General features: G+C 67.1%; 198 protein-coding genes, 5 tRNA genes and 1 riboswitch (2 of these 204 running past the window's edge). Of the genes, 75 read left to right on the forward strand and 128 right to left on the reverse strand.

Annotated features, from left to right (window positions below):
• Window positions 1-1,068: the 5' portion of a carboxyl transferase domain-containing protein gene (locus ACIQC0_RS00540; RefSeq protein WP_400532176.1), read on the reverse strand. 540 nt of this gene lie to the left of the window's left edge; the window shows 1,068 of its 1,608 coding nt (coding positions 1-1,068); the start codon lies at window positions 1,066-1,068; the stop codon falls past the left edge of the window.
• A gap of 202 nt (window positions 1,069-1,270) precedes the next feature.
• On the opposite strand from ACIQC0_RS00540, the gene ACIQC0_RS00545 reads away from it, so the two are divergent.
• Entirely contained in the window at window positions 1,271-1,900 is a 630-nt protein-coding gene (locus ACIQC0_RS00545) for a TetR/AcrR family transcriptional regulator (protein WP_400532581.1), read from the forward strand.
• 129 nt (window positions 1,901-2,029) lie between these two features.
• On the opposite strand, the gene ACIQC0_RS00550 is transcribed toward ACIQC0_RS00545, so the two are convergent.
• From ACIQC0_RS00550 to pdhA, 3 genes are read right to left on the reverse strand one after another with little or no spacing between them, the layout of a single operon-like run.
• Entirely contained in the window at window positions 2,030-3,418 is a 1,389-nt protein-coding gene (locus ACIQC0_RS00550) for a dihydrolipoamide acetyltransferase family protein (protein WP_400532177.1), read from the reverse strand.
• Window positions 3,419-3,426: 8 nt separating this feature from the next.
• The gene (locus ACIQC0_RS00555) at window positions 3,427-4,437 is read right to left on the reverse strand and encodes an alpha-ketoacid dehydrogenase subunit beta (RefSeq protein ID WP_377215459.1); all 1,011 of its coding nucleotides are present in this window, start codon (window positions 4,435-4,437) and stop codon (window positions 3,427-3,429) included.
• Window positions 4,437-5,606 (reverse strand): pyruvate dehydrogenase (acetyl-transferring) E1 component subunit alpha, encoded by a 1,170-nt coding sequence (pdhA, locus tag ACIQC0_RS00560; RefSeq protein WP_400532178.1) that lies wholly within the window; start codon window positions 5,604-5,606, stop codon window positions 4,437-4,439. Before pdhA ends, ACIQC0_RS00555 begins: the two co-directional genes overlap by 1 nt.
• A gap of 195 nt (window positions 5,607-5,801) precedes the next feature.
• Here pdhA and ACIQC0_RS00565 point away from each other — a divergent pair, with 195 nt between their 5' ends.
• Both ACIQC0_RS00565 and ACIQC0_RS00570 read left to right on the forward strand, forming a co-directional pair.
• Window positions 5,802-6,275 carry an Lrp/AsnC family transcriptional regulator gene (locus ACIQC0_RS00565; protein ID WP_400532179.1) on the forward strand — a complete coding sequence of 158 codons (474 nt, stop codon included), beginning with the start codon at window positions 5,802-5,804 and terminating at the stop codon, window positions 6,273-6,275.
• A gap of 147 nt (window positions 6,276-6,422) precedes the next feature.
• Window positions 6,423-7,022 (forward strand): hypothetical protein, encoded by a 600-nt coding sequence (locus ACIQC0_RS00570; RefSeq protein WP_400532180.1) that lies wholly within the window; start codon window positions 6,423-6,425, stop codon window positions 7,020-7,022.
• Between the two features lie 134 nt (window positions 7,023-7,156).
• Here the strand turns inward: ACIQC0_RS00570 and ACIQC0_RS00575 are convergent, their stop codons facing one another.
• Together ACIQC0_RS00575 and ACIQC0_RS00580 are read right to left on the reverse strand one after the other, a co-directional pair.
• Entirely contained in the window at window positions 7,157-8,773 is a 1,617-nt protein-coding gene (locus tag ACIQC0_RS00575; protein WP_377215455.1) for a cation acetate symporter, read from the reverse strand.
• Window positions 8,770-9,150, reverse strand: a complete 381-nt coding sequence (locus ACIQC0_RS00580; protein WP_377215454.1) for a DUF485 domain-containing protein — start codon at window positions 9,148-9,150, stop codon at window positions 8,770-8,772. Before ACIQC0_RS00580 ends, ACIQC0_RS00575 begins: the two co-directional genes overlap by 4 nt.
• A gap of 182 nt (window positions 9,151-9,332) precedes the next feature.
• Between ACIQC0_RS00580 and ACIQC0_RS00585 the strand changes: the two genes are divergently transcribed.
• The 4 genes from ACIQC0_RS00585 to ACIQC0_RS00600 are packed head-to-tail and all read left to right on the forward strand — an operon-like array spanning window position 9,333 to window position 13,109.
• Window positions 9,333-10,535: a sensor histidine kinase gene (locus ACIQC0_RS00585; RefSeq protein WP_400532181.1), complete on the forward strand. Its 1,203-nt coding sequence runs from the start codon at window positions 9,333-9,335 to the stop codon at window positions 10,533-10,535.
• Between the two features lie 36 nt (window positions 10,536-10,571).
• Complete coding sequence (locus tag ACIQC0_RS00590; RefSeq protein WP_377215452.1) at window positions 10,572-11,288, forward strand: LytR/AlgR family response regulator transcription factor; 717 nt, start codon at window positions 10,572-10,574, stop codon at window positions 11,286-11,288.
• Window positions 11,285-11,635: a hypothetical protein gene (locus ACIQC0_RS00595; protein ID WP_400532182.1), complete on the forward strand. Its 351-nt coding sequence runs from the start codon at window positions 11,285-11,287 to the stop codon at window positions 11,633-11,635. Before ACIQC0_RS00590 ends, ACIQC0_RS00595 begins: the two co-directional genes overlap by 4 nt.
• A 7-nt stretch (window positions 11,636-11,642) precedes the next feature.
• Window positions 11,643-13,109 carry a cation acetate symporter gene (locus tag ACIQC0_RS00600; RefSeq protein ID WP_400532183.1) on the forward strand — a complete coding sequence of 489 codons (1,467 nt, stop codon included), beginning with the start codon at window positions 11,643-11,645 and terminating at the stop codon, window positions 13,107-13,109.
• 20 nt (window positions 13,110-13,129) lie between these two features.
• On the opposite strand, the gene ACIQC0_RS00605 is transcribed toward ACIQC0_RS00600, so the two are convergent.
• The 6 genes from ACIQC0_RS00605 to rpsB all read right to left on the reverse strand — a co-directional run bounded on the left by ACIQC0_RS00605 (window position 13,130) and on the right by rpsB (window position 18,083).
• Window positions 13,130-13,714 carry a DivIVA domain-containing protein gene (locus ACIQC0_RS00605; protein ID WP_377215449.1) on the reverse strand — a complete coding sequence of 195 codons (585 nt, stop codon included), beginning with the start codon at window positions 13,712-13,714 and terminating at the stop codon, window positions 13,130-13,132.
• 75 nt (window positions 13,715-13,789) lie between these two features.
• Window positions 13,790-14,713, reverse strand: coding sequence for a phosphatidate cytidylyltransferase (locus ACIQC0_RS00610; RefSeq protein WP_400532184.1), 924 nt, complete (start codon window positions 14,711-14,713; stop codon window positions 13,790-13,792).
• The gene (frr, locus tag ACIQC0_RS00615; protein ID WP_400532185.1) at window positions 14,713-15,270 is read right to left on the reverse strand and encodes a ribosome recycling factor; all 558 of its coding nucleotides are present in this window, start codon (window positions 15,268-15,270) and stop codon (window positions 14,713-14,715) included. The genes ACIQC0_RS00610 and frr overlap by 1 nt, the downstream gene beginning before the upstream one ends.
• 127 nt (window positions 15,271-15,397) lie before the next feature.
• Window positions 15,398-16,135, reverse strand: coding sequence for a UMP kinase (pyrH, locus tag ACIQC0_RS00620; RefSeq protein ID WP_377215446.1), 738 nt, complete (start codon window positions 16,133-16,135; stop codon window positions 15,398-15,400).
• A gap of 129 nt (window positions 16,136-16,264) precedes the next feature.
• Entirely contained in the window at window positions 16,265-17,101 is an 837-nt protein-coding gene (tsf, locus tag ACIQC0_RS00625; protein WP_377215445.1) for a translation elongation factor Ts, read from the reverse strand.
• A gap of 130 nt (window positions 17,102-17,231) precedes the next feature.
• Window positions 17,232-18,083 carry a 30S ribosomal protein S2 gene (gene rpsB, locus ACIQC0_RS00630; protein ID WP_377215444.1) on the reverse strand — a complete coding sequence of 284 codons (852 nt, stop codon included), beginning with the start codon at window positions 18,081-18,083 and terminating at the stop codon, window positions 17,232-17,234.
• 471 nt (window positions 18,084-18,554) lie between these two features.
• Here rpsB and ACIQC0_RS00635 point away from each other — a divergent pair, with 471 nt between their 5' ends.
• Window positions 18,555-19,058: a M23 family metallopeptidase gene (locus ACIQC0_RS00635; RefSeq protein WP_377215443.1), complete on the forward strand. Its 504-nt coding sequence runs from the start codon at window positions 18,555-18,557 to the stop codon at window positions 19,056-19,058.
• On the opposite strand, the gene ACIQC0_RS00640 is transcribed toward ACIQC0_RS00635, so the two are convergent.
• From ACIQC0_RS00640 to ACIQC0_RS00665, 6 genes are all read right to left on the reverse strand, one after another.
• Complete coding sequence (locus tag ACIQC0_RS00640) at window positions 19,055-20,263, reverse strand: acyl-CoA dehydrogenase family protein (RefSeq protein ID WP_400532186.1); 1,209 nt, start codon at window positions 20,261-20,263, stop codon at window positions 19,055-19,057. The genes ACIQC0_RS00635 and ACIQC0_RS00640 overlap by 4 nt on opposite strands.
• A gap of 122 nt (window positions 20,264-20,385) precedes the next feature.
• Window positions 20,386-20,459: transfer RNA gene (locus ACIQC0_RS00645), tRNA-Ile, on the reverse strand.
• A gap of 79 nt (window positions 20,460-20,538) precedes the next feature.
• A complete protein-coding gene (locus ACIQC0_RS00650; protein ID WP_377215441.1) occupies window positions 20,539-21,735 on the reverse strand; it encodes a glycosyltransferase in 1,197 nt (398 codons plus the stop codon).
• Window positions 21,736-21,828: 93 nt separating this feature from the next.
• The gene (locus ACIQC0_RS00655) at window positions 21,829-22,737 is read right to left on the reverse strand and encodes a DMT family transporter (RefSeq protein ID WP_377215440.1); all 909 of its coding nucleotides are present in this window, start codon (window positions 22,735-22,737) and stop codon (window positions 21,829-21,831) included.
• The gene (locus ACIQC0_RS00660; protein WP_400532187.1) at window positions 22,737-23,360 is read right to left on the reverse strand and encodes a CDP-alcohol phosphatidyltransferase family protein; all 624 of its coding nucleotides are present in this window, start codon (window positions 23,358-23,360) and stop codon (window positions 22,737-22,739) included. The genes ACIQC0_RS00655 and ACIQC0_RS00660 overlap by 1 nt, the downstream gene beginning before the upstream one ends.
• A 76-nt stretch (window positions 23,361-23,436) precedes the next feature.
• Entirely contained in the window at window positions 23,437-24,288 is an 852-nt protein-coding gene (locus ACIQC0_RS00665; RefSeq protein WP_400532188.1) for a phage holin family protein, read from the reverse strand.
• A gap of 178 nt (window positions 24,289-24,466) precedes the next feature.
• Between ACIQC0_RS00665 and ACIQC0_RS00670 the strand changes: the two genes are divergently transcribed.
• The 3 genes from ACIQC0_RS00670 (at window position 24,467) to ACIQC0_RS00680 (ending at window position 26,413) form a co-directional block, all read left to right on the forward strand.
• Window positions 24,467-25,690 (forward strand): multidrug effflux MFS transporter, encoded by a 1,224-nt coding sequence (locus ACIQC0_RS00670; protein WP_400532189.1) that lies wholly within the window; start codon window positions 24,467-24,469, stop codon window positions 25,688-25,690.
• A 28-nt stretch (window positions 25,691-25,718) separates the two neighbouring features.
• Window positions 25,719-25,934: a hypothetical protein gene (locus ACIQC0_RS00675; protein WP_377215436.1), complete on the forward strand. Its 216-nt coding sequence runs from the start codon at window positions 25,719-25,721 to the stop codon at window positions 25,932-25,934.
• A 71-nt stretch (window positions 25,935-26,005) separates the two neighbouring features.
• Window positions 26,006-26,413 carry a hypothetical protein gene (locus ACIQC0_RS00680; protein ID WP_377215435.1) on the forward strand — a complete coding sequence of 136 codons (408 nt, stop codon included), beginning with the start codon at window positions 26,006-26,008 and terminating at the stop codon, window positions 26,411-26,413.
• A gap of 54 nt (window positions 26,414-26,467) precedes the next feature.
• On the opposite strand, the gene ACIQC0_RS00685 is transcribed toward ACIQC0_RS00680, so the two are convergent.
• From ACIQC0_RS00685 to ACIQC0_RS00710, 6 genes are all read right to left on the reverse strand, one after another.
• A tRNA-Asn gene (locus ACIQC0_RS00685) sits at window positions 26,468-26,540 on the reverse strand.
• A 146-nt stretch (window positions 26,541-26,686) separates the two neighbouring features.
• Window positions 26,687-26,759 (reverse strand) — tRNA-Asn (locus ACIQC0_RS00690).
• 82 nt (window positions 26,760-26,841) lie between these two features.
• A complete protein-coding gene (dnaG, locus tag ACIQC0_RS00695) occupies window positions 26,842-28,755 on the reverse strand; it encodes a DNA primase (protein WP_400532190.1) in 1,914 nt (637 codons plus the stop codon).
• A 52-nt stretch (window positions 28,756-28,807) separates the two neighbouring features.
• A complete protein-coding gene (locus ACIQC0_RS00700; protein ID WP_400532191.1) occupies window positions 28,808-30,109 on the reverse strand; it encodes a deoxyguanosinetriphosphate triphosphohydrolase in 1,302 nt (433 codons plus the stop codon).
• On the reverse strand, window positions 30,102-31,283 hold the full coding sequence (dusB, locus tag ACIQC0_RS00705) for a tRNA dihydrouridine synthase DusB (RefSeq protein ID WP_377215432.1): 1,182 nt from the start codon (window positions 31,281-31,283) through the stop codon (window positions 30,102-30,104). The genes ACIQC0_RS00700 and dusB overlap by 8 nt, the downstream gene beginning before the upstream one ends.
• A 61-nt stretch (window positions 31,284-31,344) precedes the next feature.
• Window positions 31,345-32,778 (reverse strand): YibE/F family protein, encoded by a 1,434-nt coding sequence (locus tag ACIQC0_RS00710; RefSeq protein ID WP_400532192.1) that lies wholly within the window; start codon window positions 32,776-32,778, stop codon window positions 31,345-31,347.
• A 97-nt stretch (window positions 32,779-32,875) separates the two neighbouring features.
• On the opposite strand from ACIQC0_RS00710, the gene ACIQC0_RS00715 reads away from it, so the two are divergent.
• Together ACIQC0_RS00715 and ACIQC0_RS00720 are read left to right on the forward strand one after the other, a co-directional pair.
• Entirely contained in the window at window positions 32,876-33,583 is a 708-nt protein-coding gene (locus ACIQC0_RS00715) for an alpha/beta hydrolase (protein ID WP_400532193.1), read from the forward strand.
• On the forward strand, window positions 33,580-34,395 hold the full coding sequence (locus ACIQC0_RS00720; RefSeq protein ID WP_377215430.1) for a DUF1295 domain-containing protein: 816 nt from the start codon (window positions 33,580-33,582) through the stop codon (window positions 34,393-34,395). The genes ACIQC0_RS00715 and ACIQC0_RS00720 overlap by 4 nt, the downstream gene beginning before the upstream one ends.
• A gap of 94 nt (window positions 34,396-34,489) precedes the next feature.
• Here the strand turns inward: ACIQC0_RS00720 and ACIQC0_RS00725 are convergent, their stop codons facing one another.
• From ACIQC0_RS00725 to ACIQC0_RS00735, 3 genes are all read right to left on the reverse strand, one after another.
• Window positions 34,490-35,542: a GNAT family N-acetyltransferase gene (locus ACIQC0_RS00725; RefSeq protein WP_400532194.1), complete on the reverse strand. Its 1,053-nt coding sequence runs from the start codon at window positions 35,540-35,542 to the stop codon at window positions 34,490-34,492.
• Between the two features lie 2 nt (window positions 35,543-35,544).
• Window positions 35,545-36,930, reverse strand: coding sequence for a glycine--tRNA ligase (locus tag ACIQC0_RS00730; protein ID WP_400532195.1), 1,386 nt, complete (start codon window positions 36,928-36,930; stop codon window positions 35,545-35,547).
• A gap of 136 nt (window positions 36,931-37,066) precedes the next feature.
• The gene (locus ACIQC0_RS00735; protein WP_400532196.1) at window positions 37,067-38,077 is read right to left on the reverse strand and encodes a DMT family transporter; all 1,011 of its coding nucleotides are present in this window, start codon (window positions 38,075-38,077) and stop codon (window positions 37,067-37,069) included.
• A 32-nt stretch (window positions 38,078-38,109) separates the two neighbouring features.
• Between ACIQC0_RS00735 and ACIQC0_RS00740 the strand changes: the two genes are divergently transcribed.
• The gene (locus ACIQC0_RS00740) at window positions 38,110-38,343 is read left to right on the forward strand and encodes an RNA-binding S4 domain-containing protein (RefSeq protein WP_400532197.1); all 234 of its coding nucleotides are present in this window, start codon (window positions 38,110-38,112) and stop codon (window positions 38,341-38,343) included.
• Window positions 38,344-38,411: 68 nt separating this feature from the next.
• Here ACIQC0_RS00740 and ACIQC0_RS00745 read toward each other — a convergent pair whose 3' ends face one another.
• Window positions 38,412-39,062, reverse strand: a complete 651-nt coding sequence (locus ACIQC0_RS00745) for an alpha/beta hydrolase (RefSeq protein WP_377215426.1) — start codon at window positions 39,060-39,062, stop codon at window positions 38,412-38,414.
• A gap of 157 nt (window positions 39,063-39,219) precedes the next feature.
• Here ACIQC0_RS00745 and ACIQC0_RS00750 point away from each other — a divergent pair, with 157 nt between their 5' ends.
• Entirely contained in the window at window positions 39,220-40,074 is an 855-nt protein-coding gene (locus ACIQC0_RS00750) for an SGNH/GDSL hydrolase family protein (RefSeq protein WP_400532583.1), read from the forward strand.
• 32 nt (window positions 40,075-40,106) lie between these two features.
• Window positions 40,107-40,592, forward strand: coding sequence for a hypothetical protein (locus ACIQC0_RS00755; protein ID WP_400532198.1), 486 nt, complete (start codon window positions 40,107-40,109; stop codon window positions 40,590-40,592).
• Window positions 40,593-40,627: 35 nt separating this feature from the next.
• Here ACIQC0_RS00755 and ACIQC0_RS00760 read toward each other — a convergent pair whose 3' ends face one another.
• Entirely contained in the window at window positions 40,628-42,112 is a 1,485-nt protein-coding gene (locus ACIQC0_RS00760; RefSeq protein ID WP_400532199.1) for a CoA-acylating methylmalonate-semialdehyde dehydrogenase, read from the reverse strand.
• A gap of 32 nt (window positions 42,113-42,144) precedes the next feature.
• Complete coding sequence (mmsB, locus tag ACIQC0_RS00765) at window positions 42,145-43,074, reverse strand: 3-hydroxyisobutyrate dehydrogenase (protein WP_377215423.1); 930 nt, start codon at window positions 43,072-43,074, stop codon at window positions 42,145-42,147.
• A gap of 139 nt (window positions 43,075-43,213) precedes the next feature.
• Here mmsB and ACIQC0_RS00770 point away from each other — a divergent pair, with 139 nt between their 5' ends.
• On the forward strand, window positions 43,214-44,113 hold the full coding sequence (locus ACIQC0_RS00770; RefSeq protein ID WP_400532200.1) for a LysR family transcriptional regulator: 900 nt from the start codon (window positions 43,214-43,216) through the stop codon (window positions 44,111-44,113).
• Between the two features lie 30 nt (window positions 44,114-44,143).
• Here the strand turns inward: ACIQC0_RS00770 and ACIQC0_RS00775 are convergent, their stop codons facing one another.
• From ACIQC0_RS00775 to ACIQC0_RS00785, 3 genes are all read right to left on the reverse strand, one after another.
• Window positions 44,144-45,262: a zinc-dependent alcohol dehydrogenase family protein gene (locus tag ACIQC0_RS00775; protein WP_400532201.1), complete on the reverse strand. Its 1,119-nt coding sequence runs from the start codon at window positions 45,260-45,262 to the stop codon at window positions 44,144-44,146.
• 110 nt (window positions 45,263-45,372) lie between these two features.
• On the reverse strand, window positions 45,373-46,755 hold the full coding sequence (locus tag ACIQC0_RS00780; RefSeq protein ID WP_377215420.1) for an MFS transporter: 1,383 nt from the start codon (window positions 46,753-46,755) through the stop codon (window positions 45,373-45,375).
• 181 nt (window positions 46,756-46,936) lie between these two features.
• Entirely contained in the window at window positions 46,937-48,052 is a 1,116-nt protein-coding gene (locus tag ACIQC0_RS00785) for a homoserine O-acetyltransferase (protein ID WP_400532202.1), read from the reverse strand.
• Between the two features lie 13 nt (window positions 48,053-48,065).
• A riboswitch (SAM riboswitch) is annotated at window positions 48,066-48,181 on the reverse strand.
• Between the two features lie 173 nt (window positions 48,182-48,354).
• Here ACIQC0_RS00785 and ACIQC0_RS00790 point away from each other — a divergent pair.
• Window positions 48,355-48,993 carry a VOC family protein gene (locus ACIQC0_RS00790; RefSeq protein WP_377215418.1) on the forward strand — a complete coding sequence of 213 codons (639 nt, stop codon included), beginning with the start codon at window positions 48,355-48,357 and terminating at the stop codon, window positions 48,991-48,993.
• A gap of 87 nt (window positions 48,994-49,080) precedes the next feature.
• Here ACIQC0_RS00790 and ACIQC0_RS00795 read toward each other — a convergent pair whose 3' ends face one another.
• The 6 genes from ACIQC0_RS00795 to tdh are packed head-to-tail and all read right to left on the reverse strand — an operon-like array spanning window position 49,081 to window position 55,309.
• Window positions 49,081-49,860 carry a CPBP family intramembrane glutamic endopeptidase gene (locus ACIQC0_RS00795; protein WP_400532203.1) on the reverse strand — a complete coding sequence of 260 codons (780 nt, stop codon included), beginning with the start codon at window positions 49,858-49,860 and terminating at the stop codon, window positions 49,081-49,083.
• A gap of 1 nt (window position 49,861) precedes the next feature.
• Window positions 49,862-50,650, reverse strand: a complete 789-nt coding sequence (locus ACIQC0_RS00800; RefSeq protein WP_377215416.1) for a DeoR/GlpR family DNA-binding transcription regulator — start codon at window positions 50,648-50,650, stop codon at window positions 49,862-49,864.
• Window positions 50,651-50,693: 43 nt separating this feature from the next.
• A complete protein-coding gene (hutI, locus tag ACIQC0_RS00805; RefSeq protein ID WP_400532204.1) occupies window positions 50,694-51,905 on the reverse strand; it encodes an imidazolonepropionase in 1,212 nt (403 codons plus the stop codon).
• 12 nt (window positions 51,906-51,917) lie between these two features.
• Window positions 51,918-53,018 carry an NAD(P)/FAD-dependent oxidoreductase gene (locus ACIQC0_RS00810; protein WP_400532205.1) on the reverse strand — a complete coding sequence of 367 codons (1,101 nt, stop codon included), beginning with the start codon at window positions 53,016-53,018 and terminating at the stop codon, window positions 51,918-51,920.
• 38 nt (window positions 53,019-53,056) lie between these two features.
• Window positions 53,057-54,253, reverse strand: a complete 1,197-nt coding sequence (locus ACIQC0_RS00815; RefSeq protein WP_377215413.1) for a glycine C-acetyltransferase — start codon at window positions 54,251-54,253, stop codon at window positions 53,057-53,059.
• A gap of 9 nt (window positions 54,254-54,262) precedes the next feature.
• Window positions 54,263-55,309 carry an L-threonine 3-dehydrogenase gene (tdh, locus tag ACIQC0_RS00820; RefSeq protein ID WP_400532206.1) on the reverse strand — a complete coding sequence of 349 codons (1,047 nt, stop codon included), beginning with the start codon at window positions 55,307-55,309 and terminating at the stop codon, window positions 54,263-54,265.
• Between the two features lie 133 nt (window positions 55,310-55,442).
• Between tdh and ACIQC0_RS00825 the strand changes: the two genes are divergently transcribed.
• Window positions 55,443-56,354 (forward strand): LysR family transcriptional regulator, encoded by a 912-nt coding sequence (locus tag ACIQC0_RS00825; protein ID WP_400532207.1) that lies wholly within the window; start codon window positions 55,443-55,445, stop codon window positions 56,352-56,354.
• Here the strand turns inward: ACIQC0_RS00825 and ACIQC0_RS00830 are convergent.
• From ACIQC0_RS00830 to ACIQC0_RS00895, 14 genes are all read right to left on the reverse strand, one after another.
• The gene (locus ACIQC0_RS00830; protein ID WP_400532208.1) at window positions 56,351-56,965 is read right to left on the reverse strand and encodes a hypothetical protein; all 615 of its coding nucleotides are present in this window, start codon (window positions 56,963-56,965) and stop codon (window positions 56,351-56,353) included. The genes ACIQC0_RS00825 and ACIQC0_RS00830 overlap by 4 nt on opposite strands.
• 208 nt (window positions 56,966-57,173) lie before the next feature.
• The gene (gene gatB, locus ACIQC0_RS00835; protein ID WP_400532209.1) at window positions 57,174-58,682 is read right to left on the reverse strand and encodes an Asp-tRNA(Asn)/Glu-tRNA(Gln) amidotransferase subunit GatB; all 1,509 of its coding nucleotides are present in this window, start codon (window positions 58,680-58,682) and stop codon (window positions 57,174-57,176) included.
• Window positions 58,682-60,253: an Asp-tRNA(Asn)/Glu-tRNA(Gln) amidotransferase subunit GatA gene (gene gatA, locus ACIQC0_RS00840; protein ID WP_400532210.1), complete on the reverse strand. Its 1,572-nt coding sequence runs from the start codon at window positions 60,251-60,253 to the stop codon at window positions 58,682-58,684. Before gatA ends, gatB begins: the two co-directional genes overlap by 1 nt.
• A gap of 2 nt (window positions 60,254-60,255) precedes the next feature.
• The gene (gene gatC / locus ACIQC0_RS00845; RefSeq protein WP_377215407.1) at window positions 60,256-60,552 is read right to left on the reverse strand and encodes an Asp-tRNA(Asn)/Glu-tRNA(Gln) amidotransferase subunit GatC; all 297 of its coding nucleotides are present in this window, start codon (window positions 60,550-60,552) and stop codon (window positions 60,256-60,258) included.
• A 72-nt stretch (window positions 60,553-60,624) separates the two neighbouring features.
• Window positions 60,625-61,002 (reverse strand): RidA family protein, encoded by a 378-nt coding sequence (locus ACIQC0_RS00850; RefSeq protein WP_400532211.1) that lies wholly within the window; start codon window positions 61,000-61,002, stop codon window positions 60,625-60,627.
• 38 nt (window positions 61,003-61,040) lie between these two features.
• Window positions 61,041-61,553 carry a GNAT family N-acetyltransferase gene (locus tag ACIQC0_RS00855; protein ID WP_400532212.1) on the reverse strand — a complete coding sequence of 171 codons (513 nt, stop codon included), beginning with the start codon at window positions 61,551-61,553 and terminating at the stop codon, window positions 61,041-61,043.
• Window positions 61,554-61,634: 81 nt separating this feature from the next.
• Window positions 61,635-62,444 carry an inositol monophosphatase family protein gene (locus ACIQC0_RS00860; protein ID WP_400532213.1) on the reverse strand — a complete coding sequence of 270 codons (810 nt, stop codon included), beginning with the start codon at window positions 62,442-62,444 and terminating at the stop codon, window positions 61,635-61,637.
• Entirely contained in the window at window positions 62,441-64,705 is a 2,265-nt protein-coding gene (gene ligA / locus ACIQC0_RS00865) for an NAD-dependent DNA ligase LigA (RefSeq protein ID WP_400532585.1), read from the reverse strand. Before ligA ends, ACIQC0_RS00860 begins: the two co-directional genes overlap by 4 nt.
• A 60-nt stretch (window positions 64,706-64,765) precedes the next feature.
• Window positions 64,766-65,320 carry a hypothetical protein gene (locus ACIQC0_RS00870; protein ID WP_400532214.1) on the reverse strand — a complete coding sequence of 185 codons (555 nt, stop codon included), beginning with the start codon at window positions 65,318-65,320 and terminating at the stop codon, window positions 64,766-64,768.
• Between the two features lie 85 nt (window positions 65,321-65,405).
• On the reverse strand, window positions 65,406-66,182 hold the full coding sequence (locus ACIQC0_RS00875) for a PP2C family protein-serine/threonine phosphatase (protein WP_400532215.1): 777 nt from the start codon (window positions 66,180-66,182) through the stop codon (window positions 65,406-65,408).
• A 31-nt stretch (window positions 66,183-66,213) separates the two neighbouring features.
• A complete protein-coding gene (locus tag ACIQC0_RS00880) occupies window positions 66,214-67,308 on the reverse strand; it encodes an adenylate/guanylate cyclase domain-containing protein (protein ID WP_377215401.1) in 1,095 nt (364 codons plus the stop codon).
• Window positions 67,305-67,931: a PH domain-containing protein gene (locus ACIQC0_RS00885; RefSeq protein ID WP_400532216.1), complete on the reverse strand. Its 627-nt coding sequence runs from the start codon at window positions 67,929-67,931 to the stop codon at window positions 67,305-67,307. Before ACIQC0_RS00885 ends, ACIQC0_RS00880 begins: the two co-directional genes overlap by 4 nt.
• The gene (locus tag ACIQC0_RS00890; RefSeq protein WP_400532217.1) at window positions 67,924-68,829 is read right to left on the reverse strand and encodes a biotin--[acetyl-CoA-carboxylase] ligase; all 906 of its coding nucleotides are present in this window, start codon (window positions 68,827-68,829) and stop codon (window positions 67,924-67,926) included. The genes ACIQC0_RS00885 and ACIQC0_RS00890 overlap by 8 nt, the downstream gene beginning before the upstream one ends.
• A gap of 75 nt (window positions 68,830-68,904) precedes the next feature.
• The gene (locus ACIQC0_RS00895) at window positions 68,905-69,789 is read right to left on the reverse strand and encodes an SDR family oxidoreductase (RefSeq protein ID WP_400532218.1); all 885 of its coding nucleotides are present in this window, start codon (window positions 69,787-69,789) and stop codon (window positions 68,905-68,907) included.
• A gap of 223 nt (window positions 69,790-70,012) precedes the next feature.
• Between ACIQC0_RS00895 and ACIQC0_RS00900 the strand changes: the two genes are divergently transcribed.
• From ACIQC0_RS00900 to ACIQC0_RS00915, 4 genes are all read left to right on the forward strand, one after another.
• On the forward strand, window positions 70,013-71,596 hold the full coding sequence (locus tag ACIQC0_RS00900; RefSeq protein ID WP_400532219.1) for an acyl-CoA carboxylase subunit beta: 1,584 nt from the start codon (window positions 70,013-70,015) through the stop codon (window positions 71,594-71,596).
• A complete protein-coding gene (locus ACIQC0_RS00905; protein WP_400532220.1) occupies window positions 71,593-71,850 on the forward strand; it encodes an acyl-CoA carboxylase subunit epsilon in 258 nt (85 codons plus the stop codon). The genes ACIQC0_RS00900 and ACIQC0_RS00905 overlap by 4 nt, the downstream gene beginning before the upstream one ends.
• A 21-nt stretch (window positions 71,851-71,871) precedes the next feature.
• Complete coding sequence (locus ACIQC0_RS00910) at window positions 71,872-73,548, forward strand: DUF885 domain-containing protein (RefSeq protein ID WP_400532221.1); 1,677 nt, start codon at window positions 71,872-71,874, stop codon at window positions 73,546-73,548.
• Between the two features lie 178 nt (window positions 73,549-73,726).
• Window positions 73,727-75,139 carry a dicarboxylate/amino acid:cation symporter gene (locus ACIQC0_RS00915; RefSeq protein ID WP_377215394.1) on the forward strand — a complete coding sequence of 471 codons (1,413 nt, stop codon included), beginning with the start codon at window positions 73,727-73,729 and terminating at the stop codon, window positions 75,137-75,139.
• Window positions 75,140-75,212: 73 nt separating this feature from the next.
• Here the strand turns inward: ACIQC0_RS00915 and ACIQC0_RS00920 are convergent, their stop codons facing one another.
• Window positions 75,213-75,776, reverse strand: coding sequence for a hypothetical protein (locus ACIQC0_RS00920; RefSeq protein ID WP_400532222.1), 564 nt, complete (start codon window positions 75,774-75,776; stop codon window positions 75,213-75,215).
• Window positions 75,777-75,968: 192 nt separating this feature from the next.
• Here ACIQC0_RS00920 and ACIQC0_RS00925 point away from each other — a divergent pair, with 192 nt between their 5' ends.
• The 6 genes from ACIQC0_RS00925 (at window position 75,969) to ACIQC0_RS00950 (ending at window position 82,986) form a co-directional block, all read left to right on the forward strand.
• On the forward strand, window positions 75,969-76,622 hold the full coding sequence (locus ACIQC0_RS00925; protein WP_400532587.1) for a TetR/AcrR family transcriptional regulator: 654 nt from the start codon (window positions 75,969-75,971) through the stop codon (window positions 76,620-76,622).
• 16 nt (window positions 76,623-76,638) lie between these two features.
• On the forward strand, window positions 76,639-79,158 hold the full coding sequence (locus tag ACIQC0_RS00930; RefSeq protein ID WP_400532223.1) for an MMPL family transporter: 2,520 nt from the start codon (window positions 76,639-76,641) through the stop codon (window positions 79,156-79,158).
• Between the two features lie 9 nt (window positions 79,159-79,167).
• A complete protein-coding gene (locus ACIQC0_RS00935; RefSeq protein WP_400532224.1) occupies window positions 79,168-79,827 on the forward strand; it encodes a Maf family protein in 660 nt (219 codons plus the stop codon).
• 130 nt (window positions 79,828-79,957) lie between these two features.
• Window positions 79,958-81,769 carry an acetyl/propionyl/methylcrotonyl-CoA carboxylase subunit alpha gene (locus ACIQC0_RS00940; RefSeq protein WP_400532225.1) on the forward strand — a complete coding sequence of 604 codons (1,812 nt, stop codon included), beginning with the start codon at window positions 79,958-79,960 and terminating at the stop codon, window positions 81,767-81,769.
• 16 nt (window positions 81,770-81,785) lie between these two features.
• A complete protein-coding gene (locus ACIQC0_RS00945; RefSeq protein ID WP_377215388.1) occupies window positions 81,786-82,223 on the forward strand; it encodes a YybH family protein in 438 nt (145 codons plus the stop codon).
• A 31-nt stretch (window positions 82,224-82,254) separates the two neighbouring features.
• On the forward strand, window positions 82,255-82,986 hold the full coding sequence (locus ACIQC0_RS00950; RefSeq protein WP_400532226.1) for a glutamine amidotransferase: 732 nt from the start codon (window positions 82,255-82,257) through the stop codon (window positions 82,984-82,986).
• 122 nt (window positions 82,987-83,108) lie between these two features.
• On the opposite strand, the gene ACIQC0_RS00955 is transcribed toward ACIQC0_RS00950, so the two are convergent.
• Window positions 83,109-84,521 carry an MFS transporter gene (locus ACIQC0_RS00955; RefSeq protein WP_377215386.1) on the reverse strand — a complete coding sequence of 471 codons (1,413 nt, stop codon included), beginning with the start codon at window positions 84,519-84,521 and terminating at the stop codon, window positions 83,109-83,111.
• A 297-nt stretch (window positions 84,522-84,818) separates the two neighbouring features.
• Here ACIQC0_RS00955 and ACIQC0_RS00960 point away from each other — a divergent pair, with 297 nt between their 5' ends.
• From ACIQC0_RS00960 to ACIQC0_RS00970, 3 genes are read left to right on the forward strand one after another with little or no spacing between them, the layout of a single operon-like run.
• Window positions 84,819-86,246, forward strand: coding sequence for an MFS transporter (locus ACIQC0_RS00960; RefSeq protein ID WP_377215385.1), 1,428 nt, complete (start codon window positions 84,819-84,821; stop codon window positions 86,244-86,246).
• Window position 86,247: 1 nt separating this feature from the next.
• On the forward strand, window positions 86,248-88,473 hold the full coding sequence (locus ACIQC0_RS00965; protein WP_400532227.1) for a molybdopterin oxidoreductase family protein: 2,226 nt from the start codon (window positions 86,248-86,250) through the stop codon (window positions 88,471-88,473).
• Window positions 88,470-90,029 (forward strand): FAD-dependent oxidoreductase, encoded by a 1,560-nt coding sequence (locus ACIQC0_RS00970; protein ID WP_400532228.1) that lies wholly within the window; start codon window positions 88,470-88,472, stop codon window positions 90,027-90,029. Before ACIQC0_RS00965 ends, ACIQC0_RS00970 begins: the two co-directional genes overlap by 4 nt.
• Before the next feature lie 16 nt (window positions 90,030-90,045).
• Here ACIQC0_RS00970 and ACIQC0_RS00975 read toward each other — a convergent pair whose 3' ends face one another.
• Complete coding sequence (locus tag ACIQC0_RS00975) at window positions 90,046-91,158, reverse strand: hypothetical protein (protein WP_400532229.1); 1,113 nt, start codon at window positions 91,156-91,158, stop codon at window positions 90,046-90,048.
• A 252-nt stretch (window positions 91,159-91,410) separates the two neighbouring features.
• Between ACIQC0_RS00975 and ACIQC0_RS00980 the strand changes: the two genes are divergently transcribed.
• Window positions 91,411-91,710, forward strand: a complete 300-nt coding sequence (locus ACIQC0_RS00980) for a hypothetical protein (protein ID WP_400532230.1) — start codon at window positions 91,411-91,413, stop codon at window positions 91,708-91,710.
• Window positions 91,711-91,784: 74 nt separating this feature from the next.
• Here ACIQC0_RS00980 and ACIQC0_RS00985 read toward each other — a convergent pair whose 3' ends face one another.
• Window positions 91,785-93,200, reverse strand: a complete 1,416-nt coding sequence (locus ACIQC0_RS00985) for an NAD(P)H-quinone dehydrogenase (protein ID WP_377215380.1) — start codon at window positions 93,198-93,200, stop codon at window positions 91,785-91,787.
• A gap of 93 nt (window positions 93,201-93,293) precedes the next feature.
• Here ACIQC0_RS00985 and ACIQC0_RS00990 point away from each other — a divergent pair, with 93 nt between their 5' ends.
• Window positions 93,294-94,112 (forward strand): purine-nucleoside phosphorylase, encoded by an 819-nt coding sequence (locus tag ACIQC0_RS00990; RefSeq protein ID WP_377215379.1) that lies wholly within the window; start codon window positions 93,294-93,296, stop codon window positions 94,110-94,112.
• Between the two features lie 39 nt (window positions 94,113-94,151).
• Here the strand turns inward: ACIQC0_RS00990 and ACIQC0_RS00995 are convergent, their stop codons facing one another.
• Both ACIQC0_RS00995 and ACIQC0_RS01000 read right to left on the reverse strand, forming a co-directional pair.
• Entirely contained in the window at window positions 94,152-94,919 is a 768-nt protein-coding gene (locus tag ACIQC0_RS00995; RefSeq protein ID WP_377215378.1) for a FadR/GntR family transcriptional regulator, read from the reverse strand.
• A 130-nt stretch (window positions 94,920-95,049) separates the two neighbouring features.
• Window positions 95,050-96,852: an L-lactate permease gene (locus ACIQC0_RS01000; protein ID WP_377215377.1), complete on the reverse strand. Its 1,803-nt coding sequence runs from the start codon at window positions 96,850-96,852 to the stop codon at window positions 95,050-95,052.
• A gap of 185 nt (window positions 96,853-97,037) precedes the next feature.
• Here ACIQC0_RS01000 and ACIQC0_RS01005 point away from each other — a divergent pair, with 185 nt between their 5' ends.
• On the forward strand, window positions 97,038-98,813 hold the full coding sequence (locus tag ACIQC0_RS01005) for a phospho-sugar mutase (RefSeq protein WP_400532231.1): 1,776 nt from the start codon (window positions 97,038-97,040) through the stop codon (window positions 98,811-98,813).
• Here ACIQC0_RS01005 and nirD read toward each other — a convergent pair.
• Window positions 98,810-99,187, reverse strand: a complete 378-nt coding sequence (gene nirD, locus ACIQC0_RS01010) for a nitrite reductase small subunit NirD (RefSeq protein ID WP_377215375.1) — start codon at window positions 99,185-99,187, stop codon at window positions 98,810-98,812. The genes ACIQC0_RS01005 and nirD overlap by 4 nt on opposite strands.
• A 280-nt stretch (window positions 99,188-99,467) precedes the next feature.
• On the opposite strand from nirD, the gene nirB reads away from it, so the two are divergent.
• From nirB to ACIQC0_RS01040, 6 genes are all read left to right on the forward strand, one after another.
• A complete protein-coding gene (nirB, locus tag ACIQC0_RS01015) occupies window positions 99,468-102,110 on the forward strand; it encodes a nitrite reductase large subunit NirB (RefSeq protein WP_377215374.1) in 2,643 nt (880 codons plus the stop codon).
• A gap of 2 nt (window positions 102,111-102,112) precedes the next feature.
• Entirely contained in the window at window positions 102,113-103,147 is a 1,035-nt protein-coding gene (cobA, locus tag ACIQC0_RS01020; RefSeq protein ID WP_377215373.1) for a uroporphyrinogen-III C-methyltransferase, read from the forward strand.
• A gap of 14 nt (window positions 103,148-103,161) precedes the next feature.
• The gene (locus ACIQC0_RS01025) at window positions 103,162-104,346 is read left to right on the forward strand and encodes a uroporphyrinogen-III synthase (RefSeq protein ID WP_377215372.1); all 1,185 of its coding nucleotides are present in this window, start codon (window positions 103,162-103,164) and stop codon (window positions 104,344-104,346) included.
• Between the two features lie 201 nt (window positions 104,347-104,547).
• Entirely contained in the window at window positions 104,548-105,369 is an 822-nt protein-coding gene (locus tag ACIQC0_RS01030) for an FAD-dependent oxidoreductase (RefSeq protein ID WP_400532232.1), read from the forward strand.
• Between the two features lie 189 nt (window positions 105,370-105,558).
• The gene (deoC, locus tag ACIQC0_RS01035; RefSeq protein WP_377215370.1) at window positions 105,559-106,272 is read left to right on the forward strand and encodes a deoxyribose-phosphate aldolase; all 714 of its coding nucleotides are present in this window, start codon (window positions 105,559-105,561) and stop codon (window positions 106,270-106,272) included.
• Window positions 106,273-106,326: 54 nt separating this feature from the next.
• Window positions 106,327-106,584, forward strand: a complete 258-nt coding sequence (locus ACIQC0_RS01040) for a hypothetical protein (protein ID WP_377215369.1) — start codon at window positions 106,327-106,329, stop codon at window positions 106,582-106,584.
• Between the two features lie 71 nt (window positions 106,585-106,655).
• Here ACIQC0_RS01040 and ACIQC0_RS01045 read toward each other — a convergent pair whose 3' ends face one another.
• Complete coding sequence (locus ACIQC0_RS01045) at window positions 106,656-107,471, reverse strand: metal-dependent hydrolase (protein WP_377215368.1); 816 nt, start codon at window positions 107,469-107,471, stop codon at window positions 106,656-106,658.
• A gap of 5 nt (window positions 107,472-107,476) precedes the next feature.
• Window positions 107,477-111,169 carry a transcription-repair coupling factor gene (gene mfd / locus ACIQC0_RS01050; RefSeq protein ID WP_377215367.1) on the reverse strand — a complete coding sequence of 1,231 codons (3,693 nt, stop codon included), beginning with the start codon at window positions 111,167-111,169 and terminating at the stop codon, window positions 107,477-107,479.
• Window positions 111,170-111,458: 289 nt separating this feature from the next.
• Here mfd and ACIQC0_RS01055 point away from each other — a divergent pair, with 289 nt between their 5' ends.
• The 4 genes from ACIQC0_RS01055 (at window position 111,459) to ACIQC0_RS01070 (ending at window position 115,171) form a co-directional block, all read left to right on the forward strand.
• On the forward strand, window positions 111,459-112,964 hold the full coding sequence (locus tag ACIQC0_RS01055; protein WP_377215366.1) for an SDR family oxidoreductase: 1,506 nt from the start codon (window positions 111,459-111,461) through the stop codon (window positions 112,962-112,964).
• A gap of 44 nt (window positions 112,965-113,008) precedes the next feature.
• Complete coding sequence (locus ACIQC0_RS01060) at window positions 113,009-113,506, forward strand: DUF2505 domain-containing protein (protein WP_377215365.1); 498 nt, start codon at window positions 113,009-113,011, stop codon at window positions 113,504-113,506.
• Between the two features lie 4 nt (window positions 113,507-113,510).
• The gene (locus ACIQC0_RS01065; RefSeq protein ID WP_377215364.1) at window positions 113,511-113,732 is read left to right on the forward strand and encodes an SCO4848 family membrane protein; all 222 of its coding nucleotides are present in this window, start codon (window positions 113,511-113,513) and stop codon (window positions 113,730-113,732) included.
• A 125-nt stretch (window positions 113,733-113,857) separates the two neighbouring features.
• Complete coding sequence (locus ACIQC0_RS01070; protein WP_377215363.1) at window positions 113,858-115,171, forward strand: UDP-glucose dehydrogenase family protein; 1,314 nt, start codon at window positions 113,858-113,860, stop codon at window positions 115,169-115,171.
• A gap of 6 nt (window positions 115,172-115,177) precedes the next feature.
• Here ACIQC0_RS01070 and ACIQC0_RS01075 read toward each other — a convergent pair whose 3' ends face one another.
• The 3 genes from ACIQC0_RS01075 to ACIQC0_RS01085 are packed head-to-tail and all read right to left on the reverse strand — an operon-like array spanning window position 115,178 to window position 119,552.
• Window positions 115,178-116,755 carry a glycerophosphodiester phosphodiesterase family protein gene (locus tag ACIQC0_RS01075; protein ID WP_377215362.1) on the reverse strand — a complete coding sequence of 526 codons (1,578 nt, stop codon included), beginning with the start codon at window positions 116,753-116,755 and terminating at the stop codon, window positions 115,178-115,180.
• Window positions 116,752-118,071, reverse strand: coding sequence for a hypothetical protein (locus ACIQC0_RS01080; protein WP_377215361.1), 1,320 nt, complete (start codon window positions 118,069-118,071; stop codon window positions 116,752-116,754). The genes ACIQC0_RS01075 and ACIQC0_RS01080 overlap by 4 nt, the downstream gene beginning before the upstream one ends.
• Entirely contained in the window at window positions 118,071-119,552 is a 1,482-nt protein-coding gene (locus tag ACIQC0_RS01085; protein WP_400532233.1) for a polysaccharide biosynthesis tyrosine autokinase, read from the reverse strand. Before ACIQC0_RS01085 ends, ACIQC0_RS01080 begins: the two co-directional genes overlap by 1 nt.
• A 218-nt stretch (window positions 119,553-119,770) precedes the next feature.
• Between ACIQC0_RS01085 and ACIQC0_RS01090 the strand changes: the two genes are divergently transcribed.
• The 5 genes from ACIQC0_RS01090 to ACIQC0_RS01110 all read left to right on the forward strand — a co-directional run bounded on the left by ACIQC0_RS01090 (window position 119,771) and on the right by ACIQC0_RS01110 (window position 126,313).
• Complete coding sequence (locus ACIQC0_RS01090) at window positions 119,771-121,000, forward strand: glycosyltransferase (protein WP_400532234.1); 1,230 nt, start codon at window positions 119,771-119,773, stop codon at window positions 120,998-121,000.
• Window positions 120,997-122,538, forward strand: coding sequence for a lipopolysaccharide biosynthesis protein (locus ACIQC0_RS01095; RefSeq protein ID WP_400532235.1), 1,542 nt, complete (start codon window positions 120,997-120,999; stop codon window positions 122,536-122,538). Before ACIQC0_RS01090 ends, ACIQC0_RS01095 begins: the two co-directional genes overlap by 4 nt.
• The gene (locus ACIQC0_RS01100) at window positions 122,531-123,511 is read left to right on the forward strand and encodes a glycosyltransferase family 2 protein (RefSeq protein ID WP_400532236.1); all 981 of its coding nucleotides are present in this window, start codon (window positions 122,531-122,533) and stop codon (window positions 123,509-123,511) included. Before ACIQC0_RS01095 ends, ACIQC0_RS01100 begins: the two co-directional genes overlap by 8 nt.
• 399 nt (window positions 123,512-123,910) lie before the next feature.
• Entirely contained in the window at window positions 123,911-125,179 is a 1,269-nt protein-coding gene (locus ACIQC0_RS01105) for a hypothetical protein (RefSeq protein ID WP_400532237.1), read from the forward strand.
• Window positions 125,180-125,275: 96 nt separating this feature from the next.
• Window positions 125,276-126,313: a hypothetical protein gene (locus ACIQC0_RS01110; protein ID WP_377215355.1), complete on the forward strand. Its 1,038-nt coding sequence runs from the start codon at window positions 125,276-125,278 to the stop codon at window positions 126,311-126,313.
• Window positions 126,314-126,406: 93 nt separating this feature from the next.
• Here ACIQC0_RS01110 and ACIQC0_RS01115 read toward each other — a convergent pair whose 3' ends face one another.
• From ACIQC0_RS01115 to ACIQC0_RS01190, 16 genes are all read right to left on the reverse strand, one after another.
• On the reverse strand, window positions 126,407-129,226 hold the full coding sequence (locus tag ACIQC0_RS01115; protein ID WP_400532238.1) for a PKD domain-containing protein: 2,820 nt from the start codon (window positions 129,224-129,226) through the stop codon (window positions 126,407-126,409).
• A gap of 11 nt (window positions 129,227-129,237) precedes the next feature.
• A complete protein-coding gene (locus ACIQC0_RS01120) occupies window positions 129,238-133,521 on the reverse strand; it encodes a PKD domain-containing protein (protein ID WP_400532239.1) in 4,284 nt (1,427 codons plus the stop codon).
• A 242-nt stretch (window positions 133,522-133,763) separates the two neighbouring features.
• Window positions 133,764-134,684 (reverse strand): hypothetical protein, encoded by a 921-nt coding sequence (locus tag ACIQC0_RS01125; protein ID WP_400532240.1) that lies wholly within the window; start codon window positions 134,682-134,684, stop codon window positions 133,764-133,766.
• A 2-nt stretch (window positions 134,685-134,686) separates the two neighbouring features.
• On the reverse strand, window positions 134,687-135,331 hold the full coding sequence (locus tag ACIQC0_RS01130) for a hypothetical protein (RefSeq protein ID WP_400532241.1): 645 nt from the start codon (window positions 135,329-135,331) through the stop codon (window positions 134,687-134,689).
• A 143-nt stretch (window positions 135,332-135,474) separates the two neighbouring features.
• A complete protein-coding gene (locus ACIQC0_RS01135; RefSeq protein WP_400532242.1) occupies window positions 135,475-136,326 on the reverse strand; it encodes a CDP-alcohol phosphatidyltransferase family protein in 852 nt (283 codons plus the stop codon).
• Entirely contained in the window at window positions 136,323-137,489 is a 1,167-nt protein-coding gene (locus ACIQC0_RS01140; RefSeq protein WP_377215349.1) for a DUF1972 domain-containing protein, read from the reverse strand. The genes ACIQC0_RS01135 and ACIQC0_RS01140 overlap by 4 nt, the downstream gene beginning before the upstream one ends.
• A complete protein-coding gene (locus tag ACIQC0_RS01145; RefSeq protein ID WP_377215348.1) occupies window positions 137,486-137,947 on the reverse strand; it encodes an adenylyltransferase/cytidyltransferase family protein in 462 nt (153 codons plus the stop codon). Before ACIQC0_RS01145 ends, ACIQC0_RS01140 begins: the two co-directional genes overlap by 4 nt.
• Before the next feature lie 384 nt (window positions 137,948-138,331).
• Complete coding sequence (sufU, locus tag ACIQC0_RS01150; protein ID WP_377215347.1) at window positions 138,332-138,781, reverse strand: Fe-S cluster assembly sulfur transfer protein SufU; 450 nt, start codon at window positions 138,779-138,781, stop codon at window positions 138,332-138,334.
• Window positions 138,782-138,805: 24 nt separating this feature from the next.
• Window positions 138,806-140,131, reverse strand: a complete 1,326-nt coding sequence (locus ACIQC0_RS01155) for a SufS family cysteine desulfurase (RefSeq protein WP_377215346.1) — start codon at window positions 140,129-140,131, stop codon at window positions 138,806-138,808.
• 326 nt (window positions 140,132-140,457) lie between these two features.
• Complete coding sequence (locus ACIQC0_RS01160; protein WP_377215345.1) at window positions 140,458-143,067, reverse strand: LuxR C-terminal-related transcriptional regulator; 2,610 nt, start codon at window positions 143,065-143,067, stop codon at window positions 140,458-140,460.
• A 31-nt stretch (window positions 143,068-143,098) separates the two neighbouring features.
• Window positions 143,099-145,831 carry a LuxR C-terminal-related transcriptional regulator gene (locus ACIQC0_RS01165; protein WP_400532243.1) on the reverse strand — a complete coding sequence of 911 codons (2,733 nt, stop codon included), beginning with the start codon at window positions 145,829-145,831 and terminating at the stop codon, window positions 143,099-143,101.
• A 123-nt stretch (window positions 145,832-145,954) separates the two neighbouring features.
• Entirely contained in the window at window positions 145,955-146,542 is a 588-nt protein-coding gene (pth, locus tag ACIQC0_RS01170) for an aminoacyl-tRNA hydrolase (protein WP_400532244.1), read from the reverse strand.
• A gap of 90 nt (window positions 146,543-146,632) precedes the next feature.
• Window positions 146,633-147,259, reverse strand: a complete 627-nt coding sequence (locus ACIQC0_RS01175; RefSeq protein WP_377215342.1) for a 50S ribosomal protein L25/general stress protein Ctc — start codon at window positions 147,257-147,259, stop codon at window positions 146,633-146,635.
• 245 nt (window positions 147,260-147,504) lie between these two features.
• Complete coding sequence (locus ACIQC0_RS01180) at window positions 147,505-148,485, reverse strand: ribose-phosphate diphosphokinase (RefSeq protein WP_377215341.1); 981 nt, start codon at window positions 148,483-148,485, stop codon at window positions 147,505-147,507.
• A gap of 2 nt (window positions 148,486-148,487) precedes the next feature.
• Window positions 148,488-149,966, reverse strand: a complete 1,479-nt coding sequence (gene glmU, locus ACIQC0_RS01185) for a bifunctional UDP-N-acetylglucosamine diphosphorylase/glucosamine-1-phosphate N-acetyltransferase GlmU (RefSeq protein ID WP_400532245.1) — start codon at window positions 149,964-149,966, stop codon at window positions 148,488-148,490.
• 99 nt (window positions 149,967-150,065) lie between these two features.
• Window positions 150,066-150,137: transfer RNA gene (locus tag ACIQC0_RS01190), tRNA-Gln, on the reverse strand.
• A gap of 177 nt (window positions 150,138-150,314) precedes the next feature.
• Between ACIQC0_RS01190 and ACIQC0_RS01195 the strand changes: the two genes are divergently transcribed.
• Window positions 150,315-150,914 carry a TetR/AcrR family transcriptional regulator gene (locus ACIQC0_RS01195; protein ID WP_377215513.1) on the forward strand — a complete coding sequence of 200 codons (600 nt, stop codon included), beginning with the start codon at window positions 150,315-150,317 and terminating at the stop codon, window positions 150,912-150,914.
• A gap of 37 nt (window positions 150,915-150,951) precedes the next feature.
• On the opposite strand, the gene ACIQC0_RS01200 is transcribed toward ACIQC0_RS01195, so the two are convergent.
• The 5 genes from ACIQC0_RS01200 to ACIQC0_RS01220 form a co-directional block, all read right to left on the reverse strand.
• Entirely contained in the window at window positions 150,952-152,781 is a 1,830-nt protein-coding gene (locus tag ACIQC0_RS01200) for an ABC-F family ATP-binding cassette domain-containing protein (protein WP_400532246.1), read from the reverse strand.
• Between the two features lie 34 nt (window positions 152,782-152,815).
• The gene (locus tag ACIQC0_RS01205; RefSeq protein WP_400532247.1) at window positions 152,816-153,778 is read right to left on the reverse strand and encodes a 4-(cytidine 5'-diphospho)-2-C-methyl-D-erythritol kinase; all 963 of its coding nucleotides are present in this window, start codon (window positions 153,776-153,778) and stop codon (window positions 152,816-152,818) included.
• Entirely contained in the window at window positions 153,775-154,647 is an 873-nt protein-coding gene (gene rsmA, locus ACIQC0_RS01210; protein WP_400532248.1) for a 16S rRNA (adenine(1518)-N(6)/adenine(1519)-N(6))-dimethyltransferase RsmA, read from the reverse strand. Before rsmA ends, ACIQC0_RS01205 begins: the two co-directional genes overlap by 4 nt.
• A gap of 113 nt (window positions 154,648-154,760) precedes the next feature.
• Complete coding sequence (locus ACIQC0_RS01215) at window positions 154,761-155,939, reverse strand: transglycosylase family protein (RefSeq protein ID WP_377215336.1); 1,179 nt, start codon at window positions 155,937-155,939, stop codon at window positions 154,761-154,763.
• Between the two features lie 258 nt (window positions 155,940-156,197).
• A complete protein-coding gene (locus tag ACIQC0_RS01220) occupies window positions 156,198-157,106 on the reverse strand; it encodes a TatD family hydrolase (protein ID WP_400532249.1) in 909 nt (302 codons plus the stop codon).
• 161 nt (window positions 157,107-157,267) lie between these two features.
• On the opposite strand from ACIQC0_RS01220, the gene ACIQC0_RS01225 reads away from it, so the two are divergent.
• Genes ACIQC0_RS01225 through ACIQC0_RS01235 form a run of 3 tightly spaced genes read left to right on the forward strand, consistent with a single transcriptional unit; the run spans window position 157,268 to window position 162,245 of the window.
• Entirely contained in the window at window positions 157,268-158,356 is a 1,089-nt protein-coding gene (locus tag ACIQC0_RS01225) for an AAA family ATPase (RefSeq protein WP_377215334.1), read from the forward strand.
• Between the two features lie 8 nt (window positions 158,357-158,364).
• Complete coding sequence (locus ACIQC0_RS01230; RefSeq protein WP_400532250.1) at window positions 158,365-159,756, forward strand: DUF58 domain-containing protein; 1,392 nt, start codon at window positions 158,365-158,367, stop codon at window positions 159,754-159,756.
• Window positions 159,753-162,245 (forward strand): DUF3488 and DUF4129 domain-containing transglutaminase family protein, encoded by a 2,493-nt coding sequence (locus tag ACIQC0_RS01235; RefSeq protein ID WP_400532251.1) that lies wholly within the window; start codon window positions 159,753-159,755, stop codon window positions 162,243-162,245. The genes ACIQC0_RS01230 and ACIQC0_RS01235 overlap by 4 nt, the downstream gene beginning before the upstream one ends.
• On the opposite strand, the gene ACIQC0_RS01240 is transcribed toward ACIQC0_RS01235, so the two are convergent.
• Together ACIQC0_RS01240 and rsmI are read right to left on the reverse strand one after the other, a co-directional pair.
• A complete protein-coding gene (locus tag ACIQC0_RS01240; protein ID WP_377215331.1) occupies window positions 162,233-163,732 on the reverse strand; it encodes an NAD-dependent succinate-semialdehyde dehydrogenase in 1,500 nt (499 codons plus the stop codon). The genes ACIQC0_RS01235 and ACIQC0_RS01240 overlap by 13 nt on opposite strands.
• A gap of 183 nt (window positions 163,733-163,915) precedes the next feature.
• Window positions 163,916-164,791 carry a 16S rRNA (cytidine(1402)-2'-O)-methyltransferase gene (gene rsmI / locus ACIQC0_RS01245; protein WP_400532252.1) on the reverse strand — a complete coding sequence of 292 codons (876 nt, stop codon included), beginning with the start codon at window positions 164,789-164,791 and terminating at the stop codon, window positions 163,916-163,918.
• A 47-nt stretch (window positions 164,792-164,838) separates the two neighbouring features.
• Here rsmI and ACIQC0_RS01250 point away from each other — a divergent pair, with 47 nt between their 5' ends.
• Together ACIQC0_RS01250 and ACIQC0_RS01255 are read left to right on the forward strand one after the other, a co-directional pair.
• Entirely contained in the window at window positions 164,839-166,494 is a 1,656-nt protein-coding gene (locus ACIQC0_RS01250) for a dolichyl-phosphate-mannose--protein mannosyltransferase (RefSeq protein WP_400532253.1), read from the forward strand.
• Window positions 166,495-166,555: 61 nt separating this feature from the next.
• Window positions 166,556-168,385, forward strand: a complete 1,830-nt coding sequence (locus ACIQC0_RS01255) for an AMP-dependent synthetase/ligase (protein ID WP_377215328.1) — start codon at window positions 166,556-166,558, stop codon at window positions 168,383-168,385.
• On the opposite strand, the gene ACIQC0_RS01260 is transcribed toward ACIQC0_RS01255, so the two are convergent.
• The 5 genes from ACIQC0_RS01260 to ACIQC0_RS01280 all read right to left on the reverse strand — a co-directional run bounded on the left by ACIQC0_RS01260 (window position 168,382) and on the right by ACIQC0_RS01280 (window position 173,344).
• Window positions 168,382-169,575, reverse strand: a complete 1,194-nt coding sequence (locus ACIQC0_RS01260) for a TIGR01906 family membrane protein (RefSeq protein ID WP_400532254.1) — start codon at window positions 169,573-169,575, stop codon at window positions 168,382-168,384. The genes ACIQC0_RS01255 and ACIQC0_RS01260 overlap by 4 nt on opposite strands.
• 151 nt (window positions 169,576-169,726) lie before the next feature.
• Complete coding sequence (locus ACIQC0_RS01265) at window positions 169,727-170,962, reverse strand: Ig-like domain-containing protein (RefSeq protein ID WP_377215326.1); 1,236 nt, start codon at window positions 170,960-170,962, stop codon at window positions 169,727-169,729.
• Between the two features lie 63 nt (window positions 170,963-171,025).
• On the reverse strand, window positions 171,026-172,492 hold the full coding sequence (gene ahcY, locus ACIQC0_RS01270) for an adenosylhomocysteinase (protein WP_400532255.1): 1,467 nt from the start codon (window positions 172,490-172,492) through the stop codon (window positions 171,026-171,028).
• A gap of 126 nt (window positions 172,493-172,618) precedes the next feature.
• The gene (locus ACIQC0_RS01275; RefSeq protein WP_400532256.1) at window positions 172,619-172,876 is read right to left on the reverse strand and encodes a Trm112 family protein; all 258 of its coding nucleotides are present in this window, start codon (window positions 172,874-172,876) and stop codon (window positions 172,619-172,621) included.
• 78 nt (window positions 172,877-172,954) lie between these two features.
• Entirely contained in the window at window positions 172,955-173,344 is a 390-nt protein-coding gene (locus ACIQC0_RS01280; RefSeq protein ID WP_400532257.1) for a DUF3499 domain-containing protein, read from the reverse strand.
• 117 nt (window positions 173,345-173,461) lie between these two features.
• On the opposite strand from ACIQC0_RS01280, the gene ACIQC0_RS01285 reads away from it, so the two are divergent.
• The gene (locus ACIQC0_RS01285; RefSeq protein ID WP_377215322.1) at window positions 173,462-173,974 is read left to right on the forward strand and encodes a metallopeptidase family protein; all 513 of its coding nucleotides are present in this window, start codon (window positions 173,462-173,464) and stop codon (window positions 173,972-173,974) included.
• A 32-nt stretch (window positions 173,975-174,006) separates the two neighbouring features.
• Here the strand turns inward: ACIQC0_RS01285 and ACIQC0_RS01290 are convergent, their stop codons facing one another.
• Genes ACIQC0_RS01290 through ACIQC0_RS01300 form a run of 3 tightly spaced genes read right to left on the reverse strand, consistent with a single transcriptional unit; the run spans window position 174,007 to window position 179,574 of the window.
• On the reverse strand, window positions 174,007-175,668 hold the full coding sequence (locus ACIQC0_RS01290) for a DUF5719 family protein (RefSeq protein WP_400532258.1): 1,662 nt from the start codon (window positions 175,666-175,668) through the stop codon (window positions 174,007-174,009).
• Complete coding sequence (locus ACIQC0_RS01295) at window positions 175,661-179,014, reverse strand: glycosyltransferase (RefSeq protein ID WP_400532259.1); 3,354 nt, start codon at window positions 179,012-179,014, stop codon at window positions 175,661-175,663. Before ACIQC0_RS01295 ends, ACIQC0_RS01290 begins: the two co-directional genes overlap by 8 nt.
• Before the next feature lie 29 nt (window positions 179,015-179,043).
• Window positions 179,044-179,574: a WhiB family transcriptional regulator gene (locus tag ACIQC0_RS01300; RefSeq protein ID WP_377215319.1), complete on the reverse strand. Its 531-nt coding sequence runs from the start codon at window positions 179,572-179,574 to the stop codon at window positions 179,044-179,046.
• Window positions 179,575-179,876: 302 nt separating this feature from the next.
• Here ACIQC0_RS01300 and ACIQC0_RS01305 point away from each other — a divergent pair, with 302 nt between their 5' ends.
• A complete protein-coding gene (locus ACIQC0_RS01305; RefSeq protein WP_400532260.1) occupies window positions 179,877-180,575 on the forward strand; it encodes a TIGR03089 family protein in 699 nt (232 codons plus the stop codon).
• A 16-nt stretch (window positions 180,576-180,591) separates the two neighbouring features.
• On the opposite strand, the gene ACIQC0_RS01310 is transcribed toward ACIQC0_RS01305, so the two are convergent.
• On the reverse strand, window positions 180,592-181,140 hold the full coding sequence (locus ACIQC0_RS01310; protein ID WP_377215317.1) for a GtrA family protein: 549 nt from the start codon (window positions 181,138-181,140) through the stop codon (window positions 180,592-180,594).
• A gap of 172 nt (window positions 181,141-181,312) precedes the next feature.
• Between ACIQC0_RS01310 and ACIQC0_RS01315 the strand changes: the two genes are divergently transcribed.
• From ACIQC0_RS01315 to manA, 4 genes are read left to right on the forward strand one after another with little or no spacing between them, the layout of a single operon-like run.
• Window positions 181,313-182,509: a 5-(carboxyamino)imidazole ribonucleotide synthase gene (locus tag ACIQC0_RS01315; protein ID WP_400532261.1), complete on the forward strand. Its 1,197-nt coding sequence runs from the start codon at window positions 181,313-181,315 to the stop codon at window positions 182,507-182,509.
• Window positions 182,506-183,081, forward strand: coding sequence for a 5-(carboxyamino)imidazole ribonucleotide mutase (gene purE, locus ACIQC0_RS01320; RefSeq protein WP_377215315.1), 576 nt, complete (start codon window positions 182,506-182,508; stop codon window positions 183,079-183,081). Before ACIQC0_RS01315 ends, purE begins: the two co-directional genes overlap by 4 nt.
• 10 nt (window positions 183,082-183,091) lie before the next feature.
• Window positions 183,092-184,756 (forward strand): LCP family protein, encoded by a 1,665-nt coding sequence (locus ACIQC0_RS01325; RefSeq protein ID WP_400532262.1) that lies wholly within the window; start codon window positions 183,092-183,094, stop codon window positions 184,754-184,756.
• A 32-nt stretch (window positions 184,757-184,788) separates the two neighbouring features.
• On the forward strand, window positions 184,789-186,051 hold the full coding sequence (gene manA / locus ACIQC0_RS01330; protein WP_400532263.1) for a mannose-6-phosphate isomerase, class I: 1,263 nt from the start codon (window positions 184,789-184,791) through the stop codon (window positions 186,049-186,051).
• A gap of 13 nt (window positions 186,052-186,064) precedes the next feature.
• Here manA and ACIQC0_RS01335 read toward each other — a convergent pair whose 3' ends face one another.
• Together ACIQC0_RS01335 and glpX are read right to left on the reverse strand one after the other, a co-directional pair.
• Window positions 186,065-187,099: a lipid II:glycine glycyltransferase FemX gene (locus ACIQC0_RS01335; RefSeq protein ID WP_377215312.1), complete on the reverse strand. Its 1,035-nt coding sequence runs from the start codon at window positions 187,097-187,099 to the stop codon at window positions 186,065-186,067.
• Between the two features lie 100 nt (window positions 187,100-187,199).
• Window positions 187,200-188,222 carry a class II fructose-bisphosphatase gene (gene glpX / locus ACIQC0_RS01340; protein ID WP_377215512.1) on the reverse strand — a complete coding sequence of 341 codons (1,023 nt, stop codon included), beginning with the start codon at window positions 188,220-188,222 and terminating at the stop codon, window positions 187,200-187,202.
• A 250-nt stretch (window positions 188,223-188,472) separates the two neighbouring features.
• Here glpX and ACIQC0_RS01345 point away from each other — a divergent pair, with 250 nt between their 5' ends.
• The 3 genes from ACIQC0_RS01345 (at window position 188,473) to ACIQC0_RS01355 (ending at window position 191,259) form a co-directional block, all read left to right on the forward strand.
• Window positions 188,473-189,120, forward strand: a complete 648-nt coding sequence (locus ACIQC0_RS01345) for a DUF4245 domain-containing protein (RefSeq protein ID WP_377215311.1) — start codon at window positions 188,473-188,475, stop codon at window positions 189,118-189,120.
• Window positions 189,121-189,130: 10 nt separating this feature from the next.
• Entirely contained in the window at window positions 189,131-189,745 is a 615-nt protein-coding gene (locus tag ACIQC0_RS01350; RefSeq protein WP_377215310.1) for a carbonic anhydrase, read from the forward strand.
• A gap of 86 nt (window positions 189,746-189,831) precedes the next feature.
• Window positions 189,832-191,259 carry a class II fumarate hydratase gene (locus tag ACIQC0_RS01355; RefSeq protein WP_400532264.1) on the forward strand — a complete coding sequence of 476 codons (1,428 nt, stop codon included), beginning with the start codon at window positions 189,832-189,834 and terminating at the stop codon, window positions 191,257-191,259.
• 98 nt (window positions 191,260-191,357) lie between these two features.
• Here ACIQC0_RS01355 and ACIQC0_RS01360 read toward each other — a convergent pair whose 3' ends face one another.
• Entirely contained in the window at window positions 191,358-191,879 is a 522-nt protein-coding gene (locus ACIQC0_RS01360) for a prepilin peptidase (protein ID WP_377215308.1), read from the reverse strand.
• Window positions 191,880-191,997: 118 nt separating this feature from the next.
• Here ACIQC0_RS01360 and ACIQC0_RS01365 point away from each other — a divergent pair, with 118 nt between their 5' ends.
• Window positions 191,998-192,645, forward strand: coding sequence for a GNAT family N-acetyltransferase (locus ACIQC0_RS01365; RefSeq protein WP_400532265.1), 648 nt, complete (start codon window positions 191,998-192,000; stop codon window positions 192,643-192,645).
• Here ACIQC0_RS01365 and ACIQC0_RS01370 read toward each other — a convergent pair.
• Both ACIQC0_RS01370 and ACIQC0_RS01375 read right to left on the reverse strand, forming a co-directional pair.
• A complete protein-coding gene (locus ACIQC0_RS01370; protein ID WP_377215306.1) occupies window positions 192,642-194,057 on the reverse strand; it encodes a PhoH family protein in 1,416 nt (471 codons plus the stop codon). The two genes, ACIQC0_RS01365 and ACIQC0_RS01370, sit on opposite strands and share 4 nt — an antisense overlap.
• A gap of 254 nt (window positions 194,058-194,311) precedes the next feature.
• Window positions 194,312-195,073, reverse strand: a complete 762-nt coding sequence (locus tag ACIQC0_RS01375) for an isoprenyl transferase (protein WP_377215511.1) — start codon at window positions 195,071-195,073, stop codon at window positions 194,312-194,314.
• A 253-nt stretch (window positions 195,074-195,326) separates the two neighbouring features.
• On the opposite strand from ACIQC0_RS01375, the gene ACIQC0_RS01380 reads away from it, so the two are divergent.
• Window positions 195,327-195,968, forward strand: coding sequence for a hemolysin III family protein (locus ACIQC0_RS01380; RefSeq protein WP_400532591.1), 642 nt, complete (start codon window positions 195,327-195,329; stop codon window positions 195,966-195,968).
• Window positions 195,969-195,996: 28 nt separating this feature from the next.
• Here ACIQC0_RS01380 and ACIQC0_RS01385 read toward each other — a convergent pair whose 3' ends face one another.
• Window positions 195,997-196,344 carry a hypothetical protein gene (locus ACIQC0_RS01385; RefSeq protein ID WP_400532266.1) on the reverse strand — a complete coding sequence of 116 codons (348 nt, stop codon included), beginning with the start codon at window positions 196,342-196,344 and terminating at the stop codon, window positions 195,997-195,999.
• 94 nt (window positions 196,345-196,438) lie between these two features.
• The gene (gene mca / locus ACIQC0_RS01390; protein WP_400532267.1) at window positions 196,439-197,344 is read right to left on the reverse strand and encodes a mycothiol conjugate amidase Mca; all 906 of its coding nucleotides are present in this window, start codon (window positions 197,342-197,344) and stop codon (window positions 196,439-196,441) included.
• A 114-nt stretch (window positions 197,345-197,458) separates the two neighbouring features.
• On the opposite strand from mca, the gene ACIQC0_RS01395 reads away from it, so the two are divergent.
• Window positions 197,459-197,926 carry a DUF4307 domain-containing protein gene (locus ACIQC0_RS01395; RefSeq protein WP_400532268.1) on the forward strand — a complete coding sequence of 156 codons (468 nt, stop codon included), beginning with the start codon at window positions 197,459-197,461 and terminating at the stop codon, window positions 197,924-197,926.
• A gap of 142 nt (window positions 197,927-198,068) precedes the next feature.
• Window positions 198,069-198,563: a transcription elongation factor GreA gene (gene greA / locus ACIQC0_RS01400; RefSeq protein WP_377215302.1), complete on the forward strand. Its 495-nt coding sequence runs from the start codon at window positions 198,069-198,071 to the stop codon at window positions 198,561-198,563.
• A gap of 57 nt (window positions 198,564-198,620) precedes the next feature.
• Here greA and ACIQC0_RS01405 read toward each other — a convergent pair whose 3' ends face one another.
• From ACIQC0_RS01405 to ACIQC0_RS01420, 4 genes are all read right to left on the reverse strand, one after another.
• Complete coding sequence (locus ACIQC0_RS01405; protein ID WP_400532269.1) at window positions 198,621-199,277, reverse strand: rhomboid family intramembrane serine protease; 657 nt, start codon at window positions 199,275-199,277, stop codon at window positions 198,621-198,623.
• A 6-nt stretch (window positions 199,278-199,283) separates the two neighbouring features.
• A complete protein-coding gene (gene ilvA, locus ACIQC0_RS01410) occupies window positions 199,284-200,522 on the reverse strand; it encodes a threonine ammonia-lyase (RefSeq protein ID WP_377215300.1) in 1,239 nt (412 codons plus the stop codon).
• A gap of 134 nt (window positions 200,523-200,656) precedes the next feature.
• The gene (locus tag ACIQC0_RS01415; protein WP_400532270.1) at window positions 200,657-201,880 is read right to left on the reverse strand and encodes an AI-2E family transporter; all 1,224 of its coding nucleotides are present in this window, start codon (window positions 201,878-201,880) and stop codon (window positions 200,657-200,659) included.
• A 39-nt stretch (window positions 201,881-201,919) separates the two neighbouring features.
• Entirely contained in the window at window positions 201,920-202,870 is a 951-nt protein-coding gene (locus tag ACIQC0_RS01420) for an aldose 1-epimerase family protein (RefSeq protein ID WP_400532271.1), read from the reverse strand.
• Window positions 202,871-202,968: 98 nt separating this feature from the next.
• Between ACIQC0_RS01420 and galT the strand changes: the two genes are divergently transcribed.
• Window positions 202,969-204,204: a galactose-1-phosphate uridylyltransferase gene (gene galT / locus ACIQC0_RS01425; RefSeq protein ID WP_400532272.1), complete on the forward strand. Its 1,236-nt coding sequence runs from the start codon at window positions 202,969-202,971 to the stop codon at window positions 204,202-204,204.
• Window positions 204,201-205,364 (forward strand): galactokinase, encoded by a 1,164-nt coding sequence (gene galK / locus ACIQC0_RS01430; protein WP_400532273.1) that lies wholly within the window; start codon window positions 204,201-204,203, stop codon window positions 205,362-205,364. The genes galT and galK overlap by 4 nt, the downstream gene beginning before the upstream one ends.
• Window positions 205,365-205,444: 80 nt before the next feature.
• Here the strand turns inward: galK and ACIQC0_RS01435 are convergent, their stop codons facing one another.
• Window positions 205,445-206,383: a Bax inhibitor-1/YccA family protein gene (locus tag ACIQC0_RS01435; protein WP_400532274.1), complete on the reverse strand. Its 939-nt coding sequence runs from the start codon at window positions 206,381-206,383 to the stop codon at window positions 205,445-205,447.
• Window positions 206,384-206,818: 435 nt separating this feature from the next.
• On the opposite strand from ACIQC0_RS01435, the gene ACIQC0_RS01440 reads away from it, so the two are divergent.
• The 4 genes from ACIQC0_RS01440 to ACIQC0_RS01455 are packed head-to-tail and all read left to right on the forward strand — an operon-like array spanning window position 206,819 to window position 210,944.
• On the forward strand, window positions 206,819-208,114 hold the full coding sequence (locus ACIQC0_RS01440; protein ID WP_400532275.1) for a branched-chain amino acid ABC transporter permease: 1,296 nt from the start codon (window positions 206,819-206,821) through the stop codon (window positions 208,112-208,114).
• Window positions 208,115-208,123: 9 nt separating this feature from the next.
• On the forward strand, window positions 208,124-209,092 hold the full coding sequence (locus ACIQC0_RS01445) for a branched-chain amino acid ABC transporter permease (RefSeq protein ID WP_377215293.1): 969 nt from the start codon (window positions 208,124-208,126) through the stop codon (window positions 209,090-209,092).
• Window positions 209,089-210,174 carry an ABC transporter ATP-binding protein gene (locus ACIQC0_RS01450; RefSeq protein ID WP_377215292.1) on the forward strand — a complete coding sequence of 362 codons (1,086 nt, stop codon included), beginning with the start codon at window positions 209,089-209,091 and terminating at the stop codon, window positions 210,172-210,174. Before ACIQC0_RS01445 ends, ACIQC0_RS01450 begins: the two co-directional genes overlap by 4 nt.
• Window positions 210,171-210,944 (forward strand): ABC transporter ATP-binding protein, encoded by a 774-nt coding sequence (locus ACIQC0_RS01455; protein WP_377215291.1) that lies wholly within the window; start codon window positions 210,171-210,173, stop codon window positions 210,942-210,944. The genes ACIQC0_RS01450 and ACIQC0_RS01455 overlap by 4 nt, the downstream gene beginning before the upstream one ends.
• A 239-nt stretch (window positions 210,945-211,183) precedes the next feature.
• On the opposite strand, the gene ACIQC0_RS01460 is transcribed toward ACIQC0_RS01455, so the two are convergent.
• From ACIQC0_RS01460 to ACIQC0_RS01550, 19 genes are all read right to left on the reverse strand, one after another.
• Window positions 211,184-212,539 (reverse strand): ABC transporter substrate-binding protein, encoded by a 1,356-nt coding sequence (locus tag ACIQC0_RS01460; RefSeq protein ID WP_400532276.1) that lies wholly within the window; start codon window positions 212,537-212,539, stop codon window positions 211,184-211,186.
• A gap of 216 nt (window positions 212,540-212,755) precedes the next feature.
• Window positions 212,756-212,829 (reverse strand) — tRNA-Leu (locus ACIQC0_RS01465).
• A gap of 39 nt (window positions 212,830-212,868) precedes the next feature.
• On the reverse strand, window positions 212,869-213,288 hold the full coding sequence (locus ACIQC0_RS01470; protein WP_400532277.1) for an ACT domain-containing protein: 420 nt from the start codon (window positions 213,286-213,288) through the stop codon (window positions 212,869-212,871).
• A gap of 112 nt (window positions 213,289-213,400) precedes the next feature.
• Complete coding sequence (locus tag ACIQC0_RS01475) at window positions 213,401-214,849, reverse strand: NAD(P)/FAD-dependent oxidoreductase (protein WP_400532278.1); 1,449 nt, start codon at window positions 214,847-214,849, stop codon at window positions 213,401-213,403.
• A gap of 72 nt (window positions 214,850-214,921) precedes the next feature.
• The gene (locus ACIQC0_RS01480; protein ID WP_400532279.1) at window positions 214,922-216,304 is read right to left on the reverse strand and encodes a S8 family serine peptidase; all 1,383 of its coding nucleotides are present in this window, start codon (window positions 216,302-216,304) and stop codon (window positions 214,922-214,924) included.
• Window positions 216,305-216,307: 3 nt separating this feature from the next.
• Window positions 216,308-217,255, reverse strand: coding sequence for an exopolyphosphatase (locus tag ACIQC0_RS01485; protein WP_400532280.1), 948 nt, complete (start codon window positions 217,253-217,255; stop codon window positions 216,308-216,310).
• On the reverse strand, window positions 217,252-217,923 hold the full coding sequence (locus ACIQC0_RS01490) for a DUF501 domain-containing protein (RefSeq protein WP_400532281.1): 672 nt from the start codon (window positions 217,921-217,923) through the stop codon (window positions 217,252-217,254). The genes ACIQC0_RS01485 and ACIQC0_RS01490 overlap by 4 nt, the downstream gene beginning before the upstream one ends.
• 28 nt (window positions 217,924-217,951) lie before the next feature.
• A complete protein-coding gene (locus ACIQC0_RS01495; protein ID WP_400532282.1) occupies window positions 217,952-218,539 on the reverse strand; it encodes a septum formation initiator family protein in 588 nt (195 codons plus the stop codon).
• An 86-nt stretch (window positions 218,540-218,625) separates the two neighbouring features.
• Window positions 218,626-219,906: a phosphopyruvate hydratase gene (eno, locus tag ACIQC0_RS01500; protein WP_400532283.1), complete on the reverse strand. Its 1,281-nt coding sequence runs from the start codon at window positions 219,904-219,906 to the stop codon at window positions 218,626-218,628.
• Window positions 219,907-220,026: 120 nt separating this feature from the next.
• A complete protein-coding gene (locus tag ACIQC0_RS01505; RefSeq protein WP_400532593.1) occupies window positions 220,027-220,614 on the reverse strand; it encodes a MazG nucleotide pyrophosphohydrolase domain-containing protein in 588 nt (195 codons plus the stop codon).
• A gap of 58 nt (window positions 220,615-220,672) precedes the next feature.
• Window positions 220,673-221,824: an adenosine deaminase gene (locus tag ACIQC0_RS01510; protein ID WP_377215283.1), complete on the reverse strand. Its 1,152-nt coding sequence runs from the start codon at window positions 221,822-221,824 to the stop codon at window positions 220,673-220,675.
• Window positions 221,825-221,863: 39 nt separating this feature from the next.
• Window positions 221,864-222,586 (reverse strand): DedA family protein, encoded by a 723-nt coding sequence (locus ACIQC0_RS01515; protein WP_377215282.1) that lies wholly within the window; start codon window positions 222,584-222,586, stop codon window positions 221,864-221,866.
• 78 nt (window positions 222,587-222,664) lie between these two features.
• Window positions 222,665-223,294, reverse strand: a complete 630-nt coding sequence (locus ACIQC0_RS01520; RefSeq protein WP_377215281.1) for a DedA family protein — start codon at window positions 223,292-223,294, stop codon at window positions 222,665-222,667.
• Between the two features lie 7 nt (window positions 223,295-223,301).
• Window positions 223,302-224,618 carry a thymidine phosphorylase gene (locus ACIQC0_RS01525; protein ID WP_377215280.1) on the reverse strand — a complete coding sequence of 439 codons (1,317 nt, stop codon included), beginning with the start codon at window positions 224,616-224,618 and terminating at the stop codon, window positions 223,302-223,304.
• On the reverse strand, window positions 224,615-225,025 hold the full coding sequence (locus ACIQC0_RS01530; protein ID WP_377215279.1) for a cytidine deaminase: 411 nt from the start codon (window positions 225,023-225,025) through the stop codon (window positions 224,615-224,617). The genes ACIQC0_RS01525 and ACIQC0_RS01530 overlap by 4 nt, the downstream gene beginning before the upstream one ends.
• A 5-nt stretch (window positions 225,026-225,030) precedes the next feature.
• On the reverse strand, window positions 225,031-226,350 hold the full coding sequence (locus ACIQC0_RS01535) for an ABC transporter permease (RefSeq protein WP_377215278.1): 1,320 nt from the start codon (window positions 226,348-226,350) through the stop codon (window positions 225,031-225,033).
• Window positions 226,347-227,720: an ABC transporter permease gene (locus ACIQC0_RS01540; RefSeq protein WP_377215277.1), complete on the reverse strand. Its 1,374-nt coding sequence runs from the start codon at window positions 227,718-227,720 to the stop codon at window positions 226,347-226,349. The genes ACIQC0_RS01535 and ACIQC0_RS01540 overlap by 4 nt, the downstream gene beginning before the upstream one ends.
• Entirely contained in the window at window positions 227,713-229,275 is a 1,563-nt protein-coding gene (locus tag ACIQC0_RS01545) for an ABC transporter ATP-binding protein (protein ID WP_377215276.1), read from the reverse strand. The genes ACIQC0_RS01540 and ACIQC0_RS01545 overlap by 8 nt, the downstream gene beginning before the upstream one ends.
• A 180-nt stretch (window positions 229,276-229,455) precedes the next feature.
• Window positions 229,456-229,836 carry the 3' end of a BMP family protein gene (locus tag ACIQC0_RS01550; RefSeq protein ID WP_377215508.1) on the reverse strand. It continues 690 nt past the right edge of the window, so the window shows 381 of its 1,071 coding nt (coding positions 691-1,071); its start codon lies beyond the right edge, outside the window — the gene reads right to left on this strand; it ends in the stop codon at window positions 229,456-229,458.

Raw genomic sequence — 229,836 nt, forward strand, 5'->3', positions numbered from 1 at the left:
GCCCTTGAGCGAGGACTCGCCGAAGAGCACGCCGTTGTTGGCCACGATGCCCACCGGGTGCCCATGGATCCGGGCGAAACCGGTGACCAGGGTGGTGCCGTATTCCTTCTTGAACTCGTGGAACCGGCTGCCGTCCACCAGGCGGGCGATGACCTCGTGCACGTCATAGGGGGCATTGACGTCCGTGGGCACGGCGCCGTAGAGCCCGGCCGGATCCTCGGCGGGTTCGACGGCGGGCTGCACCTCCCAGGCGGGCGGGGGCGGTGGCGGCAGGGTGGCAACGATGTCGCGGATGATCTGGAGCGCGTGCTCGTCATTTTCCGCGAGGTGGTCCGTCACACCGGAAACGCGCGAGTGCACTTCGCCGCCGCCCAGTTCCTCTGCGGTGACGATCTCCCCGATGGCGGCCTTCACCAGCGGCGGCCCGCCCAGGAAGATGGTGCCCTGGTTGCGGACAATGACGGTCTCATCGCTCATGGCCGGCACATACGCGCCTCCGGCCGTGCAGGACCCCATCACGGAGGCGATCTGCGGAATCTTCGCCGCCGACATCCTCGCCTGGTTGAAGAAGATGCGGCCGAAATGCTCCTTGTCCGGGAAGACCTCGTCCTGCTTGGGCAGGAATGCCCCGCCGGAGTCCACCAGGTAGATGCAGGGCAGCCGGTTTTCCAGCGCGATCTCCTGGGCCCGCAGGTGCTTCTTCACCGTCATGGGGTAGTACGTGCCGCCTTTGACGGTGGCGTCGTTGGAGATGACCAGGACGTGGCGGCCGTGGACCAGCCCGATGCCCGCAATCACGCCGGCGCCGGGAGCTTCGTCGTCGTACATCCCGTTGGCTGCCAGGGGGGAGATCTCCAGGAACGGGCTGCCGTCGTCCAGGAGTTGGTCGATGCGCTCCCGGGGCAGCAGCTTGCCGCGGGCCACGTGCCTCTGCCGGGATTTCTCCGGCCCGCCCAGTGCTGCGTCCGCAAGTCGTTTGCGCAGGTCAGCCACAAGCTCAAGCTGCGCCTGGCGGTTGGCCGCAAACGCCTCACTGGCTGGGTCAAGCCGGCTGAGAAGGGTCTCCATCGACGCGTTCCGTTTCTCTTCCATTCCGGGCCGGGAATGCCAACTCGGTTAGTGTTCAATAACTGAAATTCAGGTTAGTCTCTATTAACTGTGATGTCCAACACAGGCGGGGCCTTGCTAGGCTTTGCGGGTCCAAGGAGGAGAAGTGCCCACCAGCAGCAGCGGCGCTGTCCAGCGCAGCACCACCACGGAGCGCAGCCCCGTGACGCAACGCAGCCCCGTCACGCAGCGCAGCCCCGTCACGCAGCGCAGCCAGGCGAAGGAAAGCCGCCGACGGGCGCTCCTGGCCGCTGCCGCTTCCCTGTTTGCGGCGAACGGCTTCAACCGGGTCTCGCTCGAGGACCTGGGCTCGGCGGCCGGTGTGAGCGGCCCGGCGGTCTACCGGCATTTCTCCGGCAAGCAGGCCGTCTTGGCGGATCTGCTCACCACGGTCAGCCAGGACCTCCTGGAAGGCGGCCGGCGCGTCGTGGCGGACAACCCTGACCCGGCCGTTGCCCTGCGGCGCCTGGTGGAATTCCAGGTGGACTTTGCCTTGGGGAAGCCGGACGTGATCCGGGTCCAGGACCGGGACCTGAGCAACTTGTCGGAGCAGGACCAGTCGGCGGTGCGGACGCTGCAGCGCAGTTACGTCGAGGTCTGGGTGGAGGTGCTGGCACTGATCCATCCGGGCACGGATGCATCCGAGCTTCGCATGCGGGCACACGCCACGTTCGGCTTAATTAACTCCACGCCACACTCGGTGCGCAGCCACGGCCGCAAGATGGCCTCGCGGACCGCCCGGCCGCTGCTGGAAACCATGGCCCTGGCCGCCCTGACGGTCCCCGCCGACTGATCCCCGCCGCCACAACGGGCCCCGTGGCGGCGGGCCCCCCAATCATCCCGCCGCCACAACCGGCCCCTGGCACGCATAACCGGCCCCTGGCACCACCGCCCAAGCGGGCCGGGGCCGGTCGTGCGCATGTCAGACCATGGTGAGGACCATGCCCGGCTCGGCCATGATCGCCCCGACGTCCGCGAGGAACCGGGAGGCCTGCTCGCCGTCCACGAGCCGATGGTCGAAGGACAGGCTCAGAGTGAGCACCTGCCGCAGCGCCACTTCGCCCTGGTACTCCCACGGCATATTCCGCACCGCACCCAGGGCGAGGATTGCCGCTTCGCCCGGGTTGAGGATGGGCGTGCCGGCGTCGATCCCGAAGACGCCGATATTGGTAATCGAGATCGTGCCTCCGGAAAGATCCGCGGGAGCGGTCTTGCCGGCGCGGGCCGTTTCCGTGAGTTCCGTGATCGCGCCCGCAAGGTCCCGCAGCGACAGCCTGTCGGCGTCCTTGACGTTCGGCACGGTGAGCCCGCGCGGGGTGGCCGCGGCGATACCCAGGTTCACGTAGTTGAACGTCACGATCTCCTGGCTGGCCTCATCCCAGCGCGAGTTGAGTGACGGATTCCGCTTTAGGGCAATCAGCACCGCCTTGGCCGCAAGCGTCATCGGCGTGACGCGGCAGCCCTGGAATTCCCGGCTGGCCTTGAGCTTTGCCAGCAGTTCCATGGCGGGTGTGACGTCCACGGTGAGGAACTCTGTGGCGTGCGGGGCCGTAAAAGCGCTCTGGACCATGGCGGCCGCAGTGAACTTCCGGACGCCCTTGATCGGAGTGCGGACCTCGCGCGGCCCGCCGGAGGCACTTCCAGCTGTGGCGCCGGTTCCCTGCTGCCCGGTTCCCTGCGTTCGGGCATCCTGTGCGCCGTCGGCGTAGGCCTGGACATCCTCGCGGGTGATGAGCCGGTCCGGGCCGGTCGCCGTGACATCGGCCAGGTCGACGCCCAGGTCCTTGGCCAGCTTCCGCACCGGCGGCGTGGAGCGCGGGCGTTCACCGGAACCGGCAGGCGCCACGGCTGAATCGGGAGTGGAGTCTACGGAAGCAGGCGCAGCAGCCGGCGCAGGCGCCGCCGACGCGGTCGCAGCAGAAGGAGCCACTGCCGTGAAGTTCCGGGGCCGCCGTGCGGGACGGCCGGAGCTTTCGACGACGGCGCCGTACCCCACCAGGTTGGGTTCCCGTTTTCCGATGGCCCCTGCAGCGTCGCCCCCTTCCGCGCCGGAAGGTGCGCTGCCGCCGTCGTCCGCTACTTCAAAGGTGACGATGGGCTTTCCCACCTCCACCACTGTTCCCGGTTCCTCGTGAAGCGCCTTGATGACTCCGGCAAAAGGAGAGGGCAGCTCCACCACGGCCTTGGCCGTCTCCACCTCGGCGATGACCTGGTTGAGCGTGACGGTGTCCCCCACCCCGACCTTCCAGCTCAGGATTTCAGATTCGGTGAGGCCCTCACCCAGGTCCGGAAGCCGGAATTCCTTGATCATGGTGGCGCTCATCCTTCCAGCCCGCTCAGGGAGTTGGGCCGGCCCAAGGCACGGTCCACACCGTCCAGGATGCGGTCAAGGCCCGGCAAGTGGTGCATCTCCACCTTTGAATAGGGATAGGGAACATCGAACCCGGTCACGCGCACCGGCGCGGATTCCAGGTAGTAGAAGCAGCGTTCGGTGATGCTGGCAGCCACTTCCGCGCCCACGCCGCCGGACTGCCCGGCCTCGTGGGTGATGACCATGCGCCCGGTCTTCCGCACGGAGGCAACCACTGTGTCGTAGTCCACGGGGGCCAGCGAGCGCAGGTCGATGACCTCGATGGAGATACCCTCGTCCGCTGCCGCAGCGGCAACGTCCATGCACGTCTTGACCAGGGGCCCGTATGCCACGAGGGTAACGTCGGTGCCCTGGGTGAGGATGCGCGCCTTGTCCATGGGGAATGCCGAACGCGGGTCGACGGACTCGTCCACCTCGCCCTTGTCGTGGTAGCGGCGCTTGGGCTCAAAGTAGAGGACGGGGTCGTCGCAGGCGATGGCCTGCTGGATGACGGTGTGGGCGTCCTGCGGGTTGGATACCGTGACCACGCGCAGCCCGGAGGTGTGCGTGAAGTAGGCCTCCGGGGATTCGGAGTGGTGCTCGGGCGAGCCGATGCCGCCGCCGAACGGAACCCGGATGGTGATGGGCATCTTGACGGCGCCGCGGGTGCGGTAGTGCAGCTTGGCCACCTGGCTGACGATCTGGTCGAAGGCCGGATAGATGAAGCCGTCGAACTGGATTTCCACCACCGGCCGGTAACCGCGATAGGCCAAGCCAACGGCGGTACCCACAATGCCGGACTCGGCCAGAGGCGTATCCACCACCCGGTGCTTGCCGAAGTCCTTCTGCAGGCCATCGGTCACCCGGAACACGCCGCCGAGCGTGCCGATGTCCTCGCCGAGGAGAACCACCTTGGGATCATTTTCCAGCGACTTGCGCAGCCCGGTATTGATGGCACGGGCAAAGGTCATCTGCGTCATCAGCGTGCACCTTCCTGGGAAGCGGCGCCTGCGGGATCACCGAAGGACGCGAGGTAACGGGCGTAGTGGTCCTGCTGCCGGTCCAGCCAGGAGTTGGGCGTGCTGTAGACGTGCTTGAAGACATCCAGGGGCTCAGGGTCCGGCATGGAGATGCAGCCCGAGCGCATTTCCTTGGCCACGGCGTCAGCCTTGCCCTTGACCCGCTGTTCCAGGTCGTCGGTGAGGAGGCCCTTGCGGTCCAGCAGGGCGGCAACACGGGCGATGGGGTCCTTGGCGGCCCAGTCCTCGAGCTCGTTGGGGTCGCGGTAGCGGGTGGGGTCATCCGCCGTCGTGTGCGGTCCCATGCGGTAGCTCACGGCCTCGATGAAGGTGGGGCCGCCGCCGCGGCGGGCCCGGTCCAGTGCTACCCGCGTGGCGGCCATCACGGCCAGGACATCGTTTCCATCCACGCGGAGGCTGGGAATGCCGAAGCCGGTGGCCCTGTCTGCCAGCTGGATGTGGGACTGCAGGCGCACTGGCTCGGAAATGGCCCAGTGGTTGTTGGTACAGAAGAACACGACGGGAACCTGATAGCTGGCAGCAAAGACCATCGCCTCGTTGACGTCGCCTTCACTGGTGGCGCCATCGCCGAAGTAGGTGATGGCCACTGAGTCGGCGCCGTCGTTCTGGATGCCCATGGCATATCCGGTGGCGTGCAGCGTCTGGGCGCCGATGATGATCTGCGGAGTGGCCATGTTCACCGTGGCCGGGTCCCAGCCGGAAGACGCATTGCCGCGCCATACCCGCACCAGGTCGGTGAGGTCCACGCCGCGGCAGTAGGCCACGCCGTTTTCCCGGTAGCTGGAGAAAATATAGTCGTCCTCCCGGAGCGCCCGGGCTGAGCCAACCTGTGCTGCCTCCTGGCCGAGCAGCGGCGGCCACAGGGCGAGCTCACCCTGGCGCTGCAGCGCGGTGGCTTCGACATCGATCCGCCGGATGACGGTGAGGTCCTCATACAGCGAACACAGCTGTTCGTCGGACACGTCCTTGACCCAGAAATCAAATTCGGGATGGCTGATCCGCTCCCCCGCGGGGGTGATCAGCTGGACGAGGTTCTGCCCTGCTCCTTGGGTACTCCGGGCGCCGTTCCGGGATCCTGCCCCGATGTGGCCCGCTTCGTCTGTAGACACGATAGCCCGCAACCTTCTTACGTCGTTGACCTGCGGCTGGAGGAGCTTGTGGCCCCGGCCAGCGCCTGCCTTCCGGGCGCCGTTGCCCCGGATACTGTGACCCTACTCACAATGCTCAGGGGGCACAACCACTTTGAAATTCCTTGAGCATAATGCTCTGTCCGGACACTCCGCACCGTGCTAACGTTGCGCATTATGCAAGCTTTGGATGGCACTGACACCCGCCTGCTGTCTGCCCTCGCGCAGGACCCCCGCAGGACGGTGGTGGCACTTGCCCAGACGCTGGGACTTTCCCGGAACACCGTCCAGGCGCGCATGGCCCAACTGGAGAAGAAGCACGTCTTCCTTTCCTTCGAGCGGCGCATCAATCCGGCGTCCCTGGGGTACCCCCTGATGGCGTTCATTTCCGTCCACGTCCAGCAGCAGAAGCTGGGCGAACTGGCCGGCAAGCTTGCGGACATTCCGGAGATTCTGGAGGGCTACGGCCTGACCGGGTCCGCGGACCTGCTGCTGCGCGTGGTGGCCCTGGATGCCGAGGACCTGTTCCGGATTAACGGCAAGATCTTGGCGTGCGACGGCGTCGACCGCACCGATACGGCACTGGCGATGGGCGAACTCATTCCCTTCCGGGTCCAGCCCTTGCTCGAGCGCGGATCCGCCGGGGCGTGACCGGAAGCGGCCGGCTTCCGGTTCCCACTTCCGGCGCAACGAAAGTACGGACCGGGCGGCGCGCCCGATAGGCTGGTGCCCGTTATTGCGCGGATCCAGTGCGCGCGTCCAGGCGGTGCCTCCGCACCACGTCCGGAAAGGCTTCCCTTGAGCGGTCCCCAGGAACCTTACCCGTCCCAGCAGCCGCGCCTGCCGCACGGCCTGCCGCCCGTCCCGGACAGAGAGCCGCAGCAGTCACCCGGACAGGATGACGACGGCGGCGTGCAGCCGGGCGGGCGGCGCAAGGCCCGCGCCGCGGCCCGTGCAGAGGGCCGCGTCCCGGGCAGGCCCCGGCCCATGGTCCTGCTGGCCGGCGCCGGCGGACTCGTGCTCCTGCTGGTCCTTGGCATCATCATCGCCGTCAACGTCACAGGCAGCACCAGCAACCAGGCCCGTGGCCTGGCGAAAGACTTCACGGATCTGGTGATCGCCGGCGACACCGCCAAGGCCTACCGCGAATACCTGGACCCCGCACTCCAGGAGCAGCTGTCCAAGGAACAGTTCATGGCCGGTATCGGCACCCTGAAGCTGACCCAAAGCTGCGAACCGGCCTTCAACGACTTCACGGTAGACAACGATGGCGGCACCAGGCGTGCTGATGTCACTGGCCTGATCACCTGCGGGGACAGGAAGACCGATCTGTCCTACCGTTTCGAGGGTGCCGACCAGCTCAAGATGACAAGCATCACCCTGCGCCCGGCGGGCTAGCACCGAGGCTTTCCTGAAGCACGAAGCCCCTGCGCCTTGAACGGGAGTCCAAGGCGCAGGGGCTTCGTGGTGTGCGGACCGGACCCCTTGCGGTGCCCTTCAGGTGCAGTGCACCCGGCCCGGCAACGGCCGGATCAGTGATCCACCGCCTTCTCGGCGCCGACGCCGGTCAGCGACCGCACCTCCATTTCGGCCTGCTTGGCGCTGTCTTCCCGGTTCTTGTCCAGGGTCGTTCCCAGCCAACCAAGGAAGAACGCCAGCGGGATGGAGACGATACCCGGGTTGCTGAGCGGGAAGAACGCAAAGTCGGCGCTCGGAATCATGGACTTCTCCGTGCCCGAAACCACCGGGGAGAACATGATCAGGATGATTGCCGAGGCGAGGCCGCCATACATGCTCCACACCGCACCCTGTGTGGTGAACTTCCGCCAAAACAGGGAGTACACGATGGTGGGCAGGTTTGCCGAGGCAGCCACCGCGAAGGCGAGTGCCACCAGGAAGGCGACGTTCTGGCCGTTGGCGAGGATACCGCCAAGGATGGCCAGGACTCCGATGACCACGACGGTGCGCCGGGCCACCTTGACCTCCGTCTCGGCGTCGGCCTTTCCCTTGGAGATGACGCTGGCGTAGATGTCATGGGCGAAGGACGCCGCCGCGGTGATGGTCAGGCCGGCCACCACGGCGAGGATGGTGGCGAATGCCACCGCCGAGATGAAGCCGAGCAGGAGCGGGCCGCCCAGGTAGAAGGCCAAGAGCGGGGCAGCGGAGTTGACGCCGCCGGGCGCGGACTTGATGGTCTCGGCACCCACCAGGGCAGCGGCGCCGTAGCCCAGCACCAGGGTGAACAGGTAGAACAGGCCAATCAGCCAGATGGACCACACCACGGACTTGCGGGCCTCTTTGGCCGTGGGCACGGTGTAGAAGCGCATCAGGACGTGCGGCAGGGCTGCGGTGCCCAGGACCAGGGCCAGGCCCAGGGACATGAAGTCGAGTTTGGACGTCTCGGACTTGCCGTATTGCAGGCCCGGGTTAAGCACGGCGGGATTGTTGGCCGTGTCCACTGCGGCGCCGAGCAGGCTGGAGAGGTTGAAGCCGTAGATGGCCAGCACCCACAGGGTCATTACGGCGGCACCGGCAATCAGCAGGATGGCCTTGATGATCTGCACCCAGGTGGTGCCCTTCATGCCGCCGATCAGGACGTACATGATCATGAGGGCGCCGACGACGATGATCACCAGGGCCTGTCCGCCCCAGTCGCTGATGCCGAGCAGCAGCGAGATGAGGCTGCCGGCGCCGGCCATCTGGGCGAGGAGGTAGAAGAAGCAGACGGCCAGGGTGGACAGTGCCGCAGCGATCCGGACCGGGCGCTGCTTCAGCCGGAAGGAGAGCACGTCCGCCATGGTGAACTTGCCCGTATTGCGGAGAAGTTCCGCCACCAGGAGCAGGGCCACCAGCCAGGCAACCAGGAAGCCAATGGAGTACATGAAGCCGTCATAGCCGTTGATGGCGATGGCGCCGGTGATGCCCAGGAAGGAAGCCGCGGACAGGTAGTCGCCGGCGATGGCGGTGCCGTTCTGGGAACCGGTAAATGACCGGCCGGCCGCGTAGTAGTCGGCGGCAGTCTTGTTGTTCCGGCTGGCCCGGAACACAATGACCATGGTGACGGCCACGAAGAGGCCGAAGATGCCCATGTTCAGCAGCGTGGTGTCCTTCAGGGCGGACACGTCCACCGCCGTGGCGATTCCGATCATTTGTTTACTCCGCCCACTGGGTTGCCGTGCTTATCAAATTCGTGCCCTTCGATTTCGTGGCGGATCTCCGCCGCGATCGGGTCCAGCCGCCGGTTGGAGTAGCTCACGTACCAGCCGGTGATCGCAAAGGTGGAGACGAACTGGAGCAGGCCCAGGATCAGGCCGATGTTGATGTTCCCCCAGACCTTGGTGGACATGAAGTCCACGGCGTAGTCCGCGAGCAGGACGTACGCGAAGTACCACAGCAGGAATGCCGCGGCCATGGGAAAGACAAAGCTGCGGTGACGTTTGCGCAGTTCCTGGAACCGCTCCGTCGATTGGACCTCTTCAAAGTCCACGGACGCCGCTGCGTCCGGAGTGTGGGCGTCGTGACCCATCATTCCTCCTCATTGAGACTTGCCTGGACACACCGGGCGGCAGGGCCCCGCAAGGCGTACCGGCGCTGTGACTCCCATCACTCTGCTGTGTGGGGCGGGGAACATTCCAGCCCCCGCGGTGGTGCGGTCGCTCAACGGCCCCGATGCTGCGACAAGCGGCAGCCGCCGCTACGCTGGGCACCATGCCCGACTCCCCCCTCCTGACCGCCGCGGCGGTGGCCGTCATCGCCCTGGCCGTTGCCGCCGTCGTCGGCGTGGGACTGAAAGTACTCCGCTCCTTCCGCGAGCTGGGCACCGACGCCGAGCGGGCCACCTACCACACGCTGCACGCCGCGTCCCAGGCGGGACAGCACCTGCGGCGCGGGCTCAATCCGGCCGGAGCGGCCAAGGCCAGCCGGCAGCTGAGGGCCCTGCTGGGCTGCGAGGCCCTGGCGATCACGGACACGGCCGGGGTGCTGGCCTGGGACGGCGCCGCCGAGGACCTGAAGCCGCGCCTGATGGATCTCGCTGCGGGGGTCCTGTCTGGTGGCCACACGGCGGTGCTGCGCGCCGGCAGTCCGTCCGGGCCGGACGCGGTTGACGCTACCGGAGGCCCCCTGGCAGCGGTCATTGCGCCCGTGCGTGCCGGCACCCGGGTAGTGGGTGCGGTGGCGGCCTTTGCGCCCACGGCCGGCGCCGGCCTGGTCCGGGCCACCACCGAAGTGGCGGACTGGGTGGCGGCGCAGGTGGAACTGGCTGAGCTGGACGCTTCGCGCACCCTCCTGATGGAAGCCGAAGTCCGGGCCCTCCGCGCCCAGATCAGCCCGCACTTCATCTACAACTCGTTGAACGCGATTGCGTCCTTCATCAATACGGACCCCGCCCGGGCGCGCGAACTGGTGGTCGAATTCGCCGACTTCACCCGCTATTCCTTCCGGCGGCACGGCGACTTCACCACACTGGCCGAGGAGCTGCGCTGCATCGACCGGTACCTGCTGCTGGAGCGTGCGCGGTTCGGCGAGCGCGTCCAGGTAAGCCTCCGCGTGGCGCCGGAGGTCCTCAGCACGGTCATCCCGTTCCTGAGCCTGCAGCCGCTGGTAGAAAACGCCGTGCGGCACGGCCTGGAGGCCAAGGAGGGCCCCGGCCACATCAGCATCACGGCCAACGACGCCGGCGCCTTCGCCGAGGTGACCATCGAGGACGACGGCGTGGGCATGGACCCGGCGCAGCTCCAAGCCGTCCTGGCCGGGCACGCGGACGGCGACCATGTGGGACTGCGCAATGTGGACGCCCGGCTGCGGCAGGTTTACGGCAACGACCACGGCCTGGTCATCGAAACCGCCCCCGGCGAGGGCACGCTCATCACCATGCGGGTGCCCAAGTCCCAGCCGGGGCACGATGCCTGAGGCCGCTTTGGCGGACGCGTTGGCTAACCTAGGAACATGATCAATGTCCTCGTCGTCGACGATGAGCTTCCCGCCGTCGAAGAGCTCGCGTTCCTGCTGGGCCGGGACGAACGGGTGGGGAAGGTCTTGCGGGCAACCTCCGGCAGCGAAGCGCTGAAGGCACTGGCCGCCGGCGGCGTGGACGCAGTCTTCCTGGACATCCACATGCCCGCCCTCTCCGGCCTGGACATCGCCCGTGCCATCGCCGGGAGCAGTAACCCGCCGGCGGTGGTCTTCGTCACCGCGGACGAGGACCACGCGCTGGACGCCTTCGAACTGGCCGCGGTGGACTACCTCCTCAAGCCGGTGCGCGCGGAGCGACTGGCGCGCTCGGTGGCGCGGATCAGTGAAATGCACGACGGCGCCGCCGCACCGGAGATGATCACAGTTGACCAGGGCGGGACCACCAAAATGATCAGGCGCGACGACGTCACGTACGTCCAGGCGCAGGGAGACTACGCGCGGCTCCACACGACGGACGCCAGCTATCTGATCCGGGTGCCCCTGGCCGACCTGGAGCAGCAGTGGGCCGAGGCCGGCTTCATCCGCACGCACCGTTCGTACCTGGTGGCGCTGAAGCACGTGACGTCGATGAAGCTCGCCGCGGACGGTCCCAGCGTCACGGTGGCAGGTGCGGGGCTTCCCATCAGCCGGCGGCACCTGCCCCTGGTCCGGGAGAAGCTCGAGACGACCCGGATCAGGCCGCAGTCATGACCCGGGTCCGCGTCACCGCGCCGCGCACCGCGGTGCAGCCGGCCAAGGAAAGCCGCGAGGCCGCACTCGACTCCGAGGTGGGCCAACTGTTCGTCCGCTCGCTGATCCGGTCCCAGCTCCGGCTGGCCCTGGTGGTGGCCAGCGGGTTCCTGCTGATCCTGGGGGCATTCCCGCTCCTGCTCGCCGCCGCGCCGGGCCTGGCCGGGACGCGGATTGCCGGTATCCCCTTCAGCTGGCTGCTGCTGGGCGCCGGCATCTACCCGGTCATAGGCCTCAGTGCCTGGCTGTTCATCCGGTCCGCGGCCCGCAACGAGGCACGCTACCGCGACCTCGCCGAAGACCGGTGAGGCCGGCATGAACCCGGCAGTGGCGCTCGCCGCCGTGGCCGTGGTGGTCCTGGCCACCGCCGCCATCGGTTTCTACGGGCTGCGGATCTCCCGCACCACCGGCGACTTCTACGTTGCCTCCCGGACCGTGCGGCCCTGGTGGAACGCCTCGGCCATCGGCGGTGAGTACCTGTCCGCGGCCAGTTTCCTGGGCGTCGCCGGGCTCATCCTGCTGTCCGGGACCGACGCGTTGTGGTTTCCGGTGGGCTATACGGCGGGATACCTCATGCTGCTGCTGTTCGTGGCGGCCCCGCTGCGGCGCTCCGGGGCTTACACGATTCCGGACTTTACCGAGGCACGGCTGGACTCCCTTGCCGTGCGGCGGGTGACCAGCATGGTGGTGGTGCTGGTGGGCTGGCTGTACATCGTCCCGCAGCTGCACGGAGCAGCGCTGACCATCAGGATCACCACGGGGCTGCCGTCCTGGGCAGGCTCCGTTGCGGTGGTCGTGGTGGTGTGCCTGACGGTGGTTGCGGGAGGGATGCGTTCCATTACGTTCGTCCAGGCGTTCCAGTACTGGCTGAAGCTCACGGCGCTGGCCGTCCCCATCGTGTTCATGGTCTTCGTGCTGGCCGGCAACGGAACTCCGGCGCTGTCCGGGCCGGACGTCAACCCCACCAACGCCCTGCCGGCGGGCATGTACCAGAACATCTCACTGTTGGTGGCCCTGTTGTTCGGCACCCTGGGGCTCCCCCACGTGCTGGTCCGCTTCTACACGAACCCGGACGGCCAGTCGGCCCGGCGGACCACCCTGATCGTGCTGGGCCTGCTGTCAGTGTTCTACCTCTTTCCCACGGCCTATGGTTTCGTGGGCCGGGTGTTCGCTCCGGACCTTGCGCGGTCCGGGCAGGCGGACGCCATGGTGCTGCTGCTGCCCGGCCGGCTGGTGGGCGGGACCGCCGGGGACCTGCTGTCCGCCCTGGTGGTGGCCGGCGCCTTTGCGGCTTTCCTGTCCACCACCTCCGGGCTGGTGGTGTCGCTGGCCGGCGTCATCAGCCAGGATGCGCTGGGCGGCGGAGTCGGCGGCTTCCGCCTGGCCGCTGTGGTGTCAGCGGTGGTGCCGCTGGGCTTTGCGTTCATGACGGATTCGTTTGCGCTGGCCGGCAGCGTGGGGCTGGTGTTTGCGTTCACCGCCTCCACCGTCTGCCCGGTGCTGCTGCTGGGGATCTGGTGGCGGGGCCTGACCGACGCCGGCGCCATCGCAGGGATGCTGACCGGCGGCCTGTTGTGCGGCGGCGCGCTGGTGGCGGGTGCCCTTGCCGGGGCGCACAATATCCCCGGCTGGCTGGCCCAGCCTGCAGCGTGGACCGTGCCGGCCGCGTTCGGGGTCATGGTGCTGGTGTCCCGGGCCACTTCCCGGCGGGTGCCGCGCACCGTCCAGCGGGTCATGACGCGGCTGCATACTCCGGAGCGGCCCCTGGCCACCGAGCGCTGAGCTGCGGCTTCGCCGGCTTGTTAGTCGATGGCGGCCATCAGTTCGACCACGCGGTCCAGGAACGCGTCCACCTGGGCTTCTTCGTAGCCTTCGCGGCCCACGGCGGGACGGAAAACGGCACGGCGCACGCTGTCCACGCTGAGCGGCTTGTCCTTCTCCAGGTAGCCGATGAGCTCCCGGCACAGCCGGTCCACGTCGGCGGTGTTGTAGCTGCGGGCCTTTTTCCGGGACGGCCGGCGGAAGCGTTCGCCGTCGGGCCGGTGCAGGCGGCCCCGCAGGGTTCCGGACAATTGGCCGATCTCGCGCAGCCACGCTTCCTCGCCGCGGGCCGCGATGAGGTCATCCCGCTCCCTGCGGGCAAAGGCATCCTCCAGCCGGTCCAGGGCTGCATCCACGCGCGATGCGGAGTAGCCGCCCTTCACCGGGTCAAAGGAGACACTGCGGACATCCCCGCTGGTGACCGGATGGGTCGCCGCTTCCGGGGTCTCCAGGGACACGCGCGCACGGGCCAGGAACTGGTCCACCTGCTTGGCGTTGTAGCCGTAGTCGCTCCGTCCCACGCGCTCAAAGGACGCGGGAATCTGCCGGTGTTGGTCCAATGCCACTGTGTTTTCCTTCAATGTTCTTCTGCCGGATCGCTTGCACCATTCTAGGTGCCGCGGACGCGCCCGGGATGGATGTCAGGCGCCCGCTGCCAGCCCGAACAGGATGAACGCCACGGGGGCAGCGAAGACGATCGAATCGAGCCGGTCCATCACGCCGCCGTGGCCGGGAAGGATGGAGCTCATGTCCTTGATGCCGAGTTCGCGCTTGACCATGGATTCGGCCAGGTCCCCGGCTGTGGCGGCGGCTACCAGGGCAACTGCCAGTACCACTCCGACCCACCACGGCTTATCCAGGACGAAAACGCTGGCCAGCACGCCCACCACCGCAGCCCCGCCCACGGATCCGGCGAAGCCTTCCCAGGATTTCTTGGGGCTGATCTTCGGCGCCATGGGATGTTTGCCCAGGGAGGCCCCCACCAGGTAGCCGAACGTGTCGTTGGCAACCACCAGGAGGAGCATGACGGCAACCTGCAGCGCTCCTTCAGGCACCGTGCCGCCGGGCCAGAGGCCCAGCGGCGACGCTCCGATGCCGGCGTGGAGCGGCAGTGCGGCGAAACTGATGAAGAAGGGCACCCAGCCCAGGGCAAAAACACCCGCGAAGATGCTGTTGGCCGAGCCCGCCGCCCCCTCGATGGAGCGCCACAGCAGCACGGCTACGGAACTCAGCAGCAGGGCGAAGAGCAGGCTCTCGATCCCACCGAGATAGGCCGCGAACGGCATGGCCACGGTGCCGGTCATCACGGGAATGATGGGCAGCCTGGTGCCGTTGGCTTCCAGTGCGCGGAAGATCTCCCACACGCCGAACACGGCGAAGGTGGTGGTGACCGCCACGAATCCGAGCGGAAGGAACAGCAGGCCGCCCAGCACGCCGAACAGCATGGTCAGCCCCACCACCACCGCGGCGGGCAGGTTGCGTCCCGCTTTGGGGGTGGGGTTGGCCCTGGGCCGCTTCCCCCGTGTACGCGGACCCTGTGCGGGGGCCTGTTCTGCCTGGCCCATCAGACTTCGAGCAGCTCAGCTTCCTTGCGCTTTAGCAGCTCGTCGATGCCGTCCACGTGGGCCTTGGTCAGGTTGTCCAGTTCCTTCTCCGCCCGGGTGCCCTCGTCCTCGCCCGCTTCGCCGTCCTTGACCAGCTTGTCCAGGGTTTCCTTGGCCTTACGGCGGATATTGCGGATGGAGACCTTGGCGTCCTCGCCCTTGGTCTTGACGATCTTGACGTACTCCTTGCGGCGCTCCTTGGTCAGTTCCGGAATGGTGATCCGGATGACGTTGCCGTCGTTGGACGGATTTGCCCCCACCTCGGAATCGCTCAGGGCACGCTCGATGTCCCGCAAGGCGGTCTTGTCGAACGGCGTGATCAGGATGGTGCGGGCATCCGGGATGGCAAAGGAAGCAAGCTGCTGCAGCGGGGTGGGCGATCCGTAATACTCCACCAGCACCTTGTTGTAGAGGCCGGGGTTGGCGCGGCCGGTACGGACGGAAGCGAAGTCTTCCTTGGCTACCTCGACTGCCTTGTCCATCTTTTCTTCGGCTTCGAGCAAGGTTTCTTCGATCACGGTCTCTCCTGACGGTTCTGGTGCAGTCCGGGGCGCCGGTTTGATGCACAAGGTGGTTCTCTGTAGCTGCTTCCGTCCCCGGCGCAGGGCCGGGGACGAAACTGTCCTGCAAACATCCTAGCCGCAGCTAGGCTGTGACCAGCGTGCCCAGCTTCTCGCCGAGGATGGCGCGGGTGACGTTGCCCTCGCCCTCCATGCCGAACACCACCATGGAGAGCTTATTGTCCTTGCACATGGTCATGGCGGTCTGGTCCATGACCCGGATGTCCCGGCGCAGGGCATCGTCATAGCTGAGGGTCTCGAGCCGTTCGGCGGTGGGATCTTTCTTGGGATCGGCGGTGTAGACGGCGTCGACGCCGCTCTTGGCCATGAGCACGACGTCGGCGTGCACTTCAAGGGCACGCTGGGCGGCGACGGTATCGGTGGAGAAGTATGGGAGGCCGGCGCCTGCGCCGAAGATGACAACGCGGCCTTTTTCCATGTGGCGGATCGCGCGGCGCGGAATGTAGGCCTCGGCCACCTGACCCATGGTGATGGCGCTCTGGACCCGGGTTTCCACGCCGGCCTGCTCCAGGAAATCCTGCAGCGCGAGGCAGTTCATGACGGTGCCCAGCATCCCCATGTAGTCGGCGCGGGAGCGGTCCATGCCGCTCTGGGAAAGTTCTGCGCCGCGGAAGAAGTTGCCGCCGCCCACTACGATGGCCACTTCCACCTCGGGGACGGCCGCTGCGATCTGCTTGGCTACGTCGCGGACCGTTTCGGGGTCGACACCCAGCTTTCCGCCGCCGAAGACCTCGCCTGAAAGCTTCAGGAGGACGCGGCGCCTGCTCTTCTCTGGCTGGATTACAGTGTTGACGGCTTCCATGATGCCTTCCCGTTGATGATCTGAAAAAAGGTTATCCTGCCCGGGCAGCTGGTCGGAACCGGCCGGGCGGCAATCGGCGCGCATGCAAAAGGGGCGGCCACCGAAGTGGCCACCCCTTGCATGGATCGACTAGGAGCCGACGCGGAAGCGTGCGAACGCGGTTCCCTTGACGCCGGCCTCTTCGAGGACCTGCGCCACGGACTTCTTGGCGTCCTTCGCGAATGCCTGGTCAACCAGGACCTCACCCTTGTAGAAGCCCGTCACACGGCCTTCGACGATCTTGGTGAGTGCGGCTTCGGGCTTGCCCTCGGCCTTTGCGGTCTCTTCGGCGATGCGGCGCTCGGACTCGACCAGTTCGGCCGGAACGTCCTCGCGGGTCAGGTAGTTCGGGGCCATCGCTGCAATGTGGACAGCGACGTCGTGGGCTGCGGTGGCAGCGGCTTCGCCTTCACCGTCAACAGCGAACAGCACGCCGACCTGGGCCGGGAGGTCCTTGGAGGTCTTGTGCAGGTAGGCGTCAACCGTTGCGCCTTCGAGGCGGGCAATGCGGCGGACAACAACCTTCTCACCCAGGACTGCGCCTTCTTCGACGACGACCTCGGACAGCGGCTTGCCGTCAACTTCGGTGGCCAGCAGGGTCTCGAGGTCGGCTGCGCCGGACTCGACGGCCACGGCCAGGACCTTGTCAGCCAGCTGGATGAACTTGTCAGCCTTGGCGACGAAGTCGGTCTCGCAGTTGACTTCGATCATGACGCCAACGCCGTTGCTGACCTTGGCGGCGACGAGGCCTTCAGCGGTGGAGCGGCCTTCACGCTTCGTGGCGCCCTTGAGGCCCTTGATGCGGATGATTTCGATGGCCTTCTCGGCGTCACCGTTGGCTTCGTCAAGAGCCTTCTTGACATCCATCATGCCGGCGCCGGTGCGCTCGCGCAGGGCCTTGATGTCCGCGGCAGTGTAGTTCGCCATGTGAACCCCTCTGTCTAGAAATTTGATGTGGTGTACGGACTGACAGGACAGCAGCCCGCCTGGCGGGCCGCCATCCTGTCAGCGGCTCCGGCGCCGCGGGCGGCGCCGGAGAATCCGGATTTACTTGTTGTTACTTGGCGTCTTCGGCCGGAGCTTCGGCAGCAGCCGGAGCTTCTTCTGCCGGAGCGGCGGGAGCAGCAGCGGCTTCTTCGGCCTTGTTACCTTCGAGGAGCTCGCGCTCCCACTCGGCCAGCGGCTCTTCCGGAGCTTCGGTAGCGCCCGTGCCGCGGTTGTTGCGGGCGATCAGGCCCTCTGCAACGGCGTCGGCAACAACGCGGGTCAGGAGGTTCACGGAGCGGATGGCGTCGTCGTTGCCCGGGATCGGGAAGTCGACTTCGTCAGGATCGCAGTTGGTGTCCAGGATGGCCACAACCGGGATGTTCAGCTTCTTGGCCTCGTCAACGGCGAGGTGTTCCTTCTTGGTGTCCACGACCCAGAGCAGGGACGGAGCCTTTGTCAGGTTGCGGATACCGCCGAGGTTGGCTTCCAGCTTGGTGAGCTCGCGCTTGAGGAGCAGCAGCTCCTTCTTGGTGTAGGCGGAACCGGCGACGTCATCGAAGTCGATCTCTTCGAGTTCCTTCATGCGCTGGATACGCTTGGCGACGGTCTGGAAGTTGGTGAGCATACCGCCGAGCCAGCGCTGGTTCACGTAGGGCTGGCCAACGCGGGTTGCCTGCTCGGCAATTGCTTCCTGGGCCTGCTTCTTGGTGCCGACGAAGAGCACGGTGCCGCCGTGGGCAACAGTGGCCTTGACGAACTCGTAGGCGCGGTCGATGTAGGACAGCGACTGCTGCAGGTCGATGATGTAGATGCCGTTGCGCTCGGTGAAGATGAAGCGCTTCATCTTCGGGTTCCAACGGCGGGTCTGGTGTCCAAAGTGGACGCCGCTGTCAAGCAGCTGGCGCATGGTTACGACGGGCATGCCGACGCTCCTTCCGGCAGGTCATTCATGAGAGAGCCCCGAGGCTTCTTACCCTGCCAATAGTTGACGGTTGGTTTAGCGTGGCCCGGACGGGCCGTGCTCCTGGCATCCACCGCGCTTCCCATCCGTGCCGCAAGGCCCGGACCGCAGGAGGCGCAGTCCTTCACAGCTGAAGTTTGGGGCTTCTGTTGTGAAGGGCTGGATACGCGTAGTCAGCCACCGCTCCCCCACACTCCTGAATGAGATGTGCTGACGCTGCCCGGACAGGGAAAAATTCCGCTGGAATAATCCACCGGAACGGGAAGCGTTGAGGGCGCAGCAAACTGCTCCCCCAAGTGTACTACAGCCGCCCGCTCCGGGGGGACGGCTCACGCGGCCTGGACTCCCCCGCGAGGCACGGGGCTGCCGGCTTTTCCACATAGAGCGGCACACCCCTGCCGCACCGGCGGGCGGCCGCCACATGCTGGGCAGATGAAGACCATGGCGATCCTTGCCGCGCTGCTCCTGCCCCTGCCGGTTTCCGTCGCCCCGGGCCCTGTGTCCGGCCCGCTGGCGGCGGGCCCCACCTGGCAGTGGCCGCTGCAGCCCCGCCCGCCTGTCCTACGGGGCTTCGACCCGCCGCCGCAGCCATGGCTGAGCGGCCACCGGGGCGTTGATCTTGGAGCAGTGGACGACGGCGCACAGGTCATCTCGCCTGCCGACGGTACGGTCAGTTTCGTGGGGACCGTGGTTGACCGCCCCGTCCTGACCATCGACCACGGCAATGGACTCCGGAGCAGCTTCGAGCCGGTGGAGAGCACGCTCAGCAAGGGGACGCACGTGGAGGCGGGCCAGTCGGTGGGCATCCTTGGAACCGGGCACTGCGCCGCTCCCTGCGTCCATTGGGGCGTGCGCGAGGACGGGGACTACGTCAACCCGCTGAAATTCGTCATGGACCTGCGCCCGTCCGTCCTGCTGCCGCTCGGGACCGGCTAGACGATGGCCGAGATCCCGGTGACGCTGCGGCCCGCCACCAGGGTGTTGATTTCATGGGTCCCCTCGTAGGAGTAGATGGCTTCGGCGTCAGCGAAGATCTTGGCCATGCCAAAGTCGGTAACAATGCCGTTACCCCCGAGCAGGCTCCGGCCCAGGGCTGCGCTCTCGCGCATCCGGGCAGTGGTGAATGCCTTGGCCAGGGCGGACTGCTCATCCCTGGCCTGGCCGTCAGCCTCCAGCTGCGAGAGCCGCACCATCATGCCCATGGAGCTGACCGCGTTTCCCAGAATCTGGACCAGCTGCCCCTGGACCAGCTGGTAGGAGGCCAGCGGCTTGCCGAACTGGTGACGCTCCACGGCATACCGGCGGGCGACGTCGAACGTGGCAAGCTGCAGGCCGACAGCCTGCCAGGCTACGGCAAGCCGGGTTACCTTGAGCACCCTGTTGACGTCCTTGAAACTGTTGGCATGGGCCAGCTTGAAGAAGTCCGGGACCACCACGTCTTCCAGCGTGATGTCGGCATTCTGGACGGTGCGGAGCGAGATCTTGTTTTCGATTTTCGCGGCCCGGAACCCCGGCAGGGAAGTGTCCACCAGGAAGCCCTTGACCTGGTTGTCGGCCACATCGCGCGCGAACACGACGACCCAGTCTGCGAACGTCGCGTTTCCGATCCAGCGCTTGGCGCCGTTGAGGATCCAAGTGTCCCCGTCACGCCGGGCCGTGGTGCGCGTGCCGCCGGCAACGTCGCTGCCGCCCAGCGGTTCCGTCAGTCCGAAGGCACCGGTTTTCCGCAGGGAGTAGATGTCCGGCAGCCAGGCTTCCTGCTGTTCCGTGGAGGCCAGCGCCTCGATGGAACCGGTAAAGAGGCCGTCATGGACGCCCAGGAAGGTGGCGATCGAGGCGTCGGCGCGGGTTACTTCGGCGTGCAGCAGGCCCGCGAAGAGCGTGGAGTAGCCCTGCCGGCGCACCGGGCTCACCAGGTCGACCTGGGCCAGCTTGGGAATGAGGTCCATCGGGAATTCGGCCCGGTTCCAGAAATCCGTGGCGATCGGCTTCACTTCGCGGTCCAGGAACGTGCGGACCTCCGCGAGGCGGTCCCGCTCCTTGTCCGTCAGGAGCTGCTCGAAGGCGTAAAAGTCACCGTCAGCGTAAGGCAGGGCCGGAGCCTCGCCGGGGGTTGCAGCAGGAGTGGACACAGCGGACATGGCTACCTCGCAAGGGTGTGGTGGGCATCTAAGTTACTGGTGAGTAACATACCGCATCCGCGCGCATTAACAAAGGAAGCCGCGGCCAACGTTTGATCGTTGGCCGCGGCTTCCTGCACCTGTAGGGCTACTCGGACTTGAACCGAGGACCTTAGGATTATGAGTCCCGCGCTCTAACCAGCTGAGCTATAGCCCCCTGCCCCCCGCAGTGCGTGTCCGGGTAAGGGACACCTGTCCGGGAGGGCAAAAACACTCTAGCAAATGCTGGAATGCGCTCAGACCACCTTGTCCTCGAACCCGGCGCCCCGGTACAGGTCCTCAAACGTTTGGAGGGTGCCCTGGATGCTGTGCGGTTCCACCATTTTGCGGCTGGCCCGGCCCATGGCGGCGCGCTGGTCCACCGGGAGCTGGAGGATCCGAGTGATCTTCCCGGCAAGGTCGTCGCTGTCGTTCGGTGTGAAGAGGTAGCCATTTTCGCCGTCGCGGACCAGGTGCGGCAGCGCCATGGCATCCGCCAGGACCACCGGTGTCGAAGCGGACATGGCTTCCAGGGTGACCAGGGACTGAAGCTCGGCCGTTCCGGGCATGCAGAACAGGTCCGCGCGGATGTAGGCGGCGCGGAGGTCCTCGTCGCTGGCCAGTCCAAGGAACCGGACCCTGCCGCCGAGCCCCAGCCGGGCTACCTGTTCCTCGAGGGCAGGCCGCACCTCGCCGCCGCCCACGATCTCAAGGTGCACGTCGAGTTCCGCCGGTGTCTTGGCGATGGCGTCGATCAGCACGTCCACGTGCTTTTCCTCTGCCAGCCGGCCCGCGAACATCACGGTGGGGCTCGGATGCGGCTCAATCACCTCACCGGCCCGGAGTTCGTACGCAGCGGAATCGATACCGTTGGACAGCGGCAGGACCTTCCGCAGGAACGCGTGGTCGTGCATTGCCTTGGCGGCCAGCGGCGTGGGCGTGGTGACCACGTCCGCCTGCCCCATGACCTTGCCCATGTCCTTCCAGGAAATGCGCCCGATGATGTCCTTGAACCACTGCGGGAACGGCAGGAACGGGTTCAGGTTTTCGGGCATGAAGTGGTTGGTGGCCACTACCCGCACGCCGCGCTTCACGGCTTCGTACAGGACGTGCTCGCCGATCATGTAGTGGCTCTGGATGTGTACGACATCCGGCTTGATCCGGTCGAAGAGCAGGCTGATTTCCTTCTTGATCTCCCAGGGAAAGCAGATCCTGAAGTATTCGTGGGTGGGGACGCCGTGCGACCTGAGCCGGTGAACCGCAGCTTCGGACCGGAACTCGGTAAAGCTTGCGCCGTTATCGGCCCGGCACGCCAGCACATGGACGTCATGTCCGCGGCCGGTCATCCCCTTGGCCAGCCGATACCCGAACTGGGCGGCCCCGTTGATATGGGGCGGATACGTGTCCGCGGCGATCAGGATGGTCAGGGGACGCTGGTCGGCTGGCGTGGTCACGGGGAAAACTCCTGATGGTCACGGTGCGGACAGCATGGACTGACAGCACGGTTGGCCGCGGCATGATGGCGCCCGGCTGCGTGGATTGCACTGCTAATGGGACGCCCTGCCCGCGGTCTTCCGCGCGTCCTTCTTCCGCTTGGTGACCTCGGGATGGTGCCTGGAGAGGGCGACGACCCCAACGATAGCAAGGGATGCAGCCGTTCCCATGGCAATGGCCATGACGGCGTGGACGTCCGGGCGCAGCTCGCCGAGGATGGCGATACCGATCGCGATCCCCACAATGGGGTCAACCACGGTCAGTCCGGCGATTACCAGGTCCGGCGGGCCGGTCGCGTACGCGCTCTGCACGAACCAGGAGCCCAGGGCTCCGGCGGCGATGATGGCCACCACCGAATACCACTGCACGTTCAGCAGGAACAGGCCGTTCGGGTCCAGCAGGTGCTTGCCGATGATCCGGGTGAGGACCGCGACGAAGCCGAACAGCACGCCGGCGCCCAGGATGTAGACGAAGGCATTCATCCGGTGCCGGAACATGACCGCCAGGGAGCCGAAGACCCCCACCGCCAGGGCAAGCAGCAGGTCGATGGTGAGTTCATCACTAAGGCTGACGTGATGGTTCTCCTGTGTGACCGTCACGGCCAGCAGGACAAAGAGCGCCGACCCCGTCACGCAGGCGGCGATCGCGACGACGGTGGCGCGGTTGATGCTGATGTCCTGGTCCCGGGCATTCACGATGGTGGTGATGACCAGAGCAATCGCGCCGATGGGCTGCACCACGGTGAGCGGGGCGGAGACCAGTGCCACGGCATTCATGGCCATGCCGGCGCCGAGCAGCAGCAGGCCAAACACCCAGCGCGGGTTTCGCAGCAGCCGCAGAAATCCGTTCGAGCTCAGCGCAAGTCCGCCGGTGTCTGCCTTGACCGCACTTCCCTGGCGCTGCGCCCCCAGCGCCAGGCAGAACGCCCCAAGCACCGCGAGCAGAACGGCGAACCACACCATCAGGAGGCCCCGCCGTCGTCCGTTGGCTGCAGTCCGCCCTTGCGCAGCATGGCCCAGAAATAGTTGTAGGCCGCAACCCAGTGGCCCACGAGGCCCAGCCCCAGGACCACCCACGCGGCCACGTACGCGGGCCCGGACACCGGGGTGTCCAGCCGTGAAAGCACCAGCAGCGGCATGCCGAGCAGGAGGAGCCCCGTGCGGACCTTGCCCACGACGCTGACCGGCAGGTCGGGGTGGCCGTGGAAGAGCGAGAGCGAAAGCACCAGGAGCACGGCGTCAGGGATCACCAGTGCAGCGAGGTAAAGCCAATGGACGACGCCGGCAATCACCAGGGTGATGGCCACCGCGATCATGGCAAGCCGGTCGGCGATGGGGTCCAGCACCCGTCCCAGCTTCGACGCCTGGTCGAAGCGCCGTGCAATGTAGCCGTCTATCCAGTCAGTGGAGGCCATGATGGCCAGGACGATGACGCCGGCGGCATATTGCTGCCTGCCCAGGACCAGCCAAATAAACAGCGGCACACCCATGAAGCGGACGACCGTCAGCAGGTTGGGAATGGTGAACACGGAGTCGTGGTCTATCTGGGAGCGGCCGGGCCGGGAACCGGCTCCAATGAATTTCACCCCGGGTCCCTTTCCTTCCTGCCAGTCGTGGCGGCGGCCTGGCCGCCTGCGTTCTTGTGCGGCCCGGAGGCCTGCGTCAGTAGGTGCGGATAAGCTTCCGAAGGAGCACCACCAGGATGGCTCCGGCAGCCGCCATGGCGGCCAGCGGCTTCCAGCGTGCGGCCAGGCCGCCGCCCGCGGCCCCGGCGCTCTGGCCTCCTGCCATGGAGGCCTTCTTCCGGGTAGCTGCAGCCTGGGCAGCCTCCAGCTTCTCCCTGGCGGCTGCGGCAAGGTACCGGGACTGTTTCTTCACGTCCAGTTCGGCACCCAAGTCGTCGCGGACCTCGGTGAGGTGGTGGCGGCGCTGGTCAAGGCGGCGGGCAAGTTCGGGTCCGGATGCCTGCGGGAACTCGCGGTCATGCTCGGCGGCTTTGGCGGCCTTAGCGGCCTTTTCCTTGGCGGCCGCTTCGTCCTTGGCTGCCTTCGCGGCCTTGGCTTCGGGGCTCTTGGGATCCAGGACGGCGGGGTTGTACGCGGAGCCTTCCCTGGCCACGCCGAGGTCATGCTTCAGCCCCCGGATGGCTTCTTCAGGAAGCAGGGGCATGGCCTTCTTGAACTTTCCGAGGCCCACCAGCGCACCGATGAGCGCAATGAGCAGGAACGCAGCGGAGACGATCAGCGCGGCAAGCCAGGCGGGCATCAGCGTTGCAAGTCCCATAATGGCTGCGACAATGAGGCCGACGGTCAGGAAGCACAGGAAGACGAGTGCGACGGCGAAGAACGCGGCCGCCACGCCCACCTGGATACCCTTGCGCTTGACTTCCGCCTTGGCAAAGGCGATCTCGTCGTTCAGCTGGCGTGGCGCCAGCCGGAAGAGGAGTTTGGCGGTGCGGGGCAGCGCGGTGATGCGCACCCCCCTGCCGGCCTGGCCGCTATGACGTCCGCTCATCGGTTCCGCCTGTCTGGTTATGGGTCGATTCGGCTTCCGTATTCCGCGGGAGGGTGTCCGTGCACCGTCCCCGATCCCAAAACTATCATTCAGGCCCGCGGCGTCCTTCCGGGCGGTCCGGGCGGCGTGGCCCCCGGCTCGGCTGATCCGATGGGTCCCGGGCCTAGGATTGGTATCCGTGACCACTCCCTCCAATCCGGGCGACCAGCTCAGCCGGCGCCGGAAGCTCCTGTACATCCTGCTCCTGGGCGCATTGACGGCATTGGGGCCATTCACCATCGACCTCTACCTCCCGGCTTTCCCCGCCCTCGAAGCGAGCCTGGACGTGACCGAAGCCCAGGTCCAGCTGACCCTCGCCGGAACCACCTTGGGCTTCGCGTTCGGGCAGCTGGTGGTGGGTCCCTTCAGCGACAAGTTTGGCCGCCGGACCCCGCTGATCCTCGCCACGGCCCTGCATATCGCAACGTCGCTGGGTGCGGCCCTGGCCACGGACATCACCACACTGGGGATCTTCCGCGTGCTGATGGGCGTGGGCGCAGCAGGCGGCGGCGTGGTGGCCATGGCGATGGTCCGCGACCTTTTTTCCGGGTACGCGATGGTGCGGATGTTCTCCCGCATGGCCCTGGTGAACGGGTTGGCCCCCATCCTTGCACCGGTGATCGGCTCCCAGCTGCTCCTGGTGATGGAATGGCCGGGAATCTTCGTGTTCCTGGCCTCGTATGGCGCGGTGGTCATCGTCGCTACGCTCTTCCTGGTCCGCGAGACGCTTCCGCCGGAGCGGCGCGGCCAGTCCGGGATGACGGTAAAACAGCGTTACCAGGCTCTCTTCAGCGACCGGATCTTCGTGGGCCTGCTCATGGTGGGCGGACTGAACTTCGGCGGCCTCTTCACGTACCTGTCCGCGTCGCCGTTCCTCTTCCAGGATGTCTTCGGCTTCTCCGCACAGCAGTACGGGTACCTCTTCGGCATCAACTCGCTGGGCATCGTGGCCGGTGTGCAGACCAGTGCACGGCTGATCAAGAGGGTGCCGCCGCAGTGGATCATCGCCGGCGCCACCGCCTGGATGTTCGTCAACGCCTGCCTGATCGTGGCCTTCGACCAGCTGGACATGGGCCTGTGGGGCGTCATGGTGCCGTTGTGGCTCTACATCTTCGGGACCGGGTTCCTGTTCCCCTGTGTCCAGGTGCTGGCCCTGGCGGGCCACCCGGGACAGGCCGGCACTGCGGCGTCGCTGCTGGGCGCTGCCACATTCACCACCGCGGGCCTCATCTCGCCGATAGTCGGCTGGCTGGGCATCGACAGCGCCACCCCCATGGGGGGCGTGCAGGCCGCCTGCATTCTGCTGGCCATGGCGGCACTGTGGCTCGTGGTCCGGCCCCGCACCGTTCCCTCGATCCACTAGGCACCCCGCCTCAGGAAGGACTATGCCCATGAGCCGCGAAAAAGATACTGCCGGGAACCCCCGAAACCGCCGCAGGCCGCACCGCAACCGGAGGGGACTGTTCCTCGGCGCGGTGCTGGGCGCCGTCGCCGGCTATTTTGCGGGGCGCGCATCCGGCAACCCGGCCCTGGGTATGGCGCTGGGAATGGTGGCAGGGTCAGCGCTGCTCTACCGGGTTAACCCCGGCCCGTGGAACCGACCCTGACACGGGCCGCAGCGGCATCGGCAGCCGGGAAGCACCTGCCCCTGACGGGAGTGCCGCGATAAAATAGGGCTGTGCCCCACCGGCAGGACCAGCCCCGGATTCCAGCCACATGGCAGCGGTGCGACGCCCGCATCCTCCCCCTGTGGTGGGACCGGCTCTGCGCCAGTGCCGGTCCGCAGTCGGCGGCGCTCTACGCCGCAGGGCTCTTTGCCGAAGACCGGCGCCGGCCCATCGCCCAATGGTTCAATCCTGCCTTTGACGCCGCGCTGCTGGTGGCGCCGGAAACGTCGCCCGAATGGCCCGTGCAGCGCTTCGGCATCTTCTACGCCCCGCCCGGCGGCGGGGTGGTGCACGTGCACTCGGCGCCCCATGAATGGAACCCCCGCCAGCCCCGCATCTCCCCCACCGGGCATGAGGCGTTCACGGCCGCCATCGCCGAGGCCGAAAGGTTCCTCCAGGTGGAAATGGATTTTGTCTGAGGAACGCAAAATCCCCGCCACTCCGCAGGGAGGGACGGGGATCTTCCGGGATTGCTCCTCCTGCTGGACTTGAACCAGCAACCCTTCGATTAACAGTCGAATGCTCTGCCAATTGAGCTAAGGAGGAATGAAGCAGGTATGACATTAGCAAAGGTTCCGGGAGAAAACGAAATCGGCTCCGGCAGTGCCCGCACCGGGCTCCGGACCGCGGATTTCCGGTTGTCGCCAGAGACAAAAAATCCCCGCTCCGGAGACCGGAACGGGGATTGGAAGCTCCTCCTGCTGGACTTGAACCAGCAACCCTTCGATTAACAGTCGAATGCTCTGCCAATTGAGCTAAGGAGGAATGAAGCGGGTACCAGCCTAGCAAACACCGGGCCCGGAAAGAAAATCGGGGCCGCCGTTGTGCCCAAGGCCACAGCCGGCCGCTATGCCTCCGACCGCAGCGAACGGCGTTCCATCTCCAGCATCATCAGCTCACGGTTGAGCCGCTGGTAGGTGTCGGGGTCCGCCACCGGGTCCAGCCGCTGCAACTGACCCATCTTGTCCGCCTTGACCCGGGTGATTTGCAGTTCGAAAAGCCGTGCCAGGATGTCCCTGCAGTACTTCTGCACGGCCTCTTCGGTGCTGGCAGGCAGCGGGACCACGGAGAGCTCGGACACCAGCGGGCGCAGCGGCTCCGGCACCTCCTCCATCACGTGCTCCACCCAGCGGACAGGGTCCCCCGTCAGCCCTGGTCCGGTGGCCCGCATGGCGTCATGCACCGCCTGGAACGCAGGCGTGGCGAACCGCGCCGCCTCGAACCGCTCCCACGGAGGCCCGGCCAGCAGCGCCGGCTGCTGCAACGCAACCTCCAGCGCCTGGCGTTCCATGGAGGCCACGGGGTCGCGTAGGTCCGGACGGTGGAAGGAGGGAACAGCGCCCGACGACGGCCCGGCAGCCACGCCGGGTGCACCGGCCGCCGCGGTGGCGGGGGAAGGCGCGCCCGGTGCGCCGGGACGGCCGGTGTCTCCGCGCTTCACCGCCGCGGTGACCAGGCGCAGCACCTCGTTGGGGTCCGGCATGCCCAGCCAGCCGGTGAGCGCCTGGCAGTAGCCGGTGCGGGTGGAGGCGTCGCGGATGGCGGCCACCACCGGCACCGAGGCTTTCAGCCCCTGTACGCGCCCTTCCACGGTGTCCAGGTTGAACTGCTTGAGCGTGGTGCGGATCGCGAACTCGAAGAGCGGCCGGCGGGACTGCACCAGGGCGTGGACAGCTTCGTCGCCTTTGCTCTGGCGGAGGTCGCAGGGATCGGCGCCGCTGGGCTCCACGGCCACGTAGGTCTGCGCGGTGAACCGCTGGTCTTCCTCGAATGCGCGGAGGGCCGCTTTTTGTCCGGCGGCGTCGCCGTCGAAGGTGAACACCACCTCTCCCCCGGTGCCGTCGTCCGACAAAAGCCGCCGGGCGATCTTGATGTGTTCGGTGCCGAACGCGGTGCCGCAGGTGGCCACCGCCGTCGTAATTCCCGCCAGGTGGCACGCCATGACGTCCGTGTATCCCTCAACGACCACCAACTGCCGCTCCTTGGCGATGCTGCGCTTGGCGAGGTCGATGCCGTACAGCACCTGCGACTTCTTGTAGAGGGTGGTCTCCGGGGTGTTGAGGTATTTGGGGCCCTGGTCATCCTCGTAGAGCTTGCGGGCACCGAAACCAATGGTGTCCCCCGCAATGTCCTTGATGGGCCAGATGAGGCGGCCCCGGAACCGGTCGTAGATCCCCCTGTTGCCTTCGGAAAACATTCCGGTCAGCTTCAGTTCGGCGTCCGTGAAGCCGCGGCCGCGCAGGTGCTTGAGCAGGGCATCCCAGCCCTGGGGGGCGTAGCCGCAGCCAAAGTGCTCCGCGGCGGCACGGTCGAAGCCGCGGCCGAACAGGAAGTTCCTTGCCTCGGCGGCACCCGGAGTGAGCAGCTGGGCGCGGAAGAACTCGTCCGCGATCTTGTGGGCGTCCAGCAGCCGCTGCCGCCGGCCCACTTCCTCGCGGCTGGGGCCGCTGCCGCCATCCTCGTACCGCAGCTCGTAGCCGATCCGGGCGGCGAGCTTTTCCACCGCTTCCTGAAACGAAGTGTGGTCCTGCTTCTGGACGAAAGAGATGACGTCCCCGTCCTCGCCGCAGCCGAAGCAGTGGTAGCGGCCCACCTGGGGGCGCACGGTAAACGAGGGCGAACGCTCGTCATGGAAGGGGCACAGGCCCTTGTAGGTGCCCAGCCCGGCGCCTTTGAGCGTGACGTAGCCGTCAACGACTTCCTTGATGTCCGTGCGCTGCCGTACTTCGTCGATGTCTTCGCGTTTGATCAGGCCGGCCACAAAGCCATCCTAATGCGGACGCCCGACATGAACGGGCGGGGCATGATCCTGCTCACCACAGGGACGGCAGGCTCCCCACCAGGCGTTCGTACATGGCCAGTGCGGAGCCGTCCGTCAGGGAAGCCACCTGGTCGATGACTACGCGCAGGCGCGCGCCGTCGTCCCCAGCTGCCCGCCAGTCCGCGGCGAACATGGGTTCCAGGTGCCGATCCCCGGTTGCGCTCAGGGCCGTGACCAGTGCATGCAGGACCTCGCGCTGGCGTTCGTAGATGGGCTGCCGGTGGTCCGTGGTCATCACGAAGGTGGTGGCCAGGCCCTTCATCACGGCGATCTCCATGACGGTCTCGTCCGGGACCATGAGCTCGGCGTTGTAGCGGGTCAGCCGGCCGGGGCCGTAGACGGCCCGGGTAGTCTCCAGCGCGCTTTGGCAGAACCGGCCGATCAGCTGGCTGGTCATGTTCTTCAAGGCTGCCATGGACTTGCGGCTGCCGTCCGCCTCCCGGACCCAAACGTCCGTGGCCTCCAGCCGGGCCAGGGCAGCGTCGATCGCGGCGGGGTCGTTGTGCGGCAGGTACCACTGTTTGGCGTAGCCCACCACGCGGGCCCGGTGGTCCGGGTTGTCCATCCAGCGCAGCTGGAAGTGGCCGGCCACGATGGCGTCCTCCACGTCGTGGACGGAGTAGGAGATGTCATCGGCCAGGTCCATGACCTGTGCTTCCAGGCACGACCGGCGCTCGGGAGCGCCCTGCCGGATCCAGTTGAAGATGGGCAGGTCATCCTCGTAGGCGCCGAACTTGCTGGTCCGCTGGCCGTGGATGACCGGGGCGTCCAGCGCGGACCAGGGGTACTTGGCCGCAGCGTCCAGGCTGGCGCGGGTGAGGTTCAGGCCTGCCGGGGCGCCCTCCGCGGTGAGCACCTTGGGTTCGAGCCGGGTGAGCAGGCGGAGGGTCTGGGCGTTGCCTTCAAACCCGCCGATGGAGTGTGCAACCTCGTTCAGCGCGGATTCGCCGTTGTGGCCGAAGGGCGGGTGGCCGAGGTCGTGGCTCAGGCAGGCGGTGTCCACCACGTCCGGGTCGCAGCCCAGTGTGCGGCCGAGCTCGCGGCCCACCTGTGCGACCTCCAGGCTGTGGGTGAGGCGGGTGCGGACAAAGTCGTCCGTGTCCGGGGCCACCACCTGGGTCTTGGCGCCGAGCCGGCGCAGCGCCGAAGAATGCAGGACACGTGCCCGGTCCCGCTCGAAGTCCGACCGGTACGTGCTCTTGGCGGGCTCTTCCACCCAGCGGGCGGAATCATGGCTGCCGTACCCCGACAACAGGGGTACCGAGCGCGGCTCCGACACGGATGTTTCAGCCACCGGACACGTCCAGTTCCGCCGCGGCGATGTCCCGCGACTGGTCCTCGTTCAGGGACCGGGAATCCAGCCAGTCCTTGGGCAGGGCGGGCTTTTTCGGGGAACCGGCGCGGCCGCGGGGGCCCTCGGAGTCGATGCCGGGATAGGGCACCTCCGGGTCCAGCTCATCGAGCAGCGAGCGCAGGACCTCGAGCGTGGGCACCGTGGCGAGTTTGGCGCGCAGGTCTCCGCCCACGGGGTAGCCCTTGAAGTACCAGGCCATGTGCTTGCGGATCTCGCGGAGGGCCTTGTACTCGTCGCCGCCGAAGGTTTCGATCATGAGCTGTGCGTGGCGGTAGACGCCGTCGGCCACCTGCCCCAGGTTGGGCCGGTGCCGGTGGTCGCTGCCTTCGAACGCGGCCTGCAGGTCGCCGAAGAGCCAGGGCCTGCCCTGGCAGCCGCGGCCTACCACAACGCCGTCGACGCCGGTTTCGCGGACCATCCGGACGGCGTCCTCGGCGGACCAGATGTCGCCGTTGCCCAGTACCGGGATGTCCGGGAGTTCCTCGCGGAGGCGGGCGATCGCGGACCAGTCAGCCTGGCCGGAGTAGAACTGCGACGCGGTCCGGCCGTGGAGCGCGACGGCGGCAACGCCGGAGTCGCGCGCGATGCGGCCGGCGTCGAGGTACGTAAGGTGGTCGTCGTCGATACCCTTGCGCATCTTGATGGTGAGCGGGATGTTGCCCTTGCCCGCCTCCTTGACGGCGGTCTGCACGATGGCGGTGAAGAGGTCGATCTTCCACGGCAGGGCCGAGCCGCCGCCGCGGCGGGTCACCTTGGGTACGGGGCAGCCGAAGTTCAGGTCGATGTGGTCTGCGCGGTCCTCTTCCACGAGCATCCGGACCGCTGCGCCAACTGTTGTGGGATCCACGCCGTAGAGCTGTACCGAACGGACTTTCTCGTCCCCGTCATGGGAGATGATCCGCAGCGACTCGGGGGTGCGCTCCACCAGTGCGCGGGAGGTCACCATCTCGGCGACGTACATGCCGCCGCCGTATTCGCGGCACAGGCGGCGGAAGGCCGAGTTGGTGATGCCGGCCATGGGGGCCAGGATCACCGGGGTGTCCACGGTCAGGGGACCCAGCTTCAGGGGCGGGAGTTCCAGCCTGGGGGCGGGAGGAGTTGCTGCAACAGTCACCTGTCCATTGTTGCAAAGCGGGGCAAATCGTGGCGGCAGGGTGTCGCGGCGGCAGCTCCCGTCAGCTGTGCCGGGCCCGCCGTCCGCGCCGGGTTTCCGGCAGCTCCGTGTCTTCGGCCGCCCCTCCCTCGCGCTCCGTCAAGGCCGCCGCTGCGAGCGCTCCGGTGTCCTCGACGTCGTCCGCTGTGTGGTGCGGGCCGGGCCCGGCGACTGCGGGAACAGCTCCCCCCGTACCGGTGGCCTTGACCACCAGCACGGCGATCAGCGTGGTGACCGGGATGGCCAGCACCAGGCCGATGGACCCCACCAGCGTGCGGATGACTTCCTCCGACAGTTCGGCGCTGGTGAGCGTTTCCACCAGCGGCCGGTCGTAGAGCATCACGATGATCAGGATGGGCAGTGCGGCACCGGCGTAGGCGAACGCGATGGTGTACACGGTGGAGGCAATGTGGTCACGGCCGATCCGCATGGCGGAGGTAAAGAGCTTGCGCGCACTGCTGGACGGGGCGAGCTCGTAAAGTTCCCACACCGCGGAGGATTGTGTGATGGTGACGTCGTTGAGGACGCCCAGGCCCGAGATGATCAGCCCGCACAGGATCACGCCGGAGATGGAGATGTTGGCGGAGGTGTTGATCAACGTGGTGGCCTCGTGGTTGCCCACTCCGGCCAGGTTGGCGCTGCCCGTGGCCCATGCGGCCAGGAGCGCGGTGATGCCCAGTCCGAAAATGGTGCCTAGGAGGGCAGTGGACGTCCGGGCCGAGAACCCGTGGGCAAAGTAGAGGACCCCGATCATGATCACCGTTGAACCCACCAGTGCCAGCAGCAGCGGCGGCTTGCCTTCCACCAGGCCCGGCAGCATGAAGCCGGCCAGCACGAAGTAGGCTCCCACCAGTCCGATCAGCGCGCGCAGGCCGCGCCATCGGGCCACAGCGATGACCACCGCGGCATAGAGCAGCGCCAGCAGGAGGATGGGCAGCGTACGGACAAAGTCCACAAAGATATAGGCCGGCGATCCCGACGCCGAGACGCCCTCGGCGCCCGAAAGATTCAGGTAGCGGATCTGGTCGCCGGGGTCCACCCCGTGGGACTTGGCGATGTCCGGGTTGATGACCACCTTGACCGCGCTTCCACCCCTGTCCGGCTCCGTGTAGGCGAACGTGCACTCCGAGCCGGCGGGCTCGGTGCCCTGCGGGCTTCCTTCCTGTCCGGCCTGGCTGGGGTCCTGGAGGCCGGCTCCCTGCATGCACGGTTCGGTAACCACGCGCTGGATGGCGCCGGTGTCGAAAGTGACGCCGGCGGCCGTGGAATAAGGGTTGGCCAGCGAGATGCCTTCCTTGCTGCCGGAAGGCCACAGCATGGCCATGGCCGCGAGTGTCAGCAGCGTCAGCGGAACCAGGATTGCCGCCAGGATGCGGTTGGCCTTCCGGCGGGCAGCCATCGCCTGGGGCGTCGGCTCCGAATGGTCAGTAGCAGCGTGGGAGTGTCCGGCGCCCATCAGCAGTGAAACCTCATACCTTGAACTCTACGGCCGGCACCTTAGGGTTGATAAATGGCCTGCCCGCCCGGGGGCGGCAGGCCGGAAGGCGGCAGGAATGGTTCAGAGCAGCAACGGCGCAGTCCTCAAAGTCCTGGCACCCGCGGGTCCGGTCCGCGGCGTGGCCCTGGTGCTGCATGGCGGGAAGTCCCAGAGCAGGGAGCGTGTGCAGGCGCGGCATCTCAGCCCGGCCCGGATGATGCCCTTCGCCAGGGATCTGCACCGCGGCGGGGGGCGGCACGGGCTGGCCGTCTGGAGCCTGCGCAACAGCGTCCGGGGCTGGAACGGCGCCGACATGTCCCCGCTGCAGGATGCGCGGTGGGCATTGCAGCTGATCAGGGAGCAGCATCCGGGCGTGCCGGTGTTCCTGGTGGGCCACTCCATGGGCGGCCTCACCGCGCTGTCCGCCGCCGGCGACCCACAGGTGGTTGCCGTCGTGGCGCTGGCACCGTGGCTGGGCCCGGCCAGCCCGACAGCCAGCGTGGCCGGCCGGGAGGTGCTGATTGTGCACGGCACCAGGGACCGCTGGACGAGTCCCGCCGCGTCGCTCGCCTTCGCCCAGCGGGCAGCGTCCGGGGCCGCCAGCATGCAGTACGTGGCGCTCCGGGGCGCCGGACACTTCATGCTGCGCAAGGTCCGGCTCTGGCAGTCGTTGACCACGGGGTTCGTGCTGAAGTCCTTCGCCGAAAGCACCGGGGCTCCGGTGGCGCCGCCGCCCGCATTCGGTGACCTGTTGCCGGAGTCCTCGCTCCAGGTGACCCTGTGAGCCCATACCCTGTAGCTGCCTTCCCGTGGGCCGCCTTTGTGGCGGCGCTCCCCTGGACTGCGGGTGCCGTCGTCGTACTCCTGATGGTGACGTTTGCCGTGGCGGTGCGGCAGGGGCGGCACTCGGTGATGGACGTGGCGTGGGGGCCGGGGTTCGTGGCGGTGGCGGTGGTCGCATGGGTGCTGTCCGCCAGTCATGGCGACGACGGCCGGCGGCTCCTGCTGCTGGTTTTGACGGCCGCATGGGGCCTGCGGCTGGGCCTGCATATCGGCTGGCGGGCCCGCGGCGGGCATGAGGACCCGCGCTACCGGGACCTGCTGGCCGGCGCGCCGGGTTCCCGCAATGCCTACGCGCTGCGCCGCGTGTACCTGCCGCAGGGTCTGGTGATGTTCTTCGTGTCCCTCACCGTCCAGGTGGGCATGTTCAGCACGGGACCGCTGGGGTGGCTGGCAATAGCCGGCACCATGCTGTGGCTGGTGGGCTTTGCGTTCGAGTCCGTGGGCGACTGGCAGCTGGCGCAGTTCAAAAAGGACCCGGCCCGGAAAGGGACCGTGCTGAACAACGGGTTGTGGCGGTATACGCGGCACCCCAACTATTTCGGCGACGCCGCGGTGTGGACCGGACTGTTCCTGGTGGTGGCGGACTCCTGGCCGGGAGTGTTGACAGTCCTCTCCCCCGCCCTGATGGTGTGGACGCTGGCTGCGAAGACCGGCAAGCCGCTGACGGAGAAGGCCATGTCCGGCCGGCCGGGCTACCGGGAGTATGTCGAGGCCACGAGCGGATTCATCCCGTGGCCTCCCAAACGGCCCTGACCCCGCCCTACCTGCCTGCCCTGCCCCAACTAAGTAGCGCGAAGTGCCGTTTTGAGGGGTCAAAACGGCACTCCGCGCGACCCAGTTGGGTGGGTTAGTCAGCGACGACCAGGGTTTCGGGCCCGACCAGGCGGGCCTTGCCGCTGTCCAGGAGGGGTTCGACGGCGGCGCGCAGGGCAGCCATCGAATCGTCCAGTTCCAGCATCACCGGATGCTGGTACGCGATGAGGGACAGGATGTCCCGTACGGCATCGGCGGCGTCAGCCGGCTCGAGCCCGGGTTCGTGCCCCACGAAGACATCCGTTGGAGTTTCCCTGCCGTCGGCGTTTTCGGTCCCGGCGGCACCGGTGCCTGGTACGCCGGGCGCGGCGTCCGGGTCCGCCGGTGCTGCGTAGCTGACGGCGAAGGCGCGGATGCGGCCCTTTTTGGTGGGCTTCACGCCGGCGCCGAATGCCGATTCCGGCCGGGCCCGGAGCACGATGGCGCCGTGCGCGCCGGTCAGTTCATCCAGGAACAGCTTCTGCACCTGCCCCACAGACAGCACGCCGGGCGAGTCCCAGCCGTGGATGGACGAGTAGTACCGACCCACCACGTCCGTCAGTTCCACGGAACCGGTAGCCAGGTCCATGACCACATCGGATCCGGCGTTTTCGCCGCCGGCGGCTCCGCCGTCGTCCGGGAACACCGGAAGCTTCAGCGCGCCAGGTTCCACCACCACCAGGCGCGACCGCTGGATGGGCACCAGCCCAAACGCCTCGGCGAAGGCGGCACCGGGGGTGCCGGGCTCCACCTTGGCGCGGAGCTTTTCAACGCCCGACGGCGCGTGGCCGGCTTCGCGCCGCAGCATAGTCAGCAGCGTGGCGCCGATGCCGGAGCGGCGGTGGTCGCGGGCCACCTCGATGTAGGTCCAGAGCCGTTCCGGATGCAGGGATGCCTCGTAGACCACGCCGGCGGCCACCGGGATGCCGACGCCGTCAAGAACGTCCTCGGCCACGATGCAGCGGCGCCAGGAGGTGCCGGCTCCCCCGTCGGAGGAGACCGCGAGGGCGCTGCGGAACTGGCGGGCCTGGGCAGTCTCCGGGCCACCCCAGATCTCCAGGAGCGCCAGGTCGTCGCCCTCACGCCATTCGCGGTATTCGATGGCCATGCCTAGGCCCCGATCAGGCGTGCGGCCAGGTAGCCTTCCACCTTGTCCAGGGAGACGCGTTCCTGGCTCATGGTGTCCCGTTCGCGGATGGTCACGGCCTGGTCCTCGAGGGTTTCGAAGTCCACCGTGATGCAGAACGGGGTGCCGATCTCGTCCTGGCGGCGGTAGCGGCGGCCGATGGCCCCGGCGTCGTCGAAGTCGATGTTCCAGTTCTTCCGCAGCTGCGCGCCAAGGTCCTTGGCCTTCGGGGACAAGTCCTCGTTGCGGCTCAAGGGCAGCACGGCGGCCTTGACCGGGGCCAGGCGCGGGTCGAGCTTCAGCACGGTGCGGACGTCCACGCCGCCCTTGGCGTTGGGGGCCTCGTCCTCGGTGTAGGCATCTATAAGGAAGGCCATGAAGGACCGGGTAAGGCCGGCGGCGGGCTCGATCACGTACGGGGTGTAACGCTCGTTGGTGGCCTGGTTGAAGTAGCTCAGGTCCGTGCCGGACGCCTTGGCGTGGGTAGAGAGGTCAAAATCGGTGCGGTTGGCGATGCCCTCGAGCTCGCCCCACTCGGAGCCCTGGAAGCCGAAGCGGTACTCGATGTCCGTGGTGCCCTTGGAGTAGTGGCTGAGCTTTTCCTGCGGGTGCTCGAAGAAGCGGAGGTTTTCCTCGCGGATGCCCAGGCCGGTGTACCAGGCCATGCGCTCCTTCATCCAGTACTGGTGCCATTCCTCGTCCGTGCCGGGCTCCACGAAGAACTCCATTTCCATCTGCTCGAACTCGCGGGTGCGGAAGATGAAGTTTCCGGGAGTGATCTCGTTGCGGAAGGACTTGCCGATCTGGCCGATGCCGAACGGCGGCTTCTTGCGGGACGTGGTGAGCACGTTGTTGAAGTTCACGAAGATGCCCTGGGCGGTTTCCGGGCGGAGGTAGTGCAGGCCTTCCTCGCTGGCCACGGGGCCCAGGAAGGTCTTGAGCAGGCCGGAGAATTCCTGCGGCTCGGTCCATTCGCCACGGGTGCCGCAGTTGGCGCAGGCAATGTCCTTGAGCCCGTTTTCGGCAGGACGGCCCTTCTTTTCCTCGTACTCTTCCTCGAGGTGGTCCGCACGGTAGCGCTTGTGGCAGGACAGGCACTCCACCAGCGGATCGGAGAAGACCTCTACGTGGCCGGACGCTTCCCAGACCTGGCGGGGCAGGATGACGGATGAGTCCAGGCCCACTACGTCTTCCCGGCCACGGACCACGGACTGCCACCACTGGCGCTTGATGTTTTCCTTCAGCTCGGCGCCGAGGGGCCCGTAGTCCCAGGCAGAACGCGAACCTCCGTAGATCTCACCGGCCTGGAACACGAAGCCCCTCCGCTTGGAGAGGGAGATGACCTGATCGAGAACGGATTTTGCTGCCATGGGGGTAACTCCAATTTCTACAGGGCCGCTGGGTGCGGTCCGCGGTTGTTCCGGCCCCGTGCTTCCCGCGCGGAAAGCACTGGGACGCCGCAAGTCCGGATGCGGAAAAGATGCAGGAAAAGCTGCGAGACCTAGCCTACCGGCCCTGCCGCCGAAAGGCGCCCCGTGGCCAGGGCAGGGTGGTCAGGACGATGGCAGCAAGGGTCAGCAGGGTTCCCAGCACCGTGGCCGGCGCCACCACGGAGCCCGGGGCCGGAAGGACGATGTCCAGGACCAGTGACCCCACCAGTTGTCCGGCGATCATGCCCAGACCGGTGACCAGCACTCCAAGGGTGCGCACCAGCAGGGCGCTCAGGCCGATGAAGATGCACCCCATCGGCCCGCCAAGGTAGTACCACCACTCCCCCGGCAGCGGTGCCACCGGGCCGGTCACTGCCACCTTGACGGCGAGCGCAGCCCAGAGGACCACGGTGCCGGCGATGAAGTTGACCAGGGTGGCGGCGATGGGCGACCCGTAGTGCATGGTGGCAGTACCGTTCATGGCCTGCTGGAAGCTCATCAGGAAACCGGCCAGGACGGGCAGCAGCACAGGCACCAGCAGCGCCCCCGGACCGCCGGAACCGTCGACACCGCCGGCCGCAGCAGCGGCCCCCGTCCCGGTGAACCGGGGGGACACCGCCCATGCCACGGCCGCGATGGTCAGGACCGACCCCGCCGCCCGGATACCGGTGACGGCCTTGCGCCCGGCCGGGCCGATGCCCATCCGGTCCACCAGGAGGCCGCTGACGGTTTGCCCCGTCACTGTGGCCACGGTGAACAGCGCCACCCCGAGGATCCCCACGGTGAACGACTGGGCAAAAACGAAGAATGCACCGATGGCACCGGCGAGCGCATACGCGGGCGGGAAGGCCCGGCTCCGGAGCGCAGGGACAATCCGGGCGAGCCCTGCCCGGCCCCGCGGCAGGAGCAGCGAGACCGCCACCATCAGGACCAGCCCTGTGCTGAAACTCACCACGGCAGCGGCGATGCCGTCATCCAGCCGGGTGCCCAGGGCGCCGTTGATACGGCCCTGGACGGGAATGGCGAGCCCTGCGCCGACGGCCAGGGGAAGCCCGGCGAGCAGCGGCAGTCGGGAGGGAGAGGTCATTGAACACACCTTACGTCAGGCATTATTGCTTCATGAGCAACCCCGTTGAAGACGTCCCCATCCGCGACACCATGATCCGCCTGGGCCAGCTCCTGAAGCTTGCCGGCCTGGTGGAGGACGGCGTGGAGGCCGCAGATCTGATCAAGAACGGGCTAGTCAAGGTCAACGGGGAAATCGAGGACCGCCGCGGCCGCCAGCTCCACCACGGCGACACCGTCACCGTCAACGGGCAGTCTGTGCGGGTTGCCGGCCCCGGCAAAAGGTAACCGCCGGGCTGAGCCCCCCGAAGCCCCCGCAACTGGCCCGAGCAGGCAGCGTCCCGGCGTCGTACGCGCTATTTCCGGAGCACCTCGTGGGTGAGGAATTCGCCCACGTGCCCGATTTCCTGCTGGTTGATGCCGTGCCACATGCCCGTGTACAGCACCTTGGTGAGCTTGACGTGCTTGCGTACCCAGCCCATGGTGAAGTCGATCTTGTCCGGGGTGATGACCGGATCCTGCTGGTCCCGCCCCCAAAACATCGGAACAGTGCCGTCGAGCTGGTCGTCGTGGAAGGTGGGATCGTCCCCGGCGTCCACCACAAAACCGGAAAGCCCGACGACGGCGGCAAAGTCCGTGGGCCGCTGGCGCAGGAGAGTGGTGGCCATGGCCATGCCCATGGAGAATCCCAGCAGCGTCACCGACGGGTGGCCCACCCGGATGGTGTCGATCCACTCCAGCACATAGGCGGAGGCGGCCTTGACCCGCTCCAGCGAGTAGTCGATGGAAGCCGTCAGCGGGAACCAGGTGAACCCCGGACCCATGGCGATTGGCGCCCGCACCGAAGCGACGGCGAAGTCGCCCGGAAGCAGGTCCGCCAGACTCAGCAGGTCCTGCTCGTTCGCGCCGTAGCCATGCAGCAGGACCAGCAGCGGTTTGCCGTCCCGCTGGTCCTCCGGGTGGGACCACAAGACAACGGGGGCGGGAAATACTTCGGCTTCAGTCATGGTTTCCATTCTTACAGCACCTTCCCGGCGCATCAGCAGCAACCTACGTTCGCGTAGCCAGAGCGGCGAAAGGCAGGATAGGACCGTGAGTGAGACCAACGCCATCCAGACCACTCCGGCCCGGCCGGGATCCCACCCCTGGACCCGGTACGTGGCAATGGGCGATTCCTTCACAGAGGGCATCGGCGACCCCGAACGCTCGAGTCCGGGCGGCTTCCGCGGCTGGGCGGACCGGGTGGCGGAGGAGCTGGGACGCACCCAGCCGGACTTCGCCTACGCCAACCTTGCCGTCCGGGGCCGGCTCCTGCAGCAGATCGTGGACCAGCAGCTCGCACCCTGCCTGGCGCTGAAGCCGGAACTGGTGACCCTGTCCGCCGGCGGAAATGACCTCCTGCGCCCCGGCGGGGATCCCGACGCCCTGGCGGAGAAACTCGATTCCGTGGTGCAGATCCTGGCCATGGGCGGTGCCACCGTGGTTCTCTTCAACGGGCCCGACACCGGCTCATCGGTGCTGGGCCGGATCCGCAGCAAGGTGGCCATCTACAACGAGAACCTGCGCACCGTCGCGGCCCGGCATGACGCGGTCATTGCGGATATGTGGTCGCTCCGCCAGCTGAAGGACCCCCAGATGTGGGACGAGGACCGGCTGCACTTTTCCCCGCTGGGCCACCACACCATCGCGGCCATGGTGCTGGACGCGCTGAACGTGGAGCACACCCTGCAGCCGCTCCAGCCCAAGCCGCTGCCTCCCCGCACCTGGCGCGAGGCCCGCTCGGGGGACCTGGTGTGGGCGCGCGAATACTTCGTGCCCTGGGTGCTCCGCCGCCTGCGGCACCAGTCCTCCGGCGACGGCATCACCGCAAAACGTCCGACGCCGGGTCCCGTTTTTGGGCCGGGCGTTCCGTTGGGTTCCGGCGAGGGGCCGCTCGGCAGCACCGGCGGGCAGGACGCCTTGGGCGGGGGCACCCATGACCCAGCGGCACGGGAAGCCGGGCAGGGCAGCCGGGCTTAAGCTGGAAGGACATACCTGAGAGGCGATTCCCCGTGAACAACCTGTTTTTCTGGATCCTTGTCCTGTCCTTCCTCATCCCCATGGGGCTGCGGATGTACCGGAAGTCCATGGCCCGCCGGAACCAGGACCGGGGATTCCACGGCCAGTACCCGGGCCCCGGCCACTTTCCCGGAGACGGACAGTTTCCCGGCCCGGCCGCACCGCAGAACAGGCAGCCGCGCGACGGCTATACCCAGCAGGACTACTTCTCCGGCGGATTCCGCGAGATCAACCGGCCGCGGCCGGTGGAGCCGCCGGCTCCGCTCCCGGGACTCTATGGCGAGCCGCCCGCGCCGCCCCAGCCCTGGCAGCAGCAGCCGGCTCCCGAAGAGCCGGCCGCCCCGGCCACTCCCCCGCCGCCGTCGGCCCCGCAAGGCTTCCGTGCCCGGAAGCTCGCCGAACTCGACAGGCAGTACAGCGACGGCGAAATCTCCATGGAGGAGTACATGACCCGGCGCAGCGACATCATGAACGGCTGACCGCCCCCGGGAAAACCTGGGGGCGGTCAGGGTGATCAGTCGATCTGGGGGAAGCCGAGGTCGATGACGGAGGTCGCGGGGTCTGGCCACCGCGTGGTGACCACCTTGCCGCGGGTGTAGAAGCGGATGCTGTCCGGGCCGTACATGTGCGTGTCGCCGAACAGCGAGTTCTTCCAGCCGCCGAAGGAGAACGTCCCCACCGGTACCGGGATGGGGACGTTGATGCCCACCATGCCGGCCTCGACGTCGAACTCGAACTGCCGGGCGGCGCCGCCGTCGCGGGTGAAGATCGCCACGCCGTTGCCGAACTCGTGTTCGTTGACCAGGCGCACGGCATCGCTGTAGGTTTCGGCGCGGACCACGGACAGGACAGGCCCGAAGATTTCCTCATCGTAGACCTTCATACCGGGCTTAACGTGGTCCACCAGGCTGACACCGATGAAGAACCCGTCCGACTCGAACTGCTGCTCACGCCCGTCCACCACAACGGTGGCGCCTTCATCTTCAGCACCGGCCACGTAGGAGGCAACGCGGTCGCGGTGTTCCTTGGTGATGAGCGGACCCATCTGGGATGCCGGATCCGTGCCGGGCCCGATCTTCAGGTCCGCCATCCGGGACCGGATCGCCTCCACGAGGTCGTCGGCGATGCTGCCCACCGCCACCAGGACGCTGACGGCCATGCAGCGTTCCCCTGCGGAGCCGTAGGCGGCAGAGACGGCGGCGTCCGCGGCCATGTCCAGGTCGGCGTCAGGCAGGACCACCATGTGGTTCTTCGCCCCGCCAAGGGCCTGTACGCGCTTACCGTGGTCCGCTGCACGCCTGTAGATGGACTGGGCGATGGGGGTGGACCCCACGAAGCTGACCGCTTTGACGTCCGGGTGCTCCAGAAGGACGTCCACGGCTTCCTTGTCGCCCTGGACGACGTTGAGGACGCCGGCCGGCAGGCCCGCTTCAGCAAACACCTCGGCGATGAAAACGGCCGACGAGGGGTCCTTCTCGCTCGGCTTCAGGAGCACGGTGTTGCCACAGGCCAGGGCGCTGCCGATCATCCACAGCGGAACCATCGCCGGGAAGTTGAACGGGGTAATGCAGGCCACGACGCCCACAGGCTGGCGGACTGAGTGGACGTCGACGCCGCTGGAGACCTGCTCGGACCGCTCGCCCTTGAGCATGTGGGACAGCCCGGTGGCGAACTCGATGTTTTCGAGGCCGCGGGAAATTTCGCCCTCGGCGTCGGAGAGGACCTTGCCGTGCTCGCTGGTGAGGATGGCGGCGAGTTCGGGCTTGCGCTCGTTCAGGATCTCGCGGACCTTGAAGAAGATGTTGCTGCGCCGGGCCAGGCTGGTGGCGCGCCACGCCGGCAGGGCTGCCTTCGCCGCCGCGATGGCTTCCTCCACCCGGGCACCGGAGGCCAGCGCCACCTGCTTGTCCTGGGCGCCCGTGGCGGGGTTGAAAACAGGGCCGAAGCGCTCTGCGTCGCTGACGCGCTGGCCGTTGATGAAGTGCGGAATTGTCTGCATGGGTCTCTTTCGGGCTGGGAAGTTCGGTACGGTCAGGCGGACTGGTCTGCGGCGCCGGGCTGGGCTGCGGCGCCGAGCGAACCGTCCGCGAGCTTGATGATCATGGAGCAGTCCTTGCCGGACTCCCCTGCGTCGATCAGGCGCTGGAACAGCTGCTGGACGTGCTTGCCGATTTCCAGCGGAGTTCCCGTATCCTCCGCTGCGCTGATGGCCAGGCCGATGTCCTTGTTGGCCAGTTCGGTGGTGAACGTGGGGGCAAAGTCGTTGTTCGAGGCTGCGGTGTCCACCACGCCGGGGACGGGGTACCAGGTCCGCAGTGCCCAGCTGTCGCCGGAGGACACGGAGGCAATGTCCCAGAAGACTTGCTTGTCCAGGCCGAGGCGGTCGGCCAGCACGGCGCCTTCGGCGGTGGAGGCGAGGTTGATGAAGAGCATGAGGTTGTTGCAGATCTTGGCGGCCTGGCCGGTGGTGGCGCCACCGGTAGGGATGATGTTTGCGGCCATGGGGCGGATGTACTCGGTGGCATCGGCCACCGCGCCGTCCTCGCCACCCACCATGAACGTCAGGGTGCCGGCCTTGGCACCGCTCATGCCGCCGGACACCGGGGCATCGACGAAGCGGAAGCCGGCGGCAGCAGCGGCGTCGTGCAGTTCCTGCGCCGAGGCGATGTCGATGGTGGAGGAATCAACCAGGAGAGTGCTGGTGGAGGCGTGCGCCAGCACGCCGTCCGGGCCCAGGTACACGGCTTTGGCGTGTTCGCCCTTGGGAAGCATGGTGAAGACAACGTCAGCCCCTTCCACCGCCTGGGCGATTCCGGCGACGGGCTTGACGCCGCCGGCCTCCGCAGCGGCCACGGCGGCGGGGTTGAGGTCGAAGCCCCGGACGTCGTGACCTGCCTTGGCGAGGTTCACTGACATGGACCCGCCCATGTTTCCCAACCCGATCCAACCGATAACTGCCATGTGCAAGCTCCTTCGCTTCTGGTCCGGCCGCCTTGGCCGGAGTCGTCTGTGTCCACCATCACATGCTGGTAAAGTGCAATCAAGGTAAAAAATCACAGATGCCATGTGCATTGATGCACAGGGATGGAAGGCGGAATACGTGGGCAGTCTGCCGAGCCCCGACGATTTGCTGATTCTCCTGACGGTGGCGAGACTGGGCCGGTTCAATGCGGTGGCGGAGGCGCTGGGCACAACGCACACGACGATTTCGCGCAGGATCCTTGCCCTGGACCGGCAGTTGGGCGGCCGGACGCTGGAGCGCAGCCCGCACGGCTGGGAACTGACGGAACTTGGTGCCTCCGCGGTCGCTGCGGCCGAGGCCATCGAGGAGACGCTCGGCACCCTGGCCGGCGCCATCGGCCAGGAGCGCGATGCTTTGTCCGGGATGGTGCGGATCAGTACCTCGGACGGTTTTGGCGCCGACTTCGTCACGCCGGCACTGGTCCGGCTGCAGCAGCGCCATCCGATGCTGAATGTCGAGATGCTCAGCGCCACCCGCAAGGTCAGCCAGAACAGATCCGGCGTGGACCTCGAAGTGGTGGTGGGCGGAACGGACGTGCGGAACGCGCAGACGATCTTCCTCACCAATTACTACCTGCGGCTTTACGCCAGCGCCGGCTATGCGGCGCGGCGGGGCCTTCCGGAAACGCCCGACGACGTCGGGCAGCATGGCTTCGTCTCTTACGTTGAGTCCGCACTCCAGGTAGCGGAATTGGGCCACCGTTCCTCGCAGCTTCCCATGCCGAAATCCAGCTTCCAGGCCACCAGCATCTTTGCCCAGGTGGAGGCGGTGCGCCGAGGCGCCGGCATCGGCCTCCTGCCGAGCTTTATGGTCAGCCGCGATGCCGATTTTGTTCCTGTCCTGCCGCACGACTTCGAACGGCAGCTGCCCATCTGGGCGGTGGCCCGGCCGGAGTCGCTGCGCTCAGGACGCGTGCAGGCCGTCGTCGCTGCGCTGAAGGAAGAGGTTGCCGCACGGCAGGACCTGCTCGCGTCCTGAGGCTGTTCGCACCGGCACGCGGCGGGATGCTCAGGGCTGGAATAGCCGGCGGACCACGCGGCCGGCCGCGAGGGCGTCCAGGCCCTCGTTAATTTCATCCAGCGGCCGGGTGTCCGTGTGCAGCAGTTCCACAGGCAGCCGGCCTTCGCGCCAAAAGCCCAGGTACCGGGGGATGTCGCGCTCCGGGACCGCGTCGCCCATATAGGACCCCAGCAGCCGCTTGCCGGCGCCGGCGAACTGCAGGGCCGGCACGGTCAGTTCCGCCGAGGGATGAGGCAGGCCGACTGACACCACGGCGCCGCCGCGGGTTACCTGTTCCAGGCAGGACGCGATCACGCGCGCCGAACCCACGGCTTCCACTGCCACGTCGACGCCGTCACCGGTGGCGTCAGCGATCAGCTGCGCGGCGTCGTCGGGCGTTCCCACGGCAGTGGCTCCGCAGTCCAGTGCGAGCTGGTGCTTGCCCTCGTTCGGGTCGATGGCGATAACGGAAACCGCGCCGGCAAGACGTGCTGCCATGACTGCCGAAAGCCCCACGGCGCCGAGGCCGAAGACGGCGACCGACTGGCCGGCGTCGACCGCTGCCGTGTTGAAAACCGCACCCATGCCGGTGAGCACAGCGCACCCGAACATGGCCGCCACCGTGTCCGGAACGTCGTCGTCGATCACCACGACGGATTCCCTCGCCACCACGGCATAGTCGGCGAATGCCGAAACGCCAAGGTGGTGGTTGATGCGTTCCCCGGCAGGGGTCCGGAGCAGGGCCTCGCCATGCAGCAGGTCCCCTGAGCCGTTGACTTCAGCGGCGCGGTGGCAGAGTGCCGGCCGGCCGGCCCGGCAGGCGCGGCAGTCGCCGCAGCTGGGGACGAAGACCAGGACCACGTGGTCGCCCACGGAGACGCCTTCAACGCCGGGCCCCACGGCCTGCACGCGCCCCACAGCCTCGTGCCCCAGCGCCATGGGCAGCGGACGCACCCTGGACCCGTCGACCACTGAGAGGTCCGAGTGGCACAGGCTGGAGTAGGTGATCGCGACGCCCAGTTCCCCGGCACGCGGTTCGGGGCGGTCAAGTTCCTCCACCACCAGCGGGTGCGCCTCGGTGTAACTGGTGCCGGCGGGAACGGTGTTGTAGAGGACAGCGGCTCGCATGGCGGCTCCTTGCTGTGGCTGATTCGTGGAGTGGAGGTTCATGGCATGCAGTTGCCCGGACCCGGAAGCCGGGTCCGGGCAACTGCCCTGACTGGTGTCGCCCGCGTGGGTTATTTCTTGGACGCGGCGAGCAGATCCGCGGTGCCCTTGGCGTCCGCGGCGTCAACGTCGTGCAGCGAAATACCCCGGGTTTCCTTGAGGAAGAAGACCGAGACTGCCGTGACGACGCATGCTCCGAGCAGGTACAGCGCCACCGGAGTGGACGAGCCGAAGTTGCTCAGCAGTGCCGTGGCGATGATCGGGGCCAGCGAGCCGGCAACGATCGAGGTCACCTGGTAGCCCAGGGATACGCCGGAGTAGCGCATCCGGGTGGGGAACATTTCGGCCATGATGGAGGGCTGGCCCGCGTACATCAGTGCGTGGAAGATCAGGCCGATGGTGATGGCGGCCAGAATGATCATGTCGTTGGCAGTGTCCATCATGGGGAAGGCGAAGAAGCCCCAGGTACCGCCGAGGATCGCACCGGCCATGTAGACCGGGCGGCGGCCGAAGGCATCGGACATCTTGCCCACCAGCGGCACGGTGCAGAAGTGGATGAAGTGGGCCACCAGCAGCAGGAGCAGGATGCGGGAGGTGTCCGTCTCCACGACCACTTTCAGGTAGGTGATGGAGAACGTCACCACGAGGTAGTAGAGGATGTTCTCGGCGAAGCGCAGGCCCATGGCCGTGAAGACACCGCGCGGGTAGCGGCGGAAGACCTCAGCCACGCCGTAGCCCTTGTTCTCAACGGCGACTTCCTTGCGGGCCTCGATGAAGATCGGGGCGTCCTGGACCTTGGTCCGGATGTAGTAGCCGATGATGACGATCACGGCGGAGAGCCAGAACGCAACACGCCAGCCCCAGCCGAGGAATGCTTCCTGGGACAGCGTGGAGGACAGGGTGAAGAGGACGCCGGTAGCCAGCAGGTTGCCCATCGGCACCGCAGACTGCGGCCAGCTCGACCAGAACCCGCGCGACTTGTTGGGGCTGTGCTCGGCCACCAGCAGGACGGCACCGCCCCACTCGCCGCCGACCGCAAAGCCCTGGACGAACCGCAGGAACACCAGGAGGGCGGGCGCCCAGTAGCCGATCTGGGCGAACGTGGGAAGGCAGCCCATGAGGAAGGTGGCAACGCCAACCATGATGATGCTGAGCTGCAGCAGCTGCTTGCGGCCGAACTTGTCGCCAAAGTGGCCAAAGACAATGCCGCCGATGGGGCGGGCAACGAACCCGACGGCGTACGTCACGAAGGCGGCGATGATGCCGTCCAGCTCCGTACCCGAGTTGGGGAAGAACGTCTTGCCGAATACGAGCGTGGCGGCTGAGGCATAGAGGAAGAACTCGTACCATTCAACGACCGTGCCGGCCATGGAAGCCGTGACGACCTTCTTCAGGCCCGTGGACTTGACGTCGGGCTCCCCGACCCGCCCTGCGGCGGACTTTTCCGTACTCATTAATGAACTCCTTCGGCGTCTACGTCGACACCAGATGCGACCAGGATGTGGCGATGCGATGTGAGGTACACAACATACCGCCGATTCACACGAGTATGGTCTGCTTATGGCTGCAAGCTCAACGGCAAATAGTGCAGAAGGCCTCTGCATAAATGCACAGGGAGCGCGCGGAAGCCCGGAGTTAATCTTCGAGATGGTCGCGCAGCTGGGCGCCCAGCTGGCCGATTTCGGTCAGGAATCCGTCGTGGCCGATGGGCGCAGAGATGATGTGGACATCCACCTCGCCCGGCAGTGCGGCGGCGAGCTCGTGCGACTGCTCCGGGAAGTACAGCCGGTCGGTATCCACCGCGGCCACGAAGAATTTCGCGGTGGCCCGGCTCAGGCTTTCGGCCAGGGACCCCCTGCCGCGGGTGACGTCGTGGCTCATCAGCGCCTCAGTGAGGGCGATATAGCTGTTGGCGTCGAAGCGCCGGACCAGCTTGCTGCCCTGGTGGTCCAGGTAGCTTTCCACTTGGTAACGGCCGCGGCCGGAAAGCGTTTCGGCCTGCAGCGGTGCTTCGCCGGACTGCGGACTGCGGCCGAAGCGGCCGTCAAACTCCCGGGCTGAGCGGTAGGTAATGTGGGCGATCCGGCGGGCCAGGGCCAGGCCGTCCTCGGGGGACGCACCGCCGTAGTAGTCGCCGTCGTTATAGTTCGCGTCCTGACGGATGGCGAGCGTCTGGGCCTGGGCAAAGGCGATCTGCTCGGCCGTACTAGCGGCCCCGACGGCGATGACCGCGCAACGCTGCACACGCTCAGGGTAAGTGACGGCCCATTCCAAAGCCCGCGCACCGCCCATGGACCCGCCCAGCACGGCGAACCAGGACCGGATGCCCAGTTGGTCGGCCAGCCGCGCTTCCGCCACGGTGCTATCGCGCAGGGTCACCAGCGGGAAGCGGGAGCCCCATGGCTTGCCGTCGGGAGCGGGCGACGACGGCCCGGTGGACCCGTAGCATCCGCCCAGGATGTTGATCGCCACCACGAAGAATTTGTCGGTGTCGACGGGCGCGCCCGGGCCGGCCAACTCTTCCCACCAGCCGTCCTCGTCCGTGTCGCCTCGGGTCACGTGGGTGCTGCCGGTCAGTGCATGTTCAATGAGGACGGCATTGGAGCCGTCGGCATTGAGCGTGCCCCATGTTTCATAGGCAAGGATGACGTCCGGCAGGAAGCCGCCGGCTTCCAGTTCCAGCCCGCCAATGCCTGCATACCGGACCACGCCGTGCCGGGGCCCCGCGGTGCGGGGAACGGTGACTGTCATGTGCAAAACCTCTTCTACGCGCTTGCCCGCCGCCGGAGGGCCGGCGGGCCAGGTCCTCACCCGGGGCACCCCGCCGCGGTAGGAGGGTTGCCGGCCAGCAAGCCGGGGCTGTTGCTGGCACTCATGACCTCCCTCGAGTGTATGAAAGATCCCCCCAGCGGCGCCACGCGTGTGACCCGTTATGACATCCGCCGATACACCGGCATCCGACCCGCGGCGCTTTGCGCCAAGGGTTCCGCCCCCATTTCCAAGTAAGGCAAACCTAAGCTGAGAGCCTGATCACAAAGTGCCAAGATGTTGCCATGCGCATGGATCACGTCTCTTACGCCTGTGAACACGATGGCCTGGCGGCCACCACTGAACGGATTTCCTCCGCCCTGGGCGTCGAGGCAGTCAAGGGCGGGGTACATCCCCGTTTTGGAACGCGCAACATGATCATCCCGCTGGCGGGACACAAATACTTGGAGGTCGTGGAGGTCCTGGACCACCCGGCTTCGGACAAGGCACCGTTCGGCCAGGCTGTGCGTGCCCGTTCGGCGGCTGGCGGCGGCTGGATGGGCTGGTGCGTCGAGGTGGACGACCTGGCACCGTTCGAGGAGCGTCTGGGCCGCTCGGCGGTCAACGGCAACCGCAAGTTCCCGGATGGCCGCGAGCTGGTCTGGAAGCAGATCGGCATCCTTGGCCTGATCGCTGACCCGCAGGTGCCCTACATGCTCAAGTGGGAGGGCGACCCGTCGCTGCACCCCTCGAATGCCTACAACAGCAGCCTCAAGATGCGGTCGCTGACCATCGCCGGCTCCCCCGAGCGCGTCACCGAATGGCTCGGCGAGCCGGTAGAGCGCCCGCTGGAAGACGTTGCCGTGGACTGGGTGGCGCCGCACGGCACCCCGGGCATCCTGTCAGTGACGTTCGAGACTGCCACCGGCGCCGTCACGATCTGACCGCACCACAGCTTCGGCCGCCATCAGCGGGTGACAATGGCGTCACCCACCGATGGCGGCCGAATCCTTTTAACCAGGCCCCTCCGGTCAGCCCAGGCCCACCGCACGGCCGAAGAGGCTGAAGCCGACGAACGCGACCGTATCGAGCAGGGCGTGGGCGATCACCAAAGGCATGACCCTCCGTGTCCGGGTGTACAGCCAGGCGAAGACGATGCCCATCACCACGTTTCCGATGAAGGGTCCGAACCCCTGGTACAGATGGTAGGTGCCGCGCAGCAGGGCGCTGGCGCCAATGGCGGCCGGGACGCTCCAGCCGAACTTGCCGAACCGGTCCAGCAGGTAGCCCACCACGATCACCTCCTCCACCAGCCCGTGGCGCACCGCCGAAAGAACGAGGACCGGGACCGTCCACCAGTAAGCGTCCAGTGCGCTGGGGATGATGGCCGTGGTGATGCCGAGTGCCCGGCCCGCTGCGTAGAGCCCCAGCGACGGCACCCCGATCAGCGCAGCCAGCCCCAGGCCGTGCAGGATGTCACGGCCTGGGCGGGACAGGTCCAGGCCCAGCTTCCGGAACGCAGATCCGCTGGAAGGAAGCCCTTCGGAGGCGGTCCGCCGCTGGTCCGTGAGGAAGTAGATCACCAGCAGCACCGGGACCAGGGCAAAGACGATGTCCAGCAGCTGGTAGGTCAGGTCGAAGTACTCGCGGCTGCTCTGCTGGCGGTTGAGCGTGGACGTGCCCTGCGCCAGCGGCGCCCGGGACATCTTGTCCAGGAGCTGGACCACGGAGTACACGGCGGACTGACCCAGGGACAGGCCCAGGACAATGAGGACTTCGAAGGTGAGTCGTCGGTGTGATGAGACCAGCATGTCAGGCAGGCGCCACGATCACTTCGGTGCCCCGGGCTTCAAAGGCGGCCTTGTCCCGTGCGGAAATCCCCGAGTCGGTGATCAGCCGGGTGAAGTTATAGCCGTGCATGGTGGCGAAGGCGCGGACGCCCACCTTTGACGAATCGGCCAGGACGTAGGACACCCGGGCCCGGCTGGCCAGGAGGGCATTCACGGAAGCTTCCCCTTCGCCGGTGTTGGTGGGCCCCACCTCGGGATCGATTCCGTTGACGCCGATAAACGCGATATCCAGCACTACCTTCTGCATGATGATGTCCGTGTAGGGGCCCACCAGTTCATAGGACCGGGGGTTGAGGATTCCACCCGTCACCATGACCTTGATGTTGGGCCGGACGGCCAGCTGCCCGGCGATGTTGATGGCATTGGTGACCACAGTAAGGGTGGGCTGGTTTGAGGGTGCATTGAGGTCCTCGCGGGTGGCCAGGATCTGGGCCAGCGCCGTGCTGGTGGTGCCGCCGCACAGGCCGATGACGGCGCCGGGGCTGATGAGCGCGGACGCGGCCTGGGCAATCTGCTGTTTGGCCTCCGCGTGGTCGTCCCGGTTGTACCGGCCGGGCAGGTCGTAGGCCAGGGCACCGGTGGTGGCCCCGCCCCGGGTGCGCGTCAGCAGCCGTCGCTTGGCCAGGCTGTCCAGGTCCCGCCGGGCAGTAGCGGGCGAGACGTTCAAGGTGGTAACGATTTCCTCGACTTCCACCTGGCCGGTCCGGGCCAGCAGGTCCAGGATCGCCGTGAGTCGGTCGGTACGGGTCATGCTGGAAGCCTCCGGGGGTTGCAGTCTGGGGCGGTGCCGGCTGCTACCCCACCCGCACGCCGGCCCGCCACACAGCGTACGTCAGCGGCATGCCCGGACGGTAGGCGAGATGCGTGGCGGAGGGGGCGTTCAGCAGGTGGAGGTCCGCGCGGTGTCCGACGGCGATGGATCCCACCGCGCGTTCGCCGTCGGCATCCTTGCCGGTGTCCCGGTGGAGGGCCAGGGCGCCTCCGTAGGTTGCGGCGCGGACGGCTTCATGCACGCTGAGCCGCATTTGCAGCACCGCGGTGGTGACGCAGAAGGACATGGAGCTGGTGTAGGAGGTGCCGGGATTGCAATTGGAAGCCAGCGCCACCTGGACGCCGGCGTCCAGCAGGGCGCGGGCGGGAGCCAATGGCTGGCGGGTGGAGAGGTCGCAGGCCGGAAGGCACGTGGCCACGGTGCCGCGCCGGCCCGATCCTGTGGCGGGATCCCAGCCGGTCCAGGTGCCGGCGAGCGCTGCAACGTCCTGTTCGGAGAGGTAGTTCACATGGTCCACGCTGGCCGCGTCGAGCTCGACAGCCAGCTGGACGCCCGGGCCTTCGCCCAGTTGGTTGCCGTGGACACGCAGGCCCAGGCCGGCGTCGCGGCAGGCCAGCAGCACCCGGCGCGACTGTTCGGCGGTAAACGCGCCTTCCTCGCAAAATACGTCGGCCCATTTCACGTAGGGGCGCACGGCGTCCAGCATGGGGCCGCAGACCAGGTCCGTGTACGCATCCGGGTCCTGGCCCGCGGGGACCAGGTGCGCGCCGAGGAAGGTCACTTCGTCGGCGACGGTGGATGCGATGCGGGCGCTCCGGGCCTCGTGCTCAATGTCGAGGCCATAACCGGTCTTGGTTTCCAGGTACGTGGTGCCCTGCGATGCCGCTTCCGCCACCCGCCCCATGGCCAGCCGGGTCAGGTCGAAGTCTGAGGCTTGCCGCGTGGCGCCCATGGTGACGCCGATGCCGCCGGCAGAGTAGGACTCCCCCGCCATGCGTGCCTCGAACTCCGCGGTGCGGTCCCCGGCGAAGACCAGGTGGCTGTGCGAATCCACCCAGCCGGGCAGCAGGGCACGGCCTCCGGCGTCCACGGCCTCGTCGGCGGCCGGGGCGCCTGCCGCGGAACCGATCCAGGAGATCCGTTCGCCTTCCACCACCACGGCCGCGCCTTTCAGGACCCGGTGTTCCAGGTCCTGGGTCATCAGCTCGGCCACATTGGTGATCAGCGTACTCATGCACTCCATTCTTCAGCGCCGAATGGACCATCGGGTGGCGGCCACAGCCTGTCCTGTCCGGGATTCCGGACTGCCTGCGGCTCCCTGCCCGGCCAAGATTTGCCCGGCCGCGAGTTCGGCCAGGGCCGAGGAGGTCTGGAAGCCGTAGCCGCCCTGGCCGGCCAGCCAGTAGAAGCCCGGGGCTTCAGCATCGAAACCCGCCACGGGAATGCCGTCCGCCGCCTCGGTCCGCAGCCCGGTCCATGCGCTTCGCACGACTGTGATTCCCAACGTGGTGATCGTGTTCAGCCGCTCCACCAGCCGCTCAATGTCCCCGGGGCGCGGCCGGGCGTCCTCCGGGCCGCTGGGCACGCTTTCGGACGGCGAAATCAGCACGTCCCGTCCTTCGGCGCGGAAGTAGAAGGTGTGGTCGGCGGCTGCCACCATCGGGGCGGATTCCGGCAGGGAACGGTCGACGGCGGCAATCGCCGCGGTGCGCCGGTACGGCTGGAAGCCGAGTTTCTCCACGCCGCTGAGCACGGCGAGTTCGTCTGCCCATGCACCGGTGGCATTGACGAGGACCCCGGCCTGGAACGCCTCCGTCCCGGCCCCCACCTGCCAGCCTGAGCCCAGCCGCTGGGCCGAATGGACTCTGGCACCGGTGATGATGTCCGCACCGGCGGCAAGTGCACTCCGACGGTGGTCTTCCAGGAGCAGCGGTGCATTACAGGCGAAGGATCCGGTGTCCAGTCCGGCGGCCTGGAACGAATCCGGAACCAGCGCCGGGCACAGCTCAAGCGCCTGTTCCACCGTGATGGGTTTCATGTGGCCGCTGGCTTCTGCCGCCACTGCAGCTTCCGAGCCCACCAGCATGAAACTGCGGGGCGTGAGGACCGGCTCGCGGAGGTCAGAATCCCGGCTGGCCAGAAGTTCGAGTGTCCGCATGGTCAGCTCCTGGACCACCGGCGGCCCGTAGCTGGGGATCAGCTGGCGGGCGGAGCGGGAGGACGTGTGGTACGCCAGCTCCTGTTCCGCCTCCACCAAGGCAACGCTGCAATGGCCGGCCAGCCGGGAGGCCAGGGACAGCCCGGCGATGCCGCCGCCCACGATCAGGACATCGTATTGTGCGCTCATGGGTCCATGATGGCAGAGGAGGGGCCCGGGCGGCGGAGCTAAGCGGCTGCCTCCGCGCGGCTGGCGACGAACGCGCGGACGCACGCTTCGACGTCGTCCGTTGAATGCGCGGCGGAAAGCTGGACGCGGATCCTGGCCGCCCCCCTGGGCACCACCGGGAAGCTGAAGGCGGTCACGAAGACGCCGTGTTCCAGCATGCGGTCCGCCACCCTGGCGGCCTGGACGGCGTCGCCGAACATGACCGGGACGATGGCGTGTTCTCCGGGAAGCAGGTCAAAGCCTTCCTCGGTCATGCGGGCGCGGAACAGGGCCGCGTTGCGGAACAGCCGGCTCCGCAGGTCCGCGGAGTTTTCCACCAGGTCCAGTGCCTTGATGGTGGCGGCCACGATGGCAGGAGCCAGGGAGTTGGAGAACAGGTATGGCCGTGCCTTCTGCCGAAGCATGGCCACTACCTCCGCACGGCCGGACACGTAGCCGCCGGACGCACCGCCCAGGGCCTTGCCGAACGTGCCGGTGTAGATGTCCACTCGGTCCGAAACGCCGGCGTGTTCGGGCGTGCCGGCTCCGGTGGCGCCCATGAAGCCCACGGCGTGCGAATCGTCCACCATGACCAGCGCGTCGTGCTTCTCGGCGAGATCGCAGATTGCCTCCAGCGGCGCAAGGTAGCCGTCCATGGAGAACACGCCGTCCGTCACGATGATACGGCGGCGGGCGCCCGCGGATTCGACCAGCTTCGCTTCGAGGTCGGCCATGTCCTGGTTGGCATAGCGGTAGCGCTGCGCCTTGCAGAGCCTGATGCCGTCGATGATGGAGGCGTGGTTCAGGGCGTCGGAGATCACCGCGTCCTCGGCGCCCAGCAGGGATTCGAACACCCCGCCGTTCGCGTCGAAGCAGCTGGAGAAGAGGATGGTGTCCTCGGTGCCCAGAAAACGGGAGACCCGTGCTTCCAGCTCGAGGTGCAGGTCCTGGGTGCCGCAGATGAAGCGCACACTGGCCATGCCGAAGCCGCGCTGGTCCATAGCGGCCTTCGCGGCGCCGATGATGTCCGGGTGATCCGCCAGCCCGAGGTAGTTGTTGGCGCAGAAGTTGAGCACGTCCGCGCCCGGTCGGCCGGGCTGCCCGGCGGTGATGTGGCTGGACTGTGGAGAGCTGATGCTGCGTTCGGCCTTGAAGAGCCCGGCGGCGCGGATCTCGTCCAGTTCGGTGCGCAACTGGTCCTTGATGGAGGTGTACATGGCGTTTCCTTAGAGTTTGGTCCAGTCGAGGACGACCTTGCCGCCGGTCCCGCTGCGGGCAATGTCGAAGCCTTTTTCCCATTCCGTGGCCGGCAGGACATCGGTGACCACCGCGGAGATCCCGGCATGGAGTACGGGGTTGGAGGAGAGCATGGCGCTCATGGCGTACCAGGTTTCATACATCTCGCGGCCATAGATACCCTTCAGCGTCAGCATGTGGGTGACCACCTTGGCCCAGTCGATGGTGATGTCCTGGCTCGGCAGGCCCAGCATGGCGATGCGGCCGCCGTGGTTCATGTTGTCAATCATCTCCGGCAGCGCGGCCGGGTGCCCGGACATTTCCATGCCGATGTCGAACCCTTCCCGCAGGCAGAGCTCCTGCTGGGCTTCGCGGATGCGCGTGGTGGAGACATCGATGGCCAGGTCCGCGCCCAGGCGGCGGGCCAGCTCCAGCCTCGGTCCGGAAACGTCCGTAATGGCGATTTTGCGGGCACCGGCGTGCCGGGCCACCGCGATGGCCATCAGCCCGATGGGGCCGGCGCCTGTGATCAGGACATCCTCGCCCACCAGCGGGAAGCTCAGGGCGGTGTGGACAGCATTGCCGAAGGGATCGAAGATGGCACCGAGTTCAGGTGTGACGGAAGGGTCGTGGTGCACCCAGACGTTCGTCTCGGGAATAACAACGTATTCGGCAAAGGCGCCGTCCCGCTGGACGCCGACGCTGACGGTGTGGATGCACATCTGCCGCCGGCCGGCGCGGCAGTTGCGGCAGATTCCGCATACGACATGACCTTCGCCGGAGACCCTGTCCCCCACTTTGACGTCGCGCACGCCGGCACCGGTTTCCACCACTTCGCCGTAGAACTCGTGGCCGGGGATCAGCGGCGCCTCGATAATGCCCTGCGCCCAGGCATCCCAGGACTGGATATGCAGGTCCGTGCCGCAGATGCCGGTGGTCATGACGCGGATCTTCACGTCTGCCGGGCCCGTGACCGGTTCCGGGCGGTCCACCAGCTCGAATCCGGCCTGCGGGCCGGCCTTGTACAAAGCCTTCATCGGCTTCCTTACTCTTGGTCCATACGCGTGGCAGGGTGCCCTGCCTTCCCCATTACAGCGAGGAAAAAGCTTTAGAACAATGGGAAATATCTCAATCGACGATGTAGGTATTCCTAATGCGTAGACTGGTGCGGTGGAAATACACCAGCTTGAAATCCTGCGCGAGCTCGAGGCCCTGGGCAGCGTGAAGGCAGTCGCGGACACCCTCATGGTGACCCCCTCTGCCGTCTCCCAGCAACTGGCCCTGCTGCAGCGTTCCGTGGAGGTCCCGCTGACACGCAAGGAAGGCCGAAATTTGGTCCTCACGGAGGCGGGCCAGGTGCTGGCGGACGCCGGTGCCGCGGTGGTCAGCGCCATGGCCGATGCCCGGAGCGCGATCGGCAGCTACCACGGCTCCGAAGCAGCGCGCGTCACCCTGTCCGGATTCCACAGCGCCGGGCAGGCACTGTTCGCGCCGCTGGCCAAAGCATTGGAAGGACCAGGGCGGCCGCACATTGAACTCTCCGACGAGGACGTCGCCCAGCATGACTTTCCCGCCCTCACCGCCCGGTACGACCTGGTCCTTGCCCACCGGATGGACCACAGCCCTCGCTGGCCCACCGAACGGGTCACCGTGGTTCCGCTGGCGCACGAACCGCTGGACGTTGCCCTGCCCGCCGGCCACCGGCTGGCACAGCAGGCGTCGGTTTCCGTGGCCGACGTGGTGGACGAGGCCTGGGTGACCAGCCACGCCGGCTATTCCCCCGCAGACGTGCTGTCCGCCGTCGCGGCGGTATCCAGCCGGGAACTGAGGATCGTGCACCGGATCAACGACTATTCCACGGTGGCCGCTTTGGTGGCGTCCGGCGGGGTGGCGGGCCTCCTGCCGCGGTACACAGCAGGACCTGTCCTCAACCCGGCCATCGTCCTGCGTCCCCTCCAGGGCATCAGCACGCGGCGCCGCATCGACCTGCTGGCCCGACCCGAAAACCTGAAGCGGCGCGCGGTCACAGTGGTCTGCGAAACCCTGCAGGACATCATGGCCGGCCTGGTGGAGCCGGATTAGCGTCCGCTGCCTCGGGAGTTTCCTGCACCGGGCGCGATCCGCGTCGCCGTCACCCGCTCCGCCTCCTTGAGGCCGAAGATGCGCACCGCGTCCCCTACGGCAATGTCCGCAATGGTGCCGGTACGCCGCCCGGCCGCCTTATCGTCGTCGTCCGCTGCAGGCGACCGGTGGCCGAAGGCGGCACCGCTCCCGATGATCTTGGTATCCGTGTCCACGGCATAGGCCTGCGAGTAACCGTCTTCGCTCCGGACGGTGACCGACGTGCCGCTGATGGCTTCCACGGTTCCGCGCTGGACCAGGATGGTTCGGAAGCTGCCGTCAGCGTCCTTGACCACGCTCTCGCTGTGCTGAAGCCGCCCGCCGCGGGCATGGTCGGCTTTGTGCTGTTTGTCAGGCGGGTGCTGCTTATCCTGTTTGGCCTGGCTGCCCTGCTTGTCCCGGTGGCCGGGCGGATTATGCGACGGCGCGCTGGAGGTCTGGGCGGTGGACGACGGCTGCAGGGAGGGTCCGCCGGCCGGCCAGGCCAGCGCGGCCCCCGTACCTGCGAGCGTGATGGCAACTGCTCCGGCGAGCACGAGTGTCCGTGTCCTGCTCCGGCCCTTGAACGGCACGGTCCGCCCCCTTCACCTGGCTGACTTGCATGACTGGCCGGGACCGCTGCCGCGGCCCCGTGGGGTCAAGTTTAGGGCTGCAGGACACCACTGCATACGGGTACTTTTGGCGGCGGCCACCTGAGTACTTAAAGCGCAACTGGGTAGCGCTAAGTGTCGTTATGGACGCTCAAAACGACACTTAGCGCTACCCAGTTGGGGTGGAGGGCTAGGCTGAGACGCCCAGCTTCTCGAGGATGAGCTCGCGGACCCGGCCGGCGTCGGCCTGGCCGCGGGTGGCCTTCATGACCCCGCCCACGATGGCGCCGATGGCCTGGACCTTGCCGCCGCGAATCTTGTCGGCGACGTCGGGCTGCGCGGCAAGCGCGGCGTCGATGGCTTCCAGCAGCGGACCGTCGTCGGACACCACGGCGAGGCCGCGCTGCTCCACGATGTCCGCCGGGGTGCCTTCGCCGGCGAGGACGCCGTCCAGCACCTGGGACGCCATCTTGTTGTTGATCTTGCCGTCTTCCACCATGCGGTTGAGCTCCACGATGGTGCGGGGCTGGACGCCAAGCTGGCCCGGATCCACGTCTGCTGCCTTGGCACGGCCCACGATTTCGCCCATCCACCACTTGCGCGCAACGGACGCGCTGGCACCGGCGGCAATGGTCTCCTCGATCTCGTCCAGGACGCCGGCATTCACCACGTCCCGGAATTCCAGGTCCGAGTAGCCCCAGTCGGCCTTCAGCCGCTTGCGGCGCTCGGCCGGAGGCTCGGGCAGCGTGGCGCGCAGTTCCTCGACCCATTCCCGCGACGCAACCACAGGAACGAGGTCCGGCTCGGGGAAATAGCGGTAGTCGTCGGCGTCGGACTTCGGCCGGCCCGAGGTGGTGGTGCGGGTGTCCTCGTGCCAGTGGCGGGTTTCCTGCACCACGGGGTTGCCGGCGTCCAGGACGGCGGCGTGGCGCTGGATCTCGTAGCGGACGGCGTGTTCGACGGCGCGCAGCGAGTTGACGTTCTTCGTTTCGGACCGGATGCCAAAGCGTTCGCGCCCGTGCGGGCGGAGCGAAACGTTCGCGTCGCACCGCACGTTGCCGCGTTCCATCCGGGCATCCGAGACGCCCAGGTTCTTCACGATTTCACGGATGGCGGCCACATACGCCTTGGCCAGTTCCGGGGCACGGGAGCCTGCCCCCTCGATCGGCTTGGTGACGATTTCCACCAGCGGCACGCCGGCGCGGTTGTAATCGACCAGCGAGAAGTCCGCCCCGTGGATGCGGCCGGTGGCACCGCCCATGTGGGTCAGCTTGCCGGCGTCCTCTTCCATGTGCGCGCGCTCGATCTCCACGCGGAACACGGTGCCGTCTTCGAGTTCGACGTCCAGGTAGCCGTCGTACGCGATGGGTTCGTCGTACTGGGAGGTCTGGAAGTTCTTGGGAGTGTCCGGATAGAAGTAGTTCTTCCGGGCGAAGCGGCAGCTCTCCGCGATCTTGCAGTTCAGCGCCAGGCCGATCTTGATGGAGGACTCGACAGCGGTCTTGTTCACCACGGGCAGGACGCCCGGCATGCCGAGGTCCACCTCGTTGACGTTGGTGTTGGGGTCATCGCCGAAGACGTTCGGAGCGGAGGAGAACATCTTGGTGTTGGTGTTGAGCTCCACGTGGACCTCGAACCCCAGGACGGGATCGTATTTCTCCATGGCCTCTTCGAAACTCAGGATTTCCTCGGTGATCATTATTTTGCCTCCTGGGTTTCGAGGGCCGGGGAGCCGGCAAGTTCGGGGGCCTGTGCCAGCAGCGGGCCGCCCCATTTTTCCTCGAGCAGTGATTCCAGCACCGCGCCGACGCGGTACAGGCGGGCGTCCTCGCGGGCGGGGGCCAGCAGCTGGATGCCGACGGGCAGCCCGTCCTCATCCGCCAGGCCGCCGGGCAGTGATAGTCCCGGGACACCGGCGAGGTTTGCCGGGATGGTTGCCACGTCGTTGAGGTACATGGCCAGCGGGTCGTCGAGCTTTTCGCCCAGGCGGAACGCGGTAGTGGGCGCCGTGGGCGAAATCAGGACGTCGGCGACCGTGAAGGCGGAGTCAAAGTCGCGCTGAACCAGGGTGCGGACCTTCTGCGCGGAGCCGTAGTACGCGTCGTAGTAGCCGGCGGACAGCGCGTAGGTGCCCAGGATGATGCGGCGCTTGACCTCGTCGCCGAAGCCTGCGGCACGGGTGGCACCCATGACGCGTTCGATGGTCATGGGACCGTCCTCGGGCAGGACGCGCAGGCCGTACCTGACGCCGTCGAACTTGGCCAGGTTGGAGGACGCCTCGGACGGCATGATCAGGTAGTACGCGCCCAGCGCGTACTGGAAGTTGGGGCAGGAGACCTCCACGATCTCGGCGCCGGCGTCCTTGAGCAGCTCCAGGGCTTCCTTGAACCGGTTTTCGACACCGGCCTGGTAGCCCTCGCCGTGCAGTTCCTTGATGATGCCCACGCGCAGGCCCTCGACGTTGCCGGTCTTCGCCGCGGCTACGAGGTCCGCCAGCGGGTCGGGCAGGGAAGTGGAGTCGCGGGGGTCATGGCCGCCGATCACCTGGTGCAGCAGTGCCGAGTCCAGGACGGTGCGGGTGACAGGACCGATCTGGTCCAGCGAGGATGCCATGGCGATGGCCCCGTAGCGGGACACGCTGCCGTAGGTGGGCTTGACGCCGACGGTGCCGGTGACTGCGCCGGGCTGGCGGATGGAGCCGCCGGTGTCCGTGCCCAGTGCCAGCGGGGCCTCAAACGCGGCGACGGCGGCAGCGGACCCGCCGCCGGATCCGCCCGGGATGCGGTCCAGGTCCCATGGGTTTCGCGTGGGTCCGTAGGCCGAGTGCTCGGTGGAGGAGCCCATGGCGAACTCATCCAGGTTGGTCTTGCCCAGGATCGGCATCCTGGCCGCGCGCAGCCGCTCCACGACCGTGGCGTCGTAGGGGCTGTGCCAGCCTTCGAGGATCTTCGAGCCGGCTGTGGTGGGCTGGCCCACGGTGACGATCAGGTCCTTGACGGCGACGGGCACGCCGGCCAGGACATGCAGGGCCTCAGCTTCGGCGCCTCCCGCGGCGCGGATGGCATCCACTTCGGCGGCGACGGCCAGCGCTTCTTCGGCGTTGACATGCAGGAACGCGTTGACGCCGCGTTCGCCGCCGTCCACGGCGGCGATGCGGTCCAGGCAGGCCTGGGTGACGGCGACGGAGGTGACCTCGCCGGCGGCGAGCTTTGCGGCCAGTTCCGCGGCGGAAAGCCGGATCAGGGAGTCGGCGGTGTTCAGTTCAGTCATGGTTATGCCTCATCCAGGATTGCCGGGACCTTGAAACGGTTGTCTTCGGAATCCGGCGCGCCGGACAATGCCTGCTCGGCCGTGAAGGTGTGGCCCACAACGTCCTCGCGGAACACATTGGCCAGCGGGATCGGGTGGGACGTGGCCGGGACGTCATCCCCGGCGGCCTGGCTGACGGACTTCACCGAATCCACGATGACGGCCAGCTCCCCGGCCATCCTGTCCAGCTCTTGGTCACTCATCTCGATGTGAGCGAGCCGCGCGAGATGCGCAACATCGTCACGGTTGATCGCAGCCATGGATCTCCCCTGCAAAGTACGGATTGTTTTCCGATCCAGTCTAGTGGGGAAACGGCCGGTGCCCCGCGTGGGTCAGCCCTTCTGGGCCACCAACTCGATTTCCACCAGCATCTTCGGGTCAAGGAACGGCAGCACGTGGACCAGGGAGAGCGTGGGGCGGATCTCGCCAAAGACCTCGCCGTGTGCCCGGCCGGCTTCCTCCCATTTGCTGATGTCCGTCAGGTACAGCTTGGACTGGACCACGTCACCGTAGCCGAAGCCTGCGTCGGAGAGGACGGTGCCAAGCTTCTCCAGAATGTAACGGGTCTGGGTGTAGAAATCCTCGCCCACGATCCCGTCCTCGCCGCTGGCGGCGGTGGCTGAAATGTAGAGGGTGTTGTCCACCTGGACGGCCCGGGAATAGCCGAGGGTCTGTTCCCAGACGGAGCCGGTGCCGAAGGCTTTGCGCATGGTGGAGCCTTTCAAAGCCGGAACGGGTCGGCACCACTTTAGGGCTGGTGCACGTCCAGCCGGTAAACCAGCAGCTTTATGTCGGTCCCCGGGACCAGCCAGTCACGCTCGGGGATCCGGCGGAAGCCGGTGGCCCGGTAGAGGCCGTGCGCACTAAGCCAGCTTTCGCCGGTGGTCAGTGCCACGGCGCGAATCCCCGGAAGCGCCCGGGCGTGCGCGATGATCGCTTCCAGCAGGGCCCGTCCGGCGCCGCTGCGCTGGACGGCGGGGTCCACGACGAGCATGCGGAATTCGAGTTCATCATGCAGCGCGATGTCCGCATAAGGTTCTCCGGCCACAGCCAGCGTCACAGACCCCACGACGGCGCCGTCACGCTCGGCAACCCAAATGGTGGCCTCACCGGCGCGCAGGGCGACGTCCTGGATCTTGCGCATGTACGGGTGGTCCACGTCATCGAAGTACCCCGCAGCGAGGTAGGCGTCGCGCGTGATGCGGGCGACGTCGTCGTAATCTGCCTCGACGGCGGGACGGATGGTTATCTGCGGCTGCACCCGTCAATGGTAGTGGCGGGCGCAGCCGCAGAGGCGCCGGAGGGCATTTTCCGTGACTGAACTATCACTCCCCGCGCCGGGTCAGAGCGGAAACCTGCCCGAAAGCTCCAGCCCCGCGGCGCACGTCCAGGCGTCCAGGCGTTCCTGGTCCGACGGGCCGCCGTCCAGCGGGCTGGCCAGCCGCGGCCGGCGCACCCAGCAGCCGGCCTCCTCGGCGATCAGGGCACCGGCGGCGAAGTCGTGTTCATTGAGTCCCCGCTCGCCGTAGGCGTCGTGCGTGCCGTCCGCCACCATGCACAGGTCGAGGGCGGCCGAGCCCAGCCGCCGCACGTCCGCGAAGCCTTCGGCCAGTTCCGCAAACGCTGCTGCCTGCTGCGACCGGACGGCCGGATCGTAGCTGAAGCCGGTGGCCAGGATCTGTCCGGTCCGCCCGGGCACCGGACCCTCCAGCCGGGTCAGCCGGCCGCCTTCCTCAAGCCATGCGCCCTCCCCGCGCACCGCGTGGTAGATCCGGCCGAGGGCAGGGGCGTGGACGACGCCGGCCAGCCACGTACCGTGCGGACCGGCCACTGCCACCGAGGTGGCGTAGTAGACGATGTTTCGGATGAAGTTGGTGGTGCCGTCCAGCGGGTCGATGGACCAGCGGTAGCCGCTGGGATCGGCGGGGCGCGTGGTGCCGTGTTCCTCGCCGGTGATGCTGTCGCCCGGGCGGGCCGCGGTGATGACGCCCCGGACGGCGTCCTCGGCCGCGACGTCGAAGGCGGTCACCCAGTCCCCTGCCGCGCCCTTGTTGCTCGGCGCAAGGGCGTCGGCGGTGCGCCCGACGAGTACTTCGGCGCCCGCTGCGGCTGCTGCCCTGGCAACGGCAAGGAGTTCGTCCGCGGCGGTCACGCCTGATCCTCCGCGGTGTCGGCCGCTTCTTCCGGCACATCCGGATCCGGCGTGACTGCCCCGCCCCCCAGTGCCGCCGGTCCGCCGTCGAGCAGTTTCCGGAAGCCCTCCTCGTCCAGGACGGGAATGCCCAACTGCTCGGCCTTGTCCAGCTTGGTGCCCGCGCTTTCGCCGGCCACCAGGTAGTCGGTTTTCTTAGAGACCGAGCCCGACGCCTTGCCGCCGCGGACCAGGATGGCTTCCTTGGCCTCGTCCCGGCTGAAGTTGGGAAGGGAGCCGGTGACCACCACGGTGACGCCTTCCAGGGTCCGGGGGGTGGATTCGTCGCGTTCATCTGCCATCCGGACACCGGCGGCCGCCCAGCGGTCCACGATCTCCCGGTGCCAGTCCTCCGCGAACCACTCCTTGAGGGCCGCGGCGATGGTGGGGCCGACACCGTCCACGCCCGCCAGTTCCTCCTCCGATGCCTGCCGGATGGCGTCCATGGTTCCGAATTCGGTGGCCAGTGCCCGCGAGGCACGCGGGCCGACGTGCCGGATGGACAGCGCCACCAACACCCGCCACAGCGGCTGGGACTTGGCCTTGTCCAGCTCCTTGAACAGTTTTTGGGTGGTGGCCGTGGGCTTGGACGGGGACTTGGCCGTGCCTTTGCTGTAGAAGTACGGCACAAGTTCGAACTCCCCGGTGGACATGCCCTTGCTCCGCTTTTCCCGCCGGATCCGGACCTCGGCGAGGGACTCGGGGGTGAGGTCGAAGAGGTTGGCCTCGGAAGTCAGCGGTGGCACTTCCGGTTCCGCAGGCTGCGTCAGCGCGATGGCCGCTTCCCAGCCGAGCGCCTCGATGTCGAACGCCCCGCGGCCCGCAAGGTGGAAGACCCGCTCTCGCAGCTGCGACGGGCAGGACCTGGCATTGGGGCAGCGGATGTCCACGTCCCCCTCCTTGGCCGGCTTGAGCGGCGTGCCGCAGGAGGGGCATTCGGTGGGCATCACGAAGTCGCGGACCGGCGGGTCCTGCTGGTCCCGAAGCGCCAGGACGGGTCCCACGATTTCCGGGATGACATCACCGGCTTTGCGGAGCACCACGATATCGCCGATCTTCACACCTTTGGCCTGCACCACGTCCTGGTTGTGGAGCGTGGCCATCTCCACGGTGGACCCGGCCACCTTGACGGGCTCCATGATGCCGTAGGGGGTGACCCGGCCGGTGCGTCCCACGTTCACTGCGATGTCCAGCAGCTTGGTGTGCACTTCCTCGGGCGGGTACTTGTAGGCGACTGCCCAGCGCGGAACACGGCTGGTGTAGCCCAGGCCGCGCTGGGTGGCGAAGGTGTCCGCCTTGACCACGATGCCGTCGATCTCGTGGAGCAGTTTGTGGCGCTGCTCGCCGTATTTCCGGATGAACTCCAGCACCTCGTCCAGCCCGTCCAGGACCTCGTAGTAGGGGCTGACCGGCAGGCCCCATGACTTCATCAACGCATAGGTTTCGGACTGGCTCCTGGCCTCCAGGCCTTCCCGGGCGCCGATGCCGTGGACGAACATCTTCAGCGGCCGCTTGGCCGTTTCCGCCGGGTCCTTTTGCCTCAGCGAGCCGGCAGCGGCGTTGCGCGGGTTCGCCAGCGGCGCCTTGCCCGCCTCGATGAGCGCGGCGTTGAACTCCGCGAAGGCCTTGGACGGGATGAAGACCTCGCCGCGGACTTCCATCTCCGCCGGAAAGCCGGAACCCGTGAGCTGCTGCGGGATCTCATTGATGGTGAGGACGTTGTGGGTGATGTCTTCGCCGGTGGTGCCGTCTCCCCGGGTGGCGGCCCGGACCAGTTTCCCGTCACGGTAGAGGAGGTTGACCGCGAGTCCGTCGATCTTGAGTTCGGTCAGCCAGGCGGTTGCGGCGGCGCCGTCACTCAGCCTGGCGATGCTGGCCTGGGCCTTGGCAAGCCAGGCTTCGAGCTCATCGAGGGAGAAGACGTCCTCGAGGCTGTACATCCGCTGCAGGTGCTCCACCGCGGCGAAGGCCGCCGAGACTTCGCCGCCGACTTCCTGGGTCGGTGAGTCGTTGGCCACCAGCTCGGGGTGCAGCGCCTCGATTTCCTCCAGGCGGCGGAAGAGCGCGTCGAACTCGGCGTCCGAGACAAGGGGTGAGTCTTCCTGGTAGTACGCAAAGCGGTATTTGCGGACCAAGTCCACCAGGTTCTCGTACTCCCCGCGAATCGAACCGGAGGGGGTCGACTCCTGGCTGTCCTGTCCGTCGGTCCTGGTGTCGGTCAATTCTGCGGGGCCTGGTCCTGTGCTCACAGACCTATCTTGCCTTACCGCCGGGAGGGCCGCTCAGTGCGCCCGCACCCGGTTCCTGCCGTACCAGGCGAAGGCGGCGGCGCTGATTCCCACGAGCATGCCGCCGGCGGTGATGTTCAGCGGGTCAGGGCCGCCGGACCCGCCGACGCGGGACAGCGCGGCCTCTGTGGGGCGGGCGGACCGCGTGTAGGGCGTGTCCCAGTTGGACTCCGTGGACGGTTCCGCCGAACCCGGATGTGAAGGCGAGGGCGTAGCCGTCTTCGCCGGTGCCGCCGTTGCCGGGGGCGGGGCAGGCACCGTTGCCGGGGTGGCAGGGACGGGATCCACCTCAGGGCCTTGCGGAGCCGGGGCTTCCGGGGGTGCGGGCTCTGCAGGTGCCGGCGGGCCGGGCGTCTCCTTGTTCTTGCCGCGTCCCTCACCGGGCCGGGATTCCGTTCCCAGGCAGGATTCTCCGCAGTCCGGGGATGTAGTGGCGTCCGGCGAATCAGCCGCCGCCGCACCGCCTGCCGAGAGGCTCACCGAGAGCGCCAGGACCGCGGCCGAGGCCGAAGCGGACATGGCGCGGAGTGCCGATTGGGAGGGGGTCATTGCTACCTTTCGATGCGCGCAGTCCCCCCACCCGCGGCTTTCTGGTCCAACCGGTAGTCTGCTATACCTCCCGGAGGGCCGCAAATCAGGCAGCGCCTGCAGCCCTCGTATCCACCACGATCACGGTGACGTTGTCCCGGCCGCCGTGGTCCAGCGCGGCATGGATCAATTCCATGGCTGCGTCCTGCGGATCGGCCACCGTGTCGAGGATGCGGGCGATGCTCCGGTCGGCCAGTTCGCCTGTCAACCCGTCGGAGCAGACCAGGACCCTGTCGCCTGCTTCCGCAGGCACCAGCCAGAAGTCGGCTTCGTTGTCCTCGCCGGTCCCCAGGGCACGGGTGACCACATGCCGCTGCGGATGGCTGGCGGCTTCCTCGGCGCTGATCTCTCCGTCGTCCACGAGTTCCTGAACCAGCGAGTGGTCCACGCTCAGCTGTTCCAGGTGGCCGTGACTGAACCGGTACGTGCGGGAATCCCCCACGTTCATCACGAGCCAATAGGTCCGGCCCAGCTGCTCCACCAAGACGGCACCGGAGAGCGTGGTTCCAGCGCGGGATCCGGTGGCGCCGCGGATTGCAGCGTCCGCCCGGAGCAGGTGGGCCTGGAGGGCGGGCGCCGTGAGGCTCCGCTCCCCGGTTTCGACCTGGGGAATCGCCGCCAGCGCCTGAACGCAAAGGCCGCTGGCCACCTCCCCGGCTTCGTGGCCCCCCATGCCGTCGGCCACTGAGAAAACCGGTTCGCGGGCAAGGTAGGAATCCTCATTGAGCGCCCGGCGGTGTCCCCGGTCCGTGCCGTGGCCGCAGGTGAGGGCGAGCCGGGTGCCTGCGGTGGTGCCCGCGGCCTGGTTTGGTTGTGCGTTCATATCCGTCATCACGTTAGGACAGGCACCCGGCCTAGTCCACCACCAGGCCCTTACCCAGTCCGCGTGTCAGCCGCACCGGCCTGATCTCGCCGAAGCCGCGCACGTTCTCCGGCGGACGCGGCTCCATCACGAAGCGCTCGTCGTGTTCCAGTGCGGAGGCGGTCATGGAGTCGATCAGGACCGTTCCGGGGTCCGCCAGGGAGGTGAGGCGGGCTGCCAGGTTGACGGTGGGGCCGTAGATATCGCCAAGGCGGGACAGGATGCGGCCCCACACCATCGCCACGCGGGCCTCGGGGAGGATCTCGTCGTCAGTGAAAGCCTGCGCCAGCGCCAGCGAGATCTCCGCTCCGGCCGCCGGTGTTTCGGCAATGTAGAGGACTTCGTCCCCCACTGTCTTGACCAGCCTGCCGCCGCCCACGGAGATGATCTCGGCGCACTTGTTCTCGAACCGCTGGACCAGCCGGGCCAGCGTTTTCTCGTTCATCCGCCGGGAGAGGCTGGTATAGGAGACCAGGTCCGCGAAGCCCACGGCGCGCGCGAGCGGCAGCGGGGCGTCATCCTCATCGCCTTCGCGGCCTTCCTCGCTGGCGCGGAGTCCGGCTTCAGCCCGGACGGCCAGTCTTTGGATGCCTGCGTTCAGCTGCCGGCGCCAGGAGTAGACGAGCATTTCCTCAAGGGCATCGACCAGTGCGGGCAGTTCGTTGACCAGCCGTTTGCGGGCCACCGCGTCCGTCACCCCCTGTTCATGGACCATGTCTTCCACCAGGGCCTCGATCTGCCACACCACCATCCGGTCCGTCATCTGGCCGATTGACCGGGTGATTGAGATGGCGGCCTCTTCCGTCAGCTTCCCGGAGCGGACCAGGTCCACCACGGTGGAGAGCGCCGACTGGTCGCGTTCGGTGAAGGCAACGTCGTCGTCGCCGAAGTTGGGGAAGCCGAGGGCGCGCCACAGCTTGCGCGCGGACAGCAGGGAGAGCCCGGCGCCGGCTGCAACTTCACGCCGGCGGAGCTTGCGTTCGCCGCCCAGCAAGCGGGATTCGAGGGCCTTGGCTGCCAGCCGCTCGGCGGACATGGCCTCGGGCGCGGCAGGTTCGACGGTCTCCTCTGCGTGCTCACCGTTCATACCGTCCACCTTCTCCCGTTTCCTCTACTGCCTGCTCCGCCACTGCCTGTTCCGCCATCCTCCGGTTCCGTGCCGCCGAATTGCGCCGCTTCCGACCCGGACTCCCGGGTGTCCGCAGGGAGCTCCGCGATGGCGTCGAGGATGAAGTCCCGGAACCGAGCCGCCTCCGGCACGTCCGGCAGGGTCATGGTGTCCTGGTATCCGGTTTCCAAGGATATATTCCCGCTTCGCAGCAGTCGCTGCAGCAGCGTTTCATGGACGGTGAGGTTACGCACGGAGGCGAGGTTCACCTGGTGTTCGCTGCGGCGCAGCATTCCTGAGCGGGCCAGGAGGCGGCGGCTGGTGAGGATGTAGCGGGTTCCGTGCCAGCGCAGGAGCCGCGGCAGGCAATAGCCCAGCCAGGCCGCCAGGACGGCGGCGGCAAGGGCGGCCACGAGCCAAGGCGTCCATTCCTGACGGAGGGCGGGCACCAGCCGCACAGCCTCCCCGCGGATCACCCAGGCCGCGGCGAACGCGGACATGGCGGGTGCAAGGATAAAAACAACGACGGCGCCGGCAAGTTTCCGTGGCTGCGGACGGGTGGTGACAATCACCTGCTCGCCCGGGACCAGGTGTTTACGCATAACCGTCCTGGCCGGAACTGTCCGGCGGCGTCCACGGCCGGAGGTGGACCACGTCGCCGGCCGTGACCACGTGCTCACGGCCGTCCCGGTCCACCACGAGGAGGGACCCGAACTCGTCCAGCCGGGTGGCGTGCCCGATGATTTCGTGGTCGCCCGGCAGCTGCGCACGGACCTGCTTGCCCAGGGTGGCCATCACCGATTCGACGCGCTTGTGCAGTGAAGGGCCGCCCGCGAGCCCTGCCGCAGGGTCGCCGTCGGCGTTGCAGAAACTCCGGTAAAGCGAGGCGAAATGGGAAAGGTAGCTCTTAAGCAGCTCCGTGCGGTTCACGGTGCGGGGCGATTCCAGGACAACGGACGTGGCCGTGGGCACCGGCAGGTCCTCCTCCCGGAGCGTCACGTTCAGCCCGGTCCCCAGCACCACAGGCACGGATCCGTCCACCATGGGAGCCAGCTGGGCGAGGATGCCCGCGATTTTCCGGCCGCGGACCAGGACGTCATTGGGCCATTTCAGTTCAGCGGGGATCCCTGCGGTTTCGAGGAGGGTTTCACGCAGCGCCACGGCGGCGATCAGGGACAGCCATGAATAGGTGTCCGTGGGGAGGGGCCTGCCCTCCGCGTTGACGGGGCGCAGGACGACGGAGACGGAGACTGAGCTGAGCGGCGGCGCTTCCCAGTGCCGTTCCAGGCGGCCGCGTGCCGCTGTCTGGTACTCGGCGGTGAGGACGGAGAGGTCCGTCCAGGCGGCAGGATCGGATGCCACCGCCCGCAGCAGGTCCGCATTGGTGGAGCCGGTGGAGTCCACTACGTCCAGCCGGGGAATTCCGGCCGCCATCAGGAACCGCTGGTCTGCCAGTTCCGGCCTGTCCAGGGGGGTGCCTTGGGTGCGTGCGTCGTCCATGACTAGATCCTATCGACACGGACCGGCCGGAGCCCGCAGGATAACCGGGTGGAGGCGCGCCCTTCCAATGGCGGCCTAGAGGAAAATGTCCGGGACAAGCTGGTCCTCCGGCGCACCCAGGCTGTAGGGACGGAAATCCGCCACTCCGGCTGCGCGCAGCACCTCCTCGTCCGTATAAAAGTTCCCGCTCGCCGCCCGCCCTTCGCCCAGCGACCCGGCCAGGATGGCATGCGCGGCGTCCGCCATGATCCGGGGCCCGCGCGCGGCCCGCACCATGTCCTCCCCGCGCGGCATGTTGCGGATGGCGGCGGTGTCGATCAGGGTGCACGGCCACAGGGAGTTGACGGCGATCCCGTCTGCCGCGAGTTCCTCGGCGAGGCCCAGGGTGGTCAGGCTCATGCCGTACTTCGCCATCGTGTAGGCCAGGTGCCGGCCGGCCCAGGCCGGATCAAGGTTCAGCGGCGGTGAGAGCGTGAGGATGTGGCCGTGCGGGGACTGTCGCAGAGCCGGCAATGCCAGCTTGGACAGCAGGAAGGTGCCCCGGACGTTGATGTCCTGCATAAGGTCGTACTTTTTCATGTCGATCGCCTCCGTCGTGGAGAGGTCGATCGCGGAAGCGTTATTGATGACGGCGTCGATGCCGCCGAACCGCTCCACGGCCGAGTCAACGGCGCGCGCCACGTCCTCGTCCCGCCGGACGTCGCCCACCAGCGGAAGCGCCGCTCCGCCGGCTGCGGTGATCTGTTCGGCTGCCGTATATACGGTGCCCGCCAACCGGGGATGGGGTTCGCCGGTTTTGGCCATCAGGACGATGTTGGCCCCGTCCTGCGCCGCCCGTTCCGCGATGGCCAAGCCAATGCCGCGGCTTCCGCCGGAAATGAGGAGGGTCCGGCCCTGCAGGGATCCGCTGGCCTGATAGGGCCTGCCGGCGGCCGTCAAAGCGTCGTTGCTCGAAGTCATGGGAACACTGTAACCCAACTAAGTTACTGACCAGTAACATTACGTTGCGGCCGAGGGCACGGCTGAAAATTGTAGGTTCCCTACAGCTGCAGGGGCAGGATGCGTCACTAGACTAGCCAGCAGGGTCCGTTTTTTGTGTGGAAACTACTTAAGGTCCGGCAGCCACGGTCCGCCAGCAAAGACAGCGCCACAGAACCAAACTGCTACAGAGCCGGAGATATCCATGAGCCACGATCTGACAACGACAGCGGGAAAGATCGCCGATTTCCGCGACCGCCAGGCCCGTGCAGAGCAGCCCTCCGGCCCCGAGGCCATCGAAAAGCAGCATGCGCGAGGGAAGAACACCGCCCGGGAGCGAATCGCCCTGCTGCTGGATGAGGACTCCTTTGTTGAATTCGACGCCCTCGCCGTACACCGTTCCACGGCCTTCGGCATGGAGAAGAAGAAACCGCTCGGCGATGGCCTCGTTTCCGGGTACGGCACCGTTGACGGCCGCCTGGTGGCGGTCTACAGCCAGGACTTCTCCGTCTACGGCGGCTCGCTGAGCCAGGTCAACGGCGAGAAGATCGTCAAGGTTCAGGAATTTGCGCTCCGCAACGGCTGCCCCGTCGTCGGAATCCTGGACGGCGGCGGCGCCCGCATCCAGGAAGGCGTCGCCTCCCTCGCCATGTTCGCGGACATCTTCCGCAATAACGTGCACGCGTCAGGCGTGGTGCCGCAGATCTCGCTGATTATGGGCCCCTCCGCAGGCGGTGCGGCCTACTCCCCCGCCCTGACCGATTACGTGGTGATGGTGGACAAGACTTCACACATGTTCATCACGGGCCCCGACGTCATCAAGACCGTCACCGGTGAAGACGTGGACATGGAGACCTTGGGCGGCGCCCGGCAGCACAACGCCACCACCGGGACCTCCAGCTACCTCGCCTCGGATGAAACGGACGCCATCGACTTCGTCCGCGAACTGCTGGACTTCCTGCCCTCCAACAACCTCTCCGAGGCGCCGGTGCTGGACCACCACCAGGAGCTTGAGGTCGACGATGACGACCTCGTCCTGGACACGCTGATCCCGGACTCCGCCAACCAGCCGTATGACATGCGCAGCGTGGTGGAGCAGATCGTGGACGACGGGCACTTCCTGGAGATGCAGGCTCTCTACGCGCCGAACGTGATGATCGGCTACGGCCGGGTGGAGGGCCACACCGTGGGCATCGTCGCGAACCAGCCGCTGCAATTCGCCGGAACCCTGGACATCGCCGCTTCGGAAAAGGCGGCCCGCTTTGTCCGCCACTGCGACGCATTCAACATCCCCATCATCACCCTGGTGGACGTGCCCGGATTCCTGCCCGGCAAGGACCAGGAGTTCCAGGGCATCATCCGCCGCGGAGCCAAGCTGCTCTACGCGTACGCCGAAGCTACCGTCCCCAAACTCACCGTCATCACGCGCAAGGCGTACGGCGGCGCGTACATCGTCATGGGCTCCAAGAAGCTCGGCGCGGACCTGAACCTGGCATGGCCGACGGCGCAGATCGGTGTGATGGGTGCCCAGGGCGCGGTGAACATCTTGTACCGCCGCGACATCGCCGCCGTGGCCGAGGCCGGCGGCGACGTCGAGGCCCGCCGCGCGGAAATGATCCGCCAGTACGAAGAGGAACTCCTCAACCCCTACCAGGCAGCGCAGCTGGGATACGTGGATGCCGTTATCGCGCCCTCCGAGACCCGGGTGCAGATTATCCGCGGGCTCCGGGCCCTGCGGGACAAGCGCGCCAGCCTTCCCGCCAAGAAGCACGGGAACATTCCGCTGTGACGAATCCCAAGGAAGACCAGGCATTCGACGCCCAGGCAAACGGAGAACAGGCACCCGAAGCGCCGCTGCTTTCCGTGGTCAAGGGACAACCTACGGCCGAAGAGCTCGCTGCGCTGACCGCCGTCGTACTTTCCGTGGGCGGAAGCGAAAGCGCCGGCACCGTCCGCCCCAGCGTCCGCCACTGGGTGCGGCGGCAACAGCTGCGTCTGGCGCCCACCCCCGGCCCCGGGGCGTGGAAGCGCAGCAGGGGCTGACGTTCGACTAGTCTCGGGGGTGTGACTACCGACACCCGCCGCCCGCACACCCGCATTGACGCCGTCGCCGACGATTACACCGAGACCCTCATCGCGCTGAACCCGACGTTTGCCACCACCTTGGGCATCCCGGGCCACGAAACCGAGTACCAGGACTTTTCACCGGCCGGAATCGCTGGGTTTGCCGAGGCTGCCCGCGACGCCTTGACCCGGCTGGAGGGTCTGGAGCCCGAAGATGATGTGGACGCCGTCACCCTCGATGCGATGCAGGAGCGGCTCGGGCTGCAGCTGCTGATCCACGCCTCCGGCTGGGACTATGCGGACCTGAACAACATCGCTTCCCCCGCGCAGGACATCCGCGCCATTTTCGACCTCATGCCCACCGACACGGAAGAGCAGTGGGAACACATTGCCGGCCGCGCCCGCAACGTTCCAGGGGCCATCGACGGATATGTCGAGTCACTGCGGGAAGCGCGCGACGCCGGCCGGGTTGCCGCCGCGCGCCAGGTCAGGATAGTAGCGGGGCAGGCTGCGAAGTACGCGGCGGAGGAAGGCTTCTTTGCCCGGCTCGCAGCCGATGCGGCGGCGGCAACCGGCCCCCTGGGCCCCGCCACGCAGAAAATGCTCGACGACGGCGCTGCCGCTGCCCGGGACGCCTACGCCCGCCTCGCGGAATTCCTCGAAACCGAACTGCTGCCGTCCGCTCCGGAGAAGGACGCGGTGGGCCGGGCCCGCTACGCCTTGGCCTCGCGGTCCTTCCTGGGCGCCACCGTTGACCTGGAAGAGACGTACGCGTGGGGCGTGCAGGAACTCGACCGGCTGATCACCCAGCAGGAGGAGGTGGCCAACCTGATCAGCCCTGGCGCCACCATCGCGGAGGCCAAAGACCTCCTCGACAAGGATCCCGCCCGGCAGCTGAAGGGTACAGACGCGCTCCGGGAGTGGATGCAGGCGCTCTCCGACAAGGCTGTGGCGGAGCTGGCCGGCGTGCACTTCGAGATCCCGGACGTGATGAGGAAACTCGAATGCCGGATCGCGCCTACCGATGAAGGCGGCATTTATTACACCGGCCCCTCGGACGATTTCAGCCGGCCTGGCCGGATGTGGTGGTCCGTCCCCGCCGGGGAGGACACTTTTACCACGTGGGCCGAGACCACCACCGTGTTCCACGAGGGCGTGCCCGGCCACCACCTCCAGGTGGCCACCGCGACGTACCGCCGCGAGCTGCTCAACAACTGGAGAAGGAACGTCTGCTGGACTTCGGGGCACGGCGAAGGCTGGGCACTGTATGCCGAGAAGCTGATGCACGAGCTCGGCTACCTGTCCGATCCCGGCGACCTGATGGGCATGCTGGACATGCAGCGCATGCGTGCGGCGCGCGTGGTCTTCGATATCGGCGTCCACCTTGAGCTCGACATGCCGGAACGCTGGGGCTCCGGCGCCTGGACTGCGGTCAAGGGCTACGCCTTCCTCAAGGAGAACCTGCCCATCAGCGAGGGGCAGCTGGACTTCGAGTTCGCCCGCTACCTGGGCTGGCCGGGCCAGGCGCCGTCCTACAAGGTGGGTCAGCGGCTGTGGGAGCAGATCCGTGCGGACCTTGAGGCCCGGCCCGGGTTCGACCTGAAGGAGTTCCACACGCGGGCCCTGAACATCGGCTCGGTGGGACTCGACACCCTCCGCCGGGCACTCTTGAAATAAACCGGGCTCAACAGGCCTTCCGCGAGACGTTAAGCACACCCGGGACGGGAATAACTTAACAATTCCCGCTGCATCCCTTGTGTTTATTGGCATAAGGGTCAGCCGGTAGAAATTTGGGTGCGTAATATTTCTCAATGTTCATTCGTAGTGCTATGCGCGCTGGGCCTAGCTTGTTCCGGTGAGTACTTCGACCAGCACCCTTCCCCCTGCCGGAAAGACCGGCTTCCAGCTGCCCCGATGGGCCGGATCCTTCGGCGTCCAGATCATCGCGGCCCTCATTGTCGGCCTGGGCCTTGGCCTTCTGGCCAAGTACACGGGCAGCACCAAGGAAGTGCCCAACGGCCTGGGCGCCACGCTGCAGACCATCGGCTCCAGCTATGTCTCCCTGCTGCAGACCGCCGTGGTCCCCCTGATCTTCACGGCCGTAGTCAGCTCCATCTCCAACCTCCGGGAAGTCTCCAACGCAGCCAAGCTCGCCTGGAACACTCTCCTGTGGTTCGCCATTACCTCCCTCATCGCGGTCCTGATCGGCATCGGCCTGGGCGTCCTCCTGCAGCCCGGCAGCAACACAGGCATTGTGGGCGAAGGCTCTGAACCGGCCAAGGTGGGCAACTGGTGGGCATTCCTGACCGGCCTGTTCCCCAAGAACTTCCTGGGCCTCGGCGCCACTTCCACGGTGGCTGAAACCGGCGCGGTCACCACGGCCGTCAGCTTTAATGTGCTGCAGATCCTGGTCATCGCCATCGCAGTGGGCGTCGCCGCGCTGAAGGTGGGGAAGGCCGCCGAGCCCTTCCTGGCCCTGAACGCCTCTGCCCTGGCCGTCATCCAGAAAGTCCTCTGGTGGATCATCCGGATCGCCCCACTGGGCACCGTGGGCCTGATTGGCAACGCCGTGGCCGTCTACGGCTGGGACACCATCGGCTCGCTGGGCCGGTTCACCTTCGCCATCTACGTTGGCCTTGCCCTGGTCATCTTCGGGGTCTACCCGGCGCTGGTGCGCAGCCACGGATTGTCCGTGAAGCAGTACTTCTCCGGCGTCTGGCCCGCCGTGCAGCTGGCGTTCGTATCCCGCTCTTCCGTCGGCACCCTGCCGCTGACCCAGCGCGTCACCGAGCGCAGCCTGGGCGTCCCCCGCGCCTACGCCTCGTTCGCCGTGCCACTGGGCGCCACCACCAAGATGGACGGTTGCGCAGCCATCTACCCCGCCATCGCGGCGATCTTCGTGGCCCAGTTCTTTGGTGTCCAGCTGGACTTCAGCCAGTACCTGCTCATCGCCCTGGTCTCCGTCCTGGGCTCGGCGGCCACCGCCGGAACCACGGGCGCCGTGGTGATGCTCACCCTGACGCTCTCCACGCTGGGACTGCCGCTGGCCGGCGTCGGACTCCTGCTGGCGATCGACCCGATCCTGGACATGGGCCGGACCGCGGTTAATGTTGCCGGCCAGGCGCTGGTGCCCACCATCGTGGCCAAACGCCAGGGCATCCTGAATGAAGCGCTGTACAATGCACCGCGCAACGGCACCCCGTTCGTGGATGACAGCGAAGACACCGCCGGCGGGGACACCCGCGTCCTCCAGGACGCCAAGGCATAAGTCTCAACGCCAAAATCCCCGGGACGCTGTCCCGGGGATTTTCGCGTGCCCGGCGCAGGCCGACGGCTCCGGATCAGTGCCCGCCGCCGCCGATCACGCCAGCCTCCACGGCCTTGGCAACGGCATCCGCTTCAGCCTGCGTGAGCTTCCCGTCGGTCACCGCCCGATCCAGGCGGTCCTTCAGGGCCGCAGCCCGTTCAGCCTGCGCTTCGGTCCGGAGCTCCCCGAGCGCCGCGGTGACCTTAGCCTCCTCGATACCCAGGGCTTCGGCCAGCGATTTCGCCAGGTTCGCTTCCCTGGTGGCCCGGTCCGGGCGCCCTTCCGCCGGCGGGGAGAACGGACGGTTCGCTTCGTGGAAGGCCTGCAGCGCCTCCGTGACGTCTGCCTTGTCCACTCCCAGCTTCCCGGCGAGGGCCGAGGCCTGTTCCGCGCCGCGCATCCCGCCGCCGTGCATGCCGCGGCCTCCGTGCATACCCATGCCGCCTTCCGGTGCCGCGGTGCCGCTCTCAGCGGACGCGCCCGCGCTGGATGACGGGGCGGGCGTGGTGGCGGAGGCCATGCCCGCCAGTCCAAGTCCGGCGCCGAGGGCCAGCGCGGTGGCCGACAGCCCGAGGGTCATTTTCTTTATGCGTGTCATTGCTGTGCCTCCTGGATCCGCCGTCGGTGACGGCTGTTTGCGGTTCGTTCCCTCCCGGGACATCTCCAGCATGGGCGGGGAGGTTCTGTACGGGCTTTCGAAAACCTTTAATCCTGCTGTGAAGGTTGTCTGCGCCACCCGCACAACAACTTGCGCACAGTGCAAACTTGCACGTAGTGTAATCATGTGAACATACCTGCCGCCGGAGCCCCGGCGCACCCCGCCTCCCGCCGTGAGCTGAACAAAGCGGCCACCCGCCAGAACATCACCGAGGCTGCGCTGGGTCTCCTCCGTACCAACGGCCCGGGGAACTTCACCGCGGAAGACATTGCCGAGGCCGCCGGCATTTCCCGCCGCACGTTCTTCAACTACTTCAACAGCACAGACGCCGCCCTCGCCGCGATCACCCACGGCTTCCTGGACAACGCCATCCAGCAGCTGCGCCTGCGGCCCGCCGGGGAACCCATCATGGAATCCGCGCAGGCGGCACTGATGGCCCTCGCGGACCCGGCGGCCGTGGCCCCGCTCGCCGAACTGTTCTCACTGACGTCCGAAAGCGCACTCATGTCACAGTCCGAGCTCGCGGCCTGGGACTACTGCCGGGAGCAGATCACCGGCGTGGTCCGCGAGCGCACGTCCGGCGCAGCCGGCGACCTTTACGCCCACGCGCTCGCCGGATCGGTGATTGCCTGCGGCAAGGCGGCCCTGGAGACCTGGTTCAGGCAGTGGGGCCCGGACCTCTCCGCTGAATCCCTCGCTGCCCTCCGCGGGCAGCTCATCGATGCAATGGCCCTCCTGGGCTCGGGCTTCACCGCACCACAGCCTTCTTCCCCCCGTTCCTCCTGACCAGATCGGTTTCCTCATGGCACTCCTCCTCTACCGCCTCGGCATGTTTTCCTACCGGCGCCGCGGGCTGGTTGTTTCGCTCTGGCTCGCCGCACTCCTGGCAGTAGGCGGTTCCGCCGCCGCCTTCCACGGCTCGCTGTCCAACAACTTCCAGATCCCCGGCACGGAAACGCAGCGGATCGCGGACAAGCTCAAGGCAGACCTGCCCTCGGCGTCCGGCGGCACCGCCACCATCGTCTTCGAAGCGCCCGACGGCGGATTCACCCCCGCGCAACGCACAGCGGTGGCGGATGCGCTGGGCAAGCTGGAGTCCCTGCCGGAGGTCCGCGGCACAGTGGACCCATTCGCCACCCAGGCCGAACTGGACCAGGCTGGCCAGGCCATCCGTGACGGCGAAGCCCGGCTGACCAACGGAACCAGGGAGCTGGAGGATAACCGTGCCCGGCTTGAGGCCGGTGAAGCGCAGCTGGCCGCGGCGGAGCAGCAGCTCACAGCCTCTGGAGCACCCGCCGAAGTCATCGAAGCACAGCTGGGCCAGCAAAAGGCGGCGCTGGCTGAAGGACGCGCCAAGTTGGAGGCCGGAGCCCAGGAGTTGGAAGCCGGCAAGGCGACGCTGGAACTCGGCAAGCGCCAGGCGGAGGCCTCCGAGGGCATCCGGTTCGTTTCCGACGACAACCTCGCCGCCGTGGCACAGGTGCAGTTCAACACCTCCATCAACGGCCTCAGCCCGGAGCTGCGCCAGCAGGTCCAGGACATCGTGCACGGAACCTCCAGTGCCGGTGTCACCGCCCTGGCCAGCAAGGAAATCACCGAGGACATCTCTGCCCTCTTCGGCACCGCCGAGATCGTCGGCATCGGGGTGGCAGCCCTGGTCCTCGTTATCATGCTGGGAACCCTCGTGGCCGCCGGACTGCCGCTGCTCATGGCCGTCATCGGGGTCGGCATCGGCGTGGGCATCACGTTCGCACTCTCCGGGGTGTTCGATATGAGCTCCATCTCCCCCATGCTGGCCCTCATGCTGGGGCTGGCCGTAGGCATCGACTACTCACTCTTTATCGTGAACCGGCACCGGACCCAGCTGCTGGCGGGCATGGACCCGGCTGAATCGGTAGCCCGCGCCACGGGCACGTCCGGTAACGCCGTGGTCTTCGCCGGCCTGACGGTGATCATTGCGCTTGCCGCGCTGGTGGTCCCCGGCCTTCCGTTCCTGGCCGTGATGGGCCTCGCGGCCGCCGGCACCGTGGCGGTGGCCGTGCTGGTGGCCATCACGCTGACGCCCGCGGTGCTGTCCCTGATCGGCCGGCGCATCATCTCCCGCCGGGCCTGGGAGCGGGCCGAGGCGCACAATGCCGAGCCCGGCCATGAAGCCCGCGACGAGGCCGTGGATCAGGAAAGAAGCAACCGTGGCTGGGGCGGGCTGGTGACCCGCCATCCGGTGCTGGCGCTCCTGGCCGGCGTCCTGCTGCTGGGCACTCTTGCGCTGCCCGCAGCGCAGCTCCAGCTGGCGCTGCCCGACGGCGGCAGCGAACCCGTGGAGTCCGAGGCATACCAGGCCTACAGCGTCACGGCCCGCAGCTTCGGCGAGGGCGTGACCGGACCCATCGTGGCGGTGGGCGAGTTCCCGGCCGGCCTTGACGCAGCACAGGCGCAGGACCTGCAGCTCGACGTCGCGGACAGGCTCCGTTCGGTGGACAACGTGGTGGCGGCCGTCCCCGTCGCTCTCAGCGAGGACCGCCGTACGGCTGTCTTCCAGGTCATCCCAGAGGAAGGGCCAGCCAGCGCCAGCACCGTCCAGGTGGTGTCCGAGCTGCGCGGCCTCAACACGGAAATCCAGGACGACCTGAACGTCTCCATGGGCCTGACGGGGCAGACCGCCGGCAATATCGACGTCTCCACGAAACTCGGTGACGCCCTGCCGCCCTACCTGGCGATCGTCGTCGGACTTTCCCTGGTCCTGCTCCTGCTGGTGTTCCGCTCCATCGTGGTTCCGCTGCTGGCCACGGGCGGGTTCCTGCTCTCGCTCGCCGCAGCCTTCGGTGCCGTGGTGGCCGTCTACCAGTGGGGCTGGCTGGGCAGTGTGTTCGATGTCGCCAATCCGGGCGCGGTCCTGAGTTTCCTGCCTATCATCCTCATCGGTGTGCTGTTCGGGCTGGCCATGGACTACCAGGTATTTATCGCCTCCGGCATGCGTGAGGCCTACATGCACGGCTCCACGGCCAGGCAAGCGGTGCGGGTGGGCTTTCACCACGCCGCCGCCGTGGTGACGGCTGCCGCGATCATCATGGTGAGCGTCTTTGCCGGGTTCATCTTCAGCCACCTGACCATGGTGCGGCCGCTGGGCTTCGCGATGGCGTTCGGCGTGCTGCTGGATGCGTTCGTCGTGCGCATGACCATCGTCCCGGCCGCCATGTACCTGCTGGGCGAAAAGTCGTGGTGGCTGCCGCGCTGGCTGGACCGGATCCTGCCGGACGTGGACGTGGAGGGTGCGCAGCTGGCGCGGCCGGAGCCGGCCGCAGCGCCGCAGGCCGTCCACTAGGCTGGAGGCGTGGTCCGCCTGATTCTCGCTTCCCAGTCCCCCGCCCGCACCAAACTCCTGGCCGAGGCCGGCATCCGGCACACCGTGCTGGTCTCGGACGTGGACGAGGACGCCGTCCAGGCACGGTACGGCGTCACGGACCCGCACGACACCGCCCTGCTCCTGGCGCGCGCCAAGGCCGAGGCGGTGGCGGCGCTCCCGGAAGCCGAAGGCGCCCTGGTCCTCGGCTGCGACTCCGTCTTCGAATTCGACGGCGAGGCGCACGGCAAGCCCTACACGGCCGCCGTCGCGCGTGAACGCATGCTGCGAATGAGCGGAAGCTCGGGCGTCCTGCACACCGGCCACTGGCTGGTGGACTGCCGGGACACCGCGTCCGACGGCGGCGCGGGCGAAGCGGGGTCCGGCGCCACGCTGGGGACGGTCGCCTCAGCCGAGGTCGCCTTCCTGGAGATGGAACCGACCGAAATCGATGCGTACATCGCCACGGGCGAGCCGCTGCACTGCGCCGGGTCGTTCACGATCGACGGCCTGGGCGGGGCGTTCATCCGGAAGGTGGACGGCGACCCGCATACTGTGGTGGGCCTCTCGGTTTCGACGCTGCGCGGGCTGCTGGCTGCCGCGAACGTGCGCATCACCGACCTGTGGGCCGCGCCGGAAACCACCGGCTGAAACTTCGCCTTTTCCGGCGCACTTGTAGCTTCCCTACAAAGCGGCCGCTGTTTACGCGCGGAATCCGCAAGTAATATCGGCGGAACCTCCAAAACCGCGCTAGGCTCCCTGAAGGAAAGAAGGAGACGCCTTGTCAGCAAATTTGGAGCAGTCCGCACGTCCCACGCACTCGACCCTCACAAAGGTGCTGATCGCCAACCGCGGTGAAATCGCCGTGCGCATCATCCGCGCCGCACGGGATGAAGGCATCGCATCCGTGGCCGTGTACGCAGATCCGGACCGCGACGCCCTGCACGTCCGCCTGGCTGACGAGGCCTATGCCCTGGGCGGGAACACCGCCGCAGAGTCCTATCTGGTGATGGACAAGATCATCGATGCCGCCCGCCAGTCGGGCGCGGACGCCATCCACCCTGGCTACGGCTTCCTGGCCGAGAACGCCCAGTTCGCCGCGCGCGTGATCGAGGCCGGCATCACCTGGATCGGCCCCTCCCCCAAGGCCATCTCCGCGCTGGGCGACAAAGTCCAGGCGCGGCACATCGCCGAAAAGGTGGGCGCGCCCCAGGTCCCCGGCACGGCGGACCCGGTGGAATCGGCTGAAGAGATCCTGGCGTTCGTGGACAAGTACGGCCTTCCCGTGGCCATCAAGGCGGCCTTTGGCGGCGGCGGCCGCGGCATCAAGGTGGCCCGTACCCGGGAAGAAATCCCCGAACTCTTCGAGTCCGCGGTGCGTGAGGCCACGGCTGCGTTCGGCCGCGGCGAGTGCTTCATCGAGCGCTTCCTGGACGCCCCGCGCCACGTCGAAACCCAGTGCCTGGCGGATGCGTACGGCAATGTCGTGGTGGTCTCCACCCGCGACTGCTCCCTGCAGCGCCGCAACCAGAAGCTCGTGGAAGAGGCACCGGCGCCCTTCCTTACCGACGAGCAGAACCGCCGGCTGTACGAGTCCTCCAAGGCCATCCTGAAGGAAGCCGGGTACCTCGGCGCCGGCACCTGCGAATTCCTGGTTGGCCAAGACGGCACCATCTCGTTCCTCGAGGTCAACACCCGCCTGCAGGTGGAGCACTGCGTCTCCGAGGAAGTCACTGGCATCGACCTGGTCCGCGAACAGTTCCGGCTGGCCCGCGGCGAAGAGCTGGGCTACGGCGACCCGGAGGTCCGCGGCCACTCGATCGAGTTCCGCATCACCGGCGAGGATCCGGGCCGGAACTTCATGCCGGCCCCCGGCACTGTCCGCGTCCTGAAGAACCCCACCGGCCCCGGTGTCCGGATCGACTCCGGTATCGAGCAGGGCGACGTGATCAGCGGGAACTTCGATTCCATGCTCTCCAAGCTGGTGGTCACCGGCGCCACGCGCAAGCAGGCACTGGAACGGTCCCGCCGCGCGCTGGAGGAAATGGTGGTCGAAGGCATCCCCACCGTTATCCCGTTCGACCTCGCCGTGGTTTCGGATCCCGCGTTCGCGCCGCAGGAGGGCCCGTTCAGCGTGCACACACGCTGGATCGAGACCGGCTTCACCAACAATCTGCCCGCGTGGACCCCGGACGGCGCAGCCGACTCCGACGGCGCCGGCGATGACCGCCAGCGCGTAGTGGTGGAAGTGGGCGGCAAGCGCCTCGAGGTGGTCCTGCCCGCCGCCCTGGGCTCCGTCTCAGCCGGTTCGGCAGGCGCCGGCAAACCGGCCAAGGCCAAGAAGCGTTCCCGCTCCGGCGGGCCTGCCGCCGCCACCGGCAATGCGCTCTCGTCGCCCATGCAGGGCACCATCGTGAAGGTGGCCGTGGCGGACGGAGACGTCGTGGCCGAGGGCGACCTGGTGGTAGTGCTGGAGGCCATGAAGATGGAACAGCCGCTGACCGCGCACCGCTCCGGCACCATTACCGGGCTCAAGGCAGCCGCCGGCGAAACTGTATCCGCCGGCGCCGTCATCGCCACCATCGAAGACTAGGCCCGGGGAGGCCCTCATGCTTGCACCCAGTTTCCAGGACGAAGTGGACCGCTACCACGCGGCAGTTCCCGAAATAACCCGTGGCAACACGGATCCCATCAAGGACCTGTATTCGCGGCAGGACGATGTCACCCTGGCAAACCCCTTTGGCGGGATCGCCCGCGGCTGGGCCCAGGTGGAGGCCCGCCTGGACCAGGCCGCACGCCAGTTCCAGGACGGCGAGATGCTCGGCTTTGACACCGTCACGTCCTTCCACGCGCAGAACACCGGTTACCTGGTGGAGACCGAGCACTTCCGGGCCCGGCTCGAGGGTGCAGCCGCGTCGGAGGAGTTCGCCCTGCGCGTCACCAGCATCTTCCGGCGCGAGGAAGGCTACTGGAAGCTGGCGCACCGCCACGCCGACCCGGCGGCCAAGCCTGGCTCCCGCCGCTCGCTGGTTCAGCCCGCCGGCTGACACGGGCTTGCGGCCAAGGCAGACTTAGCAGATGCTGCCATTCCTGCTCCTGGCCTCCCGGGCGGAAGATACCGCCGCCGAGGACGAATACGCCGCCTACCTGCGGTATTGCGGGTTGGAGCCGCGGGAGCTTCACCGGGTCCGGATGGAGGCCGCCCCGTTGCCGCCCCTGGTCCTGGACCGCTACTCGGGCATCATCGTGGGCGGCAGCCCGTTTACCTCCAGCGATCCGGTGGAGCAGAAAAGCGCGGTGCAGCTCCGCGTGGAAGGCGAGCTCTCGCACCTGCTCGATGCCGTCGTCGCCCGCGATTTTCCGTTCCTGGGCGCCTGCTACGGGGTAGGCACGCTGGGGACGCACCAGGGCGCGGTGATCGACCGCACCTATGGTGAGCCCCTGGGAGCCGTGCAGGTGGAGCTCACCGCGGAAGGCCTCGCGGACCCGCTGCTGGCGGGCCTGCCGCCGTCGTTCACCGCCTTCACCGGGCACAAGGAGGCCTGCACTGTCCTCCCCGCGCATGCGGTGCTGCTGGCCCGGTCCGCCACCTGCCCGGTCCACATGTTCCGCATCCGCCGGAACCTGTACGCCACCCAGTTCCACCCCGAACTGGACTCGGAGGGGCTGGCTACCCGGATCGACATCTACCGGCACGCCGGGTACTTCCCGCCCGAGGCGGCCGAGGAGCTGATGGCAGCGGCCAGGCAGGTCACCGTGACCGCGCCGATCACCATCCTGAGGAACTTCGTCGCGCGCTACGCCCGCTGACTTGCAGCTCCCCAGCCAGAGGGTAGCCGGCCGGAACAGGCCGGACAGCAAAATGCCCGGCCTACTCCCCTGCTGGGCAGGGGGTACGCCGGGCATTGCCGCACCAAGACCGGACAGCTGCGTCAGGCTACGTTGTTCTCGTAGTCAGTGTCTTTGGTTTCACGGGTGATCCACAGGGCGATGAACGTGAGCACCGCTGCGGCGGCTATGTAGAGGCCCACCAGGAAGGTCCCGCCGCCGGCCGCCTGCCACAGCGCGATGGCAACGAACGACGCCGGTGCGGCGCCAATGACGCTGGACAGGTTGTAGGCCACTGCGGAGCCGGTGTACCGGACGTTGGCCGGGAACAGCTCGGGCAGGATCGCGGCCATGGGGCCGAAAGTGAGGCCCATGAGAGTGAAGCCCACGATGAGGCCGACGACGGCGGCGCCGGCACCCGGGCCGAACATGGTGAACCAGAGGACGCCGAACACGAAGATGCCGGCGGTGACACCCAGGAGGAACTTCCGGCGGCCCCACTTTTCAGCCAGCGGACCGGACACCAGGGTGAAGATGCCGAAGAACACGACGCCGAGGATCAGCATCCAGAGGAAGTCCCCGCGGGGGATGCCCAGGCCGGGGACGAAACCGGCCACCTCGGCGGCGGACATGGGCTTTCCGGCCTTTTCTGCCGCGGCCTGGGCAGCCTCGACGGATGCCGGCTTGGTTCCATAGGTGAGCGTGAAGGACGTCATGACGTAGAACAGAACGTAGGTGGCGAACATGATGAACGTTCCGGCCAGCACCGGGCGCCAGTGGCTCTTGAGGGTGGCCGCAAACGGAACCTTGGCAACCTTGTCCTCGGTCAGGACCTTCTGGAAGGAGAGGCTTTCCACGAGCTTCAGCCGGACGTAGAGGCCCACGATGACCAGGATGGCGCTGAGCAGGAACGGTACGCGCCAGCCCCAGGAGAGGAACGCTTCCGGGGTGAGTGCGAAGTTCAGCCAGATGAAGAGCAGGTTGGCGAGGATGAAGCCGATCGGCGCGCCAAGCTGTGGGAAGGTGCCGTAGACGGCGCGCTTGCCCTTGGGGGCGTTTTCGGTGGCCAGCAGTGCTGCGCCGGACCACTCACCGCCGAGGGCCAGTCCCTGGGCGAAGCGGAGCACCACCAGCATGAGCGGTGCGAGGATGGCCCAACCCGGCAGCGACGCCGTGGGCAGCAGGCCGATCAGGAAAGTGGCGATTCCCATGGTCAGCAACGATGCGACCAGAGTGCCCTTGCGGCCGAACTTGTCACCAAAGTGTCCGAACAGCACCGAGCCGACCGGACGGGCGATGAAGGCGACGCCGAAGATGGCGAACGAGCTCAACAGCGCGTTGATGTCCGTGGCCTGCGGGAAGAACAGTTTGGGGAACACCAGGACGGACGCCGTGGCGTAGATGTAGAAATCATAAAACTCAATCGTGGTGCCGATGAGGCTGGCAAAGATCACTTTGCCCTTGGAGTTGACCGGTTGTGCCGACCCCGGCTCCGTTGAGGTTTCGAGTGATGACATGTAAGCGCACTTTCGTGAGAAACCGGCCGGACATTGATCAGCCCGGCATGCATGTGTGGTGCAGTACCCAGAGTTCGATATTACTTGTCGACGTCCAGTCAATGGACAAAAGGTCCATAATGCGGACTTGCGTGTCGCTGGCCACACGGAGAGGCCGTCGGATGCCTCACGTAGCCCTCACATCTGCCCGCGGCGGCAGATAGGCAAATGTCACAGCGTGTTAACACGGGGCGTCGGTCCGTGAAACGCGCCGTCCCTACCTTGGAGGAACAACATCCCCCAAACAGGAGGTACGCCGTGACTGATGACCGAACCGCAGGTGCCGGGGCCGGACATTCCCTGGACCTTGACGAGGCAACGCGTCCCACAACCGCAACGGCGCTGGACTTCCGTCCCGGCCGCTGGATTGCCAACTGGGATGCCGAAAACAAGGAGCAGTGGGAAACCGCAGGCCGCTCCATCGCCCGCCGCAACCTGAACTGGTCCATCTTCGCCGAGTTCCTTGGCTTTGTCGTCTGGCAGCTGTGGTCCATCGTGGTGGTCCAGCTCCCCGCCGCCGGATTCAACTTCTCCACGTCGGAAATCTTCTGGCTCATCTCCATGCCTAGCCTGGTGGGCGCCACGCTCCGCATCCCCTACACCTTCATGGTCCCCCGCTTCGGCGGCCGCAACTGGACCATCGTCTCCGCCCTGCTGCTCCTGATCCCCTCCATCGGCCTGGCCCTGTGTGTCTCCAATCCGGAAACGCCGTTCGGTGTCATGCTGCTGATCGCCGCCCTGGCCGGTTTCGGCGGCGGCAACTTCGCCAGCTCCATGGCGAACATCACCTTCTTCTACCCGGCCCGCGAAAAGGGCTGGGCGCTGGGACTGAACGCCGCGGGCGGAAACGTCGGTGCCGCCGTCGCGCAGCTCGCCGTTCCGATCGCCATCACGCTCCTGGCCGCGGGCACCGTCAACCTGCCCATCGCGGGCTGGATGTGGGTCCCGCTGATCCTCCTCGCCGCCTTCGGCGCCTGGAAGTACATGGACAACCTCACCAGTGCCAAGGGTGACGTGGCGGGCTCCGTCGCGGCGCTCAAGGAACCGCACCTGTGGATCATGGCGCTGCTGTACATCGGCACCTTCGGCTCCTTCATCGGCTTCGCCGGTGTGTTCCCCAAGCTCATCAAGGACTACTTCCCGGAGTTCTCCTCGATCGCCGTCGGTACCGTCGCCCTGTCGCTCGCGTTCCTCGGCCCCCTGGTGGGCTCCCTGGCCCGCCCCTACGGCGGACGCATGGCAGACCGCATGGGTGGAGCCCGGATGACCGTGACCGCCTTCGCCGCGATGGGCGTCATCACCCTGACCATGATCTGGACCCTGCCGCTGAAGAACTTCTGGCTCTTCCTGGTCCTCTTCCTGATGCTCTTCACCGCCAGCGGCTTCGGAAACGGCGCCACCTACCGCATGATCCCGGTCATCTTCGCCACTTCCAGCCGGGCAGCGAAATCCGGGGCAAGCTCGGTGGCCACCCAGCGCCTGGCCTCCTCGGCACTGGGCCTGATCTCCGCCATCGGCGCCTATGGCGGTTTCGTCATCCCGCAGGTGCTGAACGCATCGAACTCGGCCAGCGGCTCCTACACCCCGGCCTTCTACGGCTTCGTCGCGGCCTACGCCCTGATGCTCGCCGTCTGCTGGTTCTGCTACATCCGCAACGCCAACCGAAATGCGATGGGACACGTCTAACATGACCAACAGCGCCGACACGCACTGCCCTTACTGCGCCCTGCAGTGCGCCATGACGCTCACGTCTCCAGCGGAACTGGCCCCGGCTCCCCAGCCGGGGCCAGTCCCCGTGCCGCTCCTGCCCACCCTGCACTCCTCCGCCCCGGCGGCTGCGGCACCTGCCGCCCTTGAGGTCAGCGGACGCGATTTCCCCACCAACCGGGGAGGCCTGTGCCGCAAGGGCTGGACCTCCGCAACCCTCCTGAACCACCCGGGCCGGATCACCGAGCCCCTCCTCAAAGGTCCCGACGGCGTGCACCGGCCCATCAGCTGGGACCACGCCCTGGACCTGGCCGCCGCCGCCGTCCGGGACGTGCGCGCACGCTACGGTGCCGACGCCGTCGGCGTGTTCGGCGGCGGCGGGCTCACCAACGAAAAGGCCTACATGCTGGGCAAATTCGCCCGGCTGGCCCTGCGCACCTCGCGCATCGACTACAACGGCCGCTTCTGCATGTCCTCCGCGGCGGCCGCCGGAATGCGCGCCTTCGGCGTGGACCGCGGCCTGCCCTTCCCGCTGGAGGCCCTGGACACTGCCAGCACCATCCTCATGCTCGGGTCCAACGTGGCCGAAACCATGCCGCCGTTCGTCCAGCACCTCAAGGGAGCGCGCGACGCCGGTGGGCTCATTGTGGTGGATCCGCGCCGCTCCGCCACGGCCGCCTTCACGGCCGACGGCGGCGGCCTGCACCTCCAGCCCCTGCCTGGCACCGACCTCACCCTCCTGCTGGGCATCTCCCACGTGGTCATCCACGAAGGCCTGGTGGACACGGCCTTCGTCGAGGAACGCACTGCGGGCTACAGCGCCGTGGTCCGCAGCGTCAACTCCTTCTGGCCCGAACGCGTCCAGTCCCTCACCGGCGTCCCCGCCGACCTCATCCGGGAAACCGCCCGCAGGCTTGCCGCCGGCGCCCGCCAGGGCGGCAGCTACATCCTCACCGGCCGCGGCGTGGAACAGCACACGGACGGTACCGATACCGCCACCGCGGCCATCAACCTGAGCCTCCTGCTGGGCCTGCCCGGGTCCGCACGCAGCGGCTACGGCACGCTCACCGGCCAGGGCAACGGCCAGGGCGGCCGCGAGCACGGCCAGAAGGCCGACCAGCTGCCCGGCTACCGCAAGATCACCGACCCCGCCGCCCGCGCCCATATGGCCCGCGTCTGGGGTGTTCCGGAGGAAACCATTCCCGGTCCCGGCCTGCCGGCGGTCCAGCTGCTGAAGTCGCTGGGACAGCCCGACGGCGTCCGGTGCCTGTTCATCCACGCCTCCAACGTGGTGGTGGCCTCCCCCGACGCGAACGCCGTGACCGCCGGCCTGCGGAGCCTGGACTTCCTGGTGGTCTGCGATTTCTTCATGTCGGAGACCGCCGCGGAGGCCGATCTCATCCTCCCGGTGCTCCAGTGGGCCGAGGAGGAAGGCACCCTCACGAACCTGGAAGGACGGGTCCTTCGCCGCCGCCGGGCCCTGGCCCCGCCCGCCGGTGCCCGCAGCGAACTGTGGATTATGGCGCGGCTTTCGGAGCGGCTGGACGCCCCGTCCACGTACAGCGAGGACCCCGAAACCGTCTTCGAGGAACTGCGCCTCGCCTCCGCCGGTGGCCTGGCGGACTACTCAGGCATCGATTACGCGATGCTGGACCGCGGGGAAGCCGCCTACTGGCCCTACCCTGCCGGCAGCACGGGCACGCCCCGGCTGTTCCGGGACCGCTTCGCCCACCCGGACGGCAAAGCCGTGATGACCCCCGTGGTCCCCCGCCGCCGTCGAACGCTTGCCGCCAGCCCTGACCCGGCAGCGAAAACCATGACCCTCATCACCGGCCGGCTCCTGGAGCACTACCAGTCGGGTGCGCAGACACGCCGTGTCACCGAACTGCTGGCATCCCAGCCCGAGGCGATGGTCCAGGTCCACCCCGCGGCCGCCGAGGCGATGGGCATCACGGCCGGCTCCCTGGTGTCCGTGGCGAACGAGCGCGGCGAGGTGGTGTGCAAGGCCGAGCTCAGCACCGACATCCGGCCGGACACGGTCTTCCTGCCGTTCCACTTCCCCGGCCTGGGCAGCGCAAACCGGTTGACAGAGGCCGCCACGGACCCTACGTCCGGAATGCCTGAGTTCAAATTCAACAAGGTTTGGGTGCAGGCCGTGGCTGCACCCCTGTCCAGCAAAATGCTTCAAACGACGGAGGCCTCATGAGCGAGCAGGTTGTCATTGTTGGATTCGGCCCGGTGGCTGCCCGGCTGGTTGACGAACTCCTCCCCGCCGTACGTGCCGGGCACGTGGGACTGACCGTGGTGGGCGAGGAAGCTGAAGCCGCCTACAACCGCGTCCTGGTGGCGGACCTCGGAGTTGGCCGCACCACGGCCGACGCCCTCGCCCTCTCCGACGCCGCCGCCCTGGTGGCCGAGGGCGTTGACGTCCGCCTGGGCGTCCGGGTCCGGCGGGTGGACCGCGCCCGGCAGCAGGTCCTGCTGTCCGGTGGCGATTCCGTCCACTATGACCGGCTGGTGTTCGCCACCGGTTCGCGTCCGGTCATCCCCAACCTGACGGGCATCAACCCGGACCCCACCTCCCCGGTCCTGCCGGCGGGCGTGACGGCCCTGCGCGACCTTCGCGACGCCGACGTGCTCCGGCGGGCGGTGGACGGCGGCAAGCGCGTGGTGGTCCTGGGCGGCGGGGTCCTGGGGCTGGAAACAGCCCTCGCCGCGGCCGAGGAAGGCGCCACCGTCACGGTGGTCCACAACGGCCCGCACCCGCTGGGACGCAACATCGACCGCGGCGGCGGCGCCGTGCTGGCGGCAGGGCTGCGCCGCTGCGGCGTCCGGATGGCCGGAAACGCGCGATCCACCGGCGTTGAGCACAACGCGCCCGACGGCGGATTCTCGGCGCTGCTGCTCGACGACGGTTCGGCGATCGACGGCGACCTCCTGGTCATCTCATGCGGGGTGCGTCCCCGGACGGAACTCGCCGAAGGCTGCGGGCTGTCCACCGCTGCAGGCATCCTCGTGGACCACCGGCTCCGCGCCCACCATGAGCCGCACATCTTCGCCATCGGCGACTGCGCGGAGGTGCGCTGCCCGGACCCGGACTGCGCGGCCTGCCGCAACGCCAAGGGTCCGTCCGGCCTGGTGGGTCCCGGCTGGCGCCAGGCCGAATGGCTGGCGGAGTACCTGACCCTGCTGGCCTCCGACCTGCCGGAGGAAGCCGGGTTGCTTCCTGAGCTGCCCGCGGAAAAGCCGGGCGTGATCGTCCTCAAGGCCCGCGGCATGAACCTGGCCGTGGCCGGGGACAACAGCGCCGACCCTTGGGACGAGGAAGTGCTCACCGCCGGGGCAGTGGACGGGCGTCCCCGGCTTCAGGTGGCTCAGTGGGCTGACCCCGAACACGGCCGCTACGTGAAGATGACCACCCGCGGCGGCGTTCTTGAAGGCCTCGTGGCTGTGGGAATGCCACGAACCGCCGCGGAGCTGGTGGGGCTGTTCGAGCGGTCGGCCGAATTGCCCGCGGACCGTTCCCTGCTGCTCCGCCTGGACGGCGCGGACCAGCCGGCTGCGGCTTCCGGGGCCGATCCGGCCGTAACCGTCTGCCGGTGCGCCGGGGTAGCCGGCGGCACTATCGCGGACGCCGTCGCGGAGGGCTGCTCCACCGTGGGCGAGGTCTCCAAGTCGACCCGCGCCGGCACGGGTTGCGGCGGCTGCCACGATGACATCAGGGGCCTGATCGAGAAACACTTCTCCCCAGCCGCCGCGTGACCGCGCCGATGCTGCGTCAGAGCCTGGCGCTCCGGACCAACGCGATGAATTGCTGCTTGGTCTGCTCTGCGGATGGTCCTGCCGGGGAGATCAGGATCTCGGCAACGAACGTGGCGAGGGTCCGGCCCTTGGTCACCTGGATGTACATGACGGTGGTGGGCACATTCGCCGCCGGACGGAACGATTTGGAGCCCGTTGGTTCGGTCCTGGCCAGGAAGACCGCTTTGTCCCCGAGGCCTGCAATGCTTTCCCCTTCCATGGCCGGAGCGTCGGGGCCCGGGCCGGTTGCCTCGAGCACTTCCACGGTGAAGATCAGAGAGTCCGGGCCCGGGGTGCCCAGGTTGCCGAAGGTGTACCGGCAACTGACTTCTCCGGGAAGCACCTGCGGCTCCTTGGACGCTCCGAACGCCTGCCTCACTTCGGCTGCGGTAAGCAGGGCGCAGACGGGATTGTTGGTAGAGTCCGGCGGGCCCACCGCGGGTGCAGCGGGAACGTTGAGAGGCGTCCCGTTCCCCCAGCCGGCGTCAATCGCAGCCTGGGATACTGCGCGGGCCATTGCGTTCCCGTCGGGAACGCTGCCCGCCATCGGTGGCGAAACAACATACGGCATTTCCAGGACCTCAGTGCCGCGGACGGCATGCAGGACCACGTTGGCCGATGCTCCGCCGGCCTCGCCCCGGAAATACCCGGTCCACTGCAGACAGGCGAAATCCCCGATCCCGGCGACAGGCGAACAGTCCGGGGCCGACTTCGCGGCAGCCACGTCCGCCGCCGATGCCGGCGACGTCAGCGCCACGGACAGGGCAACGGACCCGGAATCGGACTTGCTGGAGTAGGAACACAGATACGCTTCGCTGCCCGGCGGCCTGGCCCCGCCACCCTGGCCCACCGGACTCAGATCCGGGACCACCTTACCGGCGATCTCTGGGGTGATGAGGTCACAGGCAGGGTTGCCCGTGCCGGTTCCTCCTCCGGCCGCGTCCGTGCTGGCTGTCGGCGCGGACCCCGGACCGCCCTGGCCGGCCGGTTGGGAGCAGGCGGCCAAGGACACGGCAAGTGCCGCCGTCGTCATCGCTGCGGCGAAGCCGCGCCGTCCGGCCCACGCAGCCGATGTCCCTACTGCAACCATGCACCCAGTGTGTGGCTCCGGTGACGCCCCGCCATAGGGCCGAAGGTACCGACCTCCAACGGCGTCCGCGGGACGCACGCGTCCTCCCGCCGCCGCCAAGCACAGGCTCTTCCCCGGCCGTCCTGCCCACAGTAAAATGCGGCCACGGGCCTGATCCGGCCCCGAGGTAGCAGGCCTGCGCTGGGCAGGGCCAAGGCTTGCACCCGACTGCAGCGCCTGCGGCCTGAAGCTCTCGAGAGGCAAAGGAATCCCATGCGCAAGAATTCACTGCTTGGAACCGCCATCTGCACAGCAGCCCTGCTCGGGCTGCAGGCAGGGCCGGCTTTGGCCGCGGGCCAGGTCGAAAAAGGCCCGGACCACGCAAACTCCATCTGTTCGTTCTCCGGACTCAACGACGACCCGAACGCTGAGTACCCCGAGGGCGGGCGCGTTCAGTCCTATGGCCAGATCGTGAAACTGGGGCTGAAGGCCTACGCCCCCAGCCCCGGCATGCTCTGCAACGGGCACAACTTCCCCTACCCGGAGGCATTCCTTGAGGAGGGTGGCCACTGAAAAACCCGGCAGGCCCCAGGTCTCGGGGCCGACACCGGTTGCCCGTGCTGGTTCCCGGAATTGCCGGCAGGTGCCTACAGGTGCACGTGCAGGCGGCGGGCAGCCTCGGAGATGGATCCGGTGAGCGACGGGTAAACGGTGAAGGTGCTCGCCACATCGTCCACATGCAGCTTCTGCTTCACGGCGATGGCGATCGGGAAGATCAGCTCGGAAGCGTTCGGACCCACCACCACGCCGCCAATGACGGTTCCTGAACCCTTGCGGGCGAAGATCTTGACGAAGCCGTCCCGGTGATTGCGCATCTTGGCGCGGGCGTTGCTGCGCAGCGAAAGCTTGATGATGTCGCCCTGGTATTTGCCGGCGTCGATCTCCGCCTCGGAGACACCCACGTTGGCGATTTCGGGGGACGTGAAAATGTTCGACGCCACCTGGTGCAGCTTCAGCGGCGTGACGGTGTCCCCCATGAAGTGCGCCACTGCGATGCGGCCCTGCATGGCGGCCACCGAGGCCAGCGGCAGGACCCCGGTGCAGTCACCGGCGGCGTAGATGTTCGGCGCTGTGGTGCGGGAGACGCCGTCCACCTTGATGTGGCCGCTTTCGCTGACGGCCACGCCGGCTTCCTCCAGGCCGATGCCCGCGGTGTTGGGAATGGAGCCCAGGCAGAGCAGGCAGTGGCTGCCGGTGACCTTCGTGCCGTCACCCAGGGTGACCACTACGCCCTCGTCCGTCCTTTCCACCGACTCCGCGCGGGACCGCGAGAGGACCCGCACGCCCCGGCGCTCGAAGACCTCCTCCAGCACCACAGCAGCGTCCGTGTCCGAGCCGGGCAGGACGCGGTCGCGGCTGGAAATCAGCGTGACCTTGGAGCCCAGGCCGTTGTATGCGGACGCGAATTCGGCCCCCGTCACACCGGAGCCCACCACGATCAGGTCCTCAGGGAGCTCGTCCAGGTTGTAGATCTGCGTCCAGTTCAGGATCCGCTCGCCGTCCGGTCGGGCTGTGGCCAGCTCGCGCGGGTGCGCGCCGACAGCCAGGAGGATGGTGTCCGCTTCCACGGTCTCGGTGCCGTCCGCGGTGAGAACCTCAATGGTGTGGTTGTCCAGGAGCCGGCCGGAGCCCGCCAGGATGCGGACGCCCTGGTGCTCCAGGCCGTCGTGGATGTCCCGGGACTGGCTGCGGGCCAGGTTCAGCAGGCGGTCGTTGATGTGCTTGAGGTCCGCCCGCATGACCGGCACGAAGTCTCCACCGTCGACGTCGAACTTCACGCCCAGCTCCCCCGCTTCGCCCACGCGGGTCATCAGGTCAGCCGTGGCGATCAGGGTCTTGGAAGGGACCACGTCGGTGAGGACTGCGGAACCGCCCAGGCCTGCGCGCTCGATGATGGTCACCTGCGCTCCGAGCGAGGCGGCCACCATGGCGGCTTCGTATCCGCCCGGACCACCTCCCAGGATTGCGATCCGGGGCGAACTGAAATCTGGATGCGTAGTCACAATCAACCATTCTCGCCCATCCGGGGCCGGAGGGCCAAGAATCCCGGGCCTTCCGGGGTGGGCGCACGGGGAACGGCAGGATAACTTGTACCAGTGAGTACAACAGACTTCCTGAACACGGACCCTTTCGCCGCCGCGCGCGCCGCCGCCGACTACATTGCCGAGGAGACGGGCGTGGACAGCCACGACGTCGCCCTGGTCCTCGGCTCCGGCTGGGGTGAAGCCGCCGACCTGATCGGCGAAACCACCGCCACCCTGTCCGCGCAGGAGGTGCCCGGCTTCCATGCACCCGCCGTGGAAGGCCACGTGGGCACCATCCGCTCCGTCCTGACCGCTGAGGGCAAGCGCGCCCTGGTGCTGGGCGCGCGGACGCACTACTACGAAGGCAAGGGTGTCCGTTCCGTGGTGCATGGCATTCGCGTGGCTGCCGCCGCGGGCTGCAAGACGCTGGTCCTCACCAACGGCTGCGGCGGGCTCAACGAGGACTGGGCCCCCGGCACGCCGGTGCTGATCAGCGACCACATCAACCTGACGGCCACGTCACCGCTGGAAGGCGCGACGTTCGTGGACCTGACCGACCTGTATTCGCCAAGGATCCGGGGCGTGGCGCGCGACGTCGATCCCACCCTCGCCGAGGGGGTCTACGCCCAGTTCCCGGGCCCGCACTATGAGACCCCCGCCGAGGTGCAGTACGCCAAGCGCATCGGTGCGGACCTGATCGGCATGTCGACGGCCCTGGAAGCCATCGCGGGCCGGCATGCGGGCATGGAAGTGTTCGGGATTTCGCTGGTCACCAACCTTGCCGCCGGCATCAGTCCGCAGCCGCTGAGCCATCAGGAGGTCATCGAGTCCGGCCAGGCGGCCGGCCCCCGGATCTCCAAGCTGCTGGCAGGGATCATCGCCCGGCTTTAACCGCAACACGGGGTCGCTCCCGGCCCATGACGGCGCGCGTTATCCGGCCGGAGGTGACTCTGCGCTGTCCTGGGGCGGGGCGGTGGCCGCTTTGGCCTGCCGGTGGAACCATTCGATGTGTTTCTCCAGCAGGCGCGCAGCGAGGTCGCCGTCGCGGGCCCGCACTGCGTCGAAGATCCCGTGGTGCTGTGACCGCAGTATGGCAAGGACTTCCGGCCAGTCCGCCATGGCCCCCATGGCGCCCTTGACGTATCCCACGATGGACCCGCTGAGGGACTCCATCATCGTGGCCACCACGGCGTTGCCCGCCAGCGAACTGAGCGCCACATGGAAACGGGCGTCCAGCTCGTGGAATGTTGCCCGGTCGATGTCTGTGTTGTCCATGGCCCGCAGCAGATCGGCGGCCTGCGCCAGGTCTTGGTCGGAGTTCTCCCGTATTGCCGCCGCCCTGGCGGACCAGGTCTCCAGCAGGATGCGGGTCTCCACGATGTCCGCCACCGGAAGCCTGCTGCTGGCCACATGCAGCCGCAGGGCGGACGAGAGCCCCACCGACGGATCGGAAATGACGATGGCGCCCGACGTGGGTCCGGATCCCACTGAGCGGCGCAGCACGCCCATAGCGTCGAGCACGCGGATCGCCTCACGGACGGACGCCCGGGAAATGCCGTAGGCCTCTGCCAGCGCGCGCTCGCCCGGAAGCCGGTCGCCCAGCTTGATCTTGCCCGAGCGGAGGTCCGCCTCGATGTCCTTCAGGAGGGCGTCGTGCGTGCGGCCGCGGGGGGCCGCACCGGCTTCTCCGGCTGTCACTCTGGTTCCTTCCGCGGCAGGGCAACTGTTCCGCCTACCTTATTGCAGGGATGGCCGGTTGCCTCGCAGCATCCGGCCATCCCACCTTACGCAACAGCCGGCGCGCCCTGTGGATCCCCTGCGGCGGATGTCAGCGCCCGACAGCTTCCGCAGCCTGCCGGTGCACTGCGCGGGAAGGCTGCTGCCGGCACATCCAGCGGACCAGCAGGGCAAGTCCGGCAAGGAGCAGGACCAGCAGGACGGTGCCCGCGTTGAAGCCGAAGCCATGAATGAAGAGGAACGCCGCGATCCCGCCGGCCAGGCAGTAGTACGTGGTCACCAGGACTGTCTGCCGCAGCAGGTCGCCTTCCCGGCCCAGCAGGCCCACCGTAGCCGACGCGGCGACGATGTTGTGGATGGAGATCGGGTTCCCTCCCGCGCCGCCCACGGCCTGGGCCGCCACGACCGCCTCCGGCGGGACCCCGATCTGGGCGCCGGTGGAGAACTGGAACTGCGAAAACGTCAGGTTGGACACGGTGTTGGATCCGGCAACGAAGGCTCCCAGCGCGCCCACCCAGGGCGCGATCAGGGGCCAGGCTCCACCGGACACCGCGGCGGCACCCTCGGCCAGGGTGACCGGCATGCTGGACAGGCCGGAAGCATTTAGTTCCGGTCCCGACTGGATCAGGATGCGGACCAGGGGCACCGCGAACATCAGCGCCACGGCTGTACCCGCCAGCTGGCTGGCGGATACCTTGACCGCCCGGGCAATCTGCCGGCCGCTCATGCGGTGCAGGACGAAAGCGAAGACCGAGGCGAGGATGAGCACGAAGCCCGGGAGGTAGAACGGCTGGATGCTGGTGCTGATGCCTGAGCCCAGGATGTCCTTGACCGGCACTGCGAGCCCCACCAGGAACGTCTTCAGTTCCGGAATCACCCGGGTGGATACCAGCAGCAGCGCCATCAGCACGTAGGGTGCCCACGCGCGGACAGCACCCATGGGGGCACTGAGGTCTGCAGCTTTGGCCGGTTCGAGGGATCCCGTCCAGCGCTCGGACCAGGTGGAGCGCGGGCCGAAGTCGAACGTTTCCCGAGGCATCAGGAAGCCGCGGCTGGAGGTGAACATGACCAGCATGAGGCCGATCAGGCCACCAAAGAGCGACGGAAATTCGGGGCCGAAGAACCGTGCGGTCAGGACAGACGGGATCGTCATGGCCACCGAGGCGTAGAGTGCGAACGGCCAGATGGCCAGGCCGTCCCGGAAACGCTTCTCCGGACCGAAGAAGCCGGTCAGCATGCAGACCAGAATCAGTGGAATCAGCAGGCCCACGAGGGCGTGGATGGAGGCGACCTGTAAACCAATGGAGCTGATGAACTCGGGCATGGTCAGGCCCAGGACGCTGACGCGCGCAGCGACGGCGGGGTCGCCGCCCAGTCCCTGGCCGACGCCGATGATGATAGGGGTGCCGACGGCGCCGAAGCTCACCGGGGTGCTCTGGATGACCAGGCCCACCATGACGGCGGCCATGGCAGGGAAGCCAAGCGCCAGCAGCAGGGGTGCCACCACCGCAGCCGGGGTTCCGAACCCGGAAGCACCTTCGATGAAGCTGCCGAAGAGCCAGCCGATGATGATCGCCTGGACCCTGCGGTCCGGGGAAATGTTGTTGAAGCCGGCCCGGATGGCCGACATCGCGCCGCTGACCGTGAGGGTCGACAGCAGCAGCAGTGCGCCAAAGACGATGTACAGCATGGTGCCTGCGGTGATGAGTCCTTCCAGGGAGGCCGCGAGGATGCCGGTGAAGTCCATCCGCCACACCAGCAGCGCTACGATCACCGCAACGGCGTAGCCCACGGGCATGGCGAATTTCGCTGGCCAGCGCAGGCCGGCCAGAAGGACGCCGACCACGAGGATCGGCGCCAAAGCTAAAGGAGCCAGAACGGCCAGATTGTCCATGGATTTCCTCCACGTTGAGGGGACGAACGGAAGCTTGTTTGGTCAGACCACTATGGTCTGACCATAGGAGTGTAGCCCATGATCGGGAAAAATGTGAGCCCGTTCACGTTTCAATGTGGCGGCAGCCTGTCCCCGACGGCACGTGTTGCAGCAGGCGGCGGGCTAATGACGATAGCGTTAGGACCATGACGTCTTCCGATGCCGCCCTCCGCCTGTTCGACGAAGCCCGCGGATGGGCCGCCCAGGACCCCGATCCCGCCACCGCCGCGGCCCTGCGCGACCTGCTCCGGCTCGCAGAAGACGGTGTCCCGGCAGCGCTGCAGGAACTCCAGGACAGCTTCAACGGCACGCTCCAGTTCGGCACGGCAGGACTCCGGGCAGCCCTCGGCCCCGGCCCGAACCGGATGAACCGCGTGGTGGTGCGCCGCGCAGCGGCAGGGTTCGCGGACTTCCTGGTCAGTACGGTGGGCGACGCATCCCCGGGAACCCGGCCGCGCGCCGTCGTCGGCTACGACGCCCGGCACAACTCCGACATCTTTGCCCGGGAGAGCGCCGCCATCTTCACCGCTGCCGGCATCGAGACTTTCCTGATGCCCGCGGCGCTTCCCACTCCCGTGCTGGCGTACGCCGTCCGGGCGCTGGAGTGCGACGGCGGCGTGATGGTCACCGCCAGCCACAACCCGCCGCAGGACAACGGCTACAAGGTCTACCTGGGGCGGCACGCCGTCCCGGACAGCGGCAACGGGGCCCAGATCGTTGCGCCCTACGACGCCGAAATCGCCGCGCGGATCGACGCCGTCGGGCCGCCCGATTCCATCACGCTGGCTCCGGACGGGTGGACAGTCCTCGGCGAGGACCTTGCCGCCGGGTACCTGCACGACACGGCAGGGCTCGCCCGGCCTGAGCACTTTCCCGCCCGGGACCTGCGCGTCGTGCTCACTCCGATGCACGGCGTGGGCGGGCAAACTGCCCTGGCCGTCCTGGCCGCGGCGGGATTCAATGACGTCACACTCGTCGCCGAACAGGCCGAACCTGACCCGGACTTTCCCACCGTCAACTTTCCCAACCCCGAGGAGCCCGGCGCCCTGGACCTTGCCCTGGAAACCGCCGGCCGGCTGGATGCGGACATCGTCATCGCGAACGATCCTGACGCTGACCGGGCCGCCGTGGCAGCCAAGGACCCTGACACCGGCGAGTGGCGCATGCTCCGCGGGGATGAAGTTGGCTCCCTGCTGGGCGCCCACGTGGCGGCGCGCCTGGCAGCAGCGGATGCCGCGGCCGCAGGCGGCACCCGATCCGGCGAAACCGGTGAAGGGAACCGCGGCGTGTTCGCCAATTCGATCGTCTCGTCGCGCCTGCTGGCGCGTATCGCAACCGCCGCGGGCTACGCACACGAGGAAACCCTGACCGGGTTCAAATGGATTTCGCGGGTCCCCGGCCTGGTCTACGGCTACGAGGAAGCCCTCGGCTACTGCGTGGCTCCGGAGCTGGTCAAGGACAAAGACGGCATCTCGGCCGCGCTGCTGATCGCGGAACTGGCCGCAGCCGCCAAGGCAGCCGGGAAAACCGTGTTCGACACGCTGGACGAGCTCTACCTGCAGCACGGCCTGCACGCCAGCGACCAGCTGAGCATCCGCGTGGCAGACCTGGGCCTGCTGGACGCCATGATGAACCGGCTGCGGGTGTCCCCGCCGGAATCGTTCGGCTCATCGGCTGTGGAGGTGTTTACCGACCTGGCCGAGGGCTCGGAGCAACTGCCGCCCACGGACGGCCTGCTCTACATCACCCGCGACCTCACCCGCGTGATCATCCGTCCCAGTGGCACCGAGCCGAAGCTCAAGTGCTACCTGGAGGTCATCCAGGAAGTGGGCTCCGCCGCGGAACTGCCCGGGGCGCGGCAGGCGGCCCGGGCAGCCCTGGACGAGGTGCTGCGCGACGTGAGTGAGGCGTTGGGGCTCTAGAGCTCCACTTCCACCCAGCCGTCGTTAAGACGGGTGCGGAACGTGGGCAGGGCAAGGCCGGGCGTACTGAAGCACTGCCCGGTTTCCAGGTCGTAGACCTCTTTGTGCAGCGGCGAGGCAATCGTCAGGCGGCTGCCCTTCGAACCCAGGATGCCGCGCGCCATGACGTGCGCACCCGTGGCCGGGTCCTCCTGGGCGACGGCATAGACCCTGTCCCCCGTACGGAACAGTGCCACCTGGCGACCGGCAACGAGTGCCGCCTCGCCCCATGCGGGTTCGAGGTCCGTCACCGGGCACACCCGGTGCCAGCCCGCAGTTCCGGCGGCCGCGTCAGTACCGGTAGCCAGTGCCCCAAATTCCAGTGTTGCCGTCATGTCCGGCTCCTCTCCCCGTGGTGGTGGTCCGTGCCTGCTGGTTGCAGTGGCCGTCAGTGCAGCCGTCTTCCACGGTAGGACCGGGGTGTTTCAGGGGCATGCAGTGAATGTGTCCGGCGGGTAAAAGGCACCTCACCCGGCCGGAAACGCGTTCGTGATGCAGAAGTTAAGTCTGCGAAACAATCGGGAAACTGAAGCGAAACTGCGGCTCCCTAGTCTGAATGGACACTCGACAAAGAAGGCTGCAGAACCGCCGGCAGCCCTTGCGAAAGGCCCTCCAGTGACCGAACAGACTTCCCGCACAGAGACTCCGCGCCGCATCGTCGTCGCCGGCGGCGGCCCCGCGGCCCACCGTTTCGTGGACGCCATGCATGCCCGTGGGCTCGAGGGCTGGCATGTCACGGTCCTCACCGAGGAAGCCCATCTCCCCTATGACCGGGTTGCGCTCTCCAAGGCCCTCACCGACATGGACTACGACCTCACCCTGGGTGACGCGTCCATGTGGGACCACGGATCGCTGGAGCTCAAGACCGGTGAGCGCGTGGTAAAGATCAACGCTGGGGCCAAGACAGTCGAGACCGCTGCAGGCAACACGTTCGCGTACGACGAACTGGTGGTCGCGACGGGCTCCAACGCGGCACGCCTTCCCATCCCCGGCAACGAACTGACCCACGTCTACCGGACCCTTGAGGATGTGTGGGCCATCAACAAGTCCATCGCGGAACTCAGCGAAAAGCTGGGCCGCAAAGTCAGGGCAGTCACCATCGGCGGCGGCCTGCTCGGCCTCGAGTCCGCCGCCGGCACCGAGCAGCTGGGCGCTACCCCGGTCGTCATCGACGGCTCGCAGTGGCTAATGGCCACGCAGCTTGACGAGGGCGCGGGCCAGGCAATGGGCCGCCTGATCAAGGAAAAGGGCTTTGAGGTCCACGGCGGTGTCTTCCCGTCCGAAGTGCTTTCCGACGGCGGGGGCCAGGTCACCGGGGTCCTTATGGCAGACGGGCGGATCATCGACGCCGACATGGTGATCGTCGCTATCGGCGTCCGCCCCCGCGACGAACTCTTCCGCGCCGCCGAGGGCGAGGAACAGGTATTCAGCATGGGCCAGCGCGGTGGGGTGGTCATCAACGACTTCTGCGCCACCGAGGTACCGGGCATCTGGGCCATCGGTGAAGTGGCCAACTTCGGGGGCATGTGCCTGGGCCTGGTGGCGCCGGCGAACACCATGGCCGAAATCGTCGCGGACCGCCTCCACGGCGGGGATGCCACCTTCCCCGGGTTCGACACCGCTACCAAGCTCAAGCTCTCGGGTGTGGACGTGGCCAGCTTCGGTGACGCCTTCGCCAAGACCGAGCACGCCCTGGAAATCGTCTACGCCGACCCCGCCCGCGGCGTCTACCAGAAGATCGTCACCACGGACGACGCCAAGACCCTCCTGGGCGGCATCTTTGTGGGCGACGCCTCCCCGTACATGAGCCTGCGCCCGCTGCTGGGACGGGAACTCCCCGCCGAGCCAGGCGCGTTCCTCAGCGCCGCAGGCGGCGGCGAGGCCCCCGAAACCGAACTGCCCGATGACGCCACGCTCTGCTCCTGCAACAACGTGACCGCCGGCAGCATCCGCGATGCCGTCAACGGCTGCGGCACCTGCGAGGGCAACGCTCCGGTCCAGGAGCTCGGGGAGCTGAAGGCCTGCACCCGTGCCGGCACCCAGTGCGGTTCCTGCGTGCCGATGCTGAAGAAGCTGCTGGAAACCGAACTGACCAAGTCCGGCGTCGAGGTCTCCAAGGCTCTGTGCGAGCACATCGAACTCTCCCGGCAGGAACTCTTCGACGCCATCCGTGTCCTGGAACTGAGCTCCTTCGAAGAGATCATGGCCAAGTACGGCTCCGGCGCAGGCTGCGACATCTGCAAGCCCACCATCGCCAACATCCTGGCCAGCCAGAACAGCGCCTACGTGCTGGACGCCGGCCGCGGCACGCTCCAGGACACCAACGACCGCGCCCTGGCCAACATGCAGAAGGACGGCACCTACTCGGTGGTCCCCCGCATCGCCGGCGGTGAGATCACCCCGAAGAAGCTCGGCGTCATCGCCGCCGTCGCCGAGAAGTACGGCCTGTACACCAAGATCACCGGCGGCCAGCGGATCGACATGTTCGGCGCCCGGCTGGAACAGCTGCCGGAGATCTGGAAGGAACTGGTGGACGCCGGCTTCGAGTCCGGCCAGGCCTACGGCAAGAGCCTGCGCACGGTGAAGTCGTGCGTCGGCTCCACCTGGTGCCGGTTCGGCGTCCAGGATTCGGTGGCCATGGCCATCAAGCTGGAGCTGCGCTACCGCGGGCTGCGCAGTCCGCACAAGCTCAAGATGGGTGTTTCCGGCTGCGCCCGCGAGTGCGCCGAGGCCCGCGGCAAGGACGTGGGCGTGATCGCCACGGCGGACGGCTGGAACCTGTATGTCGGCGGCAACGGCGGTGCAACGCCTGCACACGCACAGCTGCTCGCCAAGGACCTCGACGACGAAACGCTGATCAAGTACATCGACCGGTATTTCATGTACTACATCCGCACCGCGGACCGTTTGCAGCGGACGGCCCGCTGGCAGGAAGAGCTTGACGGCGGCATCAGGCACGTTGAGGACGTGGTGGTCAAGGACACCCTCGGCATTGCCGCGGACCTGGAAGCCGCCATGGCCAAGCACGTGGACACCTACGTGGACGAATGGGCGGACACCCTCAAGGACCCGGAACGCCTCCGCCGGTTCCGGTCCTTCGTCAACGCCCCCGACCAGAAGGACGACTCCATCACCTTTGTCCCGGACGAGCGCGGCCAGATGCGTCCCGCTACGCCGGAAGAGAAGGGAAAGGTCCTGCTCGGGGCCTCCATCGGCGTGCGCCCCGGAGCACCGGAAACCATCGGAAACGAGGCGTAGCCATGCAGCTCAGCATCGATCTCACCGGCCGGGACGTCCTGGTCACCGGCTCCCCGGCCGCCGCCCGCCAGGCCGTGCGGCGCTACCAAGCCGCGGGCGCCGTCGTGCACCGCCTGAGCACCCCGCACGGCGGACCGCTGGACGGCCCCCTCCCGGAGCACCCCTTCCTGGTGGCAGCGGTCGACGACGGCCAGCCGGGTTGGGAGCCCCTCCTCGCCAGGTGCGGGGAAGCCGGAATTCCCGTGGCGGCCGAACCGGCCGCCGGCGCGCCGGGGCACGTCACCCTGGTGGGCGGCGGGCCCGGCACCGCTGAGCTGCTGACGGTTGCGGCCGTCACCGCGCTGCGCGACGCCGACGTGGTGTTCTACGACCGGCTGGCCCCGTACCAGGAACTGCCGTCCCTCACCTCGGCCGAGCTCGTGGACGTGGGGAAGAAACCCGGACACCACAAGGTCAGCCAGCGCGACATCGAAAAGCTCATGGTGGACAGCGCCCTGGCGGGCAACAACGTGGTCCGGCTCAAGGGCGGGGACCCGTATGTGTTCGGCCGCGGCGGCGAGGAAGTGGCTGCCTGCGTGGCTGCCGGGCTGAAGGTGCGCGTGGTCTCCGGCGTCACCAGCGCCATCTCGGTGCCGGCAGCAGCGGGCATTCCGGTCACGCACCGGGAAGTCAGCCACATGTTCACCGTGGTTTCCGGGCACGCGCCGCTGACCGAGGAGGAACACCGGCACCTGGCCGGCCTGGGCGGAACCATCGTGGTGCTGATGGGTATCGGAACCCTGCACCAGCTGGCTGCCGGGCTGCGGCGGGCAGGTATGCGAGCGGACATGCCGATGGCCGTCGTCGAACGCGGTTACCGGCCCGGGCAGCGCACCACGATCGCCGACCTGGGGACCATCGCCTCCGCCGCGACCGGGTGCAGCAACCCTGCGGTGCTGGTCATCGGCGAGGTGGTGCGGGTGGCTGAGGCCAACCGCGGGCATGCCGAGGCCGCTGCGGACCTGGACCGGCTGGCGGCCTCGCTGCTCGGTTCATGAAAGGATTGACCGCCATGACTGTCCTTGCACCAGCCCATGCTGCCCTGCGCGGCGAACCTGCGCAGCCCGGCGAGGCGATCGACCCGACGGAGTCCGTGTCGGCGTCGGAATCCCCGCTGGAGGGGTTCCGCATCGGCGTGACGTCACACCGGCGGTCCCGTGACCTGATCGAGGCCCTGGAACGACGCGGCGCCGAAGTGCTGCACGCGCCGGCGCTGAAGATCGCCCCTGTGCAGGAGGACCTCCACCTGATCGAGGACACCCGGGCCATCATCGCCGCCAAACCGGACCTGTGCATCGCCACCACCGCGTACGGCATGCGCCGCTGGTGCGAGGCCGCGGACACGTTCGGGATCGGCGACGAACTGCTGGAAACGCTGGGAGCCTGCCGGATGTTCGTCCGCGGACCCAAAGCGCGCGGTGCGGTGCGCGCGGCCGGCCTGGCCGACGTCGGCATCAGCAGTGACGAAACCACTGCGACGCTGGTGGATATGCTCCTGGCGGAGGGCGTGCGCGGCAAGACGGTCGCGGTGCAGCTGCACGGCTACACGGACGTGCGGCAACTGGAACGCCTGCGGATGTCCGGCGCTACCGTGCTGACCGTCACGCCGTACCGCTGGGTCAAGCCCGACGGCGCGGACCGGCTGCCGCGGCTGATCGAGGCCGCCTGCAGCGGAAACCTGGACGTGCTGACCTTCACCAGCGCACCCGCCGTGGACGCGGTCTGGAGTACAGCGCACGAGATGGGCGTTTACCAGGAGCTCATCCATAGCCTGAAGACGAACGTCACCACGGCGGTAGTGGGACCGGTAACCGCGCAGCCGCTGCTCGACGCGGGGGTGACGCCAATCGTGCCTGAGCGGTTCCGCATGGGCGCCCTGATCCGGCTGGTCTGCGAGCATCTGGCCCTGAACCACGTGCGCCGGCTGGAAACCCGCTCGGGAACCGTCGAGCTGCGCGGCCGCTGCCTGCGGATCGACGGCGAACCCGTGGAGCTGCCGCCGGCTCCGCTGCTGCTGCTCCGGGCGCTCCTGGGTGCCGGGGGTGCCGTGCTGTCCCGCGAGTCGCTGTCCGAGCTGCTCGAACTGCGCGGCTCGGTGCACGCGCTGGACATGACCGTCAGCCGTTTGCGCTCCGCGCTGCCCGACGGCAGGCTCGTGGAGACCGTAGTGAAACGGGGTTACCGGATCCGTCTCTAGGCTGTCCAAAGCGGGCTAATGTGTCGGCTGCCCGCGCGGATGAGAGGCAGGTCACGGGTTCTGTTACCGGCCGGTAAACACTGGCGAACACGGTCCCGAGAAACAGCAACTGCGGAGAAACACCCCGGAAAAGGCGGGTACCTACGCTGGGTCCATCACGAAGTTCCGGCCGTTCCAGGCCGCCAGCGAAAGGGCCAGCACATGTCCGCTCCGGTACCCTCCACCTCCACCACACGCATTGTCATCGCAGGGGCCGGCCCGGCTGCCCAGGCACTGGTCAGCCAGCTTGACCGGGCCCGTTTCACCGGCACTATCACGGTCCTGAGCAACCGGGACGACAGCCCGGAGGAACTGCTGAAGCTGGCGATGCTGCCCGGGGTTTCCGTCCGGTTCGGGCAGCCGGCCAGCCATATAGACCCTGTGAACCTCACAGTGGCCACTGCGGACGGCATGGAATTTGCCTACGACCAGCTGGTCATTGCCACCGGATCGGCGCCCGTGGCCAGCCCTGTCGAGGGAGCGGGCCGATGCCTGACCTACTCGACCATCGATGACGCCGCCCGCGTCGGCGAGGCCGTGAGCCAGGTAGCCAGGGAGCTGGGCCGGCGTCCGCTGGGAATCCTGGTCGGCACTGGCGCCGCGGCCGGCCAGGCAGAGGCTGTCCTCCGGGCCCGCGGCGTGCGCCCGATCCGCACGACAGCCCGACCCGCCGCCGTGATCCCCTCCCCGCCCGCATCGGGATGTGCCGCCTCCGGCGTGGTTTTCGAGGACGGAAGCAGCATGTACGGCGACCTGGTGGTCCTGGCCGAGGAACGCGAATCGCGGGACGAGCTCGCCGCCAGTGCGGGACTGGAGACGGCGGCAACCGGCGGAATCGTCATCGGCCATGACTTCCGGACATCCGTTCCGGGCATCTGGGCCCTCGGAGACGCCGCGGTGTTCGACGGCGTCCGGCTGGGCCTGCTGGTGGCCGCCGCCTCCGCGGCGGGAGCCTGTGCCACCCAGCTGCTGACAGCGGCCTGAAAAGCAACGTGGGATGCCTTCTGCCCTATCCGCCTGCCGCTTTCGAGCCGGAAGCATCCCCGCGGTGCAGTGGTTGCACGCCTGCGGCGGCGGTGCGGTCCGGGATGCGGCGTGTGGCAAGATGGTTCCCGAAAGAGCCCCGGACGCTGTAATGCGGCAGGCCCACAAGGCCGGCCGGAGAGGACCACCATGAGCAACGACGCCCCTTCCGCCAACCCCGCGGACGCAGCCACCGGCAACCTGGCCAAGTTCATCGATCACACCCTGCTGAAACCCGAAGCCGGCGAAGCGGACATCCTGAAGGTCTGCTCCGAGGCCGCGGAATACGGATTCAAGTCCGTCTGCGTCAACCCCGTCTGGGTCAAGACCGTCAAGAACGCGCTGCGGGGCTCCGGTGTGCTGACCTGCTCCGTGGTTGGCTTCCCGCTGGGCGCCACCCCCACCGATGTCAAGGCCTTCGAAGCCCGCGGCGCTGTGCTGGACGGGGCGGACGAGGTGGACATGGTGATCAACATCGCCTCCGCCCGTGCCGGGGACAAGGGAGCGCTCGTGGAGGACATCACCGCCGTGGCCGAGGCCGTGCACGCCGGCGGTGCCATCCTCAAGGTCATCATTGAGACGTCCCTGCTCACCGATGACCAGAAGGTCCTGGCATGCCAGGCCGCCGTGGAAGCCGGCGCGGACTTCGTCAAGACCTCCACGGGGTTCAACGGCGGCGGCGCCACGGCCGGGGATGTGGCCCTCATGCGCCGCACGGTTGGTCCGGATCTGGGCGTCAAGGCCTCCGGCGGAGTGCGGTCCCGCGAAGATGCTCAGGCTATGATTGCTGCAGGTGCAACGCGTATCGGCGCCAGTTCCGGGATTGCCATTGTCAAGGGTGAACAGGGTTCGTCCGCTTACTGACGGCTGACTGCCGAACGCCACAGATTGATAGCCCCGCGGGGCCAAGGAGGAACAATGTCCAGCAAGACCACGGCCACGACCCACGCCGCAGAACACGGCACCATCCGGACCCCGCAGAACGAGAACAACCTGGCCACCAGCGTCATGCTGTTCGTGGTGTCCATCGTGCTGTTCCTCGCCGCGATCTACTCGCTGTCCTTCCTGACCCTGGACAACTACTGGCCCATGGCCATCTGCCTGGGCCTGTTCGCCCTGGCGTTCTGGATTCCGCTGACGGTTACCGGCCGTTCGGATTCCGCCGGCGAGCACTAGATTCTTCCAAACATCAACGGCCGTTATGAAGTTCATAACGGCCGTTGCTGTTTTCCGGGCTGCATTCCGGCCTAGCGGCCCAGCCCCGCCCATGCGTCGACCGCAAGGGTAGCCACGCGGGGCCAGTGGCTTTGTGCGATTGCCCACCCGGCCACGGCCATGCCCACCATCGCGTAGGCGCTGACGGGGATGAGCACGAGCCACTCACGCCTCGACCCGGCCCGGCCCAGGATCGGCAGGGCCAGTGCCCCGTTGGGCCGCCAGACCGCCCGCAGCAGCGGCATTTTCCGCAGGAACCGGGGTGGACGCAGCATCAGCGGCCACAGCAGCGGGACACCCCCGGTGGTGATGAGGTCACCCACGATGTGCACCGCGACCCCGATCAGCATGGACATGGGCAGCCAGGTCCACTGCTCGGGCGCATAGACGGTGACCAGCCCGGCCATCGCCAGCGCGAAGATCCAGTTGGAGATGAAGCCGCCCTTCGGAAACAGCTTCAGGGCTTTCGCGGCGATGTTGATCATGAACATGCACAGCAGCCCCGCTCCGAGCGAGAGCTGGCCTCCGGGTGTGTCCACGTGGATCTGCCCGGCAACCGCGGCCAGCGCCACAAAGGCCGCTCCGCCCACGATCGAGTGCGTACCCTGCCGGTGGCCGCCGCTGGCGCTTTCGATCCCCCGTGCGATGGCGTTGGACAACGGCGGCAGCGCATGCGCCACGGTGCTGTGCCGGTGGTCCCAGTCGCACACCAGGGCCGTTCCCGCCGTCGCCATGCCGCCGATCAGGATGCCGGTGGCGTCCAGCGGGTACCAGCCAAGCGTGTACGGCCCCGTTGAGGCAATAGCCACCCACGCCGCGGCTCCCGACGCGGCGTGGTGTCCCCCCATCACGGTCAGTCCGCCGCAGGCGCGGCGGCAACCGGCTGGTCTGTGAAGATGTTGCGGATCACGCCGTTGGCCCACTCCAGGATTTCAGCGTCCTGCAGGTCGCGCCCGCCGATCCGGGCCGTCTTGGGCTTGGGGATGAGCACCGCGTCCAGCGCGGGCTTGGTCTGCGAACCGGGGTACATCCGGGTCAGCCGCATCACCTTGGACTCGGGCAGCTGCGCCGGGGAGAACCTGATGAAGTTCCCCTGGAGCGCGACGTCGGACAGGCCGGCTTCGCGGGCACCGACCCGGAAGCGGGCCACGGCCACCAGGTTCTGCGCGGGCAGCGGCGGCTCGCCGTAGCGGTCCACCAGTTCGGCCAGGACCTCGTCGATGGCTTCGTTGGTGAGCGCGGACGCGAGCTTCCGGTAGGCCTCGAGGCGGAGCCGTTCGCCGGGGACGTAATCGTGCGGCAGGTGGGCGTTGACCGGCAGCTCGATCTTCATCTCGGCAGCCTTTTCCTCGGCCTCCCCGCGGAAGTCCGCCACGGCTTCGCCCACCAGGCGGATGTACAGGTCGAAGCCGACGCCCTGGATGTGGCCGGACTGTTCCCCGCCCAGCAGGTTGCCGGCGCCGCGGATCTCCAGGTCCTTCATGGCCAGCTGCATGCCGGCGCCGAGCTCGTTGTGCGCGGCAACGGCTTTGAGGCGTTCCAGTGCCACCTCGCCCAGCGGCTTCTCCGACGGGTACAGGAAGTAGGCGTACGCGCGCTCCCGGCCACGTCCAACGCGGCCGCGGAGCTGGTGCAGCTGGGACAGGCCGTACTTGTCCGCCCCGTCAACAATCAGCGTATTGGCGTTGGAAATGTCCAGGCCGGTTTCGATGATGGTGGTGCACACCAGCACGTCGAAGCGCCGCTCCCAGAAGTCCACGATGATCTGCTCCAGCCGGCTCTCGGACATCTTGCCGTGGGCCACCTCCACGCGGGCCTCCGGGACGAGTTCACGGATCTTCGCCGCGGTCCGTTCAATGGTGGACACCCGGTTGTGCACCAGGAACACCTGGCCTTCGCGCATCAGTTCGCGGCGGATGGCGGCGGAGGTCTGCTTGTCTGTGTACGGGCCCACGTAGGTGAGCACCGGATGGCGTTCCTCCGGCGGGGTGGCCAGGGTGGAGGTTTCGCGGATACCCGTGAGCGACATCTCCAGCGTCCTGGGAATCGGTGTGGCACTCATGGCCAGGACGTCCACGTTGGTGCGCATCTTTTTCAGCGCTTCCTTGTGCTCCACGCCGAACCGCTGTTCCTCATCCACGATCACCAGGCCCAGGTCCTTGAACTCGAAGTCCTTGGCCAGCAGCCGGTGCGTGCCGATCACCACGTCCACGGATCCGTTCTTGACACCCTCCGCGGTTTCCTTGGCCTCCTTGGCGCCCTGGAAGCGGGACAGCGGCTTCACCCTCAGCGGGAAGCCGGAGAACCGTTCGGTGAAGGTCTCGTAGTGCTGCTGGGCCAGCAGGGTGGTGGGTACCAGCACCGCCACCTGCTTGCCGTCCTGTACGGCCTTGAATGCTGCCCGCACGGCAATCTCGGTCTTGCCGTAGCCCACGTCGCCGGAGACCAGGCGGTCCATGGGGATCTCCCGCTCCATGTCCGCCTTGACCTCGTTGATGGTGGTCAGCTGGTCCGGCGTCTCCACGTAGGGGAAGGCTTCCTCCAGTTCCCGCTGCCAGGGCGTGTCAGGTCCGAACGCATGCCCGCGCGAGGCCATCCGGGCCGAGTACAGCCGGATCAGTTCCCCGGCGATCTCCTTGACCGCCTTGCGCGCCCTGGACTTGGTGCTGGCCCAGTCGGCGCCGCCCATCTTGCTCAGCACGGGGGTGTCGCCGCCCACGTAACGGGTCACCTGGTCCAGCTGGTCGGTGGGAACGAACAGCCGGTCGCCCGGCGCACCGCGCTTGGACGGTGCGTACTCCAGCACCAGGTATTCGCGAACGCCGTCTCCGCCGCCGGCCACCTTCCGCTGGATCAGTTCGACGAACCGGCCGATGCCGTGCTGTTCGTGCACCACGTGGTCCCCCGCCACCAGCTGCAGCGGGTCCACGGCATTGCGCCGCTTGGACGGCATCCGCCGCATGTCCTTGGTGGAGGCTGCGGAGGTCCGGCCCAGCAGGTCGGCTTCCGTGAGCAGCCCCAGCTTCAGGCCGTCCAGGACGAAACCGCGTCCGACGGCGGCAGTCGTCACCTCGATGATTCCCGCCTGGGGTTCGTGGTCCAGGCTGTCCACGCGGGCGCACGGGATGTCCGCGTCATGGAACAGTTCGGCCAGGCGCTGGGCGGGGCCGGGGCCTTCGGTGGCCACCACGATGCGCCACTGGTCGCGCACATGCGAGCCGATGAAATCCATCATTTCGGCGACGTCGCCCTGGTAGCCGCGCGGCTCGCGGGCATGCAGGTTCAGCACGTCGATCTCCGGCAGGAGTTCGGCATCCTGCGCCAGGGATGTGATGGACCACCAGGACACCTGGTGGTCCAGGGCCGAGCTCCGGGTCTCGGCAAGCGACCGGAAGCTGGCCGAATGGAGGGCAGCGCCCGCCTCGGAGCCGAGGACTGTGTCCAGCGCCAGAGGCGCGGTCCCGCCGTCGGACGCCGTGGACCAGGCCGCTTCGAGGAATTCCTCATTGGTGGCAGCGAGGTCGTGGGCTCGGGTTCGGACCTTTTCCGGTTCGATGACCACGGAAATGGAACCCTCCGGAAGCTGGTCCACGAGCGGCACCATGGCATCCACCAGCACCGGGGCCAGCGACTCCATGCCTTCCACCGCGATGCCGCCTGCGATCTTCTCCAGCATGTCCGCCGCGGCAGGAAGCTGGGACTTGAGCGTTGCGGCGCGCGACATCACCGACGGTGTGATGAGGATTTCGCGGCACGGCGGGGCATGCAGTTCGGTGGGATGGTGGATGCCGGGCGCGGACAGCGAGCGCTGGTCTGCCACGGCGAACCAGCGCATCTGGTCCACCTCGTCGCCAAAGAATTCCACGCGGATGGGATGGTCCTCGGTGGGCGGGAAGACGTCGATGATGCCGCCACGGACTGCGAACTCGCCCCGGTGGGTCACCATGTCCACGCGGGCGTAGGCGGCGTCCGCCAGGCTCCGCACCACGTCGGTGAACGGGATGTCCTGGCCTACCTTGAGGGTGACGGGCACGAGGTCGCCCAGGCCGGACACCACCGGCTGGACTACGGCGCGGACGGGTGCGACGACGACGCGCAGCGGACCCGCCGTCGAGCCTTCCGGGTGTGCCAGCCGACGCAGCACGGACAGGCGCCGCCCCACGGTATCCGACCGCGGCGAAAGCCGCTCGTGCGGCAGGGTTTCCCAGCTGGGGAATTCGGCGACGGTGTCCGCGGGAAGGTACGCGCGCAGGGCGGCTGCGAGGTCCTCCGCTTCGCGACCCGTGGCGGTGACTGCCAGCACAACACCCGGCGCACCGCCGTCGTCCTCCCCTGCCCTCGCAGCCAGCCCGTCCGCCATTTCGGCGAGCAGCACGGGACGCAAACCGGCCGGGGCGCTGATCTGGTAGTCCTGGCCGCGGACCGCGAAGCCGCGGACAGCCTCGGCCTGTACGCGCGCGAACGTCTGGTCCTGGCCGAGGGCACGGCGCAGGCCGGCCAGGGACGGCCCGTGCACGGCGGGGGTAGAAGGGCCGGAAGGGCTCATGGCGGAACTCCTGGTGTTCAGTTCACGGTATTCGTCGGTTCACAGTGTGCATCGGTTCGCGGTGTTGTTCCGTTCGGAGGCAACGCGAAAACCCGAAATTCGCTGCGAATCCCGGGATCGTCCCAGCCTACCGCGCACCGCCGACACCAGTGGGCCTGCTCAGCGTGAAGACCCGGGGCAGGGGGCATAGGCTGGCAGGGGCCGCACCATCTGGCGCGAAGCATTTCCGCCGAAGCAGCCGTCCACCCGCACCGCCGCTCCGAATCCCCGGGGACGAACAGGAGCCAGCATGACCGAAGGTACTGACCGCACAGCGCCGCGCACCGTCCTGGTCACAGGCGCCACCGGATACATCGGCGGCCGGCTGGTGCCCAAGCTCCTGGAGGCCGGCCACAGGGTCAAGGTGCTGGTGCGCTCCCCGGACAAGATCGCGGGCGTGCCCTGGCGTGACCGGGTGGAGGTGGTGGAGAGCAGCCTGGACGACGGCGATGCCCTCCGCGGTGCGCTGGCCGGCGTCGATGTCTTCTACTATCTGGTCCATTCGATGGCTGCCGGGGCCGGGTTCGAGTCGACCGAGCAGGCCATGGCACGGACAGCCGCGCAGGCTGCCGCCGCTGCGGGCGTGGGCCGGATCGTGTACCTGGGCGGACTCCATCCCGAGGGAGTGGAGCTGTCCACGCACATGCGGTCCCGCGAAGCGGTGGGCAGGGTGTTCCTCGATTGCCCCGTGGACGCCGTCGTGTTCCAGGCCGGCGTGGTCATCGGCTCGGGCTCGGCATCCTTCGAGATGATCCGGCACCTGACCGAGACTCTGCCGCTGATGCCTGCACCCAGCTGGGTGCGCAACCGGATCGAGGCCATCGCCGTCCGGGATGTGCTGTACTACCTGGTGTCCGCAGCGGCCGTGGCCGGGCCAGTCAACCGCACGTTCGATATCGGCTGCCGGCAGGTGCTGACCTACGCCGGGATGATGAAGGAGTACGCGGCTGAGGCGGGACTGCCGCACCGGGTGGTACTGGCGCTTCCGATACCCGCGCCCCGGCTCGCCGGCCTGTGGGTGGCCCTGACCACGCCCATTCCGCTGGCCATGGCGGTGCCGCTGGTCCAGTCGCTGCAGCACGATGCCGTGTCCAACGAGCACGACATCGACCAGTACGTTCCAGTGCCGGACGGCGGCCTCACGCCGTACCGGACAGCGGTGGCACTCGCTTTGGGCAAGGAGCGGGACGGGCAGGTGGAGACCACCTGGGCCAACGCCGGCGTAGCGTCCGATCCCCTGCCAAGCGACCCGGACTGGGCCGGACACAAGGTGTACGTGGATGAGCGGACCTTCCACGGTGAGGCGGACCCTGCTCTCGTCTGGACCGTGATCGAAGGGATCGGCGGCAGCAACGGCTGGTACTCCCTGCCGCTGGCGTGGCAGGTGCGCGGTTGGCTGGACAAGCTCACCGGCGGGGCCGGGCTGCTGCGCGGGCGGAGGCATCCGCACACCCTTGCCGTGGGGGAAGTGGTGGACTGGTGGCGCGTGGAACGGATTGACCGCGGCCGGCTGCTGCGGCTCCGGGCCGAGATGAGGGCGCCTGGCCGGGCCTGGCTGGAGCTGTCCGTGGAACCCGACGGGACGGGCAGCCGCTACCGGCAGCGGGCCATCTTCTTCCCGAAGGGGCTCAGCGGCCGGCTGTACTGGCTGGCGGTGCTGCCGTTCCACTCGGTGATTTTTCCGGCGATGGCGCGCAACATCACCGCCGCGGCGCAGGAAATAGCGGATGCGGAGCGGACCGGCCGGAAGCCATAGGATGTACGGAGCCAATTTCGTTCCGAATTTCCCCAGGAGGACCCATGGCCCTGAGCGCCACCACCACGCTTCCCCATTCCGTTGACAGCGTCGCTGCCGTGCTGGTCAACGAGGACTTCCAGCGCCACGTCAGCCAGCTGGTAGGCGGCACGCTGGAATCCTTCACCGTCGACGGCGACGTTGCCGGTGCGTTCTCCGCAACGTCCGTGCGCACGCTGCCCACCACCCGCCTGCCGGAGATTGCCCGCAAGTTCGTGGGCGAAAGCCTGAAGGTGACCCAGGTGGAGAACTGGGACGCTCCGGCAGCGGACGGTTCGCGCCAGAGCAACATCTCACTCAAGGTTGCCGGCGCGCCCGTGGATGTCAGCGCCGTCCAACGCCTCGTTGCCGAAGGCGGCAGCACCCGGGTTGAGCTCGCCGGCAACGTCACCTCCTCGGTGCCGTTCCTGGGCAGCAAGATCGCCGACGCCGCAGAGCCCATGGTGGCCAAGGCGCTGAACCTCCAGGCAGCCCAGGCCCAGGCCTGGCTCGAAAGCCATTAGGACCGTGGAGCTTCCTGTCTTCGCGAGCCTCGTGCTCGTTGTTGCCGGCGTCTGGTCCCTCGTGGTGTGGCCGCAGTTCCTGCGCCGGGTCATGAAGGACCCGCGCGCCCGTGATGCTGCAGGAAAGGCAACGAAGTTCCTGGCCGTGCACGTGGTGCTGGTCAGCATCTCGATGGTCCTGGGCGCGGCTACGGCCGTGATCGGGGTACTGGGGCTCTTGGGCTAGCCGGCAGCTGTGCCGGCCAGCCAGGCCCGACGCCGCCTCCGAGGCATCTGCGGAAGCCCTGTGGAAGCCCGCAGGGTTTTCGCAGTGCCATGGTTATGTCCCCGGGGGTGCGGGATGGTGGAGCTGTGCGGATCTCAGTTATTGGTTGCGGCTACTTGGGTGCTGTCCACGCAGCATGCCTGGCAAAGCTTGGTCATGACGTCGTGGGGATCGACGTCGACCAGCGTAAGGTCGACCGGCTAAGCGAGGGAAAGGCACCATTCTACGAACCTGAACTTGATGCCCTCCTGACAGAGCTGGAAGAGTCCGGACGCCTCAGATTCACCACCGGGATGGCCGCCGCAGCAGGCTGCGAGGTCCACTTCGTCTGCGTAGGAACGCCCCAGAAACGTGGAGAAAACGCAGCCGACCTGCGCTTCGTGGATGCAGCCATTGCCGAACTGGCCGGCTTCTTATCGCCGGGGGACGTAGTGGCCGGTAAATCGACTGTTCCAGTGGGGACCGCGGACAAGCTCGCTGAAGTCATCGCGGCCGTGCAACCGGCGGCCGCCCTCGTGTGGAACCCCGAGTTCCTCCGCGAAGGCCACGCTGTTGACGACACCCTGCGTCCTGACCGCTTTGTCTACGGTGTCCCGGACGGCAACGAGGACCACCCGGCCGTAGCGATCCTCGATGAGGTCTACCGGACGGCGCTTTCCACCGGGACGTTGCGGCTCATTGTGGACTATCCGACTGCGGAACTCGTCAAGACCGCTGCCAACTCGTTCCTCGCCACCAAGATTTCCTTCATCAACGCCATGGCTGAGGTCTGCGAAGCCACCGGGGCTGACGTCACGCGCCTGGCCGACGCCATCGGCATGGATGACAGGATCGGACGCAAATTCCTCAACGCCGGCATCGGATTCGGCGGCGGATGCCTCCCCAAAGACATCCGCGCCTTTATGGCCCGGGCCGGGGAACTCGGCGCGGACCAGGCACTGACCTTCCTGCGCGAAGTCGACGCCATCAATATGCGGCGCAGAACACGGGTGGTCGAGTTGACCCGGGAACTCTGCGGCGGGATACTTCTCGGCCAACGGATCGCGGTCCTCGGCGCTGCCTTTAAGCCGGAGAGCGACGACGTCCGGGATTCACCGGCGCTGAGCGCCGCCGCCCAGCTCCAGCTTCAGGGTGCCGTGGTCACGGTCACTGATCCGCAGGCCCTTGACAACGCAGCGAAGAGGTTCCCGGAGCTCCCGATGGAGCCGGACCTGGACACGGCACTAACCCGGGCGGATGCCGTCTTGCTACTGACCGAGTGGAAGCTCTACCGGGAGCTGGATCCATATTCAACCAAGTCCTTGGTGTCCTCGGCGCGGGTCCTTGACGGCCGCAATGTCCTGGATCCAGCCAAGTGGCGCGCTGCGGGCTGGACATACCGCGGCCTGGGCCGACAGTAGCCCCTGTCACGCCCCGGCGTCGCAGGCGTCCGCTGCCCCGGCGGGCCGGAACGTGACGTTCCGGAATTCGACGGGGGCGCCGCCGTCGTAGTTCTTGACCAGTGAAAACCAGCCGCCGCCATACGCCGCGTCGGCCGAGTCTACGCCCTGCCCGCCCAGGCCTTGCCGCCGGACGCTGATCATGTGCGACGTCACCTCTATCACCAGCTGAATCCACTCGCCAGGCTCGGGCGGGGCTCCCTTTGCTTCGGCAAGCAGGGTGCTACCGGCGGTACCCCTATCCTTGCGCCACAGAGCCAGCCTGCCGTCCGCCCCGAGTTCCAGCTGGTAACCCTGCCCCGCGGTATCCGCGCCCACTTTGAAGGGCCCGTCATCGTCCTGGCCGAAGGCAACGCCCGCGCCGCCGGAGCCTTCGGGCAGGGCCTCCGGCCAACGCAGCTCCAAGGTCAGTTCCCGTTCCGAGGCCGACAGGGCGCCCATGGAGCCCATCAGATAGGAGACACGGTCCGCAGCGGCCATGCGGAGCGATCCCTGATCAAACAGCGGTTGGCCGTCCCAAGTGCCGTCCGAGCGCCCCGGCAGATCCCCGGCACGGCGGAGTCCGCTGTCGAAGCCGTCTTCAGGATGCCGCTCTTCAAGGTGCATTACGTGGACAATATTGGAACAGACGAATCCCTTAACCCCCAGGCCCTTGAGCCGGGCATAATCGCTCCGGCGGCGCACTTCCCAGGCTGCCACCGGCTTCCCGGAGGCCACCAGCTCGCGGACAACGGACTCGGGCGCCGAGCGGTGCACCCCCAAGAGGTCCACCCGGGGAATCAACGCCGGAAGGTTACCGAAGTCCGGTGTGGTCACATAGCCCCACGTGGTATAGCCGTGACTCCTGGCCCGGGCATGCCCCGGTGAAGAGGCGGGCTGCTTCCACACCACCCTTTCCCTTGCTCCGGGATAGGTCTCCAGCAGCTCCAGCAGCTCGGCAGCGTTGGTCCCCTGCTTATCCTCGAGGAAGATCACCCGCGAGGACAGGAACGTCCGAAGGACATCCTCCAGCAACGGAATCGGCTCAAGGGGCGCTCCAGGGCCCAGCCAAGCGCGGGCATCATTCCTCAAAGTCTGCAGCGCAGCATAGCTCGCGCGGCCGATCACGAGGTCTGCCCCCGTTAACCGGAGGGTGTTGAGATCGTGATGGCACACCAGGACACCGTCCGCCGTCGACGAAACTGATACCTCCAACGCCTTGAGGCCGGCAGCAGCCGATTGGGCATAGGCACGCATGGTGTGTTCCGGCCAGTTGTCACCGGACCCCCTGTGTGCCACGAAAAAGCCCGGAGCGGCAAGCATGCCGGCGATGCTGAACGGCCCATCGTCACCGGCGGCGGCCAGCACACCTTCATCAATGAATGCTGCAGACGCTTCCGATGCCGGAACATACTCCGGGGTAGGTCTCGCCGACTGGCCGCCGGAGGGCCGGTTGCAGGGAACCCCGCAGCCACTGCCGGTCAGGACGGAACCGGCAGCAACCAGGGCCAGGAAGCCCCGTCGTCCAATGCCCGGTGCAGGGCCACGACCGGGCCGCCCGATCATCGTGCCGCCAGTTCGGCCGCCGGTCCGGGGCCGCCCTGCTGGCGGTCCGCTCCGTCCGCCACCGGCAGCCGTCGCCGCGCCCTGGCTTCATCGCCCGCAATGACCACCATCGCCATCAGAGTCCACACCGCGATCCCTGCCACGGACCGGGTGGCGAGCGAGCTGTACGTCTGCGGGACCACTACTGCCAGAAGGCCGGCCAGCGTCAGTCCGCGATAACCGTGTCCGGGGGCGTTGCGCAGCACCAGCACCAGCATCAGGCCGAAGTACAGGGCAGCGAAAAGGATACCGAAATCGATGCTGTACATGAGGATGGGATTTTCGAAGCTCGTCTCCAGGCCTGCCTGGACGGCTACGCGGTAGCTCGAGCCGATACCTTGCCCTGCGACAGCATAATCGGCCCAGCGCGTCAGGAAATACTCCAGCGCCAGGCCGCGGGCCTCGGCAGAGCCCGTGTCATCCGCAAGGCGGGCATACAGTCCCTCAACCAGCGGCGAGGAGGTGAGAAGCGCCGCGGCCGTTCCCATCAGCAAGACCATGAGCAGCCTGGTCCACAGCTTCCGCTGGGAAAAGACCGCCACTGCAAGGACGGAGACGGCGACAACCGCGATGCCGACCCGCGACTGGGTGATGAGCACGCCCACCAGCATCAGGACGAGCAGGAGTGCCTGTATCGACGCCCGTTTCAAGCAGGAAACCAGCGGCGCGGCCATGGAAATCACCAATGAGAGTGCCAGCGGCTGGTCAAGGGTCCCCATCCAGCGTTGCGTGTCCGGATTGAACCAGTACTGAGTCTGGAAACCGGAACTGTAAACCAGGGGGGCGCCGCTGAGCCACTGGAACACCGCGATGATACACACGACGGCCACAAGGAGCAGCAAGAGCGAGCGCAGTATCGTGACAAGGCCGGGCTGACGGACGCTGTTCGCAAGGAGCAGCAGGAAATAGAGCACTGGAGCGAGGATCTGATCCACCAGCAGCAGCATGCCGCCTCCCTCCTCAGAGGTTCTGGAAGCCAGGAAGGCCGCGGCCAGCACGAGCGCGAGGATCAGGAACACGAAAAAGTGGCGCGCCAAGGCTTCCGCGATGCTCCACGGATCGTGCAGGAGCTGGGTGGCCAGCACAGCGACAACCAGCCACGATGCGGCGTGGAAACCCAGGGGACCTGCCGGTTCGCCCGTAACGACGGGATTGCCTACTGCCGGAACCAGGAACCACAACGTCAGCACTGCCGCAAGAAGGACCCGGGGACGGGAACGGAGCAGGATGGATCCCACCACGCATAGCCCAATCCAGAGTGCCAGCTGCAATGTCATTACCTCCGGCGGGCCGCATGCCTGACGGGTTGCCCCGCCGGCAGGTCAACGGATACCAAGTGTGGGACCGTCGTACGCAGCCATGGACGCCGCGGGCGCCGCAGCGCGCGCAGGACCCGGGCCCGGACGCCTCGTCGTTCCTCCGCCAGGTATCCGGGCAGTGCATTGATGACAACGCCGGTGGCTTGCTTGTTTACGGACCGGAGGTTCCTCAGAGCAGCCTGCAGGCGCTCAGCCGATACGTGCCCATGCCGAACCACCAGGAGAGTACCGTCAACAGCGGCGCCGATCAGGGCGGCGTCGCTGTAGGGCTGCAATGCCGGCGCATCGACTACCACCCGGGTGTAGCGGGCCCGCAGTTCGTCCAGGAGTTCGTGCAGCATCCCGCCGCGCAGCAACTCGGTTGGATTGACCGGAATCGTGCCCCCCGCGATGGCGTGCAGCCTGTCCACGGTCGTGTGCTGGATGACGTTGGTCAGCGGCATGGTTCCGGCGAGGACATCGGACAAACCAATGCTCTTGCCCAGGCCGATTTCCGCGGCCAGAGTCGGCTGCCGGAGTTGTGCCTCGATCAGGAGGACCTGCTCCCCTGCGTTGGCCCAGGCTTCTGCCAGCATGAGCGAAACAGTGGTTTTCCCCTCCCTGCGCCCTGCCGACGTAACGGCGATGACGTCCATCGAAGGCAGTGAGGGAAGATGGTCCACGTTGGTCCGGAGGCGGCGTGCCGCCTCCTCCAGAAAACGGCCAGCCCGTGCCCCGCGCAGCCCGGAGGCCTGCCCCAGGGCTGCCGGGCTGGAGGGTACGCGCGCGAGCAGCGGCACCCCGGAGGCTGCCTCCACTTCCTCTGGTGTCCGCAGCGATTTATCCAGCAGCCGCCTGGACACAGCGATGACAATGCCGATGGCCAGGCCCAAGAGTGTCCCCAGTCCCAGGTTGAGCGGAACCCTGGGTGATATGGGCGCGGGCAGCACGCTTGGTCCGGACACCACATTCAGGACAGTCTCTCCGCCGGGGAGGGTACGCCCGGCTTCGAGCTCATTGACGGCAGCGCCAAAGTTTTTGGCAACGGCGGTAACTGTGGCCTGGGCTGCATCGAAGCTCGGTTGGGTGACTGTCACGGTGAGCATCAGGGTTTCACTGTCCGCGGATGCACTCACACTCTCGGCGGTCTGCTCGGCCGTCAACCCGTTGCCGCTTACCCGAACCACCCTGTCGATGAACGCATCACTCTTTACGAGACTGGCGTACGAGGCGATTCTTCCCCTCGAGAGTTCCAATGACTGCAAGGGCGACTGTCCGTTGACTGCGGGGCTTACGACGAAGAAGCGGACCATCCCCTGATACATCGGCGTAGCGTTTATGGTCACAAGCACGGCCGCGCCCAGTCCGGCCGCCACGCACAAGAGCACTATCCACCAACCACGGGCTATTGCCCGGGTATACTCCGCGAGCTCCAATGCAACCCCCAGCGCGGTGGCCATGCCCTGCCATGACCGGCAAAGTACGTCATGGACCGCTGTCTATTCGCACCATTATCAAACGCCAGGCACCGCTGTGGAAGCATTTTCGATTGTGGCTTTCCACAGGATTGGCAAACGTCCCGCCGCTTGGGGGCAGGAGTCCTAGCGGAACGTGCACCCCCGCCGTAGTCTGGCTCTATTCCGGGGCAGGCTATGCCCGTACACGAGGGAAGTCGTCCATGGCCGGGAAGTTTGCCGGCTACCTCGGACCGCTCCACTCCGGCCCGTCCACCGACCCGGGAGGCATGATGAATGAGCTGACGCCACCCCTTAAGGTCCTGGTGGCACATCCGAGTGCCGATCTCTACGGCTCTGACAGGGTGCTGTTGGAGACACTGAACGGCCTGGTACGTGCCGGCGCGAATGTGGTTGTAACCATGCCTTCGAAAGGCCCGCTTGTTACCGAGATCCAAAGCCGCGGTGCCGCAGTGATCCTTTGCCCCACTCCTGTGCTGCGGAAATCCCTGCTGTCTCCCAAGGGGCTGGCGAAGATCCCCGCAGCAGCCACCCATGGACTCCTTCGCAGTATCGGCGTCATGCGTGGCGTCCGGCCCGACGTCGTGCTGGCCAACACCATCACCGTTCCCGTGTGGACGGTGGCGGGAAGGCTCTGTCGCGTACCCGTGGTCACGCATGTCCATGAATCCGAAGCCAGCGCGCCCGGTGCAGTGCGTGCCGCCTTGGCACTCCCGTTGGTCTTTTCAACCGCCGTCTTGACGAACAGCCGGTTCAGCACTGAGACCCTTGAACGTTCCCTCCGCATCCTGCGGGGCCGCTCCACTGTGCTCAATAACGGCGTCCCTGGGCCGCCAACGGACCGCCCGCCGAGGGCCAGCCTGACGGGCGGGCTAAGGATCCTGTACGTTGGACGGCTCTCACGCCGCAAAGGGGTGGATGTCGCTGTGGAGGCGCTCCTGCAACTGCTGGCTCAGGGAATCCCGGCGCAACTGTCGATTGTCGGTGCCGCATTTCCCGGCAACGAGGTGTATGAGGAGGGGCTGCACGACAAAGTCCGGGCTGCGGGTGTTTCGAGGAACGTTACGTTCCATGGCTTCCAGCACGATGTGTGGCCGTTCCTCGCCGGTTCCGACGTGGTTGTGGTTCCCTCGCGGCTCGATGAGCCCTTCGGCAACACTGCGGTGGAAGCGATCCTCGCCTCCCGCCCGGTGGTGGTCAGCGATACGTCCGGGCTTCGGGAGGCGGCGGACGGCTACCTGTCTGCGCAGTTTGTTGCCCCGGGAAACCCCACCGAATTGGCGGCAGCGTTGATTTCAGTGTCAAAGGACTGGCCGCGGTTCCGGGCTGCCGCGACCGCCGATGCCGCCCGGGCTGCCTCGAGGCATAGTCCCGAACGGTTCGGCGCGCTGATGGCCTGCCACGTTGCCCAGGCAGCAGGCCGGCCGGTATGAGCGGAATTCCGGAGGCTTGGCCGGCGGGAGCCGAGCGACAAAGTCCACGGGACAAGGAACCTGATGCCGTTGGCCCCAGGACAGCGCGGAGCGTCCGTTGGAGTCTGGGCGCAGTCCTGGCCAAGCAGGGCTTCCAGATTCTCTCTGCAGTCGTCCTTGCCAGGATCCTTGGCCCGCAAAGCTATGGCGTCATTGTCGGTGCCACCGTATACATCAGCCTCGTGATGCTTGTCCTGGACCAAGGCCTGTCCGCAGCGCTGATCCAGCGGCCGGCCGTTACGCGCCGAATGGCCGGCGCCACGGTCACCCTGAACCTGATCCTTGCCACGCTGCTGGCTACCATCACCTGGTTCGCGGCGCCCTGGCTCTCAGGATTTTTCCGGATCAGCGAGCTGGAACCGATCCTGCAAGTCCTCGCGATCGCCGTCCCGATTAAGGCGCTGGCCATCACGCCCCGTGCCATGCTTGCCCGGGAGCTGCGTCTCCACCTAGTGGGCGCGTCAGACATCGCCGCCGCTGTTGCGGGAAGCGCAGCAGCGATCGGCGCCGCAATTGCCGGGGCCGGACCGTGGGCGATGGTTTACCAGGTTGTTGTGACCGACCTCGTTTGCGCGGCGGCGCTGATTGCTGCCGGCAAGGGGCCCCTGCCAAGTCTCAAGCTCCAAGCGGCCATACCCCTGTTGAAGTTTAGTGCCAGCATTTTCGCCACTGACTGTCTCGCCTATTTTTCCCGCAACCTTGGCAACATCCTCGTGGGCAGGTTCCTGGGTGTGGCTGCTCTGTCCCTGTACGGAATGGCCTACCGGATAATGGTGCTGCCGGTTCAGCTTCTCGGCCAGACCGTCAACCGGGTGATGTTCCCTGCGTTCGCGCGGGCCGCCCAGGAGCCGAAATCCGTGGCGGCGAAGTTGGTGGATGCCACCCGTATCCTCGCTGTTTCGGCCATACCCCTGATGGCTTTCGTGGCTTGCGCCGCGCCCGCGCTCGTGAACTTGGTCCTGGGCCCGGCGTGGCTCCCTGCAGCGGCGCTGATCAGCGTCCTCGCCATCGGCGGTGCGCGTGAAACGGTGTTCTATGTCACCCCTTCGCTGATGAAGGGTTTGGGCCGGGGAGGGCTGATCATCCGATATGAAATTCTCGCGGCCGTGGTCCAGGTCAGCGGCATCGTCGTCGGCCTGCAGTTTGGACTGCTGGGCGTTGCCGTGGGCTACGTGGCTTCCGGCTTTGTCCTGACTCCGGTCCTCCTGCATATCCAGAAGTGGCTAACCGGGGTGACGGCCAGATCGCAGCTAGGTACGATCTTTCCCGGTGCCCACGCTGCGGCCTGGGGCGCCGCGGGGTATGGGCTGCTGTCACTGTCACAGTTGGGCGATGCGGCCATGCTGCTGGGCGGCTTTGCTGTCTTCATGGCTGCCGCGGTCAGCAGCCTCTGGCTCTTCCACCGCAGGTTCCTCAAGGACTGCCTTCATGACGCGGCATTACTGATCGGCCGGAGCAGGCCGCACCAATTGGACGGGTTGGAGGACTCCCATGGCTGAGCAGCACCCGATCGCATTGCAAAGACCGGGCAGCATTGTCATCGCGGTCCTGACATACCGCCGTACGGAAGACCTCCGAATGGTACTCCCCCGCCTAGCGGAGCAGGCTCACTCGGTTAGCGACGCTGCCGCCGGTACTGTGCTCCCTCAGATCCTGGTCATTGACAATGATCCGGCTGCAAGCGGCCGCAGCACCGTCGAGGCCGTTGCCGCGGCATTTAAGCCGGGGCTCATCACCTATATCCACGAGCCCAAACCAGGCATTGCGGCGGCCCGCAACCGGGCCCTGGCCCAGTCCGCCTTCGCAGATCTTCTCATCTTCATTGACGACGACGAGATGCCATACGGGCGCTGGCTCGCGCATCTCGTTAATCTCCAACGTGCCACTGGAGCAAGTGCCGTGGTTGGGCCGGTCATCAGCGACTACCAGGACGAACCCGACGCTTGGATCACCGCAGGCAGATTCTTCGAGCGTCGTCGTCTGGCAACAGGAACGCCCTTGACGGTTGCAGCAACCAACAACCTCCTGCTGAGCGTGCCCAAGGTCAGGGAACTAAACCTCGAATTCGACGAAAGATTCGGGCTCAGCGGGGGCTCGGATACCCTGTTTACCCGGCAACTGGTGCGGCGCGGCGGCACTATGCTCTGGTGTGATGAGGCAATCGTCGTGGACAGGGTGCCCACCATGCGGTTGACCAGGGGCTGGGTACTCCGGCGGGCCCTGCGCAGCGGCAACTCAGCCGCCAGGGTCAGCCTGGAACTCGAACGCACGGCAGGCCGCCGTCTGGCCGCGCGCAGCGCGTCGCTGATCTCCGGACTCATTCGGCTAGCGGGCGGCGCGGGCCAGATGGCGCTGGGGCTCCTGGCGGGATCCACCACCCATGAAGCAAGGGGTTTTCGAACCGCCGCCCGGGGTCTGGGAATGGCGTCAGGAGCCTTCGGTTACGTCTACCAGGAGTACAAGCGCACGTGATTTATTTCACGAACTTTGGCAATGCTTGGTCTTATACACGTATTCCGCGTAATTACGCGGATTTTCACCGCGTGTCGCCGTATCCCATAGCCCCGTTCTGCCATCAAAAAATCTAATCCTCCCCCTCCGGGAGGCCGTTACCGTTTTGCAACATTCGCTGAACTCTACTACGGTGAGTGTCCATCAGCCGTGGCTAGGGGATGCCAACGGAAGTCACCGCAGCTGCGCTCGGATCCCACCCGCTAGAGGGTCTTGGGCCCAGCCAGTCTGAGTTGGCGCCGCACAATTGGCACATAATGCTGGCACTACGCCCTGGTGGACCCTGCTCTGCCGTCCCATGAAAACGTTGCCTGTGCGGTTCCCCGCGTCCGGAGAACGAAACGTAGAGGTTGTTGCACCATGGCAAGACAGACAGCAGAGAAAAATGGAAGGATTGCGCTGCCCTTCAGCGCGTCCATCATCACGGCGGCAGCACTCGCCCTGGCTGGCTGCGCCCAGCCTGCCAGCATGGGCACAGCCGGTTTGGTTCCGCCCGATATTCAGTCCTCGCAGGACGCCAGTGATATTGCCGAGAAGCCCGGCACTCCCAAGCCTTCCGCGACCGCGGAGGATGCAGCCGGGGATGCCGATAGTGCATCGAGCCTTGTAACGGAAGAAGCCGCTCCCGCGGAAGCAGCCGTACCGGCACCGACCCTGATGCCGCAGGGCAACATAAAGGCTTCAGCAGCGCCCCAACCTGCCGCCGCTGAACGTACAGCCCTAGTCCCGGGAACATACCAGCCATCGGCTGAGAACACCGGCGTTCCTGCAGGAACTGCACTGGTGCCCTACAACACGTCAGGCGCTGATCTGGTGATCACCCGTGACGGCACCGTACTTGACGGGCTGGAAATTTACGGCGATATCAAAGTCCGTGCCGCGAATGTCACCATCAAGAACAGCCGGCTCCACGGCGGCAGGCACATTCCAGGGAGCAACACCGGCATCATCGACGCCAACAATGCAGCTGTAGCGAACCTGGTTGTCCACGACAACACGATCATTCCGGACAAGCCGTCCTACTACCGCGACGGGATTGTGGGCCACGACTACGCCGCCCTGCGGAACCACATCCAGCGCACCAACGATGGGCTGGGGATCTTCAACCGCCCCGGCGGACCAGCGGCAGCGAATGTGAGGGCTGAAGCCAACTACATCCACTCGCTCACTTATTGGTCCTACGACCCTGCCCACAGCGACGGCACCCACAATGATGGGATCCAGGTCCAAGGCGGCGAGAATATCCGCCTCGCCGGGAACAACGTCGTGGCCAACGCCGTCCTCGGGGAAGGGTCCGGGCCCAACCCCCGCGGCGACCACGCCGGTATCGGCATCATGCTCCAGCAGAACGTAGCCAAGTTGGCCAACGTCGTAGTGGAGAACAACTGGGTGGACGACGGGCAGACATCGATCAACATCGCCCACGGCAAGTACGCGAATATCACGGTGACCGTCCGAAGCAATTACCTGGGCCGGAACCAATACGACTTTGGAAACGGTTCAACATACCCGATCCGAATCATCAGTCGCGCGGCAAGCACCGTATATGGTCTGGACAGCAACCGCTGGGCCGACACCCTGGCGTTGCTCGTTGAAGGCCGCGACGGCGGCATCCGCTACAACAGCTAGTCCACCCCAACGCGGGACAGGGGTCTCAAGCCGACGTGCGCCACCGCGCTGCAGACGCTTAATGCCTGCCCGCGTGTTCTTGAAAAAGGAATAGTCATGAACTCAACGAAAACCCTCACCCGACGCCGTGCCCTGGGGCTCGGCTTTACAGGCGCCCTCGGCACCCTCGTGGCCGGTTATGGCGCAGCCCAGCCCGCCACGGCAGCCACCAGCCGCGACAGCTTGGTCTATGGCGAATACAAGCCGAGCAACGCGACCACCGGCGTTTTGACCGGAACCGTGCTAAAGCCCTACAACACCTCCAGCGCGGACCTGATCATCAGCCGTGACGGTACAGTCCTGGAAAACCTGGACATTTACGGCGACATCAAAGTCCGGGCCCGAAACGTCGTCATCCGCAACTGCCGTCTCCGGGGCGGTAAGCACATCCCGGGCTCCAACACGGGCATCGTGGATGCCAACAGCGCAAACTGCTACAACCTCCTCGTCCAGGACTGCACCATCATCCCCGACCGCCCCAGCTACTACCGCGACGGAATAGTCGGCCACGAATACACGGCCCGTCGAAACCGCATCAAGCGGACCAACGACGGTCTCGGAGTGTTCAACCGCCCGGGCGGTCCTGTGCAGGCCAACGTCACCATCGAGGGCAACTACATCAATGAGCTCACCTACTGGAGCTACGACCCGGCGCACTCCGACGGCACCCATAACGACGGCATCCAGGTGCAGGGCGGCGAAAACATCCGCATTGTGGGCAACACCGTGGTGGCATCCGCGGTGACCGGTGCGGGGAGCGCACCCAATCCCCGGGGATCCCACGGCGGTATCGGCATCATGCTCCAGCAGAACGTGGCCAAGCTCGCCAACGTACTGGTCCGCAGGAACTGGGTGGATGATGGCCAGACCAGCATCAACATCGCAGTGGGAAGCAAATACAGCGACATCGTCGTGACGGTCCAGAGCAACTTCCTGGGACGCAACCAGTACGACTTCGGCAATGGCTCGAAGTACCCTATCCGCATCATCAGCCGCTCCCGAAGCAAAGTGACCGGCCTCCTCTACAACCGCTGGGAAGACAACAACACCTACCTCAGGGAAGGCAGGGACCTGGGCATCCGTTACGACAGCTGAAAGCTGTCCGCTGCTGCGGCACCGCAGGCTGGGATCCCGCAGAACACGCAGGGCACGGGCAATCCGTGTCCTGCGTGCCTTCCGGCGGCCGTGTTATAAGGGCTCTGCCGTGAAATCGTCGAAGCGTGCAACCACGGGTGCATTGGTCGCGGAACCTGACAGGTACGCCAGCAGCCCAACGGAACCGGCCGTCTGCAGTGCCGCCGTGGAGTCAGTCGCCGTCAGCATCCAGCCTCCTGGCTCTGCCTTTCCAGTCTCCCACGCCTTGACTCTGATAGTGGTGGGCGAAGCACCTGTCACCTGGACGCGCACGCTCACAGTCTGCCCAGCGACAATGGAGAACCCTGCCGAAACCTGGCCCAGCGTGGCTTCATTGCCGCCGGCAAACCGCGTAATCTGAACTGTTACGGCGCCGTTGGCGGCCACCTTGAGCTTGCCCCGGTACTCGTTGCTGTTAACTCGTCTGCCGGCCACTCCCATGAATGTTCCGCCGCCGTTGCCGATCCTGTCGAGGGAGAGCGTCACCGCGGTATCGGCGCCCGTCACCGACACTCCTGGAAGGTAGGCTGAGGGTCCGCGGCTCGCCGCCAGGCTAATGGCGCCCACCCCGTTTCCAACAGAGAAGTACGACGACGACCCGTTCAGTGACCACGTCCCTCCAGTGTCAGCAGTCCCCCAGCCTGAGGGCACCGTCCGGCCGAAGGCATCGGAGGCGAACGCCGTTCCCGGCGTCGACGACACCGTTACCGTCCGTGCCGTGCTGGCGGTGGCGCCGTCGTTGTCCGTCACTGTCAACGTGATGGTGTACGTTCCCGCAGCGCCGTAGGTGCGTTCCGCGGTAACACCGGCGGCCTTCCCTCCGTCGCCAAAGTCCCAACTGTATGAACTGATACTGCCGTCCGGATCCGAAGATTCCGAAGCGTTGACGGCCGCGGTGAGTCCGCTTGCTGAAGCAGTGAAGGACGCAGACGGTGCCTGATTGGCGCCGGAACTGACAGTCACAGTCCGGGAGGTACTGCTACTGGCTCCGCTGTTGTCCCGGACCGTCAGGCTGATGGTGAAAGTGCCGGCTGCGGCGTAGGTGTGGCTGGCGGTGGCGCCAGTGGCGGCGGCACCGTCTCCAAACGCCCAGGCGTAGGAACTGATACTGCCGTCCGGATCCGAGGATGCGGAGCCGTTGACATTGACCGTGAGACCGCTGGCCGAGGCGGTAAAGCTGGCCACGGGCGGCTGGTTGCTGGACCCGGCAATGGAAATCGTCCTGCTGTCCCCCGTGACCGTGTTCCCGAGCGGATCGGTAACCCTGATCCGGTAGCTGTGTGTCCCCCCGGCCAGACCGCTGTCATTGAACGTCAGCGTGGGGCGCTGCCAGAAGGTAGAGAGTTGGGAAACCGTATGTGCCGGTGCCCCGTTCCGCAGGACGGTGTAGGTCAGGTTCGAGTTGTCACGGTCCCAGTTGGACTGCCACTGCACACGCACCTGGCCCGCCCCGGGGCTGGTGAGCGTCGGCATAAAGCCGGCCCCTGACACCCTGGGCCCCTGGTCGTTCGGCGCAATTTCCTTGACTGCGAAGCGCGACAGGCCCTGCTGCGGGCTCTGGTTCACGTTGCGGAATTCCCCTACCATCACCACATAACTGTTGTTGCCTGTGACAGCCCACGGGCCTTGGCTTTGTCCGCTGGCAGTCCCGGTATCCATATCCGGGAACCAGTTCAACATGGAGGGTGCAGGCTGTCCGGTGAAAGAGGGATAGCCGTAGGGATCCTTCACCAGGGTGCCCGTGGCGGCTTTACTGAAGGACACCGCGCGGTGCCAGGTGCGGGGGCTTGTCTCGGGGAACCCACCGAAGTTGCCGCAGTAATGGGGATGGCCGGCAACATAGACGGCGGTGTTGCTGGCAAAGGCCCCGTATGAGTCGCCATGGCAGTCCTCCACCCACTTGATCCTGGCATCTGACCAGTTCGCCGCGAATGCGCCCTCCAGGTTGCCGCCGGTTCCATAAATGTAGCCCACACCGTAGAAGGTGGTGCCGTCGGTGGATAGCCCGAGGATGGCAGAATCCGTGCCGGCATTGCGGACCACGTCGTTGGCCTGGATGGCCAAAGTGGCACCCGTGGAAGCGTTGACCATGCCGAGTCCGTAACCGGGCCTGTTGGAGCCGTTCAGCGTTGTAAAGGCGCCGCCGACCACCACCCGGCCGGCTTCGGGCGAGAGCACCAGTGCGTTCACCCTCCCGTTAGCGGCTTGGGGTGCCCACGGGAGCAGTGCGCCCGTGCCTGCGTCCGCGGCTGCGAGGCGCATCCTGGAAACCGACCCGACGGAGGTGAATGTTCCGCCCATCCACACAGTGCTGTTGGTCACTGTAATGGCCCTGACGCTGGCCGCCATCTTCGGCGCAAAGGATGGGATGAGCGCACCCGTTGCGGGGTCCAAGGCTGCTACCCGCCAGCGCTGGACTCCGTTGACGGAGGTGAAATCACCTCCGACATAGATCCGGGATCCATCCGGAGAGGCTGCAATGCTCAGTGCCTGTGCGTTGAGCGAGGGCGCCCAGGGCAGCAGCTGCCCTGTAGCGAGGTTGAAAGCAAGGAGGTTAGCGCGGGAAACGGTGTTGCTGCCCGGGGCGGATCCGTAGGGTCTGGCGGTGCTGAACTTTCCGGCCACGTACACGGTGTTTCCGATGATCGCGGCCTGCCAAGCCACTCCATCGTGCTGTGCGGTGGGCAGGCTGTCGGCCGTCACGGTAACCGGAGTTTTAGGGTCGCTTGGATCGATGGGTGCTGAGTCCGCGTAGCCCGGCGTTCCGAGCAAAACGCTGGAGAGGAGCAGCAGCCAGACGGCGACCGCTGTCACGGCCCGTTTGGCGCTGCTCCTCTGTACTGCATCTGCGGCCGCCTCTGGGTGGAGGGCCATTTCTTTGCTCCTTAGGGTGATTTCACGGTGAAGTCATCAAATCGCGCGACGACCGGGAAGTTGGTCGCCGTCCCCCAGAGATAAGACATGAGGCCGCTGGTTCCAGCCGACTGCAGCGACGCCGTGGTATCACTGGCAGTCAGCAACCAGTCGGACGGTTCCGCCGCACCGTCCCGCCACACTTTCGCCCTGATAGCGGTAGGGCTGGTACCTGAGACCTGCAATCGAAGCTGCAGGTCATCATTGGCCGCCACCGTCAGGCCGGGCACAGAGACAGACTGCAGGGTGGTTTCAGCCCCGCCGGAAACACGCGTTAGATAGAGCGCGGTGCCGCCGTTAGCAAAAATACGCAGTTTGGCCCGGTATTCATCAGCGTTGACCTTGCGTCCCACGACACCCAGGAAGGAACCTCCGCCGTTGGCGATCCGGTCCTGTGACACCTTCACCTGGATTTCCGCGGCCGTCAGAGAGAGGTCAGCGAGGGTTGTCTGGCGCAGGGTCCCTGCTGCACCCAGAACCATGGTGCCGACGCCGCTGCCCACGGTGTAACTGGCCGGTCCGCCGCCACCAATACTCCAGGGCCCTCCGGTATCCGCATTCCCCCAGCCGGAAGCCGAGGTTCGGCCGAACGCGTCGGCAGCCAGAACGCCCACCGGAGCTCCCTCGGACACAGCGACTGGCTGGGTCACCGAACTGGTGGCGCCGTCGTCGTCCGTCACCGTCAGTGTGACGCTGTATGTTCCGGCTGCTGCGTAGGCGTGCGACGCCGTCGATCCCGTTCCGCTGCTTCCGTCCCCGAAGTCCCAGGCATAGCCTGCGATGGTGCCGTCGCTGTCCGTAGAACCGCTGCCGTCCACGGACGTGGAAAGCCCACTGACGGTTGAGGTGAAACTGGCAACAGGTGCAGCGTTAGCCACGGGCGCCCCGCCGGCGGTGACTGACAGGTCATCGAATCGCATTACCACGGGGGCGTTGGTGGCAGACCCGGAAAGATAGGCTACGACACCCATTGCGCCAGCCGCCTGCAAGGCAGCTGTGGAGTCATTGACGGTGAGCTGCCAAGTTGTTGGCTCGGCTCCGGACGCCCGCCAAACCTTGCCGCTGACGGCGGTGGGGCCTGTACCTTCCAGCCTCAGCCGAAGGACCAGGGGATCGCTGGCCGCCATCGTCAGCCCGGAGATGTTCAGTGGTCCGGCTATGGTGGTTTCCGCGTTATTGACCACGCGCGTCAGGTAGAGGGATACCGCGCCGTTGCCGGCGATCTTGACCTTCGCCCGGTAGTCGTTGCTGCTCACGCGCCTTCCAAGCAGCGAGGCGAACATTCCGCCACCGTTGGCCACCTTATCGGCGGACAAGGTGATGCGCCCGTCGAAGGCAGCGGTTGAAACGTCCTCAAGGAACGCACTTCGGCTGGCACCGGCTGCTCCCAACGTGGCCGCCCCCGAACCATTGTTGACGGCGAAGTTCGTGTTACCGCCCGCCACCGTCCAGGCACCGCCAGTGTCCGCGGTACCCCAGCCTCCTGTTGCAGACCGGCCGAAGGCATCTGCTGCCAAGACCGTGCCGGCAGCGGGAGCCGTGACCGTAAGGCTCTTCGTGACGGCGCCCGTGGCGCCATCATCGTCGGTGACGGTGAGCTTCACCGCATACGTGCCCGCCTCCGCGTAGGTGTGGGTGGCAGTGGCTCCGGTCCCGGTCGTGGAGTCCCCAAAATCCCAGGTATAGCCGGCGATGGTGCCGTCCGGATCGGACGAGCCGGACCCGTCCAGGGAGGCTGTCAGGTCTGCTACATCAGCAGTGAACGAAGCGACCGGCACCTTGTTGGCCGGTGGTGCAGTCACGGTGACGGCCTTGGTGGTGCTGTGCTTATTGCCCGTGTTGTCGGTCACGGTCAGCTGGATGGTGTAGGTACCGCCAGCGGCATAGGTGTGGCTGGCCTTGACTCCGGTACCCGTGGCGCCGTCACCGAACTTCCAGTCATAGGCGGCAATAGGCCCGTTGGCATCCGAGGAGGCAGTGCCGTCCACGTTAACAGTCAGGCCGTCGGTCTCCGCCGTGAATGCCGCCGTCGGCGGCGCGGGCGGGGCGTCGACGGTACGGCCTGAGGCAACATAGTGTGCCTGTATCCGGGACAGCGGCAGCACGCCGGGGTAAATGGCGACGTCGTCGATCTGCCCGGTGAGGTAGCGGCTTGTCGGCCGGCTGGGCCAGTTCGAGAGGTTGTCCCCGCCAACGCGCCAGTAGCCGTCGAAGGGCCAGGCCGCCGTGACATCGGTCCTGCCGGCCCTGACTGTCCCGTCCACAACTATCTGCATGCCGTTGGGACCCAACGTTGCCACCACGTGGTGCCACAGGTTGTCGTTAAAGACCAAAGTGGTGTTGACAGTGAGCCGGGTTCCGGTGCTGCCCGCCGGACGGACGCCAAAGAAGATCCGGCCAAGATTGTCCATATAAACATGGCGGTCGTAGTCCGCTGACACTCCGGTCACTGTGTTGCCGTAACCGATGATTCTTCCACCGCTAATGCTGTTGGTCCTGATCCAGGCTTCTGTGGTGAAGCTACCGGGGCGGGAGACCAGGGTGGGACTGCCGGCAACGGCGTCAGCAGTGCCGTTGAACGCCGCAGCGGTGTTCGTTTCTCCGTTCAGGGCACCGGCAGCCCCGAACGTGACACCGGGCCGGACGACGAGATCGTCCCTTCCAGCCAGGTCCACCGCTGTGGCACCGGAGCTTTCCCCGAACCGCCAGTAATTTACCGGGTTGTCAGCCAGCACCTGTCCGGCGTAAGAGCCCGCAGGCGCCACTGACCCCACGGCGTCGATGGTTACAGTGTCACTCCGGGCCTCGTTTCCAAACGGGTCACGGACAAAGATCCGGTAGCCGTAGCTTTCCCCCGGGACCAAGCCAGTATCGGTGAATGTCATGCCAGGGCGCTTCCAGAAGGTCGAAGCTTGGTTGAAGGTGGCGACTACTGCCCCGTTGCGCCTTACGTCATAGGTTAGGTTCGCGTTATCTTGGTCCCAGTTTGCCTGCCACCGCACCCGCACCTCGCCTGCCGCGGGGGTGGAAAGGGTGGGGTTGAAGTTCTGCCCCGTAACCCGTGGCCCCCGGGCGTTCGGGGCAATGCTGCTCTTCGCAAAACGGGTCATCCCTTGCTGGGGCTGGTTGTTCACGATGGTGAATTCCCCTGCCATGACCACGTAGTCGGCGTTTCCTGCAACGGTCCAGGGCCCCTGGTCCTGACCCGTGAATGTGCCGGCGTTCATGATGGGGAACCAGTTCAAGAGTGAGGGGGCCGGGTTGCCCGCGAAGTTTGTGTACCCATGGCTTTCAGGGCTTACAACGCCCGTGGCTGCCCGGCTAAAGGCAATTCCCCTGCTGAATTGCCACGGCTCCTCCTGCGGAAAGCCGCCGACGTTTCCGCAGTAGTGGGCATGGCCGGCGGCGTAGACGACGTCGCCGATGGGCTGGACGGAATAAGTATCCCCATGGCAGTCCTCCAGCCAAGAGGTGGTGTCGTCAGACCATTTCACCGAGAAAATTCCCTCGAGTGTGCTGGAGCGCCCGAAGGTGTAGCCGGAGCCGTACACGTTGGCTCCGTCCGTGGCAAGGCTGGTGATGGAACCGCTGGTGCCGCCGTTACGGACAATATTGTTGATCTGGAAGGGCTGGAGAGCCCCAAGGTTGGTATCCACTTTGCCCAGTCCATACCCGGGGTTGGTCGATCCGTTGAGGGAGGTGAACGCGCCGCCTACCACCATGCTAGCCCCATCCGGAGAAAGTGCCAGAGCATTCACCCGCCCGCCTGACGCAACCGGATTCCACGGCAGCAGTGACGCGTCAGTTGCACTGACGGCGGCCAGACGGTCACGGCTTACGGATCCCACGCCGTTGAACAGTCCCCCCAAAAAGACCGTGTCTGCCGTAGCGACGATGGCCCGCACTGAAGCGGACATCTTGGGCAGGAAACCGAGGTTGAGAGCGCCGGTTACGGGATTGAGTGCTATGGCGCGCCAGACCTTGGCGCCGTTAAACGAAGTGAACGAACCTCCGACGTAGAGCCTGGATCCATCCGGAGACGCTGCGAGCGCCGTCACTTCTCCGTTGAGGGACGGGGCAAAGGGCAGGAGCTCGCCGGTGGTCAGGTTGTACGCGAGTATGTTCTCCCGGACCACCTCGTTGGTGCCCGCCGCCGCGCCCGCTGGCCGGGCACGCGAGAAGTCACCGCCAACAAAGACCGTGTTTCCGATGACGAGCTGCACCCAGGCCACGCCGTTATGTTGGGGTGTGGGCAAGGCGTCGGCCGAGACTGTCACAGGTGTGGACGGGCTGGCGGGATCCAGGGGAGACGAATCGGCGAATGAAGGGAAGGCACCCGTCACCGCCAGGGATATGGCAAGAGCAACCCCGAGCACAGCAGCGACGCTTTTGCGCAAGAGCTCATCGACGGTCCTGAACGCGTGCCTTGGGATTGTGTCTCGTCCAGCCGCGGTGGCCGGAATGGAAGGCGTTGCTTGCGAAACCACGGTAGTCCCCTTTACTTTGGCAACTGGTGGTCGCCGTTCGTGGCGATCGCCAGGATGTCATCGGCCGCGTACAGGCCAGTGATGAGAAAGTCGTTGCGGCGGTTCCCCACGTTCTCTGCCATCAGGGAACTCTCCTGGCTGCCTGGAATAATTGGGAAGTGGCGCGGCGCGGTGCGGACCTGACGGACAGGGATACCCGCCCGCAAAGCCGTCCGGTGCAGCCAGATATCGTCAGCGCCGGGCGCGGCCGCGAGGAAACCGTCCCCCTGACGCCTAAGTTCTTCCAGCATGGCGGGCGGATAGATCACACCCGAAACCCCGAGCGCGAAGTTTCCGCCGGCGGCGCCTGTGTCCCGCGCACGCCGCCAATCGCTGTAAGGGACAACACGTGACGCCCTGACCTGCATGACGTTAACCCAGTGACCGTGAACGGCTTCCGGATCCGCATGATGGGCTTTTATCAAGAGATCCAGCCACGAGCGGGGATAGATGATGTCATCGTCGGCCGTGACGAGGGGAAGAATGTGGTGGTCTGTTCCCGCGACGTATGGGTAGTACTTTGTGTGCGGCCCATAGTTCGATGTAAGCAGCACCTCCAGCCCCCGGCTCTCCAGTCGACGGACAGCTGCTGGCCGGTCAGCCATGAGAGCCTCGGAATCGAGCCACAGGAGAAGCCTTCGCGGCCGGACCCGACCGGACGCTATGGATTCAAGCGCTATTGAGACGGTGTGGATCCGTTCTCCGTGGGTGGTCATCGAAACCACAACGGGAGCTGACCCGGTGACCGGTGCCTGCGACAACAGGTTCAAGGACCGCAGGCAGAGAGCACTGCCGTGGGCCGCCAGACGTTTCCAGCCCTTGCGTCCGCGACGAACTGCAGCACGCAGGCGCAATGGCGGCACCAGGCTGCCGATTCCTCCTGATGCCGTCATTTTCAGTCCGGCGCTTTCCCGGCGAATGCCGCTATGGGTGTTTCGGCGTCCAGGCTGAAGTAGATCCGCACAGCATCACGGGAATCTTCGGGCACCGAGAAGACATAGACTGCCTCGGCGGTACCCCCGGGTGGTACGGAGGCCGGGAATGGGGCGGTACCGGGTCCGCTGAGTTCCCCGGCGGGCAGTTCATCCGCGCCAAAGCTGACGTTCACCAGCACACCGGCCAGGGACAAATCCATTTGCGTCTCGTTCGTGATCGTCACCCTGAACCGCAGTGCGGGGCCGGCAATTTCGCCTACACCTTGGGCTTCCCCTTGTACTGCCTCCAACGCGCCGACGGCAGCGGAGACACCATGCCTCACTGTCTTTTTGGCGTCCAGCGCTACTGCGGACGCCACCGGTTGTGGGATTTCGGCCAGCTGCTTCTCGCTCCGGCCCCTGCGGTCCACCGGTGCCGGCGCCGCGTCCGACGGGACCTCGCTGCCCGTGCTGGCTTGTGTTGATCCAGGTCCCGGCACGGACGGCCGTGTTGACGCGGGAGGTGCAGCGGCTGTTTGTTCCGGCAGCACCGTGGCCGGCGGGTCGGTCGCTGCCGCGGATGTCTCCGGGGTTTGGAGGGCGCCTGCCGCCTCCGGCTGCGGCATCTGGACAAATCCATTTGTTGCCGCCCAGGAAACACCGGCGAAGAGAAGCAATGCCAGGGCACCGGCACTTGCTTTCCAGGCACGCGATCGGCGGCCCGGGCCCGCAGCGCCTGGCTTCCGGGCCGGATCTTGAAAAAGCCTGCTCACGGCGTCACGTCCAATGCCTGGTGTTCCAGCGGTGCATCAACGCTGCGCAAGTGCCGTCCCGTACTGCCGGGGGGTTTACGGGGAACCGACGAGAGTTCCCTGAACCACTTTATGGAGGCAAGGATCAGGAAAGCCGCGGTGGCGGCCGCTATCACGGTATAAACCGTCATGAATACGGGTATGGCTCCGTAGAAAAGGAACGTCAGGCAGAGCACCCCGTAATCCATCGGAACCACCAGAAGTGAACGCAACCACGAGGGTCCTGCCGCGCGTGCTGCGACCGGCCCCGTACCGCTCTGCTTTCGCAGCTGCTCGGTAAGGATCATCGAGAAGAACAGAACAGCGGACACTACCGCGGCGCCGAGCGGAACCAGAAGCCAACCCGGCTGCACGGCGTCGAACCGGTACAGCGCAACCGCGAGCGCCAACGGCAGCATTGAGGTCTTGACTGCATCAACCATGTGATCCAGCCACTCTCCCGCCGGGGAGCCAGTACCACGGAGGCGGGCTACCTGGCCGTCAGCGGAGTCGAGTGCATAGCCCACTACCAGGCATCCGGAAACCACGATGCCCAGGAGCCAGCTTGGCGGAAACATTGTCAAAGCCAGGATGCCGGCGAACGTGAAGAGTGCGCTGACTGCTGTGACGGCGTTGGGTGTCAGCCCGGCGATAAACGCAGCGGCGGCAAACAGCCGGCCCAGCCTCCTGTTGATGAAACGCGAGTAGGCAGGGGCGCTGCGGGCCGCCGCTTTTTGCGCGGCGGCCAAGCGGCGCACGGTGGCGACATACCCTGGGCGGGCCCCTCCGGAACCGGCTTCCCCCGGGAACTTTGAATCCATGACCGTCATTTCCTGGCTCCTGTCACCCATGGAACGCCGCGGTTCGCAACGCGGTGGCGGGGAGCCTTCCTCTTTGCCGCAGCGAGTTCCAGGCAAAGCCGCTCGTAACCGTCCGTAACCACGTCCCAGTCGTAGCGGCGGGCCATCTGCTGGCCAAGGAGGCCCCGCGCGGCGAGTTCCGGGCGCACATTTTCGGCTTCGGAGGCGAGCTGTGCCACGTCCTCCGGGGAGGAAAAATACCGGCCTGCATCGCCCAGGACTTCACGGTTGAAATCGACGTCGAAGGCATTGGTGGGTGCGCCAGCCCCCATGGCGCGCAACAGGGAAGGATTGGTGCCGCCGACGGAATGGCCATGCCAATACACCATCGCATTTGAGTACAGCTGGTCCAGCAGCTCCTGGTCCCAGACGCCACCCACAAAACGCACCCGATGATCGGCCAGCGCATGCACGACCCGGGTATATTCGCCGGAGTACGGTGCAGAGCCCACGACGACGAGAGGGGCTTTCGCGCCGCTCCTTGCGAATCCGTCAACCACCAGGTGGAGGTGGTTTTCCGGTTCAAACCGGGCAACCACCAAGTGGTACCTGCGGCTCTCGAGATCCAGTTCCGCGAGCCTGCTCGATGCCCTGGTCGACAGTATGGGTGCCCCGTACGCGAGGTACACGGTTTCCACGTCAAATTTCCGGCGGTAGTAGTTCTGGATACCGATCGCGTCGGCGATGAGCGCGTCGGACCATTTCACTGCCATTGCCTCCGCCCGCTGATAATACTTCCGCCCGGCAGGGCCCCACTTTGCCCGCTTCCACTCAAGCCCGTCCACGTGCGTGGCGACAGGGATGCCGGCAGCACGGATGAGCGGAAGGTACGGGGCGTTCGCTGCGTTGAACAGAAGGGCCGCGTCCACACGGTGGCGGATCAGATGCGTCACCGACAGCCCTGTGTGGCTCAGCGTCTCAAGGGAGCGCTTGCGAAGCGCCGGCAAGTGCACCAGGTCCATCCCCAGATATGTTTCTTGCGTAGCTTCCCGCTCCAGATCCCGGCAGTAGACTGTCACCCGATGTCCCCGTGCGCACAACCGCTGTCCTATTTCCTCGATGGCGGTCTCGAATCCGCCATAGCGGGCGGGGACCCCCCGCGTGCCGATCATGGCTATCCGCAGCCCGTTCATCGCGGGGCCTCGTGCATGCGTCCCGCCGTACCCACGGGTTGATTGATAAGTTCGAGAGCAGTCCGCAATGCGGAGCTCGACGTGTGCACCGTGTAGGGAAAGTAAACGACCTCGACGCCCACTTCGCTGAACGCTTTCTCCAGTTTCTTCCCCTGAGGGGTTCCACGCCAGTCATCGCCCTTGAAAAAAACAGTGAACCGAAGTTCTTCCCAAACGAGGAGCTTGTCTGAAATCGACTCAGCGTAGGCCATGTCGACATACGTGATGTTTCTCACGATCTCCAGCCGCTCCGCAAAGGGAACCACGGGCAACCGGCCCTTGGCGTGGACCAGGATCTCGTCCGTCACCACACCGGCGATGAGGTAGTCACACTGTGATTTTGCGTGCTTGAGGATGTTGAGGTGACCTATATGGAACAGGTCAAATGCGCCGGCAGCGTAGCCTATTCTGAGTCCCACGTCCGCCTCCTTTCGCCTTTATCGGGCAACAGCCCAGCAGAGAAGGGATGCAGGCGCAGCACTGTGGCAGAAGAAGAGCGGTGGCCCGGCACTCGGCCAGCCAGCCCGCGGTGTACGGGCCTCCCGATGAGGCGGTTATCGCCGCCGCGGGCGTCCACAAAAAAAGGGTATAGCCTGGCCTGACTCATCCTGAGACCCTTTGCTGGGTTCGGTTCCTGGTTAGGACTAGTCAAGCTTGCGAAGGGACCGGTTACACCGGTAATTGCTACCTGTCTTGGGCGTGGAAGAGTTACCTACTTGTACTCGCGCAATCGGGGCATGACTACCTAGGCGGAAAGCTGCCGGAACGGTTCGTTCGGCACGCCGACAGTCGGCACGAAAGTCCTATGCCGCCTGGTTCAGGGCGTCCTCTGCGGCGACCCACGAGATCATGGCGCACTTGACCCGGGCGGCGTAGCGGGCTACCCCTTCGAAGGCTGCTGCATCGCCAAGGAGTTCGGCGTCCGCTGCAACCTTTCCGCGGGAGCGCAGGACTTCCCTGAAGCTGTCAATGACTTCATGCAGTTCCGCCACCGTCATGCCTTCGGCCAGTTCGCTGAGCACCGAGGCGGAGGCCATTGAGATGGAACAGCCTGTCCCGTCCCACGAGACCTGGGCTACTTTGCCGTCCGCCACGGCAAGCCGCAGGGTGACTTCATCGCCGCACACAGGGTTGAGCTGGTGCGACTGCCCGGTGCTGGCGCCTTCCGGCGCAGCCGTTCCGGCCAGGCCGCTGCCGTGGCGGGCTTTGGAATGGTCCAGGATGATCTGCTGGTACAGCTGGTCAAGGCTCATGGATATACCTTCGAATCTGCTCTGCTAGGCACCGAAGTAGCCCCGCACGCCGGACACGGCGTCCAGGAAGCGGTCCACGTCGTCGGTGGTGTTGTACAGGTAAGCACTCGCCCGGGTGGTGGCGGTCAGGCCGAGCCGGCGGTGCAGCGGCTGGGCGCAGTGGTGGCCCACGCGGACGGCGATGCCGCGCGCGTCAAGGAACTGCCCGACGTCGTGCGCGTGGACGCCGTCGACGTCGAAGGCGGCCAGGCCAATCCGCTCCTCCCCCGCCCCAGGACCCAGGACCCGGATGCCTGGCAGGTCCGCGAGACCCGCAACCATGCGCTGGCCCAGTTCGGACTCCCACCGGTGGATGCGGTCCAGGCCGGTCTCGGTGAGGTAGTTCGCGGCCGCGGCGAGTGCCACCGCCTGCGAGATGCGCTGGGTGCCGGCCTCGAAGCGCTGGGGTGCGGGAAGGTATTCGGCCCGATCCATGGTGACCGTGGTGATCATGGACCCGCCGGTGAGGAATGGCGGCAGGATGTCCAGAAGCTCCTGCTTGCCGTAGAGGACGCCGATGCCGGTGGGTGCCAGCATCTTATGGCCAGACAGGACAGCGAAGTCCACGTCGAGTTCCTTGACGTCCAGGGGCATGTGCGGGGCGGACTGGCACGCGTCCATGACCACGAGTGCGCCGGCCTTCCGGCCCAGCTCCACCAGGTCATGGACCGGATTGATGGTGCCCAGGACGTTCGATGCGTGCGTAAAGGCAAGGACCCGGGTACGGGGGTTGATGATCCGGGCGGCCTCATCCATGTGCAACCGGCCGGCGTCGTCGATGGGGATGAAGCGGACCGTGGCGCCGGTCCGGAAGGCGAGCTCCTGCCACGGGATCAGATTGGCGTGGTGCTCCATCTCGGTGACCACGATCTCGTCACCTGGACCGAGTGCCAGATCCTTCAGGCTTGCGTCGCCACGGCCGTGCGCAGCCCACAGCCCGGCATTGGAGAGGGCATAGCTGACCAGGTTCAGGCCCTCGGTGGCATTGGAAGTCCACACCGTCTCGGCGTAGTCCGCACCGATGAACGCGGACATCGTCTCGCGGGCGGCCTCGAATACCTCGGTGGCCTCCACCGCCAAATGGTGTGCGCCCCGGTGGACGGCGGCGTTGCGCTGTTCGTAGAACTCCTGCTCAGCTTCAATGACGCTCAACGGATTCTGCGACGTGGCGCCGGAATCGAGATACACCAGGGGCTGGCCGTTGACCTGCTGGTCAAGGACCGGAAAGTCGTTCCGGATCCGGGCAACTTCACTGTTATCCATCGCCGGCAGGGCAGGCGAGAGGGTGGCTGGCGTTGATACTACGGCCAAAACGGACTCCTTGAACTGCCAATGGATGACATTCAATTGTCCCACAGCACGGCTGTGGCGGCCGCCGGGAGCAGCCGCCACCGCCGCTCCGGGCTTCACCCGCGGAGCGGAGGGCCGGCGACGGCTGGGGGGAGAGTCTCGGTCTCAGAAGACTCTGTCGTCGCCGGCCCCGTCTTGACCGGCCCGGGGGCCGGAAGATCGTTTCCGCTTTAAGTAAAGACCGGGAAGCCGGCCGGCACACGAGTAGGAAGTACTCTAATCATCCGGGTATGCACTACGGGTACGCCAGCCGGTTACCCGCGGCAGCTGCCACGGATCCGCCGCCGCTAGTTGGGCAGCGCGGACTCCAGCTCTTCCCGGCTGCGAACCCCGAGCTTGACATACGTGCGGTACAGGTGGCCCTCCACGGTGCGGACCGACACCATCAGCCGCTGGGCGATCTCGCGGTCCGTCAGGCCCTGCACCGCCAGTTCCACGATGTCCTGCTCCCGGCGCGTCAGGTGGACGCTGGGTGCCGCGGCAATGAAGCGGCCCTCCCGGAACCGTTCTCCGAGCTCGTGGTCGCAGCGTTCCCGCTGGGCCACTGCCTGCCGTGAGCGCCGACGCTCACCCTCCCCGTCGAGCACGGTGCTGGCCCTGGCGTAGGCCTCGCGCGCGAGGTTCAGGAATCCGGCGCTTTCCAGGGCCGCCGCAGTCTCCATCAGGCCATCTCCCGCGGCCTGGTCCCAGTCCTCTGCCAGGGTGTGCAGGGCTCCCGCCCAGCTGCCCTGCACGGTGCCGGCCACGGCGCGCACCTGCGGTATCACCGAGCTGTCCCCTAGGTCCCAGCACATCGCAAGGATCTCCAGCAGGGTACCTGTCCTCCCCGAGGCTTCCGCCGTGGTTGCCACCGTGTGCAGGGAAGCCAGCCCCTTTCCGTCCCTCGCCAGGTATTCGGCAGCGGCGGCCACGTATCCGGCGGCCACAAGATCGTAGGCGGGGCCGCCCGCCGGCGCCTCCTTGTAGTCCTGTTCCAGGCGTCTGGCCTGGGCGGCGTCCCCCAGGCGCGCTGCCGCGTAAAAGCCCAGCGCGGACCCCAGCCGGAACAGCAGGAGCGGATCGTTCAGCCGAAGCGCCTCCACCGCCGGCAGCAGCAGCTGGTACGCGCGCTCCATCCGGCCCTGCCGGAGCATGGCGTAGCCGCGGAGGATCTGCAGGCTGCCGTTGAACGTGGGTGCGCCCGCGGCGTGCGTTGCCGCGTAGCTGCTGATTTCGTGCTCGGCGGAGTCCCACTCACCCATGGCAACGTAGGTGGCGGCCAGCCTGCCCAGGACGAACTCCGGGAAGAAGAAGAGGCTGTCATGAAGCGCCGGAAGCTCAGCTGCCGCCATCAGGGCCGTTTCGAGCCCGTCCACTGCCCGGCCCGCTCCGTCCAGGGTCTGGGCCAGCAGTGCGTTACCAACCGCGAGGACGGCCGCATGGCCGGGGCCCGGCTGCGGAACGCTCCGAAGCTGGTCCATGGCGTCTTCGAGCTCGCGTGGATCCGCCCGGTCCCCTAGCTGCAGCAGCCACGGCAGGGTCTGCGGCCATTGATGCCCGTCCACCCCGCCGGCGTCCGCGAGATGACCCCCTGCGCCCGGTTCCGCCGTGTGCCCTGCTGCCTGGTGGGCGCAGGCACGGAGCAGGATGGCGGCCGGTCCCTCGGGATGGCCGGCCAGGCTGTCGGCGCACCCGTCCAGCAGCGCCGCGGCGTCCGAATAGGCACCCTCGTTGTACAGCGCCCGCGCCTGGATGGCGTGGGCAAGGGGTGCCAAGGCGGGGCTGTGGACCCGGGCGGCAAGGGCTGCCGCGCTGCGGTTGCGGTACCGGTCCACGGCGTCCTTGGCGGCGGCGGCAAGGTCCGGTTCCGGCACCGCCACGCCGGACTCCAGGGCCCACTCAATGTGGCGGAGCCGCCCTTCCCCGTGCAGCGCGGACGTATCACGGCAGGCCGCGGTCTTTTCGAAAAGCTGGAGGCTGCGCGAGACGGAGACTGTATTCCGGAGGGCACGTGCGTATAGGTCATTCCACAGCGAGAGTTCCGACGGAACCCCCTGGGTTTCCACGATCAGCTGCTGGTCCAGGAGGGACCGGACCACCGCCGCGCCGTTGGCCTCTTCAATAGTCTTGCGGCCTATGGGTTCGGCCAGGGCGATCAGCCTGAGCGCCTCCTGTTCCTCCGGCGGACGGCGGAGCTGGTCCTTGGCCACCACGGCCGACAGCCGGGGACCGTGGGCCGGCAGCGGACCCACCAGGATCCAGATGCCGTTCCGTCTGGCCAGCGTCCCGGCCTCGGCGGCGTCGTGGAGCAGGGCATCGAGGATACGGGGATTCCCGCCCGTGCCATTCCAGATGGCATCAACCGTGGCATCCGGAACTGTCCCGTCGAGGATGTGGCCCAGGACCTCTTCGACCTGGTTCCGGTCCAGTGGCCGGAGATCAACCCGTTCCGCCAGCCCGTCGAACCAGAGCTGACTCATCGGCTGCGGCAGCCCCGGGCGGGGCCGTGCAGCCGCGACCACGCTGGCCCAGCCCGCTGCAATCAGGTCGGCCACCACTGCGGCGGACGAGTCATCCAGGTAATGCGCATCGTCCAGCACCAGCAGTACAGGCGCACTGCTACCTGCCCGCAGCTCCTCAAAGTAACTCCAGATGGACCGCAAAACTGCCACCGGAGACACTGATTCCTCAGCGCTCAGGTCTCCGGTGTAGGGGGTAAGGACTCCGAAGGGCACGGAAGATAGCGCTGCACTGCCATGGACCCTGACCACCGTCAGCTCGCCATCCAACCGTTCCGCGACGGCGTCGGCGAGGGCCGACTTCCCAACTCCGGGGCCGGCCATGATGAAAGCGGCATGGCTGGTTCCGTTGCGGATGATGGTGCAGATCCGGTCCAGGGGCTCGTGCCGCCCTACCATGGGGCGGTGCGGGCCTGAGGGCCGGCGGCCGTTAGACGAGTCCAGTCAGATCACCCCTGGAAGTCACGCCCAGCTTGGTGAACACCTGGTACAGGTGTCCCTCCACGGTCCGCACCGAGACACCCATCTCAAGGGCGATGTCGCGGTTGGAGGCTCCTCCTCCGGCCAGCCGGGCTATTTGGCGTTCCCGGCTGGTCAGCAGGGGGCTGCCGCTGGTGGGAACAATGGGAAGGTGGGCCACAGTCGCCGCGAGGATGTCCAGGCGGGCCTGCGCCGTCCGCGCGGTGGCGGCATCGCCGTCGTGGCGGGCGAAGTCCACCGCGAGGGCCATGCAGCGCGCCTCCACGGCGTCCAGCTCAAGGGTGGCGGCAAGCTCACCGCCGGCCAGCAGGGTTTTCGCGTCCTTGCTGCGGCTGCCGGACGCGATGAGGCGGGACACCTCCGCCAGCGGTCCCTGGCGGTGGCCGGCCATGTCCTCCAGGATCCGGAAGTCGGCGTCTCCTCCATTGACGGTGCCGGCCAGCTGATGAATTCCGGCGATGGTGTACCGGCCGGCTGCGGCGTTGAGCCCTGCCTGCTCCTTCAGCTCCTTCACCGCATCCGGATCACCGAGCCAGCGGCGGGCCACCATGGCGCAAAACCCGATGATGGTCTCAGCAATGAAGCTGCTCCTGCCAGGGGCGGACTGCAGTTTGGCGAGGTACTTTCGGGCCTGCGCCGAGTTGCCGGTCTGGGCGTAGGCGAGCGCGGTGGCCGCATAGGCCGTCCGCAGCGGCGTCTGGACGGGCTGGAGTTCCAGTTGCGCAACCGCGGACACCAGCGGGTCCAGGGCCTCCCCGCCGCGGCCGGCGAAGGCGTTGGCTATACCTGCTGCCAGTTCTGCACCGGCAGTACGGGAGGGCAGGTAACTGGGTTCCCGGTTCTCTTCGGCCGGCAGGAGTTCCGCGCAACGCCGCCACTGGCCGGCCAGCAGGAGCACCAGGTAGGATTCCCGGTGATAGCGCTCGCGCAGTCCCACCACCTCCGAAGCGTCGCTGAGCTGGCCTCCGAGCTGACGCATGAGGCTAAGCGCGTCCATCTCCCTTCCGGACACAGCCAGCGCGCCCATCAGCAGGATTCCGGCATGCATCCGGTACGCCGTGTCGGGGTTCCGCACGGGGTCAGCTGCCGCTTCCAGGTCCGGGATCATCGCCGGGTACTCGCCGGTGAAGGCCCGATATTCGAGGCTGCTGAGCTCTATCCGGTTGACTGCCCGGGCCGCTGGTTCGGGCCACCGGGTGTCCGCAGCGGCGCCGATGCGCTGCCGGGCCTGCGCCAGCAGCCCGGGTATTGCGGCCGTTCGCTCGGGCAGCCACAGCATGGTCCGGCATTTGGCCGCGATTACCTCGGCGTACTCCACCACGTCCAGGCCGTCCAGCTCCGGCCGGGACACCTCTTCCAGGGCAGCCATGGCCTGCAGTGGCAGGTCCAATTGCAGGTACGCAGCGGCTTTCCGGCGCTGTCCGGGCACCCATTCAGGGTCCGCCCTGCGGAGCATATCGGCATAGGTGAGGGCAAACCTGGGGTCGAACAGCTGCACAGCGGCATCGGCCGCGGCGAGCGCCAGCGCCGGAGCCAGCTCCGCCTCACACTCATGTGTCCACGCGGCGAATGCCATCAGTTCCTGGACGGTCATGCCGGCGGGGTCCGGCTCCTCGCCCTCCAGCAGTAATGCTCGGAGTTCGCGCCGGCGCGCTATGCCCAGCCAGGTGCGGACCACGTCGCCGATGTATTTTTCCCGCAGCGAGACCCAACGGTGTTCCGAGCAATCGATGTCGAGGAGTCCGGCATCCTCCATGTCCGCCACCACGTCTGCGCCGAAAAGTGCGCTGAGCCTGGTCAGCTCCACCCTTCGCGCGCAGGCGAGCATTTCGATGACGTTGCGGGCCTCCGGCGTTTCCCTGGACCAGCGCGACCGGACGATGTCCTCCAGGCTGGCGGCCCCGTCCAGGACGATTTTGTCCCGGAGCGTCCAGACTGAATCGGAGAGCACCAGGTTGCCCGACAGCTGCTGCTCGGCGACGAGGGCCTTGAGGAGAAGCGGGTTACCGCCCACCATGTGGTGGCAGGTGGTGACCAGTGAGGAAGATACCTTGTGGCCCAGGAGCGAAAGCAGCACCTGCCGGGTCTGCAGTTCGTTGAGGTTGTCCAGCCGGACCTCGCTCAGCCGGCGGTCGGCGAGCAGCCAGTGGAAGTCCACGGGAAGGTCGCTGCTCCTGGGCGCCACGGCCACGATCCTGGCCGTTCCGGTCATGAGTACGTTCAGGAGCACCCCGGCGCTCATGTCGTCAATGGCCCCGCAGGTGTCCAGCGTGATGACGCACTGCCTGCCCCCTGCGTCGGAACGGATCAGGGAGGTGATGCCCCGAAGAATGGCGGTCGGCGATCCCATGTAGGCCTGCGGCAGTCGTGCCAGGAGGAAGGACAGGCAGCCGTAAGGTGTGGCGGCGCCGGCGGGCCCGCAGCGTAACTGGAGCGGCCAGGCATCCTGGCCAAGGTCAGCGACGGCAGCACGCGCCAACGATGATTTCCCCACTCCGCGGGGGCCGGTGATGACGGCGCCGAGCGAGCCTTCGCGCGTGAGTGCCGCCCGGACCGCCTCGAGATTTGCGCTGCGGGCGGGTGCTGACCAGTGTGGAACCTCGGGCGCCGAAAAAGCCCGGCTACGTAACCCGACGCTGTGGAGCGCTAACCCACGTCCCCAACTGAGTGGCTCGTTTGACATGAACTCGTCCCCTACGTCCCCGGTAGCGGAGGTTAGCCCCATTGCTCCCCCGCATAGGAAGTAGAGTACCCCCACCCTGTGACATCAAGACAGGGCCGAACGGCCTAAAGTTTTGGGAACGCGCTACCCGGACTTTGCCGGATGGAACCGCTGCTGGGCTGCGGTCAGCCCTTCCCGGACCAGCGATTCCACGGCGTCCGCGGCTTCATCGAGCAGAAAGGGCAGTTCCTTGAGCTCCGCGGTGCCAAAGTCGCGGAGGACGTAATCGGCAGTGTCCATCCTGCCCGGAGGCCGGCCCACTCCCACCCGCACACGCAGGTAATCCTTCGTTCCAAGGGCCTTGGAGATGTCCCGGAGCCCGTTATGGCCGCCTTCGCCGCCGCCGATTTTCAGCTTCACGGTATTAAAGGGGATGTCGATCTCGTCGTGTACCGCCACCACGCGGTCCGGCTCAATTCCGTAGAAGTTCGCCAGGGCGGACACCGGTCCGCCGGAAACGTTCATGTAACTCATGGGCTTGGCCAGCACCACGCGCGGACCGCCGATGCCCAGCCGTCCTTCGAGGACCTGTGCCCGTGCCTTGTGGGTCTTGAACCCGGCACCCATGCGGCCCGCGAGCTCGTCCAGGACCATCTGCCCTACGTTGTGCCGGTTGCCCTGGTACTGGGGTCCGGGGTTGCCAAGGCCAACGATCAGCCAGGTGTCAGTCATGGATCAATCCTAGGGTGTTGGAGGCGGACGGGGCCGGACACGGCAATGGCCGGACCCCGCGGGGTCCGGCCATTGCAGTACGCCGGGTGATTACTCGGCTGCGGCTTCTTCGGCTGCTTCTTCAGCTGCGGGAGCTTCCTCGGCTGCAGCTTCCTCGCCTTCGGTCTCTTCCTCTGCCACGACCGTGGGCTCCGAGATGTTGACCACGAGCGCGTCGGCGTCCGTCAGCAGGACGGTGCCCTTCGGCAGGACCAGGTCGGAGGCGTGGATGTGCTCGCCGGCACCGCGGCCCTCGATGCTGACCTCGACGGACTCGGGCAGGTGGGTTGCCTCGGCTTCGACGGACACGGAGGTCAGTTCGAGGTTGTGGACGGTGCCCGGAGCGGTTTCGCCTTCAACGTGGACGGGAACGTCAACGGTGACCTTCTCGCCCTTGCGGACGGTCAGGAGGTCGATGTGCTCGATGATCTGCTTGATCGGGTCGCGCTGGACGTCCTTGACCAGGGCCAGGTGGCCTTCGCCGTTGATGTCCAGGGACAGCAGGGCGTTGGGCGTGCGGACGGCCAGGGTGGTGGCCTTGGCGGGCAGGGTAATGTGGATGGGCTCTGCGCCGTGGCCGTAGATGACGGCGGGGATCAGGTTGGCCATCCGGGCGCGGCGGGCGTAGCCCTTGCCGAATTCGGTGCGCAGTTCTGCTGCGAGCTTCTGCTCAGACATGGATATCTCCTTGAAGATGAAACGGTGTTCAGCAAGGGCGGAGGTCTGTTGCGACCTTCAACGCCGGGCGGCCGGAGCCAACCCATCCTCGAAGGGAGATTCAGACCCAGTCGATAACGGAGACCTGCAACGGGTTCCCGCGCATACGGTTACCGGTGCTCTCCCTCGCCAAGGTATCGTTGAACAGTTTAGCAGCGCCGGGACCGTTTACTGAAAACGTACCCGGCGCCGGCCGCGTGGGAACGTCAGGCGTTGCCGTCGAAGAGGCTGGTGACGGAGCCGTCGTCGAACACTTCGCGGATGGCGCGCGCAATCAGCGGTGCGATGGAAAGCACCGTCAGCTGCGGGAAGCGCTGCGAGGAGGACAGCGGCAGCGTGTTGGTGACCACCACTTCCCGGGCACCGGACTCGGACAGGCGCTGCGCAGCCGGTTCGGAGAACACGGCGTGGGTGGCGGCGATGATGACGTCCTTGGCGCCGGCGTTCTTCAGCACCTGCACGGCGCCGGAGATGGTTCCGCCGGTGTCGATCATGTCGTCGATCAGCACGCAGGTGCGTCCCTCGATCTGGCCCACCACGGTCTTGGAAACAGCCTGGTTGGGGACGGTCAGGTCGCGGCTCTTGTGCACGAAGGCCAGCGGGGCGCCGCCCAGGCGCTCGGCCCACTGCTCGGCAACCCGGACGCGGCCGGTATCCGGGGAGACCACGGTGATGTTCTCGGCGTCCACGCGGGTACGGATGTAGTCAGCCAGCAGCGGGATGGCCATGAGGTGGTCCACGGGGCCATCGAAGAAGCCCTGGATCTGCGAGGTGTGCAGGTCGACGCTCATGATGCGGTCAGCGCCGGCGGTCTTGTAGAGGTCGGCCACCAGGCGGGCGGAGATTGGCTCGCGGCCGCGGCCCTTCTTGTCCTGCCGGGCGTATGGGTAGAACGGGGACACCACGGTGATGCGCTTGGCGGAGGCGCGCTTCAGCGAATCGATCATGATCAGCTGTTCCATGAGGTGGTTGTTCAGCGGGGCCGGGTGCGCCTGGATGACGAACGCATCCGTGCCGCGCACGCTCTCGCCGGCACGCACGTAGATCTCGCCGTTGGCGAAGTCGTAGGCGTCCACGGGCAGCAGGTCCGTACCGAGCTCCTTGGCGATCTCCCGCGCCAGCTCCGGATGGGCACGCCCGGAGGCGAGTACCAGCTTCTTCTCGCCGTGCGCCGTAATTTCGCTCATGGTTACTTGCCCTCTTCTGTAGATGCCGGGGTACTTGAGGAATTTGTGGTGGCCGCCTGGGCCAGTTCGGCGGAGCGGGTGCCGGGTCGGTTCGCCGGAACCCAGCCTTCGGTGTTGTGCTGCGCCGCCATGGTGACGGCCAGCGCGCCCGCGGGAACGTCCTTCCGGATCACCGCACCGGCGCCGCTGTAAGCGCCGTCCCCCACGGTGACCGGGGCTACGAACACCGTATTGGAACCCGTGCGGACGCCTGAGCCGATGACCGTGCGGTGCTTCTTCTCGCCGTCGTAGTTGGCGGTGATGTTGCCGCAACCGATGTTGGTGTCCTCGCCGATTTCGGCATCGCCGGCGTAGCCCAGGTGCGACAGCTTGGAACCGCGCCCGATGGTGACGTTCTTGGTCTCGTAGAACGCGCCGATCTTGCCGCTTTCGCCCAGGACAGTGCCCGGCCGGAGGTAGGTGAAGGGGCCGACGGCGGCGTCCGCGCCGATGCGCGCGCCGGAGCCGTGCGTGCGGGTCACCGTGGCACCCTCGCCCACAGTCACGTCGGTCAGGGTGGTGTCCGGGCCGACGACGGCGTCGCGCGCCACGGCAGTGGTGCCGTGCAGCTGCGTATTGGGCAGGATCCGGACGTCCTCGTCCAAGGTGACGGAGGAGTCGATCCAGGTGGTTGCCGGGTCCACCACGGTGACACCGGCGCGCATCCACGCCTCCACGGTGCGGCGGTTCAGTTCGGCACCGAGTGCCGAGAGCTGGACACGGTCGTTCGCGCCTTCGACCTGCCAGCGGTCGGTGGTGACGACGGCGGCCACACGTCCGCCCGCGTCCCGCGCCAGTCCCAGGACATCCGTCAGGTACTTCTCGCCCTGGGCATTGTCGGTGGTCACCTTGGCGAGGGCGCTGCGGAGCACGGCTGCGTCAAAGGCATAGATGCCTGAGTTAACCTCGCGGACCTGGCGTTCGGCTTCCGTGGCGTCCTTGTGCTCTCGGATGCCGGTCACGGTGCCGTCAGCCGCGCGCAGGATCCGGCCGTAACCGGTGGCGTCGTCCAGGACGGCGGTGAGTACGGTGACGGCGTTGGCGTCGCGTTCGTGGGTGGAGACCAGCTCTGCCAAGAGGTCGGCGGTGAGCAGCGGAACGTCGCCGTACGTGACCACCACGGTGCCCTCCAGCAGTCCCCGCGAGTCCAGGGCTTCCAGCGCCACCTCGACGGCCCGGCCGGTACCGGGAATCTCGTCCTGGTCGACCACGACGGCGGCGGGGTCCAGGTCGCTGACGTGGCGGGCCACCAGGTCGCGTTCGTGGCGCACCACGATGGCCAGCTGCCTGGGGTTGATGCTGCGGGCGGCCAGGAGGGCGTGCCCCACCATGGACCGGCCGCCGATTTCATGCAGGATCTTGGGGAGCCGCGATTTCATCCGGGTACCGGCGCCTGCTGCCAGAACGATTACGGCGGCGGGGCCGGCATTCTCGGGGATCACTTACGGGCTCTCCTTGCTTCGGTTCGCTGGCCGGCCGTGTCCGCCGGATTCCGGCCGGGCACCGCATGCCATCCTGCGGGACGCTGCTCGCCCCGGCAGTTCCGCCCATAGGATTCGAACCTATACTCCACGGCTCCAAAGGCCGGGGTGCTGCCGTTACACCAGAGCGGACCATGCCCCAGGGCACGAGGCCCGGGCACAAGTCCCTATTTTGCCACGGCTTCGGTCCGGCGCGCGACATGGCCGGGCCCTCCACTGCCCCTTCTGCGGCTCCGCTGCCTGCAATTCCGCGGGGAAGCGGTAGGGCATGATGGAAATGTGAGCAACAACCCCCTCCCCCGGACGCGCATGACCGGGCTCCAGCGCAGGAGCCAACTGATCGACGTCGGACGCGGCCTCTTCGCCGCGCGGGGACTGGACGGGACCACCATCGAGGAAATCGCCATGTGCGCCGGAGTGTCCAAGCCGGTGATCTACGAGCACTTCGGGTCCAAGGAAGGCCTCTACACCCAGGTAGTGGATTTCGAGTTCCGCATCCTCCTGGACGCCATCAATGCCGCACTCGGCGACGAGGCGAAGCCGCGCGTCCTCGTCGAGCGCGCCGCCCTGGCCCTGCTGACCTACATCGAGGAGCGCACGGACGGCTTCCGCATCCTCATGCGGGACGCGCCGCCGTCCCAGCCCGAAGGCGCCTTCTCCACCCTGCTCTCACACGTCACCGCCCGCGTGGAACACATGCTGGCCGACGAATTCTCCCGCCGCGGCCTCAGCGGCGAGGACGGCGCCATGTACGCGCAGATGCTGGTGGGCATGGTGGCCATGACCGGCCAGTGGTGGCAGGATGCCCGCCAGCCCGACAAGCACACCGTCGCCGCGCACCTGGTCAACCTCGCCTGGAACGGACTCACCGGGCTGAAGAAGGAACCGGAGCTGCAGTCTGAGGGGTGAGTGCCGGTACCGGCCGCGGCGCAGTGGCCCTTGGGTATCAGTCGCCCAGGAGCTCTGAGGCTTCCAGCCACTCCATTTCCAGGGCGTCCTTTTCGTCCCTGAGGTCTTTGAGCTGGCTGTTTTGTTGGGCGAGTGCGTCGAAGTCGGACTTCTCCGTGCTCTTGACCATGTCGTCGTGAAGCTTCTTTTCCTGCTGGTCGAGTTTCTTCAGCTGGCGTTCGATCCTATTAAGGGCCTTGCGGGCGTCGCGCTTCTCGGCCTCGGAGGGGCCTGACGCTGCGGCCCCCGGCTGGGCCTGTCCGGCGCTGGTGACCGGATTTCCCCCGCCGGTGACCGTGGAGCCGGCGAGGGCTGATTCGCGGAGCTCCAGATACTGGTCAACGCCGCCGGGCAGGCCGCGGAGCTTGCCGTCGCCGAGCAGGGCCATCTGGTGGTCGGTGACGCGTTCCAGCAGGTACCGGTCGTGGCTGACCACCACGAGCGTGCCGGGCCAGCCGTCCAGAACGTCCTCCACTGCGGCGAGGGTGTCGGTGTCGAGGTCGTTCGTGGGTTCGTCCAGCATGAGGACATTAGGCTCTCCCACCAGCAGGCGCAGGAGCTGGAGTCGGCGGCGTTCGCCACCGGAGAGGTCGCGGACCGGGGTCCACTGTTTCTGGTTGGTGAACCCGAGCTGCTCCACCAACTGGCCGGCGGTGAATTCCTTGCCGCCCACGTTGAAGGACCGCTTTTCGCGCTCGATGACCTCGATGACACGCAGGTCCGCGACGTCGTCGAGTTCCTTGACCTCCTGGGTGAGGACGGCCGTCACCACGGTCTTGCCCCGCTTCAGCTTGCCCGCATCCGGGGTGATCTCCCCGTTGAGGAGCTTCAGCAGGGTGGTCTTTCCGGCACCGTTCACGCCCACCAGGCCCAGGCGCTCGCCCGGAGCCAAACGAAGGGTGATGTTGTCGAAAAGCTTCCGGCCGGCGTCGTCATCCCGGAAGTTCAGCGACACATTCTCCAGGTCCAGGACATCCTTGCCCAGCCGCGCCGTAGCCATCTTGCTCAGTGCCATCGAGTCGCGGGGCGCCGGGACGTCCTCGATCAGGGCGTTGGCCGCCTCGATCCGGAACTTGGGCTTGGAAGTGCGGGCCGGGGCGCCGCGGCGGAGCCATGCCAGTTCTTTTTTCACCAGCTGCTGGCGCTTGCTTTCGACGACGGAGGCCATGCGGTCGCGCTCGGCGCGGGCCAGGACGTAGGCCGCGTAACCGCCTTCGAAGGGATCGACGATGCCGTCGTGGACCTCCCACGTCTTCGTGCAGATTTCGTCGAGGAACCAGCGGTCGTGGGTGACCACCAGGAACGCACCCTGGTTGGCCCGCCAGCGGCTCTTCAGGTGTCGCGCCAGCCACGCGACTCCTTCGACGTCGAGGTGGTTGGTTGGCTCGTCCAGCATGATGACGTCGTGGTCCTCGATGAGGAGCTTGGCCAGGGCCACCCGGCGCTTCTGGCCGCCGGAGAGGGCGTGCACGTTGGCATGCCAGTCGACGTCGGACACCAGCCCGCCCATGATTTCCCGGATCCGCGGGTTGCGCGCCCATTCGTAGTCCGCCTGGTCCCCCACGATCGCGGCACCCACGGTGAGGTCGCCGTCGAGCACGTCGCTCTGGTCCAGGTAGCCGATGTTGACGTCGCCACGCTTGGTGACCCGTCCCGAGTCAGGGGTGGAGCGCAGGGCCAGCAGCCGCATCAGCGTGGACTTTCCGTCGCCGTTGCGGCCCACCATACCAATCCGGTCGCCCTCTTCCAGCCCCAGGGTGACGCCGTCCAGGACAGTGCGGGTTGCGAACGAAACGGTGAGGTTCTCGCCGCCAAGAAGGTGTGCCAAAGGGAACTGCTTTCTGCTGCGGGTAAGGGAAAATCTAGAGGAGGGTGTCGGACACGATGCGCGCACCGGGTACCGGGCCGTGGACCGGCAGGGCGTTTAGGCCAAAGCGGCGCAGGTCCTGCGCCAGGCCTTCGGCTGCGATGGAGTCCTCGGCGAGGAGGGCCACCGTGGGTCCGGAGCCGGAAACCATGCCTGCCACCGCGCCGTGGGATTCGCCGATTCCGAGCGTATCCCGCAGCGAAGGTGCCAGCTCGATGGCGGCGCGCTGCAGGTCGTTGACCAGCACCGTGCCCAGGGCTTCGGCGTCGCCGCCGCGAAGGGCGGTGAGTATCCGCGGGTCTACCCCGTCGGGCTCGGGCGCCTCCACGCCTTCGGCCGCACGGAGCCGATCCAGGGTGCGGTAAACCTCTGGAGTGGAGAGGCCGAAGTCGGCGGCCACCAGCACCCAATGCGTCTGCGCTTTTGCCAGCGCCGGGGACAGGTCATCGCCCAGGCCGAGGCCGACGGCGGTACCTCCCAGCAGCGAAAAGGGCACGTCAGCGCCCAGCTCGGCTGCGAGGTGGGCCAGCTCTTCGCGGGACAGCCCGCTGTTCCAGAGGGCGTCGCAGGCCAGCAGGGTTGCGGCGGCATCGGCCGATCCGCCGCCCATGCCGCCGGCAACGGGAACCCGCTTGGTGATTTCGAGGTGTACGCCGGTGGCGTGTTCGGAAACATCGGCCATGATGGCGGCCGCCCTGTAGGCCAGGTTCCGGTTGTCCAGCGGGATGTCCATGCCGTCCAGATCCAGGGTGCTGTCAGGGCTGATGGACACCGTGATGCCCGGCGTTTCCACGCTCGTGGCTGCTACTTCCTCGTAAAGGGAGACGGCCAGGTAGACGCTGGCCACGGAGTGGTAGCCGTCAGGGCGGAGCGGCCCCACGTCCAGGGCGACGTTGACCTTGCCGGGCGCCCTGACGCGGACCGTCCTGGCCGCGAACCGCCCGGAAAGTGCGTTCACCGGCCGGCCTCCTTGGCCTCGGCGATCCGCGCGAACGCGGCAATGTCGATCACTTCGCCGCGGGCGGTGGGGTCGACGCCGGCAGCTACCAGGCAGCGTTCGGCCTCCGGTGCGCTGCCTGCCCAGCCGGCCAGTGCCGCGCGGAGCGTCTTCCGGCGCTGGGCGAACGCGGCGTCAACCACGGCAAACACCTGCTCCCGCGTAGCGGTGGTTGCCGGCGGCTCGCGGCGGGTGAAGGCCACCAGCCCGGAGTGGATCTTCGGTGCCGGCCAGAACACGTTCATGCCGATCACCCCGGCCTTGCGCATATCGCTGTACCAGGCGGCCTTCACCGAGGGGACACCATAGGTCTTGGAGCCCGGGCCGGCGGCCAGCCTGTCGGCCACCTCGTCCTGCACCATGACAAGCCCGTGCCGGAGGGTGGGAAAGTGCTGCAGCAGGTGCAGCACCACCGGCACAGCCACGTTGTACGGGAGGTTTGCCACGAGGGCGGTGGGTTCCAAGGGCAGTTCGGTGACTTTCATGGCGTCCGCGTGGACCAGGTGGAAGGCATCAACCGTCCCGGGGCGCCACTGCGACACCGTTGCGGGAAGCTTGGCGGCCAGTACCGGATCGATTTCCACGGCGACCACAGCTTTGGCCGCGTCCAGGAGTCCCAGCGTCAGCGAGCCCAGGCCCGGACCGACTTCCAGGACCGTCTCGCCGGGGCCGATGTCAGCGGCGGCCACAATCCTGCGGATGGTGTTGCCGTCGATCACGAAGTTCTGGCCAAGGGTCTTGGTGGGCCTGACGCCGATTTCTTCCGCCAGCCTGCGGATGTCGGAGGCACCGAAGAGCGGTGCGGGCGCGGCAGGGGTCGGTTCAGTCACCTAGGTATCCTATCCCGCGGCCCGGACCGGCCGCCGTCGTCCTTAACGCCAGCGGCCGGGCCCGGAAATCCGGGTCCGGCCATTGAAGCCCCCAGCGGGGCAGGCGGTGGGGGTTAGGCGCCGGCGGCCCAACCGCAGCCCCAGGGCTGCAGGCCGCGCTCGGCGTAGACGCGGTTGGCGATGTCGATCTGCTGGGCCTTGGTGGCCAGGCTGGCGTTGGGGGCGTACGCACCGCCACCGGCACCGATCCAGGTCTGGATGTCGAACTGCAGGCCGCCGTAGTAGCCGTTTCCGGTGTTGATGCTCCAGTTGCCGCCGGACTCGCACTGGGCGATCGCGTCCCACATGGCTTCGTTCATCATGGCCGGAGCCGCTGCGCCGGTGTTGCTGGCGGTGGCCGCGGGCTTCGGGGCTTCCTTGGTTCCTACCGTGACCTTGCGGGCCACGGGCTTGGCCAGCACGGTTTCAGCCACCAGGGACCGGGAGGCTTCGCGGCCGTCGACCAGAACCACCTTGAACGTCTTTTGCAGCGTGCCGGGCGTGCCCTCGCGGGTTACTTCCTCTTCCCCCTTGGGCAGGTCCGCGCTTTCGGTGGTGAGGGTCTCGAAGGGGACTTCCTCGGTGGCCACGACAGTCTTGCCCTTCTGGACACGGGAAACCTTGATGACCATGTTGTCCACCACGTGCGCGCTGTCCGGCTGGGAGGAACGGTCGTTGGCGCCGAGGCTTACGCCCGCTTCCTCGAGGACCTCGCCCACGGTGGCTGCGGTGGTGGTGGCGGTGTCCACCTTGCCGTCGGCAACAATGCTGACGTTCTTGGGCGTGGAGATCGATACGAAGGACCCTTCCACGGCGAGCCGCGAGTCCTTGGGCACCGAGACGGAGGATGCGCTGGCGACGCCGAGTTCGGTCACCAGTCCTGCCACGTCGGGTGCGGTGGTGTTCACCGTCTGTTCGGAACCGTCCAGGCTGACCTGGACCTCCTTGGCCTTGTTGACGTTGATCACGGTGCCATTGCGGACCGATTCGTCGATGGACGGGGACACCCGGTCTTCGGGTGACAGATCCAGGCTGGCACTCTTGACCACCTGGCCCACGGTTCCACCGAACGTCTGGACGGAAGAAACTTTGCCATCAACATTGAGCGTGATGGTTTTGTTATTGCCGACGAAGGCCACCAGGCCTGCCACCAGGCCGCACAGCACCAGGAGCTGCACACCAACCTTCAAGAAGCTGAACTTGCCGTCCGACGTAAAAAACTTGACCACGATCGCCCGTAACTTTTGGTCCATCCGGGCACGGGGATAGCGCAGTAAAAATGCCCGGGACCACCATTCACAGGGTTGTCCGGGCACCCTTGCGCCGCCACACTCCAGCCCGGCGGACAGGTCGGGCCAAGGCCCGGCACCATCCGGCGCGAAAAGGAGTGAAATTACCCGCTGGCCTTCCCCGACCCCGGCTAATAGTCATCCACTGTAACCGTAGCGTTATAAACGAGCCAAGAATTGTGCATACCGGGTATGTATCAAGCCCTGCCCGCTCCGGACCGTTCAGTCCCAGGATCCGTAGGCGCGCACGGTGTTTTCACTGATGGCCGAGCACAGTCCGGCGAGGTCTGAGCCTGTCAATTCCGCCATGGCCCGCACGGTGTACGGAACCATGTAGCTCGCGTTCGGCCTGCCCCGGTGCGGGTGCGGAGTCAGGAACGGCGCGTCCGTTTCCACCAGCAGCAGGCCAGGGTCCGCCACCGCGAGCGCCTCGCGGAGGTTGTCTGCGTTCTTGAAGGTCAATGTGCCGGCGAAGGACATCCACCAGCCCTCCTCGTTGCAGATCCGGGCCAGGTCCGGATCGCCGGAGAAGCAGTGGAACACCACGCGTTCGGGAGCGCCTTCGTCGCGGAGGACCTGCACGACGTCGCTATGGGCATCTCGGTCATGGATCTGGAGGGTCAGGTCCAGCCGCTTGGCGATGTCGATGTGGCGGCGGAAGGAGTAGCGCTGATGCGCCAGGCCCTCGCCGGATGTACGGAAGAAGTCGAGCCCGGTTTCACCGATGGCCCGGATGCGCGGGTGTCCGGCGAGCTGTTCAATTTCCGCGAGGGCCTCTTCCAGTTCACCCCGTGCGGCGTAACGGGGCGCGTCGTTCGGGTGCAGGGCCACAGCGCCGAGGAGCCGCGGGTCCAGGTCCACGGCAGCGGCGGTAAACCGCGAGGATTCCAGGTCGCAGCCGACCTGCACGGCGCCCTGCACCCCGACGGCCGCGGCGGCGTCCAGGGCTGCCGTTATTCCCACGGGGGCGTTTCCGTCCGGGAAGTCCAGATGGGTGTGGTTGTCCATCACCGGAACGGGGAGCGGCTCCGGGGCTGGCGGAAACATGCGTACCTTGGAAGTCCCGGATGAACCGGCAGACTCTTCAGCATCTGCACTCTGGTAGGCGGCGGGAACAGCGTCATCACACATCCGTCCAGCCTAACGCCGGGAAGGCCGTCCGGATTTACCGGAACTCCCTGCCGCCCGGAGCAGTTGTGTTAGTAATCTGGGAGATACGGATGCGAGCGCCCACGGCTGGTTAAAGGCAGGCTTGCTGACCCGGCCAGGCCGTACCCGCTGAAAGGTTGCCGATGGAGTCTTACCGACGCACTGCTGACGCCCCAGGCGCCGGAAGCCGCGCCACGGCGGTCCCCGCCGGTGCAGCCGGCCGCCTCAACGGACACCGGCCGGTCCCCATGGAGGCCGGCGCATTCCATGACGCCACCCGCCGCATCCTGGACACGGTCAACACCGTCATCGACGGCAAACCGGACGCCGCCCAGCTTGCCCTGACGGTCCTGCTGGCTCAGGGCCACCTGCTGGTGGAGGACGTCCCCGGCGTGGGCAAGACCCTTCTGGCCAAGGCGCTGGCGCGCACGGTGGACTGCACCGTGAACCGGATCCAGTTCACCCCGGACCTGCTGCCGTCTGACGTAACGGGGGTATCCGTCTACAACCAGGCGTCACGGCACTTCGAGTTCCGGCCCGGCGCTGTCTTCGCCAACATCGTCATTGGGGACGAGATCAACCGGGCGTCGGCCAAGACCCAGTCCGCCCTCCTTGAGTGCATGGAGGAACATCAGGTCACGGTGGACGGCACCTCCTACCACCTCGACGAGCCGTTCATGGTGGTGGCTACGCAGAATCCGATCGAGATGGAAGGCACCTATCCCCTGCCGGAGGCCCAGCGGGACCGCTTCATGGCCAGGATCTCCATGGGATATCCGGACCGGGATGCGGAGATCGACATGCTCGAGACCCACCAGGCAATGTCGCCCCTCGGCGGCGTCACCGCCGTGGTCACCGCCGCCGAGGTGGCGTCCATGATCGCCACCGTGCAGCAGGTGTACGTCTCCCAGGCGATCAAGGAGTACACGGTGACGGTGGGCCGGGCCACCCGGGACAGCCCGCTCCTGCGTCTGGGCGCAAGCCCGCGTTCCCTGCTCCAACTGCTCCGCGCCGCCAAGGCCACAGCAGCTCTGGACGGCAGGGACTTCGTACTTCCGGACGACGTCGGCCAGGTGGCCGAGTCCGTCCTGGCGCACCGGATCATCCTTGACCGGAAGGCCTCGGCCGGCGGCGAAACCCCACAGAGTGTCCTGCGGAGCATCCTGTCCCGCCTGCCGGTTTCCGCGGATGCCGGCAGCAGCTCCGGCGCCGCTCCCGCCAGGAACCGCTAGGGGCGCCCATGGCGCTGCGGGGCTGGCTGCCCGGACACCTTTTCACCCCGCGCGGCTGGGGCATGCTGGCGGCGGGCGCTGCCTCCCTCGCCGCGGCACACATCATGGGCCGCCGCGATCTGCTGGCCCTGGCCATTCTGCTGGTCGTGCTGCCACTGGCGTCGCTGGCCGGCCTCCGGCTGGTCCATCCCCGGTTCCGCGTGGCCCGGACTTTCACCCCTTCCCCGGTGGAGACATCAGCCCCGGTCACGGTGCATCTTCGGGTGGCACGGACCGGTCCGGGGTCCGGGCGCGCCGTCATGGAAGAACGTTTGCCTGCCCGTTTTGGCGAGTCACCGTCCTTCCGGTTTCCGTCCCGGGCGGCCACCGGCGGCACCAGCCGGTATGAGTACCGGCTACGCCCGGCGCAGCGCGGCCAGTTCCGGATCGGACCGGTCACCGCGGAATTCACGGACCCCTTTGGGCTGTCCCTGCACAGGCAGGCAATCGACGACGGTGAGACGCTCACCGTGACGCCCGCCGCCGTCGTGCTTCCCCGGACTGTACTGGCAGGGGCGCGCGGCCACGACGGTGCCACCGCCACGCGCAGCCGCGCCAATCCCAGCGACGACGACGTCATGACCAGGGAATACCGCCACGGCGACCCTATGCGGCGAGTCCATTGGGCAGCAACGGCCCGCCACGGCGAACTGATGGTGCGGCAGGAGGAGTCGGTCACCACACCCGAAGCCACCATCCTTCTGGACCTGCGGGCAGCCGCCTTCCCCGGCGGAAACCATGACGGGGGCATGGCGGCGGGCAGCCCGGCGTTCGAATGGGCAGTGGTGGCCGCCATGTCCGTCAGCTCCCACCTTGCCGGACGAAGCCATGCCCTCCGCGTGCTGGACCAGCACGGCGCTCCGGCATTCCGGCATTCACCCTCGGCCCCTGAGCCTGAAGCGGAGGAATACGCGGGGCCCTCCGGCTTACAGTCCATCGCCGAGAGCCTGGCCGCGATCCAGCCCGCCGTTGCCCACCGGGAAGTCCGGGGACAGAGGGTGCCGCGGCACGCCGACCCGGATTCACAGCCCGCGCCGTTCGACGACGGCCTGATGGACAAGCTGTCCGCCCACCGCATGCGCGGCCCGCTGGTAGCGGTACTGGGTCGGATTACCGTTGCCGAGGCACGCGCCCTCGCCCCCGCCGCCGCCTATGCCACCACCGCCATGGTGGTCGTCGCCACGGACGCGCCGGCGGAAGTGTCTGACGCGCTGGAACTCCTGCGCAGTGCCGGCTGGCATGCTGTGGCGGCAGCGCCCGGGGTGTCCCCCGCTGACGCCTGGGGGCGGCTGGACGCCGGCCGGGCAAGCCAGGCGGCAACGGGAGCCGGTGCCCGCCGGAGCGCCGGAGCAGTGCAATGACTATGGCGCGCGCCAAGAACAGCGGCGCCCGGACGCCGTCCGGTGTTTCCGGACACGGGCCCGCCGCAGGATCCCCCGCTGCATCCCGGCCCCGTGTGGGAGCGTTCCCCTGGGCCATGGCCGCCGCGGTGGCGCTGGCAGTCTGCGGCGCCGCCCTATCCCTGAACGGCGTACTGCGCGGGTGGGGTTGGTACCTGGCGGTCTTCACCACCGTGCTGGCTGTGAGCCTCACCCTGGCCGCGTTGCGCGCCGTGCGGGCTCAACCGCTGCTGGTCACCGCAGGCGGATTCCTTTCCCTGGGAGCCGTCCTCACCCTCACGTTCTTCCGCGGAAGCAGCATCGCCGGATTCATCCCAACCGGAGGCACGTTGGGCGAACTGGACCGCCTGCTGCGCCGGGCCAGCGAGACGGTCCTTGCCGAGACTGCTCCTGTTGCCCCGAACACGGGCATCGTGATGGTCTGCTGCGCAATTCTGGGCCTGGCCGTGATCCTGGTGGATGCCTTGGCGGTCCCCCTGCGCATGCCCGCCGCCACGGGGGTAGGGCTTCTCGCCCTGCTGGTGGTGCCGGCCGTCATCAAGCCGCAGAGCGTGGGACCATGGGCTTTCACGGTGACCGCGGCCGGATACCTGATGATCCTCGCGTTCAGCCAGTGGTTCGTCCCGCAGCCGCTGGCGGGCGAGGGCATGGCACGCACCCCGGGCCAGGCCCGACGCGCTGCGCTCACCGGTGCCGCTGCCTTGGCTGCGACACTTGCACTTTCGTCCGTAGTGCCCGGATTCGACCAGGGCACCTTCCCGCAGGGCTCGCGGCTCAACCCGTGGGGTGCATCCAACGGCCTGAACCCGATGATCACCCTGGGCAGCAGCCTCCGCACGCCCGAGGGAAGCGGCAGGATCACGTACGCCACCAGCGCCACGGCACCGCTGTACCTCAGGTCGGTCACCGTGGATAATTTCGACGGCGAATCGTGGGGCCCGGACGACCGCGCCGCTTCACGCGTGCCATTGGCAGGGCCCATCGACCCAGGGTACGACGTCACAGCAGCCGTGCAGCAGCGAGTAGTCACCGCCGTTGATGCCGGGACCTTCACCAGCCCCTACCTGCCGGCGCCATATGCACCCGAGACTGTGCTGGGACTCAGCGGTCGCTGGACCTGGGATCCGGCCACGCTGACGATCAAGGGGACGGACACCACCTCCCGCCGGCAGGAGTACGTGGTGGTGTCCACCGCCCCGGCCATCACGGCAGACCTACTGGCCGGCTCGCCGCGGCGGGTCGAAGGCATCGCCGACGACTTCACCCGGGTTCCGGGCAACATCCCGGACATTGTGCGGTCCACCGCTACCGAAATCGCAGGGAGTGCGGAAAGTCCGTACGAAAAGGCCCTTGCCATCCAGCGGTATCTCCGCTCAGCGGCGTTCACCTACTCACTCGAGTCCCCGGTCCAGGGCGGCTACGACGGGAACGGGTTATCGGTCCTGGCCGACTTCCTGGACCGGAAGAGCGGCTATTGCGTCCACTATGCGTCGACCATGGCGGTCATGGCACGGCTGGAAGGCATCCCCAGCCGCATCGCGGTGGGCTACGCACCCGGCAGGCTTACGGGTGCCACCGTGACAGTTGCGGGCCAGGCGGGCCTGGCTGAATACGAGGTGGATGCCCGGGATGCCCATGCCTGGCCGGAACTGTATTTCCAAGGCCTCGGCTGGATTCCGTTCGAGCCGACTCCCTCGCGCGGAGTCGTCCCGTCCTACACGACGGGGGCATCCTTCCCGACCGCGCCGGGCAACCTGGACAACGGCCCGGATCTGGTGCCGGGGACAACCGCCTCGCCGGCAGCCCCGGCTACCGAGAGCGCTGAACCGGTCCCGGGCATCGATGCAGGACCCGGGGCCTCCGGTAAGGGCGGGCCGGGTCCGTGGCTCGCGGGAATCGGCGGAGTGCTCGCCGCTCTCCTGCTGGCAGCTGCTCCCCGAACGGTCAGGCTGGCCCTCCGCGGGCACCGGCTCCGCCAGGCTGCCTCAGGTTCGGCCGGTTCGGGCTGGCGCGAACTGGTGGACCTCGGCCGGGACTATGGCCTGCCGCCGCTGGCCAGCGAGACGCCCCGGGCGTACTCGGCCCGCTTCCGCGGATCGCTGCTCGGAGGAGCGGACGGACCGGACCGTTCGGCCCACCTGGCGGTCCAGGCCCTGACAGCGGAGTTCGAACGCCACAAGTACGGCCGTCCCGCTCCGCCGCCGGCTTCCGGGTCCGCCCCGGACCCGCAAACGGGTGTGCCGGACGAACGTGCCCTTGCGGTGTACACGGACCGTATTGAGGGCCTGGCGGCGGCACTCCGTGCCAAAACCGCCCTGGGCCGGCGGCTTCGGGCGGAATGGCTGCCGCCGTCGGTGACCGCCCGGGTGGGTCGCTGGCTCAGCGCCCCGTTCCGGGCGGCCGGACGGGTTGCGGGGTTCCTACTGGGCAGGCCGCGCTATCCCGCGTAGGGATCGGCGATGCCGATGTACTGCGTGTAGAGGTATTCCTCGATGCCTTCCAGGCCGCCTTCGCGGCCCAGGCCGGACTGCTTGACGCCGCCGAACGGGGCGGCGGCGTTGGAGATCACGCCGGCATTCAGGCCGAGCATGCCGGTTTCCAGCCGCTCCCCCATCCGGAGGCCGCGGTTCAGGTCCTTGGTGAAGACGTAGGCCACGAGTCCGTATTCGGTGTTGTTGGCCAGCCGGACGGCGTCGTCTTCGCTCTTGAAGGTGACAATGGGCGCAACGGGGCCGAAAATCTCCTCGGACAGGATCCGGGTTCCTTCACTGACGCCGGAGAGGATGGTGGGCTGGTAGAAGTAACCCGGGCCCTCCACGGGTCCGCCGCCCAGGACGGCCGTGGCGCCGGAGGAGACGGCGTCGGACACCAGCTCGTGGACCTTGTCCCGGCTCTTGGCGTCGATCAACGGGCCAACCTTGGAATCCGGCTCCGTACCCCGGGCTGTGGTCATGTCCTTCATCTTCGCCGCGAACTTTTCGGCGAACTCCGCTGCCACCGATTCGTGCACGATGAAGCGGTTCGCGGCCGTGCAGGCCTCACCCATGTTGCGGAGCTTGGCAAGCATCGCGCCGGCCACCGCGGCGTCGAGGTCGGCGTCTTCAAATACCAGGAACGGTGCGTTGCCGCCCAGTTCCATGGACGTGCGGAGCACGGTGCCGGAAGCATCGGCCAGCAGGCGGCGGCCCACTTCGGTGGAACCGGTGAAGGACAACTTCCGGAGGCGGGAATCCTTAATCAGCGGGCCTGTGGTGGCGCCGGCAGTGGACGTGGGAATAACGTTCAGGACGCCAGCGGGCAGGCCGGCCTCCATCATGACGGCGGCAAAGAGCTGGGAGGTCAGCGGCGTGAGGTTGGCGGACTTGAGCACCATGGTGCAGCCGGCCGCCACAGCGGGGGCGATCTTCCGGGTGGCCATGGCCAGCGGGAAGTTCCAGGGCGTGATCAGCAGGCAGGGCCCTACCGGTTTCTTGGTGACCAGCAGGCGGGACTTGCCGTCAGGTGACATGGAGTAGCGGCCGAAGGCGCGGACTGCTTCCTCGGAGAACCAGCGCAGGAACTCGGCACCGTAGGTGACCTCTCCGCGCGCCTCAGCGAGGGGCTTTCCCATTTCCAGGGTCATCAGCAGCGCGAAATCTTCGGCCCGTTCGGTGACCAGCTCGAAAGCCCGGCGCAGGATTTCGCCGCGCTCGCGGGGCGGTACCTTGGCCCAGGACTCCTGTGCGGCTGCGGCAGCATCCAGCGCGGCTGCGCCGTCCTCAGCGCCCGCGTCGGCAATGCTAAGCAGGGCTTTCCCGGTGGCAGGATCCTCGACGTCGAACGTTTTCCCTGACGCCGCGTCGCGCCATTCCCCATTGATAAGCAGTCCGGTAGGGACAGAGGCCAGAAGGCGGCTTTCGCGGTCGGCGGTAACGGCCTGGGATGCGGTGACAGTCACGGTGACTCCCTCGTCAGTATGGTGGCGCCCGCGTTGGGAGAAGCCTGAGGCTCCGGCGGGCGGCTGATTTACTGCCAGACTACTGCCGCCACGGAAGCCGGTCTACGCCGTCGCGCACTGCGGACGGCCGCGCCTGCTGTGCACCTGCACAGTCACGACCCCGGCCGCGCTGGTCTCCAGCGGTCAGCGCGCGGCCAGGACCGCCGCGTACAGCTCCCGCTTGCTGACACGGGCGTCCTCGGCAACCGCGGCCACCGCTTCCTTGAGCCGGATCCCTTGGGCGACGAGGCCGTTCACCGCCGCGACGTGGTCTTCCGGCGTGCCTGGCGCCTTGTCCGGAGCGCCACCCAGGACCACGGCGATCTCGCCGCGGACCTCGTTGGCCTCCGCCCACTGGAGCAGGTCGGCGAGCGTGCCGCGGAGAACTTCCTCGTACGTTTTGGTCAGTTCCCGGCAGACGGCCACTGGCCGGTCCGGGCCGAACCGCTCCCGCAGTGCGCGCAGCATGGCTTCAAGCCGGTGCGGGGCCTCAAAAAACACCATGGTGCGCCGTTCGTCCGCCAGGTCCGCCAGGCGGGAAGCGCGTTCCCCCGCTTTCCGCGGCAGGAACCCCTCGAAGCAGAACCTGTCGGTAGGCAGGCCGGAGAGCGCCAGGGCGGTCAGCACGGCGGATGGTCCCGGGACGGCGGTCACCGTCAGCCCGGCAGCGACGGCGCCTTCCACCAGCCGGAAACCGGGGTCCGAAACGGACGGCATGCCGGCGTCGGTCACCATCACCAGCGTGCTGCCGGAGCGCACCTGCTCCAGCAGTTCGGCCGTCTTCGCTGCCTCGTTGTGCTCGTGGTAGCTGACGACCCGCCCGGCTACGGTGATGCCGAGGCTCTGCACCAGGCGGTGCAACCGGCGGGTGTCCTCCGCCGCCACGATGTCTGCCGTGCCCAGTAGTTCCACAAGCCTGGCCGAGGCGTCACCCGTGTTCCCGATGGGGGTGGCGGCGAGGACGATGCGCCCAGCGGCGGCCGGACCGGTGACAGGAAGAGGGTGAGGGTTAGGATCCACGCCCTCCAGCCTACTGCCGCACACGGGCCGCGGTGCCAAAAGGTAGCATGGGGCTCGTGACGCAGACCTCGACCCGGCCGGCCGGGGCCGGACAAAACTGGCTGAACCGACCCGACGAGGCCTTCACGCCTGAAGCCCTCCGGGCCCGCCTCCTGGGCACCGCGCAGACCTGGCGGGACTACCCGCCGTCGTTGCGCCTGTGGTTCTTCCTGGTGCCGCTGCTGGCTGCCGCCGTCGGGGGTATCCTCCGGTTCGTCCGGCTGGGCACTCCCGGCACCCTGGTCTTCGACGAGACGTACTACGTCAAGGACGCCTACTCCTACCTGACCAGCGGCTACGAGCGAAGCTGGGCGGACAAGGCCAACGACTCGTTCAACGCCGGCAACCCCACCGGACTCCTCGACTCCCCCGAGTACGTGGTCCACCCGCCGGTGGGCAAGTGGATGATCGCGGCCGGGATGTGGCTGTTCGGCCCGGACAATGCTTTCGGCTGGCGGTTTTCCGCTGCATTGATTGGCACGCTGTCCATCCTCCTGCTGAGCCTGATCGCGCTGAAGCTCTTCGGATCCCTGCCCCTGGCCGGTGCGGCAGGACTGCTGCTGGCCGTAGACGGCCACCATCTGGTGATGTCCCGGACGGCGCTGCTGGACATCTTCCTGATGTTTTGGATCCTGGCCGCGTTCGGTGCGCTGTTGCTGGACCGCGATGACGGACGGTGCCGGCTCGCGTCCCGGCTGGCAGCCGCAGCCGGGAACGGCGGCCGCCCGCCCGCCATGGTGCTGGCTGCCGGCCCGTTCACCGGCGTCCGCTGGTGGCGCATTGTTGCCGGAATGTGCCTGGGCCTGGCCATCGGCACTAAATGGTCCGGGCTTTTCTTCCTGGCAGCCTTTGGCATCCTGACCGTGCTCTGGGACCTGAACGCCCGGCGGGTTGCAGGGGTGCGTGGCTGGATCAGCGGGGGCATCATCAAGGATGGCGTGCCCGCGTTCCTTTCCATGGTCCCCGCGGCCGCTGCCGTCTACGCCGTCACCTGGACCGGCTGGTTCCGTTCCACGGACGCCTATTTCCGGCGCTGGGCCGAATCGAACCCCTCGCCGGAATGGGGCTGGCTTCCCGACTCCATCCGTTCCCTGGCGCACTATCATCTGGAGGCGTACAACTTCCATCAGGGCCTGGGATCGGACCACCCCTATGAAGCGCGCGCCTGGAGTTGGCTGGTACTGGGACGGCCGACGTCGTTCTTCTATGAGGACCCCGCGCGCGGGGTCCCCGGCTGCGACGTCGAAAAGTGCTCCTCAGCCATCCTGTCAGTGGGCAACCCGCTGATCTGGTGGGCGGCCGCGGTATCCCTGGTGGTGCTGCTTTTCTGGTGGGCCGGGCGGCGCGACTGGCGCGCCGGCGCCATCCTCGCCGGCGTTGGCGCGGGCTACCTCCCGTGGTTCATGTACCCCGAACGCACCATGTTCTACTTCTACTCGGTAGCGTTTGAACCGTATCTGGTCCTCGCCCTCGTGTTCTGCCTGGGGCTCGTGCTGGGACGGGCCACGGATCCGTTGTGGCGCCGCAGGTCCGGGCTCTACGTGGCCGTCCTGTTCGTGGCGGCCGCCATCCTGCTGTCAGCCTTCTTCTACCCGGTCTGGGCCGCTGAGGTGATCCCCTATTCCGACTGGAAAGCCCGAATGTGGATGCCCTCCTGGATCTAGGGAAAGATGGCTGGAGACCCCCTGAAGGAGCCGCTGCCGCGGCAGCGGAACGGAGAACCGCGTGAGAGAAGCAAGCACCGGGCTGCTCGTGGAGCTCGACCCGGACAGCAACGTCACGGACCTGCTCATCGAACAGGAGGCGGCGAACGCCGCGCATCCCCTCTACCGCCGGAGGGGCCCCAACGGCTGGGTGGATGTTCCGGCGCTGAAGTTCCGCGAAGAGGTCAGCGCGCTGGCCAAAGGCCTGATCGCCGGCGGGCTTGAACCAGGCGACGCCGTGGCGGTCATGTCCGGAACCTCGTACGAGTGGACCCTGGTGGACTTCGCCATCTGGTTCGCCGGCGGCGTCACGGTCCCCATCTACGAAACGTCCTCGCCACACCAGGTGGAATGGATCCTCCGCGACGCCAACGTCCGGCGCGTCTTCGCCGAAAACGCCGCCAAGGCTGAACTGATAGCGGGCGTCCTCGCCGGTGCCGAAGGCCTGCGGGAGCGGCTGATCAGCGTGGTGCGGATGGAGCACGACGGCGGCGCCCCCAACCTTGCAAGCCTCGCCGCGGCAGGGGCCGGGGTGGGTGACGCCGAGCTGGAGCGGCACAGGACGCGGGCGGGCCTGGCCGACGTCGCATCGCTCGTATACACCTCGGGCACCACCGGCAATCCCAAGGGCTGCGAAATTACGCACGGAAATTTTGCCCTGGTGGCGAAGAACATTGTGGCGTTTCTGCCCGAGATCCTTCAGGAGGAGCAGGCCAGGACACTGATGTTCCTGCCCTTGGCCCACGTCCTTGCCCGGGCCGTGCAGGTCGTCTGCCTCACCGCAGGGGCAACTCTGGGGCATACTCCGGGGGCCGCCCGCCTCTTGGAGGACCTGGGCACGTTCCGTCCCACTTTCCTCCTGGTCGTGCCGCGGATTTTCGAAAAGGTCCGCGCCACGGCAGGGCACAAGGCCGCGCTGGCCGGAAAGTCGCGGCTGTTCAGGGCGGCCTCAGCCACCGCCATCGAATATTCGCAGGAACAGGACCGCAAGAGCCGGGGCGAAGGCACCGGACCGGGGTGGCTGTGCCGGACCCGGCACGCAGTTTTCGACCGGCTCGTTTACCCCCGTCTGCGCCAGGCCCTGGGCGGCAGCATCGGGTACACCGTATCCGGCGCGAGCCACCTGGCCGCCGACGATGCCCATTTCTTCCGCGGTGCAGGTATCCCGGTCCTGGAAGGCTACGGCCTCACCGAGACCACTGCCCCGTGCACGGTCAATACGCCCTCGCGCACCCGCGTAGGCTCGGTCGGCATCCCCATTCCCGGCACCACTGTCCGGGTGGCCGCTGACGGGGAGGTGCTGGTCAAAGGCATCGGCGTTTTCCGTGGCTACCACGGGAACCCGGCCGCGAACGCTGAGGCCTTCGTGGACGGTTTCTTCCGCACGGGAGACCTGGGCGAGCTGGACGCCGACGGCTTCCTGACCATCACAGGCCGGAAGAAGGACCTCCTGGTGACCGCCGGCGGCAAGAACGTGGCCCCAGGGCCGCTGGAGGACGCCATTCGCGCCCATCAGCTAGTGGCCCACGCCGTGGTGGCGGGCGACGGCCGGCCCTTCATATCCGCACTGGTCACCCTGGATCCGGAGGGCCTGGCCGACTGGCGCTCCGAACGCGGCCTGCCCGGGCTCCCGGTCGCTGACGCCGTGACCGATCCTGAGGTTCGGGCGGCTGTCCAGGACGCCGTGGACTCGGCCAACCGGCTGGTCTCCAAAGCAGAGTCCGTCCGGAGCTTCACGATACTGGACACCGAATTCACGGAGGAATCGGGCCACCTGACCCCATCCCTGAAACTCAAGCGCGCAGACGTGCTCCGGGACTTCGATGCGGAGGTCAGCCGGCTCTACGCCTAGGCTTTACCGGCCCTGGATTCCTTTGTCGGCTTGGATTCCCTCGGGGCTTTGGGCTCCTTGGCCGGTTTGGATTCCTTCAGGGCTTTGGGCTCCTTGTCCGCTTTCGGTTCCTTCTCCGGTTTCGGTTCGCGGGGCGGCAGGCCACGGCGGCGGCGGGTTGGCCAGGTCAACACCAGGGTCACAAGCGAGGCGATGAATACCAATGCGGCAATAACGATCCCTGCGTCCACCCAGAACTGCCCGGGGAACAGCCGGATGAGGGTATCCTCCAGGCTGAAGGTCCAGGTGCCGTCAGCGAAGAAGATCCGGTGGAACTCGGTGAAAAACTGCTGCCAGCCCAGCACGCCCAGCGTACCGAGGCCCAGGATGGCCACAAGACTGATGATGGAGCCGGCGAAGAGTCCCCGGCGGACTCCGCCGGTGCTGCGCTTCCGCAGGTACAGGATTCCGATGATGGTGACGATCACCAGCAGGGCCCCCGCGCCGAAGGAGGACAGGATGACTGCCTTGACGTCAGCCATGTGGCTGACTTCGCCGTCTTTGAACAGCCGGTCGCCGCTGCGGTTCACGAGGTCGCCCAAATACCGCGGACCCGCCCAGTTGCTCAGGTAGTCCACGGTGTAGGAACCATAGGTCATCCGGTCGTCGGTGCTGAAGCCGTAACCGTCGCCGGGGAAGCCCGGCCGGTTGTACTCCACCCACAGGAACAAGGGGCTGGTCACGGCGCGGACGGCCAGGACCAGGAGGATGATGGGAAAGAACAGCGCCAGCAGGACCTGCATCAGCCGCGGTCCGGCGGGCTTGGCATTGGCGGCGCTGTCCCGCTGGGCGTAGCGGCGCGCCACCTCGTCCTCCGGCGGACGGACCTGAAGGGCTGACGTGGCCAGGGGCTCCTCGAAAACAGCGCGGCTTCCGTGTCCTCCCGCCGCTCCGGTGGCGGGCGCTCCGGTGGTGGGCATAGCCGCAGCGTGCCCGCCTTTGGCGGGAACAGAGGGGTCGACGGCGGCGTCCGCCGCCTTGCGTTCGGCGCGGGTTTCGGGCTGGGCCGGGCCGTCAGCTGCCGCGGCAGTGCGTGGCGCCGTCGGGGCCATCCACGAGAACGCCGGCTCGTCGGAGTCGGCCGGGGTGTCCATCAGCGGTTCCGGAGCCGGTCCCGCGCTCTTGTCGGGGCCCGGTTTATCGTCTTTCACAGCAGCGTCACTTCCGTTGGTTTTGGTGCGGGGCGGTGTTCCGCAGCCGCCCATTTTCTGTAGACGAGCCTATCGTTCGGCGGCATGGCCCCGGCCTCGGCCACCCCGTACCGTTTACAACGATTCAGGCACTGGCCCGGCGGGCCAAAGATCAGTTGTCGTATTCGCTCCATGGAATATTCCAGTCGCCGTACCCGTCGTCGTGGGCGGCATAGTCGCCCTTGGTGTTAATGATGTTCACCACGTCCCCGGTGCCCATGTTCTCGAAAACCCAGGCGGCGCCGGCAGGGGCGAACCCGATGCAGCCGTGCGAGACATTCTTGTTGCCGATGTAGGGATAGGCCGATTTAAGTGCCTGGTGGATGTAGGCGCCGCTGAGTGTCAGCCGGATGGTGTATTCGACGTCAACGTTGCCGTAGTAGGCGGGGTCGCCGGGCTTCAGGCCGATGCTCGAGGCCCGGAAGTGGTCGTACCGTTTCTTTTCCATGAGCACGCCGTAGCCTCGGGCGGATGGGAACCGCGCGTCGCCCATGCTGACCGGGAGCGTCTTGACCGGCTTGTCGTTGATGCTGAGGGTGAAGGTGTGCGCGGCTGCGTCCGCAATAGCCACCTTCTTGTCGCCGATGGCGATGTTGACCTTCTTGTTGAAGTTGGCGATCTGCCCGCCGCCCAGGTCAACACCGAACAGCTTCATGTCCATGGTGATCTTAGAATTCGCCGTCCAGAAATTCTGCGGCCGGTAACGGACCATGGTGTCGCTGTGCCAGTGGAAAGCGCCCTTCTGGCCGGCGCTGCTGGTGATGGTGATGGCCTTTTCCACCGCGTCCCGGTTGGTGACCGGTTCACTGAAGATGATCTGAAGGGGCTGCCCCACGCCCACTTTCATGCCGTCCAGCGGGTAGATCGCAGCGTCCGCTTCATGGGAGCTGGAGACGGTGCTGAAGGTCCGCGTGGTGCTGGTTTCGCGCCCGGCGGCGTCCTTGACCACATACGTGTAGCTGTAGTCGGTATTGAATGCCAGCGGCGCGGTGGCCTTCCAGCCGGTGGCCGCGGCGTCGATGCTTCCCGGGACCGATTCACCGGAGGTGCTGGTCAGGGTCACCCGCTCGATGGTGCCGTTGTCCACCTGGAGGGACACCGGCACGGCCGGGTTCACCTGCTTGGCACCGTCTGCGGGCTTGGCTTCGGCGGCCACCGGCGGAATTACCGGGGTGGCAATGCCAGGCGAGGTCCGTACGGCGGACACTGATTCGGATTCGAGCGACGGACCGGCCAGCCCGGGCGCGACCGCGGCGAACACGCCGCCCGCGGCGGCGAGGATGCACACTGCGGCGATGATCAGGATCTTTTTCAAGGTTGCCGTGCGTCGGCCGGGCTGGGACTGCATCTTTTGATCCTAGGCGCTGAAAGTAACAACCCGGGTGCACATTGCACCCGGGTCACTCACTTCTTAGTAACGATAATGTTCGGGCTTGTAAGGGCCGGCAACGTCGATGTCCAGGTACTCTGCCTGGTCCTTGCTAAGTTCAGTCAGTTCCACGCCCAGGGCGTCCAGGTGCAGCCGGGCCACCTTCTCGTCCAGGACCTTGGGCAGGACGTAGACCTCGTGGCGGTACTCGCCCTGGTCCTTCTTGGTCCACAGCTCGATCTGGGCGATGGTCTGGTTCGCGAAGGAGTTGCTCATCACGAACGACGGGTGCCCGGTGGCGTTGCCCAGGTTCAGGAGGCGGCCTTCGGAAAGGACGATGATGGACCTTTCGGCGTCCGTGCCTTCCTCGAACACCCATTCGTGGACCTGGGGCTTGATCTCCACCTTCTTGACACCAGGGATCCGGGCCAGGCCGGCCATGTCGATCTCGTTGTCGAAGTGACCGATGTTGCCGACGATGGCCTTGTTCTTCATCCCGGCCATGTGTTCGGCCATGATGACATCCTTGTTACCGGTGGTGGTGATGAAGATGTCGCCCTGGGCCAGCACGGATTCGAGACGGGCAACCTGGTAGCCGTCCATGGCGGCCTGGAGCGCGCAGATGGGGTCGATTTCGGTGACGATGACCCGCGAGCCCTGGCCGCGCAGCGCCTCGGCGGCGCCCTTACCCACGTCGCCGTAACCGCAGACGACGGCGACCTTGCCGCCCATGAGGACGTCGGTGGCGCGGTTGATGCCGTCCGGCAGCGAGTGGCGGATGCCGTACTTGTTGTCGAACTTGCTCTTGGTGACGGAGTCGTTGACGTTGATGGCCGGGAACAGCAGCTTGCCCTGTTCCGCCAGCTGGTACAGGCGGTGTACGCCTGTGGTGGTCTCTTCCGTGACGCCCTTGATCGTGGCGGCCGTCCGGGTCCACTTCTGCGGGTCCGTTGCCAGCGAGCGGCGGATGACGTCAAGGAAGACGGCGTATTCGGCAGAGTCCTCAGGGGCGGCTGCCGGCACATTTCCGGCCGCCTCGAACTCCACGCCCTTGTGCACCAGCATGGTGGCGTCGCCGCCGTCGTCCAGGATCATGTTCGGTCCCAGTTCGGGGTTGGTGTCGGCGCCCGGCCAGGTCAGGATCTGCTCGGCAGTCCACCAGTACTCCTCCAGTGTCTCGCCCTTCCAGGCGAAAACAGGAACACCCTGCGGGTCCTCAGGCGTTCCCTTGCCCACCACGACGGCGGCCGCGGCCTCATCCTGAGTGGAAAAAATGTTGCAGGAGGCCCAGCGGACCTCGGCCCCCAGTGCCGTGAGTGTTTCGATCAGCACAGCGGTCTGCACGGTCATGTGCAGTGAGCCGGCAATCCGGGCACCCTGGAGCGGCTGGGTGGGGCCGAACTCTTCGCGCAGGGACATCAGGCCGGGCATCTCGTGCTCAGCCAGGCGGATTTGGTGCCGGCCGGCCTCGGCCAGGGAGATGTCGGCAACTTTGTAGTCAAAAGCCATGGGTGGGTCCTTTGTTCGGCCCGGCGCGTGCTCCGGCCGGGGTTTTGATGCCGACGGCGGCACCTGGGTGTGCGGGAAGGCTGGCTGGGCGCGGGTTGGGCCTGGCCGTCCAGACCGGGATCGCGGCTAGGCCGTGCCGGCGGCCGGGTCCGTGCCGGAGATGCCTGTGGAGACAGCGTCGTGCTGGTCAGAGCCGGCGGTACTCGCCGCTGCCATGAGTTCGGGCGGCAGGAGCAGCGGAATGCCGTCCTCGATGGCATAGCGGGGCTTGTTGCCTGAGGAGTCGGCCGCCGTGGCTACCAGCTCTTCTCCCTCCTGGACCAGCGCTGAGCCGGTCACGGGGCATCGCAGGACGGAGAGGAGTGCAGGCATGATCTTTGGCATTTCTTCGTGCTCCCAGACGGGCGCGCTCGCGCCGGTAGCGGAATGGTGTTCACCTTCCAGCCTACCGTCACGAGGGCATCAGGAAGGTTCGCGCAATACCCGGAGGTGGCCGCGCCGGGCGCCATCCTGGGCGGCGGGGCCGTCGATGGTCGCCTGACCTCCGCGCTGCACCTGGGGTTCCGGGGCCCGGGCAGGGCGGGCGGCCGCGTCGCGCACCGCGTTGGCGAGGGCCAAGAGGTCGTCCGGGCCTGGCTGCTGCGGGGTGGTGGGCATGGCCAGGCGCATCACTTCCCAGCCACGTGGCACGGTCAATGAGTCGGCGTGCTGGGCGCACAAATCGTAACAATGCGGTTCGGCGTAGGTGGCGAGCGGTCCCAGGACGGCGGTGGAGTCTGCGTAGACATACGTCAGAGTGGCCACCGCTGACTGGCGGCAGGCAGATCTTGAACACTGACGGATAGCTCCCACGACATCCCAGCGTACTGCCTGCAGCCGGCAATGGCGTGCATTGCCGCTCCGGAACCGCCCGGTGTGGTTGCGGGCCCGTATATCGCGCAAAGCTGCGGCCGGGTTTACAGTCAATGTATGCAGTCATCGAACCATGAATCACGCTTTACGGTCCGGTTGGCTGACCCGGATGCCGGCAAGGATCCGGGAGCTGCCGGCCAGGTCCGGAGCTTTGCCCGGCGGAGGCGCAACCGCCACGGCCGCGGCCTGCGCGGCGAAATCATGCTTCCCACCCACCCCGGTTACCGGACTCGCTCGGACCGGTTTGACGACTTGGTCCTCGATTCAGCCCAGCGCCTCCACGACATCTGGGGCAGGACGCTGGACGGCGTGCGGTTTGGCGTGGACGAAATCCCCCCGGACCTGGAACGGCTGGCGGCGGATTCCGCCACGGCGCCGATGGGCGCCTACACCCCGGCTTCGGCCGGCGACGGTCCCATGATCACGGTGTACCGCCGGGTGGTGGAACAGGCGTGCTCCAGCGTGGAGGAACTCCAGGACCTGGTGCATGACGTGGTGGTCGAGTACACCGCCGAAATGCTCGGCGTCGCCCCTGAAACCCTGGACCCTGTGTACCGTCGCCGCTACTGAAGGCGGCGGACGACAGCCGGCTCACGGACCACTCAGTAGCCCACGGTCACTGGTACGGTTTCCTGGCCCGCCGCGGCCGGGAGCAAGCCCAGCGCGGATATATCATTGCGACCGTCCGCGCCGTACATCAGCACGGCCCCGTAGGCGGCGTCGCCCGATGCCGAGACCACGTAGCCCAGCACTCCGGAGCCGCCAACCTTCTCCGGCACGGTGACCGCCGCCGTCGTCCCGCCGGCAATGTCAGCCGATGCGGGCGCATGCACTTTGCCGTCCGCAGTGATAGCCGCGTAAGTGATGGTAGCCCGCGTGTCCAGGACCCCGAACACCAGGCGCCGCGTGCCGCCGGCCGGAACGGAGACCACATGCTGGCTCCCCAGCCGCAGCCCCGACGGGGCCCATGCCATGTCCGAGGCGCTGCCCGCCTTCAGCCCGCGCGCCATCCGGGCGGTGGCCACGAAGGACACGTCGGAAGACGCGGAAACGGTGTACTGGCCGGCCGGGACACCGGCGAGCGAAACCTCGGTGACTGCTCCGGCTTTGGCCGTTACGACTCCCCCTGAGGGCAGCGCCTTCTCCCCGTCCGGCCCCAGCAGTTTGACCTCCACGACGGCGTCGGACGGGCCAGGGACGGTCAACTGCAGGACAGGACCCGCGTCTTCATATCCGGCGTTCCCCAGCAGCGAGTCCACTGCTGCCGGGTCCTGGATATCCACGCCCGGCATGACCTGGCGCACTGCGGGCGCTGCGCCCGGCGCGATGAAGTCGAGGCCACCAGGAGTGAGTCCGCGCAGGGTGCTCTGCTGGATGAGGGCTGCCACAGGGCCGCCAGTGCTGCGCACGTGCACGGCAAGCTGGGCTTCGGCGGGCGCCAAGCCTGCCAGGACTACGGACCGTGTCGTGTTGGGGGCCACCAGCAGGCCGCGGCTGCCGGGGGCCTGGATACGGCCTGCTTTACCGAAGAGTTCCAGGTTGACCGTTGCCGGGGTTGAGGAGGCGTTCGTCAGGACCAGCACGGAGGTGCGGCCGATGGTGGTGCTGGCCCCTGCGAGCCATTGGTCGTTCGACGGCCTGAGGCAGTTCGCCGCAGCGGTGCCCTGGAGGTCGCCGTCCGTGGCGGAAAACTTCATGGCTCCGGCCGCCGACGCCTGTTGGTTGGCCAGCGGATCAGCGCTCAGCACTGTGGGACCGGTGACCGGGCGGGCGGCCACCACGCCGGCCAGGAGTTTCTGCGCGCCTTCTTCCGGGGCCTTCTCACCAGACTTGGCCAGTTCCACGGCGGTCTTCCCGTCGAGCCCCGCCAGGCGGCTGGGCGGCACCGCCCCCGCAGAGCTCAGCACGGCGCCGGTCACGGACGTGGCGGCAGTGGCCGATTCGGGACTGAACTGTGGGTCCGTACCTGCTTCGGTGCCTTCAAGCAGGCGCGCGGGGCCGGCGCAGACCCCCTGGGTTGCCCCGGCCGGGACGGCCGCTGCAGCGGGGGGCACGGTTCGGCTGGATGCCGTCGGAGGCAGGACCGAGCCAGCGGCCACCACAGCCCCGGCACCGGCGAGGACCAGCAGGGCCGAGGCCACGCTTCCGACGACGGCCTTCCGCCCCCGCTGTTCGCCCCTTGCCTTTTCTTTAGGCTTGGCCGGCGTTTCGACGGGCTCCGGGCTGTTCTGCGCTGCCACGTGGGCGTCGGTCTGCTCATGCATTCTGGTGTTCCTTACGCAGGGAGCCCTCATCCCGGGACAGCCCGGTCCTGACGCGCCGGGCAGGCATGGGGATGGCGAGCAGCACGGTCAGGCCGATCACGACGCCCTGGCCTATGGCGGACCACACGGCCCACGGGTTCTGGTAGCTGATGGTGAGCTGACCGCCGGACGGCGGCAGGGTAAAGGCCTGGGACCAGCCCGAGGTGGTGGCGGTCAGCCTTCGACCGTCCAGCCAGGCGCTCCAGCCGGGGTCGGCACGCTCGGCCAGCACCACCAGGCGCCCTTCCGGACCCTTCGCTACCGGTGCGTCCACCCCCTGTGTACCTGACGCCACCAGGGCCACCGCAGCGCCTTCGGCGTCCACGATCCGGACCCGGTGGGTGATGTCCGCCGGTTGCAGGGCCGGCTGGTTCAGCGGCGTGACCCGCCACAACCAGCCCACGTCCGTCTGGCCTACGGCGGCGAGGCCGGGAACCGCATCCAGGCGGCTCGCCGTCAACTGTGCGGCGGTATCCGCCGACCGCAGCACCACGAAACCGGCGCCAAGCTGTTCCAGGTCCTTGCGCGGATCCACGCCCTGCCCCGCCACAAGGGTGGCCACCACCCTTCGAAGGGCAGCAGTGGCGGCGTCGTCCTCGCGCACCGTTTCCGAACCCGGGGCACCGATGATGCTCCGTGCCGCCGCGACGGTGGAAAGGCTGTCCAGGCGGGTTCCGGCTCCATTGGCCAGGCTGGCTTCAAACCCGCCGTCCTGCCGGGACCTGATCAGCAGGGTCCGTGTCTGTTCCCTGCCGGCGCCCCTGTCGATAGCCGTGGCCGGAAGCGTCCTGGTACCGGAAGCCTCCACCAGGGGCGCGGCTCCCAGCGGACCTGGACCCGAGTCCGCCGGCGTGGCCTCGGGCTGCTGGACGGCAGTCTCTGGAGCCGCGGGATCCGGCACTGCGGCGGCGCTCTGCGGACGGAGGAGACTTTGGGCGGACCACGCCGCCATGCCGGCCAGCGGACCTGCCACGAGGGCAATCGTCGCCAGTGCCACTGCGGATTTGGCCGCGAGCCGGCGCCGGCCAGGCTGGTCGAACCTGTGTGCCCTGGCCAGCAGGTGCTCCGCTCCGATCAGGGCAGCACCGAGCAGCGCCGCCGCCGTGGCAGAAACAGCCGGGCCGGTAAAAGGCACCACCAGCGCGTCGGCGTTAAGCCCGGTGGCGACGTGGCCGGCCAGCCATCCGCCAGCCAGGAAGACGGCCCCGGCCACCCAGAGTGCCCGGGCCAGGAGCGATCGCCGGCTGGGAACGAAAAGTCCCGCCACGGCAAAGACCAGCATGGGCAGGCCCACCAGGAGTGCCAGGATGAGCGCCCACGGCGTCCCGCCGTCCGGGAACAGCGGGAGCCCGCGCAGCCCGGCCGCGGGATTGAACTCCAGCGGCTGTCCCAGCATCTGCTGCCAGAGTGGTGCCGCTGCGAAGTCCAGGGGCAGTCCGGGATCGGCCAGGAGCGCGCGCGGCCGGTCCAGCACGGACAGTCCGAATGGAATGAACAAAGCTGCAGCGGGCAGCAGCGCCCACCACAGGGTCCGACCGCGGCGGCGGAGTGCGGCGCCGCACAAGGCGATCACCGCCACCGAGGGCAGCAGGAGCGATGGCGCCGACGCCGTAACGACGGCGAGGACCAGGCCGGCAGCGGCCGCGGCCGTCCAGGACGGAGTGCCGTTGACCCCGGGCTTAACTGGAGGCGGCTCGGCCGCGGACAGCGCAAACCGGCCGTGCCCGGCGACTGATCCCGTCGCCCGGAGGAGCGCCAGGACAAGTAGCGGAAGCAGCACGTGGGCAATCAGGGCCCCGACACGTCCTTGGTTCAGTGCCACCTGCAGCGCCGGGGCAGCCGCCCAAAACAGCGCGGCCACCAAGCGGAGCCGGCGGCGCCGGGTGAGCGCTCCGGCGGCGAACCAGGCTGTCAGAGCGGACAGTGGCGCGCCCAGGAGCAACAGCCACACGAGCGCCGCGTTGGCGTCCCCGCCGCCCAGCACCCCCAGCAGCCACAGCACGTAACCGAACGGATCCCCGTGGCCCGGCAGCCCGGACCCGAGGCTGACCCACCAGCTTGAGGCGTGGTGCCAGATCTCCCCAAGGCCCGCGGACGCGGGAATCAGGGCGCCGCCGGAGGCCGCCTCGGCGCGGAAAAGGCCGCCCAAGGCCAGCGCCGACGCCACTGCAGCGATGCCGGCGGCTGCGATGGCGCCGTTTCCCACCCAGCCCCGCCGGGTGGTGGCCAGAGCCGCGAAGTCATCAGAGGAGTCACCGCTGGGCTGCAGCGCCAGGGGATCCTGTTCGAGGTCGTCGCCCGCCGTGTCCGAGCCGAAGGCTTCCACCAGCGAGCGCCTGTGGCTCCATACCTCGCGGCGGGGCGTCTGCAGTTTGCGGATCACCGAGCGCCGGATCCGCCGCGTCCTGCGTGCGGCAGCGCGGGCCCTGACGATGGCGCGGGGACGGCCCAGCGCAGCCCAGGTGGCGAGCATCTGGCCAAACCCGTGTCCGGGCTCCTTGACCAGCACGCCAAAGACCAGGCGGACCAGGCTGCCGATGAATGCGCCCGCGGCATGCACGGGAACCATCCACAGCGGCGCATGCTTGAGCCGCAGGTGGATTTGGGCCTTCCTTGCAGCCGCGGGATTGCCCAGGCCGTGGGGGCGATGGGCCACGTGGTACATCCGGGCGCTGGGCACCACCACCACCCGGTGCCCGGCGAGGCGGTTGCGCCAGCAGAAATCGACGTCGTCGCCGCTGCCCGGCAGCGCAGGGTCGAAGCCTCCGAGCTGTTCCCAGACGTCGCGGCGCACCAGCATGCCCGCCGAGTTCACGGCAAAGGTGTCGCTCCGGCCGTCGTACTGGCCCTGGTCCATTTCCTCGGCATCGATGAGGGTCAGGCGTTCCGCCCAGCGGCTGGTGGAGAGTCCGACGTCGACCAGGCGGCGCGCCACATGCCAGTCAAGCTGCTTGCAGCCGGCTACCGTAACCGACGGTGCACGTTCGACGGCGCCCAGCAGCTCTGCAAGGGCGTCAGGGTGCGGCGCGGCGTCGTCGTGGAGCAGCCAGATCCATTCGGCGCGCGCCTCAGGCGTGCCGGACCAGGGGGCGAGGGCAGAGAGCCCGGCGGAAACGGCCGCGCCCATGCCGCCCTTGGCGCGGGAAGTGCTGATGACGTTCGGCCGCCCGAGCGACTGTTCCAGGAGGAGCAGCGAATCATCCGAGGACGCGGCGTCCACGCCGATGGCACGGTCCACCGAACGCGTCTGGTCCGCCAGGGCTGCCAGTGTTCTGGGGAGATAGTCACTGCCGTTGTGTGCGACCACAACGGCGGTAACGTGTACTTCCTGGTGAATTAGAGTGCTCGCTTCCTCAGCCGCCGGCGTTCACGCTCGGACAGGCCTCCCCAAATGCCGAACCGCTCGTCGTTGGCCAGGGCGTATTCCAGGCACTGCGAGCGGACGTTGCATGCGCCGCAAACCTTCTTGGCGTCGCGGGTAGACCCTCCCTTTTCGGGGAAGAACGCCTCCGGGTCCGTCTGGGCGCACAGTGCGTCGGTCTGCCAGCCAAGTTCGCCTTCATCGTCGAAATCCTGTTGGAGCGGCAGCCCGATCCACACGGGCTGGCCCGCGCCTGAGGCAAGCTCCATGGGCGGATCCAGATGGTCCTCCGGTTCATCGCCTCCGTCCAGGAAGGCCTCGTGGGCGGCCAGGAACGCTGTGGCCTGGTCTTCCAGGGCCCCTCCCGCGCTCCTGTTGAACCGCTCGGCAGCGTGGGGGTCGGCGGGATCGATATACCAATCCCCCGGCACCCCCCGCGCCCGGTATTTTGCCGTGGCCTGACCGGCTACTGCGGCATCTTCCTGGATAAGCTCTGCCTGCCCCATGTGGCGACCCTCCTGTGTTGCGGCGCTTGCCCTTCTGCGTGGACACTCGGTTGTGTGCCGGCAATTAGGCAGTTGCCTTAGATCTCTAATTACACGTGTGTAACTAGGGCGAGTCAAGCCGTCCCGGGATAATAATCAATGCCTCCCCATTTACGGATGCACGCCACGCCCGGACTTTGTCGGCGCGTCGACCGGCTGGCCCGGCCCGTCAGCGGATGAGACCAAGATCACACCCCGCGGGATGCGCAAATTCCCCGCTCCCGTGCCGTGACCCCGCCCGGGACGGGTGGCAGGATGGAACCATGACTATTCCCGCGAGAGACCTCATGGCCCGGCTCCGTTCGGGCAACGCCACCGCACCACGGCTGACCTGGTACGGGCCGGACTCCGAGCGGGTGGAGCTCTCCGGGCGGGTGCTGGACAACTGGGTGGCCAAGACCGCCAACCTCCTGCAGGACGAACTGGATGCAGAACCCGGGATGCGCCTCCGGCTGGACCTGCCCGCGCATTGGAAGGCCCTGGTGTGGGCCTTGGCCGGCTGGCAGGTTGGGCTGGAAACCGTGCTCGGTGGCGGAGAAGCCGAGTTCCTGGCCACCAGCCGCCCCGAGGCAGCAGACGGGACGCACGAGGCCATTATCGCCGTCGCGCTTCCCGCGCTTGCCATGCGCTGGCCGGGTGAGCTGGCGGCCGGGTGCCTTGATTACGCCGCGGAAGTGCGCTCCCACGGGGACGTATTCATGGCGCATTCGGACCCGGACCCCGATTCGCGGGCGCTGATGGGCGCGGACGGCACCGAGTACCGGCACCGGGACCTGCTGGCCGGTTTCGCTGCCGGGCACGAAGACGGCGCGAGGCTCCATGTAGCGGCCGCGGACGGCCTGGAACCGGCGCTGGCCAATGCCCTTGGCGCCTGGGAGCGCGAGGGTTCAGTGGTGCTCACCCATGCAGACGTGGCATTGACGGACAAGCTGCTGACTGCCGAACGCATCCACGGTAGCTAAGGCCATATCCCGCAAGTCAGCGGGTCTCCTCCACACCGGTCTGGGATTCGGCGGCCGCTGCGTGCTCGCGGTGCGGGTGCAGTTCAATGAGTTCGTGGTCGTGGGAGAACTCGGGCTCGGCGTCCAGTTCGTTGTTAAACACCAGGAAGCGGTACGCGAAGAACCGCACCACGGTGGCCACCAGGATGCCTGCCACTCCGGCGAAGAACAGCATGTTCTTGTCCGTAATTCCCATGCCGTACTTGGCCAGCGCGGTAAAGCCGGTGGAAATGCCGATTCCGATGCCGTTAATCAGCACGAACATGAGGAACTCGCGCGCCACGTTGGCCTGGCGGCGGTGCCGGAAGGTCCACAGCCTGTTGGCGATCCAGGAAAAGATGGTGGCCACGGACGCGCCGACAAAGCGCGCCTTGGCTTCACTGTCCGACATCGGCCCGTGCATCAGGTAGTAGGTCAGGCCGTTATCAATGACGAACGCCACACCGCCGACGGCACCGAACTTGGCCACCTCGCGCCAAAAAAGCGAGGCAAGGCCCCGGACCCGATCTGCAAGTGAGCTAAACATGACCCTCCATGGCCGTACGAACTAAAGGGCCACTAGGCCGAAGGCCCATTTTAGCCCCCAAACCCGGGGACAGCCCCGACAAAGCAGCGCTGCAGGAGCGCCCTGCGGAAATTCCGCGGCATTGCTGTTCCCGGAAGGCGGGAAACCGGCACTCTTGGGTAGGCTGGCCCATGTGACTTTTCCAGTGATAGGTGTGGTTGGCGGCGGACAGCTCGCCCGAATGATGGCCCCGGCAGCTACGGCTCTTGGCTTCGAGCTGCGTGTCCTTGCCGAAGGCGACGATGTTTCCGCGGTCTCCGCAGTGTCCTCCTCGCCCGTGGGCGACTACAAGGACCTGCAGACCCTCCTTGAGTTTTCGCAGGGCTTGGACGTCATGACGTTCGACCACGAACATGTTCCCACCGCGCACCTGCGGGCGCTGCAGGAAGCCGGCGTCAACATCCAGCCCGGCCCCGACGCCCTGGTGCACGCCCAGGACAAGCTGGTCATGCGGGCAGCGATCGACCGGCTGGAACTGCCGAACCCCGAGTGGGCCTCGGTGGCCGATGTCGCCGCCCTGGTCGCCTTCGGCGAGGCCATCGGCTGGCCCGTGGTGCTGAAGACGCCCCGCGGCGGCTACGACGGCAAGGGTGTCCGCATTGTCTCCTCCGCAGAGGACGCAGCGGACACCGTGGACTGGTTTGAGGCCATGAGCCCGCTGCTGGCCGAGGCCAAGGTGGAGTTCGCCCGGGAACTGTCCGCGTTGGTGGCCCGCACCCCGGACGGCGAGGCCCGGGCCTGGCCCGTGGTCCACACCATCCAGGTGGACGGCGTGTGCGACGAGGTCATCGCCCCCGCCCTGGACATTCCGGTGGAAGTTGCCGCGGCCGCAGAGGACGCCGCCCTGCGCATTGCCGCGGAGCTGGGCGTGACCGGTGTGCTGGCCGTGGAGCTGTTCGAAACCCCTGGCTCCGGCGCCGGCTTCCTCGTCAACGAGCTCGCCATGCGGCCGCACAACACCGGCCACTGGACCCAGGACGGCTCGGTCACCAGCCAGTTCGAACAACACCTGCGCGCAGTCCTGAACCTTCCGCTGGGGGCCACGGACATCCTGGCCCCCGTCGTCGTCATGAAGAACTTCCTGGGCGGCGGCAACCAGGACCTGTTTGCCGCCTACCCCGCTGCCTTGGCCGCGGAGCCCGCGGCCAAGGTGCACTGCTACGGCAAGTCCGTCCGTCCGGGCCGGAAAATCGGCCACGTCAACCTGGCCGGGCCGTCGACGGCGGACGTCGACGCGGTCCGCCACCGCGCCGCCATGGTGGCGGGCATCATCCGGGACGGCCGGGTCCCGGCAGAAGAACCGGCAGCAACTTTCGAGGAGAACGCATGAACCCCCAGGCCGCCGGAAACTCCGCAGCCGCTCCGCTGGTAGGACTCGTCATGGGGTCCGACTCCGACTGGCCTGTCATGGAAGCCGCAGCCGAAGCACTGGCTGAGTTCGGCGTTCCCTTCGAAGCAGATGTGGTCTCTGCCCACCGGATGCCCACCGAGATGATCCGTTACGGCCAGACCGCCCACGAGCGCGGCCTGCGCGTCATCATCGCGGGGGCCGGCGGCGCCGCCCACCTGCCTGGCATGCTGGCCAGTGTCACCCCGTTGCCCGTGATCGGCGTTCCTGTTCCCCTCAAGACCCTGGACGGCATGGACTCCCTGCTGTCCATCGTGCAGATGCCTGCGGGGGTGCCGGTGGCTACGGTCTCCATCGGGGGCGCGCGCAATGCGGGCCTGCTCGCCGTCCGGATGCTGGCTTCGGGCACTGATGAACTCGCGGGCTCCCTGCGCGCTGACCTGCAGGAGTTCGCCGCCGACCTCAACGCCGTGGCCGGCCGCAAGGGTGCAAGCCTCCGCCAGAAAGTCAGCGAGGTCTTCGCCGAAGGCAACGGCCTCCGGGGCAGCCATTAGGACCCCGCCCATGTCCAGCAGCAAGGTCCCGCACTCCGCGTCCGATACCGGCATGACGGATCCGGTCCGCTACCCGGTCAGCGCCTCGGCGCCCGTCCGCACCAAGCGGGCCTTCCTCCTGGTCCTCATGACGCTCCTGGTACCCGGCAGCGCACAGCTGGTGGCCGGTGACCGCCGGCTGGGGCGGGCCGCGCTGCGCGTAACGCTCGCCGCCTGGGCCGTGCTCATCCTGGCCTTGTTGCTCCTCCTGGTCAACCGTTCGCTGTTCATCAACATCCTGAGCAACCCGGTGGCATCACTGGCGATCATCGTGGTCCTCGCGGCCTTGGCCGCCGGCTGGACAGTGCTGTTCATCAACACGCTGCGGATCATCCGCCCTGTGCTGCTCAGGCCGCCGATGCGTCCCGCCGTCGTGGTTTCCCTGGTTTTAGCCATGGTCCTGGGCAGCGGATCGCTCGGCTACGCTGCCTACCTGCTCAACGTCAGCCGGAACGCCATCGGCAGCATCTTCTCGTCCGGACCGGCCATCGATCCGGTGGATGGCCGCTACAACTTCCTGATGATGGGCGGCGACGCCGGCGAGGACCGCACCGGCCGCCGGCCGGACAGCCTCTCGGTGCTCAGCGTTGATGCCGAGACCGGCCAGACCGCCATCATCTCCGTCCCCCGCAACCTGCAGAACGCCCAGTTCGCCGAGGGATCGCCCATGCGCGAAATCTACCCGGAGGGGTACAACTGCGGCGACGAATGCCTGATCAACGCGATCAACACCGAGGTCACCAACGAACACACGGACCTCTACCCCGGTGTAGCCGACCCCGGCGCGCAGGCCACGCTGGAGGCGGTCTCCGGAACTCTGGGCCTGACCGTGCAGGCCTTCGTGCTGGTGGACATGGAAGGGTTCTCCTCCCTCATCGACGCCATGGGCGGAATCCGCATCAAAGCCGGTGGCTGGGTACCCATGAGCGGCTACTTTGACGACTACACCCAGACGCACGGCAAACCGCTGGGCTGGATCCCCGCGGGCGAGCAGACCCTCAACGGCGAGCAGGCACTCTGGTACGGACGGTCCCGCGAATACGTGGACGACTACGCGCGGATCCAGCGGCAGCAGTGTGTCCAGCAGGCCATGCTGCGCCAGCTGGACCCGACCACGCTGCTGGCCAAATTCGAGGACATCGCCAACGCCGGAACCAAGGTGGTGGAGTCCAACATCTCCTCGTCGCAGCTGGGCAGCTTCGTGAACCTTGCCATCAAGGCGAAGGGACAGGACGTGAAGCGGCTTACCATCGGCCCGCCGGACTTTGACGCGTCCTTCTCCACCACACCGGACTTCGGCGAGATCCACCGCCGCGTGGATGAGCTGCTGGCCTCGGCCTCGGCCGGGGCGGAGCCCGCCGCGGCGCCGCGGGACGGAATCGTGGCGCCTGCGGCCCCCGGCGGCCGGCTGCAGGCGGCCGCGTTCCGCGCGTCCGGCCTTGGACCGGCTGCCGGAAGCCCCGCCCACGTGGCCACCGCGCAGCCGTCTCCCCCGCCGTCGGACTTCACGCCGGTGACCACCACGCCGGACGGCGAACCCATTACCGAGGCGATGCTGGACCAGCTCAAGAGCGAAGGCAACGAAGAAGCCATCCGCCAGCTCGTTGCCACCAACGGCCAGTGCGCGCCGCTCTAGCCGGCCCTCCCACCTAGCGAACGGAACAGAACTTGTACCAGCTCGAGAACGTCCTCCGGGACTACGCATGGGGATCGACGACGGCGATTGCCGCCTTGCTGGGGCGGCCAGAGTCAGGGCGGCCGGAGGCTGAGCTCTGGATCGGCGCGCATTCCGGCTCGCCCTCCGTGGCTCACGTTCCGGAGGACGGCACCGACACCCCGTTGGACGCCCTGATCAGCAGGGACCCCGAGCACTTCCTGGGGGCTGACTCCGTGGCGCGCTTCGGTCCCCGCCTGCCGTTCCTGGCCAAGGTGCTGGCAGCCGCGGAACCGCTGTCCCTGCAGGTCCACCCCAGCCTGGAGCAGGCCCGCGCCGGTTTCGCCCGGGAGAACGACGCCGGCCTGCCCGCCGACGCCGCCAACCGCAACTACCGCGACGACAACCACAAGCCGGAAATGATCTTCGCTCTCACCCCGTTCGAGGCGCTGTGCGGGTTCCGGCCCGCGGCAGCCACGCGGGGCATCCTTGAGCACCTGGTCCAGTCCTTCGGCACCGCCCGGATTCCGGTTCCCGTCGTGCTGTCCGGGCTGCTTGAAGACCTGTCCGGCGGCGGTGACGGCGAGGGTGGCGACAGCGAGGCGCTGCAGCGTGCCTTCCGGCGGCTGATCACGGGCGGGGAAGACGTTGCGGAAGCTACCTCACACGTGGTGTCCCTGCTGAAGTCCGGCGCACCGCTGGCTTCCTACCAGGCCGAACTGTCCACCGTGGTGAACCTGGACAGCAAGTACCCGGGCGATCCCGGCGTCCTGATCTCCCTGCTGCTCAACCGCATCTCACTGCAGCCGGGCGAGGCCGTCTACCTGCCCGCCGGGAACGTGCACGCATACCTGCACGGGCTGGGCGTGGAGGTCATGGCGTCCTCGGACAACGTGCTGCGCGGCGGTTTGACGCCCAAGTTCGTTGACGTGCCCGAACTGCTCCGGACCATCGATTTCAAACCTGTCGCCGTACCCATGCTCGACGCCGAACGCACCGTCCTGGACCAGGAGCTCTTCCGGCCGCCGTTCGAGGAGTTCCAGCTCCAGCGGATTGAGCTCAGCCCGGAGGACGGACCCGTGCCGCTCGCCCAGTCCGGAGCTGCCGTGGTGATCGTGGTGTCCGGTGCTGTCTACCTGGATTCCCCCAAGGGCGACCTGGAACTCGGGCGGGGCGGCAGCGCGTTCCTGCCTGCGGCCGAGGCGCCGGTCAACGTCCACCTCGCGGCCGGCAGCACGGAACCCGCGCTGGCCTTCGCCGTGACCACCGGCCTGTAGGTACCGGGGCGATTTACCGGCCGGGACGGATCCGGGCGGTGGCGGCTTTGAGCAGCCGGCGTGCCCCCTGCAGTCCCTTGCGCGCCAGTGGCATCGCCGTGGAGTACGCCGGGTAGAACGGGGACAGCGGCTTGTCCCAGGTGCCCATCAGCATGTTTTCATGCTTGGCGAACTGCTTCTTGAAGTCGCTGATGCCGTCGTTGAGCAGCCCGTTGAAGTCATAGCGTTTGCAGCCGTCTTCCCGCATGGCCTGCAGCGCAGCCCACTTGACGCCGTAGTTGACGCGCTGCTTCTGGCCCTCGGCCGAGACGCCGCCGTACAGTTCAAACGCTGTTGCCGCGCTCCTGGCGAGCCAGACGAAGGCAAGGAGGCGGCCGCCGTCGAACGCTCCGATGATCGGTGACCCATCCCCCATGTTCCGGAAGATGTCGCGGTAGTACTGATCCTCGTGGATGCCGAAACCGGCCCGGTCCGCGGTCTCGTGGTAGACGGCGAGGACCTGCTCAAGCTCGGCATCGCCCTGGACCTTGCGGAACTCCACGTCGCTGCGCATGGCCTTGCGGATGTTGGCCCGGGTGGATTTGGACATGTCCGCCATCAGTTCATCGTCCGTGCGGGTCAGGTCCAGGATGAGGGTGCGGGGAATCAGTACCGTGTTAGCCGTCCCGCGGAACCCTGCCGAGGAAACGGCCGCAGCAAAATCGGAGTCCCGGTCCCAGTCAGGCTCGATGCTCAGGGCCACCGCACGGTGCCGGACAGCGGCGTGCTCTGCCAGCCGGTCCAGGACTGTCCCGGTGTGCTCGGGCGCGCACAGGGGCCCACGCGGGATGTAGGCCAGGGCGCGGAACGGAACGGGCAGCCGGCGGATGAGCAGCTGGGCGGCGCCGATGGTGGTGCCCCCGTCTTCGACCAGCACACGGTCCACGGACCAGCCGTGCATGGCCTTCGTTTCGCCCCAGCCCCATAGCTGCTGCGGGTGCCCCTCGAACTTGTCGACGTAGCCATCCCAGAGGGCGCGTTCAGTACAGGGGACAACAGCAGGATTCATGAATTAAACCCTATACCAGGCATTAACGCGCCAGTCCCCGGACAACGCCGTTGCGCGTCCGGGGACTGGCTGCCGTACCGTGTGGAACGAGCAACCGGGATCAGGCCTTGCGGGCGTAGCCTTCCCACTTGTCCGCGCGGTGCTCGCCGTCCACGAACCGGATGGTGCCGGACTTGGAGCGCATCACGATGGACTGGGTCAGGACCTTGTCCTTGGGGTAGCGGACACCCTTGAGCAGGTCTCCGTCGGTGATTCCCGTGGCGGCGAAGTAGCAATTGTCGCTGGAGACCAGGTCGTTGGTGGACAGTACGCGGTCCAGGTCGTGGCCGGCGTCGATGGCCTTCTGCTTCTCGTCGTCGCTGGTGGGCCACAGGCGGCCCTGGATGACGCCGCCCAGCGACTTGATGGCGCAGGCGGCGACAATGCCCTCCGGAGTGCCGCCGATGCCCATCAGGGCATCCACGCCGGTGCCGGAACGGACCGCGGCAATGGCGCCGGCCACGTCACCGTCCATGATGAACTTGGTGCGCGCGCCTGCCTCGCGGATCTCCTCCACCAGCGGGCGGTGCCGGTCGCGGTCCAGGATCATGACGTTGAGCTGGTTGACCTTGACCCCCTTGGCCTTGGCAATCAGGTGCAGGTTCTGCTTCACGGGCAAGCGGAGGTCCACCATGTCCGCGGCTTCAGGACCGGTGACCAGTTTCTCCATGTAGAACACCGCCGAGGGATCGAACATGGAACCGCGCTCTGCCACCGCCAGGACGGCAAGCGCGTTATTGATGCCCAGCGCGGTCAGGCGGGTGCCATCGATGGGGTCCACGGCCACGTCCACCTCGGGGCCCGTGCCGTCGCCCACGCGCTCACCGTTGAACAGCATGGGAGCCTCGTCTTTTTCGCCTTCGCCGATAACCACGACGCCGTTGAAGTGGACGGTCTGCAGGAAAGAGCGCATGGCGTCCACTGCTGCGCCGTCGGCGGTGTTCTTGTCGCCGAAGCCCACCCAGTGGCCGCCTGCAATGGCCGCGGCCTCGGTGACGCGGACGAGCTCGAGGGCAAGGTTGCGGTCCGGCTCGTCATTGCCCACCGCAAGGGATGGTGAGATCGTGGAGTACTTCTGGGTCATGGACGCTGGTGACACGTGAACCTCTTCTTCGAGTGGCGATCATTGAACCCGCCCGCCGGTGCAGCAGCGCGGTGATTCCTCTGGTATCGATCATAGTCGGGGCGCCCGCCGCCGTTCCCCGGATGACGCTGCGGCGCAATGTGCGGGGCTGCGGCCCTCCCCCGCGTTCCGGGTTGGCCAGGCGGCCGGTGCCGGCCACCCCGAATATGAGTTGGGCGGAGGCATGGGCGACTATAGAAGGGTGAACGATATGCAGGAAAAGGCTCCCACCGGTCCCGACGCCGCCCGACCGGCCGCACCCGTCAAGCCCGTCATCGCCGCCGCGGCGGCCAAGCGCGCCAACGCCTCCGTGATCGGCATGGGCATTGCCCTCCTGCTGAGCATCGCAGCCTTCCTGCCCATCGTGCTCATGAACCCCGCACCCAAGTCCGACGGCTACCGCCCGGACGTCGATGTGGCCGCCACCGCCCGGAACGCCGCCGACGTGGCGGGGTTCGCACCCGTCGCGCCGGAGGCCGGCGACGGGTACCGGCCCAACTACGCCCGCTGGGAAGCCGGGACCGCCAGCGGGGTACCCACCTGGGAGGTGGGCTTCCTCACCCCCAAGGAGTCCTTCATCGGCCTCGTGCAGACTGCCAAAGCCAACCCCACCTGGCTCCTGCAGCAGACCCGCAACGCCCCCGTTACCGGAACCCGGGCAGCGGGAGGCCAGGACTGGGAACTCCGGGACACCGGAAAAGGCGCGAAGTCCATGGTCCTCGACTACCGCGGAACCACCGTCATCCTCTCCGGCGAGGCCAAACTTGACGAATTCGCGGTGCTGGCCGACGCCGTCGTGGAATCCATGGACAGCAACCCGCCCGTCATAAGTTCCCCTGGGGCCAGCCCCACGCCCTAAAATAAGCAGGGTGACTACCTACCTGACTCCGGCACTCGCCTGGCGCCGCCTGCGCGAAGGCAACGAACGCTTTGTCAACGGCGAATCCTCGCATCCGAACCAGAACGCCTCCCGCCGCTCATCGCTGGTGGAAACCCAGAACCCGTTTGCGGTGATCTTCGGCTGCTCGGACTCCCGGCTTGCCGCTGAAATCATCTTCGACGTCGGCCTGGGCGACGTCTTCGTCGTTCGCACCGCCGGCCAGGTGATCGACGACGCCGTCCTCGGCTCCCTGGAGTACAGCGTCGGCGTCCTGAACGTCCCACTGATCGTGGTCCTGGGGCACGACAGCTGCGGTGCCGTGACGGCCACAAAGACTGCCGTGGAAACCGGCGAGATGCCGGTCGGCTTCATCCGGGACCTGGTGGAGCGGATCACGCCCTCCGTGCTGACTTCCCTGCGCAACGACGAAACCGACGTCAACGACATGGTGGTGGAACACGTCAAGCAGACCTCCCAGCGCATGGCGGACAGCTCTCGTGTGATTTCCGACGCAATCGGGGAGGGGCGCACCGCGGTGATCGGCCTTTCCTACAGCCTGGCCGACGGCCGGGCGCACCTCGTTTCCGGAATCGGCGAGCTCTAGGCAGTCCTGCGGGCGGTCCGTCGGGCCGCCCGCAGCACCTGCTTCACGGTTTTCGATGCGGCCCGGGTGCGTCCTAAGCTAGCCCCATGACTTCCACTGAAGAGTTCCGCATTGAACATGACACGATGGGCGAAGTCCGCGTCCCCGTGAACGCACTGTACCGCGCGCAGACGCAGCGGGCAGTGGAGAACTTCCCGATTTCCGGCAAGACCCTGGAACGTGCCCACATTGAGGCGCTGGCCCGGGTCAAGAAGGCTGCCGCCCTGGCCAACGCTGAACTGGGCGTGCTCGATGGCGAGCTGGCCAAGGCAATCGCAGAAGCAGCCGACGAGGTTGCCGGGGGCAAGTACGACGGCGATTTCCCCATCGATGTTTTCCAGACCGGTTCGGGCACGTCCTCGAACATGAACACCAACGAGGTCCTCGCCGAGCTGGCCACCCGCTCGCTCAAGGCCGCCGGCAGCGACAAGGTGGTCCACCCGAACGACCACGTCAACGCCTCACAGTCCTCCAACGACGTGTTCCCCACGTCCGTGCACGTTGCCGCTACCTCGGCACTGATCAACGACCTCATTCCCGCCCTGGGCTACCTGGCCGAGTCGCTGGAACGCAAGGCCCTTGAGTTCAAGGACGTCGTCAAGTCCGGCCGTACCCACCTTATGGACGCCACCCCGGTGACGCTCGGCCAGGAATTCGGCGGCTACGCGGCACAGGTCCGCTACGGCATCGAGCGCATCAACGCCTCCCTCCCCCGGGTCGCCGAGGTTCCCCTGGGCGGCACCGCCGTGGGCACGGGCATCAACACCCCGGCCGGCTTCCCCGAGCGCGTCATCGAACTGCTCGCCACGGACACCGGCCTGCCGCTGACCGAGGCCCGCGACCACTTTGAGGCCCAGGCCAACCGCGATGGCCTGATCGAGGCTTCCAGCCAGCTGCGCAACATCGCGATCTCCTTCATGAAGATCAACAACGACCTCCGCTGGATGGGCTCCGGCCCCAACACCGGCCTCGGCGAGATCGCCATCCCTGACCTGCAGCCCGGTTCCTCGATCATGCCCGGCAAGGTCAACCCGGTGATCTGCGAGGCCTCCATCATGGTCTGCGCCCAGGTCATCGGCAACGACACAGCCATCGCCTGGTCCGGCACCAACGGCGCGTTCGAGCTCAACGTCGGCATCCCCGTCATGGCCGCCAACCTGCTGGAATCCGTCCGCCTGCTGGCCAACACCAGCCGCGTCATGGCGGACAAGATGATCGACGGCATCACGGCGAACGTGGAGCGCGCGCGCTTCCTCGCCGAGGCATCTCCGTCCATCGTCACGCCGCTGAACAAGTTCATCGGCTACGAGAACGCCGCCAAGATCGCCAAGACCGCAGTGGCGGAGGGCCTCACGGTCCGCCAGGCCACCGAGAAGCTCGGCTTCGTCGGCGACGGCGAGGGCCAGGTCTCCGAGGCCGACCTCGACAAGGCACTGGACGTCACCACCATGACCTCCCCGGCCCACAAGGCCTAGCCCCTTTTCTCCCCGGAGGACACACAAAGTACGACGGCGGCCGCCCACCTTCCCCGGCGAAGGCGGGCGGCCGCCGTCGTTCGCTGGAGTTGCGGAGGCTAGGCGGGGAGGAGCATAGCCGCCGCGGCGCCGGCAAGCATGAACGGCCCGAAGGGGATGTCGGACTTGAGGCTGCCGCGCCGGCTGGCCAGGAGTGCCAGCGACCAGAGCCCGCCCAGGAGAAAGGCCAGGAACGTCCCGGCAAAAAGGTGCGACCAGCCAAGATAGCCCAGGTACATGCCCAGCACGCCTGCCAGCTTGACATCGCCAAAACCCATTCCTGGCGGGTAAACCAGCCGGAGCACGAAGTAGAACAGCCACAACACTGCAGCGCCGGCCACCACACGGACGGCCGGTGCTCCGAGGAACCCGTCTGCGGGTCCTGCCAGCAGCGCTGCGGCCAGCAGCAGGACCCCGGCCACCGCGTAGGACGGGAACACGATCCTGTTGGGCAACAGGTGGTGCCGGATGTCGATGACCGTGAGCCGCACCGCCATCACCGCGAAATAGGCGCAGGCGGCAAGCACCAGCCAAAAGGCCACAGGAGTGTGCCGCCACAGGTCGCCGAGTTCTCCGATCACCCCTCGGATGCTACTGGAACCGGTGCGCCTCCCGCAGCACTGGCACCGCAAGTGTGGATATGTTGCCTGCGCCCGGACGTGACAACTCCGGTGGGGGAACATCGGCTAGGCTTCGCGGATGAGCGACCTATCCACCATTTGGCCCCTCTTCGGCCTTCAGCTCGCCACTCCCCGGCTGGAGCTGCGCCCGATCCGTGACCAGGACATTCCCGCGGCCGTGGCGGCAGCTGCCAGCGGCATCCACGACCCTGCACGGAATCCGTTCAGCAACCCCTGGACTGCGCTGCCGCCAGACCAGCTGGGGCCGAACATGGCCCGCTGGTACTGGCGCTGCCGCGCCGAAGCGGCCCCGGGAAACTGGACGCTGCTGTTGGGCGCCTGGCACGAGGGCAGCTTCGTTGGCTGCCAGGACCTGGCGGCGAAGGACTTCGGCACCCTCCGTACTGTCACCACCGGCTCTTGGCTCAGGCAGTCCGTGCAGGGCCGCGGCCTGGGCAAGGAGATGCGCGCCGCCGTCGTGCTTTATGCCTTCGACTGGCTGGGCGCGGAGGTGGCCGAGTCGGACGCGGCGGAGTGGAACGGGTCCTCCCTGGGTGTCTCGCGCGCGCTGGGGTATGAACCCAACGGCGTCTCCCGAAGGGAGTGGGGCGGCGTGGTGGAAACCCTCCAGCATGTCCGGGTGACCCCGGAATCGTTCCGCCGGCCGGACTGGCCGCTGCACGTCCAGGGGCACGATGCAGCGGCCAGTTTCCTGAAGTCGTCCTAGCCCTCCAGGAGCTCGGTCACCAGGGCAGCGATGGGCGAGCGCTCGGACCGTGTGAGGGTCACGTGGCCGAAGAGCGGGTGGCCCTTCAGGGTTTCGACGACGGCGGCGATTCCGTCGTGGCGGCCGACACGGAGGTTGTCGCGCTGGGCGACGTCGTGGGTGAGGACGATCTTGGAGTTCTGCCCCATGCGGCTCATGACTGTGAGGAGGACGTTCTTTTCCAGGGACTGCGCCTCATCAACGATAACGAACGCATCGTGCAGCGAGCGGCCGCGGATATGGGTCAGCGGCATGACCTCCAGCATTCCCCGGTCCATGACCTCCTCCACAACCTCCTGGCTGACCAGGGCGCCCAGTGTGTCGAACACCGCCTGCGCCCAGGGATTCATCTTTTCGGATTCGGAGCCGGGCAGGTAGCCAAGCTCCTGGCCGCCCACGGCGTAGAGCGGCCGGAACACGATGACCTTGCGGTGCTCGCGACGCTCCAGGACTGCCTCCAAGCCGGCGCAGAGGGCCAGTGCGGACTTGCCAGTGCCGGCGCGCCCGCCGATGGACACGATGCCCACGGCGGGGTCCATCAGCATGTCGATGGCCAGCCGCTGTTCTGCGGAGCGCCCGTGGAGGCCGAACACGTCGCGGTCGCCCTTGACCAGGCGGACCTGCTTGTCCGCGCCTACCCGGCCCAGGGCCGAGCCCCGGTTTGAGAGGAGCACCAGGCCGGTGTTGACCGGCATTTCGGCTGCCGCAGGAATGAAGACGGGTTCGTGGCCGTACAGGGTGGAGATTTCCTCTTCCGTTGCTTCGATTTCGGCCACCCCGGTCCAGCCGGAATCCTTGACCAGTTCATTGCGGTACTCGTCCGCGGCCAGGCCCATGGCGGAAGCTTTCACGCGCATGGGCAGGTCCTTGGAGACCACGGTGACATTCCTGCCCTCGTTGGCGAGGTTCTTGGCGACGGCGAGGATGCGGCTGTCGTTGTCCCCGCTGCGGAACCCCAGCGGAAGCACCTCTGCGGAAATGTGGTTCAGCTCCACCATGAGGGAACCGCCGTCGCCGATGGGAATGGGCTGGTTGAGGCCGCCGTGCTTGACGCGCAGGTCATCCAGGAGACGGAGGGCCTTGCGGGCGAAGAAGCCGAGTTCGGGGTCATGCCGTTTGGCTTCGAGCTCGGTGATGACCACCACCGGGACGATGACCTCGTGTTCTGCGAAGCGCAGCAGGGCGTGGGGGTCGGACAGGAGGACAGAGGTGTCGATCACGAACGTATGGATGACGGCGTCCCCTCCGGAAACAACAAAACCGGCCGCAGCGTCTGGTGCCGCGCCGGATTCAGAAGTGGCTCGCATGGCGCGAGAGGTAGCTTTTCCTGCCTGGTCGGAAAGGACCGTGGACAGTGCTTCAGAAGTAGCCACATCGACTCCAGCCCCGGGCTTCAGCCCGGATTTGTTATGGGTGAGGCGGTTCGGCCACGAGGCCGGATCCGGCCTCCCATACAACCGGTGCGATGATTCGCTCCATGTACTGGCCTCCCCGATCAGCCGGCGGTTTGCCTGCTGATGGATACAACGTAAATCCAGGCTCCGGAATTTCCGCATACATCCGACGGCGATTCTTCTGTCCTTCGTGTGAACTCAGGATGAACCCGGGACGCCTCGCCCGGGGACGGTCAAGACCCGAAGCGGCGTTGCCGGCCGGCGTAGTCCCGGAGGGCGCGCAGGAAATCGACTTTGCGGAATGCCGGCCAGAGGGCCTCGCAGAAGTAGAACTCGCTGTAGGCGCTTTGCCACATCAGGAAGCCGGAGAGCCGCTGCTCACCGGAGGTCCGGATGACCAGGTCCGGGTCCGGCTGGCCGCGCGTATAAAGGAAGCGTGAAATGTCCTCGACGGACAGGCTGTCCGCCAGTTCCGAGATATCCGCACCCCGCGCCACGGCGTCGTGAAGCAGTTCGCGGACGGCATCCACGATCTCCCGGCGCCCGCCGTAGCCCACGGCTACGTTGACGTGGATCTTTTCCTTCACCGGGGTCCGGGCGGTCAACTTGTTCAGGCGCTCGGCCAGGTAGCCGGGAAGAAGTTCCGGAGCACCCATGGCGTGGACGGAAAGATCCGCGTCCTCATCCAGGCGGTCCAGGGTGTTGGCGATGATGCCCATCAGCAGGTCCAGCTCTTCGCTGGAGCGGTTCATGTTGTCCGTGGACAGCATGTAGAGCGTGACTACCTTGACACCCAGCTCCTGGCACCAGCCAAGGAACTCGTGGATCTTGTCCGCTCCGGCCTGGTGGCCCTGGCTGGTGGGTGCGTTGAACTGCTTGGCCCAGCGGCGGTTGCCGTCCACCATGACCCCGATGTGCCGCGGAATGCGGTCACGCGGCAAGTCCTTCAGGAGCCGCCGCTCGTAGAAGCCGTAGAGGAACCCGGGCAACTCCACGCGTCCACTCACCTGACTTCCTTGCTGACGGCACTTTGCACATCCTAGGCTACCGTCCGCGGCAGCCGCCGCCATCCACCTGTCGAGGCCCGCAGCCCGAAACTCTTGTTACCGCTGGGTAACTTACTCGAACGTAGGTTATTCTGGGACCATGACCAGCGATCCCTCGGACGCCCCGCGGAGGGGCCCTGCCCGCGGCGCGGACCGCCCTCGCCGGCCGGAGCCCAACACCATGGACGACGCCGGCGTCCGCATCGCCGAGCTGCTCATGATCAAGCCCAAGTGGCGCGGCTGGATCCACACCGCCACCGCTCCCCTGGCGCTGGCTGCCGGCATCGTCCTTATCGCCCTGGCGCCCACAGCGGACCGCAAGGTGACCTCGGCCATCTACGCCGCGACCGGCGTGCTGCTCTTTGGCGTCAGTGCCGTCTACCACCGAGGCAACTGGTCACCCGGGGTGAAAATGGTCCTCAAGCGCCTGGACCACACCAACATCATGCTGGTGATCGCCGGAACCTACACCCCGCTCGCCTGGACCCTGCTGGAACGGTCACAGGCTGTCCTGCTCCTCTGGGTCATCTGGGCCGGCGCGATCCTGGGCGTACTGTTCCGCGTGCTGTGGACGGACGCGCCGCGCTGGCTTTACGTGCCGATCTATATCGCGCTGGGCTGCGGAGCGCTGCTCTACCTGCCGCAGTTCTTCCAGGCAAGCGTCGCGGCCGCGGTGCTGATCTGCGTGGGCGGCGCGCTCTACATCACCGGCGCGGTGTTCTACGCCCTCAAGAAGCCGAACTTCAGCTACCACCACTTCGGGTTCCACGAGCTGTTCCATGCCTTCACGGTCTTCGCGTTCACGGCGCACTATATTGCGATCGCCCTGGCCGTGCTCCGCTGACGACGGCGGCAGCCGGCACCGTCGTTGGCTACTCCGCCGGACGGGAGGGGCCGGCACCGCCCCGACCGTCAACCCCGGGCGCTCCGGGAGCGGCGGGGCCGTCCGTGGCGTCCAGGCCGTCCTGGGCGTCAGCGGCTGCGATATCGGCGGCCGCGGCGGCTTCCATGCGCTCCTGCTCGACCTGCGCCCGGTAACGGACCCTGCGGATGCGGCGGACCATATCCACGATCAGCAAAGTGGTGGCCACCACGAAGAACGCCGTCATGATGAATCCCCACAGGCCCGGGGTGATCTGGTCCTCGGAAATCCCCTCCCGCAGCGTCGGCGTCGGCATCGGCGTCGGGGTGGTGGCCAGGCTAAGGAGCAGAGAATGCACGGTGAAAACCTTCTGTGGAGCGAAAGAGCGGCAGGGAATGGACTGCACCGCCTCGCGGCCGTCTTCTACACCAGATAGAAAGTCCCTGCAGTGTCTATCTTAGCCCGGCGAAAAGGTCCTTCTCCGGGAGTTCGGACTCGACCTTGGACTTGATCAGCGAGTAGTCCTCCCAGGGCCAAGCCCGGCGCTGCATCTCCGGCGAGACGGCGAAGAAGAAGCCCAGCGGGTCAACCTGCGTCCGGTGGGCACGCAGGGCGTCGTCCCGCACTTCGAAGAAATCGCCGCAATCGATCTGCGTGGTGGTGGGGTGGCGGGCCGGCGGCGGTGTATGTCCTTCGGCGTCGGATTCGAGCCAGGCGGCCAGCCGCTCCGCATAGGGCGACTGCAGCCCGGCTTCTTCCAGCGCATAGTGCAGGGCCCGGAATCGTTCGGGGCTGAAGGCACGGTCATAGTAAAGCTTGCTGGGTTCCCACGGCTCCCCTGCCTCCGGGTAGCGCGCCGGGTCCCCGGCCGCGTCAAAGGCTTCCACCGCCACGCGGTGCGCCATGATGTGGTCAGGGTGCGGGTAGCCGCCGTTCTCGTCATAACTGAGAATGACGTGGGGCTTGAAGGAGCGGACCAGGCGCACCAGCGGGGATGCGGCCTGGTGCAGCGGCAGCGTGGCAAAGGAACCCGCGGGCAGCGGCGGCAGCGGGTCGCCTTCCGGCAGACCCGAGTCCACGAACCCGAGCCACTGTTGCCGGATCCCCAGGATTTTCGCGGCGGCTTCCATTTCCAGGCGCCTTGCACCGGCCATGTCCCGTTTAGGGTGGGGTTCTCCCTCCACCGCGGGGTTCTGGATGTCTCCGCGGGAGCCGTCGGTGCAGGTGGCCACCATGACGTCCACCCCGGCGGCGGCGTACATCGCCATCGTGGCGGCGCCCTTGCTGGACTCGTCGTCCGGGTGGGCGTGGACTGCGAGCAGCCGAAGCGGGGCCGGGGCGGTGCTGGACGCTGTCATGGGAGGACGGCTCCTTAAGTCTCTGCCGCGGCGGGTGGCTGCTGGCTCGTCGGGTGGTGCGGCGGGGCGGTCCGTGCGGGCGCCATCCGCCGGAATGGGCACTAAACTGGACTGGTGACTTCCCCGGACCAGCAGGACTCTTCCGCGCCCGCAGACACTAGCCTAGCCAATCGCTACGGCACCCAAAAGCGCAGCCTTCCGCCGCGCACCAAGCGCATCGTTGCCGGCGCGGCACTGGCAGCCGGCATCGGTTTCATGGCCTGGGTCTCCACGTCCTCGGCGGTCAACGGGGTCACGTTCAAGGACATCGGCTACAGCACGGTGGACGCCACTCTTGCAGAGGTGGATTTCCAAGTCACCCGGGATCCCGGCACCCGGGTCAAGTGTGCCGTCAAGGCCCTCGATTCCAAGTACGCCGTGGTGGGGTGGAAGGTGGTGGAGGTTCCGGCCACCGCAGCGGAGGGAGCGCCCGACGGCGGCCGGACAGTCGCCCAGCGCGTCACCGTCCGCACGGAGTCGCTTTCCGTATCCGGAGTAGTGGACAGCTGCTGGGAGGCGGACGACAAGGGACACAGCATGTGACGTGCACCGCTTGCTTATTGGGTTTCATCCAAGGGATTGACTACAATGGATCAATACCTTTACCCCGCTGAGCTGGTTGCTGTTCCACAAGTGGCCACCGTGGCGGGGTCTTTTGCATGTAGGACCATTAGAGGAGAAGTCCGTGTCTACCACCAACAGCGCAGCTGCAGCCTGGCTCACCCAGGAAGCTTTTGACCGCCTGAAGGCAGAGCTGGACCACCTTTCCGGCGCCGGCCGCGCAGAGATCGTCCAGAAGATCGAAGCAGCCCGGCAAGAGGGCGACCTCAAGGAAAATGGCGGATACCACGCAGCCAAGGAAGAACAGGGCAAGATCGAGGCCCGCATCCGGCAGCTGACGGTCCTGCTCCGCGACGCACATGTCGGCGAGTCCCCCGCCGATGACGGAATCGTGGAGCCCGGCATGATCGTCGTGGCCAGGATTGCCGGCGATGAGGAAACCTTCCTCCTGGGATCCCGCGAAATTGCCGGCGACTCGGACCTGGACGTCTTCAGTGAAAAGTCGCCGTTGGGCGCAGCCATCCTGGGCCACAAGGAAGGCGACACCCTGAGTTACACCGCGCCGAACGGCAAGGACATCAAGGTGGAGATCCTGTCCGCCAAGCCGTACACGGCATAGCCACAGCCAGCAAACGCCAGGTGCCGGCCGCCCACGGGGTGGCCGGCACCTGGCGTTTTAAGGCGCTCCATCCCGTCTCAGGAAGCCGGCAGCGGGGTACCAGATACGTTCCGGGCCGAAGCGCCGGCGCAGGAGTACAGCGGCCACCACACCGCCCGCTGCGCCGCCCAAGTGCGCCTGCCAGGAGATCTGGCCACCCATGAGGGGAAGCACCCCCAGCAGGATGCCGCCGTAGCCCATGAAGAGGACCACTGCCAGCAGGATCTGCCGCCAGCTGCGGTTGACGAACCCGCGGACCAGCAGGAAGGCGAACAGGCCGAAGACCAGCCCCGAGGAACCGACGGTAATGCCGCTGTTGCCGATCAGCCATACCGTCAGCCCGGACCCGAGCCAGCTGGCGGCCAGGGCCGTCAGGAATACGCGCAGTCCCGACAGAAACACCAGGAACCCAAACACCACCAGCGGCAGGCTGTTGGAGAGGAGGTGGTTCAGGTTTGCGTGCAGGAGCGGAAAGGTGAAGATGTCCAGCAGCCCGTCTGCGCTGCGGGGCCGGAGCCCGAAGGTCCGGTTCAGTGGCCGCAGCATCAGCAGGTTGACGGCTTCGATGGCGAACAGCAGGGCAACGAAACCGCCCAGGACCAGCAGCCCGCCCTTAGCCCGTGCGGCCAGCACCTGCCGCTGGCCGGGCCGCCTGTTTCCTGCCGGCAGGACCATGGCGTCTTAGTGGACCACGATGGGCTGGAAGCCTTCAGCGCGCAACGCACTGAGGACCTGCTCGCCGTGCTGGTGGCCCTTCGTCTCCAGGTTCACAGTGATGGACACGTCGCCCATGCTGATGGAACCGCCTACCCGCGTGTGGTCCAGGCCGGTGACGTTGGCGTCGTTTTCGGCAATGATCCGGGCGATGGTGGCCAGCGAACCCGGCCGGTCGTCGAGCATCATCCGCACGGTCATGTACCGGCCGGCAGCGGACAGGCCCCGCTGGATCACCTTGAGCATCAGCATGGGGTCGATGTTTCCGCCGGAGAGCACTACCACGGTGGTCCCGGGATTTTCGATCTTGCCGTCCATGAGGGCGGCGACGCCCACGGCACCTGCAGGTTCCACCACCATCTTGGCCCGCTCCAGCAGGAAGATCAGGGCCCGCGCCAGGGAGTCCTCGCTGACGGTGACCACGTCATCCACGAGTTCGCGGATGATACTGAAGGGGAGTTGTCCCGGGCGCCCTACGGCGATGCCGTCCGCCATGGTGGACACCTTTTTCAACGGCACCAGGGCATCCGCAGCGAGCGACGGCGGATAGGCGGCTGCGTTTTCAGCCTGGACTCCGATGATCCTGATCTCCCGGCCCAGTTCCTTGGCGCGCGCCTTGACCGCCACGGCGACGCCGGCGAGGAGGCCTCCGCCGCCAACGCCCATCAGGATGGTGTCGACGTTGGGTACCTGCTCCAGGATTTCCAGGCCGAGCGTCCCTTGGCCGGCCACCACGTCAACATTGTCGAAGGGGTGGACGAACACCATGCCGGTTTCGTTGCTGTAGCGCTGCGCCTCGGCGAGCGCCTCGTCCACGTTGTGCCCGTGCAGGATGACCTCGGCGCCGTGGCTTCGGGTCGCCGCGAGCTTGGGCAGGGCAACGCCCAGGGGCATGTAGATGCGGGCCTTGATACCGAGCGCCTTGGCCGCCACCGCGACGCCCTGGGCGTGGTTTCCCGCAGACGCAGCCACCACGCCGCGCTTCTTCTCTTCGTCCGAGAGCCGCGCCATCCGGACATAGGCGCCACGGACCTTGAAGGAGCCGGCGCGCTGCAGGTTCTCGCACTTGAAGAAGACCTCTCCGCCAGCTACCGATCCCAGCGCGCGGGACGATTCCACGGGGGTCCGCGCAATAATCCCGTCAAGCAGCTTCTGCGCCGCAAGGACATCGTCCAGGGTGACGGGAAGGGTTTCCAGGATGTTCACGGACTTATTCTCCTCTGGTTCGGCCCCGGCGCCCGCATCCCCTGGGGCGGCGGGCAGCAAGGATTGTTCGCTGCTGTGCCGGCTGCCTGGGCGGGCTGTCCTGCCGCGGCGGTATCCCTGCGGCTGGCAGCACGCTAGGGGCGGCCCGGCGGTTCGACGTCGCTGACGGTGTTGTCCCCGCCGGCTGCGGCCGGCACTGGCGCCCCGGGCAAAGCCGGCACGTGTTCATGTTCCCACGTTCTGGCTGCGATGTAGCGAACGGCCGAGTTTGCTACGGCGAGCACGGGGACCGAGAAGAGCGCACCGGGAATGCCGGCCAGGTACGAACCCGCGGCCACGGAGAGGATCACGGCCACCGGATGCAGGGAGACTGCTTTGCCCATGATCAACGGCTGGAGAATGTGGCTTTCCAGTTGCTGGACCAACAGGACGATGCCCAGCATGATCAGGGCGTTGACCAGTCCGTTGGCAACCAGGGCCAGCAGCACGGCAATCGCGCCGGTTACGAGAGCACCCACGATCGGGATGAACGAACCGATGAACACCAGCACGCTCAGCGGCAGTGCCAGGGGTACGCCGATAATCGCCGCGCCCACTCCGATGCCCACGGCGTCGACGAAGGCCACGAACATCTGGATGCGCGCGTAGCTCACCATGGACGCCCAGCCCTTACGGCCGGCGCCGAACGCAGCCGGCCGTGCCTTTTTGGGCAGCAGCCGCACGATAAAGCCCCAGATCCGCTCGCCCTCCAGCAGGAAGAAGATCAGGATGAACAGGGCAAGGATCAGCCCGGCGGCAAAGTGTCCTGCGCTGCTGCCGAACGAGAGCGCTCCGCTGAGGATGCTGCTGGTGTTGTCCTGGAGGGCTGTGCTGGCTTCCTTGAAGTACTGGTCCATCTGGTCCGCGGTCAGGTGCAGCGGACCCTCGGAAAGCCAGTCCTGAATCTGTTTCACGCCAGTCAGCGCCTCGGACCAGAGCGCACTGAAGCCCGAGTAGAGCTGGCGGCCAACCAGCGCCAACGCCCCGCCGATGAGCCCCAGGAAGCCGAGGGCCGTGACAGCCACAGCCAGCCCGGCGGGAAACCGGTTCCGTTTGAGCCAGCCGACGACTGGGTTGAGCAGGCCTGCCAGCAAGGCCGCCACCATCACCGGGATGATGAGGAAACTGATGCGGCTCAGCAGCCACACCAGTCCGCCGCCCACCAGCAGGATCAGGCCCAGGCGCCACGACCACGCAGCCGCGATGCGAATGCCGTAGGGGATGTCAGCCTCGAGGTCGCGCTCGCGCCGCCGGTGAGCCTGGGCCTCGGGCGCGGGATGGTCTGGCGCGGGCGTTGCGGCGTCGTCAGGGGGCGTCATAGCCCAATACTTCCCCAGCTCCCGCCGAATGTGAAACCGTCATCCGGCGGTGTAGTCGATGCCCCATTCCATGGTGAATGACTCGCCGGGCTGGAGCCAGCGAAGGCCCTCGCCGGAGTTAAAGGCGTTCGCCGGGCCCGTCATTGGCTCGAGGGCCACGGCGCGGGTCCGGCCGGGGTAGGTGGGCGTGATGAAGACGTGGACGTACCCGCAGGAGGTATCCTGCCAGAGAGTGACCGCCCGCCCCTGCGGGTCCGCGAGTACATGACGGGCCCGCCCGTCCCGGAAATCCAGTCCGGTCAGCGCGACATCCACGTCCAGCGTGCCCACTGTCCTCCCGTCCCGGAAATCCACGTCCCCGGACACCGGGGCATGGCTGCGTGGAATCTTGCGTTCGTCCGCCACCAGCTGGGTATCGGCCCCGACGGTGAGGACCAGGTCTTCGGCCGGAGTATCACCGACGCGCAGGTACGGGTGGGCACCAAGGACGAACGGCGCCGGCGCCCCGCCGTCGTTCAGCAGCGTCTGCCGGACCTCGAGTCCGAGCCCTTCATTGATTCCATACCGGACCTGGTGCCGGACCAGGAATGGGTAGCCGTGCTGGGGGAAGATTGCAGCCTCGAGCGTAACGGAGTGTTCAGATTCATCGACAAGCGCATAGCCGGCGTTACGCAGCAGGCCGTGGCTGGCATTGTTCCGGGACACTTCGGTGATATCCAGCTGCTGTTCTTTGCCGTCCAGCTGCCACGTGCCGCCTTCGATCCGGTTGGCCCACGGCGCCAAGGTGATACCGGCCGCGCCCGGCGGAATCTCGTGGTCGGCATACGTTTCCGTCAGCAGCACCGCGCCGCGCCGGAATTCTCGCAGGCCCGCGGCCAGCTCGGTCACCACAGCCACGGCATCGCCGCGCCGGAGCTCATACTGGCATCCGGTGGCGTAGGACTGGACGCCGCGGTCCGAAGGAGCCGGCGTATTGGAAGTGATCTTCATGGGCACCACGGTACCCGCACCAGAGGCCTGCGATCGACCGAAATGTTAGTTTTTGTTAAAAACTATTCTTTTTTGATAGACCGTGGGACACTCGATGCATGACCGCGATTACCGCCACCACGCTCTCGGACGGCCGGGAGCTTTTCTACTTCGACGACGCCGGAACCACAGGTCCCGGAGAAGGCTCAAGTGGGATTTCCACCGCCGGCGCCGCACGCACCAAAGCTGCCAGCCGGACGCCCGCTGCGGACCAGCGGGCCCTGCCGCCCCGCGGCGAGCCGGGTGAGGTACGCTTCGACGCGCTTACGGACGAATGGGTCGCCGTAGCTGCGCACCGCCAGACGCGCACGCACCTGCCCCCTGCAGACCAGTGCCCCATCTGCCCCACCACACCGGCGAATGCGTCGGAGATCCCGGCAGCCGACTACGACGTCGTCGTCTTCGAAAACCGTTTCCCGTCGCTGGGACCGGCGCTTGGCCCGGTACCCGGCCAGGCTGCTTGGGGAACCGCGCTGCCTGCTTACGGGCGGTGCGAGGTAGTTTCCTTTACCCCGGAACACACCGGCTCGTTTTCCGGACTGGGCCAGACGAGGGCACGCACCGTCGTTGAGGCGTGGGCACAGCGCACGGCGGCACTCAGCGCGCTTCCCGGAATAAAGCAGGTGTTCCCGTTCGAAAACCGCGGAGCGGACATCGGCGTGACGCTGCACCATCCGCATGGCCAGATCTACGCATACTCCTACGTGACCCCGCGCGCTGCCGCCATCGGGGCAGCTGCACGCCGCTACTACGAGGCCCATGACGGACGCGGCACCCTGACCGGTTCCCTCCTGCGCTCTGAGCGTGAAGACGGCAGCCGGATGATCCTGGAAGGCAATCACTTCAGCGCCTACGTGCCCTTCGCCGCGCGCTGGCCCCTGGAGATCCATCTGGTACCGCACCGCCAGGTTCCCGACCTGGCCGCTCTGGACGGGAAAGAGAAGGACGAACTGTCCCAAGTGTACCTGGAACTGCTGCAGCGGGTGGATGCGCTGTACCCCACGCCCACCCCCTACATTTCCGCGTGGCACCAGGCTCCGCTGGAGGCGGCGCACCGCGAGTCGGGCTACCTCCACCTGCAGCTCACCTCACCTCGGCGGGCCGCCGACAAACTCAAGTATTTGGCGGGTTCGGAAGCGGCCATGGGAGCGTTCATCAACGACACCACCCCGGAAGCTGTCGCCGAGCGCCTCCGTGCCGTTAGGGTGCAAGCGCCCTGCGGCGCCGCCACGGCAGCAGGAACCACGGCACCCGCGGTGCCCGGACCAGCAGAACCCCAAGGAGCCCCCGCGTGAACACCACCCATTTCCGCAGCGAAGACCTGGCGGCACGGTTCGAGCGTGAGTATGGCGCCGCGCCGGACGGGATCTGGCAGGCCCCCGGTCGTGTGAACCTGATCGGCGAACACACCGACTACAACGAAGGGTTCGTCCTGCCCTTCGCCATTGACCGGGCCGCGCGGGTCGCCGTGCGGGTCCGGGATGATACGACGGTCCGGCTCCTGTCAACGTACGGCGATCACAGGCTGGCCACCGTTGGCCTTGAGCGCCTGGAACCCGAATCCGCCAAAGGCTGGACCAAATATCCCCTCGGAGTACTGTGGGCGCTGCGCGAGGCAGGCATCACGGTGCCGGGCATCGATCTGCTGCTGGATTCGGACGTTCCGCTGGGCGCCGGGCTCTCCTCCTCCCACGCCATAGAGTGCGCCGTGATCACCGCACTGAATGACCTCACCGGCGCGGGCATGACGGCGCAGGACATGGTGCTGGCCACGCAACGGGCGGAAAACGGCTTCGTGGGGGCCCCCACCGGCATCATGGACCAGTCGGCCTCGCTCCGGGGCACCGAAGGCCATGCCGTCTTCCTCGATTGCCGCGACCAGAACGCCACGCTGGTTCCCTTCGAGACCGCCCCGGCCGGCCTGGTGCTGCTGGTGATCGACACCAAGGTCTCGCACTCACATGCCGACGGCGGCTACGCGTCCCGGCGGGCGGCGTGCCAGCTGGGTGCGGAGGTGCTGGGAGTCAAGGCATTGCGGGATGTGCAGATAGGCGACCTCCCCGAAGCGGCCGGACTGCTGGACGAAACGACGTTCCGCCGTGTCCGGCACGTGGTCACCGAGAATGACCGGGTCCTGCAGACTGTGGAACGGCTGAAGGCGGAGGGCCCGTCATCCATCGGGGCGCTGCTGGACGCCAGCCACGCCTCCATGCGGGACGACTTCGAGATCTCCTGCCCCGAGCTGGATCTCGCCGTCGAGACTGCCCGGGCCCACGGAGCCATCGGCGCCCGGATGACCGGGGGCGGATTCGGCGGCGCGGCCATCGCGCTGACACCGGTGGGCGCCGAACCGGAGGTGCGCGCCGCCGTCGTACGCGCGTTTGCGGAGGCTGGTTACGCGGAACCGGACGTCTTCACGGTGTCCCCCGCCCCGGGCGCCCGGCGGATCGCCTAGCCCCGGACGCAAGCAGGGCCCCGCCGCACTGGCGGGGCCCTGCTCATGTGTCAAGAACGACGGCGTTACCCGCCCGGCGCCTAATCGTCGCCGCGGAGGATGGACAGCAGGCGGATGATCTCGACGTAGAGCCAGACGAGCGTCACTGTCAGGCCGAACGCGGCCGTCCAGGAGAAGCGCTGCGGGGCGCCGTTACGGACACCGGCCTCGATGCTGGTGAAGTCCATGATCAGGGAGAACGCGGCCAGGCCGATGGCGAGCAGGCCAATGAAGACGCCAAGGGGGATACCGAAGATTTCCACGCTGGTGCGCAAACCGAAGGGCTCCTGGACAGCACCGGTGAGCATCATGACCATGTTGATTAGCGCGAATACCGCGTAGCCAATGATGGCGATCATGAAGAAGCGCATTGCCTTGGGCGTGGCGCGGACCTTGCCGCTCTTGAACAGCACGAGGGTTACGGCGAACACGGACAGGGTGCCGATGACAGCCTGCAGCCCCACTCCCGGGTACATGGTGTCCAAAACCCGGGTGAGACCACCAAGGAAGAGGCCTTCCAGCCCTGCGTAAGCAAGGATCAGTGCCGGCGAAGGCTGCTTCTTGAACGTATTGACCAGTGCCAGGACGAAGCCGCCGAGCGCGCCGACGATCATCAGGAGTGAAGCGAGGCCCATGCTGACGACCATCGTCACCGCGGCACCGACGAGCAGCACTCCGAGGCAGGAAGCCGTCTTAACGATGACATCGTCGAAAGTCATCCGGCCCGTGTCCGCGGGTCCGGCAGCGGGCTGGTTGTACATGTCCTGCAACTGCTGGTCGGTCATGTTTGGCTGTGTGTTCCAGCCCTGCTGCCCGTAGGGAGCCTGGCCATACGGCTGCTGCCCGTACGGCTGCTGCCCAAAGGGGGCCTGGCCGTAACCGGGCTGGCCATACGGCGAGTGGCCGTACGGTGCAGGCGGTGCCTGGGTCGCTCCACGGAAATTCTTTCCGTTGAAGATCGGGTTGCCGCCAAGTGCCATTGCGGAATTCCTCCATAGGGATGTCAGTGAAACCTTAAGGTTTACGGTACCAATTACCACGCCGGGTTGGCGCATAAAGTTCCCGCCGGCCCAAGGCGCAACCCAACCGTAACCATGAACTGTTTAGAAATACCGTGGCACAACATTTGTTTCTTTAGCTCTTCTATACAAACGGCATACGCGGGCTTCACAGTTGTTATCCGATCGCTACCTGCAGGGCGCCGATCACGGCGTTTGAGCCCGTCAGACGGCTGTAGCATAAACCCAACAGGGTGACGCAACTCACAACCGTGGGTGGCGCGTGACTTTTTGGCGCCTGCCAGCCCTGGATCCGTTCGCAACGGCTGCAATGGAGCAGCCTGGACCGCCCCCAAGTGGAGGTTTTTCAATTTGAGAAGTACACCCCAAGGCCCACCGGCCGCAGGACGCCTCGGTTTGCTCAGATTATGGGGAGCCGTGAGCGCTGCCATCCTGGCACTCCTTCTGGTGGCAGCGCCGGCCTCACAGGCCACTTCCCCATCACCGACACCATCCCCGTCGAACCAGACCTTCCAGAACAACATCAGCGGGTTCCTCCGCGATGATGCCCGCGCACCACTGGCGGACGTGACCGTCACCGCGAAGAATGGCGACTTCACCGGCACGGCCAAGTCCTCCGCCAACGGTTCGTGGAGCATCGGAGTCCCCGAGCAGGGTACCTACACCGTGGAGTTGGACGAGTCAACGCTCCCGGAGGGAATCAAGCTCGCGGACGGCCAGGAAAACCCGCGCGAAGTGACATTTAGCCAGACCTCCAACCTGTCCGTGATCTTCGCCTTCGGCAAAGGCATCGTGGTCCAGGAACAGGACTTCGGCCAGAACCTCCTCAACCGTCTGGTGGCCGGCCTCAGCTTCGGCCTGCTGCTGGCCCTTGCTGCCGTCGGGTTGTCGCTGATTTTCGGCACCACGGGCCTGACCAACTTTGCCCATGGTGAAATGGTCACCCTGGGCGCGGTGCTGGTCTTCGCGTTCAATGCCCTGGGCCTCCCGTTCTGGCTGGCGGTCATACTCGCACTGGTCGGCGGCGGGCTCTTCGGCTATGCACAGGACCGCGGCCTTTGGCGGCCCCTGCGCCGCCGCGGCACCGGACTGGTTCCCATGATGATCGTCAGCATCGGCCTCGCCCTTGCTGTCCGCTACGTCATCCAGTTCTACTTCGGGGGCGCCACCCAGCAGCTTCCATACGCCCAGAGCCCCGAGATCCAGATCGGCCCGGTATCCATCTCCCCGAACAACCTGTGGTCACTGGTCATCAGTGCCGTGGTGATCAGCCTGCTGGGCATCGTGCTGCTCAAGACCCGTCTGGGCAAGGCAACCCGCGCCGTGGCGGACAACCCGGCACTCGCCGCCGCTTCAGGCATCGACGTGGACTCGGTAATCCGGCTTGTATGGATCACCGGCGGCATGCTCGCCTCCCTCGGCGGTATCCTCTGGGCCTACTACCGGCCCGGCGTCACCTTCGACATGGGCTCGGCCATCCTGCTGCTGATCTTCGCCGGCGTCACCCTCGGCGGCCTGGGCACCGTGTTCGGCGCCTTGGTCGGCTCCATCATCGTGGGCATCTTCGTTGAGCTGACCACCGTGTTCGGCCTCGCCGCAGACCTTAAATACGTGGGAGCACTTTTCATCATGATCGTTGTCCTCTTGTTCCGGCCCCAGGGCATCCTGGGCCGCCGCGAGCGCGTGGGTTAGGAGAGAACCATGGACTTTGGATTCATTCTTGCCAGCGCCGCCGGCGAAATTTTCAGCCCCACGACGGCCGCCTACGCACTTGCCGCCCTGGGCCTCGCCGTCCACTTCGGCTACTCCGGCCTGTTGAACTTCGGCCAGGCCGGCTTCATGGCGATGGGAGCCTACGCGTTCGCCATCTCCACCTTGACCTTCGGCGTCCCCTTCTTCGTGGGACTGCTGATCGCCATCGTCGCCGCCGCGATCTTCGCGCTCCTGTTGGGTATTCCCACCCTGCGCCTGCGCGCTGACTACCTCGCCATCGTCACCATCGCCGCTGCGGAAATCGTGCGGTACATCGTCACTACCAACCAGCTGACGTCCGTAACCGGTTCGGCCAACGGCCTCGCCGCGTTCGAAGGCGGGTTCTACGCGATGAACCCGTTCCCGGACGGCGACTACTTCGGTATGAACAACCGGGACTTCTTCATCCGCGTGGTGGGCTGGGTCCTCGTTGCCGTGTGTTGCCTGCTCGTGTGGCTCCTGATGCGCAGCCCGTGGGGCCGCGTCCTCAAGGGCATCCGTGAGGACGAAAACGCGGTCCGCTCCCTGGGCAAGAACGTCTACGCCTACAAGATGCAGGCCCTGATCATCGGCGGTGTGCTCGGCGCACTGGCCGGCATGATCTTCACCCTCCCCCGCGGAGCGGTGCAGCCGGCCAACTACGGGACCGAACTGACGTTCTTCCTCTACACCTGCCTGCTTCTGGGCGGGCTGGGCACCGTGCTGGGACCCGTCATCGGCGCCATGATCTTCTGGGTGGTCCTGTCGCTGACCCAGGGCGTCCTCTACGGGCTGATCGAATCAGGTGCCATCACCTGGCTGAACACCGTCCAGGCCGGTCAGCTGCGTTACATCCTGGTGGGTGTGGCACTGATGCTGCTGATGATCTTCCGGCCACAGGGTGTTTTTGGAAACAAGAAGGAGCTGGCGTTCGCATGAGCATGCACAGCGAAGAACCCACAACCCCGTCCGGCGCAGAGCCGGACTACATGACGGATACCCGGCCCATTGCGGCCGGCGAGACCGCCCCGGGCTGCAAGAAACGCGATCCGATCGTGGTTGCGGAAAACGTGACCCGCAGCTTCGGCGGTATTAACGCGGTGGACGTCGAATACCTGGAGATCCCCCGCCACAAGATCACTGCGCTGATCGGACCCAACGGTGCCGGAAAGACCACCCTGTTCAACCTGCTGACGGGCTTTGACACGCCCAATACCGGAAAGTGGCAGTTCGAAGGCAAGAGCCTGGCCGGCGTTTCGCCCTACAAGGTGGCACGCATGGGCATGGTCCGCACCTTCCAGCTGACCAAGGTGATGGGCAAGCTGACGGTGATGGAAAACATGCGGCTCGGAGCCTCGAACCAGCCCGGCGAGAGGCTGTCCAAAGCCCTGTTCAAGGGCATCTGGGGCGGCCGGGAGAAGCAGATCACGGAAGAAGCCAATGTCCTGCTGGAGAAGTTCAAACTGGATGCCAAGAAGGACGACTACGCGGCGTCCCTCTCCGGCGGCCAGCGAAAGCTTCTCGAAATGGCCCGCTCCCTGATGGTCCGGCCCAAGCTGGTCATGCTGGACGAGCCGATGGCTGGCGTGAACCCGGCACTGACCCAGTCCCTGCTGGACCACATCAAGAACCTGAAGGCCGAGGGCATGACGGTCCTGTTCGTCGAGCACGACATGCACATGGTGCGGCACATCGCCGACTGGGTAGTGGTCATGGCCGAAGGCAAGGTGGTGGCCGAGGGCCCTCCGGGCGAGGTCATGAAGAACCCGGCCGTTATCGACGCGTACCTTGGCGCGCACCACGACGTGGACCTTGGCGATACCGAAGGCATCAAGGAACTTGCCGCCGAATTGGTGGCCGACGAGGAATCCATTGTGGGGACCGAGAACGCTGGCATCATCTCCGTTGACGTCGTTGAGGCGGAGACCGACGAGGCGCCGGAGGAACGCGGCACGCACGACCCGCGCCGCGGACGGCACGGAAGCACGGAAACGGGCCCGACAGAGAAGGACAGCCAATGAGCAGCACCAGCGCGGCACCGGCCGCACATCCCGTCAGCGATGGCGACTCGGTGGTCAAGGTCACTGACTTGGTGGCCGGCTACCTGCCCGGCGTAAACATCCTGAACGGCTGCAGCATCGAAGCCCGGAAGGGCGAGCTGATCGGCATCATCGGACCCAACGGCGCGGGCAAGTCCACGCTGTTGAAAGCCATGTTCGGACTGGTCAAGGTCCACTCCGGCACCGTGGTGGTGCGGGGCCAGGACATCACGGGGCTGAAGGCCAACAAGCTCGTGACCCGCGGAGTGGGTTTCGTTCCGCAGACCAACAACGTGTTCGCCACCCTGTCCATCGAGGAAAACCTGCAGATGGGGATGTTCCAGCGGCCCAAGGACTTCGCCGAGCGGTTCGACTTCGTCACGGGTCTCTTCCCGGAGTTGGGCAAGCGCCGTGCACAGCGCGCTGGCTCGCTCTCCGGCGGTGAACGACAGATGGTTGCCATGGGGCGGGCTCTGATGATGGATCCGGCGGTGCTGCTGCTGGACGAGCCCTCCGCCGGCCTCTCCCCCGTCAAGCAGGACGAGACGTTCCTTAGGGTCCACGAGATCAACCGGGCCGGCGTGTCGGTGATCATGGTGGAGCAGAACGCCCGCCGCTGCCTGCAGATCTGCGACCGCGCCTACGTCCTGGACCAGGGCAAGGACGCGTACACGGGAACCGGCCGGGAGCTCATGAAGGACCCCAAGGTCATCCAGCTCTACCTGGGGACGCTGGCCGACACCGTCGACTAGCCCTCCCCCGGAGCCGGGAAACCGCATCAGGGGCCGTCACCGCGAGGTGGCGGCCCCTTTTTCGTGGCCGGGCCCAACAAGCCCAGCAGGTTTTCGCGCCGGTTTTGGACATGCGCACCGCGGACCCGCGCAGCCTATTACCGAAACCACGGCGGATGTCCGAAACCGCCGCCCGAGAAGGGAAGCAAGAGGCCCCCGTCCGGCTGGACGGGGGCCTCTTGATCGTTCAGGAAGGGGCTTTACAGCTTGCCGAATTCTTCCTTGACTGCCTTGTACGTGTTGTCATCCTGGTACTCGTAGATGCCAATGTACGCCTCGGTGGGGTCACCGGCGTCGGAGAACGTCACGGGGCCGGACTGGCCGTCGTAGTCGATGTCCTTGCCGTCGCGGAGGAGGGTGACACAGCCTGCGTAGGAGGTGCACTTCTCGCCGCCTTCGGAAACTTCCTTGAGCTTCGCGGCGATGTCCACGCCCTTGGTGCTCTTGGCGGCTTCCGAAGCCAGTGAGATCAGGTTGACGGCGTCGTAGGACTCACCGGCGTAGCTGTAGTCCTTCAGGGCCGGATCGATCGCCAGCAGCTTCTTCTTGAAGTCCTCCTTGGCGAACGTGCCCGGGATGGTGCCCTGCGCGCCCTTCAGCGTGCCGGCCTTGAAGTCCTTGCTGTAGTCGGACGTGTTGCCGTCCACCATGAACAGCTGCGTGGGCTTGACGCCCTTGCCGGTCATCAGCGGAACGATGCTCTTGGCCTGGTCGAAGGTGATCAGGGCAATGGCGTCCGGCTTGGCAGCAATGACCTTGTCTACCTGGCTGCTGAACTGGGTGTCACCCTCATTGAAGAGCTCCTCGGCGACGACCTTGCCGCCGGCGGATTCGAAGGCCGACTTGATGTTCTTGGCCAGGCCCGTGCCGTAGGCATCGTTGAGGACGATCAGCCCCACGGTCTGGGCGCCACAGGTGGCCATGTAGTTGCCCAGGACCTTGCCCTGCAGCACGTCGGACGGGGCAGTACGCCAGTACAGGCCCTTGTCATCCCAGGTGGTGAAGTCCGGGGATGTGTTCGCCGGGGAGAACTGGATCACGCCTGCGCCGGTGATCTGATTGATGACCGTCTTGGACACACCGGACGATGCGGCACCGATGATGGCGCTGACGCCCTGACCCAGGAGCGCAGAAGTGGACTGGGTGGCGATGTCCGTCTTGGTGTCGCCCGAGTCGCGGTGGATTACCTGGATGGGCTTGCCCAGAACGCCGCCAGCCTTGTTGACTTCATCGACACCAAGGTTGACGCCTGCGATTTCGGGCGGGCCAAGGAAGGCCAGGGAGCCCGTGGTGGGCAGCAGTGAACCGATCTTCAAAGGCTTATCGGTGGTGGTGCTTGAGGGCGGAACCGATGCCGGCGCCGGTGCCTGGCTGGCCGCTGCGCCGCCGCCGTTGCCTTCAGGTGCGGGGCACGCAATGCCTGCCGCAGCTTCGGAGGCGGTCTCGGACGCCGTGGGTGTGGACGAACCGCCGCATGCCGTTGCCATAAAGGCAACGCCGATGCCAAGCGCTGTCAGCTTGGCAACGCGGGTTCCCGCCTGGGGAAATAATGTCATGAACTAGCTCCTCGATCTAAAGGTGCGAACGGCCTTTGACGCGAAAAATCAGGTATTCCTGATCAGGTTCAAGCTAATGTAATTTGCCGCCGAAAATAAGTGATTGAGGTCACATCCTTATAACAGTCGTTGCCTATGCGGAATTAAACGCCGAAAGCCGCCCGCACAGCGGACGGCTTCCTCTTCGGGGCGCGATTTCCCGGGCCGTTTCGTTTGTACCCCAGGTGGGACTCGAACCCACAACACGCGGATTTTAAGTCCGATGCCTCTGCCAATTGGGCTACTGGGGCGCCGCAACAATGGTATCCCGACAGGGCCAGGTGATTGGTTCAGCGGGCCGGACCCTCCGGGCCGCGGTTCCGGTCGGAGAGCGCGGCCAGCTCCTGCAGGGCGCGGGGAGCGTCCGCGACGGGCACCAGCAGGTGGTCGTGGTGGAACCCGGCCAGCACATTGCAGCTGATGCCGGCCTGCGTCAGCGCCCTGCTGACCGCGGCGGTGAGGCCCACAGCCTCCAGCGCAGAATGGACCTCCAGGGTGATCCAGGCGGCCACAAAGTCGTAGCTGAGTCCTTCGGCGTCCGCGACGGACCGCGGGAGGACAACCGTCAGGCCTTCGGCTTCGCGGACGGCCGCCTCGATGCCGGGCATCAGCGGCCGGCCGTGCGGCCACAGGACGTACACGTACTCACCGTCGCGCTGCACCGGCCGCATGCCGCCCAGCAAGGCCCGGAGATTCATTTCGCCGCTCATGGGGACAGTCTAGGACGCACGCGCCGCGGCAGCGGACTCCCCCGGTAAAGCGCGACGGCGGCCGTCCCGCAGTGGGGACGGCCGCCGTCGGGCGCTCAAAAAGGGAGCCGGGCTACTTGGCGTTGGCCGGCACCGATTCCTTGGCCCCGGCGGGAGCCGCCGCTGCGGGCTCGGGGGCAGCAGCCGGCTTGGGGGCCGGGGTGGCCGCGGCCACGAAAGCGCCGCGCGGGTTGTCCAGGTCCATCAGCTGCGTCGTGTCGCGGCCGGCGAAGAATGCGATGATCCAGTTCAGGACCACGCGGAACTTGCGCTCGAACGTGGGCATGGCCATGCCGTGGTAGCCACGGTGGGCCAGCCAGGCCAGGGGTCCCTTGAGGCCGATGCGGCCCAGCAGGTTGATGTTGGCAACGCCCTTCCACTCGCCGAAACCAGCCACGGCACCCAGGTTCTTGTGCTTGTAGTCCTTCATCGGCTTGTCCCAGCGGGATGCCCACAGGTTCTTGGCCAGGCGCTTGGCCTGGCGCAGCGCGTGCTGCGCGTTGGGTACGCAGGTGCCGTCCGGCAGGCCCTTGCCCGTAAGGTCCGGAACCGCGGCGATGTCGCCGGCTGCCCAGGCGTTATCCACGATGCCTTCGTCGCCACCGATGCGGAGGTCCGGAAGGACGCGGACGCGCCCGCGGGGTTCCAGCGGGAAGTCGGTGGAACGGACCATCGGGTTGGCCTGAACGCCAGCAGTCCAGACGAGGGTGTCCGCTTCAAATTCCTGGGCCGGGGTCTTGTCCGGCAGGTTGATGAGCTTGAGGGAGCCCTCGGCGCTGTCCAGGGAGGTGTTCAGCAGCACCTCGATGCCGCGGCTGCGCAGGTGCTCCACGACCCATTCGGCCTGGGAAGCGGTGACTTCGGGCATGATGCGGCCCATGGCCTCGACCAGGACGAAGCGGACTTCCTCCTGCTTGATGCGGGGGTTGTTGCGGACCGCGGCGCGGGCCAGGTCCTCCATCTCGGTGATGCATTCGATGCCTGCGAATCCGCCGCCCACCACCACGAAGGTGAGGGCCTTGGCGCGCTCAGCAGCGTCCGTCATGGTGGACGCAACCTCGATGCGCTCCAGCACCTTGTTGCGCAGTGCAACGGCTTCCTCGATGGTCTTCAGGCCGATGCCCTTGTCCGCGAGGCCCTTGATGGGGAAGGTACGGGTGATGGCGCCGGCTGCGAGGACGACGTCGAAGTAGGGAACCTCGAAGTGTTCGCCGCCGTCCGCGGGAGCCACGACAGCGGTGCGGTTCGCGTGGTCGATCGAGGTCACGCGGCCCTGGATGAGTTCGGTCTGCTTGAGGTGCTGGCGGTGGGAGACCACTGCGTGGCGTGCCTCGATGTTGCCGCCTGCCACCTCGGGGAGGAAGGGCTGGTAAGTCATGTAGGGCAGTGGATCCACGAGGGTGACGATGCCACCGGCATTCGCGATCTTCTTCTGCAGTTTGAGTGCTACGTACAGGCCGACGTACCCGCCGCCGACGACGAGTACCCGGGGACGGTCCTGGAGCTCTGGTGTGGTTGCCATGTATTAAACGATACAACAGTTTGTGAAAATCTTCACTAGCGGGACCGGGGGCCGGGAAAAGCCCGGGAATGCCTAGGATTTGCCCGGCGAATCCACCTTCTCCACGGCACCGGTGGCCGGCTCCTCCCGCGTCAGCGACGGGTCCTTGGCGGCGCGGCGAAGCTGTACGGCCGCTGCCGCGATGATTGCCACGAAGAGCACCGAAAAGCCGATCACGACGGCGGCGCCGACGGCCGAGTCGCGCGGGGACGGCGCCTTGACTGCGGGCACCGTGGCCTCGGGAAGGGTGGGGACGGCACTGGGCACCTCCGCGGTGGGCAGCGGAACGGGCGTGGAGAGGTTGCCGCGCCGGTGCACCCTGATCCACTCGGCGATGCTTCCGAGCGGGTTCGCCGAAACCTCGGGAACGTCATCCTTCAATGCTGCCGCCGCGTCCAGCACGCCGAACCCGTAGAGCGGGTCTTTGCCGGACGGGCCGGCATCCTTGGCCGTGGCAACGATGCGGTTGATGACCTGCTCGGCGCTCATCTCAGGCCACTTGGACCTGATCAGGGCAGCCACACCCGCCACCATGGGGGCGGAGCCCGAGGTGCCCTCCCATTCGGCGTAGCCGCCGCCGGGAAGCCCCCCTATCAGGTCCTCAGCCGGGGCCGCCACACCGATGCTGATGCCCTGCGAGGAGGCGTCCACGCTGGCAACGCCCTTGCGGTCCAGGCCAGCCACGGTCAGCACACCGGGAATGGTTGCGGGCGCGCCCACCTGGACGTTTCCGCCCACCCGGTTGCCGGCCGCCGCCACGATGACCACGTCCTTCTGCTCGGCGTACAGGAACGCGGCGTCCCAGCTTTGCGGCCACTGCGGCGTGGTGCTGCCCAGTGAAATGTTGATGACCTTGGCACCGTTATCCACCGCCCAGCGTACGGCCTCGGGAATCTGGTCCTGGTCGCTCTTGCCCGACGGGTTGGGCGAGCCCAGCCACGTGGAGACGGAAAGGATCTCGGCTTCGGGGGCCACCCCCACCATGCCGTCCGGGCCAGCTGCCCCGGTTTTCGGGACGGGGCTGGGCGAGGCGTCCTTGGGCTGGTGCCCGCGTCCGGCCAGGATGGTGGCCACCAGGGTGCCATGTTCGGGCTTCGCCCCGATGCTCTTCTGCCCGTCCGCCTCGCCCGAGCCGGATGCGTCAAAGCCGCCGGAAACGGCGCCCTTGAGGTCCGGGTGCTTGGCGTCCACGCCGCTGTCGATCACGGCCACCTTCACACCCGCGCCCTTGGAAACCTTCCAGGCCTCGGTGATCCCGGATTCCTTCAGCCAATACTGCTTGTCCCGCCATTCGTCCGCTCGCGCAGCCGGGGCTGTGGTCACGCCGGCTGCGACGAAGAGGCCGGACAGCAGCATGACCAGCAGCGCCTTGGCTGCCTTGCCAAGCGCAGCGGTCGCCCCGTTGAAAATCGCCATGGGTCAGCCGATGCTCAGCGCAATGCCGTCGAGGATGTCATGCTCGCTGGCCGTGGCCGTGCAGATCCGGCCCCCCGTCAGCGCGCCGAGCTGTTCGAGGACGCGCCGCCATACCAGTCCACCGGCGCCGATGACGTCAACCCGGCCAGGGTGCATATACGGCAACGCTGCCCGGTCCGCGCGGGGCATCCGGAGCAGCTCCGCGGCGGCCTCGCTCACTTCGGCAACCGGGAGTTCGGCACCATGGATGGCGTCGGGGGAATATTCCGGGAGCCGCAGGGCGTGGGCGGTGATGGTGGTGACGGAGCCGGCAACGCCCACGACGGCGGTGGCCTGCTCCAGGGGAACGTCCTCCCGGGCGCGGGCGATGGCTGCGTCCACGTCGGCTTCCGCGGCGGCTATCTGGTCCGCAGTGGGCGGGTCGTCGGCAAGGTGCCGCTCGGTGAGCCGGACGCAGCCGATGTCCACAGACTTCGCCGCGGTGACGCCGTCGGCGGTGCCCAGCACGAATTCCGTGCTGCCGCCGCCAAGGTCGACCACCAGGACCTGCTGCCCGTCCAGGACAGGCAGGACGCTGCTGGCCCCCGCGAAGGACAGGGCCGCTTCCTCTTCCCCGGAGATCACTTCGGGTTCGACGCCCAGGAGGTCGCGGATGCCGTCCACGAAGACCTGCCGGTTGCGGGCGTCCCGGGTTGCCGATGTGGCGGCGAACCGGATTTTCTCCGCGCCGTGCTCCTTGATCAGCTGCCCGTAGGCGGCGGTGGCGGCGAACGTGCGCTCGAGCGCCTCGCGGGCCAGCTCGCCGGTGGCGTCCACGCCTTGGCCCAGCCGGACCACGCGCATTTCGCGGACCACATCGGTGAGGACAGGGCTGCCGCTGCTGCGGTCGATGTCCGCGATGAGCAGGCGGATGGAGTTGGTGCCGCAGTCGATTGCAGCGACGCGGGTCATTCGGCGGCTCCTGCCGGGCCGGCCGACTTGCGGACGGGCGCGGGACGGCCCACAATGTCCGGCAACCCCTGGGGTCCATGGCGGCTCAGGTCGCGGGAGGGTGCTTCACCGCTGGTGTCCCAGGCGCCGTCGCAGTAGCAGCGGTCCCTGGTCCACCACTCGCTGATGAGGTCCAGGGCTTCGTCACCGAGCGGGTTCACGCCGGGGCCGGCAGCGAGTGAATGGCCCACCAGGACGTGGAGGCATTTGACGCGGGTGGGCATTCCGCCGGCGGAAATGCCGTCGATCTCCGGAACAGTGCCGGTGCCGCAGCGTTCGCCGATGGCCTGCCGGGCGGCCAGGTAGGCCTCGTGCGCCGAACGGTAGGAGCCTGCCAGGTCCTGGTGTTCGGCGAGGCGCCCGTTCATCTCGTTCATGACACCAGCGGCTTCGAGCCGGGACACCGCGGACGTGATCACGGGGTGAGTGAGGTAGAAGGTGGTGGGAAACGGTGTGCCGTTGCCCAGCCGCGGTGCCGTGGCGGCCACGAGGGGGTTGCCGCAGACGCAGCGCGCCGGAATCTCCACCACGTCGCGGACCGGCCGTCCCAGCTGCCGACTCAGTACTTCGAGGTCGCGGGCAGATGGTTGGCGGGATTCTTCCCGGGCGGCTGCCGTGGTGTGTTCCATCGTCGCGGGCCGTCCTTCCTGTTGCGGTTCAGTCTGTGGCCGCGCGCCGGACGGACTCCCACAGGGAATCCACCCACGGCAGATCGGCGGGGTCTTGTGCTGCTGCTGCGCCGGGCTGGCTACTGCTTTCTCCGGCTGGCAGATCGCTGCCGAAAACCCAGTAGCCGGTTTCCCCCGGCATAACCATGTTAATGCGGTCGCGGGCCTGCTGCTTCACGTAGTTGGGGTCCTGCCACCGCGACACCTGCCGGCGCAGGGCGTCGCCCTCGGCTTCGCGGGCAGCGATGTCGGCGTTCAGGGCGTCGATTTCGGCCCGTTTGTCGAAGAACACCTTGACGGTGGGCGCCAGCATGATGGTGATGGCAATCATGACGACGGCGAGGGCCAGCATGCGTCCGGAGAACGCCTTGGCGGGCACCGGCTGCGCCTCTTCCGCGGGCGGGGCGGCCGGCGCGGCAGGACTACTGCCGCCGCCGGCGCCGGGACCGCTCTCCGATGTTTCCTCCGGGGCCTTGCCGGCGCCGAAGTCCGCCTGAATAACGTCGGCACCATCCGGGGATTCCGAGGCAGGACGGGACGGTGCAATCTTTGGGACTTTGGGACGGCGGGTAGCCATGACACTCCTGAAAACGCAGCTGCCAAAACAGCAACGGTGGCTATGGTCTTTCAACCATAGCCACCGTTGCGGTGCAGGTTCGGCTACTAGCCCTTGAAACGCGGGAAGGCGCTGCGGCCGGCGTAGCGTGCGGCATCGTCGAGCTCTTCCTCGATGCGCAGCAGCTGGTTGTACTTGGCCACGCGCTCGGAGCGGGCCGGGGCACCGGTCTTGATCTGGCCGGCGTTGGTGGCCACCGAGATGTCGGCGATGGTGGTGTCCTCGGTCTCGCCGGAGCGGTGCGAGGTGATGGTGGTGAAGCCGGCGCGCTGGGCCAGGCTGACGGCGTCGAGCGTTTCCGTAAGCGAGCCGATCTGGTTCACCTTGACCAGCAGGGAGTTGGCGGTCTTGGTGTCGATGCCGCGCTGCAGGATGGACGGGTTGGTCACGAAGAGGTCGTCGCCCACCAGCTGGACCTTGTCGCCGATGGTGTCGGTGAGGGTCTTCCAGCCGTCCCAGTCGTTCTCGTCCAGCGGGTCCTCGATGGACACCAGCGGGTAGTCGGCCACGAGCTCGGCGTAGTAGGCGCTCATCTCGGTGGCGGACAGGGACTTGCCTTCGAACTGGTAGGCACCGTCCTTGAAGAACTCGGAGGAGGCGACGTCCAGGGCCAGGGCGATGTCCTTGCCCGGGGTGTAGCCGGCGTTCTTGATGGCTTCCTGGATCAGGTCCAGTGCGGCACGGTTGGACGGCAGGTTCGGGGCGAAGCCGCCCTCGTCTCCCAGGCCGGTGGAAAGGCCCTTTTCCTTCAGGACGGACTTGAGGTTGTGGTACACCTCAACGCCCCAGCGCAGGCCTTCGGAGAAGGTCTCGGCGCCGATGGGGGCGATCATGAATTCCTGGATGTCGACGTCGGAGTCCGCGTGGGAGCCGCCGTTCAGGATGTTCATCAGCGGCACGGGCAGCACGTGCGCGTTGGGGCCGCCGAGGTACTTGTACAGCGGCAGGTCGGCGGAGGCTGCGGCGGCGTTGGCGACGGCCAGGGACACGCCCAGGATGGCGTTGGCGCCGAGCTTGCCCTTGTTGGGGGTGCCGTCCAGGTCCAGCATGGCCTGGTCGATGCTGCGCTGGTCGGTGGCGTCGAAGCCGGTGAGGGCCGGAGCGATCTGGTCGATGATGGCGTCAACGGCCTTCTGGACGCCCTTGCCGAGGTAACGGCCCTTGTCGCCGTCGCGCAGTTCCACGGCTTCGTGCTCGCCGGTGGAGGCGCCGGAGGGGACGGCTGCGCGGCCGATCTGGCCGTCAGAGAGCAGGACCTCGACTTCTACGGTGGGGTTGCCGCGGGAATCGAGGATCTCGCGGGCGTGGATGGCATCGATAAGCGCCATGAATTTTGCTCCTTATGGGCGATTAACGGGGGAATGTGGCAGAAAGATTCGACGTCCTCGTCAGGGACCAGCGTAGTCCAGAGTGGTACAGGTTACGGAAACCTATCCAGCCCCCGGACGTCATGATGGCGCGTGCCCGGGCTTCGCAGCGTCCTGCTGGTAGCGCCGCACCGCCCCGCGCAGGGCACGCTCGGCATCCAGCCCCGCAGCCTGGGCGGAACGCACGACGCCGAACAGCAGCTGCCCGAGCGCGTCTTCCGTTGCGGGGGCGGCAGCCGCGGGCGGCAGTTCCAGGCCGGCGCGGGCGGCCCGGTCCAGCGACTTCTGCGCCTTGGCCAGGGCCGGCAGGGCATCCGGAATACCGTCGAAAGGGCCCCGGCCCGCCGGCCGTTCGGTGCGTTTGACCTCGTCCCACTTCTGCTCGATCTCCGCCACAGTGGCCGGGAAGCTGTCCTGCAGCGAGCCGTCAGGCCGGAACACATGGGGGTTGCGCCGGACCATTTTGGCGCCCAGGCCGCGCGCCACGTCGTCGAACGTGAACGCGCCCCGCTCCTCCGCGAGCCGGGCGTGGAGGACCACCTGGAGCAGGACATCGCCCAGTTCCCCTTGCAGCTCGGCGTCGGGGTGGTCCCCCTCGATGGTCTCGGCCACCTCGTAGGCCTCCTCCAGGAGGTACTCCACCAGGGAGGCGTGCGTGAGCGCCCCCATCCACGGGCAGTGCTCCCGCAGCTGCGCGATTACCTGAATCAGGCGTTCGACCGGACTTTCAGCCAAGGTTGGCGTAGGCGTCGTTGATGTACTCCACCAGCGCTTCCTTCTCCTCCAGCGGCAGGAAGGATGCCTCCGCGGCGTTGAGCGTCAGCTCCAGCAGGTCGTCCAGGTCGTAGTCGAACGTCTCCACCAGGAGGTCGAACTCGTCGGTGAGGGTTACGCCGCTCATCAGCCGGTTGTCGGTGTTGATGGTGACGTTGAAGCCCAGCTGGTAGAGCATGTCCAGCGGGTGGCTCTCCATGCCTTCGCCGAAGCCGGCAATGGCACCGGTCTGCAGGTTGGAGGACGGGCAGATTTCCAGGGCGATGCCACGGTCCCGCACCCAGCTCGAGAGGTCTCCGAGGGTCACCAGGCCGATGCTGCCCTCGCCGTCGCCCTCTTCGGCGGCCTCGTCGTCGTCGAACTCCACCATGATGTCCTCGGCGATCCGGACGCCATGGCCCAGCCGCAGCGCGCGGCCGTCCACCAGGGCGGACTGGATGCTTTCAAGCCCGGCTGCCTCGCCGGCGTGGACAGTCGCCGGGAAGTTGTGCTGGGCCAGGTAGGTGAAGGCATCCCGGAAGCGGGCGGGGAGGAAGCCGTCCTCGGCGCCGGCGATATCAAAGCCCACGGCGCCCTTGTTGCGGTGGCGGACGGCGAGCTCGGCGATTTCCTGGCCGCGGTCCGCGTGGCGCATGGCGGTGATGAGCTGTCCCACTTGGATTTCGCGGCCGGAGTCGCTGACGGCTTCAACGCCGGCTTCCAGTCCCTCCTGGACGGCTTCAACGGCTTCGTCCAGCGTCAGGCCCTTCTGCAGGTGCTGCTCGGGAGCCCAGCGGACCTCGCCGTAGACCACGCCGTCGTCTGCCAGGTCCTCCACGAACTCCTTTGCCACGCGGTACAGGCCCTCGTGGGTCTGCATCACGGCGATGGTGTGATCGAACGTTTCCAGGTAGCGGACCAGCGAACCGGAGTCGGCGGACTCCCGGAACCACTCGCCGAGCGCCACAGGATCGGTGGACGGCAGGGTATGTCCCACGGCTGCTGCCAGTTCAATGATGGTGGCCGGGCGGAGACCGCCGTCCAGGTGGTCGTGCAGCGAGACCTTCGGCAGGGTCTTCAGGTCGAACTCGATGGCGGGGGCGGTGTCAACAATAGGCTCAGTCACGTACCCACCTTAGGGTGGGCGCAGGCGCAATGCCAGCGCCTATTCCGGCGCCGGCTTGCCATCCCGCGGAACCCGGGCGAGGAATTCGTCCGGTTCCGGATGAAGCGCGCCGGACGGGCCGCCGTCGAGCCATTCGTCCACCTCTTCGGCGTCCTTGCGGGACAGGTGGCGGTGCCACCAGCGGAGCGTGTGGTCCATGACGATGCCCAGGACGACGGCGAACACCACGGCGATTCCGGCGCTGAGCAGCGGGCTGTCGTGCAGCCAGTGGAAGGAGCTTGCCAGCAGCCCGATGCCGATGGAGTAACCCACCCACGTCAGGCAGGCGAACGCGTCCAGGAGGAAGAACCTGCGGTGCCCGAAACCGGTGCTCCCGGCTACGTAGTTGACGGCCACCCTGCCCCAGGGGATGTAGCGGGCGGTGAAGATCAGGACGGCGCCGCGCTTGTCCAGTTCCCCGCGGGCCCAGTCGAAGGCCCGGCGCACCTTGGGCCGACGCATCCACCGCCAGCGGTCCAGGCCGATGCGCCGGCCCAGCATGAACGCCATGTTGTCGCCGGCGATCGCACCAACCAGCGCCGTGCCGCCCAGGATCCAGAGGTTCGGCTCCCCGCTCTGCCGGGAGAAGGCCGCCAGCGCCACGATGAGGGTTTCGCTGGGCACCACCATGGCGAAGCCGTCCACGAAAAAGAACAGCAGGAGGACCGGGTAGATCCACCACTGGCCCGCCGCATGGAGCACGGCCTCACTTATAAAATCCACGCGGTCCTGCTTCTCGGAAAAACGCCGTCGACGTGACGGAAATCGCCCCCTAAGTCTCCCACGGGCAGGCCGGATTCGCTACGCTTCGGGTTCCTTCATCCGTTCCACGATGGGCGGCTTGTGCCGGAATCGGTTGACGGCCACATCCACCACGATGCCGAGGGCCACAGCGCACACGATGGCGATCGCGGCGCCCAGCAGGTGGTTGTCCTCGAACCACTGGCCGAAGAACAGGCCGATGCCCACCGAGTAGGCCGCCCACAGCGTGGCAGACAACACCGTAAGCCCCACGAACCTGGTCTGCGGATAGCTGCTGACGCCGGCGGTGAGGTTGACGGCGACGCGCCCGATGGGGACGAACCTCGCCACAAGGATCAGCGCCGCCGGACGCTTACGGAGTTCGCGGCCGGCCCAGCGGAACGCCCCCTGCATCCGGGGACCGCGCATCCAGGACCAGCGGGTGGTGCCCACCCGGCGGCCGATCAGGTAGGCAATATTGTCCCCTGAGAAGGCGCCCGCGGCGGCCACCAGCATCAAGACCCAGGGATTGGGAACCTGTGCGGTGGCCGCGACGGCGGCAAGGCCCACCACCACCGATTCGCTGGGAATCGGCGGGAAGAAGCCGTCAATGATGCAGCACGCCAGGACCAGGACCAGCACCCAGGGCTGGCCGGCCGCCGCGAGGATGAAGTCATTAATGGCCTGCACGGTTCTATTACGCTATGCGGTCGATAATGAGCTGCTGCGCCGGGCGTGAGCCTTCCGGGGCGATGACCACGGCACCTTCCAGGGCCTCCTTGGCCCGCGCGAACCGCTCAGGCGTATCGGTGAGCAGGGTCATCAGCGGCTCGCCGGCCCGCACCACGGCTCCGGGCTTGGCGTGCATCCTTACCCCCGCCCCGGCCTGCACCGCGTCCTCCTTGCGGGCACGGCCGGCGCCAAGGCGCCAGGCAGCCACGCCCACGGAGAGGGCATCGAGTTCCACCAGCACGCCGTCGGCAGGGGCGTAGACCACCTCGGACTCGCGGGCCACCGGAAGTTTGGCCCGCGGGTCGCCGCCCTGGGCCTCGATCATCCGGTTCCATACGTCCATGGCCCGGCCGTCTTTCAGCGCGGCGGCGGGATCGGCGTCGTGCACCCCTGCGCAGGCGAGCATCTCCTCGGCGAGCCGGACCGTCAGTTCCACCACATCGTCCGGTCCGCCACCAGCGAGGACCTCGACGGATTCCTCCACCTCAATGGCGTTGCCGGCGGTGAGGCCCAGCGGGGTGTCCATGTTGGTAAGCAGTGCCACGGTGTTCACCCCGGCGTCCTTGCCCAACGCCACCATGGTCTCGGCCAGCTCCCGCGCCTTCGCCTGGTCCTTCATGAAGGCCCCGGAGCCCACCTTTACGTCCAGGACCAGCGAACCGGTGCCTTCGGCGATCTTCTTGCTCATGATGGAGGAGGCGATCAGCGGAATGGCCTCCACGGTGCCCGTGACATCGCGCAGGGCATAGAGCTTCTTGTCCGCAGGCGCCAGCCCCGCGCCCGCGGCGCAGATCACGGCTCCCACGTCCTGGAGCTGCGCCAGCATTTCCTCATTGGTCAGTGACGCGCGCCAGCCTGGAATGGATTCAAGCTTGTCCAGCGTGCCGCCGGTGTGGCCCAGGCCCCGGCCCGAGAGCTGCGGAACGGCAACGCCAAACACGGCCACCAGCGGTGCCAGGGGCAGGGTGATCTTGTCCCCCACCCCCCCGGTGGAATGCTTGTCCGAGGTGTACTTCAGGCCGCCGTCGGGCCGGCGCAGGCTGGAAAAGTCCATGGTCTCGCCGGAAGCGATCATCGCGGCAGTCCAGCGGGCGATCTCGGTGCGGTCCATCCCGTTGAGCAGGATGGCCATGTTCAGCGCCGCCATCTGCTCATCGGCGATCACCCCGCGGGTGTAGGCGTCAATGGTCCAGTCGATCTGCTCCGGACTGAGCGCCCCCTTGTCCCGCTTGATGCGGATGATGTCCACGGCGTCGAAGGCCTCGGCGTGGTTCTGGGTCATCGGGTTCCCTCCAGGTGTTCGGGACCGAAGGCGTCCGGGAGGACCTGGTCCATGGTCTTGATTCCTTGCGTGGTCATGAGTTCCATGTCCGGGGCGCGGAATTCATACAGCAGCTGCCGGCAGCGGCCGCAGGGCATGAGGATGTTGCCCTCCCGGTCGACGCAGTAGAAGGCTCGCAGCCGGCCGCCGCCGGTCATGTGGAGGTTGCCCACCAAGGCGCATTCGGCGCACAGCGTCAGGCCGTAGCTGGCATTTTCCACGTTGCAGCCGCTGATGATCCGGCCGTCACCGGTGAGGGCCGCGGCCCCCACCGGGAACCTGGAGTACGGTGCGTAGGCATTGCGCATGGCCGCGGTGGCCGCTGCTGCCAGCGCGGACCAGTCCACCTCCTGCGGCGAGGTTTCCACGGCGCTCATCCCTTGACGTACGGGATGCCGCTGGCCGCCGGTCCCCGGGACCTGCCCACCAGTCCTGCCACCGCCAGCACGGTCACCAGGTACGGCAGCATGGCCATGAACTGGCTGGGCACCGGAGTTCCGATAATGGTCACGATGCTCTGCAGGTTATCCGCGAAACCGAAAAGCAGTGCGGCGAAGAACGCGCCGATGGGGTTCCAGCGGCCGAAGATCAGCGCGGCAAGGGCGATGAAGCCGCGCCCTCCGGAGATCTCCTTGGTGAAGCTGTCGATGGCCACGAGCGTGAAGAACGATCCGCCGATACCGGCCACGGCACCGCCGAGGGTGACATTCCAGAACCGGGTGAGGTTCACGTTGATGCCCATCGTGTCCGCGGCCTGCGGGTGCTCGCCCACGGCGCGGACCCGAAGGCCCCAGCGGGTCTTGAACAGTCCGATCCAGACGGCGATCACGGCCACGTACATCAGGTAGCCCACCAGCGACTGCCGGAACAGGATGGGCCCGATGATGGGGATGCCGGACAGGACGGGGATCTCAATGATTTCCAGGCCGGGGGGTGAGTTGAACTTTGCCTTGTCAGCCTGCATCACCGTGCTGAAGAGGAAGCCCGTGACGCCGGACACCAGGACGTTCAGCACCACGCCGACGATGATCTGGTTCACCAGGTACTTGATGCTGAACAGTGCCAGCACCATGGAGACGAGCGCTCCTGCCACGGCCGCGGCCAGCAGGCCGATGAAGGGGTTCTGCGTCACGGTGGCCACGATGGCTGCGGTGAACGCGCCGCCCAGAAGCTGACCCTCGATGGCGATGTTGACCACACCGACCCGTTCGCAGAGCACACCGGACAGTGAGCCGAATACCAACGGCACGGCGAGGGTAACGGAACCTGCGATCAGGCCCGCAAGGGAGATGTTAGGGGTGCGGGCCCCGCCCACCACCCAGATCAGGAAGGCTGCAACGAACAGGACCGTGAACAGGATGGTGGCCCAGCCGGGTGCGGAACGGTCCCTGGCCTTGAGGTAGACCGAGTAGGCAGCGAGGCCAACCATGAGGGCGGAGAGCACCAGTCCGGCGGCGAAGGCGTTGATTTCCAGGGCGGGCAGCTGAAAGAAGTCACTGCCGGTGGAAATGCCGAAACTTGCCGTGCTGCGGGGCGCCAGGAATCCAAAGAAGACCAGGGCCACGAGCGCCAGCACGCAAAGCATGACAGGCGTCTTCCAGGTGGCCGGTTTGGCCGCCAGCGGTGCAGGGCCGCCGTCGGGTCCGTCAGGCTGGGGCTTTTCGGCGCGGGGCGGGGTAACTGTCGTGCTCATGCTGCACCTCCGGTGGAAGCTGCCTGACGGGACGTGGTGGCGCGGACGCGCTTGCGGCGCCGGGGGTTGAGCCCGAACACCGCCCGGACCAGCGGCGGGGCCGCAATAAACAGGACGATCAAAGACTGGACCACCAGGACGATGTCGATGGGGGTGCCGGTCTGGATCTGCATCTGAACCGCTCCGGCGCGGAAGGCGCCGAACAGCAGGCCGGCCGCAAAGGTACCCCACGGCGTCGAACGTCCCAGCAGCGCGACCGTGATCGCGTCAAAGCCGTAGGTGGCGGCCACACCGTCCGTCAGCACCTTCTCGGTGCCGGCAACCTGGGCCACTCCGGACATGCCCGCGAGGGCGCCGGCAATGGCCATCACCAGGATGGTCGAGCGGGACACGTTGATGCCGGCCGTGCGGGCGGCGCTCGGATTGGCTCCCACGGCGCGGAACTCGAAGCCCACGGTGGAGCGGTTGAGCAGCCACCACACGAGCAGCGTGGCACCGATTGCGAGGAGGAAGCCCAGGTGCAGCCGGTACTGGCTGCCCAGGATCTGCGGGTACACGGCGGTGGCGTCCAGGACCGGCGAAATGGGATTGGTCTCCCCTGGTCGCTGGAATGCGGGCGTGCTCATGAGGAAGCGCAGGAAATACAGCGCGATGTAGTTGAACATGATGGTCAGGATGACCTCGTGTGCGCCGGTGCGTGCCTTAAGTACGCCTACCAGTCCGCCCCACAGCGCGCCGCCGGCGATCCCGGCCACCAGAACCAGCAGCAGATGCAGGCCAAGGGGCAGGTGGAGCGCGAACCCGACCCACGCAGCCAGGATGCCGCCCATGATGATCTGGCCCTGGGCACCGATGTTGAAGAGGCCGGCACGGAAGGCCAGCGCCACGCCCAGGCCCGCGGTAATCAGCGGGGTGGCGATGGTCAGCGTCTCCATGAACGGCGCGAACTGGGCCGCGGCGCTGGCGCCGCGCGGGTTGAAGACCGCACCCTGGAACAGCGCAATGTAGGAGCCGGTGGCCGCGTTCCAGACCGCTGCCAGGAAGTCGGTGGGGCGGGCAAGGAAGTAGCTGCCGGTGGCTGCCACCTGCTTGTCGGTGCTGGCGATGAGCAGTCCGCCGATAATCAGTGCCAGGAGCACGGCAAGGACGGAGACCATCCCGCTGCCGGTGAAGATCCGCCGCACGAGCGTGTCCGGCTGGCCGGGCAGCACGCCGCTCTGCGCGGTGGCTGGAACGGCCGAAGGTTCCATGGCGCCGCCGGCGGTATCCACGGATACGACGGCGGCGGTCTCCTCCTCAGCCGGGCTCGGCTGGTGCGCGGCGGCGGGCTCCCCGCCGGCCACGTGCTTGGGTTCGTGCTTGTCAGACATGGTCGCCTCCTTCGGCGTCGTCGGAGGTTGCGGCCTGCTGCGCGGGCGGGTGGTCTTCCGGCGGAATGCCGGCCATCATGAGGCCCAATACATCGCGTCCGGTGCCGGCCGGGACGATGCCCACCAGCTTCCCCTTGTAAATCACCGCGATCCGGTCGGCCAGCTCCATGACCTCGTCCAGTTCCGTGGAGATGATCATGACAGGAGTGCCCTGGTCACGCTCTGCCACGATCCGGCGGTGCAGGAACTCGATAGACCCCACGTCCACGCCGCGGGTGGGCTGGCTGGCGATGAAGAGGCGCAGCGGGCGGGACAGCTCACGCGCCATGACAACCTTCTGCTGGTTGCCGCCGGAGAGCGTTCCCGCCGCGGCGGCAGCGGAGGGGGTCCGGACGTCGAATTCGTCGATCCGGGCCTTGGCGTTGTCCATGACTTTGGCCGGGCTCATGCTGATGCCCTTGGCATACGGTGCTTTGTCGTACAGGTCCAGCACCAGGTTTTCAGCTACGGAGAAGGTGCCTACCAGGCCGTCCACCTTGCGGTCTTCGGGAACGAAACCGACGCCGGCATTCAGCACGTCCTTGACACTGCGGCCCAGGAGTTCCTTCCCGTCCAGCCGGATGGACCCGGTGGCCCGGTCCTGGAGGCCAAGGATGGCTTCGGTCAGTTCCGTCTGGCCATTGCCTTGGACACCGGCCACAGCCAGGATCTCACCGCGGGCGATGGAAAAGCTGAGCCCGTCCACCACGTGCTGGCCGTTGGCCGCCACCACCGTGAGGTCCCGGACTTCGAACGTTGTTTCCTGGGGGCGCGCCGGCTCCTTGTCCAGTGTCAGGCTGACGGCGCGGCCCACCATCATGGATGCCAGGTCTGTGGTGGATGCCGACGGCTCGGCGGTGCCCACCACTTTGCCCCGCCGGATCACCGTGATGGTGTCTGAGACTTCCTTGACTTCCCGCAGCTTGTGCGAGATGAAGACGATGGAGGTGCCGCCGGCCTTCAACTGCCGCATGATGTCCAGCAGCTGGTCCGTCTCCTGCGGAGTAAGCACGGCCGTGGGCTCGTCCAGGATCAGGACCTTCGCGTTGCGGACCAGGGCCTTGATGATTTCCACCCGCTGCTGGACACCGACGGGCAGGTCTTCCACCAGGGCGTCCGGATCGACATCGAAGCCGTACTGGTCGGAGATCTCCCTGATTCTGCGGCGGGTCTCATCCAGGTGGAGGAAACCAGCAGCCTTGGTCGGCTCCGCCCCCAGGGCCACGTTCTCGGCCACCGTAAAAACCGGGACCAGCATGAAATGCTGGTGCACCATGCCGATGCCCGCTGCCATGGCATCTCCCGGGCCGCGGAAGGATACGGCCTTCCCGTCCACCAGGATCTCGCCTTCGGTGGGCTCGTAGAGCCCGTACAGCACATTCATCAGGGTGGATTTGCCGGCACCGTTTTCACCCAGCAGGCAGTGAATCTGCCCGGGTTCCACCACAACGTCAATGTGGTCGTTGGCGACCAGGGTACCGAAGCGTTTTGTGATCCCTCTGAGTTCAAGTTTCAAAACTCTGACCAATCTCGAAGCGTCCAGTGATCGACCGGACGGGCTATGCGGCTGCAGCTCCAGCCTAGTGGGTGCAGCCGCGGGATGAGCCGGCGCGCGCCCGGAAAGGAGGACGGCCAGCAAAAAGCGCCACCGCCCGGCCAGTCTGTAACCAGCCGGGGGTGGCGCTTAGGGCAGGGATCAGGCCTTCGGGCTCGCTGCGGATTCGACCTTCAGCTTGCCGTCCACAATGTCCTTCTTGATCTGGTCCAGCTCGGACTTGAGCTCGGCCGGAACCTCTGAATCGAAATCGTGGAAGGGTGCCAGCTGGACACCCTCGTTTTCCAGGGTGCCCACGTACGGGGTGTTATCGAAGTTGCCTTCGACGTCATCCTTGATGACCGTCTCCACGGCGTCGCCCATCAGCTTCATGACCGAGGACAGCATGATGTCCTTGTAGTCCGGGGCGGTGAGGTAGCCGTCGGAGTCAACCCAGATGAGCTTGACGTCCTTGCCGGCGGCCTTGGCTTCCTTCAGTGCCGCGCCGGCGCCCTTGCCTACGGGGCCTGCGACGGGCATGAC

Origin of the sequence: Pseudarthrobacter sp. NPDC092419 (assembly GCF_044755045.1) — a bacterium.
GTDB lineage: Bacteria > Actinomycetota > Actinomycetes > Actinomycetales > Micrococcaceae > Arthrobacter.

Coding starts and splice junctions, on each gene's coding strand:
- pyrH (WP_377215446.1), bottom strand. CDS start 16,135: ATGGAAGCCGTCAACACTGTAATCCAGCCAGAGAAGAGCAGGCGCCGC.
- ACIQC0_RS00970 (WP_400532228.1), top strand. CDS start 88,470: ATGAGCGAGCAGGTTGTCATTGTTGGATTCGGCCCGGTGGCTGCCCGG.
- ACIQC0_RS00870 (WP_400532214.1), bottom strand. CDS start 65,320: ATGACCCCCTCCCAATCGGCACTCCGCGCCATGTCCGCTTCGGCCTCG.
- ACIQC0_RS01420 (WP_400532271.1), bottom strand. CDS start 202,870: ATGAAGATCACTTCCAATACGCCGGCTCCTTCGGACCGCGGCGTCCAG.
- ACIQC0_RS01415 (WP_400532270.1), bottom strand. CDS start 201,880: ATGACGCCCCCTGACGACGCCGCAACGCCCGCGCCAGACCATCCCGCG.
- ACIQC0_RS00585 (WP_400532181.1), top strand. CDS start 9,333: ATGCCCGACTCCCCCCTCCTGACCGCCGCGGCGGTGGCCGTCATCGCC.
- ACIQC0_RS01475 (WP_400532278.1), bottom strand. CDS start 214,849: ATGGCAACCACACCAGAGCTCCAGGACCGTCCCCGGGTACTCGTCGTC.
- ACIQC0_RS01535 (WP_377215278.1), bottom strand. CDS start 226,350: ATGAGCACGACAGTTACCCCGCCCCGCGCCGAAAAGCCCCAGCCTGAC.
- ACIQC0_RS00635 (WP_377215443.1), top strand. CDS start 18,555: ATGAAGACCATGGCGATCCTTGCCGCGCTGCTCCTGCCCCTGCCGGTT.
- ACIQC0_RS01470 (WP_400532277.1), bottom strand. CDS start 213,288: ATGAGCGGCGAAATGAATCTCCGGGCCTTGCTGGGCGGCATGCGGCCG.
- ACIQC0_RS01165 (WP_400532243.1), bottom strand. CDS start 145,831: ATGTCAAACGAGCCACTCAGTTGGGGACGTGGGTTAGCGCTCCACAGC.
- ACIQC0_RS00715 (WP_400532193.1), top strand. CDS start 32,876: ATGGTTCAGAGCAGCAACGGCGCAGTCCTCAAAGTCCTGGCACCCGCG.
- ACIQC0_RS01450 (WP_377215292.1), top strand. CDS start 209,089: ATGAGCATGCACAGCGAAGAACCCACAACCCCGTCCGGCGCAGAGCCG.
- ACIQC0_RS00920 (WP_400532222.1), bottom strand. CDS start 75,776: ATGACACGCATAAAGAAAATGACCCTCGGGCTGTCGGCCACCGCGCTG.
- ACIQC0_RS00740 (WP_400532197.1), top strand. CDS start 38,110: ATGAGCAACCCCGTTGAAGACGTCCCCATCCGCGACACCATGATCCGC.
- glpX (WP_377215512.1), bottom strand. CDS start 188,222: ATGACCCAGAAGTACTCCACGATCTCACCATCCCTTGCGGTGGGCAAT.
- pth (WP_400532244.1), bottom strand. CDS start 146,542: ATGACTGACACCTGGCTGATCGTTGGCCTTGGCAACCCCGGACCCCAG.
- ACIQC0_RS00880 (WP_377215401.1), bottom strand. CDS start 67,308: ATGAACGGTGAGCACGCAGAGGAGACCGTCGAACCTGCCGCGCCCGAG.
- ACIQC0_RS00580 (WP_377215454.1), bottom strand. CDS start 9,150: ATGGGTCACGACGCCCACACTCCGGACGCAGCGGCGTCCGTGGACTTT.
- hutI (WP_400532204.1), bottom strand. CDS start 51,905: ATGAGTACGCTGATCACCAATGTGGCCGAGCTGATGACCCAGGACCTG.
- ACIQC0_RS00610 (WP_400532184.1), bottom strand. CDS start 14,713: ATGGGCCAGGCAGAACAGGCCCCCGCACAGGGTCCGCGTACACGGGGG.
- ACIQC0_RS01130 (WP_400532241.1), bottom strand. CDS start 135,331: ATGCCGCAGCCGGAGGCGGCAGGCGCCCTCCAAACCCCGGAGACATCC.
- ACIQC0_RS01540 (WP_377215277.1), bottom strand. CDS start 227,720: ATGTCTGACAAGCACGAACCCAAGCACGTGGCCGGCGGGGAGCCCGCC.
- ACIQC0_RS00980 (WP_400532230.1), top strand. CDS start 91,411: ATGCGCAAGAATTCACTGCTTGGAACCGCCATCTGCACAGCAGCCCTG.
- ACIQC0_RS01480 (WP_400532279.1), bottom strand. CDS start 216,304: ATGGCGATTTTCAACGGGGCGACCGCTGCGCTTGGCAAGGCAGCCAAG.
- ACIQC0_RS00815 (WP_377215413.1), bottom strand. CDS start 54,253: ATGTACACCTCCATCAAGGACCAGTTGCGCACCGAACTGGACGAGATC.
- ACIQC0_RS00785 (WP_400532202.1), bottom strand. CDS start 48,052: ATGACAGTCACCGTTCCCCGCACCGCGGGGCCCCGGCACGGCGTGGTC.
- ACIQC0_RS01250 (WP_400532253.1), top strand. CDS start 164,839: ATGGGGCTCGTGACGCAGACCTCGACCCGGCCGGCCGGGGCCGGACAA.
- tdh (WP_400532206.1), bottom strand. CDS start 55,309: ATGAAGGCTTTGTACAAGGCCGGCCCGCAGGCCGGATTCGAGCTGGTG.
- ACIQC0_RS00735 (WP_400532196.1), bottom strand. CDS start 38,077: ATGACCTCTCCCTCCCGACTGCCGCTGCTCGCCGGGCTTCCCCTGGCC.
- ACIQC0_RS01305 (WP_400532260.1), top strand. CDS start 179,877: ATGACTATTCCCGCGAGAGACCTCATGGCCCGGCTCCGTTCGGGCAAC.
- cobA (WP_377215373.1), top strand. CDS start 102,113: ATGCAGCTCAGCATCGATCTCACCGGCCGGGACGTCCTGGTCACCGGC.
- ACIQC0_RS01445 (WP_377215293.1), top strand. CDS start 208,124: ATGGACTTTGGATTCATTCTTGCCAGCGCCGCCGGCGAAATTTTCAGC.
- ACIQC0_RS01460 (WP_400532276.1), bottom strand. CDS start 212,539: ATGACATTATTTCCCCAGGCGGGAACCCGCGTTGCCAAGCTGACAGCG.
- ACIQC0_RS00595 (WP_400532182.1), top strand. CDS start 11,285: ATGACCCGGGTCCGCGTCACCGCGCCGCGCACCGCGGTGCAGCCGGCC.
- ACIQC0_RS00665 (WP_400532188.1), bottom strand. CDS start 24,288: ATGAGCGGACGTCATAGCGGCCAGGCCGGCAGGGGGGTGCGCATCACC.
- ACIQC0_RS01235 (WP_400532251.1), top strand. CDS start 159,753: ATGACTATGGCGCGCGCCAAGAACAGCGGCGCCCGGACGCCGTCCGGT.
- ACIQC0_RS01160 (WP_377215345.1), bottom strand. CDS start 143,067: ATGGTAGGGCGGCACGAGCCCCTGGACCGGATCTGCACCATCATCCGC.
- ACIQC0_RS01300 (WP_377215319.1), bottom strand. CDS start 179,574: ATGGGGCAGGCAGAGCTTATCCAGGAAGATGCCGCAGTAGCCGGTCAG.
- ACIQC0_RS01045 (WP_377215368.1), bottom strand. CDS start 107,471: ATGGGGGGACACCACGCCGCGTCGGGAGCCGCGGCGTGGGTGGCTATT.
- ACIQC0_RS01505 (WP_400532593.1), bottom strand. CDS start 220,614: ATGGGGGCGCTCACGCACGCCTCCCTGGTGGAGTACCTCCTGGAGGAG.
- ACIQC0_RS01135 (WP_400532242.1), bottom strand. CDS start 136,326: ATGACGGTCATGGATTCAAAGTTCCCGGGGGAAGCCGGTTCCGGAGGG.
- ACIQC0_RS01100 (WP_400532236.1), top strand. CDS start 122,531: ATGGCTGAGCAGCACCCGATCGCATTGCAAAGACCGGGCAGCATTGTC.
- ACIQC0_RS01490 (WP_400532281.1), bottom strand. CDS start 217,923: ATGGAACACACCACGGCAGCCGCCCGGGAAGAATCCCGCCAACCATCT.
- ACIQC0_RS00760 (WP_400532199.1), bottom strand. CDS start 42,112: ATGCAGACAATTCCGCACTTCATCAACGGCCAGCGCGTCAGCGACGCA.
- ACIQC0_RS00550 (WP_400532177.1), bottom strand. CDS start 3,418: ATGATCAAGGAATTCCGGCTTCCGGACCTGGGTGAGGGCCTCACCGAA.
- ACIQC0_RS01355 (WP_400532264.1), top strand. CDS start 189,832: ATGACTTCCACTGAAGAGTTCCGCATTGAACATGACACGATGGGCGAA.
- ACIQC0_RS01435 (WP_400532274.1), bottom strand. CDS start 206,383: ATGGCACTTGGCGGCAACCCGATCTTCAACGGAAAGAATTTCCGTGGA.
- ACIQC0_RS01285 (WP_377215322.1), top strand. CDS start 173,462: ATGCAGTCATCGAACCATGAATCACGCTTTACGGTCCGGTTGGCTGAC.
- ACIQC0_RS00775 (WP_400532201.1), bottom strand. CDS start 45,262: ATGCGAGCCGCTGTCCTCTACAACACCGTTCCCGCCGGCACCAGTTAC.
- ACIQC0_RS01195 (WP_377215513.1), top strand. CDS start 150,315: ATGACCGGGCTCCAGCGCAGGAGCCAACTGATCGACGTCGGACGCGGC.
- eno (WP_400532283.1), bottom strand. CDS start 219,906: ATGGCGCTTATCGATGCCATCCACGCCCGCGAGATCCTCGATTCCCGC.
- sufU (WP_377215347.1), bottom strand. CDS start 138,781: ATGAGCCTTGACCAGCTGTACCAGCAGATCATCCTGGACCATTCCAAA.
- ACIQC0_RS01085 (WP_400532233.1), bottom strand. CDS start 119,552: ATGGCCACCGCGCTGGGGGTTGCATTGGAGCTCGCGGAGTATACCCGG.
- ACIQC0_RS00955 (WP_377215386.1), bottom strand. CDS start 84,521: ATGTCATCACTCGAAACCTCAACGGAGCCGGGGTCGGCACAACCGGTC.
- ACIQC0_RS00600 (WP_400532183.1), top strand. CDS start 11,643: ATGAACCCGGCAGTGGCGCTCGCCGCCGTGGCCGTGGTGGTCCTGGCC.
- ACIQC0_RS00780 (WP_377215420.1), bottom strand. CDS start 46,755: ATGAGTACGGAAAAGTCCGCCGCAGGGCGGGTCGGGGAGCCCGACGTC.
- gatA (WP_400532210.1), bottom strand. CDS start 60,253: ATGACTGAACTGAACACCGCCGACTCCCTGATCCGGCTTTCCGCCGCG.
- ACIQC0_RS01040 (WP_377215369.1), top strand. CDS start 106,327: ATGTCCAGCAAGACCACGGCCACGACCCACGCCGCAGAACACGGCACC.
- ACIQC0_RS00945 (WP_377215388.1), top strand. CDS start 81,786: ATGCTTGCACCCAGTTTCCAGGACGAAGTGGACCGCTACCACGCGGCA.
- ACIQC0_RS01525 (WP_377215280.1), bottom strand. CDS start 224,618: ATGACCCAGAACCACGCCGAGGCCTTCGACGCCGTGGACATCATCCGC.
- ACIQC0_RS01060 (WP_377215365.1), top strand. CDS start 113,009: ATGGCCCTGAGCGCCACCACCACGCTTCCCCATTCCGTTGACAGCGTC.
- deoC (WP_377215370.1), top strand. CDS start 105,559: ATGAGCAACGACGCCCCTTCCGCCAACCCCGCGGACGCAGCCACCGGC.
- ACIQC0_RS01290 (WP_400532258.1), bottom strand. CDS start 175,668: ATGCATGAGCAGACCGACGCCCACGTGGCAGCGCAGAACAGCCCGGAG.
- ACIQC0_RS01485 (WP_400532280.1), bottom strand. CDS start 217,255: ATGACCCGCGTCGCTGCAATCGACTGCGGCACCAACTCCATCCGCCTG.
- ACIQC0_RS00930 (WP_400532223.1), top strand. CDS start 76,639: ATGGCACTCCTCCTCTACCGCCTCGGCATGTTTTCCTACCGGCGCCGC.
- ACIQC0_RS00895 (WP_400532218.1), bottom strand. CDS start 69,789: ATGACTTCGAGCAACGACGCTTTGACGGCCGCCGGCAGGCCCTATCAG.
- ACIQC0_RS01220 (WP_400532249.1), bottom strand. CDS start 157,106: ATGTGTGATGACGCTGTTCCCGCCGCCTACCAGAGTGCAGATGCTGAA.
- ACIQC0_RS01345 (WP_377215311.1), top strand. CDS start 188,473: ATGCAGGAAAAGGCTCCCACCGGTCCCGACGCCGCCCGACCGGCCGCA.
- tsf (WP_377215445.1), bottom strand. CDS start 17,101: ATGGCGAACTACACTGCCGCGGACATCAAGGCCCTGCGCGAGCGCACC.
- ACIQC0_RS01140 (WP_377215349.1), bottom strand. CDS start 137,489: ATGAACGGGCTGCGGATAGCCATGATCGGCACGCGGGGGGTCCCCGCC.
- ACIQC0_RS00850 (WP_400532211.1), bottom strand. CDS start 61,002: ATGCGCAAAGCCTTCGGCACCGGCTCCGTCTGGGAACAGACCCTCGGC.
- ACIQC0_RS01405 (WP_400532269.1), bottom strand. CDS start 199,277: ATGGTCCTGCCGGCAGGAAACAGGCGGCCCGGCCAGCGGCAGGTGCTG.
- ACIQC0_RS00575 (WP_377215455.1), bottom strand. CDS start 8,773: ATGATCGGAATCGCCACGGCGGTGGACGTGTCCGCCCTGAAGGACACC.
- ACIQC0_RS00790 (WP_377215418.1), top strand. CDS start 48,355: ATGCGCATGGATCACGTCTCTTACGCCTGTGAACACGATGGCCTGGCG.
- ACIQC0_RS01110 (WP_377215355.1), top strand. CDS start 125,276: ATGAACTCAACGAAAACCCTCACCCGACGCCGTGCCCTGGGGCTCGGC.
- ACIQC0_RS00810 (WP_400532205.1), bottom strand. CDS start 53,018: ATGAGCGCACAATACGATGTCCTGATCGTGGGCGGCGGCATCGCCGGG.
- ACIQC0_RS00965 (WP_400532227.1), top strand. CDS start 86,248: ATGACCAACAGCGCCGACACGCACTGCCCTTACTGCGCCCTGCAGTGC.
- ACIQC0_RS01090 (WP_400532234.1), top strand. CDS start 119,771: ATGGCCGGGAAGTTTGCCGGCTACCTCGGACCGCTCCACTCCGGCCCG.
- rpsB (WP_377215444.1), bottom strand. CDS start 18,083: ATGCCCGTCGTAACCATGCGCCAGCTGCTTGACAGCGGCGTCCACTTT.
- ACIQC0_RS01325 (WP_400532262.1), top strand. CDS start 183,092: ATGTCCAGCAGCAAGGTCCCGCACTCCGCGTCCGATACCGGCATGACG.
- ACIQC0_RS01000 (WP_377215377.1), bottom strand. CDS start 96,852: ATGGACAATCTGGCCGTTCTGGCTCCTTTAGCTTTGGCGCCGATCCTC.
- mca (WP_400532267.1), bottom strand. CDS start 197,344: ATGACAGCGTCCAGCACCGCCCCGGCCCCGCTTCGGCTGCTCGCAGTC.
- ACIQC0_RS01495 (WP_400532282.1), bottom strand. CDS start 218,539: ATGGCTACCCGCCGTCCCAAAGTCCCAAAGATTGCACCGTCCCGTCCT.
- ACIQC0_RS01275 (WP_400532256.1), bottom strand. CDS start 172,876: ATGCCAAAGATCATGCCTGCACTCCTCTCCGTCCTGCGATGCCCCGTG.
- ACIQC0_RS00710 (WP_400532192.1), bottom strand. CDS start 32,778: ATGGGCGCCGGACACTCCCACGCTGCTACTGACCATTCGGAGCCGACG.
- galT (WP_400532272.1), top strand. CDS start 202,969: ATGACCGCGATTACCGCCACCACGCTCTCGGACGGCCGGGAGCTTTTC.
- ACIQC0_RS00590 (WP_377215452.1), top strand. CDS start 10,572: ATGATCAATGTCCTCGTCGTCGACGATGAGCTTCCCGCCGTCGAAGAG.
- ACIQC0_RS01080 (WP_377215361.1), bottom strand. CDS start 118,071: ATGACATTGCAGCTGGCACTCTGGATTGGGCTATGCGTGGTGGGATCC.
- ACIQC0_RS01055 (WP_377215366.1), top strand. CDS start 111,459: ATGACCGAAGGTACTGACCGCACAGCGCCGCGCACCGTCCTGGTCACA.
- ACIQC0_RS01265 (WP_377215326.1), bottom strand. CDS start 170,962: ATGCAGTCCCAGCCCGGCCGACGCACGGCAACCTTGAAAAAGATCCTG.
- ACIQC0_RS00795 (WP_400532203.1), bottom strand. CDS start 49,860: ATGCTGGTCTCATCACACCGACGACTCACCTTCGAAGTCCTCATTGTC.
- ACIQC0_RS01105 (WP_400532237.1), top strand. CDS start 123,911: ATGGCAAGACAGACAGCAGAGAAAAATGGAAGGATTGCGCTGCCCTTC.
- ACIQC0_RS00950 (WP_400532226.1), top strand. CDS start 82,255: ATGCTGCCATTCCTGCTCCTGGCCTCCCGGGCGGAAGATACCGCCGCC.
- ACIQC0_RS01335 (WP_377215312.1), bottom strand. CDS start 187,099: ATGAATCCTGCTGTTGTCCCCTGTACTGAACGCGCCCTCTGGGATGGC.
- ACIQC0_RS00675 (WP_377215436.1), top strand. CDS start 25,719: ATGAGCCGCGAAAAAGATACTGCCGGGAACCCCCGAAACCGCCGCAGG.
- ACIQC0_RS00900 (WP_400532219.1), top strand. CDS start 70,013: ATGAGCCACGATCTGACAACGACAGCGGGAAAGATCGCCGATTTCCGC.
- ACIQC0_RS00875 (WP_400532215.1), bottom strand. CDS start 66,182: ATGAACGCACAACCAAACCAGGCCGCGGGCACCACCGCAGGCACCCGG.
- ACIQC0_RS01225 (WP_377215334.1), top strand. CDS start 157,268: ATGGAGTCTTACCGACGCACTGCTGACGCCCCAGGCGCCGGAAGCCGC.
- ACIQC0_RS00640 (WP_400532186.1), bottom strand. CDS start 20,263: ATGTCCGCTGTGTCCACTCCTGCTGCAACCCCCGGCGAGGCTCCGGCC.
- ACIQC0_RS00745 (WP_377215426.1), bottom strand. CDS start 39,062: ATGACTGAAGCCGAAGTATTTCCCGCCCCCGTTGTCTTGTGGTCCCAC.
- mfd (WP_377215367.1), bottom strand. CDS start 111,169: ATGAGCCCTTCCGGCCCTTCTACCCCCGCCGTGCACGGGCCGTCCCTG.
- ACIQC0_RS01310 (WP_377215317.1), bottom strand. CDS start 181,140: ATGTTTAGCTCACTTGCAGATCGGGTCCGGGGCCTTGCCTCGCTTTTT.
- ACIQC0_RS01075 (WP_377215362.1), bottom strand. CDS start 116,755: ATGATCGGGCGGCCCGGTCGTGGCCCTGCACCGGGCATTGGACGACGG.
- ACIQC0_RS01115 (WP_400532238.1), bottom strand. CDS start 129,226: ATGGCCCTCCACCCAGAGGCGGCCGCAGATGCAGTACAGAGGAGCAGC.
- gatC (WP_377215407.1), bottom strand. CDS start 60,552: ATGGCTGCGATCAACCGTGACGATGTTGCGCATCTCGCGCGGCTCGCT.
- ACIQC0_RS01175 (WP_377215342.1), bottom strand. CDS start 147,259: ATGTCTGAGCAGAAGCTCGCAGCAGAACTGCGCACCGAATTCGGCAAG.
- ahcY (WP_400532255.1), bottom strand. CDS start 172,492: ATGGCTTTTGACTACAAAGTTGCCGACATCTCCCTGGCCGAGGCCGGC.
- ACIQC0_RS01180 (WP_377215341.1), bottom strand. CDS start 148,485: ATGAGCGAAATTACGGCGCACGGCGAGAAGAAGCTGGTACTCGCCTCC.
- mmsB (WP_377215423.1), bottom strand. CDS start 43,074: ATGGCAGTTATCGGTTGGATCGGGTTGGGAAACATGGGCGGGTCCATG.
- ACIQC0_RS00565 (WP_400532179.1), top strand. CDS start 5,802: ATGCAAGCTTTGGATGGCACTGACACCCGCCTGCTGTCTGCCCTCGCG.
- purE (WP_377215315.1), top strand. CDS start 182,506: ATGAACCCCCAGGCCGCCGGAAACTCCGCAGCCGCTCCGCTGGTAGGA.
- ACIQC0_RS01005 (WP_400532231.1), top strand. CDS start 97,038: ATGACGTCTTCCGATGCCGCCCTCCGCCTGTTCGACGAAGCCCGCGGA.
- ACIQC0_RS01455 (WP_377215291.1), top strand. CDS start 210,171: ATGAGCAGCACCAGCGCGGCACCGGCCGCACATCCCGTCAGCGATGGC.
- ACIQC0_RS01095 (WP_400532235.1), top strand. CDS start 120,997: ATGAGCGGAATTCCGGAGGCTTGGCCGGCGGGAGCCGAGCGACAAAGT.
- ACIQC0_RS01125 (WP_400532240.1), bottom strand. CDS start 134,684: ATGACGGCATCAGGAGGAATCGGCAGCCTGGTGCCGCCATTGCGCCTG.
- gatB (WP_400532209.1), bottom strand. CDS start 58,682: ATGATCACCGAGGAAATCCTGAGTTTCGAAGAGGCCATGGAGAAATAC.
- ACIQC0_RS00555 (WP_377215459.1), bottom strand. CDS start 4,437: ATGACGCAGATGACCTTTGCCCGTGCCATCAATACCGGGCTGCGCAAG.
- ACIQC0_RS00890 (WP_400532217.1), bottom strand. CDS start 68,829: ATGGACGACGCACGCACCCAAGGCACCCCCCTGGACAGGCCGGAACTG.
- ACIQC0_RS00975 (WP_400532229.1), bottom strand. CDS start 91,158: ATGGTTGCAGTAGGGACATCGGCTGCGTGGGCCGGACGGCGCGGCTTC.
- ACIQC0_RS00750 (WP_400532583.1), top strand. CDS start 39,220: ATGGGCGATTCCTTCACAGAGGGCATCGGCGACCCCGAACGCTCGAGT.
- ACIQC0_RS00730 (WP_400532195.1), bottom strand. CDS start 36,930: ATGGCAGCAAAATCCGTTCTCGATCAGGTCATCTCCCTCTCCAAGCGG.
- ACIQC0_RS01230 (WP_400532250.1), top strand. CDS start 158,365: ATGGCGCTGCGGGGCTGGCTGCCCGGACACCTTTTCACCCCGCGCGGC.
- ACIQC0_RS00725 (WP_400532194.1), bottom strand. CDS start 35,542: ATGGCCATCGAATACCGCGAATGGCGTGAGGGCGACGACCTGGCGCTC.
- ACIQC0_RS01365 (WP_400532265.1), top strand. CDS start 191,998: ATGAGCGACCTATCCACCATTTGGCCCCTCTTCGGCCTTCAGCTCGCC.
- ACIQC0_RS00885 (WP_400532216.1), bottom strand. CDS start 67,931: ATGCGTAAACACCTGGTCCCGGGCGAGCAGGTGATTGTCACCACCCGT.
- ACIQC0_RS01215 (WP_377215336.1), bottom strand. CDS start 155,939: ATGGACCAAAAGTTACGGGCGATCGTGGTCAAGTTTTTTACGTCGGAC.
- ACIQC0_RS00800 (WP_377215416.1), bottom strand. CDS start 50,650: ATGACCCGTACCGACCGACTCACGGCGATCCTGGACCTGCTGGCCCGG.
- ACIQC0_RS00655 (WP_377215440.1), bottom strand. CDS start 22,737: ATGGTGTGGTTCGCCGTTCTGCTCGCGGTGCTTGGGGCGTTCTGCCTG.
- ACIQC0_RS01025 (WP_377215372.1), top strand. CDS start 103,162: ATGACTGTCCTTGCACCAGCCCATGCTGCCCTGCGCGGCGAACCTGCG.
- nirD (WP_377215375.1), bottom strand. CDS start 99,187: ATGACGGCAACACTGGAATTTGGGGCACTGGCTACCGGTACTGACGCG.
- ACIQC0_RS01030 (WP_400532232.1), top strand. CDS start 104,548: ATGTCCGCTCCGGTACCCTCCACCTCCACCACACGCATTGTCATCGCA.